Here is a 201,616-nt window from a genome sequence, read left to right on the forward strand (position 1 = left end):
GCATCGCGGTCGTCCGCGGCTCGCTGGTACAGCGAGGCGTCGGCGTTCGCGGCGGCGGCGAACTCCGGGGTGGGTGGGTACGAGTCCCTGTGGTCGGCGGTGGTTTCAGTCATTTCGTCTCTTCTTTCCACGTAGCCTGAGCGCACGATTCGACGCAGCCGAGTTCGACAGTAATCAACTGTGACCTACGCCGCGTGCGGTGTGTCGGCCGGGTTTCGCCGCCGTCACGCCGTCGCGCGTCGGCACGACGACCGCCCGGGCGCGACGACCTCGGCGGAGGCAATGTTCCGGCCGGGCGGGTATTTACGCACCAAACTTGGGGTGTTTCGGCGATGTTGCCGGATCGGTAACAAGTGCAACGAACTCGGATCAATCCGGTGACAGTGCCCGCGCCGGTGGTTACTCTGCCAACCACACAGGCGGATCGTGTCGGCATGCGCTGGTGGACTTCGCGCGGGTGCCGTCCGGCTCCCCCCTTCTCGCAACGGGAGAACGCGTTGAGATTCCACAGAGCGATGGCGCTGACCGCGGCAGTACTGCTGGCCACGAGCCTCGGGTTGGCCGCCTGTTCCTCGGGCGACGGCGCCGATGCCGACATCGTCACCGTCAATGGCGGCGAGCCGCAGAATCCGTTGGTACCCACCAATACCAACGAGAACATGGGCGGCCGCGTGGTCGACCGGTTATTCGCGGGGCTGAAGTACTACGACGCCGACGGCAAAGCACACGACGAAATGGCGGAGTCGATCCAGACCACCGATCGCAAGAACTACCGGGTGACCCTCAAACCGAACTGGAAATTCAGCGACGGCACACCCGTGACGGCCAAGTCGTTCGTCGACGCGTGGAACTACGGCGCGCTCGGCACCAACGCGCAGCTACAGAGCTATGTGTTCAGCCCCATCGTCGGTTTCGACGAGGTGTCCGCGGAAAAGCCGACGGCACAGACGATGTCGGGACTGAAAGTGATCGATGACCGCACTTTCACCATCGAGTTGAAGGCGCCCTCGAGCGACTTCGAGACCGGGCTCGGGTACGCGCCGTTCTACCCATTGCCGGAGGCCGCGTTCAAGGACATGAAAGCGTTCGGCGAGAACCCGATCGGCAACGGCCCCTATGAATTCGCGCGCACCGGGGCGTGGGAGCACAACGTCAAGATCGATCTGGTGCCCAACCCGGACTACCCCGGCGGCCGCCCGGCCAAGAACAAGGGTCTTCGCTTCGTGATGTACCAGTCCTACGACACGGCGTACGCGGACCTGCAAGCGGGCAACCTCGACGCGCTCGACACGGTGCCCGACAGCGCGCTCACCTCCTACCGCCAGGATCTCGGCGACCGGGCGATCACCAAACCCACCGCGCAGAACCAACACATCGGCATCCAGTCCAACGTGCCGCACTTCTCCGGCCAGGAAGGGCTGCTGCGGCGCAGGGCGATCTCGATGGCGATCAACCGTGAGCAGATCGCCGAGAACATCTTCCACGGCACCCGGATTCCAGCCCGGGACTTCACCGCCAGCACGCTGCCGGGATTCGATCCGAACCTGCCCGGCTCGGAGGTGCTGAAGTACAACCCCGACGAGGCCAGGAGACTGTGGGCGCAGGCCGACGCGATCGCGCCCTGGTCGGGCCGCTACGAGATCGCCTACAACTCCGACGGCGGCCACCAGGCTTGGATCGAGGCCGTGGCGAACAGCGTGAAGAACACGCTGGGTATCGACGCCATCGGCACGCCGTACCCGACGTTCAAGAACATCCGCGACGAAATCAACGCGCACACGATCAACAAGGCGTTCCGCTACGGCTGGCAGGGTGACTACCCGACCATGCTGCAGTTCCTCACCTCGCAGTACTACAGCTACTCCGACACCAACAACGTCGACTACAACAACCCCGAAGTCGACCGCCTGCTCGACGCCGCCCAGGCCGCGCCGACCCAGGAGGAGTCCTACAAGATCATCGCGCAGGCCCAGGCCCTGATGATCAGGGACATGGCCGACATCCCCGTGTTCGACTACGTGGCCGCCGCGGGCCGCTCGGACCGGGTTCGGAAGGCCGAACTGGCCTGGAACGGCCTGTTCGCCTTCGAGGACATCGAGAAGTAGCCGCTCGCCGCCCTGCGTCGCCTCCGGCGCGGGCAGCGCTGACCCAGGAGGCGAAATGGCCTGGTACGTCCTGCGGCGTCTGCTTCAGATGATCCCCGTCTTCCTCGGGGCGACGCTGCTCATCTATGCCCTGGTCTTCCTCGTTCCCGGCGACCCGATCCACGCGTTGGCCGGTGACAAGCCGATGACGCCCGCCGTGGAGGCGCAGCTGCGGGCGCGCTACCACCTCGACGAGCCGTTCCTCGTGCAGTACCTGCTGTACCTGAAGGGCATCGTCACGTTGGACTTCGGAACGGCCTTCTCCGGTAGGCCGGTGCGGGACGAACTCGCCCGCGCGTTCCCGATCACGATCAAACTGGCGTTGCTCGCTGTGCTCGTCGAGTCGGTGTTCGGCATCGCGTTCGGGTTGCTCGCGGGACTGCGCAAAGGCAAGCTGTTCGATTCCACGATGCTGGTGATCAGCCTGATCGTCATCGCGGTTCCGGTCTTCGTGGTCGGGTTTCTCGCGCAGTTCCTGCTCGGCGTGAAATGGGGAATCGCACCGGTGACCGTCTCCGGCCGGGCCACGATCGGTGAACTGCTGGTCCCGGCCTTCGTGCTCGGATCGCTCTCGTTCGCCTACGTGCTGCGGCTGACCCGGAACTCGGTGGCGGAGAACATGTCCGCCGACTACGTCCGCACCGCCACGGCCAAGGGGCTCGGCAGGCGTCGCGTGGTGACCGTGCACATCCTGCGCAACTCGATGATCCCGGTGATCACCTTCCTCGGCGCCGACCTCGGCGCCCTGATGGGCGGCGCGATCGTCACCGAGGGGATCTTCAATATTCCCGGCGTCGGCGGCACGCTCTACCAGGCGATCACCCGGGGCGAGCCGCCGACGGTGGTCTCCTTCGTCACCGTGCTGATCGTCGTCTTCCTGATCACCAACCTGGTCGTCGACCTGCTCTACGCCGCACTCGACCCGAGGATTCGCTATGCCTGACCAGACCAGGGGCGGCCAGGAACGCCGCGGCCAGGAGCACTTCGTCGCGCCGCCCGACGAGGTGGAAGTGCTCGGCACCGACGTCGTGCTGGATTCCGGCTCGCCGACCAGTATCTGGCGCGACGCGTGGCGACAGCTGCGGCGCAATCCGATCTTCATCGCCGCGGCGGTGCTCATCGTGTTCGTGCTGATCGTGGTGATCTGGCCTGGCTGGTTCACCAGCCAGGACCCGCGCTACTGCAACGGCGACTTCAGCATGGACCCGCGCAGCGCGGGCCACCCCTTCGGCTTCGACAAGCAGGGGTGCGATATCTACGCCCGAACCGTCTATGGCGCACGGGCTTCCGTGCTCGCCGGAGTCGGCGCGACCGTGCTCTTCGTGCTGATCGGCGGCACGCTCGGCGCGCTGTCGGGCTTCTACGGCGGCCTGCTGGACGCGCTGGTATCCCGGGTCGCCGAGATCTTCTACGCGATCCCGCTCATGCTGGCCGCCATCGTGATCATGCAGTTGCTGGACGCCCGCACGATCTGGACCGTGATCGTCATCCTCGCCTCGTTCACCTGGCCGCAGGCCGCACGGATCGCCCGCAGCGCGGTGATCCAGGCGAAGAACAGCGACTACGTGACGGCGGCGCAGGCGTTGGGGGTGTCGCGGCTACAGACGCTGCTGCGCCACGTGCTGCCGAACGCGGCGGGGCCGCTGATCGTGGTCACCACGCTGTGGCTGGGCGTTTTCATTGTCACGGAGGCGACGCTGTCCTACCTCGGCGTCGGATTGCCGCGCACAGTGGTGTCCTGGGGCGCGGATATCGCCACCGGCCAGAAGGAGATCCGCACCTCCGCGATCCTGTTCTATCCCGCGACGGCTCTGGCGCTGACCGTGCTGAGCTTCATCATGCTGGGCGACGCGGTGCGTGACGCCCTCGATCCGAAGGCGAGGAAGCGATGACGGAGGGGGAGCCGCTGCTCGAGATCACCGGCCTGAACGTGAGTTTCACCGCCGACGGCAAGCAAGTGCCCGCGGTGCGGGACGTGAGCCTCTCGGTGTACGCGGGCCAGACCGTGGCCATCGTCGGCGAATCGGGCTCGGGCAAATCGACCACGGCGCACGCCGTCATCGACCTGCTGCCGGGAACGGGACGCGTCACTTCCGGCTCGATCCGGTTCGACGGCAAGGACCTCACCGCGGCCTCGAAACGAGACATCGTCGCCGTTCGCGGTAGCGGCATCGGTTTCGTGCCGCAGGACCCGATGTCGAATCTGAATCCGGTGTGGAAGATCGGGTTCCAGATCCGCGAGACCCTGGAGGCCAACGGCATCGCGAAAGGCAGTGCGGCCGGGAAGCGCGCCGTGGAACTGCTCGAGGAAGCGGGCATGCCCGATGCCGAACGCCGGGTGAACCAGTACCCGCACGAGTTCTCCGGCGGCATGCGCCAGCGCGCGCTGATCGCGATCGGTCTGGCCTGCCGTCCCAAACTGCTCATCGCCGACGAGCCGACCTCGGCGCTGGACGTCACCGTGCAGCGGCAGATCCTCGACCGTCTCGATCGGCTCACCACCGAACTCGGCACGGCGGTTCTGCTGATCACCCACGATCTCGGACTCGCGGCCGAGCGCGCCGAGCACTTGGTGGTGATGTATCGCGGGCGGGTGGTGGAATCCGGTCCGGCACTGCGGATCCTGCGTGATCCCCAGCACCAGTACACCAAGCGGCTGGTGAGCTCGGCGCCCTCGCTGGCCGCGCAGCGGAAGTCGTCGGTGCGGCAGCGGGCCGAGATCCGCGCGCAAGCGGCGCGGGCGGCCGAGCAGGTCGCGACGGCCGATGCCGAGCGCACGGCGGTTGCGGACGAGGTGGTCGTGGCGGAGCACCTGACCAAGACATTCCGCATCCGCGACCGCGTGCCGTGGAAATCGACCGAGTTCGTCGCGGTGGACGACGTCTCGTTCCGGCTGCGCCGCGGTTCGACCACGGCGATCGTCGGCGAATCCGGCTCGGGCAAAACCACGGTGGCGCGGATGGTCCTCGGTCTGCTCGCCCCGACATCCGGATCGGTCACCTTCGACGGCAACGAGATCGCCACGCTGGATCGCAAGGACGCCTTCGCCTTCCGGCGCCGGGTGCAGCCGGTCTTCCAAGACCCCTACGGCTCGCTCGACCCGATGTACACCATCTACCGCACCATCGAGGAGCCGCTGCGCACGCATCGGATCGGCACGCCCAGGGAGCGCGAGGCGACCGTCCGCGAACTGCTCGACAAGGTCGCGCTGCCGTCCAGCGTGCTGCGGCGCTACCCGAACGAGCTGTCCGGCGGGCAGCGTCAACGGGTGGCCGTCGCTCGCGCACTTGCGCTGCGGCCGGAGGTGGTGGTGTGCGACGAGGCGGTGTCCGCGCTCGACGTGCTGGTACAGGCGCAGATCCTTCGGCTGCTCGGCGAACTGCAGACCGAGCTGGGGCTGACGTATCTGTTCATCACCCACGATCTGGCCGTCGTCCGGCAGATCGCCGACGACGTGCTGGTCATGCAGCGCGGGAAGGTTGTCGAGGCGGCGTCCACCGACGAGGTGTTCGACAACCCGCGCCAGGAGTACACCCGCAAGCTGCTCGACGCCATCCCGGGGCGCACCCTGCTGGCCGGGTAGGCGTACCTCCGCCTTCGCTCCGGCCGTGCGCGGGCTGAGGACGGACTGCGTCCGGCAGCGCCGAACAGGCGGGCGAATCGGTCCCGGAGCAGGCAAGTAGCCTCATATGCCGTGACCGATCCGCTACAGCCCCTCGCCGATCTACCGGGTGTCCGGGACGCGGCCGACCGTGCCCGCGACGCGCTCGCCGAGGTGCATCGGCACAAGGCGAACCGCCGCGGATGGCCGACCACGGCGGCCGAGGCCGCGGTGCGCGCGGCCCGTTCCTCGGCCGCCATCGACGGCGGCAGCACGGAACTTCCCGCCGACGGCCGCGTGGCGGATCCGATCCTGGCCGGTTCGCTGCGGGTCGGACAGGCATTGGACGGTGACGCATTGCGCAACCTGGTAGCCACCTGGCAGCGGGCGCCGCTCCAAGCGCTGGCGCGGCTGCATCTGCTGGCCGCCGCGGACCTGGTTCCGGCGGAGGAGTCGCTCGGCAGGCCGCGCGGCGAGGCGGGTGTGGCGCAGCGGCTGGATCTGTTGGCGCAAACGGTGCTCGGCTCGCGCGCGCCGGCGCCGGTGATCGCCGCGGTAGTACACGGTGAGCTACTCGCGCTGCGACCGTTCGGGACGGCGGACGGTGTGGTCGCGCGGGCAGCCTCACGCCTGGTCGCGGTGTCCAGTGGGCTGGACCCGCACAGTCTCGGCGTACCGGAGGTGTTCTGGTTGCGCAGGCGCCAGACCTATCTGGACGCGGCCGCCGGGTTCGGGACCGGAGATCCGGAGGCAGTGGGCGGCTGGGTGATCTTCTGCTGCGGGGCCTTCGAGGACGGAGCGCGCGAGGCCACATCGATCGCCGACTCGGCGGTGGGATGACGGCGGCCCCCTACACGTCAAAGCGGGCGGCGTTGTCTGTCGACCTCACCGCCCGCTAGCACGGACTACCGGGTTACCAAGCGTGCTAGGTGGGTTGTGTTCTGCGGCCTCGGCGACCATCCGGACATCGCCGGTTCATCCCCGCAACCTGTGCGAGGCCCTCGCCGTCGAATACCCGGATTTCGCAGGCCCACAACGCTTCTGCCCTTGTCGCGGCGTGCTCCGCGTGGGTACCTGGTGTCCGTGCTGGGAAGGATGGTCGGGAGACAGTCCCTTCTCTTCCGGTACTGCCTAGGCCTTCCGCCCTTCCGTAGTTACCTTTCTACACTGTGACTGCATTCACATCAAGGGTTCGGATGGCATTGGATAAGCAGCGTATTTCTCGGCGTTTCGCGGTTAAAATGCCTGGTCTTCGTCCCTTGCGGCACGTCGTCTAGCCTATTGGCAAGGGCCTGGGAACCCGCGCGGAGCAGCGCCCGAGCGTCAGCGGCGCCGGCGCAGGATCCGGTAGCTGATCGCGCCTGCCAGTACAGCGCTCACGCCGACCACGGCCGTCGCGGCGAGCGTGGTGGACGACGGCGCCTGGAAGCGCGCCCACAGCGACACGGGGTTGGAGAAGGTCAGAATGGGCCAGCCGCGCGCGGTGGCCTCGCGGCGCAGATTGCGGTCCGGATTGACCGCGGTCGGGTGCCCTACCGCGCCGAGCAGCGGCAGATCGGTGATCGAGTCGGAGTACGCGTAACAGCGCGACAGGTCGTAACCCTCGCTGGCGGCGAGCTTTTCGATCGCGGCTACCTTGCCCTCGCCGTAGCAGTAGAAGTCGACCTCGCCGGTGTACTTGCCGTCCGCCACCACCATCCGAGTTGCGGCGGTGTGCGAGGCGCCGAGCGCTTCGGCGATGGGGGCGACGATCTCCTCGCCGGAGGCCGACACGATCACCACGTCGTGCCCCCGGATCTTGTGGTCGGCGATCAGATCGGCCGCCTCCGCGTAGATCAGCGGCTCGACCAGCTCGTGCAGTGTCTCGCCCACAATGGATTTCACCTGCTCGACATCCCAGCCCGCGCACATGCTGGTCAGGTGGGCGCGCATCCGCTCCATCTGGTCGTGGTCGGCCCCCGACAGCAGGAACAAGAAGTGGGCGTAGCTGCTCTCCAGGACGGCGCGGCGGTTCAACAGCCCCTGCGCGTAGAAGGGCTTGCTGAACACGAACGTGCTCGATTTCGCGATCACGGTCTTGTCCAGATCGAAGAAGGCGGCGACGCGGCCGCCCGTGGCGGGTGGGTTGTCCACCCGATCAGAATAGGCGGCGGCCTCACGTCCGCTCGGCCCGGCGCGTAAGCGGCGTCCTCGAGCTCCGCTCGGCCGGGCGCACGAGCGGCGTGCTCGAGCCTGCGCTCGGTCCGGCGCGGCTGCGGATGATTCATCCGGGTGCGCCCATTGGGCATGGGTGTCCTGGAGGCGAAGTGGGCGACCGTGCCGGAGGGTTTGCCCCGCAGACGCCGGGGCTGGGGTGGCCGCAAAGTTCTCCGATGATGGACTTGCGTCGTGGCCGGGGATTGGGTGTAGTATTGCTGGCACCTGGACATGGTCCAGGCGCGTTCAGCCCGACCCCCCGGGGCTGAACCCGACGGCCCCAGCCTCCTCCCCCCCCGGCTGGGGCCGTCCTCTATTTCCGGGACGATTCGTTGGGCCGCGTGGCTCGAGAAGTTGTCCACAGCCCGTGAGTTATCCACATTCGGCGCAGACCCCCTTCTTTGCTCGGCCGGACTCGGTCACGCTGACCTGCATGAATCTCGACCACTCGGCGCCGGGCGGCACGCCGCCGGCGCTCGTGCTGATCCACGACGCCCGCTTGCGTGACGAAGTCCGGCGCATCGCGGCCGCCGCCGAGCGGACCCTAGACGAGCCGTCGCAACCCGTCGGGAGGCATGCCTGGACCGGCGCGGCGTTGGTGATCCTCGACACAGATGCCGCACGAGAAGTGGCGGCCGGGGGATATCTGCGCCGGACCGGGGTGGTGCTGGTAACCGACGGTGAGCCAGGGTTGCTCGATTGGCAGGTCGCGGCATCGGTCGGCGCGGAGCGGGTTATCCCTCTGCCTGGCTCCGCGGTGGGCCTCATCGAGATGTTTGCTGAGTACGGCGAGCAGCGTGCGGGCGACGGAGTGGTCGTCGCCGTGGCCGGGGCAGGCGGTGGGGCAGGAGCGTCCACCCTGGCCGTCGCGGTCGCGCTGCGCGCCGCCGCCGAGGGGTTCCGGCGAGCGACCTTGCTGGTCGACGGCGCACCTTTCGGAGGAGGGCTCGACCTGCTCCTCGGCATCGAGACAACAGCGGGCTTGCGCTGGCCCGACCTGGTCGTCGAGGACGGACGGGTATCCGCGGCCGCTCTGCACGGCGCGCTGCCCGCGGCCGCGCCCGGCCTTGCCGTGCTGTCCTGCGCTCGATGCGGTGCGGGACGGTTGCCGCGTGAACTCGGCGCTGCCGGTGTCCGCGCGGTGCTCGAAGCAGGCCGTGCCGCAGGCGATTTCGTAGTTTGCGACATTTCGGGTGAGCGGGGGCCGCATGCCGACCAGATGCTCGACGCGGCGGATCTCGTCGTGTTGGTCGTTCCGGCCCGGCTGCGCGCGGTCGCCGCCGCCGAAGCGATGTCCGCCCATATCGCGCGCCGAAACCCGAACCAAGGCTTGATCGTTCGCGGACCCGCACCCGGTGGGCTACGCGGAGAAGAGGTCGCCGAAGTGCTCGACCTTCCCCTGCTCGCCGCCGTCCGCGCGCAAACCGGGCTGGCGCACCGCCTGGAGCGCGGCGCGGTCTCGGTGCGCCGCCGTGGACCACTGCGCGACGCCGCCGACGCGGTCCTCGGTGTACTCAGCGCGCCAGCCGGGCAGCGACGGTGACGAGGCGGCCGCGAATGAGCGTCAGCGAGGTGCGGGGATGAATGGGATATTGACGCGTGAGCTGCTGGATCGAGTGCGCGAGCGACTGGCCGCCGAGACAGGTGATCCGGATCCGGCGCAGGTCGCCGCCGCCATCCGGGCCGAGGCAGGCGGGGTGCTCGGCGACACCGACCTGCTGCGGGCGCTGCGGTTGTTGCAGACCGAGATGACCGGCGCGGGCGTGCTCGAACCGTTGCTGCACGATCCTGATGTCGCGGACGTGCTGGTGACCGGTCCGGACGCGGTGTGGATAGATCGCGGGCGTGGACTGGAGAAGACCTCCATCACGTTCCCCGACGAGGCCGCGGTCCGGCGGCTCGCGCAGCGCCTGGCGCTGTCGGCGGGGCGGCGGCTCGACGACGCACAACCTTGGGTGGACGGGCGACTGTCCGGAACCGGTGCAGCGCTGGGCGATTCGTTCGGTGTCCGGTTGCACGCGGTGCTCGCGCCGGTCGCCCATGGCGGCACCTGCCTTTCACTGCGCGTACTTCGCCCGGCTACGCAGGGGTTGGACGCGCTGGCCGCGGCGGGTGCGGTGCCGGCGGAGGCAAAGTTCTTGCTGGAGCGCATTGTTCGGGCACGGCTGGCGTTCCTGGTGGTCGGCGGTACCGGGGCGGGTAAGACGACGCTTCTGTCCGGCCTGCTGGCCACGGTGCATCCGACGGAGCGGATCATCTGCGTCGAGGACGCCGCCGAGCTCGCACCACCCCATCCGCATGTCGTCCGCCTGGTCGCAAGGACCGCGAACGTCGAGGGCGTCGGTGCGGTCACCGTGCGCGATCTGGTCCGCCAGGCGCTGCGCATGCGTCCGGACCGAATCGTGGTCGGCGAGGTCAGGGGAGCCGAAGTCGTCGACCTGCTGACCGCGTTGAACACCGGTCACGACGGCGGCGCTGGCACCGTGCACGCCAACTCGCCGCAGGAGGTCCCCGCACGGCTGGAGGCCCTTGCCGCGTTGGGTGGAATGGACCGCGCGGCTCTGCACAGCCAACTCGCCGCCGCGGTCCAAGTCGTCCTTCATGTGCATCGCCGATCCGACGGAATCCGCGAACTGCGTGAGATCGGCCTGGTGCACCGCACCGACGGTGGCCGGGTGCGGATCACGCCCGCCTGGCACACAGCGGGCGAGGCTCCCGCCGCCGCCGATCTGTCCCGCCTGCTCGCCGAACGGCTCGACCGATGAGTGCGGCGATGGTGTGTCTCGCGCTGGCGCTGGTCGCTGTTCCCGCGCCTGGATCACGGCGCCGGTTCGCTCGGATGTTCAGCGCACGAGGCGAGCCTCGAAGGCCCGCGTGGGGTGCCATGGCCCGCGCCGGTGCCCTCGCAGGCGTTGTAGCCGTGCTCGTCCTGCTCGGACCAGGTCCTTTCCTGGCGGCGAGCATGATCGCGGGGACGCTGGCGCTGCGGGCCCGCCGATCCGCGCGAGACCGGCGCCGGAACGTCGAGCGCGGCTACCTGCTCGAGGCGTTGGAAGCGGTCATCGGCGAATTGCGGGTAGGAGCCCATCCGAGTGCGGCCGCCGACGTCGCGGCGCGCGAGGTGCACGGCGAGTCGGCACGCGTCTTCGCCGTCGGCGCCGCACGCAGTCGGCTCGGCGGATCCGCCGCCGAGGGGCTGCTACTGCCGGAGTCTCTCGTCGCGGCGGAGCTGTCCCGTATCGCGGCCGCGTGGCAGGTCGCCGAGCAGCACGGTCTGGCACTCGCCGAGTTGTTGTCAGCAGCCCGTATGGATCTCGCGGAGCGCATACGGTTTCACGGCCGCACCACCGCCGCGCTGGCCGGTGCCCGCGCCACCGCCGCGGTTCTGGCTTGCCTGCCGTGTCTCGGTGTCGCGCTCGGCCAGATGATGGGCGCTTCTCCGCTGGGTGTCCTCTTCGCCTCATCCGCTGGCCAAGTGCTGTTACCCCTTGGCACCGGGCTGGCCTGTACCGGACTGCTGTGGACCGATGTCATTACACGAAAGGTACTGGTATGAGAGCGCTTTCGCGTCGGTTGGCGAGGGCGGGATTGTGGGTGACCAGTTTCGGTGTCCTGTCACCGTCCAGGTTGCCGGTGTCCGTGTCGCCGCACGGAGACGGCCGTGAACAGTCCCGCAGTCACGACGATCTCGCGGACGGTACGAACGGCGCTGTCGCCGTGCGCCGACCACCGGTCATGCGGTGGGCGAGGAGATTTCATGCTCCGAAAGGGGAGGGTTGGGATGACAGTGACGACGCAGACGGTCGCACCGCTGCTGCTGTCGGCGATCGCCTTGGCACTGCTGCCGGGACGAGTGGCGGTCGGTCGGCGGTTGCGTGCCCTCCGCCAACCGGTCGGCGGGCAGGCCGAGGCGTCGAGTGGAGGACGGAACGTCGATCCTCTGGCCGCCGCCTCGGTCTTCGATCTGCTGGCTGCGTGCCTGCGAGCCGGCCTGCCGATGGCGGACGCGGCCCGGGCTGTGGCGCCCGAGGCGCCCGAACCGCTCGGTGGAGCACTGCGGCGGGCCGCAGATCTGCTCGCACTGGGCGCGGACGCGGCCACCGCCTGGGAACAGGTCGCCCGGGATGGCGCCGGGCGTCCGGGGGCCGACGAGATCGAGTCACTGGCCAGGATGGCGCGCCGATCGGCTCGGTCCGGTGCGTCACTGGCGGTCGCGGTGGGCGAGCTGGCCGGCCAGCGCAGGGCCACGGTCGAAGACACGGCCGCCGCGAAGGCGGAACGCGCGGGCGTGCTGATCGGCGGACCGCTGGGCTTGTGCTTCCTTCCCGCATTCGTCTGCCTCGGCATCGCGCCCGTGGTCATCGGCTTGGCGGGCAGGGTACTCGGCGGCGGTCTGCTGTGATCCGGCCGAGCAGCGTCCTGCGGACAACGCGTTCATGCGCCGCGATCGCGCGGATTCGGATCGGTCAGCTGGATTCGCGGCGGTGGCGTGAGGTCACGGGGCCTCGTCCGTCGAGGAAAACGTGCTCGTGCGGAGCGGCCGCACGAGCCGGATCGAGAGGGGAATCGGGTGCGTATCGAGCGGGTGACGAGGTCGGTCGGCCAGCGACTGAAGGCTATATATACGGGCCTGCGCGGGCGAGCGGTGCAGGTGTTGGTCGCGGAGGACGGCATGAGCACGGCGGAGTATGCGATCGGCACGATCGCGGCGGCGGCGTTCGGTGCGGTGCTCTACGGCGTGGTGACGGGCGACAGCATCGTGAACGCGCTGACGAAGATCATCGACCGGGCGCTGAACACGTCGGTGTAGGCGGCGTCATCGGTGGCCGCCGGTGTCACCGGCGGCCGGGGCCGAGTGACGACCGAGGGGCGGTCACAGTCGAGGCGGCGCTCGCGCTGGCCGCGGTGGTCGCCACCGTCGTGCTGTGTCTCGGTGCCTTGCTGGCGGCGTCGACGCAGGTCCGCTGTGTCGACGCCGCCCGCGAGGCGGCGCGTTTGGCCGCGCGGGGCGATCACGGCAATGCGGTACCCGCGGCCCGACGGATCGCCCCGCCGTCGGCCGACATCGCTGTCCGGACCGATGGCGCCCACGCCGTCGCCGTCGTCTCCGCCCGAACTCCCCTTCTGCCGCTGCTCACGCTCCGCGCCGAGGCGGTCGCGACGCTCGAGCCGGGGACTGCGCCGTGACTGCGACGTTCTCGGTCCGCTCGCTGGCACGGTCGGCGTCGGCCGGACACCGATGCGCCACCGGTGGCGGTGCTCGTCGGACCGGGAGAACGGGCGTCACGCGGCGTACGGCGGAACTTCAGCGCGTGTACAGAGCGGAAGGGGCGAGCCACTGTGAGGGGAAGCACGCAGGTGATGCCGGTCATGGACTTCAGCGCTGCGGGCAGCCCCGTCGCGAAGCCCTTCACCGGACCGGGCGCTGGGCATGGCGCCGGTGTGCGGGGGTAGTTCATGGCGAGGACGGTCTGGCGACCGTGTTCGCGGGCTCGGCATTGGTGGCGCTGATCGGAGCCACATTGTTGATCGCGCACGTGGGCGCCGTAGTGGTGGCGCGACATCGCGCGCAGGCAGCGGCGGATATGGCGGCGCTGGCAGCGGCGAGCGCATTGGTGCAGGGCGTGGATGTGGCGTGCGCCGAGGCGGAAGAGGTGGCGCGGCGAATGGAGACACACATCCGGATCTGTGCGGCCGCGGAGTGGGACGTCACCGTCACTGTCGAAACGAATGTACCAATAGGTCTGTATGGCGATCGGAGCGTCGGAGCGATCGCTAGAGCCGGACCGGTTGAAGAGTGAAGAGTTCGATACACAACCGCCCGAGCGTCGCTTAGTGTGGCGGAAAGCGGAATTCTACCGGCCGGTCAAAACCAGGGCTCGCGCAATTTCCCCAGTGCTCGGGATATCAAAAACGAATGAATGCGCATGTTCGCAACAGATGGTGTGGCAATAGGCTAGTTAACATGAATTCTTTCCTTTTTATTCCGGGGGTCGACGTGGTGCCATCCCATTGGGAGCTGTCTCAACGGTCCCGGCGGGTGCGCTGGCAACCTGGACAAGCGATCACATGCCGGGCTCCGGATCGTCACGAATCGGCCGAGGCAGCGTCATCGTCGGCCAATGCGGCCAGTACGGCGGTGAGCAGGCGTGCCGCGCCGGCCTTGTCCAGCGGGTGGTTCCCGTTGCCGCATTTCGGCGATTGAACGCAGGAGGGACAGCCAGCGGCACAGCCGCAGGACTCGATGGCAGCGAGGGTCGCCGAAAGCCACCGCCGGAGCTGCGCGAACCCGCGCTCGGCGAAACCGGCGCCGCCTGCTTGACCGTCGTAGACGAAGACCGTGGGCAGCCCGGTGTCCGGATGCTCGGCCGTGGAGACGCCGCCGATGTCCCATCGGTCGCAGGTCGCCACCAGCGGCAACAGGCCGATCGCCGCGTGCTCGGCCGCGTGCAGCGCTCCCGGAACGTCCTGGGGCTCGATTCCGGCCAGCGTCAACAACTCGGGCGTCACCGTGTACATCACGGCTCTCGTGGGGAGCGTTCGCGGGGGGAGATCGAGTTCCACCAGGTCGAGCACTTCACCGGTGGAAAGCGTGCGCAGGTAGCCGATCACCTGACTGGTGACCCGCACCTGTGCCAGCGCCGTCGTCACGTGACCGTGGCGGCGGTGCTCGGTCATCGTCTCGATGGTGATCGAGGTGGTCTGCCGCGCGCTGGTGGTCCATCCCGGTTCCGCCGCGTGCACGAAGGCCACGCCATCCTCGAGATCCAACTCGTCGACCACGTAGGTCTCGCCCTGATGCAAGTGCACGGCGCCCTGGTGCAGCGTGGCCTGCGCCCGTCCCGCGTCGGTGGTGCCCAGGAGCCTGCCGGTCTCGCCGTCCACGATGGCAACCGGCGCGCCGATTCCACCTCGGACGTCGACCGCGTCGTGCGGCTGCGTCTCCGCGGTCACGTACCACCGCGCGCCGCTCTGTGCTCCGCGCCGTCTGATCAGCCCTTTCGCGGTCAGGTCGTGCAGGACTTCGCGCGCGCCGAGCTCGTCCACCTCGCTGTCGGTGAGCGGCAGCTCCAGCGCGGCACACAGCAGTTGCGGACCGAGCACGTAGGGGTTGCGCGGATCGGTGATGGTGGCCTCGACCGGTTTGTTCAGCAGCGCGTCCGGGTGGTGGACCAGGTAGGTGTCGAGTGGATCGTCCCTGGCCACGAGCAGCACCAGCGATCCCTGGGTCCGTCGGCCCGCCCGCCCGGCCTGCTGCCAGAACGATGCGACCGTACCGGGAAAACCCGAGATGACCACGGCGTCCAGCCCCGCGATATCAACGCCGAGTTCCAGCGCGTTGGTCGTCGCCGCGCCCAGCAGCGACCCGTCCGACAACGCCGCTTCCAGGTCGCGCCGATCCTCCGCGAGGTAGCCCGCGCGATAGGACGCCACCCGCCCGGCGAGGTCAGGGTCGATGTCGGTCAACAACCGCCTGGCATCCATCGCGGTTTGCTCGGCGGCCCGGCGTGACCGGACGAAGGTCAAGGTCCGCGCGCCTTCCGCCACCAGATCCGCCATGATCCGCGCTGCCTCCGCGGTGGCCGCCCTGCGGACCGGGGCGCCGTTTTCGCCGGTCACCGCGGTGAGCAGCGGCGGCTCCCAGAGCGCGACCGTGCGCGGCCCCTGCGGTGAGCCGTCCCGCGTGACCGCCGCACAGGGCGCGCCGATCAGCCTCGACGCGGCGGCCGCCGGGTCGGCCGTGGTCGCCGAGCACAGCACGAACACCGGATCGGCGCCGTATCGGGCGGCGATCCGCCGCAGCCTGCGCAGCACCAGCGCGACGTGCGAGCCGAAGATCCCGCGATAGGCGTGGCATTCGTCGACGATCACATAGCGCAGCCTGCGCAGCACGCGCGCCCAGCGCTGGTGCGACCGCAATATGCCCAGGTGAAGCATGTCGGGATTGGTGAAAATCCAGCGCGCGTTGGCGCGCACCCACTGCCGGATCTCGGCCGGTGTGTCACCGTCGTAGGTGGCCGGATGGATATCCCGCAGCGGGCCTTCGTGGGTCAGTTCCCCGACGGAACGCAGCTGATCGGCGCCGAGCGCCTTCGTCGGAGCCAGGTACAGCGCGGTGGCTTTCGGATCCGTTTGCAGCGTGGTGAGCACCGGAAGCTGATACCCGAGCGACTTGCCCGACGCGGTCCCGGTGCTCACGACCACGTGTTCGCCTTCGAAAGCCAGGTCTGCCGTCTCGGTCTGATGACTCCAGGGCGCGGCTACGCCTGCGTCGTGCAACGCCGCGATCACATCCGGCGATGCCCATGTGGGCCAGGCGGTGCGATCGGCCGCCCGCGGCGGCAACTCGACGACATGGGTCAGCCGGGGGTCGTCACCCGGGACTCCGGCTAGGACACGATTCAGCAACGATGTCCCGTAGGGCAGGTCGGTTCGGGGCCGCGCGGGGCCTGCCGAGCCCGCTGGATTCACGAGACGATCCACGCCACACGCTCGGAAAGTGTGAAACGTGTGCGTCCGGGAAGCATCACCTGCCATTTCGATACCCAATAGCGACCTGGGTCACAGCTGGATTGCCGAACGTCGACTCGGTTATCAGAAGGCAAACGAACTGTAAGTCCGGATTCCGCCATTGTGTCCCTCACCTGCGCATTCGCAAGATCAACTTTTTTGCAAATTGTCGGTAACTCGACTGTTGAATTGCCCGGAGACATGGTTCACTGGTTCCTGGTCGCAAGCTTCTGTGTTCGAGGGACGGATCCAAAGTCCAAACCGTCAGCAGGATCGATGTTGCGAACGGTGTGCTTGGTGCTTTCCTGCAGGGGGAACCAACAGTACAGCGGTCGGAACGGACCCGGTGGACGAACCCAGTTGTCCGCCGTTCCGGTAAGAAAAGAGAAGGAACAGAATGGCACAGGGAACTGTGAAGTGGTTCAACGCGGAGAAGGGGTTCGGCTTCATCGCGCCCGAGGACGGCTCCGCTGACGTCTTCGTCCACTACTCCGAGATCCAGGGTTCGGGCTTCCGCACCCTCGAGGAGAACCAGAAGGTCGAATTCGAGGTCGGTCAGGGCACCAAGGGCCCGCAGGCCACCGGAGTGCGTGCGCTCAGCTGAGCGGCGCAAGATCCACCGCTCGTCCCCCACCGCCGCAAGCGGGGTGGGGGACGAGCTATATCTGGGGTAGACACGGCCCGCGCGAACCGGCGGAACGCCCGTCGAACACGGCTGCCGCGCCGAGGTGGCGAAAAGACAGGGCATACTGGCTTGAACTGACGCGCGTACCCTCAGTGGTTCGAGTCGCAAGCACTCGACCACACGCGGCGTCACGGTATAAACGTGTCTGGTGGCGACGTACAGCCGTCGCAGCCGCTTACCCCCAGCCGCGCGCAGCGGAAACAACGCAGCGCGGGTCGATAAGGAAAGGTGTATTCGCCGGTGGCAACACGAGACCGCGGTGCAGCCGACCAGGGCCGTCCCCTGCGTCGTCTCGTGATCGTCGAGTCCCCGACCAAGGCCCGCAAGATCGCGCCGTACCTCGGTCGTAACTACACGGTCGAGGCGTCGGTCGGTCATATCCGGGATCTGCCGCGGGGCGCGGCCGACGTCCCGGCCAAGTACAAAGGACAGTCCTGGGCGCGTCTCGGCGTGGACGTGGACAACGACTTCGAGCCCATCTACGTCGTGAGCCCGGACAAGAAGGCCAAGGTCACCGAGCTCAAGAGCCTGCTGAAGGACGCCGACGAGCTCTACCTGGCCACCGACCCCGACCGCGAGGGCGAGGCCATCGCCTGGCATCTGCTGGAGACGCTCAAGCCGAAGGTGCCGGTCCGGCGGATGGTGTTCCACGAGATCACCGAGCCGGCCATCCAGGCCGCCGCGGCCGACACCCGCGAGCTCGACAGCGACCTGGTCGACGCCCAGGAGACCCGCCGCATCCTGGACCGGCTGTACGGCTACGAGGTCAGCCCGGTGCTGTGGAAGAAGGTCATGCCGCGGCTGTCGGCGGGCCGCGTGCAGTCGGTGGCCACCCGGGTGATCGTGCAGCGCGAGCGCGAGCGGATGTCGTTCCGTTCGGCCGAGTACTGGGACATCGCCGCCAAACTGGACGCGGGCACCGGCGAGGAAGGCGACACGACCAACCCGAGGACCTTCGGGGCCCGTCTGGTGACCGTCGACGGCGCCAGGGTCGCGACCGGGCGGGACTTCGGTCCGGACGGCCACCTCAAGGCCACCAACGGCGTCATGGTGCTGGACGAAGGCTACGCGCGGCGGCTCGCCGAGGCGCTGGACGGTGCCGACCTGGTGGTCTCCTCCGCGGAGGCCAAGCCGTACAGCCGCAAGCCGTATCCGCCGTTCATGACCTCGACGCTGCAGCAGGAGGCGGGGCGCAAGTTGCGTTTCAGCTCCGAGCGGACCATGCGGGTCGCGCAGCGGTTGTACGAGAACGGCTACATCACCTACATGCGTACCGACTCGACCACGCTGTCGGAGTCGGCCATCGCCGCGGCCCGTTCGCAGGCCACCCAGCTCTACGGCGCCGAGTACGTGCACCCCACCGCGCGGCAATACAACCGCAAGGTGAAGAACGCGCAGGAGGCACACGAGGCGATTCGCCCGGCGGGCGATACGTTCGCCACGCCCGGCCAGTTGCACTCGCGGTTGGACAACGACGAGTTCCGCTTGTACGAGCTCATCTGGCAGCGCACCGTCGCCTCGCAGATGGCCGACGCCAAGGGCACCACGCTGACCCTGCGCATCACCGGCGTCGCCGGCACCGGCGAGGAGTGCGTGTTCTCCGCTTCCGGTCGCACCATCACCTTCCCTGGCTTCCTGCGGGCCTACGTGGAGAGCGTGGACGAGGAGGCGGGCGGTCAGTCCGACGACGCCGAATCCCGGCTGCCCGCGCTGGAGGAAGGCCAGGCGGTCACCGCGGTCGAGCTGAACCCGGACGGGCACACCACGAATCCGCCCGCCCGCTACACCGAGGCGTCGCTGATCAAGACGCTCGAAGAACTCGGCATCGGTCGTCCGTCGACGTACGCGTCGATCATCAAGACGATTCTCGACCGCGGGTACGTGTACAAGCGCGGCAGCGCACTGGTGCCGTCCTGGGTGGCGTTCGCCGTGATCGGCCTGCTGGAAGAACATTTCGGCCGCCTGGTCGACTTCGACTTCACCGCGGCCATGGAGGACGACCTCGACGCCATCGCCGGTGGCCGCGAACAGCGCGGAAACTGGCTGTCCAGCTTCTACTTCGGCGGCGACCACGGCGTCGAGGGCTCGGTCGCGCGCTCGGGCGGGCTGAAGAAGATGGTCGGTGACCGGCTCGACGACATCGACGCCCGAGAGATCAACTCGATCAAGCTGTTCAGTGACGCCGACGGACGCGACGTCGTGGTCCGGGTCGGGAAATACGGGCCATACCTGGAGCGGATGGTCCCGAATCCCGAGGATCCGGAAGGCGTTTCGGTCTCGCAGCGAGCCAATCTGCCCGATGATCTCCCGCCGGACGAGCTGACCCCCGAGGTCGCCGAGAAGCTGTTCGCGACGCCGCAGGAAGGGCGGACGCTCGGCGTCGACCCCGAGACCGGGCACGAGATCGTCGCGAAAGAAGGACGTTTCGGTCCGTACGTCACCGAGATCCTGCCCGAGCCGCAGGCCGAGGAGGGGCAGGAGGCCCCGAAGAAGAACGCGAAGAAGGCCGCCGCGCCGAAGCCGCGCACCGGGTCGCTGTTCAAGTCCATGGATCTGGCCACCATCACGCTCGACGACGCGCTGAAGCTGCTGTCGTTGCCGCGTGTGGTCGGCACCGACCCGGCCACCGGCGAGGAGATCACGGCGCAGAACGGACGGTACGGGCCGTACCTGAAGAAGGGCACCGATTCGCGGTCGCTGAACACCGAGGACCAGATCTTCACCGTGACGCTGGAGGAGGCGCTGAAGATCTACGCGGAGCCCAAGCGCCGCGGACGGCAGGCTTCGAGTTCGGCCCCGCTGCGTGAGCTCGGCACCGACTCGGCCACCGGTAAGCCGATGGTGATCAAGGACGGCCGCTTCGGCCCGTACGTCACCGACGGCGAGACCAACGCGACGCTGCGCAAGGGCGACGAGATCGAGTCGATCACCCCGGAGCGGGCCATGGAGCTGCTCGCCGATCGGCGAGCCCGCGGACCGGTGAAGAAGGCTGCCAAGAAGACGGCGGCGAAGAAGGCCCCAGCCAAGAAGGCCGCGGCGAAGAAGACCGCCGCCAAGAAGGCGACCACCACCAAAACGGTCGCGAAGAAGACCACGGCGCAGAAGGCGGCGGCGAAGAAGACGGGCGTCGGCAAGTCGTGAGTTCGCGGCTCGTGGCGTGGGCCGTAGCCTGGCGCCATGAGTACCGAACAGGAACGCGAGGATCTGATCGCGATGCTCGCCGACCAGCGCGCGCTTTTTCGCATCACCTTGCGCGGCATCGACGATGAGCAGGCGCGGCGCCGGACCACCGTGAGCGAGCTGACCCTCGGCGGCCTGCTGCACCACCTGATCAACTGCGAGCGGCATTGGACCTCGGTGATCGTGCGGCGCGACGAGAACGCGGAACTGGACGTCTCGAAGTTCGCCGGCGAGTACGTCATGGCGGCCGAGGAGACCGTGGCCGGCCTGCTGGCCACCTGGGACGACGTGGCGGCGGCGACGGCCGAGCTGATCCGCTCGGTGGACAGCCTCGACACCTCGATCCCCACCCCGACGGCGCCGTGGGCACCGGAGCGGATCTGGCAGTCGGTGCGCTACACGGTGCTGCACATCCTGCGGGAGATCGCGCACCACTCCGGGCACGCGGACATCATCCGCGAGGCGCTCGACGGGGCGAACAGTACGCGGCAGCGCGCCTCCTAGCGGCACGGTATCGGCGGCTCGGCGCCCGGCCGCGGTGTCGGTGCGGGCGGCTAGGGTGTACGGCGTGGCGGGTGTCTTCGATCGGTTGGTCGGCCAGGAGGCGGTCGAGTCCGAGTTGACGGCTGCCGCCGTCGCGGCGCGCTCGGGCACGGTCGACGGGGCGATGACGCATTCGTGGTTGTTCACCGGCCCGCCGGGATCGGGCAGATCCGTTGCGGCGCTGTGCTTCGCGGCCGCGTTGCAGTGCACCGAACCGCAGGCTCCCGGGTGCGGCAGCTGCCACGCCTGCACCACCACCATGGCTGGCACGCACGGCGACGTGCGCCGGGTGGTGCCCGAAGGACTGAGCATCAGCACCAAGGAGATGCGCGAGATCGTGCAGATCGCCTCGCGCAGGCCGAGTACCGGCCGCTGGCAGGTGGTGGTGATCGAGGACGCCGACCGATTGACCGAAGCGGCGGGCAACGTGTTGCTCAAGGTGGTCGAGGAGCCGCCGGACCGCACGGTGTTCCTGCTGTGCGCGCCCTCGGTGGATCCGGAGGACATCTCGGTCACGCTGCGTTCCAGGTGCAGGCATGTGCACCTGGTGACGCCGTCGGTGCCCGCCATCGCGCGGGTGCTCACCGAACGCGACAAGCTCGACGCGAAGACCGCGACCTGGGCCGCCTCCATCAGTGGCGGGCATGTCGGGCGTGCCCGCAGGCTCGCCACCGATGAGCAGGCGCGGGCCCGCCGCCAGCGTGCGCTGGCTTTGGTCGCCGCGGTCGGCAAGCCAGGAGCTGCCTACGCCGCCGCCGACGAACTGGTCCGCGCGGCCGACGACGAAGCCAAGCAGATGAGCGCGGCCCGCGACGAACGCGAACGCGAAGAACTCGCCACCGCGCTGGGCGCTGGCGGCACCGGAAAAGGTGCGGCGAGCGCCACCCGTGGTTCCGCAGGCGTCTTGAAGGACCTGGAACGACGGCAGAAATCCCGCGCCACCCGCACCGGCCGCGACGCCCTCGATCGCGCCCTGATCGACGTGGCCGGCGTCTACCGCGACGCGCTGGCCGTCCGGTTCGGCGCCGCCCGCCGCGATTCCGGCATCGCGCTGACCCACCCCGACCTGTCCGACCAGATCCACGACCTGGCCGCCCGCGTGCGCCCCGAGGGCCTGCTCCAGTCCATCGAAGCCGTCCTCGCCTGCCGTACGGCCCTCGACCTGAACGTCAAACCTCGCTTCGCCCTCGCCGCCATGGCGGCAGCCCTGATCGCCGCCCAGTCACAGCGACCATGACCTCCCGTTTTCGCGATCCGGCCCCGAGACGATAGACTCGCTTGGCCGAAAGGCACGCCGCCTTAGCTCAGTCGGTAGAGCGCTTCACTCGTAATGAAAAGGTCGGGGGTTCGATTCCCCCAGGCGGCTCCATCTGTTTTCCCGGGGATTCCGGGCCGGTCCTGACAGCTTCGACACCCTTGGTCCCGGAACGGTTCGTCGACTCGCCACGTCTTGTCACGTTTGGTCGCAACGGCCTGCAACGCGTTCGTAGCCTGGCAGGCTGCCTGCGTGGACCCAAGGCTCGAAGTCCGGTCCACCGACGGGGCGGGCGAGTTTTGATGGTGCCGGGCGGGTCGTATCGAAGGATCGGTACGAAATGATCATGACGCTCGAACGGCAGTGCTGAGTAACGCCGCGGTAACGGCCGAAGCGGAGCCCGCGATGGTATTGGCGGTACGCCTCCGCGAACCGAAAGCTCAAGAGAGAAAGGCGGATTCGAGATGACTCGAATCACTCGGCTCACCCTCGGCGCGCTGCTGACCGTCGCTGTGCTGTCGCCCGCTGCGACCGCGCAGGCAGAGACTCCGCAGCCCACTCCGTCCGCGTCCTTGGTGGACGCCGCCGATAGCGGCTCGGCGAGCGGTTCGACGGCGCTCGTATGCACCATCATCAAGCTGGTGCTCTTGAACCAGGGCCCTGAGTTCTGCCGGTAAACGTCGAGGGCCGCGTCCGAGTATTCGACGACTGACCGTCGTGTGGCGCAGGGCATGCCATGTCGCCGGACCCCGAACGAATCCAGGCCGGCCCCGAAGGGCCGGCCTGGAACTCGTCGATACGGATCAGGCGAGGTCGAAGCGGTCGTTGTTGACCACCTTGACCCACGCGGCGATGAAGTCGTTCACGAACTTCTCCTTGGCGTCGTGCTGTGCGTACACCTCGGCTACCGCGCGCAGCACCGAGTGCGACCCGAAGATGAGGTCGTTGGCGGTGGCCGTCCACTTGGCTTTGCCGGAGGACCGGTCGAAGCCTTCATAGACGTTCTCCGCCGACTCGGACGCCTTCCACTCCGTGTTCAGGTCGAGGAGGTTGACGAAGAAGTCGTTCGTCAACACGCCGGGCCGGTCGGTGAACACGCCGTGTTCGGTGCCGCCGTAGTTGGCGCCAAGAGCGCGCAGGCCGCCGATGAGGACCGTCATCTCCGGAGCGGTCAGGTCCAGCATGTACGCCCGGTCGAGCAGCAGGCGCTCCAGCGGAGCCTTCTCGCCGGTCCGCACATAGTTGCGGAATCCGTCGGCCCGCGGTTCGAGCACCGCGAACGACTCCACATCGGTGTTCTCCTGCGTCGCGTCCGTGCGCCCCGGTGCGAACGGCACCGTGACGTCGTGCCCCGCGTCCTTGGCCGCCTTCTCGACCGCCGCGGACCCGGCCAGGATGATCAGGTCGGCAAGGGAGACCTTCTTGCCGCCGGAGGCCGAGCTGTTGAAATCCTGCTGGATCTGCTCGAGCACCGGCAGCACCTTCTCCAGCTCGGCCGGCTCGTTGACCTCCCAGCTCCGCTGCGGCTCCAGGCGGATCCGCGCGCCGTTGGCTCCGCCGCGCTTGTCGGTGCTGCGGAAGCTGGCCGCCGCCGACCAGGCGGTCTTGACCAGTTGCGCAACGGACAGGCCGGACTCGAGGACCTTGCTCTTCAGCGCCGCGATGTCCTGCTCGTCGACCAGTTCATGGTCGACGGCGGGAACCGGATCCTGCCACAGCTGCGGCTCGGGAACCCACGGCCCGAGGTAGCGGCTGATCGGTCCCATGTCGCGGTGCAGCAGCTTGTACCACGCCTTGGCGAACGCCTCGGACAGCTCCTCCGGATGATCCAGCCAGCGACGGGTGATCTCCCGGTAGATCGGGTCTTCCCGCAGCGCCAGGTCCGTGGTCAGCATGGTCGGCGTACGCGCGGGACCATCGAAGGGATCCGGGATGGTGCCCTCGCCCGCGCCGTCCTTGGCCTTCCACTGCCATGCCCCGGCGGGGCTCTTGGTCAGCTCCCACTCGTAGCCGTACAGGTTCTGCAGGAAGCCGTTGCCCCACTTGGTCGGGGTGGAGGTCCAGACGACCTCCAGGCCGCTGGTGATGGCGTCCTTACCCTTGCCCGTGCCGTAGGCGCTCTTCCAGCCCAGGCCCTGCTGCTCGATCGGGGCGGCTTCCGGTTCGGCGCCGACCAGGCTCGCATCGCCCGCGCCGTGGGTCTTGCCGAAGCTGTGGCCGCCGACGATCAATGCGGCGGTCTCCTCGTCGTTCATCGCCATGCGGCCGAACGTCTCGCGGATATCCCGCGCGGCGGCCACCGGATCCGGCTGACCGTTGGGTCCTTCCGGGTTCACGTAGATCAGGCCCATCTGGACGGCGCCGAGCGGACTCGCCAGTTCACGGTCACCGCTGTAGCGCTCGTCGCCGAGCCAGGTGTCCTCCGGACCCCAGAAGACCTCTTCCGGCTCCCAGATGTCCGGGCGGCCGAAGCCGAAGCCGAACGTCTTGAAGCCCATCGATTCCAGGGCCACGTTGCCTGCGAACACCAGCAGGTCGGCCCAGGAGATCTTGTTGCCGTACTTCTGCTTGACCGGCCACAGCAGCCTGCGAGCCTTGTCCAGGTTGGCGTTGTCCGGCCAGCTGTTGAGCGGTGCGAAGCGCTGGGCGCCCTGACCGCCGCCGCCGCGACCGTCGGCGATGCGGTAGGTACCCGCGGCGTGCCAGCTCATCCGGATGAACAGGCCGCCGTAGTGGCCGAAGTCGGCCGGCCACCAGTCTTGCGAGTTGGTCATGATCGCCGCGACGTCGGCCTTGAGGGCATCGACGTCGAGTTTCTTGAACTCTTCGGCGTAGTCGAAATCCTCACCCAGCGGGTTGGCCTTGGACGAGTGGGCGTGCAGCACCGAGACATCGATCTGCTCCGGCCACCAGTCCTTGTTGCTGCGGGGGCGATGTTCCGTCTTCGCGGTCGGGGACGGGATGGCCGGGTTCTCGCTCTCGCTTGCGCTCTTGGTCTTGGTGTCAGGATTGGGTGGGCGGCTATCGGATGACACGGCATTCCTTCCTGAATGAGTGATGGGCTGCGATCACGGATGCGATCGGGAAGCCTGTGATTCCACACAATCGGGACACAGGCCCCAGTAGATGACCTCGGCCTCGTCGATCGAGAACCCGTGATCATCGGACGCGGTCAGACACGGGGCCGCGCCGACGGCGCAATCGACATCGGCGATCACCCCGCATGCCCGGCATACGACGTGGTGGTGGTTGTCGCCGACCCGCGACTCGTAACGTGCCACGGAGCCGGACGGCTGGATACGCCGGACCAGGCCCGCGGCGGTGAGCGCGTTCAACGAGTCGTACACCGTTTGGTGAGACACCTCGGGGAGCCCGGATCGCACGGCGCGGATGATCGAATCCGTGTCGGCATGCGGGTGGTCGTGCACCGCGCTCAGAACCGCGACCCGGGGGCGGGTCACGCGCAGCGAAACTCCCCGCAGCATCTGCTGGAACTCCGAGGCTGTTGCCACGGAAGGAAGTCTTGTCCGTTTTCTGGAACGAGTCAAGAGTCTGGCGTCAAATCGACGCCGAGGTGGGCGGTGACGAGTTCGGTGGCGACCGCCCGCGCGAACTACGTGACGACGAATGTTCCCTTGCCGGGGACGTGTGGGTAATTGGTCGCGATCAGCACTTCGGTCCGGCCGAGACCAGAGGGAATGGTGATGGGTATCCAGTTGCCGTGGACGTTCTCGCCCGATGGCGTGTCGTCGCTCACCCGGACCGGTGGGAGACCGCCGAATTCGCCGGTATCGGAGTTCCGCCAATACACCGTGACCTCGGCGTCGCAAGAGCCGCCGGGGACGTCGGGGGCGAAGACGAACTCCGGACGGATCCAGAGCGTTGGATTGTCGGAGCTGTTGCGGGCGGGATCGTACTGCGCCGCAATCATTCCGATGCCGCTACCGCCGCCTCCGCAGACGGTGCGTGCCGGTGTGACGCCGATGGGAATCGCGGACGATGTCGGGGCGGTCAGCACGAGTGCACCAGCGGCCAAAGTCACTGCCGTCATTACGCGATAGCCCTTCACCGATGCTCCGCTCTGTTATGGGGGCCGAACTGTCTGCCCATGTTTCGTTCGCGATTCGCGAAATGTTAACCAGCGGGGGTGGGGGTCGCGTCCGAGTCTTGCCGTCCATGGAAAGACGGCGAGCGGACACGGGTGCGTGATCCGGTGAGACCAAGGGGCGCAAGGCCGTTGCTCCTGAGCCGGGCGCCGTTGACCGGCCCAGGAGAACGTCTTCCGTCCAGCGCGCGGCGACGGTGGATCAGCCGGCGGCTGCGGAACGCAGGTGGGCGCGTTCGGCGATGCTCGCCAATTCCGCGTTGAAGCGGTCGGCGGCTTCGATGTTGCCCAGATGACCGGTGGGCCACACGTGGTAGGCGGCGAGATGACCGCTGTCGCGCAGCGCGTCGGCGATGCGGCGCGACATGCGCTCGGGCAGCAACCGATCGTGCACGCCCGCGATCACCGTGGTCGGCACCGTCAGCGACGCGGCGGCCTCGGCGAGATCGATGTCGGCGAGCGCGGCGGCGTGCCTGCCGCGGGTGAGCGGCCGGCAGGAGCGCACGATGCCGAGCGCGAACTCCACTTGGTCGGCGGTGGCCTGCTCGGACATGATGCGCGCCTTCATCAGAGCGCTGGCCGGCCAGCCGCCCGGCAGGGGCACCGGTGCGGTGAGCAAGGTCTCGGCGACGATCATCGGCATCCGTACGGTGGCGCCGAGTACGGTGAGCGGCCGGTCGGCCAAGGTCAGCGGCTTGTTCAGCAGCGGGAGCAGATCGGTGTCGTAGCGGATGTTGCCGGAGCTGGTGTTCAGCAGCACGGCCGCGGCCGCTTGCCGCCGCACCTGATCCGGGTAGGCGGAAGCCCATGCCTGCACGGTGATTCCGCCCATGCTGTGGCCCACGAGCACCGCGCGCCGACCCGGGCGCAGCGTGGCGGACAGGACGGCCGCCAGGTCGTCGGCCATCGTCTCCTTGCCCGGCGCGCAGCGGCCGAGTTCGCTCGCGCCGTGGCCGCGCTGGTCGTAGCAGACCACTCGATATCGGTCGGCGAAGGCGTTGATCTGCGGGTTCCAGTACTCGATGCTGCAGCTCCAGCCGTGGATGAGGACGATGACGTCGGCATCGGCGGGACCGTAGGCGTGCACCCGGAGCCGGGCGCCGTCCTTGGTGGTGACCGGAATGACCGCACAGGGTGCGGTAGGGGCGTTCAGAGACGCCGTACGGAAGGTGCGAGACCGCAGTCCGGCACGGTAAGCGGCGGTGAGCGCGCCGTTGCGCGCATCCGCCAGCGTCCTCATCGATTTCACCAGCATCGAGCACTCCTTTGTGTCCTCCGTCACCGTACAGTGCAAGCAAGGCGCTTGCTAGTGCTAGCACTCGGCGACGGAATCCCTGGCTTGTACGAAGGAGTACCCCCAATTCGGTCCGGTCAAAAGATCAATTCCATCGGCACGGTGCTGCGTTCGCTCAGCCGGAGTGGCTGGGCGCGGCGCGGCGAACACGGCTACGGTTGATGCTGTGGACATCGCGCGCACTGCCTCCGGATCCGCGACCGCCGCGGACACCGAGCCGAGGACCCGTTGGCGCGGAGCGGGTCTGCCGCTGCTGGTGGCGGGCGTCGGCGTGGGTGTCGGGGTGCTGCTGCACCTGCGCGATCCCCATGTCGAAGGCTCCTACGGCACCTGCCCGGTCTATGCGCTGACCGGTTGGTATTGCCCCGGCTGCGGCGGGATGCGCGCCGTGCACAACCTCACCGATGGCCAGATCCTCGATGCTCTGCACAGCAATCTGCTCGCGCTTCCCCTGGTGCTCGCGTTCGCCGTGTGGGTGACGGACTGGACCATCCAGGCCTGGCGCGGTCGGCCGATGCGTCTGCCGTCCATCAGCCGGACCACCATGTGGATATTTTTCGGATTGCTGGCGGTCTACACCGTGCTGCGCAACACGCCGTGGGGAACCATGCTCACACCGGTGTAGCCGCCAGGCTGGAGGCAAGTTCCCAATATGAATGATTCGCTGAAGACAAGGGTGCGGGACAAGTTGCTGCGCCAGCTCGCCGAGGACGGCCCCCTCGACACCGAGCACGACGACCCGCGGTTGATCGCGGTGGAAACCGATCTCGACGCGTTGGCGAACGTCGCGGAGGACGATCCGCTCGTCGAAGAGCTGGCCGCGCGCTACCTGGTGTTCTGATCAGGCGATCGACGCGCCGCCGTGCGGCGGCAGCTGGGGCAGCGGTTCGGCGAGCAGCCAGCTTCCCCACAGCGGACGCAGCGGCACCAGGCTGTAGTGTCCCGCGAGGTCGGTGAATTCCTCCGTGGTCACCGAGGAGTGGCGGTAGCGGATGGTCCACTCGCGCAGCAGGTCGAAGAACGCCGAGTCGCCGAGCTCGAGGCGCAGCGCGTGCAAGGTCAGCGCGCCGCGTTTGTAGACGCGGTCGTCGAACATGCGCCGCGGTCCCGGGTCGCCGACGATGATGTCCTGCGGCTGGCGGGACAGATTGTGCCGCGCGGCGCGCGCCAGCTGATCGGCGGTGGGCCCGCCCGCCGCTTCCGACCAGATCCACTCCGCGTAACAGGCGAAGCCCTCGTGCAGCCAGATGTCGCGCCACTGCCGGATGGTCAAGCTGTTGCCGAACCACTGATGGGCCAGCTCGTGTGCGACCAGCCGCTCGGCGCCGCGGCGGCCGTCGCAGTGGTTGGCGCCGAAGATGGAGATGCCCTGCGCCTCGATCGGGATCTCCAGCACGTCATCGGTGACGACCACCGTGTAGCCGTCGAACGGGTAGGGGCCGAACTTCTCGGTGAAGACCTCGAGCATCTGCGGCTGCCGGGCGAAATCGTGGTCGAAGTTCGCGCGCAGCCGGGGCGGAAGGACGGCCTGCATCGGCACCGGAGCGTGTGAGGAACCGATGCGATGCTTGCGATAGTGGCCGATCTGGATGGTCGCCAGGTAGCTGGACATCGGCTCGGATTGCTCGTAGACCCAGGTGGTCTGGCTGGCCTTGGTCTGCTTGCGCAGCAGGGTGCCGTTGGCGAGTGCGTAGTACGGTGAATCGGTGGTTATCGAGATCCGGTAGCTCGCTTTGGAACTCGGGTGGTCGTCACAGGGGAACCACGACGCCGCGCCGTTGGGCTGGCTGGCCACCAGCGCGCCCTCGGTGAGCTCCTCCCACCCGACCTCGCCCCACGGTCCGCGCACCGGCTTCGGGATACCGCCGTACTGCACCACCACCGACAGCGCGCCGCCCGCCGGAATCGGCTGCTGCGGAGTGATCACCAATTTGCCGTGCTGGTGGGCGAATTTCGCGGCCTTGGTCCCGTTGACGAACACCTTCGAGACGGTGAGCGCCTGGGCCAGGTCGAGCGCGAACCGCGGGCGAACGGTGGTGGTCACCGCGGTGATCGTGGCGCGTCCGGTGAGTCGGTTGCCCGCGACCCGATAGGCCAGCTCCAGCTCGTATCGAGAGACCCGGTACCCGCGATTGCCGTTCTGCGGGAGGTACTCGTCGATGGGGGCTTCGTAGAACTTGCCCGCCATCAGCTCGCTCCGGGGTCGCCCGTGAACCAGGGTGCGATCGGGTTGCCCCACCAGCGCGTCGATGCGGGCACCGTGTCGCCGCGCATGACCAGCGAGGCCGGTCCGATGGTCGCGCCATCGCCGATAGCCGAGGCGGGGAGCGCGACGCAGTGCGGCCCGAGGGTGGCGCCCGCGCCGAGGGTGACGCTGTCCATGGCCATGATCCGATCGTGGAACAGGTGGGTCTGCACCACGCAGCCGCGTTCGACGGTCGCGCCGTCGCCGAGAGTCACCAGGTCCGCCTCCGGTAGCCAATAGGACTCGCACCATACCCCGCGGCCGATGGTCGCGCCGAGCCCGCGAAGCCACAGATTCAGTACCGGCGTGCCGGTCGCCGCGCGGGCGAACCACGGCGCGGCAACCGTTTCCACGAAGGTGTCGGAGACTTCGTTGCGCCACACGAACGAACTCCACAGCGGGTGCTCCTCGGCCCCGATCCGCCCCACCAGCAACCATTTGGCGGCCACCGCGCTCGCGCCCGCGACAGCACCGGCCGTCAGCAGCACCACCCCGCTGAGCAGCCCCGCGGCCAAGTGGCCGAACGTTTGTGCGAGCCGGGCCAGCGTAAAAAGCACGCCGAGTCCGATGGCGAAAGTGACCAGAACTGGGAAGAGCCGCAACGTTTCGACGAGGGCGCGGGCGATGCGCAGGCGGGCGGGTGGGTCGAAGGTCCGTGCGGTGTCGGTGCTCTCCGCCGTGCGGCGCAGCCGGACCGGCGGGCTGCCCAGCCAGGACGAGCCCGCCTTCGCCTTGGACGGCGCCGCCGACAGCACCGCGACCAGACCGTTCTTCGGGACGCGGCGGCCGGGGGCGGTCATCCCGGAGTTGCCGAGAAAAGCGCGCTTGCCGACCTTGGCCTCGCCGATGCGCAGCCAGCCGCCGCCGAGTTCGTAACTCGCGATCATGGTGTCGTCGGCCAGGAAGGCGCCGTCGGCGACGGTGGTGAACTTCGGCAGCAACAGCACGGTGGACGCCTCGACGCTCTTGCCGATCCTCGCGCCGAGCAGCCGCAGCCACAACGGCGTGAGCAGGCTCGCGTACAGCGGGAACAGGAAGGTGCGTGCCGAATCCAGCAGCCGCTCGGTGGCCCACGCCTGCCAGCCGACGCGGCTGCGCACCGGGTGGTAGCCCTCGGTCAGTCCGATGCTCAGCAGCCGGACCGCGAGGATGGTGGCCGCCGCGTACACGCCGAGGCTGAGCAGGGTCGCGACGGGCAGGACCGCGAAGGCGCGGACGACGCCAGCGCCGAGCGTGCGGGTATCGCGGATGACCCAGGCGAGGAACGCGCCCCCGGCGCCGAGGCCGAGAATCGGCATGGCGGCCAGCGCCATCGACGTGACGCCGAAGACGCCGACCCAGTGCCGGGCCCGGTCGGGCGTCCGCGTCGGCCAGCGATGCTGCGCCTTGCCGATTTTCACCGCGGGTGAACCCGCCCACTCCTGGTCGGCCTTCACCTTGCCCGACACCGCGGAGCCCGGCGCCACCTCGGCGTTCTTGCCGATCTTCGTGCCGGGGAGCAGGATCGAGCGCGAGCCGACCACCGCGCCGGGGCCGATGGTGATCGGGCCCAGATGCACCACGTCACCGTCGATCCAGTAACCGGACAGGTCGACCTCCGGCTCGACGCTGCATCCGTCGCCGAGCTCGAGCATGCCGGTCACCGGCGGCAGGGTGTGCAGGTCGACGCCCTTGCCGACTTTCGCGCCGAGCGCCCGCGCGAACGGCACCATCCACGGCGCGCCGGAGAGGTTCTCGGCGCCGCTGGCCTCCGATAGGCGAACGGCGGCCCACAGGCGCAGATGCACCGAGCCGCCGCGCGGATAGCGGCCCGGTCGGACGCCGCGCAACAGCAGTCGTGCGCCCGCCACGCAGATCGCCATGCGGCCGGGCGGCGAGATGAACAGCAGGAACGCGGCGAGAGTCCACCACCAGGACAGCTGCGGCAGCCACGGCAGCGAGCCGGACCAGGCCGCGATATTGCCGACAATCGCCAGCCAGGTGAGCCACTGCAACCCGGTGAGCGTGGTCAACGGGACGGTGGCGAGCACCTGCGCCGCCTGCGCGGCCCGCGGCGTCGGGCGCACCGCACGGTCGGCGACGGCGACCGCGGGCGTGGTTTGTTCGAGCAGCTCGACGAGGGCGCCGAGGCGCGGATGGTCGTAGAGATCGGCGACGGCGATCTGCGGATAACGTTCGCGCAGGGCGGCGACCAGTTGCGCGGCCGCGAGCGAACCGCCGCCCAGATCGAAGAAGTCGGCGTCGAGATCGCCGACCTCGCCACCGAGAATCGAGTCCCATAGTCCGGCAACCCATTGCGCCGTGCCGGTCAGGTCGTTGTCGTCGTCGTCCTCCGCGGCGCCCGGCGGCGGCCACGGCAGCGCGTCGCGATCCACCTTGCCGGAGGTGCGCGTCGGCAGCTCGTCGACCACCGCGAGCCGGGGAACCAGCGGGGCCGGAAGCTGTTCGGTGAGAATGGCTCGTGCGGCCTTGGCGTCGAAGTCCGGTCCCGGCCCGGTGAGGTAGCCGACCAGTACCCTGTTGCCCGCCTTGGTAGTTCGGATCGCGGCGGCGGCACCGGTCACACCGGGTAGGTGCTGGAGCGCGTTGTCGATCTCGCCGAGCTCGATGCGGCGTCCGCCGAGCTTGATCTGATCGTCGGCGCGGCCGAGGAAGACCAGGCCCGCGCTGTCGTTGCGGACCAGGTCGCCGCTGCGGTAGGCGCGATCCCAGCCCACCGACGGCAGCGGCGCGTACTTCTCCGCGTCTTTGACCGGGTCGAGATAGCGCGCCAGGCCGACACCGCCGATCACCAATTCGCCGGATTCGCCCGCGGACACCGGATTTCCCGCCTGATCCACCACGACGAGATTCCAGCCGTTGAGCGGCAGCCCGATCCGGATCGGCCACTCGCCGTTCAGCCGTGCGGCGCAGGCGACGACCGTGGCCTCGGTGGGGCCGTAGGTGTTCCATACCTCGCGGGTCGATTCAGCGTCTCCGGCAAGGCGTTCGGCGAGTTCCGGCGGGACGGCCTCGCCGCCGAAGATCAGCAGGCGCACCGCCTCCAGCGCCTCGACCGGCCAGGTCGCCGCCAGGGTCGGCACCGTCGAGACGATGCTGATCTCCCGCCGCACCAGCCAGGGGCCCAGGTCGGCGCCGGTGCGCACCAGGTCGCGCGGGGCGGGCACCAGGCAGGCGCCGTTGCGCCAGGCCAGCCACATCTCCTCGCAGGAGGCGTCGAAGGCGACCGAGAGACCGGCGAGAACCCGGTCACCGGGGCCGATCGGGGCGTGGCGGAGGAACAGGTCGGCTTCGGCGTCGACGAACGCGGCGGCGTTGCGGTGGGTGACCGCAACACCTTTCGGGGTTCCGGTCGATCCGGAGGTGAAGATGATCCAGGCGTCGTCGCCGGGGGCCGGGAGGGCCGACCAGGTGTCCGCATTCTCGTGTTGCTCCGCGGCGCGGATACCAGCGGCCGTGGTCTCGATGCCTTCGGCGGTCACGATCGCGGTGACCTGGGCTTCGCCGAACACCAGCTGGGCGCGCTCGTCCGGGTCGTCGGCGTCAACCGGCACGTAGGCGGCGCCGCTGTAGAGGACCGCGAGGATGGTGACGTAGAGCCCGCGGGTACCGGACGGCATGCGCACGCCGACCCGGTCGCCGGGGCGCACGCCCGCCGTGGCGAGGCGGGCCATGATCTTCTCGACCTCGACGACCAGCTCGAGGTAGGACAGCACCGCCTGGCCGTCATCGATCGCGGGCGCGTCGGGATGCGTGAGTGCGGTCGCGGTCAGGATGTCGACCAGCGTCCTGGGCTGGGGCGCACGGTCGCCCCGCGATAACGGGCGCGCGGGCGCGTCGACCTCTGTTCGGAGCATGGTGCTCAGCGAACCTCCCATCGACCTGCCTCGCACTTTCCGTTGTCGCGCCATAGTGGGTTACCGAGGGCAAATGCCCCGATTGGCCAGTTGTCCACGGTACTGGGTTTGTTTCCGCGGCGCCCGCGGCGCTGCTGGAACGGAATGCTCGTCGCACTTCGCTCGAGAACGGCGGCTGAGCCGGTGGTTGTGGCGGCGGTAACAGGGATCGGGCTCCGCTGCTTGCTGGTAGCTGGAGAAGGGGTGATTGTCGGGGCCAACTCTCTCGCTGAAAGATCGCGAATCGGGGGGCGACCGGCTGCGAACAGATAACGCTTGGTTTTCCTGCCGGAAAAAGTTCGGTGCATTGTGGTTATCTGTGAGCCGAGCGCGGATTCGCTCGGATTTCGGGACGCTGCTGCACGTTTGCGGTATTCACTCGATGCGGCTTTGTCGTGGATGAGGTGGTGATGTATTCGGGGCAAGTGCGATTCGGTGGATGTGGGTTCGATCGAGAATGGCGCTCGGAGGAATTGGCCGGGGTGTTCGGGTGGATCGCGAATGTGCTTGTGACGATTCGCGTCTGTGGTCATGTCCCGATCGGGATGTGTCGGCGCGCGGTTGACAGCGCCGGGCCGCTTCTGCCAATCTCGGATCAGGTCATGAGTGCCAGCGCCAAGCCCCGGCTTGCTGGCCGGCAACCCTCCTCCGCGGTGGGGTGCTCCGGGTGACGACCCGGCCGACGTCCAACCGGGCGCGGCAAGCGCGGACTCGACGAATCATTCGATCGCGGGTCCCTTAGCCGACGGGATTCACGTGATGACTACTGCTGTCGACAACATCTGTGCCGCACTCGCCCGAGTCTCCGGCGACGAACTGCTGGTGCCGCTCGTGCAGGGCGGAACGGCGATCTACGCCAACTTCGACTACGCCGCGAGTGCGCCGGCGTTGGCCGAGGTCACCGACCGCGTGCAGCGACTGCTGCCGTTCTACGCGAGCGTGCACCGCGGCGCGGGTTACGCCTCGCGGATCTCCACCGAGTGCTACGAGGCCGCCCGCGGATCGGTGGCCAAGTTCCTCGACGCCGCCGACGACCAGGTGGTGGTGTTCACCCGCAATACCACCGACTCGCTGAACCTGCTCGCGTCCTGCGTGCCCGGCGACACGGTGGTGCTCGATATCGAGCACCACGCCAACTTCCTGCCGTGGACCAGGCGCGGCCGCCGCGTCGTGCGGGCGGCCGACACCATCGAGGAGACCGTCGGCAGGCTGGTCGCCGAGTTGTGCAGCAAGCCCGCCGCATTGCTCGCGGTGACCGGCGCGTCGAACGTCACCGGCGAGGTGCTTCCGCTGGAGCGGCTGGCCACCATCGCGCACCAGTGCGGCGCCCGCATCCTGGTCGACGCGGCCCAGCTGGCTCCGCACCGCCGGATCAGCCTGCGCGACATCGGAATCGACTACCTGGCCTTCTCCGGTCACAAGCTGTACGCGCCGTTCGGCGCGGGTGTGCTGGTGGGCAAGCGGGATTGGCTCGACGCGGCGCAGCCCTATCTGTCCGGCGGCGGGGCGGTGCGTGCGGTGAGCACGACCGAGACCGAGTGGGCGCCCGCTCCACAGCGCCACGAGGGCGGGTCGCCGAATGTGCTCGGCGCCGCCGCGCTGGCCGCCGCTTGTGACGCGCTGTGTGCCATCGACGCCGAAACCCTTGCCGCCCATGAACAGCGGCTCGCCGACCGGCTCCGCGACGGCCTCGCCGCGATCCCGGGTGTGCGCCTGCTGCGCATCTGGTCCGACAGCCCCGACTCGGTCGGTATCGTCGCCTTCACGCTCGACGGATTCGTCCCCGGTCAGGTCGCCGCCTATCTGTCCGCCGAACACGGCATCGGCGTGCGCGACGGACGTTTCTGCGCCCACCCGCTACTCGCCCGCCTCGGCCTGGACGGTGCCCTGCGCGCCAGCATCGGCCTCGGCACCACCTCCGCCGACGTGGACCGCCTCATCGACGCCGTGTCCACCCTCGTGACCACCGGCCCCACGTGGGAATACGCCGCCACGAACGGCCTGTGGAACCCCACCCCCGAAACCCGCCCCTTCTCCTCCACCGCCCCCACCGGCGCGGCCCCCTGCCTGGTCGGCTGAGGACGCCGGGCCGAGCAGCGGTTGCCGGATCCTATCGGCGTATCCGGCAACTCGACCTCGAGGTGGACCTCAATCGCCCAGCGGCGTCGGGCGGTAGTAGCGGCCGTTGTAGTAGAGCAGCGGGGCCGCGGCGGGTTCTTCGTCGGTGTTGTCGTGGACCCGGGTGACCAGGCCGACGACGAAGGTGTGGTCGCCGATGGGGATGAGCTGGTGCACGGCGGTGCGCAGCCAGATGGGGGTGCCGTGCAGGACCGGTTCGCCGGTGTCCAGGGAGGTCCACAGGGAGCGGTCGGTGAATCGCTCCTCGGCGGCGCGGGAGAACCGGTGGGCCAGGTGCTGCTGGTGTTCGCCGAGGAAATGGATGACCACGGAGTCCGCGTCCAGCATGGCGGTCAGGCTGGAGGACGTGTGCGCGATGTTGAACGAGACCAGCGGCGGGTCCAGTGACAGCGAGGCGAAGGAGGTGGCCGTGAAGCCGACCGGCCCGCGCGGCGAACTCAGCGTGACGACGGTGACGCCCGCGGGGTAGTGGCGCATGGAGGCGCGATACTGCTCGGCGGTGATGCCGCTGAGATCGTCGGGGACCTGGAGTTCGGTCTCGGGCCGCGGTGCTTCTGTCACAGGACGAAACTACGCCGGGCCTGCGAGCCGGTGTGGAGCGCGTGGTGCTGGAGGCGGCCCACCGGTTCAGTCCACGTCGATCGGAAGACCCGCGGTGATCCGCAGCAGCTCCGGGAACGACGTGCGGAAAATCGTGTTCGGGTGGCCGCCCGCGGCCCAGAGTTCGCGATGTCGCGACAGCGCGTTGTCCACCCAGGTCGGCAGGTTGGTCGGATGGCCGACCGGCGCGACACCGCCGATCGGCTGGCCGGTGACCTCGCGCACCAGCTTGGCGGGGGCGCGGGTCAGCGTGCCCTCCAGGCGCGCGCCGGTGTTCGCCAGGTCCACCTGGTGCGCCCCGGAGACCAGCAGCAGCACCGGGTCGTCGTCGAGCAGGAAGACCAGTGATTTCGTGATCGCGCCCACGTCGACGCCGAGCGCTCTGGCGGCGTCCGCGGCGGTGTGCGTCGGCTCCGGCTGAGCCATGATCAGGCCGTGGTGACCTCGGGAGATGAGGGTGTCGGCGACCCGGCAGGCGACCGGTGGCAATGACGACCTGCGCATCCCACCAGGGTAGAGCGATTGCGGGCGGTACGCCGGGCGAGTCGCGCCGCCGACTCAGTATTCCGGATAGCCCTCGCTCGGGCCGAGCATCCCGGCGATCCGGGCACGGGTGATGCGCGCGAGCTGAGCCAGGTCGCGCGGCGAGACCTGCTCGTGCACAAGCGCTTCGAAGGCGCGGTCGACATCTCGCTGGGACAGGGCGAGCAGCTCGACATCCGCCTTGGTGAGCAGCGCGTCCCGGTCGGGATAGGGGCGGGCGTCGGTGAGCTTCGCCGCCCACGTGACGTTGCAGCAGCATTCGTACAGTGCGTGAATCGCGCGGCCACGCGGCATTTCATTGAACCGGTCCAGCCCGATTCCGCGATGCATCAGCATGATCTCCTCCGAACCCGAGAAATGAGGTTTGCTGACTCGACCATGATCCGGCCTGCGCGGAACCGGGAACCAGTGCGCTGCCGCTAATTTGCACAGGATTTACACGCTGCGAGGTTTGCGCGGTATGCACTTGCCGCCGAGATGGCCCGGCCCGGGGTTCCGGTCTCCCATTCTCTCGATACGCTGTACAAATGACAGATTGGCAGGCTTTCACCGTCGAAACCAAGGACAACGTCGCGCAGGTGACGCTGACCGGTCCCGGCAAGGGCAATGCGATGGGCCCGGATTTCTGGCGCGAGTTGCCGGAGATCTTCCACGCGCTGGACACCGACCCCGAGGTCCGCGCGATCGTGCTGACCGGTTCGGGCAAGCACTTCTCCTACGGACTCGACCTGCCCGCGATGAGCGGCACGTTCGGCCCGCTCATGGCCGATCGCGCCTTGGCCGCGCCGCGCACCGACTTCCTGATCGAGCTGCGCAAGATGCAGGCTTCGGTCACCGCGGTGGCGGACTGCCGCAAGCCGGTGATCGCCGCGGTCTCCGGGTGGTGCATCGGCGGTGGGCTCGACCTCATCGCGGCCGCCGACATCCGCTACGCCAGCGCCGACGCGAAATTCAGCCTGCGCGAGGCGAAGGTCGCGATCGTCGCCGACATCGGGTCGCTGCACCGGCTGCCCGGCATCATCGGCGAGGGGCACCTGCGTGAGCTCGCCTACACCGCCAAGGACATCGATGCCGCGCGCGCGGAGAAGATCGGCCTGGTCAACGAGGTCTTCCCGGATCAGGAGGCGGTGCTGGACGCGGCACACGCCACCGCGCGCGAGATCGCCGCGAACCCGCCGCTGGTCGTGCAGGGTGTCAAAGACGTGCTGGATCAGCGGCGCAAGGACGAAGTCGCCGCCGGTCTGCGCTACGTCTCGGCGTGGAATGCCGCGTTCCTGCCCTCCGAGGACCTGACCGAGGCGATCAAGGCGGTCTTCGAGAAGCGCGCGCCGGAGTTCCGCGGCAAGTGAGTCCGACGGCGCGTCCGGGCCGGACCGGACGCGCCGTGCCGACCCGGCCGGGCGTGAAGGGTGGGGAAGGTGATTCGCCCCAGGGTTGCGTTTCCGTCACCCTAGGGGTGGCTGTGCGGGGCGGCGATCGCCCATAACGTTCGTGATGTCAGAAATTCCGCCCCGCATTCAGGAGCACGAACAATGCGCATCAAGTCCATCCTCGCCGCTGGTCTTCTGGCCACCGCCGCCGTCGCCGGGGTGTCGACGGCAGCTTCGGCCTCGGCCGCGCCGGTCTACCAGGACGTCGCCTATGGCGGCACCTACGTCGGCACCTACGCCACCTTCGACGCCTGCCGCGCCGACGGCATCTCGCCGAGCACCGGCGGCTACTACTGGGAGTGCGTCGAGACCTACGGCGGCTGGGACCTCTACATCTACTACTGAGCCACCTGTCACTGAGAAGGGACATCCGGTATCCGGATGTCCCTTTTCGCTTTTCGGTCCTCGACGGATTACGGAAAGCTCGAGCCCGGCAGCCGCGATTGCACCGCGAACCCCGGTGTCCGGGACGCCGCCGCACGCGACCACATCGGCGCAGCCCCCGCTTTCGAGCGAAGCGAGATCGAGCATTGTCCGTTCGCGGCCCGGCTCGTGTCCGAGTGGCCGCCGCGCAAGCGACGAAGTCGCAAGCGGCGGTCGCTCGGACACGAGCCACAAGGTGGCCGTGAACACGCAGCGCCGCAGGCGCTGCACATCAATGAGAGCCTTGGTCCTTCAGGCGCTGGATGGAAGCCTCCACCTCGGCCTCGGCCTCGGCGCGGCCGACCCACTCCGAACCCTTCACGTACTTGCCGGGCTCGAGGTCCTTGTAGCGCTCGAAGAAGTGCTTGATCGCGGCCAGCTCGAACTCCGGGACGTCCTTCAGATCCTGGATGTGGTCCCAGCGCGGGTCACCCGCGGGCACGCACAGGATCTTGTCGTCGCCGCCCGCCTCGTCGACCATCTTGTACATCGCGACCGGACGGGCCTCGACGATCACGCCGGGGAACACCGAGTCGGGCAGCAGGACCAGCGCGTCCAGCGGGTCACCGTCCTCGCCGAGGGTGTTCTCGATGTAGCCGTAGTCGGCGGGATAGACCATGGACGTGTACAGGAACCGGTCGAGCCGGACCCGGCCGGTCTCGTGATCGACCTCGTACTTGTTCCGGGACCCCTTCGGGATCTCGATGGTGACGTCGAACTCCACGCCATCTCCTTCACTGCATCGGTGCCGAGCCCGGCGACTCGGCTTCTTTTCGGCGACTGCCGACTCGGCCGCTGCGGAGTGTGCCGACTCGCCAGGTTGTTCGGGGGAACGGTTGCGCAACGAGGATAGTGTGGTCGGCGGGGAGATGGGTGCGGCAGGCGGCTGCTGCGGGAATCGGTCAGGAGAGCGGCGGCGACGTGTTTGGTGGCAACGAGAACATCGGTGGGCTGGCTGCCCGGCGGCGGCGCAACAGATCGATCGGCGTCGCGGTCACGCTGGGAGTTCTGCTCGGGGTCGTGGTCGTGGCGCTTTTCACAGTGCGGCCGTGGACGGCCGAATTCCGGCACGGCAGGCTGACCATCGCCGCCCCGCCCGCGCCGGTCGAGCCGTCGCCACAGGTCGGCCCGGCACGCTCGAACGCCTCCGCGCCGAGTCCGGCCGGGATCGCCGCGGCGCTGGCCCCGGTGCTCGGCAATCCGGATCTCGGCGCGTTCGCCGGTCAGGTGACCGATGCCGACAGCGCCATGGTGCTGTGGAGCGGCGACGCGAACAAACCCATGATTCCCTCCTCCACCGCCAAGATCCTCACCACCGCGGCGGCCCTGCTCACGCTGCCCGCCGAGCACCGGGTGACCACCAAGGTGGTCGCCGGTTCGACGCCGAACGAATTGGTGCTGGTCGGCGGCGGCGATCCGACGCTCACCGCGCAGCCGGACGGCAAGGGCTATTACCCGAACGGGCCGCGCCTGTCCGATCTGGTGGCGCAGATCAAAGCTTCCGGCCGACCGGTGGACACGATCGTCGTCGACACCTCCGCCTACACCGGTCCGACCATGGCTCAGGGCTGGGACCCGATCGACATCCCCGAGGGGTCGATCGCGCCGATCGAGCCGGTGATGCTCGATGGCGGGCGCCTGCAACCGCTCGTCGAATACTCACCGCGCACCGCCACGCCCGCACTGGACGCGGGACGGCGCCTGGCCGCCGACCTAGGGCTCGATCCCGCTCTGGTCAGGATCGGTGCGGCGCCGCAGGGCGCCGCCGAGATCGCCAGCGTGCGGTCGGCGCCGCTGCGCGATCGGCTGCGCGACACGATGGTGTACTCCGACAATGTGCTCGCCGAGGCGATCGGACGGGAGATCGCGACGGCGACCGGCGGCGAGGCTTCCTTCAGCGGCGGGGTCGCCGCGGTGCGGGCGGCGCTGAGCACGGCCGGTTTCGATCTCACCGGCTTGGATATGCACGACAGCAGCGGGCTTTCGGTCGACGATCGGATTCCGGCCCGGCTGCTCGACCGAGTCGTGGCGACCGCGGCCAAGCCCAGCGGCGCGGCCGTGGTGCAACCGGCGGGCACCAAGGCCAAGCCGGAGAACGACCGGATCGCGGCGACCTTGGCGCCGATGCTCGACGATCTGCCGGTCGCGGGTGCAACCGGCTCGCTGACCAGCCGATACGTCACCAGGGACCGGCAAGGCGCCGGCTGGGTGCGGGCCAAGACCGGAACTCTGTCGGTGTCCAGCGCGTTGGTCGGATATGTGCTGGACGCCGATGGGCGGGTGCTGACCTTCGCTCTGATGTCGAACGATCGACCACCGGAGGTGAGCAGGCCCGCGTTGGACGCGATCGCAGGCACGCTGCGAAACTGTGGATGCTCATGACGGGTGGTTGACCATGACCCAGCAAGATTCCGGCCCCGTGGGCGCGGTCGAGCGGCGGAAGGGTCGTACGGGTCTGTCCGGCGTTGTCGATTGGCGCTTGGCCGCGAAGACCGGTTCCGCCCTGGTGCCAGCGGGTCCGCGCACGTCGCGCTACTCGGCTGAGCAGGTCGTCGCGGAACTGGCCGACGCATCCGTCCGCGCCGAAGCGCCGGTGCGCGAGGTCAGCGGATTGCTGGACGACCGCCCGGTGCCCGCCGCCAGGATCGTCGACCGGCCCGGCTGGATCACCGCCGCCGCCGACTCCATGGCCGAGCTCACCGGCACCGGCGGCGCACCCGCGGCGACCAGGCTGTTCGCGGGCAAGCCCGCCGGTGTGCAGGCGGGCGCGATGCTCGCGTTCCTGTCCACCGCGATCCTCGGCCAATACGACCCGTTCACGGGGGCCGACGGCACCCTGCTGCTGGTCGCGCCGAACATCGTGGCGGTGGAGCGCGCGCTCGGGGTGTCGACGAGCGATTTCCGACTCTGGGTCTGCCTGCACGAGGTGACGCATCGAGTGCAGTTCTCCTCCGCGCCGTGGCTGACCGAATACATGCGCGCCAACGTCGAAGTGCTCGGCGAAGTCGGTGACGAGCCGCTGGCCGAGATGCTGTCCCGGCTGGTCGAGGAGGTGCGCGAACGTCGGCGCGGCGGTGTCCCCGACGACCCGGCCGCGCGTGGGGTGGTCGGCCTGCTGCGCGCCACCCAGGCGCCGCCGCAGCGCGAGGCGCTCGACCGCCTGCTCATGCTCGGCACCCTGCTGGAAGGGCACGCCGATCACGTCATGGACGCGGTGGGTCCCGCGGTCGTTCCGTCGGTGCAGCAGATCCGCACCGCGTTCGATCAGCGCCGCAGGCGTCCGACCAACCCGCTGCAACGCCTGCTGCGCGCCCTGCTCGGCGTGGACGCGAAGGTCGCGCAGTATGTGCGCGGCAAGAAGTTCGTCGACGAGGTGGTCGGCAGCGTCGGCATGACCCGGTTCAACACGGTGTGGTCCGAGGCGGACGCCCTGCCGCGCACCGACGAGATCGAGAACCCGCAGCGGTGGATCGAACGGGTGCTGGGGTAGATCGCTCGGAGATCCCGATCGGTACGCCGTGGCGGTAGGCTGCGCGCATGGGGCGTGCGCCAGGAACCACACCCGGGCGCTCGGGTTCGGAGGCCGGGTCATCGGGTTCTGGGGGGCCGCCTGCGTCCGATGCCGCCAGGCGTCTGCCGGAGACCCCCGCCGTGCTCGCCGTCCGCAGGGCGATGCGGGAGTGGCTGAGTCGGTTCGGTCCAGGCGAGACCGAGGAGCAGGCGGTCGCGGTGGCGCTGTCCGGCGGCGCGGATTCGCTGGCGCTCACCGCGGCGGCGGTGGTGGAGACGAACGCGGTCGACGCGCTGGTGGTCGATCACCGGTTGCAGCCAGGATCCGGTGCGGTCGCCGCCGAGGCGGCGGCACAGGCGCTCGCGCTCGGCTGTCGGTCCGCACGCGTGATCGCGGTCGAGGTCGGCACCGAGGGAGGGGTGGAGGCGGCGGCGCGCCGGGCTCGATACGCCGCACTGGACGCGGCGCGCAACGGTCTGCCGGTGCTGCTCGGCCACACGCTCGACGATCAAGCCGAAACCGTGCTGCTCGGCCTCGCGCGCGGCTCCGGTGGGCGCTCGATTCAGGGCATGTCCGCGTGTGCCGAGCCGTGGGGGCGGCCGTTGCTCGGTGTGCGCAGGGAGACGACCCGGCAGCTGTGCGCGGATCTGGGGGTGACGCCGCACGACGACCCGCACAACGTCGCGCCGGAGTTCACCAGGGTTCGCCTGCGGACCGAGGTAATGCCGCTGCTGGAGGAGATTCTCGGCGGCGGGGTGGCCCCGGCGCTGGCCCGCACCGCCGAGCAGCTGCGGGAAGACGGCGCGGTGCTCGACGCGCTCGCCACGGAACTGCTGCACACCGCGAGTGATGGGCAAACGCTCGTGATCGAGACGCTCGCCACTGCGCCCGCGGCCCTGCGGAAACGGGCAATTCGGGCATGGCTGCTGGCGGGCGGCGCGAAAGCCCTGACCAACAAGCATTTACAGGCCGTCGACGAGTTGGTGACCGCTTGGCGTGGCCAGGGCGGTGTCGCGGTCGGTGGAGGAACGCCCGGCAGCAGGTTGGTCGCCGGGCGCGAACATGGCAGGCTGACACTGCGGCTGGGCGAGGATGGCCATCGGAGGCGATGACGCAGACTCCACCGGCCCATCGGGCTTCACCACCACGGAAGGAATCCAGCTGACGTGTACGGGGACGACATCGCGTCGGTACTGATCACCGAGGAACAGATCGCCGCCAAGACCCAGGAGCTGGCCGAACTCATCGCCAAGCGCTATCCCGCCGATGCGCCCGAGGGCGATCTCCTGCTGGTCGGCGTGCTCAAGGGCGCGATCTTCTTCATGACCGACCTGGCCAAGGCGCTGCCGATCCCGACCCAGATGGAGTTCATGGCCGTCTCGTCCTATGGGTCGTCCACCTCGTCCTCCGGCGTGGTGCGCATCATGAAGGACCTGGACAAGGACATCGCCGGTCGCAACGTCCTGATCGTCGAGGACATCATCGATTCCGGGCTCACCCTGTCCTGGCTCAAGCGCAACCTGTCCACCCGCAACCCCGCGTCGCTCGAGGTGGTCACCTTGCTACGCAAGCCCGACGCGCTACGCACGCACGTGGACGTCGCGCACGTCGGCTTCGACATCCCGAACGAATTCGTCGTCGGCTACGGTCTCGACTACGCGGAGCGCTACCGGGACCTGCCCTACATCGGCACGCTGGACCCGAAGGTCTACGGGGGCTGACCGCTACCTGGGCAGGATGCCGAAAATCGTTGCGGGGGAACCGGATCCGTCGCGATAGAGCGGGCCGCCCACCAGGACCCATGCCCCTGAGGCGGGCAGCTCGGCGAGGTTGGCCAGACATTCCAGGCTGATCCGATGCTCGCCGTAGAGCAGCTTCGACACCGCGTAGGTGTCATCGGTGCCCACGTCCGGGCCGAATGTGTCGATGCCGAGCGCGCCGCGGTGGCCGAGCCTGCCGGTGCGCAACAGCCATTCCACCGTCTCCACCGCGAAACCCGGTTGGCGGCCCGCGGATTCGCCGGTACCGAGAAACTCCGGGGTACCCCACTTGGCGTCCCAGCCGGTCCAGACGATCACCGCTGCGCCGTCCGGAATCCGGCCGTGCTTCACCTCCCACTGGCGCAGGTCGTCGACCGTGATCGCGTAGTCGCGATCGTTGGCGCACCGCTGCCTGAGGTCGATCTTCACCGCGGGCAGCAGCAGGTCGTCCAGGTCCAGCTCGTCCGCGGCGAGCCCGTCGGCGTCGAAGTGGATCGGCGCGCCCCAGTGGGTTCCGGTGTGTTCACCCTGCTGGATGTAGCGCAGGTAGTAGCCGTCGTTCGCGATGGTGGCCACGATGTCGGTGCGGAATTCCGGATCGTCCGGGTACAGCGGCGTGGTGGCCGGGTCGTGCACGTGCGACAGACTCACCAACCGCCCCAGCGGCCGCGGTGCGGTCATCGCGTTCTCTGCGGAATCGCCCTCGCCACGGCGAGCAGGTCGGACTCGAGGAGCCGGAACAACCGGTAGGTCAGCACGAACGCCAGAATGCCACCCACGCTCAGTACGCGCACCGGAACGATCACCGAACCCAGGTCGGCGGCGTCGACGAAGGTCGCGCTCGCCACACCGAGCAGCGGAACCGACGCCGCGACGCCGAGATAGAAATTGCCGCGCTTGGCCAGGGCCCGCAGCTGGCGCTCGTCCCCGGGACCGATCCCGCCACGCACCAACAGCTGTGGATAGACCGAGCGCAGCGCGTAGACCATGATCGGGAAGAACGGATAGGCCAGCGCGATGGCCGCGCACACCACCTGCGCGGCGAAGAAATGCATGAAGGTCTTCGGCGGTAGATCCACACCGGAGAAGGCCAGTCCCAGCGGCCAGACGATGCCCGCGACCAGCCAGAAGCCGAACGGCACCCAGACCGCCCAGTCGCCCATCAGCAGCGTGTCGCGCCGCGCTTTCGCGAGCGTGCGCGCGGAGTACTCGCGACCGCGTCTGAGACGGTAGGCGAGAGTGAGCGGGCGCCGGGTGAGGAACAGCAGTAGCAGCGCGGCCACCGGAAACGCGATCAGGTTGTTGATCAATCCGACCGCGGCGAATTTCTCCTGGTCGGTCGCGGACATCCGGTCGATGATCAGCGTCTGGTTCAGCTGGATGTTGTAGAAGCTCGCCAGCACGTTCGGCACGCCGATGCACAGCGCCGCGATCGGAAGCAGCCAGCCGCGGGCCCGGTAGGCGAGGCTGTCCGGCGGGGGATCGACCAGGTCACGTGCGCGGGAGTCCAGGCACAGGTCGAGTTGACCAGCGAGTTCGGCGCCGCTGCGCCAGCGGCGCTTCGGGTCGGCGTGCAGGCATTCCAGCAGCACGCGGCGCAGTGCGGCCGGTGTCCCCTCCGGCACGCGCGACAGCGCCACCGCTGAGACGCCGCGTCGGCGCACCGCGAGCATCCCCGCGTAGGTGTCCGCGGTGGTGTTGGAGTCGGTGAGCGGTGGGTCCTCGAACGGGGTCGCGCCCGTGAGCATCTCCCACAGCAGGACCCCGAGGGAATACACGTCGCTGCTGTCGCCAGGGGCGGGCGCGGCGGGATCGAGGTAGCGCGCCAACTGCTCGGGTGAGCGGTAGGCCAGCGAGTCCGCGGCGACGGCGGCGGTCGGCGCTCCGTTGGTGCGCGATCCCGACTCGCCGAGCGTGAAATCCGCGAGCTTCGGAATGCCCTCCGCCGTGAACAGGACGTTCGCCGGTTTGATGTCGTGGTGCAGCACGCCGTGGTGCGCGGCGTAATCCAGCGCGTCGGCCAGCCGCCTGCCCACCCACGCCACGGTCTCCGGCCAGCTCAGCCGCGCGATCTCGTCCCGCACGCTCGAATCCGACGGCCGGATCTCGCCCTTGGCCTCCATGGCGCTGTCCACCGCGCGCAGCAGCAGCGCGCCGCCGTCGGCCACCGGACCACGCCGACGTTGCTCGAGCACGCCGACCGCGGTGCCGCCCGGCAGGTACTGCATGTAGACGAGGCGAGGGAGGGCCGTCCTGGCACCCGAAGGAATCGAGGGGGTCGCGTCGCGCGGAGATGTGGCCGCGATGCGGTCCGGCGAACCGACGAGCGTCGAGGATTCGGTCGATCGGTCGACGAGCGTCACCTCGGGGTGGTCGAGGACGGCGGTGCCTTCGGCCGATTCGGTGGATGTTTCGTCGGACGGTTCCGGGCCGTTGTGCCGTGGGTGCGGAGCATGGCGCGGCGTACCGGTCACAGCGTCCGGCTCGAGTGCGTGGGTGGTGGTGTCGAGGCCGGGCGGCGGCTCGGCCATGGTGGCATTTTCGTCTGGCGCGTGTGGTGCGGTGACGGTCGCGTCTCCGGCTTGGTCGGCAGGGCCCATTGCGTCACGGGAGACGGGTTGCCCTGCGATTGTGGCGTCTGGATCGAAGGGCGCGGCGACAGTGGTTTCGAGATCAGGTGGCTGCTCGGCGATGGTGGCGTCTTCGTCGGGCACCCGTGGTGCGGCGACGGTCGCGTCTTGGGCTCGGTCGCCAGGGCCCGTTGCCTGAGGTGCGGCAGGTTGCCCGGCGATCGTGGCGTCCGGATCGAGGGGCACCGCGACAGTGGTGTCGAGGGCGGGCCGTGGTGCGGCGATGGCGGCGCTTGCGTCGGGTGCGACGGCGACCTTGTGCTCGCGGGCCGAGGGAGTGGGAACGGCCAGGGCATGTGCGCTGAGCACTCGCTGGTCGAAGACGCGCACGATGTGCGCGTGGTCGAGCTGGGCCATCGTGTGCGGCGCGCCCGCCCGTCCGGCCGAGAACCGCACGGCGACAAGCCGCTGCATGGATCGCTGCCTGGCCAGGAAGACGCGGCCGAGCAGGCCTGCGCCCAGGTCGGTGAGCAGGTCGAAGTCATCGACCCGCAGGCCAGGGACGAGATCGGCCAGCGCGGCGGCGGCTTCGCTCGACTCGGCCGTTTCGACCTCGGACGCGTCGAAGGCGGCGAAGGCGGCGAGGCGTTCGCGGACCTCGTCGGCCAGATCCGGGTACTCGGCGAGAAAGTCCGGCAGCGGCAGCGGCGTGCGTCTGCGGCGCGCCAGAAACTCCTCGCAGACGAGTTCGACGAGTTCCGGGCTGGTGTCCACTTCGGGGAATTCCGCGCGGTACTCGGCTACTCGCTTGCCGAGTCCTTCGCGTTCCCAGCGCCGCCGCAGGTCGACCCGCACCAGATCGGTGAGCACGGCCAGGCGCACCTGCGTGCCGTCGGGCACATAGTCGGAGATCCGCGGCGGCAACCGATCGCCTTGGAGACTGCGTTGCCATGCGGTGGCGAACCGCGCGACAGCGTCGGTGCGCGAGGAGGTCACCTGCCGGTCTCCGCCGCGTCCGCTTCACGCGCCTGCCGGTCGTGGCGCGCGTCCGCTACGGCGGATTCCGGGTCGACCACGCGCTCCAGCGCCCTCAGGTCCGCCTCCAGCGCACGGAACAGCAGATAGGTGCCCACGAACGCGATTATGCCGCCGACGCACAGCAGACGGACCGGGAAGATCACCGACGGGATGTCTTCGGCGGGGAGGAAGGTCACTCCGGCGACCGCGAGCAGCGGCACCGACGCGGCCACCGCCAGGTACCAGTTGCAGCGCTGGTCGAGCCCACGCAGCCATACCGCGTCCTCGGGACTGATATCCCCGTGCCGCAGGAACAACGGATAGATGCACCGCACCATGTAGAAGGTCAGCAGGAAGAACGGATAGGCCACCGCGATCGCCCCACACACCACCAGCGAGGAGAAGAAGTGGACCACGTCCCCTCGCGGTATGTCTCCGGTGGACAGCTGTAGCGCGAGCGGGAAGATGGCGCCCGCCAGCACCCACAGCGAGAAGGCCACGGCCACAGCGCGATCGCCCATCAGCAGCGCGTCCCGTCTGGCACGTCGCAGGGTGTCCGGGTCGTATCGTCGTCCTTTGCGCAATCCGCGCGGCACCGTCAGCACGTATCTGGCCATGTACAACACGAGCGCGATGCCGGTCGGGAAGAAGATCGCGTTCACGACGCTGGTGATGATGAGGAACGTCCGCTCGGCTTCCTCGGTCATCCGGCTGATGATCAGGTGCTGGTTGTGCTGGATGTTGTACAGCGAGGCGAGCACATTCGGCAGTGCCACCGACAGCAGCGCCACGAGCACGATGTGCGGACGCAGCCGCCGCCGCCAGCTGTTCGGCGCGGGGTCCACCAGTTCCCGCGCGCGTTGGTCCAGGCACATCTCCAGCTGTCTGGCCAGGACCGCGCCGCTGGACCACCGGCCGTCCCGATCGGGCGCGAGGCAGCTCAGCAGGATGCGCCGCAGGGCGGCCGGGCAGTCGGGCGGAACTCGATCCAGCGCCGCGGCGTCCACGCCTGCGCTGCGGCGCTCCAGCATGGCCTCCAGGGTGGTGTCGTCGCTCTGATCGCCCGCCCCCGCGGTGCTGTCGTCGAACGGCTTGGCTCCGGTGAGCAGTTCCCAGAGCACCACGCCGAGCGAGTAGATGTCGGCGCGGGTGTCCAGGTCGGCGGCGCCGCGGTCGAAACCGGGATGACAGGCCTCCAGCTGCTCCGGTGACATGTAGGCCAGTGAGCCGCCGAAGTAGGCGACCGGGCTGGTGCCCTCCACATTGCGGCTGAAGCTGATGTTGAAGTCGGCCAGTTTCGGCACGGCTTCGGCGGTGAGCAGCACGTTGGCCGGTTTCACATCCCGGTGCAGCACGCCGTGCGAGGAGGCGTAGTCCAGCGCCTCGGCCAGCCTGCGTCCGAGCCAGGCCACCGTCTCCGGCCAGCTCAGCGCCGCGATCTCGGCTCGCACGCTGGAGTCGGTCGGCCGGATCTCGCCTTTCTCCTCCATGGCCGCGTCGACGGCGTCCAGCAGCAGTTGCCCACTGCGTTCGGCGGGCGGAGTGGAGCGCACCCAGCGCAGCACGCCGAGCAGCGTGCCACCCGGCAGGAACTGCATGTAGAGCAGCCGCAGTCGGCGCGCGGCGCCCTCGGCCTCGTCGAGCAGCCGCTGGTCGAAGACCCGCACGATGTAGTCGTGGTCGAGCTGAGCCAGCGTCTGCGGCTCGGTGCCGTGATCGGCGGAGATCTTGACCGCGACCAGCCGCTGCAGTGACCGCTGCCGCGCGAGGAAGACCCGGGCGAAGGCGCCGCTGCCCAAACCGGTCAGCAGGTCGAAATCGTCGATCCGCTGACCGATTCGGATGCGGTCGAGCGCGTTGACCTGGCTCGGCCCGGACGCGATCGTGGTGGGCACGGCGGTGGCCGTGCCCGTCAGATCAGCGGCGGTCGTTCTGGTCACCTCAGAACCACGAACAGGCTCGACGGTTTGGTTCAATGCGGTGTCGTCGAAAGCCGAGCGAGTGTGCGCGAAGGCGGTGGAATCTTCCAGAACCGCGCGCCGGGTGCTCTGGTCTATCTCGTCGGCGTTCAACAGGGCGCGCAGTTCCTCCGCCTGATGCGGATATTCGCGCAGACAATCTCGTGGATCGACCCGTTCCCCGCTGTGGCGGCGGATGACGAACTCCTCGTACACCAGACCGGCCGGGATTTCCTCGGGAGCGAGTTCGGGAAATTCGGCGCAGTAATCGGCCAGGCGTTTACGTGCGGCTGGTTCCGGCGCGGCATCCTTGGCTGCCGCGGGACGGCGCAGCCAGCGATGGCGTAAATCGACCCGGATGAGCTCGACCAACGCCTCCCGGCGCAAGGTGGTCGCGTCGGGCAGGTACTGGGCGATCTCGGGCGGGCGATGAGTGGATTCCCACGCTGCGGAGAAGGCCGCCACCGCGCTGAATTCGACATGTGACAGGTCGCCATAGCCCGCACCGGCGGCCATACCTGTGTAGGTATCGGAACTGCTCTCGGAGTTCGCACTCATACTGGGACCTAGTGGGCTCGGCGGACGCCGCGGAATCCGCAGTGGTCGGTGAGTGGATGTGCCGCAAAAATTCTCCGCCACACCCGACACCATCATCCCCCGCGCCCTATTCGAAATGATAACTTGCGGCTCGACAGTGGATCACCCGATTTCGACAACGATGCGACGGGGGATGACCAGCACATGTCCGACGATGCCGCCGTGATGGCGAACGGTTCGATCTCGATGCGAACAACCGCGCCCCGAACGACGATTCGCAATGGCAGGACCGCCGATACGCGCTTCGGGCGCGGTCGGGAAGTCGACCATGATCCCGGGCACGGCACCGCCGCGACGATCGCGGCGGGTGTGCGCGACGGCGTGCTGCTGCCCAGCCTGGTAATGGCGGAGGCAGCGACTCGAATCGCGGCGGCGGAGCGGGAATCGAACGCGCTCCCGGTTTTGCGCACCGAGCGGGTCATGTCCGAAGCCGTCGCGCTGGCGGACCGGGACGACCTCGACGTGCTGCCGCTGGCCGGTGTGCCCGTCGCGGTCGAACAGGGCGCCTCGATCGCGGGCGAGCCCCTGCCGTGGGAGTCGGTGGCCGGGCATCCGGTGGCGGCCCGGCTGCGCGACGCGGGCGCGGTGGTCCTCGCGCTCGGCGCAGCAGACGAGCAGGACGGATCGGGCTCGGGACGGGCTCCGGATCGCGTCGCGCCCAACCCGTGGAACACCGCGCGAACCGCGGGCGGATCGGCCGGTGCGGCGGTCGCGGCAGGGCTTGTGCCGCTGGCGCACGGCAGTGACGGCCTCGATTCGGTGCGCGTCGCGGCGGCCTGCTGCGGGGTATTCGGGATCAAGCCCGGGTGCTACACCGCCGCCGGGGCGGGCGGCTGGCCGGGCCTGGTGGAGAACGGCGTGCTGGCGACAACGGTGCAGGACGCCGCACTGGCGTTGTCCGTGCTGGCCGCGTGGCCGAATCTAGCCGAGGTCGACCCACCCGGGCGACTACGAATCGGGCTGGCCGTGGATCCACCGTCGCGCCTGCTGCGCGTCGACCGGCATTGGACCGCAGCCGCCCGCAGGGCCGCCTCGGTTGCCGCGGCGGCAGGCCATCTCGTCGAAACGACCGCCGTGCCCTACGGCAACGCCCTGTTCGCGGTCTTCCTACGTTGGCTAGCCGTGGGGGCGCGCGACGCTCCGGCTCTACCCCGGTCCGCTCGACTATCGCGTCAGCCCCACCTGGCCCTCGGCCGGACGGTGCACCAATTGCGGCTCGTGCGCCCAGCCCAGATCGACCTGGTCGAGGCGCGACTACTGGAATTCTTCGACCGATACGACGTGGTGATCACTCCCACGCTCGCCGCCCCGCCGCCCAAGGCGGAGGCCTGGCACTCCCGCGGTCGGCCGGCCACTCTGCTCGCCGGCGCGCGGTTCGCACCCTTCACCCCGCTGTGGAATCTGATCGGCTGGCCCGCCGCCTCCGTGCCGATGGGCATGCATCCGTCGTCGGGGACGCCGGTGGCGGCGCAGCTCGCGGGCCCGCCCGGCAGTGAATCCACCTTGTTGCGACTGGCGGCCCAGTTGGAGGCCCGGCACCCCTGGCCGCGCACCGCGCCTTCGGTCAGACGCTGACCGGGGACTGCTGCGCGGCGAATCCGCCCTCGACGGCGCGGCCGGCGAACTCCAGGATGGTCGGCCGGTTGTCGTCGGCTCGCCATGCCACGGCGAGCTCACACGGCGCGAGCCCGGAGACGGGACGCGCGGTGAGGCCGGGCCAGCGGTACATCGGCACGTTGTTCTCCGCGAGCAGGCAGACACCGAGGCCGAGGCTCACCGCCTCGAGCCGGTCCTCCGGGGTCGCGGCCTCGGCGCCGATCTTCGGCGCGCGGCCGCCGCGACCCTCGTTGCCGAGCCAGAAGTCGCGTACGGCACCGGCTTCGGTGGGCAGCGCGACGAACGGCTCATCGAGCAGGTCGGCGAATTCGATGGTCTCCGAGCCCGCCAGCGGGTGGTTCTCCGGGAGCAGTACCCAGCGCGGCTCGGTGCGCAGCACCTGCCAGCGGTAACGGCTCGGATCCGGCAGCGGTAGCCAGACCAGGGCGAGATCGGCCTGACGCCCAGCGAGCCCACTGGACGGGTCGGTCCAGGACGCGGCGTGCAGTGCGAGACGGTGGCCGCTCGCGCTCTCCAGATCGCTGAGCAGGCCGCGGCCGAGCGCGGACTGAATGCCGACGCGCAGCACCTCGCCCGCCTCCTGCAGCGAGACGTTGGTGGCTTCCCACAGCTCGAGAATCTTGCGGGCGCCTTCGAGCAGTTCCTTGCCCGCGACGGTCAGCGCGACGCTGCGCTGGTTGCGGTCGAACAAGACCACGTCGAGCTGGCGTTCCAGCTGACGGATCTGACGCGACAGGGTGGGTTGAGCGATGTGCAGCCGCTGAGCGGCATTGGTGAAGTGCAGTTCCTCAGCGACGGCGACGAAATACCGCAGGTCGCGCAAATGCGGGTCCATAGCCCCTTGCTATCAGAATCAGTCCTGAATTTCCAGCCTTATCAGGCCGAAAAGTCCGGATACGGGCGCCGAAACAGTCGGCAGGTTTGTTAGAGACAGCATATTGGCTGTCATGGTGCTCCGCACTAGGCAGTTGGCGAATCCTCGGCACGCGCCGAACTATCCGATGGCAGGTGTGCAGTTGGGCGTTTGACCAGCATTGATAGCAGGATACCGGCGGCGTTGATAGCGGATTGTGGACACCTGAATGGTTGCCAAGGATCGGCTGGGCATTCGCTATCGACCGCCCAGCGGGTGTAATCGATCGCTCGCGTGATTTTCATCACATATTGTTTGTGACACCCATCCGCGCAGTGTGCCGGAACGCGGCGCGGCGCCGCCGTCCGGATGAATTCCCGGACAGCGGCGCCGCGACACTGGCGCGCCGATCACACTCCGCGGGCGCGCTCCTCATACGCTTTGCGCTTCGCGGCATCGACATCGTCCAGGAACGCGTGTCCGGACCCGAGCGCGCGGCCGATGCTGTCACCGAGCCTCTCCGGCAGCAGCCCGACCACCTGCGCGATGAACCCGGCCAGCGCGGTCACCCTGACCTTGGACTTCGGTGCGACGATCAGCTCGGCGATGGCGTCGGCGATCTCCTCCGGCTCGGCCGCACGCAGCAGGCCCGGCGCGGTGACGCCCGCGCCCAGCTCGGTGTTGGTCAGCGTGGGCAGGACCGAGGAGAAGTGCAGTCCGGTGCCCCGGTATTCCTCGCGCAACGTGTCGGTGAACCCGAGCACGGCGTGCTTGCTGGCGTTGTAGGTGGCCAGGCCCGGGATGTGCGTCTCGCCCGCCAGGGAGGCGATGTTGATGATGTGCCCGCGCCCGCGCGGCAGCATCCGGCGCAGGCCGAGCTTGGAGCCGAGGATCACGCCGTAGACGTTGATGTCCAGGATGCGGCGGGTCACCTGATCCGGCTCGTCCACCAGCTTGCCGGTCGGCATGATGCCCGCGTTGTTGATCAGCACGTCGAGCGGGCCGAGCGTGCGCTCCACGTCGTCGAGGAAACTCTCGAACGAATTCTGATCGGTGACGTCGAGCTTGCCGTAGAGCTCGAACCCGCGCGCCGTGCCGACCTCCTTGACCGCGGCCTCGTCGATGTCGCCGATGGCGATCTGCGCGCCGAGGGCCTGCAGCGCGGTGGCCGTGGCCAATCCGATGCCGCGGGCGCCGCCGGTGATGACGACGACCTTGCCGCGTATCCGCTTCGCGTCGATCACTTGGCGTCTCCCTTCAGCTTCAGGAGGGCGGGCAGGTCGAGGCGGCGCAGACCGCGCGCACCCGCCACGCGCATCGCGCCGAGCGCGAACAACAGCTTCGGCATCGAATACGGGTACCAGAACAGCTCTTTCTGCTGGGTCGGCAGGATCGGCGTGGTGATCGCCTGCTGACGGCAGTACTTGCGCACACCGTTCGCCCCGCCCCAGCGGGCGCCGACGCCGGACAGGCCCCAGCCGCCCATCGGCAGCGCGTAGCTGAACAGGTTGGCGAACACGTCGTTGATGTTGACCGCGCCCGCGTTGAGCTGCCGGGCGATCCGCGCGCCTCGCTCCTTGTCGCCCGTCCACACCGACGCCGACAGCCCGTAGACCGAGTCGTTGGCCAGCCGGATCGCCTCCGCCTCGTCGGCCACCTTCATCACCGGCAGCGTGGGGCCGAAGGTCTCCTCGGTGACGCAGGACATGGTGTGGTCCACGTCGACGAGCACGGTCGGCTCGAACGCGGTGCCGAACCCGGCCCGCTTGCCGCCGGTCAAAACCTTCGCGCCCGCGGCGACGGCCTCGTCGACGTGGCGCTGCACGACGGCTACCTGATTCTCGTTGGCCAGCGCGCCCACGTCGTACTTCGCGTCGTGTCCGTCCAGGCCCTGGCGCAGCGCCTCGATGTTGGCGGTCAGCTTGGCGACGAACTCGTCGTAGACCGGCGCCTCGACGTACACCCGCTCCACCGAGATGCAGACCTGGCCGGAGTTGAACATGCCGCCGAAGGCGATGCCGTGCGCCGCGCGATCGAGGTCCGCGTCGGCCAGGACGATGGCGGGGTCCTTCCCGCCGAGCTCGAGGCTGTAGGGGATCATCCGCTCCACGCAGGCGGCGGCGATCTTCCGCCCGGTCGCGGTGGAGCCGGTGAACTGGATGTAGTCGGCGTTGCCGACCACCGCGGCCCCGGTCGCGCCCGCGCCCGTGACCACCGCGAGGACCGGCGGAGCGCCGATTTCCGCCCAGCCCTTGGCCAGTTCCAGCGCCGATAGCGGGGTCACCTCGGACGGCTTGAGAACGACCGCCGCACCCGCGGCGAGCGCGGGGAACACGTCCATCACCGGCATGGCGAGCGGGAAGTTCCACGGCGTGATCACGCCGACCACCGGATAGGGCCGGTACACCGTGGTCAGTCGTTTGACCCTGGCCAGCGGACTGTGCGGCGAGGGGTGGTCGTCGGCGAGGAACTTGGCCGCGCGGCGCGCGTAGTAGCCGATCAGATCGGTCGCGAAGCCGGGATCGATCAGGGCGTCCACCCGCGGCTTGGCTGTCTCCGACTGCACCACGGTGGCCAGGCGGTCGGTGTTGTCGATCAACCAATCCTGGAACTTCAGCAGCCACTCCTTGCGGCCGTCGGGACCTATCGCCTCCCATTCCGGCTGGTACAGCCGCAACTCGCGAACTTTCGCCGCGACCGCGTCCGCGGTCTCCTCCGGCACCGTGCCGACGATCTGGCCGGTGCCTGGATTGCGCACCTCGATGACGGCCGGAGCGTCGCCGGTCTTCGCGGTCTTCGTGCGTGCCTGCGTCTTCCTGGCCGTGGCCTTCTTGGTCGCGCCTGGCGCTGGTTCGGTATCGGTCACTAGCTGTTCTCCCACTGACGTTGTGTTGAACCGCGGTCTGCCTGTGAATCAGGCCACTGAACTATGATCGTGACACAATCCGCAGGCACTGTCTTGGCCTCATTCGTCAATGCTGGCTCGTGATTTTGGACCTGGAAAACAAATAGCGGCGAGATTCCGCCCGAACGGAAGGAGCTGGCAATGACCGTTCCCCCGTCGCCGCGCGCCGCCACCAGGCCGAGCCCCGACCCGGACCAGGTACGGGACTGGCTGGCCGAGTACGTCTACGAGACGATGCGCGCCGAGACGCTCGACCGGATCGTCACCCGGCTCGACGACGTCATCATCGCGCGCATCCCCGAACTCGCCGATCGCGATATGCGCCGCGATCTCGCGGCCAGCACGAGGGCACACGCCAGGATCGTTCTCAGCCGCCTGACCAGCGACGCCTTCGAGTTCTCACTGCCGGAGGAGGCGCACGCGTTCGCGCGCAGCGTGGCCAGGCGCGGATTCGAATTGCGGCTGCTGCTGCGCGTCTACCACGTGGGCATGGAGGCGGTGCTGGACTACATGACCGAGGTGATCGAGCAGCGGCAGGCGCCGCCGGAGATCGAGCGCGTCGTGCTGATGCGGCTGTTCGAGCGCGCCACCAAGTGGATGGGCAGGTCGGTCGAATTGCTCACCGAGACCTACATGGAAGAGCGCGAGCAGGTCCTGCGCGCCGCGCTCAACCGGCGCGCGGAGACCGTCCGCGCCGTGCTCGACGGCGACGACGTCGACCTCGAGCAGGCGTCGGTACGGCTGGGCTACCGGTTGTCCCAGCAGCATCTGGCCTTCTTGCTGTGGACCGACGAGCCCACCGGGGAGCCCGACGGCGAGGCGACCGGAATGCTGGACCGGCTCGCGGCTCGCCTGGCCGCGTCCCTCGGCAGCGCGCGGGTGCTCACCGTCCCCTCCGGCGCCAGCGCGGTGTGGGCCTGGGCGGGGTTGGACGACCCGGAACGCGCCGCCGAACTCGCCGTGCCGGGCGAGGTGGAGCGCATTGTGGCGGCTCATGTCGAGTCTCCGGTGCGGGTGGCGTTCGGCGTACCCGGCGGGGGGATCCCGGGTTTCCGGCGGAGTCATCGCGAGGCGGTCGCCGCTCGGAATGTCGCCGAGCGCGCGCCCACGGGCGGGCGGGTGACCGGGTATCGCACGGTGGAGATCGCCTACCTGGCGGGCGCCGACGACGCGGCCATGCGCGGACTGGTGCGGCGCGAGCTCGGCCCGCTGGCAGCCGGGGACGCGACCACCGCGCGTCTGCGCGAAACGCTGCACGCCTACCTGCGCAGCCACCGCAGCCCGGAGGCCACGGCGAAACTGCTCGGCGTACACAAGAACACGGTCCGCTACCGCATGCAGCGGATCGAACACCTCCTTGGATTCACCATCGAGGACCGGCGTCTGCCGCTGGAAATCGCGCTGACCTGCGTCGCGATCTACGGCGTCGGCGCCCTTCCCTGAACCGGCCGGACTACTCGCCCGCGGCCTCGCGCGCCGCGAGGCGGCGCAGCGGTGGCTCGGTGGTCGGCGCGACCCTGCGGTCGGGCAACTCCGCGAGCAAGGTGGTGGTCGCCGCTGCGATGGCCGCGACGGCCTTGTCGACGGCCGGTTTGGTGGTCGAGCTCAGGCCGGACACGCCACCGACCTTGCGCACGTACTGCAGTGCGGCGGCATAGATTTCCTGCTCGGTTGCGGCAGGTTCCAGACCACGCAGGACGGTGATGTTTCTACACATGCGAGAACACTAGCTCCAGATCACGGCCCGCGTCAGGCAAGTAGACGAGCCGCGATCGATTCGCTCGACGGCCGCGTCGCCTCCCGGCGCGACGACGAGCACCGGAACCGCCAATACCCGGCCCGCGCCGTGGCGGATGGGGAACAATCGGGTCATGTCTGCGCGCGGTGTACCGACCTTGACGACGTTTCCGTACGCGGAGCTGGACGAGCGTGAGGAAGACCATTGGTCCGGCGCCGCGATCTCCGACGACGAGCTGCGGGCGCTGGCTCTCGGGGCCTTCTACTCCGCGCGCTGGGACGCGTTCCACGACGCGCTGCTGCTCGGGCCGGAGCGTGCGCATCCGCTCGGCGACCGGCGGGAACTGGCCATCGACACGCTCACCGGCGCGTGGGGCATCACCGACGGAACCGAGGCGCAGGCGTCGATGGAACAGTTGCTGGACGGTATGCACGCCCCGCTCTACGCCCTGGTGCATCCCCTCGTGACGGCATCGATCAACGCCAGCGAGCGCGACCGCTTCGGCGAGCGGGCCGATCGGCACCGGGCCTTCCTGCGGCAGGTCGGCGCGTTCCGCGGCATGGACAACCCAGAGGCGCTGGTCCGCGACTACGACATCTGGTCGCAGGCGATCAAGATCGGTTTCACCGATCACCTGGCCAGGCCGCTGCCCAGCGACATCCACGCCTGGGATCTGGCCAGGGTCGTCGCGGTGGCCAGGATGGCCTACACCGCCGGCTACCTCGATGCCGACGTGGCCTGGAGCTATCTCGGGCGCGCTCTGCCGATCGCGCAGCGCAAGTACCGCAACTGGCGCCAGTTCGGGGACGCCTATCTCACCGGGTGGACCTACTGGCAGGCCTGCGAGGACCTGGCCGAACTGAAGAACGGCGGCGTCGACCGCCGCATGGAGCTACTGCGGCTGTGGCTGCGCCCGACCAGCCCGTGGCGGCGGGTCGCGCTGAACTCAGCTCCCGTCGGGGAGTGAACGCAGGATGCCGCGGCCGTAGCGCTGGAACTGCGCGTCGTCGACCATGCCGAGCGAGTGCCGCTCCACCAGCAGCTCCCATTCCGAATACAGCTGGGCCACACCGGGATCCGCGGAGCCGGCGGCGCCGTCCGCGGATTCGCGGCGCACCGCGAAGTTCACCGCGCAGGTGACCCGCTCGGTGTCGGCGCGGTCGGCGCCAGCGAAACGCAGCGTCCGGTTGCCGTCGTGCACGTCCATGCCCGTAGTGCCGCGCACCGGACCGATCTCGCCGGGGCCGACCGGGGGAGTGTTCGTCGTCCGCGCCCAGATGACCGCGGGGATGGGCAGTTCGTAGGCGTACCGTGGCTCGCCGATGGCGATGAACAACAGCCGTCCCGTCGTCGCGGCGAGCAGGCCGAGACCGGTGCCCGCTGGGGGATGCCCGACCGCGACGGCGGTCTCCAGGACATACTCGTCAGGCGTCACGTAACGATGCAGAGCCGCTATCGCCGGTTTGGCCTCGCGCCGCGGCGTCATCCTGCCCGCCGCCCGGTCCACGTCGGCGCGGGTGGGGCCACTGCGGCCCCAGGTGGGTGTGGGCGGATGCAGATCGGGCGCGGCGACGTCGATGCGCTGGGTGGTCAGGATGTGGGCGTTGATCCGCTCGACGATCTCGGTGGCCGCGGGGACGTCGTGCTCGGCGATCAGGACCGGCAGCGGCGTGCGGTCCGCTGGCACGCCGGTGAGCACGGGCGTCGGGTATCGCAGGTAGATCTCGATGACCACCGCGTCGTCCGCGCGCCGGTTCAGCCGGACCTTGAGCAGGTCCGAGACGGGAACGTCGAGCACGCGCTCGCCGTCGGACCCGGGCCGCAGCACGATCAGTCTGCCGCGACCATGACGCAATATCGCTGTGGGTGTTCGTAACTCGACTATGTCCATACCCCCTGCGCTCTGTCTGCTTCGCGGCGCTCCCGGGGCCCTTCGCGGTGACGTGAGCTACCGCATCCACGCCTGCCGCTCGCGCCGCTCCGTCTGTTTTCGCCGCGCTGCCGGGGCCCTTCGTGGTTACGCAAGCTATTGCCTCCGTGCCCGTCGCTCGCACTGCGTCTGATGGCGGCGCTCCAGGAGCCCTTGGTGGTTACGCAAGCTACCGCCTCCGTGCCCGTCGCTCGCGCCGCGTGGTTGTGTCGTCGCTCACGATAGGCCGAACATGCCATGATTGTTGCCACTTGGAGGAAGCCGAACCGGAGACATCGGGAACCACCGTCGGTCTCCGGCCGTTTACCTCTTTAGCTGCACCTGCAGCCGAACTGCGCGATGTATCGAGTAGACCGTACGCGGTAACGTGGCATGTCCGCATCCGAACCCCCGCGGAACCGGACGCGCCAGACGCATCGCTAGGCAAGAACCGGAGACACCGGAAAGGACTGGCCGCCCCGGCCGACGCTCTATGAACCGCAAGACTGTGTTTCGCACCCTGGCCATAGTCTCGGGCATTCTGCTCGTGATCTATGCGTTCAGTTACTTCGGCAACGACACGCGGGGCTGGAAGAGCGTCGATACATCGGTTGCCCTGAGCCAGCTCGAGGACAAGAGCAACGTTCAGAACGTTCAGATCGACGACCGCGAGCAGCAGTTGCGCATCGAACTGAAGAACGGCAACGACGCCACCGGCGGCCAAAGCAAGATCATCGCGAAGTATCCGGGCGGCAGCGAGACCTCCGCGCAGATCTTCGAGGCCGTGAAGAACTCCGGCGCCAACTACAACACCGTGGTCAAGCAGGAGAGCTGGTTCACCCAGATCCTGCTGTTCGTGCTGCCGATGGTGATCCTGCTCGGCCTGTTCATCTTCGTGATGGCCCGGATGCAGGGCGGCGGACGCGGCGGCATGATGGGCTTCGGCAAATCGAAGGCCAAGCAGCTGTCCAAGGACATGCCCAAGACCACGTTCGCCGACGTGGCCGGTGCCGACGAGGCGGTCGAAGAGCTCTACGAGATCAAGGACTTCCTGCAGAACCCGGTCCGCTATCAGGCCCTCGGCGCCAAGATCCCCAAGGGCGTGCTGCTCTACGGCCCGCCCGGTACCGGTAAGACCCTGCTGGCCCGCGCCGTCGCAGGCGAGGCGGGCGTGCCGTTCTTCACCATCTCCGGTTCGGACTTCGTCGAGATGTTCGTCGGCGTCGGCGCCTCCCGGGTGCGCGACCTGTTCGAGCAGGCCAAGCAGAACAGCCCCTGCATCATCTTCGTCGACGAGATCGACGCGGTCGGCCGCCAGCGCGGCGCCGGGCTCGGCGGTGGCCACGACGAGCGCGAGCAGACCCTCAACCAGCTGCTGGTGGAGATGGACGGCTTCGGCGACCGCACCGGCATCATCCTGATCGCGGCGACCAACCGCCCCGACATCCTCGACCCCGCGCTGCTGCGTCCCGGCCGATTCGACCGGCAGATCCCGGTCGGCAACCCCGACCTCGCCGGTCGCCGCGCCATCCTGCGGGTGCACTCGCAGGGCAAGCCGATCTCGCCGGACGCCGACCTGGACGGCCTCGCCAAGCGCACCGTCGGCATGTCCGGCGCCGACCTGGCCAACGTGATCAACGAGGCCGCGCTGCTGACCGCCCGCGAGCACGGCGCGGTGATCACCGGCGAATCGCTGGAGGAATCGGTCGACCGCGTGATCGGCGGCCCGCGCCGCAAGAGCCGGATCATCAGCGAGCACGAGAAGAAGATCACCGCCTACCACGAGGGCGGTCACACCCTCGCCGCCTGGGCGATGCCGGATATCGAACCGGTGTACAAGGTCACCATCCTCGCGCGCGGCCGCACCGGTGGTCACGCCATGACGGTGCCCGAGGACGACAAGGGCCTGATGACCCGCTCGGAGATGATCGCGCGCCTGGTCATGGCGATGGGCGGTCGCGCGGCCGAGGAGCTGGTGTTCCATGAGCCGACCACCGGCGCGTCCTCCGACATCGACCAGGCCACCAAGATCGCTCGCGCGATGGTCACCGAGTACGGCATGAGCGCCCGGCTCGGTGCGGTGCGGTACGGCCAGGAACAGGGCGATCCGTTCCTCGGCCGCTCGATGGGCATGGGTTCGGACTACTCGCACGAGGTGGCGGGCGCGATCGACGAGGAGGTGCGCAACCTGATCGAGGCGGCGCACACCGAGGCGTGGGCCATCCTCAACGAGTACCGGGACGTGCTCGACGATCTGGCCACCGCGCTGCTGGAGCGGGAGACCTTGCACCGCAAGGATCTCGAGCAGATCCTCGCCTCGGTGCAGAAGCGCCCGCGGATCACCGCGTTCAACGATTTCGGCGATCGCGTGCCGTCGGACAAGCCGCCGGTGAAGACGCCGGGCGAACTGGCCGCCGAGCGCGGCGAATCGTGGCCGCCGGAGCCCTTGGTGAAGCCGGTGGCGGCGTCCGCGCAGCGTGAGCCGCAGGGCGCCAACGGTTACCCGCCGCACGATGGCGGATACGGCGCGCCGCCGCAGTACGGCCGCCCGGCCGCGCCCGGCTACCCGCTTCCGCAGCCGGCCTACCCGCGCCAGGGGACGCACGGCTCGCGGCCGGACTATGGCGCTCCCGCAGGGTGGTCGGCTCCCGGTTGGCCGCCGCGGGACGAGCCGCAGCAGCAGGGCCAGCCCGGCGGGTGGGGCGATCCGCAGCAGCCGCGGCAGGGCTACCAGCCGTGGGGTGGACCCGACGACGGCTACGGCGGCGACGGGTACGGCGACCACGGCGGCTATGACGAGCCGCGTCGCGCCAACCCGGGCGACGGCGAGAACGGCGAGTGGGATGGACCGAACGGGCGACACTGAAACCAGGGCGGCTTTCCGTCCCCGGGTCTGTCGCTCGCGCCGCAGGGACTGATCGCGGCGCCGCGGGCCTCTCGCTCGCGCCGCGACCGGTGACGATTAGGCTCGACCATCGGGGGTGCCGAGTAATTGCCGGCATCCCGAGATTTTGGAGGTGTCCTCGATTGTCGGCCAACAATCATGGCGGCGGCTACGTCCTCGCCGAGTCGAGTGCTGCGGAACACGACGGTGTCGACCTCGGCATCACCGAACCCGGCCTGGTCGCACTCGAAACCGGCAAGTCGTTCGATCAAGCCCGCGCCGAAGCCGCGGTGCGGGAGTTGTTGATCGCTGTCGGCGAGGACCCGGACCGGCCCGGTCTGCGGGAGACGCCCGCCCGGGTCGCGCGCGCGTACCGGGAGACGTTCGCCGGGCTCTACGTGGAGCCGGATTCGGTGCTCAACACCACGTTCGACGAGGGACACCAGGAACTCGTCCTGGTCAGGGACATCCCGATGTACTCGACCTGTGAGCACCATCTCGTGTCGTTCCACGGCGTAGCGCACGTCGGCTACATCCCCGGGCCGCACGGCCGGGTCACCGGCCTGTCCAAACTGGCCAGGCTGGTCGACCTGTACGCCAAGCGCCCCCAGGTGCAGGAGCGCCTGACCAGCCAGATCGCCGACGCGGTGATGCGCAAGCTGGACCCGCGCGGCGCCATCGTGGTGGTGGAAGCCGAGCACCTCTGCATGGCGATGCGCGGCATTCGCAAGCCGGGCGCCAGCACCACCACCTCCGCGGTGCGCGGACTGCTCCAGTCCAACGCCGCCTCGCGCGCCGAGGCGCTCGATCTCATTCTGCGTAAGTGAGCGGGCCAGCGGTGTCCGGACTCAGGAGCGGCGATGAAAGCGCGGCGACAGGAGCGACGGGGGAAGACACCGCGAGTGGTGGCGAGCGCGCGACGACCGGTACGCCGCTCACCGGCCGTGACGACGGCGCGACGGGCACGGACGCCCAGATGACCGGGCCTGGAGGCGTCCGTGCACGGGGCGGTCGGTCCTGCGTCGTGATGGGCGTGGTGAACGTCACCAGCGATTCGTTCTCCGATGGCGGCAAGTATCTCGATCCCGATCTCGCCATCGCCCACGGCGTCCGGCTGTATGCCGCCGGGGCGGACATCATCGATGTCGGCGGCGAGTCCACCAGGCCCGGCGCGATCCGTATCGACGCGACGACCGAGGCGGCCCGGGTCACGCCCGTCATCCGTGGACTCGTCGCGGCGGGCGTGCCGACCAGCGTAGACACCATGCGCGCCGCGGTGGCCGAGGCGGCGATCGACGCCGGGGTCTCGGTGGTGAACGATGTCTCCGGCGGCCGCGCCGATCCCGATATGGTGCGGGTGGTCGCGTCCGCCGGGCTGCCGTGGATTCTCATGCACTGGCGGGCCGGGGCCGACTACCGGCACACCGGCCCCGCCGACCACTACGACGACGTGGTCGCCGAGGTGCTGGCCGAGTTGAACGGCCAGGTGGATGTGGCCGTCGCCGCCGGGGTCGATCCGTCCCGGCTGATTCTCGACCCCGGTCTGGGCTTCGCGAAGAACGCCGAACACAACTGGGCCCTGCTCGGCGCGCTGCCCGAACTCGTCGGCCACGGCCTGCCGATCCTGATCGGCGCCTCCCGCAAGCGTTTCCTCGGCGCGCTGCTCGCCAACGACGACGGACCGCGTCCACCGGACGGCCGGGAGACGGCCACCGCGACTATCTCGGCGCTTGCCGCGGTGTACGGCGCGTGGGGTGTGCGCGTGCACGACGTGCGTGCCTCCCTGGATGCCATCGCCGTCGCCGACGCGTGGCAGAATGCCGCACGGCAGCGCGCCGCAGAGCACGACATCGCCCGTCCGAGTGCGCGAGGAGCTCACCGATGAGCCAGTCCCCGGTCCATGCCGAAGCCGGTGCCGTGTCGCCGAACGCGCCGATCCGCCGTGGCGCCGACCGGATCGAGTTGCGCGGCTTGCGCGCTTACGGGCATCACGGGGTGTTCGATCATGAACGCCGCGACGGCCAGGAGTTCCTGGTCGATCTGACGGTGTGGCTGGATTTCGCCGTCGCCGCGGCGTCCGACGACTTGGCGGCCACGGTGGATTACGGTGCGCTGGCCGAGCGCGCGGTCCGGATCATTCAGGGCCCGCCGCGCAATCTCATCGAGTCGGTGGTGTCGGAGATCGCCGACGACGTGATGACCGATCCGCGGATCACCTCGGTCGAGGTGGTGCTGCACAAGCCATCCGCGCCGATCCCGCACACCTTCGCCGATGTTCGGGTGGTCACCTCGCGCCACCGGGGGGAGCACCCCGCATGAGTGGTCAGGCCCGGAGGCGGCAGCGCAGTGTGACCACGGAGGGCCCGCTCATGCGGATAGAGGACACAGCATGAGTGGTCAGGCCCGGAGGCGGCAGCGCAGTGTGACCACGGAGGGCCCCGCTCATGCGGATAGAGGACACAGCATGAGGCAACCGAATCCGGGCGCGGTCCTTCCGTGGACCGAGCCGAACGCCGTGGAGGCATGCCGATGACGCGTGCGGTGCTGTCCATCGGCTCGAATTTGGGTGACCGGCTCGCGCACCTGCGCAGCGTTCTGGACGGGTTCGGCCACCGGGTGCTGGCCGTGTCCGCGGTGTACTCGACCGCGCCATGGGGCGGCGTCCCGCAGGAGGACTACCTCAATGCCGCCGTGCTGGTGGAGGATCCGGCATTCGGCTGCGCGGATTGGTTACGCCGCGGCCAAGAGCTGGAGCAGGCCGCGGGACGGGTCCGCGACGTGCGCTGGGGCGCGCGAACGCTCGACGTGGACGTGGTGTGGTGCGCCGAACTCCGCGATGGCGAGCCCGTGGCTTGCCGCAGCACCGACCCGGATTTGATCCTCCCGCACCCGCAGGCACATCGCCGTGCCTTCGTGCTGGTGCCGTGGCTGGACGTCGTGCCGGACGCGGTGCTCGAGGTCGACGGCGCACCGCACGCCGTCGCGGAACTGCTGGCGCGGCTCGATCCGGCCGAGCGCGCAGGCGTGCGCCGCACCGCGTTCTCGCTGACGGGCGCCGCGTCGTGAAACTGAAGCCGACCCGCGTCCTCGACATCGTGGCGAACGTGCTCATCGCCGCGCTTGTCGCGTGGATCGCCACCAGGGTGGCCTACGACAACTTCCCGCCGATCTCCATCTTCGCGGGTGCCTCGCTCTACCCGGTGGCCGCCATCGAGGCCGTGCTCGCCTTCGTGATCCGGGCCAGGGTCAACGATCATCAGATCGGCGATGGCCGCCACCAGCTGCATCCGATCACCGCGGCCCGCGCCGTCGCGTTGGCCAAGGCGTCGGTGCAGGTGGGTTCGATCGCGGCCGGTATCTGGCTCGGCTTCCTGTGCTGGGTCTTCCCGCAGCGCGGCACATTGCGCGCCGCGGCGGCCGACAGCCCCGGCGCGATCGTCGGGATGCTGGCGGGGGTGGCTTTGGTTGCTGCGGCGCTCTGGTTGGAGTATTGCTGTCGCGCGCCCGAGGACCCCACCGACGATGCGGCAACCACATAGCTAGTTTTGCGAATGCGATCACCCCACCGGAATCTGGGCGGCGGTCCACCTTTTGGCTACCCTGGCTGGCATGGCTTCACCCTCCCGTAGCAGCACTTCCCGTCGACGGCGGGACGACGCGGGAAAACTGTTCACCGGCGTCTTGATTCTGTTGGGTCTGGTTGCCAGCGTTTTCCTGGTCTTCAGTAACAATGTGCAGTTCGTACGGGTAGGTCTGGTCGCGGCGCTGTGGGCCGCCGCGATCGGCGCGCTGGCCGCGACGAAGTACCGCAAAGAGGCGACGATCGACAAGGCGAAGGTCCGCGACCTGCAGACGGTCTACGAATTGCAGCTGGAGCGAGAGGTCACCGCGCGCCGCGAGTACGAGCTGGGCGTCGAGGCGCGCGTGCGCGAGGAAGTGGGGGCCGACGCGGCCGAACTCGCGGCACTGCGCGCCGAGCTCACCGTGTTGCGGCAGAGCTTGCAGCGGCTGTTCGACGGCGATCTGCCGATGGATCGCCCCGCGCTGCGCGCCGACGCGACCCGGATTCAGGAGCTGACCAGCTCGAGCGGGGAATCGGCGAACAATAGCTCCGCGAATGCCGGAATGTGGTCGGTCTTCGCCGACCAGCAACCGCGTAGCAGTATGACGCCGATTTTCGAGCCCGATCATCCCGAGCCACCGGTCTTCGCCAGCCCCTTCGACGAGCCGGTCACCGCCGAGACCGCGGTGGTCTCCTTCGACGAGGACGACGACGAGCAGAGTCGGTACGCCCAGCCGCGCGGTTGGGCCGACGCCTTCACCGAGACGGTCGACGAACCGGTCGACGAACCTCCGACGCGGCCCACCGCGCGCCCCGAGCCTCGCCCCGAGCCTGTTTCGAGGCCGACCTCCACGCCGACCGTGGGCACGCCCAGCACGCGCAGGCGGCGCAGGGCCGAAGGCGACGGAGAGGCGTCGTCGCGCCGTCTGTCCGTCGCGGAGATCATGGCCAACTTGGAGTCCGAGCAGCGCGAAGGACGCTGAACGGGGCGCTGCCGGTGTCCCGGCAGTGCGGTCTAAATCACGCGGGCACCCCATGGCCCCGGTGAATCGCCTGCCGATATTCTCGTGTCGTACCGTCCGGTACCCGCATGGCGGGACTGGAACGACATCGAGAGGACAACGTTGACCTCGAGAAGCGTGAATTCCGATAGCGCTGCTTCGGGCTACGACCCCGCGCCCGCACGCCTGACGGTGGGAATCGTCTCGGCGGGACGCGTCGGTTCGGCATTGGGCGCGGCACTCGAGCGCGCCGGACATGTGGTGTTCGGCGTCTGCGCGATCTCCGACGCCTCGATTCGCCGTGCCCGGACCCGGCTGCCGGACTCGAAGATCCTGCCGATCGAAGAGGTGGCGAAGCGCAGCGAGCTGCTGCTGCTCGCCGTGCCCGACACCGAGCTGGCCGGTCTGGTTCGTGGCCTGGCCGGTGCCGGTGTCGTGCGGCCGGGCACCATCGTGGCGCACACCTCCGGCGCGAACGGCATCGGCGTGCTGGCTCCGCTGGCCGAGCTCGGCGCCCGTCCGCTGGCCATCCACCCCGCGATGACCTTCACCGGCCACGACGAAGACGTGACCAGGCTCGGCAACGCCTGTTTCGGCATCACCGCCGCCGACGAGGTCGGCTACGCCATCGCGCAGTCGCTGGTGATCGAGATGGGCGGCGAGCCGGTGCGGGTGCCGGAAGCGAATCGGCCGCTGTATCACGCCGCGCTGGCGCACGGCAGCAATCACCTGGTCACGGTGATCGTCGACGCGCTGGCCGCGCTGCGCGTCGCGCTGGAGGGCCCCGGTCTGCTCGGCCAGCAGGTGGTCGACGACCAGCCGGGCGGCCTGGCCGAGCGTCTGCTCGCCCCGCTGGCCTCGGCCGCGTTGGACAACGCCTTGCGCCGCGGCCAATCCGCGCTGACCGGCCCGGTCGCCCGCGGCGACGCGGACGCGGTGGCGGCCCATCTGGCCGCATTGACCGCGGTCGATCCGCGGCTGGCCGAGGGGTATCGCGCGTTGTCGCTGCGCACCGCGGAGCGGGCCGGCACCGCCCCCGCCGTTATCGAGCTGCTGGAAGGACGTTGATGTTCGACCCGAAATTGCGCGGTGCCTACCGGCCCGGCGAGCTGACCGTGCATCACGATCCCGCCGTGCTCAGCGCGGTGTCCGGCGCTTTGCGCGGCGTCGGCCGCACGGTCGCGTTGGTGCCGACCATGGGCGCCCTGCACGAGGGTCATCTGGAGATCGTCCGGCTGGCCAAGCGGACCAATCAGGTGGTCATCGTCTCGATCTTCGTCAACCCCTTGCAGTTCGGCGCGAACGAGGACCTGGACACCTATCCCCGCACGCTGGACGCCGACGTCGAGCTGCTGCGCGCGGAGGGCGTCGAGCTGGTGTTCGCGCCGAGCGTGTCCGATATGTATCCGGACGGCCCACGCACCACCGTGCATCCGGGTCCGCTCGGCGCCGAGCTCGAGGGGGCCAGCCGACCGACCCACTTCGCGGGCATGCTCACCGTGGTCGCCAAATTGCTGCAGATCGCCCGGCCCAGCGAGGCGTTCTTCGGTGAGAAGGACTACCAGCAGCTCACGCTGATCCGGCAGATGGTTCGCGACCTGAATTTCGACGTCAAGATCACCCCGGTGGTCACCGTGCGGGAGGCCGACGGCTTGGCCCTGTCCTCGCGCAATCGGTATCTCGATCCGGCGCAGCGCGAATCGGCGCTCGCGCTGTCGGCGGCGCTGTCGGCTGGCAAGCACGCGGCCGGTCTCGGCGGCGAGGCCGTATTGGCCGCCGCTCGCCAGGTACTCGACGCCGCGTCCGGTGTCGACCTCGACTACCTGGAGCTGCGTTCGGCCAACCTCGGTCCGGCCCCGGCCACCGGCAACGCCAGGTTGCTGATCGCGGCCAAGGTCGGCGCCACCCGGCTCATCGACAACATCGCCGTCACCCTCGGCGCTCCGATCGACGGGCACCCCGCCGTCTCCGGTTCGCGGCCCGCCGCGGATTCCTCCCAGCCTGCCCCGGCGGTGTCCGATCCCGCCCTGCTCCCTCCCGCGAACTAGAAAGGGCGACGCAATGCTGCGCACCATGATGAAGTCGAAGATCCACCGCGCCACCGTGACGCACGCCGACCTGCACTACGTCGGCTCGGTCACGGTGGACCAGGACCTGCTCGACGCCGCCGACCTGCTGGAAGGCGAGCAGGTCTGCATCGTGGACATCGACAACGGCGCCCGGCTGGAGACCTACGTCATCGCCGGTGAGCGGGGTTCGGGCGTGATCGGGATCAACGGAGCCGCCGCCCACCTCGTGCACCCCGGTGACCTGGTCATCCTGATCGCCTACGGTCAGTTGAACGAGCAGGAGATCGCGGAGTACGACCCCAAGGTCGTGTTCGTCGACGAGCGCAACCGCCCGGTCGAGCTGGGCTCGGACCCGGCGCACGCGCCGGAGGGCTCGGGACTGACCTCGCCGCGCTCCCTGTCGTTCGTCTGAGAGCCGGCGACCGGGACATGCTGCTGACCATCGATGTCCGCAACACCAGTATCGAACTCGGTCTGTTCTCGGGGGTCGGGACGCATTCGAAACTGGTGCGGCACTGGCGGATGCACACCAATCCGCTGCTGACCGCCGACGAATTCGCCATGCAGGTGCGCGGGCTGGTCGGCGCGCAACTGGACGAGGTGATCGGCGTCGCGGCCCTGTCGACCGTGCCGCCGGTGCTGCGCGAACTCCGCGGAATGCTGAGCCAGTACTGGGGTCATGTTCCGCACGTGCTGGTGGAGCCGGGCGTGCGCACGGGCATTCCGCTGTTGGTCGACAATCCGAAAGAAGTCGGCGCGGACCGCATCGTCAATTGCCTGGCCGCCTACCAGCGATATTCCTCGGCCGCGATCGTCGTGGATTTCGGCACGGCGATCTGTGTGGATCTGGTGTCCAAGAAGGGGGAGTTCCTCGGCGGGATCATCGCGCCCGGCGTGGAGATCGCCACGGAGGCGCTGGTGGAACGCAGCGCGCTGCGGCGGGCCGAGTTGACCAGGCCACGGTCGGTGCTGGGGAAGAACAGCATGGAATGCATGCAGTCCGGCGCCGTATTCGGATTCGCCGGCCTGGTGGACGGGCTGATCGATCGGATTCGCGACGAATTCGACGCCTTCGCCGGCGACGACGTGGCGGTGGTGGCCACCGGCGCGACCGCGCCGCTGATCGTCCCGGAATCCGAGACCATCGAGGACCACGACCCGCATCTCACGCTGACCGGCCTGCGGCTTGTATACGAACGCAACCTGCGGCGCAAGGGAAGTGTCTGATATGCGCGGTGTTGGGTTTGTCGCAGCACCGGGACTTGCCGATACCGCGCACCGTGCTGTTAAACTCGCATTCGTGTTTTCTAGCGTGAGCACCCAGGAGTGTTGTCGAGGCTGACCTGCCTCGACCGATCGAGGCTGACTACCCGTCCTCGACCGACACCTTCCTCCTGGAGATTCGCTCATGCGTTCTTCCGTACTTTCCCTTTCGTCCGCGCGTACCGCGTTGTCGGCCACCCCGCCGCTGGATCGTTCGGTGGCGCCCGCGCTGCCGACCCGGCTGCGCCCGGCCGATCTGCTGCGGCTGACCGACGAAGGCGCCGAAGACGTGCTGGCCGGGCGCTATGACCATCTGCTTCCCGCGAACGGCGGATGGCCGGCCGACGAGCGCTGGGCGACCAGGCTGCTCGCCGACGACGAGGTGGACGTCTGGCTGATCAGCTGGACGCCGGACAAGTCCACCGAGCTGCACGACCACGCCGGATCGCTCGGCGCGCTGACCGTGCTCAGCGGCGCGCTGTCCGAATATCGTTGGAATGGAACGGAACTGCGCTGCCGCACGCTCACCGCGGGCGATCAGGCGTCGTTCCCGATCGGTTGGGTGCACGACGTGATGCGCGCGCCCGCCGTCGTGACGGGCGGCGCCGAATCCGCGGGCCCGCTCGATCCCACGCTCAGCGTGCACGCCTATTCCCCGCCCCTTACCGCCATGTCGTATTACGAGGTGACCGGCCACGGCACCCTGCGGCGCACCCGAACCGTCCTCACCGACCAGCCCGAAGGTGATATGTAATGACCCGTTTGACCATCGATCAGATGCTCGAGAACGCGCGGGCCCAGCTGAACCGGATCTACGCCTTCGAATTGCCGGAAGCGATCGAGCGGGGCGCCATTCTGGTGGATATCCGGCCCCAGGCGCAGCGCGGGCGCGAGGGCACCTTGCCCGGCGCCTTGGTGATCGAACGCAATGTGCTGGAATGGCGGCTGGATCCCTCCAGTTCCGCCCGGCTGGCCCTGGCCGCCGACCACGACGTGGAGTGGATCGTCGTCTGCTCCGAGGGCTATACCTCCAGCTTGGCCGCCGCGGCGCTGCAACAGCTCGGACTGCATCGAGCGACCGACCTGGTCGGCGGCTACCAGGCACTGAAGGCGGCGGGGCTGCTGAACGTCGCGGTGCGGGCACCGCACTTCGCACGTGAGCTGGAGGCGCTCGCCTCCCTGTAATTCCCCGCGATCACTTCCATCTCGAATTAGCCGGGCGCCCAGGTGTTTCCGGGCGCATCGCGATGCGCGCCGGCTATTTCGAGTTCCCGGAGTGCCTGCGGAGCGCCTCGGGTAGGTCGCCGGGCCGATACCGTTTCGTTACTGGCGGCTGGAGCCTGGGCGGCCCGCAAAACGATTTCCGGTGCACGCTAGGGTTGTTCGATGTGAGCACCCCGAACCCTGCATCCTCCAGCGCATCGACATCGGATTCGCGGCCTGCCGTGGCGCCCGACGCCGACGACGCCCCGGAGCAGATACGGATTCGCCGGGAGAAGCGGGAGCGGCTGCTCGCGTCCGGTCGCGAGGCCTATCCGGTCGTCGTGCCGCGTACGCATACCCTCGCCGAAATTCGGGCCGCATATCCCGACCTGGCCGCCGACACGGCCACCGGCCAGCAGGTCGGTGTCGCCGGACGCGTCATATTCATGCGTAATACCGGCAAGTTGTGTTTCGCGACGCTGCAAGAGGGCGACGGCACCAAGCTGCAGGCGATGATCAGCCTCAACGGGGTGGGCGCGGACGCGCTCGCCGCCTGGAAGGCCGACGTCGACCTCGGTGACTTCGTCTTCGTGCAGGGGGAGGTCATCGCCTCGCGGACCGGTGAGCTGAGCGTCATGGCCGATTCCTGGTTCATGGCGGCCAAGGCGCTGCGCCCGCTGCCGGTGGCGCACAAGGAGATGAACGAGGAGTCCCGGGTCCGGCAGCGTTATGTCGACTTGATCGTGCGTCCCGAAGCCAGGGAAATGGCGCGTACCCGCATCGCCGTGGTGCGTGCGCTGCGCGACGCGCTGGAGCGCAGGGGATTTCTCGAGGTGGAGACGCCGATGCTGCAGACGCTGCACGGCGGCGCGGCGGCCCGGCCGTTCGTCACCCATTCGAATGCCCTCGATATGGACCTCTACCTGCGCATCGCGCCCGAACTGTTCCTGAAGCGCTGCGTGGTCGGCGGCTTGGAGCGGGTCTTCGAGATCAACCGGAACTTCCGGAACGAAGGCGCGGACTCCACGCATTCCCCCGAGTTCGCGATGCTGGAGACATACCAGGCATATGGCACCTATGACGACTCGGCGCGGATGATCCGGGAATTGGTGCAGGAAGTGGCCCAAGCGGTGTTCGGCACGCAGGTGGTGACCCTGGCCGACGGCACCGAATACGATCTGCGCGGCGAGTGGGCGACCGTCGAGATGTACCCGTCGCTGTCGGATGCGCTGGGTGTGCCGGTCACGCCGGAAACGTCCGTTGCCGAATTGCGCGCACTCGCGGATCGGGTCGGCCTGGAAATTCCGGAGGACAAGGGCTACGGCCACGGGAAACTCGTCGAGGAACTGTGGGAACATCAGTATGGCGACAAGCTGTACGCACCGACTTTCGTGCGCGACTTCCCGGTCGAGACATCCCCGCTGACCAGGCAGCATCGCAGCCGGTCCGGCGTGACGGAGAAGTGGGACCTCTATGTGCGCGGCTTCGAGTTGGCCACTGGCTATTCGGAGTTGGTCGACCCGGTGATCCAGCGCGAGCGGTTCGTCGACCAGGCCCGGCTGGCCGCGCAGGGTGACGACGAGGCCATGGCGCTGGACGAGGACTTCCTCGCCGCGATGGAGCACGGCATGCCGCCGACCACCGGAACCGGTATGGGAATCGATCGGTTGTTGATGGCGCTGACGGGATTGGGAATCCGAGAAACGATACTGTTCCCAATTGTGCGTCCGGTCACCAGGTGACCGATCGGATTGCAAAGCAGCGACTCCGTCTTGGAATTTCCGGAATTCGAGGTATTCTTGCCTCGGGTAATCGGCCTAGTATGCGGGTCGCACGATTTCGAGAGGACGTTCATCTCATGGCAAAGAAGGTCACCGTTAGCCTGATCGACGATGTCGACGGTGAGTCCATCGCAGACGAGACCATCGAGTTTGCGATCGACGGTGTGTCGTACGAGATCGACCTGTCGTCGGCAAATGCGGCGAAGCTGCGCGACGGTTTGGAAGAGTGGGTTTCGAATGCGCGCCGGGTCAGCGGTCGGCGCCGGGTCAAGGCCGCCGCGACGGCGGCGGGTACGCCCAAGAGCCGGGTCTCCATCGACCGGGAACAAAGCGCCGCAATTCGCGAGTGGGCGCGTCGGAATGGGCACAAGGTGTCCGCGCGGGGCCGTATCTCCGCCGACATCACCGACGCGTACAACAAGGCCGCGAAGGGATAGTTCTATTTCGACCGCCGTCCCGGCGAATCGTGCGACGTCGGGGCGGCGGTCTTGTTTGTGATAGGGCTTCGATATAGCAGCAAGACCCGATCATGCGGTGGCCAGCGACGGCAGACGAATCGATCTTGCTCATAGTTCCCGAACGCGGCACGATGGAAACGTGCGACGGTCACTGGCGGTATGGAAAGGCGAGGTATCGGCGCAGTGACAGGATTCGTCGGATCATTCTTACGGTTCACCGATGACGCCGGTCGACAACAGGAGTTCCCGCTCACGCCGGACCGCGGTCGCGTCACGATCGGCCGTTCCCCGCATGCCGATCTGTCCCTGAGCTGGGACGCGGAGGTCTCTCGGCTGCACGCGGCGGTCGAATACCTCGGCGCGCACTGGACCATCGTCGACGACGGCCTCTCCCGCAACGGCACTTTCGTCAACGGCGACCGGCTCGTCGGCCGGCGCAGGCTGATGGCGGGCGACGTCATCCGGGTCGGCACCTCGAAGGTGTCCTTCCACGATTTCGGCGGGGTGGCCGACGACATCACCCGCACCTCGACCGGATCGATCCCCACCGCTCGCTCGCTGACCGAGACGCAGCGCTCGGTGCTGATCGCGCTGTGCCGCCCGTACAAGCACGGCGCGGGCTTCGCCACGCCCGCCTCCAATCAGCAGATCGCGGAGGAGCTGTTCCTCAGCGTCGACGCGATCAAGACCCATCTTCGCGCGCTGTTCGCCAAATTCGGCGTGGAGGATCTGCCGCAGAACCAGAAGCGGGTACGGCTGGCTGGACTGGCCATGCAGAGTGGGCTCATTTCCGATCGGGATCTGTGAGACCTCCACCGTAGACGCTCGCTCAGCCGGTCGAGCTTCTCGGCCATGGAGAGTGTCCGCGTCAGCGGCTTGACTTGGTGGCACGGCCGGAGCGATTCCGCTCCGCCCGGGTTTTTCCGAGCAGGAGGAAGTCATGACCGCCACACGTCTCGCCGCACTGGTGCTCGCCACGCTGGCGACGGGCCTGATCGCGGGCCTTTTCTACGCGTACGCCAATTCGGTGATGCCCGCGCTGGCCCAGACGGACGACCGGGCCATGATCGACGTGATGCAGAAGATCAACGTGGTGATCATCAACCCCTGGTTCATGATCGGGTTCCTCGGCACCGTCGGGTTCACCATCCTGGCCGCGGCACTGCACCTGGGGCGGGAGCACCGCGGCACGCTGATCTGGATCGTGCTGGCGCTGGTGCTCAACGTGATCGCCTTCGCGGTCACCTCCGGATTGAACGTCCCGCTCAACGACCAGCTGGCCGCCGCGGGCGACCCCGCCTCGATCACCGACCTCGCCGCCGTGCGCGCCGACTACGAAGCGGCTTGGGTCCGCTGGAACATCGTGCGCGGCGTCTTCCACACGCTGGCCTTCCTGGCGCTGTGCGGCGCGCTGTTCGTCGCTGGCGTCCAGCAGGGGAAGTCGGCCGTCGCGGCGGGAGCGGCGGGGCAGGTGGTCGCGGGACAGTACGCGGCGCCCAACCAGCCCGCGGCGCCTGCGTTCGGTCAGCGATAGTTTTCACCGGCAATCGACCGGAATCTTCCCCGCCTGGGACACTCCATGCGGTAGCTTCCCGGAACACGGTCGATACCTGGAGGCTATCGTGCGATGTGTCTCAGGCTTTTCGTTGGTCGTCGTGCTGCTCGCCGCGGTCTGCGCCGCCACGGCGGGCCCAACGCACGCGCAGGAGCGATATCCCGTCGACTACAACTTCTTCGCCGGCATCCCCGCTGAGCTGGCGAATCCGGGCGGTTCACTGCCCGGCACCAACAACTGGTCCTGCAGGCCCAGCCCCGCGCACCCGAACCCGGTGGTTCTCGTGCACGGCACCAGCGGTGGCGCACAGACGAGTTGGGGCGTGTACGCGCCGCTGCTGGCCAACGAGGGCTACTGCGTGTACTCCGGCACCTTCGGCAACTACGACCTGCCGTGGCCCGCGTCGGCCATCGGCGGCATGCTTCCGATCGAGCGGAGCGCGGCACAGCTGGCCGCGTTCGTGGACCGGGTGCGCGCCGCGACCGGCGTGGCCCAGGTCGACCTCATCGGCCACTCCCAGGGCAACCTCATCGGCAACTACTTCGTCAAGCGGCTCGGCGGTGCGGCGAAGGTGGACAAGATGGTCGGACTTGCCCCGCCCTGGCTCGGCTCCAACGCGGGCGGCATGGCGGAACTGAACGAGTTCGGCACACGGCTGGGTCTGGGCCCGGTCTTCGACGCGGTGGCCGGATCGCCGTGCCAGGCCTGCCGCCAGGTGCTGCAAGGGTCGGAGTTCGTGCGCGCCCTCAACCAGGACGGCGTCTACCACCCCGACGTGACCTATACGAACATCGCGACCGTGCTGGACGAGCTGGTCGTGCCCTACACCGCGGGACTGGTCGCCGGGGCGGGCGTGACCAATATCGTGGTTCAGGACGGATGCGCGACGGACTACTCTGGTCATACGGGCATAGCGGGCAGCCCGAGGGCCGCGACCTACGTGCTCAACGCGCTCGATCCCGCGCATCCACGCCCGGTGCCCTGCGGTTTCGTCGCTCCGTACACCGGGTAGGCAGCCGGGGTCATCCGTGCGCGCCGGAGATCCGGTCGTCGGGCAGCCTGTTCGCTGAGGGCAAAACCTGGCCGGAAACGAATCCCGCGACGCCCACGTTATGAGTGAATGACCGTGCTGTCGCCGGTCGGCAATAGGGTGGACTGGCGACGGCGGCATCCCCCGCCAACTAGAGTGGAGTCGGCGGGGGCCGCAACCCCCGGGCTTCATGGCAGTCTGACGCCCACGGTTGTACACAGCACACTGCGGCGTCTGTTGCCAGAATGTCGGAGCAGGAGAGTGAGGGAGCGATGTTCGAGAGGTTCACCGACCGCGCGAGGCGTGTCGTTGTCCTGGCCCAAGAAGAGGCCCGGATGCTCAACCACAACTACATCGGCACCGAGCACATCCTGCTGGGGCTGATCCACGAAGGTGAGGGCGTCGCGGCCAAGTCGCTCGAGTCGCTCGGCATCTCGCTGGAAGGCGTGCGCAGCCAGGTGGAGGAGATCATCGGCCAGGGCCAGCAGGCCCCGTCCGGGCACATTCCGTTCACCCCGCGCGCCAAGAAGGTGCTGGAGCTGAGCCTCCGCGAGGCACTGCAGCTCGGCCACAACTACATCGGCACCGAGCACATCCTGCTCGGCCTCATCCGCGAGGGCGAGGGCGTGGCGGCGCAGGTGCTGGTGAAGCTGGGCGCCGACCTCAACCGCGTGCGTCAGCAGGTCATCCAGCTGCTGTCCGGGTACCAGGGCAAGGAGCCGGTCGAGTCCGGCTCGCGCGGTGAGGCGGGCACCCCGTCCACCTCGCTGGTGCTCGACCAGTTCGGCCGCAACCTGACCCAGGCCGCGCTCGAGGGCAAGCTCGACCCGGTCATCGGCCGCTCGAAGGAGATCGAGCGGGTCATGCAGGTGCTCAGCCGCCGCACCAAGAACAACCCGGTGCTGATCGGCGAGCCCGGCGTCGGCAAGACCGCCGTCGTGGAGGGTCTCGCGCAGGCCATCGTCAACGGCGAGGTCCCCGAGACGCTGAAGGACAAGCAGCTCTACACCCTCGATCTCGGCTCCCTGGTCGCGGGCAGCCGCTACCGCGGTGACTTCGAAGAGCGTCTGAAGAAGGTGCTCAAGGAGATCAATACCCGCGGCGACATCATCCTGTTCATCGACGAGCTGCACACGCTGGTCGGTGCGGGCGCCGCCGAGGGCGCGATCGACGCGGCCTCGATCCTGAAGCCGAAGCTGGCCCGCGGCGAGCTGCAGACCATCGGCGCGACCACCCTCGACGAGTACCGCAAGTACATCGAGAAGGACGCCGCCCTGGAGCGCCGGTTCCAGCCGGTGCAGGTGGGCGAGCCGACCGTCGAGCACACCATCAACATCCTCAAGGGTCTGCGCGATCGCTACGAGGCGCATCACCGGGTCTCCATCACAGATGGCGCACTCGTGGCCGCCGCCACCCTGGCCGACCGCTACATCAACGACCGGTTCCTGCCGGACAAGGCGATCGACCTGATCGACGAGGCGGGCGCCAGGATGCGCATCCGCCGCATGACCGCTCCGCCGGACCTGCGCGAGTTCGACGACAAGATCGCCGAGGCGCGCCGGGAGAAGGAGTCCGCGATCGACGCGCAGGACTTCGAGAAGGCCGCGCGGCTGCGCGACAAGGAGAAGCAGCTCGTCGCCAAGCGGGCCGAGCGCGAAAAGCAGTGGCGTTCGGGTGATCTGGACGTCGTGGCCGAGGTCGACGACGAGCAGATCGCCGAGGTGCTGGCGAACTGGACCGGTATCCCGGTGTTCAAGCTCACCGAGGAGGAGACCACCCGGCTGCTCCGCATGGAGGACGAGCTGCACAAGCGGATCATCGGCCAGGAGGACGCGGTCAAGGCCGTCTCCAAGGCGATCCGCCGCACCCGCGCCGGTCTGAAGGACCCGAAGCGCCCGTCCGGTTCGTTCATCTTCGCCGGCCCGTCCGGTGTCGGTAAGACCGAGCTGTCCAAGGCGCTGGCGAACTTCCTGTTCGGCGACGACGACGCGCTCATCCAGATCGACATGGGCGAGTTCCACGACCGCTTCACCGCCTCGCGGCTGTTCGGTGCCCCTCCGGGCTACGTCGGCTACGAGGAGGGCGGCCAGCTCACCGAGAAGGTGCGCCGCAAGCCGTTCTCGGTCGTGCTGTTCGATGAGATCGAGAAGGCCCACCAGGAGATCTACAACACCCTGTTGCAGGTCCTGGAGGACGGCCGCCTCACCGACGGCCAGGGCCGGACCGTGGACTTCAAGAACACGGTGCTGATCTTCACCTCGAACCTCGGCACCTCGGACATCTCGAAGGCCGTCGGCCTGGGCTTCTCGCAGTCCAACAACGAGGGCTCGAACTACGAGCGGATGAAGCTCAAGGTCAACGACGAGCTGAAGAAGCACTTCCGGCCCGAGTTCCTCAACCGCATCGACGACGTGATCGTCTTCCACCAGCTCACCAACGAGCAGATCGTCGAGATGGTGGATCTGATGATCGGCCGCGTCGCCACGCAGCTGAAGAACAAGGACATGGCGATCGAGCTCACCCCGACCGCCAAGAACCTGCTGGCCAAGCGTGGCTTCGACCCCGTGCTCGGTGCCAGGCCGCTGCGCCGCACCATCCAGCGCGAGATCGAGGACCAGCTGTCGGAGAAGATCCTCTTCGGCGAGATCGGCCCGGGTCAGACCATCGCGGTCGACGTCGAGGGCTGGGACGGCGAGGGCTCCGGCGAGGACGCCAAGTTCACCTTCACCGGTAAGGCGAAACTGACCAAGGCCGCCGCCGAGGAGAAGCCCGAAGTCGTGCTGACCGGCGCGTCGGAAGGCTCCGCGGAGGCCGCCTCCGGCGAGTAAGTCGCGACGAACGCAACGGGCCCGTACCACCGGTAATGGTGGTACGGGCCTTTGCGTCGGCGAGCGGCGCTATTGCCAGCCCGGGCGGACCAGGCCGGATTCGTAGGCCATGACCACGAGTTGGGTTCGGTCTCTGGCGTTCAGCTTGGTGAGGATGCGGCTGACATGGGTGCGGGCCGTGGCGGGGCTCATGAAGAGACGTTCGCCGATTTCGGCGTTGGTGAGACCCTCGGCGACCAGGGTCATCACCTCGCGCTCGCGGTCGGTGAGTTCGGTGAGGGTCGCGGGCGGTGGTGTTTTCGCACGCGCGGAGAACTCCGCGATCAGCCTACGGGTGACGCCGGGGGACAGCAGGGCGTCGCCCGCGGCGACGACGCGGACGGCCCGCACCAGATCGGCCGGTTCGGTGTGCTTGACAAGGAACCCCGTCGCGCCGGAGCGCATCGCCTCGAAGACGTACTCGTCGAGTTCGAAGGTGGTCAGCACGACCACTCGCACGTCGGCCAGTTTCGCGTCCTCGGCGATCATGCGAGTGGCGGCAAGGCCGTCCAGGATCGGCATGCGGATGTCCATCAGCACCACGTCGGGGTGGAGGCGGCGGGTCATCCGCACCGCCTGTTCCCCGTTGTCCGCCTCGCCGACCACCTCGATGCCGTCCTGGGCCTCCAACAGTGCGACGAACCCGCCGCGCACCAGTGCCTGGTCGTCGGCCACCAGGACGCGGATATCGCGGGACGGTCCGGCGGCCATGCGCGTGCTGTCGTGGTGGTCCTGCATCGCGGTGGCTCGGCTCCTAGGTCGCGTGTCCGGCGGACGTGCTCGGCCGCTCCGCGGGTCCGTCTTGCGGACGGCCTGGCGTCGTCCTCTGCTCGGGCGCGGCTGACGCCGGGCAGCTCCGGACCGTTGGGCTGGTCGGTGCGGCGTCGCCGCTGGGCGTCGTTCCTGGTGTCGCCGCGGCGGGTTCCGTCGCTCCCGATCCGGGCGTGCTCGACGTCGGGTTGTTCGGAGCTGCCGCGCTTGTCGTGCCGCGCGGTGCGGCGCCTGTTGGCGTCGCTGCCGACGTCGCTGTGGTAGGTCCGGCCGCTTCCTGATCTGGCGTCCTCGATGCGTCGTCGCGGGCGGCTGTCGTGCTGGTCGCGGGGTTTCGTGGTTCCGTGTTCGGGGTTGCTCCCGGCTCCGGGGTTCGGGTGGGCAGCCGCGCCGCGACGCGGAAGCCGCCGCTGGGGCGCGGGCCTGCCGTGAGCGCGCCGCCGAGTGCGTGGGCTCGCTCGCGCATGCCGATGACGCCGTTGCCGCCGCCGTTGCCGGAGCGCGACGGGGCGCTGGTCGGACGGGTGTTGTCGACGGTGATGTCGACCGAGTCCGGCGCGTAGCGCACGGTCACCGTCGCGTCGGCGCCCGGCGCGTGCCGCAGCACGTTGGTCAGCGACTCCTGGACGATCCGGGCCGCCGCCGCGTCGATGACGCTTGGCAGCTGCTGCGGGGTGCCGAGCACTCGGGTCTCTACCGCCAAGCCGGTCGCGCGTGGGCGCTGCAACAGCTCGTCCAAGTCGCCGATGCTCGGTGCGGGAGTCCGCGGTGCGGGCGGTGGCTCGACGGCAGCGGTATTCGCCGCGGCCGGTTCGGAATCGGCGCTGTCGCGCGGAGCGTGCTCGGCGGCCTGATCGCGGCCGTTTCGCGAGCCACGGCGGCGCCTGCGGTCGGTGTCACCGTCTGTGTACGCGGAGTCGTCGCCGGATGGTTGGCCCGCGGGCGCCGCGACAGTTCCGGAGCGGATCGTGTGCAGCAGCGCGTGCACCTCGGCCAGCGCGTCGCGGCTGACAGCCTTGATCGCGGTCAGGGCGGTCTCCGCCTGTTCCGGTCGCTTGTCGAGTATTTCCAGCGCCACCGAGGACTGCACGTTGATCACCGACAGGCTGTGCGCCAGCACGTCGTGCAGTTCGCGGGCGATGGCCAGGCGCTCCTCGCTGGCTCGCCGCTCGCGCTGCGCTTCCTCGTCCCTGCGCGCGGCCTCGGCGCGCTGTCTGCGCGCGACGAGCACCGCTTTGCGCTGCCTGATCCCTTCGGCTACCGACAGCAGCACGGCCAGCCAAGCCATCAACGCGAAGATCTGCCACAGGCCGACGGGTCGGCCGAGCAGCCCGGGCACCGGCCAGACCAGGGTGAGATAGCCGAGCGGGACGAGCGGGTAAGTCCACCAACGGGATCCGCTGCTCGCGGCGGTCAGGAAGGCGACGACCAGAGCGAGGAAGATCGGCCCGTATCCGTAGCCGCGCACGAAATACGCCACGCACACGGCCAGGACGACGAACAGCACCGGCACCGGCTGCGCCCGCCGCCAGATCAGCGCCACCGGACCGGCGAGCAGCAGGAGATACCCGAGCACATCCAGGGAGTGCACCCCGGTCTGCCGCATGTTCGCGAAGGTGCCCCCGACCACTTGAACCGCGGCCACGACGAGCGCGACCCCCCAGTCCAAGCCGACCGAGCTTCGATCCGTAATAGCTGACACCCGCACGCACGTAGCCTATGCGGCTGGGCCGAGATTCGACGTCCGCCTAGAAACGTATTTCACGGACATCGCGCGATCGGCATCCGGAATGCGCGATGGGCGCGGACAGAATTCCGCAGCGACGGCCGCGGCGCATGGTTCTCGATACGTACACCGAATGTCGCTCGGCGACGGATGCCCAGCCGGGGTCGGCGGCGGATTCTCGGTGCATGACAGATTCGATCGTGGTCACCCGAGGGTTGACCAAACGCTATGGCGACAACGCCGCGGTCTCCGGTGTCAGCATGAACGTCGCGTCCGGCGAGATCTATGGGTTTCTCGGCCCGAACGGAGCGGGCAAGACCACGACGCTACGAATGCTGGTCGGGCTGATCCGTCCCACTGCGGGGACGGCCACCGTGGCGGGGCACAGCCCCGGTGATCCAGCGGTGGTCCGCCGGATCGGTGTGCTCATCGAGGGCCCCGGCTTCTACCCGTACCTCTCCGGCCGCGACAACCTGCGTGTGCTCGCGAACTACCGCGGCCTCGGCCGAACCGAGGTGGAGGACGCACTACACCGGATCGGCCTGGCGTCCCGCGCCGACGACAAATTCCGCACCTACTCGCTGGGCATGAAACAGCGGCTCGGTGTGGGTGCGGCGCTGCTGGGCAGTCCGGATCTGCTCATCCTGGACGAGCCGACCAACGGCCTGGACCCGGCGGGGATGGCCGAAATGCGGGAGCTGATCACGGATCTGGCCGCCGAGGGCCACACCGTGCTGCTGTCCAGCCACATGCTCAGCGAGGTGCAGGAGATCTGCGACCGCGTCGGTGTGATCTCGCACGGCACGCTGCTCGCCGAAGCGACGGTCGGGGAGTTGCGCGGGGCCTCGTCGCTGCTGCTGCGGGCCGAGCCGTTGGAGCTGGCGTTGCCCGCGGTGCGCCACCTGGTCGGCGAGCGTTCGGCGTTGCTGACCGCGAGCGGCATCCGGATCGAGTCGGACGCCGTCTCCGCGCCCGCGGTGGCGCGTGCCGTCGTGGCGTCGGGCGCCGACCTCCTGGAACTGCGGGTCGACGAGAAATCCCTGGAGGAAGTGTTCTTCGAAATGACGCGACTGGAGACGGTGCGATGACCGCGTTGCGACTGCGTGATCTGGTGGCCAGCACGAAAGCCGAAATGCTGCGGCTACGGAAGTGGCCGGCGTTCTGGATAATCCTCGGTACGTGGATTCTGCTGAATCTCACGTTCGCCTACCTCTTCAACTACTTGGCGTACACCTCGGGCGAATCCGGTCGAATGTCCAATGGCCTGCCCCGCGAGGCGCTGCTGCGGCAGATGCTGCCCGCCGCGGTGCCCGAAGTGTTCACTCAGGGGATGGCGATGTTCGGTGGCGCGCTGATGCTCATCCTCGGCGCACTGACCATCGGCAGCGGATATGGCTGGGGAACGTGGAAAACCGTTTTCACGCAGGGTCCTTCGCGGGTGCACGCCGTTGCCGCAGTAGTGGCGAGTCTCGCGGGCGTGGTGGTCGGGCTGGTGTGCGTGGCGTTCATCGCGGATATCGCGATCGCCGGACTGATCGCGGTGTCCGAGTCGCAGGCGCTCACGCCGCCATCGCTGTCCCGGGCGCTGCTCGGAATCCTCACCGGCATAGCGATTCTGGGCATGTGGACGCTGGCGGGCGTCCTCATCGGGGCGATCGCGCGCGGGCCCGCGCTCGCTGTGGGACTGGGCCTGGTCTGGGTGCTGGTGGTGGAGAACCTGCTGCGCGGCGTCGCGAGCATTCTCCCGCCGATCGAGGTGATCACCGATCACCTACCCGGCACGGCGGCGGGCTCGCTGGCCGGGTCGATGCGCACGGTCGACGGACCGGCTACGCCGGGCGTGCTCGATGTGCTGTCGAGAACCGAGTCATTGGTCGTGCTGGCGAGCTATCTGGTGATCTTCGCGGGCGGAACGATCTGGCTGATGCGGAAACGCGATCTGGCGTGAATCGCCGTTTACTCATCGCCGAGAAGGGATTCCGCGATGGTGCGGAGCGCCTCGGCGATCTGTTCCGCGGTGAGCCCGCGCTCGCGTTGCCGCCGATAGACCTCAGCGGCCAGCGGCGCGAGAAGCGGGTCCACCATCGCGTCCGGCTCCCGAACCCCCGCTGCCACCAGCAGCGCTCGCACGTGCGCGTACCAGAATCCGTACGCGCCGGTCGCGAAGCGGGCTCCGCCGATTTCGGCGCCGAGCACCAAATGCGCGTGCGTTTCGAGCAATTCGACCATCGCGGCGTAGAACGCGGCCAGCCGCTGTCCAGGTGCGGCTCCGGGGCCGAGCGGTGGTGGCCCGGTGAGCAATTTCGCCTGTAGGTCGCGCTCGTGTTCGTCGAGTAGGGCTACCGCGATCGAGTTGATGTCCGGATACCGCCGATACAGGGTGCCGCGACCGACGCCGGCCGCCTTCGCGATGTCGTCCATCGTCACCGTGCGGGGGTCCCGATCGGCGAACAGGTCTGCCGCCGCCGCCAGGACCTTGGCCCGGTTGCGGGCCGCGTCCGCGCGTTCGGGCGGTCGCGCCCGCCCGGACTCGGGTCCGGTGAGCAGGTCGTCGCGGGGTTCCATGCCGCGACTGTAGCCGACGCCGGAATAACTGGACAAGCTGTCCGGTTATGGCTAACGTCTCAACCGGACGATCTGTCCGGATTATTGGGAGGTTTGGTCATGAGCACCTTGTTGCACCTCGACGCCAGCGCGCGGCGGCAGTCGATCAGCCGAGAGTTGAGCGCCGCATTCGCCAGTGCATGGCGTGCGCGGCACCCCGACGGCGACTACCGCTACCGCGATCTGGCCGCCGATCCGGTGCCGTTCATCGGAGAAGCGTGGACCGAACTGTGCGACGCGGTACTGGCCCTGCCGAGCACGGATCCGGAACGGCTCGGCGAACTGGTCCGCACCGCGGAACAGGCTGCCGCGTGGGACATCGTCCGGCCGCTGCTCGCGGAACTGCTCGCGGCGGACGTCATCCTGATCGGCACCCCGATGTACAACTACTCGATCCCCGCCTCGCTCAAAGCGTGGCTGGATCAGGTGACCTTTCCCCGGATGTCCTTGGGTGCCCGGCGATTCGTCGTGACCACCGCACGGGGCGGCGCGTATTCACCCGGCGCGCCCAAGGCGGCGTACGACTATCAGGAACGCTTTCTGCGCGACTTCTTCGCAGGCCACTTCGCCGTATCGGACACGGTTTTCGTGCACGCGGAGCTCGCCAATTCCCGCCAGGACCCCGCGCTCGCGCATCGGCGAGCCGAGCACGACGCGTCCTACGCCCTCGCACTGGCGACGGCGCGGGATCTGGCCGAGGAGTACTGAGATGAACTGGGTGGTGCTCGGTATCGCCGGACTCGTGGAGATCGTCTGGTCGCAGAGCATCAAGCCGACGGAGAACTTCACCAGACTCCTGCCGACGCTGGTCTGCTTCGCTCTCGGCGTCACCGCGGTGTACCTGTTGTCCCGGGCGATGCAGACGCTGCCGGTCGGCACCGCCTACGCGGTGTTCACCGGCATCGGAGCGCTCGGCGCGATCACGCTCGGCATCGTCGTCAACAAGGACCCGCTCAGTGCGGGTCGCGTCCTGGCGCTCGCGCTGATCCTGGGCGGCATCGTGCTGGCCAGGATCACGAACCCGGAGTGACGTGCCCGCGATCCACCGGGTGTGGAGCGAGCGAGGGTTCCGTCTGGTGGTCCAGGTGGGCGTTCAGGCGCGCCGCCGACCGTTGGGCCGATAGCGCGTTTCTTGGTGCGGCGTCGAGCGACCAGGCCCGGTGTGCTTGGCGCGTCCGGGATTCCGGCGCGCTGGGCCTCGACCGCGGCGCGAGTGCGGACCACACGACGGCGCGAAACCGATCGGCGAAGCGGTGGGCCGTGGCGAGGCGGCCGGGGTAGGTTCGAGCTGAATCGTCAAACGATCATCGGCGAAAGGACCGTGATGCCCACACGTACCGCGCGTACCGCCTGGACCGGGACCCTGCAGGAGGGTTCGGGACAGGTCGAGCTGACCAGTTCGGGGGTCGGCAAGTACGACGTGTCGTTTCCGAAGCGCTCCGCTGAGGAGGCCGACGGCACCACCAGCCCGGAGGAACTGATCGCGGCCGCGCACTCCTCCTGCTACGCGATGGCGCTCTCGGCGCAGATCGGCAACGCGGGCGGCACGCCGGAGAGCCTGGACGTCACCGCCGACGTCACCCTCGGCCCCGACCCGGCGGGCGGCTTCCGGATCACCGGCATCAAGCTGACCGTCCGCGGTCGCGTCTCCGGCATCGACGCCGACGCCTTCCAGGCCGCCGCCGAGGCCGCCAAGGCGGGCTGCCCGGTCAGCAAAGCGCTGGCGGGAGTCGACAACATCACCCTCGACGCGGCCCTCGCGTAGTTTCGCGCGACCGCTTTGCTCCCCGCACACCGCGATGAGGTGGGCGGGGAGCGAGGCTGGTGCTCGACGAGTCAGTGCCTGCGGAATCAGGGGTGGCGCGGCTTTGGAACGAGGCGGATGTGCGAAAAGCCACCGCCTGCGGAACCAGGGGACTGGCACGGGTTTGGGGCCGGGCGGGTGCGAAGTATCAGTGCTCGCGGAACCAGCGGCGGGCGGACCGGGCGTAGAGCGCGGGAATCGCAATCAGTACGGCGGCTATGTGGACTGTGCGGAAGACCCCGAGCCATATGGATGCGGGGCTCACGTCGGTGAACAGGTCCCGGAATTCCTTCGCCGACATGGCCGCAGCCAGCGGCTCGATGATCAGTGAGAGCAGGCCGAACACGCCGATGCCCACAGTGATCAGCAGACGCGCCCAACGGTCGCCGTGCGTCATACGTACCGCGACGGTCAGCACCACCGAATAAATCGCGATGCGCATGCCTAGTCCGGCGAGCAGTGCCGCCGGGTCGGTGCCGAACGCGCGTGCTGCCCGCACGCTCGCTTCGGCGATGCCCGCCAGCAAAGCGGCCACAAGCGCGATGAACGAGACGCGAACGGAGCGCGGTGGCGCGGAGACATGAACGCGCAGTGGGGCGGGCCAAGACGAAAAGGCAGTGCCGGTCATGGGACCGACACTGCCTCAGCGCTTCCCGATTCGAATCAGTCCGGGGTAGCAGTCGTTACTCGGACCGGGGTATCGGTACGCGTCACCAATTCGGTGAGGGCGGCGAAGCCCAAGGCCAGGCATGTCCACAGCGTGGCGGTCTCGGCCAGTGACGCCACCCGGAACTCCCACAGCAGGGTGGCCGGGAAATCCGCGCTCACTTCGTTCACGCCGGGCAGCAGCACGTAGCCGAGCGCCGTCACCAACACGAACGCGGCGACACCGCCGATCAGCCGGACGGTGGACAGTTGTGCGCGCAACACGGTGAACACCGCCACCGCGGCACCGACTGCCACGATGCCGAGCAGCACCGCCGCCAGCCACAGGAGGGTGCGGTGGTCGATGGTGTCGGGATCACCCACCGCGGGCGGATTGGCCGGGTACTTGAAGAACGGCACCGCGACGATCGCGGCCCAGCCCGCTACACCCAGCGCCACCGCGAGTCGCGGCCCGGACAGCGCGGTGTAGCGCCGCGCGACATGCGCGACCGAGGCGTAGACGGCGCCGAGCGCGAGCCCGGCCAGCCCGAGCGCGAGAAACTGCCCGAACTTCTGGCCGGTGCGGCTCACCAGCGGTTCTTCCTCGTCACCGTGGGAATGCCCGCCCGGCTCGGCGTGCTCGCCGTGCGTGTGCTCGGCGGTGGAGCCCGCTTCTTCGATGGCGATCGCGGCGTCCAGCTTCGGTTCGCCGACGAAGTAACCGACTGTCGCGGCCAGCAGCCCGGCGATGAGGCCGGCCAGCAGGCCGCGAAGCAGCAGTTTTCCGAGTGAGCCGGTCAGTGGCACGGAAGCCCCAGCAGGTGGCGTCCGTCGTGCATCAGCTCATGCAGGTACATCCCGCTGCGCGAGATGACACCCTGGTCGAATCCGACCAGGTACAGCGTGAGCAGTGCGAGAAGAACGACACCGACCGTGACGAGCACGGTGGCCAGGGAATCGGTTGCCCGGCTTGGTGAATGCGCGATGGCCATTCGAGTCCTCCTTGGGATACGCGTCCCATCGGGTGGTGGCGCGACGGTGCCGGTGTCTGGCTTTCCGGCACCGGACTCGGTGCATGGAATACAGTGGCGCGACCGCTCCGGAATCTCACCGGAATTACCGCATCACCTTCGCGTTTGTCCTTCGAACTGTGACACCCGTACGCACCCGGCGTCAACTATGTCCGGCACGGGCGTACCACGGCGTCGGGCGAGTCGCCGGGCAGGCAGGCCTGCCCGGCGATAGGCGTCGAGGTCAGTTCTCGGGCTTCCCGGCGACGTCGAGCACGACCTCGAACTCGAGCAGCGAAGCGCCTGTCGCGACCGGCTTCTGGCGCTCGCCCGCGTGCGCCTCGCGCGCGGGTCCGTCCCGCCAGGCGGCGAAGGATTCCTCCGAATCCCACTGGGTGACAACGAAGTACCGGTTCTCGCCGGCGACGGGGCGCAGCAGCTGGAAGCCGAGGAAGCCGGGCGAGTTCTCGACCGCGTGCGCACGGTGGGCGAACCGCTTCTCCAGCTCGGGGCCCGCGCCCTCGGGAACCTCGATCGCGTTGATCTTCACAACAGCCATGCGTCCAAGCTAGCGGTTGCCGCCGAGCAGGTGCTCGGTGCCTCGTATTGTCGAAGCGATGTTGTACGACGAAGGCGGAGCAGGCGCGCCGATTCTGCTGCTGCACGGACTGATGGGCAGCGCGCGCACGTGGCGCGATCAGCTGGACTGGCTGCGCGAATACGGCCATGTCTACACCTTCGACGCCGCCGGGCACGGCAGGCCCGCGCCGGGGGAACTGACGACCGAGGCATTCGTCGACGACCTCGCCGCCGGCACGGCCGCGATCACCGAGCCCATGGTCGTGATCGGGCATTCGATGGGCGCGCTGCACGGGTGGGTGTTCGCCGCGACCCATCCCGAGCGGGTCCGAGCGCTGGTGATCGAGGACATCGCCCCGGACTTCACCGGCCGCACCGCCGCGCACTGGGCCGCGATGATCGAGGCGTGGCCGCAGCCGTTTCCCGACGACGAGGCGGTGCTTTCGTTCTTCGGACCGGTGGCAGGGCGGTACTTCCTGAACGCGCTCGAGCGCGGGCCGGGGGGATACCGGCTGCACGGTTCGGTCGCAACCTTCCGTGACATCTCCGAGGAATGGGGAACCCGCGATTTCTGGCGGCAATGGCAGGCCGTGCGGGCGCCCGCCCTGTTGCTGGAGGGCGAGCACAGCATCACCCCACCGGGACAAATGCGGCGAATGGCCGCCGCGCATCCGGAAGCCGATTACGCCTTGGTCCCCGGCACCGGCCACCTCGTGCACGATGACCAGCCGCTGCGTTACCGGGCAGAGGTCGAGCGCTTCCTGCGGCGCGTGCTCGGCGCTTAGGCGTACCTCCGCCTTCGCTGCGGCCGTGCGGGTTGTGCGTACCTCCGTGTCTTGGCTGCGGCCGTGCAGGTTGTGCGTACCTCCGTGTCTTGGCTGCGGCCGTGCGGGTTGTGCGTACCTCGTGCCTTCGCTGCGGCCGTGCGCGGGCTGACGACGGCGGCCCGTCAGGGACGGGCTTCCGCGTCCTGGCCGCCGCCCTCGCCCGCGAGCGCGAACAAGCCGTCGGCGGTTTGCTCGATCAGGCCGTCCACCAGCAGCGAGTCGAGCGCCCGATCGCGTTGTCCCGGGTCGCGGGTCCAGGCCAGATCGAGGCATACCCGCTCGACCGGGCCGCTGGCATGGCGCAGGACGTCCAGCAGGCGACCGCGGGCTTGGCGGTCGGTGCCCTCGTACTTCTGGGTGCGGCGGACCACGTCGGTCACCGGCCGTCCGGCGGTGACCCACGCGCAGCTCGGCAGCGGACAGCGCGAGCAATCCGGGGTGCGCGCGGTGCACACGGTCGCGCCGAGTTCCATCAGGGCCGCGGAGAACACCGCGGCGCGGTCGACCTGGCGGGGCAGCAGCGCTTCGGTCTCGGCGAGATCGCGCGAGGACGGGTTGCCCGCTTCCGCGCGCCCGTGCACCGCTCTGGCAACCACGCGGCGCACGTTGGTGTCCACCACCGGAACGCGTTGGCCGTAGGCGAAACACGCGACGGCGCGCGCGGTGTAGGCGCCGATGCCGGGCAGGCCGAGCAGCACGTCCACGTCGGCGGGCACCTCGTCGCCGTGCTCGGCCGCCAGCACTCCGGCGCACTCGTGCAGGCGCAGGGCGCGCCGCGGATACCCGAGCCTGCCCCAGGCCCGCAGCACCTCGGCCGGTGCGGCCGCCGCCATCGCCGAGGGGACCGGCCAGCGCGCCACCCACTCGCGCCAGATCGGTTCCACGCGCACGACCGGGGTCTGTTGCAGCATGATCTCGCTCATCAGGATCTGCCACGCGGTGACGCCCGGCCTGCGCCACGGCAGGTCGCGCGCGGTCGCTCGATACCAGTCCAGCAACGTGTCCGCGTCGATGCCGTTCGGTGCGCTGTTCCGCACTGCCCTCACTATCCCCGTCCTATCGCCGCAAGGCGGTATTTGCCCACCCGTAACCGAGTGAACTCGCTGGTAACGCAACCAGTGTGCACAATGGTCGGTATGCCGGATTCCAACCCGATCAGTGCCTGGAAGTCCCTGCGAGAAGGCAACGAACGCTTTGTCAGCGGTGAGCTGCTGCATCCTAGCCAGGGCGCCGCCGACCGGGCCAAACTCGTCAGTGGCCAGCACCCCCACGCGATCCTGTTCGGTTGCGGCGACTCCAGGGTCGCGGCCGAGTTGATCTTCGACCAGGGCCTCGGCGACATGTTCGTCGTGCGCACCGCGGGCCATGTGGTCGACAGTTCGGTGCTCGGCTCGATCGAGTACGGGGTGCAGGTGCTCAACGTGCCGCTCATCGTAGTGCTCGGCCATGACAGCTGCGGCGCCGTGAAGGCCACCATCGACGCGCTCGACGGCGGCGAGGTCCCCGGCGGATTCATCCGCAGTGTGGTGGAGCGGGTCACGCCGTCCATTCTGATCGGCCGCCGCGAAGGTCTGTCCACCGTCGACGAGATGGAGGCCAGGCACGTGGTGGAGACCAGCCGCCTGCTCATGCAGCGGTCGATGATCATCTCGCAGCGGGTCGCGACCGGTGAGTGCGCGATCGCGTGCGTGACCTACAAGCTGGCCGAGGGCAAAGTGCAATTGCACCGGGTCGTCGGCAATATCGGCGAGGTGGTCTGAGACCGCGGCACGCCGAGGTTTCATCCAGCGTGCCGGCGGAATGTACCCGCAGCCGACGGGGGCGGGCGGCCGACACGCCGTGCCCCTGAGACGCTGGGCCCGATCGTGCCCTTACCGTTGAGGCGTGCTGGAACCGAATGGACCGCTGCCACCGGAGATCTACTGGCGTCGACGCGCATTCGCCATCGGCATCCTGGTGGTCGCGCTGGCGCTGGTGATCTGGGTCGTGCTCGCGGTCGTGCGCGGCGGTGACTCGCCGGGCGACACCAAGACCGCCGGGTCCAGCTCGGTCGTGGCCAAGCCGGCCGACACCGGGGCGGCCAAGCCGTCGGGTGATTCCGGCGTACCGAAGTCGTCGGCCGCCGCGAGCGCCGCGGCGGCGGGGCCGTGCCCCGACCAGTCGCTCGCGATCAAAGTGACCGTGGAACAGCCCACCTACCGGAGCGGCGAGCAGCCGGTGTTCGGGATCGTCATCACCAACATCTCGTCGGTGGCCTGCACCCGGGACATGGGGTCGGGTCTGCAGCAAGTGTCGGTGCACACCCTCGACGGCCAGCGGCGGCTGTGGTCGAGCACGGATTGCTACCCGGACGGCCAGCCCGACGTCCGCACGATGAATCGCGGTGAGCAGGCGGCGTTCACGGTGACCTGGTCGGGCTCCACCTCGCAACCCAACTGTGCGGGCGAACGTGTTCCGGTGCCCCCGGGCGCGTACAACGTTGTGGCGCAACTGGGTTCGGTGCGCAGCGCCGCCGAGCCGTTCAACATCGCCTGAAGTCAGCTCGCCGCCTCGTCTGGGGCGGCGCGCAATTTGCGGAGGCCCGCTATGCGGATGGCGGAGCGGAGGTCGGTGACCTCGTGGATTTTCATGGTGGTTTTGACCGGGGCAAGGCCGGGAGGCACCAGGGCGGTGGTGAAGCCGAGGCGTTCGGCTTCGGCCAGTCTGCGGCTCACGCCGGTCACCTTGCGGACCTCGCCCGCCAGCCCCACCTCGCCGAGGATCACCCAGCCGGGAGGGATCGACACATCGGCTTCGGCGCTGGCGATGGCCAGTGCGATGGCCAGGTCGGCCGCGGGCTCGATCAGCCGCATGCCGCCGACCGTCGCGGCGTAGACGTCGCTTTTGCCGAGGAATACCCGGGCGCGGCTCTGCAGGACGGCCAGCACCATGGCGACCCGGTTGTAGTCCAGTCCGCTCACCGCGCGGCGCGGCTGCGGGATCTCGGTCTTCACGGTCAGGCCCTGCACCTCGCCGACCAGGGGCCGTTTGCCGTCCATCGCGACGGTCACCGCGGTGCCGGGCACCGAATCGGTCCGGTGGTGCAGGAACAGGCCGGACGGATCGTCGACACCGGCGATTCCGTCCTCGTGCAGTTCGAAGCAGCCGACCTCGTCGGCGCTGCCGAAGCGGTTCTTGATGCCGCGCACCATGCGCAGCGTGGAGTTCTTGTCGCCCTCGAACTGCAACACCACGTCGACAAGGTGTTCGAGCGTGCGCGGACCGGCCACATTGCCGTCCTTGGTGACGTGCCCGACCAGCAGCACGGCGATTCCGCTCGCCTTGGCCAGCGATGTCAGCGCCGCGGTCACGGCGCGCACCTGGGTGACGCCGCCGATCACGCCGTCGGCCTCCGGAGCGAGCATGGTCTGCACGGAGTCGACCACGAGCAGCGTCGGGCGGACCTGCTCGACGTGCCCGAGCAGGATCGACAGATCCGATTCCGCGGCCAGATAGACCCGCTCGTGCACCGCGCCGGTGCGGTCGGCGCGCAGCCGGACCTGCCCCGCCGACTCCTCCGCCGTGACATAGAGCGATTTCTCGTCGCGCTGGGTGGCCCACCGATGGGCGACCTCCAGCAGCAGCGTCGACTTGCCCACCCCGGGCTCGCCGGACAGCAGCACCACCGAACCCGGCACCACGCCGCCGCCGAGCACCCGGTCCAGTTCGCTGACTCCGGTCGGCCTCGCCTTGGTGACCCGAGCGTCTATCTGCGAGATCGGTGCGGCCGCGGTACTGGGCAACATCGCCCTGCGCCCGGGGGCCCCGACCGCGCCCGCTCCGACGACGACCTCGTCGACGGTGCCCCAAGCCCCGCACTCGGGACACTTGCCCACCCATTTGGCGACTTCGTGCGAACAAGCGGAGCACCGGAAGATCGGCTTGGTCTTTGCCACAGGCGCACCTTACGCACCAACACCGACAGGGGCGGGTTCCCCGCGGCGCCGTGAATCAGACCGGCTCAGTGACCGCCCTTGTGTTCGGCTTCCGCCGGGCCGGACTTGTCGGACTCCTGCCGCTCGGTGTGCACGCCCGCGTCGACGGGGACCTGGACCTGGACGGTGCCGTTCTGCTTGAAGTTGAACGCGACGTTGTAGGTCAGACCGGGGGTGATGTCCTTGGTCAGGCCGGTGATCTCGATCAGCACCGGGTTGGCCTCGGGGTCGGCGGCGGGCTGGGCGCCGTGGTCGCCGCCGCCGTGCGAGTCGGCCTGGGTGGTGGTCGCGCGGGCCGTGGTGGTCGGCGCTCCAGCCGTGGTGGTCGGTGTTCCAGCCGTGGTGGTCGGCGCCGCGGTCGTCGTCGGGGCCGGGGCGTCGTGCTTGACCGGCTGGGTCCCCGCGACGACGGTCTGCTGCGGAGCGAGCTGGACGCCGGACTTCCCGGCGGCCGGGGTGATCTTGACGGTGCCCAGGTCGGTGGTGATGCTGGCCAGCTCGTCGGCGACGGACTCGCTGTTGTTGATGATGGACAGGGCGATAACCGCCTTGCCGCCCTTGGCGTTGGTGTACGCGGTGCCCTCGGCCGGGTAGACGATGTGCACGTTGCGCAGCGCGATGGCGCCCACGTCGGCGTGGTTGCCGTTCACGGCGGCGACCTGCTCCGCGGTCTGCGAGATCTGACCCGCGCCGCAGCCGGACAGCGCGATCGCCGCTCCGGCGGCGAGTGCGGCAACCGTCACCATGCGACGTCGCGCCCCCTTCGGGGCGGTCACAGCTTTCAGGGCAGTCACGGGTTGTCCCTCCATGTCGACCGGGCTCTGCTCCGCTCGGGAGCGTAGTAACTAGGCAGCGTAGTAGTTCCCTCGGCGGCCCAGGCGTGGGGGCTGTGCCAACGTACCCCCGGCTGCCACGCGGACCCGCTCAGGAGGCGGTGCCGGGTCGAGCGCGGGCCGTACTCGCGCCGACACCCCGCGCGTGGGTAACAGTTCGGTCGAGGTTCAGAGGTTGCGACGAAGGCGCCCGGCCGCCGGTGGGCACCGGGGGCGACCGAGGCAGGAGATAACCCCTTCTGGCACAACGTAATGCACACCGCCCGGCTTCTGTCAAGCCCCACGGTCGCCTCGTTGTGGCCCTGACCTGCACAGTTGATCGCGCCGTTATCGAGTCGCATGTTAAACTGTGAACATCGAAAGGGGCACGGGACACATGATTTTTAAGGTCGGAGACACCGTCGTTTACCCCCACCACGGAGCGGCGCTGATCGAAGCAATCGAGACTCGCACCATCAAGGGTGAGCAAAAAGAGTATCTGGTCCTGAAGGTCGCCCAAGGCGATCTCACTGTTCGGGTTCCCGCGGAGAACGCCGAATACGTCGGCGTGCGTGACGTCGTCGGCCAGGAGGGTCTCGATCGGGTCTTCCAGGTTCTGCGGGCGCCGCACACGGAGGAGCCGACCAACTGGTCTCGCCGCTACAAGGCCAACTTGGAGAAGCTCGCCTCCGGCGATGTGAACAAGGTGGCCGAGGTCGTTCGCGACCTGTGGCGCCGGGAGCAGGACCGCGGCCTGTCCGCGGGTGAGAAGCGCATGCTCGCCAAGGCTCGCCAGATCCTGGTCGGTGAGCTCGCGCTGGCCGAAGGCACCGATGACGGCAAGGCCGAGACCCTGCTCGATGAGGTCCTCGCCGCGGCTTCCTGACCGTGAACACACCTGACAACGGTGTCCGTTCCACCAGCGGACCCGTCGTTGCTCTGGTGCCTGCCGCCGGTCGTGGCGTGCGTCTGGGTGAATCGACACCCAAGGCGTTCGTCACGGTCGGCGGCAGGCCCATGGTCCGGCTCGCCGTCGAAGGCCTGATCGCCTCCGGCGTGGTCGACCGGATCATCGTGATGGTTCCCACCGAGTTCGTCGACAGCACCGTTGCCCTGCTGCCGCCCTCGGATTCGGTCCGCGTGGTCGTCGGCGGCGCCGAACGCATCGACTCGGTGCGCGCGGGTATCGTCGCCGCGCCCGATGCGGGCTACTTCCTCGTACACGACGCCGCCCGAGCGCTCACGCCGCCCGCGCTGATCGCCCGGGTCGCCGCGGAGCTGCGCGCGGGGCGCTCCGCCGTGGTTCCCGGGCTCCCGGTCGCCGACACCATCAAGGCGGTCGATGCGGCCGGGGCGGTGACCGGCACTCCGGATCGCGCTCAATTGCGTGCCATCCAGACGCCGCAGGGTTTCGCGGCCGATCTCCTGCGCTCCGCCTACGCGATCGAGGGCATCCAGGCCACCGACGACGCGGGGCTGGTGGAGCGGCTCGGTGCCACGGTCACCACCATTCCCGGCGATCCGCTGGCTTTCAAGATCACCACTCCGCTCGACCTCCTGCTCGCCAACGCGGTGCTCGACGGCGCGGACATCGGCCGGGTGGTGGCTCCGTGACCATGCGCGTCGGCATCGGCAGTGACGTCCACCCCATCGAGGCCGGTCGGCCCTGCTGGATGGCGGGTCTGCTGTTCGACGGTGACGACGGCTGCGCGGGCCACTCCGACGGCGACGTCGCCGCGCACGCGCTGTGCGACGCCCTGCTGTCCGCGGCGGGACTGGGCGATGTCGGCGCCGTGTTCGGCACCGGACGCCCGGAATGGGAAGGCGTCTCCGGGGCGGCCATGCTGAAGGAAGTGCGCAGGCTGCTCGGCGAAGCCGGCTTCGAAGTGGTCAACGCGGCGGTGCAGGTGATCGGCAATCGGCCCAAGATCGGGCCGCGGCGCGCCGAGGCGCAACAGGTGCTCGGCGAGCTGCTCGGCGCCCCGGTTTCGGTGTCCGGCACCACCACCGACGGTCTCGGGCTGACCGGCCGCGGCGAGGGCGTCGCCGCCGTGGCGACGGCTCTGCTGCAAGCGTGTCGTTGATCCTGCTCCGGCGGACCAGAGCCGGTCCGTGAACGCCCTTTACCACCAGCTAGGATCGACTGCCGTGACGCTGCGCCTCTTTGACACCGACACGCGGACCGTGCGCGAATTCGCGCCGCTGGTCCCCGGCCGTGCTTCGGTGTACCTCTGTGGCGCCACCGTACAGGGTGAGCCGCACATCGGCCATGTGCGCAGCGGCGTCGCGTTCGACGTGCTGCGACGCTGGCTGCTCGCGCACGACTTCGACGTCTGGTTCATCCGCAACGTCACCGATATCGAGGACAAGATCCTGACCAAGGCCGCCGAGGCGGGCAGGCCGTGGTGGGAATGGGCCGCCACGCACGAGCGCGCCTTCGATCGCGCCTACGAGGAGCTCGGGGTGCTGCCGCCGTCCGCGGAGCCCCGCGCCACCGGCCACATCACGCAGATGGTCGAGATGATGCAGCGGCTGATCGATCGGGGTCACGCCTACGCCTCGGCGGGCAATGTCTACTTCGACGTGGTGAGCTACCCCGAGTACGGCAAGCTCTCCGGCCACAAACTCGATGACGTGCACCAGGGTGAGAGCGCGGGCGAGGGCAAGCGCGACCCACGTGACTTCACCCTGTGGAAAGCCGCCAAGCCGGGCGAGCCGACCTGGCCGTCGCCGTGGGGGCCGGGTCGCCCCGGTTGGCACCTGGAATGCTCCGCCATGGCCGAGTTCTATCTCGGCGCCGAGTTCGACATCCACTGCGGCGGTATGGATCTGGTGTTCCCGCACCATGAGAACGAGATCGCCCAGTCCAAGGGCGCCGGCGACGGCTTCGCCAGGTACTGGCTGCACAACGGCTGGGTCACCATGGGCGGGGAGAAGATGTCCAAGTCCCTGGGCAACGTGCTCTCGGTGCCGAACGTGCTGAGGAAGGTCCGCGCCGTCGAACTGCGGTTCTACCTGGGCAGCGCGCACTATCGCTCGATGCTGGAGTACTCGGACAAGGCGCTGTACGACGCCGCCCAGTCCTTTCAGCGGATCGAGGCGTTCGTGAACCGGGTGTTGGACCGGGCCGGGGAGATCCCGGTGGGCAAGTGGACCGACGCGTTCGCCGCCGCCCTCGACGACGATCTCGCGGTGCCGAAAGCGCTGGCCGAGATCCACCGCGTGGTGCACGAAGGCAACAAGGCATTGGAGGTCGGCGCGATCGACTCGGCCCGCGACATGGCCGGTCAGGTGCGGGCCATGCTCGGCATCCTGGGTGTCGATCCGCTCGACCCGCACTGGTACGCGCCGAGCGACTCCTCGGCCGCGCTCAGCGCACTCGACGTGCTGGTCGGCGCGGAACTCGACCGTCGCCAGCAGGCGCGGGCCGCGAAGGACTGGCCGACCGCCGACGCCGTGCGCGATCGTCTGCAGTCGGCGGGCATCGAGGTCACCGACACGGCCAACGGTCCCGAATGGGCGCTGGGCGCACCGCAATCCGGAAAGGCCAAGTGATGGCAGGCAATTCGCAGCGCCGAGGCGCGGTGCGCAAGACCGGCACCAAGAAGGGCGCGGTGGTCGGCTCCGGCGGCAAACGCAGGCGCGGGCTGGAGGGACGCGGCGCGACGCCGCCCGCCGAGAAGCGGACCAAGCATCCCGCCGCCAAGCGAGCCGCCGCGAAAGCCAAGGCAGCCCACGGTACGTCCGCACGCGGCGGTGCGGCCGCGCGGCCCGCGGGACGCAGGACCGATGACGGTCCGGAGTTGGTGCTCGGGCGCAACCCGGTGGTGGAGTGTCTGCGCGCGGGAGTGCCCGCGACGGCGCTGTACGTCGCGGTCGGCACGGAGAACGACGACCGATTGACCGAGAGCGTGCGGCTGGCCGCCGACTCGGGCATCTCCATCCTGGAGGTGCCGCGCACCGATCTGGATCGGATGAGCGCCAATGGATTACACCAAGGCGTTGCCTTGCAGGTGCCGCCGTACCGCTACGCCCATCCCGACGATCTGCTCGATCTGGCCCGGAAATCGGCGGCTCCCGCGCTGCTCGTCGCGCTGGACAACATCTCCGACCCGCGCAACCTCGGCGCGGTGATCCGTTCCGTGGCGGCTTTCGGCGGCCACGGGGTGCTGATTCCGCAGCGGCGCAGCGCGAGCGTCACGGCAGTGGCCTGGCGTACCAGCGCGGGCGCCGCGGCACGGCTTCCGGTCGCCCGGGCCACGAATCTGACCCGCACACTGAAGGATTGGGCCGCGCAGGGCGTTCAGGTCGTCGGCTTGGACGCGGGCGGCGACACCACCCTGGACGAGTTCGACGGACGCGAGCCCACCGTGATCGTGGTCGGCTCGGAGGGCAAGGGCCTGTCCCGCTTGGTCCGCGAGACCTGCGACGCGGTCCTGTCCATTCCGATGGCCGGTCCGGTGGAATCGCTCAACGCCTCGGTAGCCGCCGGTGTGGTGCTCTCGGAAGTCGCCCGGCAGCGCCGGATTTGATCGCGAGGATGTTCCGCCTCTTCGGGGCTTCAGGCTGTATCAGCGGGTGATGCGGATTGCGTTCAGGTCCCGTATCTGGTGCGACTTCAGTTCTGGGCCTGCTGACGAGTTACCCCCAGCATCGTGAACTTCGCCCCGCGCGGTCCGGTGATCTAACCTGAATAACGATGCGCAACGACCGATTTCGTACGCACATGGGTAACTCCTCGGGTACGCCCAGTACTGAAGCGGACCCAACGCAGGACCTGAACGCAAATCTTGCGTTACCTGACTAGTACGGCCTGAAGACACGGAGAGGCGGATCAGCTGGTGGTGATACCCAATCAGCCCATCGGGCAGCCGATCGAGCATCCGAACGCGTCGGCGGTGTTGTTCCTCGGCGCGGGAAGTGTCCTCTGCTGCGGCGTGCTGGGGCCGGTGGCATGGGCACTGGGTCGGCGGGCGCTCAACGACATCGAGGATTCGCTCGAAGCGGCCGCGAAAGGCACCGGTCCGGTGCAGCCGTACGGCGGCCGGGCCCAGGTGATGGTCGGTTACATCCTCGGCATCATCGGCACCGTCTTGATGATCATCTTCGCGCTGCTGTTCCTGTTCATCCTGCTCGGGGGCAACGCATAACGAGCGCAGCCGGAGGAAGTCCGCCCGCGGCAGCGCCGAGCGACGATTGGGATGGTCGCAGCAGGCCGCGGCCGGGCGGGCCTGAGGTGGCCCGCAGAGGGCTGCGCAGGCGGACGGAGCCCGCGCTGGGCCGAGTGCGGTCGGGCAGCCACCTAGTCCAGGCTGGGCCTCTCGCGCTCACCGGCGGCGTCCCAGGCGGGCCATTCCGTGCTGACACTGCCGGACCAGCTCGGTTGTCGGCGATCCCGGAACGCGGCCATGGCCTCACCGCCGTCGATGCTCTTGGCGGCGTGCTGGTTGAGGTCGGTTTCCAGCTGACCGACCACGGCCGGGCTCATCCCGAGCCCCTCCCATAGCAGCCGCTTGGATAGCGCGACCGGGAGCGGGGCCGAGCCGTTGGCGATGTCGTGCGCGACGGCCAGCGCCGTCGGTAGCACCTCGCCGCCGGGCAAACAGCTGTTCGCCAAGCCCATCGCCTTCGCCTCGTCGCCGTCGAAGGTGCGTCCGGTCAGCATGATGTCGGCGGCGTTCGCCATGCCGATCAGGCGGGGTAGCGTCCAGTGCGCGTATCCGTCGGCGAGGACGCCGCGGCGGACCTGGTTGAGCCCGTAGACCGCGTCGCGCGCCATATATCGTAGGTCGCACTGCAGGGCGAGGGCCAGGCCGATGCCGACCGCATGCCCGTTCACCGCCGCGATCACGGGTTTGCGCACCCGCCACGGGGGCGGATCGATGGTCGCGCTGACCTCGCCCACCCGATTGGATAGGTCCGCCCCCGCGCAGAACGCGGGCGGGGTGCCGGTGACGACGACGGCGCGGATGGCGTCTTCCGCATCGCAGCGCTGGAGGGCGGCACCCAGTTCGGCGGCCATCGTCGGCGTGAAGGCGTTCTGCTGAGCGGGACGGTTGAGCGTGAGCACGGCGACGCCTTGGGAGACATCGACGTGCAGTTCCGAACTCATGCCCAAGGATGTTAGCCGACGGGCGCAGCTCACCCCAGGCCGTAAATTTTCGGCTATCCGCGCAGGACTTTGCGCCCGATCGCGTACTTGTGCACTTCGGTGGGTCCGTCGTAGAGCCGGAAGGCGCGCATGTCCCGGAAGATCATCTCCACTACGGTCTCGTCACTGATGCCGATGCCGCCGAGCACCTGCACGCATCGATCGGCGACCCGGAACAGCTCCTCGGAGACGAACGCCTTCGCGATCGAACTCTCATGCCGTGCCTTCTCGCCGTTGTCCATCAGCCAGCACGCGTGCCAGATGGTGAGCCTGCACTGGTGCAGCGCGATCTCGTTGTCGGCCAGCATGAACGACACGCCCTCGTGCTCGCCGATCGGCTTGCCGAACGCGGTGCGGGTGCGAGCGTGTTCCACCGCGATGCTCTGTGCTCGCTCGGCCGCGCCGAGCCAGCGCATGCAGTGGGTCAGGCGGGCCGGCGCCAGCCGGAGCTGGGCGTAGCGCAGCGCTTGGCCCGCCTCGCCGAGCAGCGCCTCCCTGGGCAGGACCAGGTTGTCGAAGCGGACCACACCGTGCCCGGCGACGTAGTTGCGGTCCATGGTGTTCATCGTGCGTTCGATGACGATGCCGGGCTGGTCGCCGTCGGTGAGGAACAGCGTGGGGCCTTCCGGCAGATGCGGATTGGGTGCGAGCCGGGCCATGATGATCCAGGTCTTCGCGCCATTCGCGCCGGTGATCAGCCATTTGCGGCCGTTGATGGTGAAGTTCTCGCCGTCGAAGACGGCTTCGGTGGCCAGCTGCGCCGGGTCGGACCCGGCGCCGTCGGGCTCGGTCATGGCGAACACCGAGCGCTGCTGTCCGGCGACAACGGGTGCCAGATAGCGCCGCACCTGATCGGGGTCGGCGACCTTGGACAGCAGGAACATGTTGCCCTCGTCGGGCGCCGCGCAGTTCATCGCGATCGGGCCGAGCGTCGACCAGCCCGCCGCCTCGTAGATCACCGCCTGCTCGAGGTGGGACAGTCCGCGTCCGCCGAGCGATTCGGGCGCCTGGACGGTGAGCAGCTGCTCGGCGCGGGCGAGTTCGACGAGTTCCTGCCGCAGATCGTCGGTCGGGCCGTGCGCGGTGAGGCGTGGGTCCCGCTCGTACGGGACGATCTTGTCGATGACGAATCGGCGGACTCGGTCGCGTTCGGCGGCGAGTTCGGCGGGAATCGCGAAGTCGATCATCGTTGGTCACCATTCGTTCGGGGGCGCGATCGGGTCGAGCATACGAAACCCACCGGAAGTGACTGAAGGCGGCTGCCCTCAAAATCTCACCCGGTGCTCGGCAAGGCCGCTGAGCTGCGGTGACTATGGCATTCGGGTCGACGTCACGGCGCACGGTCGCGGTCATCGAGAACGCGGCTCGAGGCGGATCGATCACACGCGCCTCCCTCGGCATGTTCCGTAGTGCGACACCGTGACGGAGGCTGTGCGGCCCGCTTGCCCTGCTACCGCGCGCCGGGGCAGGCGGCGCTCCAGCGCATGGGTGAGCCGATGTGGACCGCGGGCGGCGGCAGCAATGCTCGCGGTCGCTCAGCGAGCGCGAGCCAGGCGGCGGTGGCGGGTTCCGAGTATGCGGCAGCCGAGGTAGATCAGGAACGAAATCGTGGTGACGAACGTCGAGACCGGGACGCCGGGCGCCAGCGACAGCAGAATGCCGCCGACCGCGGCGATTTCGGCGAACACCACGGCGAGCACGGTGGCCCGCACCGGATTCGCGGTGAGCTGGGCCGCGGCGGCGGCCGGGGTGATCAACAGCGCGAGCACCAGCAGCGCCCCGACGATCTGCACGCCGAATGCCGCCGTAATGCCGAGGAGCACGGCGAACACGATGGACAGCGCGCGCACCGGGACCCCGCGCGCCACCGCCACCTCCGGATCGGAGCTGGCGAACAGCAGCGGCCGGTAGACGAACGCGAGCACCGCGATCACCCCCGCCGTGCATACCGCGAGCAATCCGAGGCCGTTGTTGCCGACGCTGACCACCTGGCCGGTGAGCAGCGAGAACTTCGATCCCGCACGGTCGGGCCCCAGCCACAGGAACAGCACCGAGAGTCCGAGCCCGAACGAGAGCACCACCGCGATCACCGAATCGCGCTCGCGCGCACGGGTTCCCAGCAGACCGAAGAGCACCGCGGCGACCACGGACCCGGCGATGGCGCCCAGGCCGACGCCGATACCGGCCAGCAGCGCCGCGGCGGCGCCGGTCAGCGACAGCTCGCTGGTGCCGTGCACGGCGAAGGACATCTGCCTGCTGATGATCAGTGGACCGATCACCCCGGACAGCAGCCCGAGCAGCGCCGCGGCCAGCAACGCCTGCTGGACGAAGCCGTAGGACAGCAGGTTCGTGGTGGTGCCGAAGTCCAGCATCTTCGTGAGGACGCCGGAAAGCTTGTCGATCACGACCGCACTCCGCTCGGATCCTGCCGCGCCGCCGACCGGGTGGCATCGCCGCTGCCGTCGCCGTCGACCGGGTCGGCCGCGCCAGTGGTGGAAACAGGCGGCGCTGTGCCAGCCGAAGGAGTCGCGTTGTCGTCGATCTCCGGGCGCCTGGATGTTCCGTTTCCTGGTGCCGAGTCGCTCGGCGTCAGTCGCGTGGGCCCGGCCCTGTTGGTTGCCGGATCGCCCGTGATCGCGGGCGCGGTTGTCAGTCCCGCGGTCGCCGGGCCAGCCGTCGCCGAGTCGCTCCGTGCCGGGTGACCCGACTCAGTGGTGTCGGTCGCCGGGCCATTCGGTGGTGCGGGCGTACCGCCGTCTGTTCTCGGATCGCCAGGTCGCGTGCCCCTGCCAGGAGACACCGGATCGCTGGACCCGGCGACGCCGGACGCTGCGGCGCCGTCTGATGCCGAGACGCCGGGCGCGAACCCGTCGCCCGCCGCGCCATGGCAGTGCCCGCCCGCGGTGCCGAGCGCGTCCATCGTGTCGCCGGTGCCGACGACAACCAGACGCCCGCGCACCCGCAGGACGTCCACCTGGGTCCGGTACAGCTCGGAGAGGACCGCCGAGGTCATCACCTCGTCCGGCGTTCCGATCCGGAATTGCCCGTCGACGAGGTACAGCACCCGGTCCACCAGCGGCAGAATCGGATTGATCTCGTGCGTCACGAACAGCACGGCGGTGTCGTGGGTGCGCCGCCGCCGGTCGATGAGCTCGGCGACCAGTCGCTGGTTGGCCAGGTCCAGGCTCAGCAGCGGCTCGTCGCACAGCAGCACCTTCGGATCGCCGACCAGGGCCTGCGCCACCCGCAGTCGCTGCTGCTCGCCGCCGGACATGGATTCCAGTGGCGCGTAAGCGAAGTGCTGCGCGCCGACGTCGGCGATGGCCGCGGCCACCTTGCGTCTGCGTTCGGCGCGGGAGCGCAGGCCGAGGCCCCAGCGGTGCCCGTCGACGCCCAGACCGACGAGATCGACGCCGCGCAACTGCACTCCGGCGTCGATCGTCTTCTGTTGCGGCACATAGCCGATGTCGTGATTGCCGGTGCGCGCGGGCGCCCCCGCGATCCGCGCCGTGCCCGCACTCAGCCCGAGCTGGCCCAGCAGCACCTTCAGCAAGGACGTCTTGCCCGATCCATTCGGGCCGAGAACGGCGACGAATTCGCCGGGAGCGACACGGAGATCCAGCCCATCCCAGAGGATTCGATCGCCGAAGGACAATCGGGCCGATTCCAGCCGGACGACGGCCGAGTCGTCCGCACGGCTCGCTCGCCGCCGGTCGACCCGGTCGGTGTGCTCGGTCAGCGCGGCTCCCTTGTTCATCTGCTCAGCCCAGCGCGGTGGCCAGCGCCTGCGCGTTCTTCGTCTGCCACTGAATGTAATCCACACCGTCGGGCAGGGTTTCGGAAACCTCGACCACCGTGATGCCCGCGTTCTGCGCGGTGCCCCGCAGATCCTTGGTGATCTTGTCCTCGGTCTGCACGTTGTAGATCAGCGCGCGCACCCGCTTGCCGGTGAGCAGGTCCTGGGTGGCCGCGACGGCCGCCGGAGCCGGATCGGTCTCCTGCTCGATGGCCTCCTGGAACTCGTGCGGGGTGAGGTCATCGGCCCCGGCGGCGACCAGGAGGTAGTGCGCGATCGGCTCGGTCTGCAGCACCGGCGTTCTCGGGTGCTCGGCGGCCAGCTTGCCGGTGATCGCGGTGATCGCGGCGAGCCGGTCCTTGAACGCCTTCGCGCGCTCGGCGTAGGCCGAGGCCTTGTCCGGGTCCAGTTCGCCGAGCTGGGTCGCGATCCCGTCGGCCACCACGCCGACGGTGCGCACGTCGTACCAGATGTGCTCGTTCTCGTCGCTCTTGTCCACCCGGACGGCGAAGGCGTCCACGGTGCGCTTGTTCGTGCCCGCCACCGCCTTCTCGGCGAACTCGTCGTAACCGCCGCCGTTGTACACCACCAGGTCGGCGTCGCTGAGCTCGGCGGACTCCACGGCCGAGGTCTCGTGCGAGTGCGGGTCGGCGGACGGATCGGTGATCAGCGACCGGACGGTGGCGTCGGGGCCCGCGATGGCGGCGGCGATATCGCCCCACACGTCGGTGGAGGCGACGACGGTGGGCCGGTCCGAGGCGCTCGAGTCGCCGCAGGCGGCGAGTGTCACGGCTGAGGCGATCCCCACGGCGAGGCTTACGCATCTCATGGCAAATCCGGTATTCACGTGGGGGCACTCCTGGCAGTCCGGCAGATCAAAATGGAAATCGTTCCCGTTTAACTCTAGCAAAGCAGGTCAAACGGTAGATTCCGGCAGCCACGCGGAAACGAAAGACGAAGGGCCCGTGAACGATTCCTCGTTCGCGGGCCCTTCGAGCGGTTTGCTACGTCAGACCAGCGCGGCCTCCACCGGCTGTCCGAGCAGCTGCGCGCACCGCAACAGGCCGAGATGGCTGTAGGCCTGCGGGTGGTTGCCGAGCGAGCGTTCGGCCACCGGGTCGTATTCCTCGCTGAGCAGTCCGGTCGGGCCAGCGACGTCGACCAGCTGGGCGAACAGCGCCTCGGCGTCCGAGCGCTTCCCGATCAGCAGGTACGCCTCGACCAGCCAGGCCGCGCACAGGTGGAACCCGCCCTCGCCGCCGGGTAGTCCGTCGTCGTGGTGGTAGCGGTACACGGTCGAACCGCTGCGCAGCTCGGCCTCGGTCGCCACGACGGTCGCCGCGAACCGCGGGTCGGACGGATCGATCAGGCCGCTCAGCCCGATGTGCAGGGTCGCGGCGTCCAGGTCGGTGCCGTCGTAGGCCGCGGTGTAGGACTGCACCTCGTCGTTCCAGCCCTTGGCCTTCACCTCGTCGGCGATGGTGTCGCGCAGCACCGGCCAGTCCGGGTCGACCTCGCGATCGAACTTCTGCGCCAGGGTCAGCGCCCGGTCGACGGTGAGCCAGCCCATCACCTTCGAATACACGTGGTGGCGCGGGTTGCCGCGGATCTCCCAGATGCCGTGGTCGGGCTCCTGCCAGCGCCGCTGCACGGCCGAGACCATGGCGCACACCAGCTCCCAGTCGGCGTCCGGCAGCACGCCCGTCGGATCGGTGACGCCGCGCAGCTCCCTGGCGTGCGCCAGGGTCGCGATGAGATCGACGATCGGACCGAAGACGTCCAGCTGCACCTGCATGTTCGCCGCGTTGCCGACGCGCACCGGGCGCGAGCCCGCGTAGCCGGGGAGCTGGTCGATCGATGCCTCCGGCGGCAGCGTCTCGCCGTAGAGCGTGTACAGCGGGTGCAGGCGCTCGGGCCCGGGGATCGTCTCCAGCACCCGGTGCACCCACCCGAGGAAGTTCTCCGCCTCGGCGAGCGAGCCGAGCGAGACCAGCGCGGACGCGGTCAGCGCCGCGTCGCGCAGCCAGCAGTAGCGGTAGTCCCAGTTGCGGACGCCGCCGATGTCCTCGGGCAGCGAGGTGGTGGCCGCCGCGAGGATCGAGCCGGACGGGGCGTGCACGAGACCGCGCAGGGTGAGCGCGGAACGCTTCATCAGGTCCGGCTTCAGCGGCGGCAGCGTGAGCCCAGCGGCCCATTCCGACCAGTAGCGCTCCGCCTCGCGTCGCCGCTCCGCCTCACTGGTCTGGGCGGGTTCGAGATCCTGGGTGCCGCAGCGCAGTTCGAGGACGATCGGGCCGCGCGACGGGTCCACCACGGCGCGTGCGGATTCATGGGTGCCGTCGGTGACGATCTCCCACTGCACGCCAGGGGACCGCAGCACGATCGGATCGTTGGTGCCGTACACCCGCAGCCCGCCCTCCTGGGCCTCCAGGTTCACCGGAACCTGACCGAACTCCGGTCGCGGGGCGAAGGTGACCACGGCCTTCGCGTCGCCGGTGATCACCCTGGTCAGATCGGTGCGGGTCGGCGCGACGTCGTGCGGCAGGTAGTCGGTGACCTGCAAACTGGCCCATCGGGTTTCGACGGTCATCGTGCCGTCGACGTAACGCTGCGAGAGCGGAAGGCCCGGCCGCTCCGGCTCGATGGTGAAGTGACCGCCCTGCGGGCCGCCGAGCAGGTGCGCGAACACCGCGGCCGAGTCCGGTTCCGGGTGGCAGAACCAGGTCACCGTGGCGTCGGGGGTGAGCAGCGCGACCGAGCGCGGGCTGGCCAGCATGGTCAGCCGCTCGATGCGCGGGGCGCTCGCTCCGGCCAGCCAGGTCCGCCGCTCCTCGAGCAGGTAGGCCAGTGCGCAAGCTACGGCCTCGGTGCTGTCCACCCGGAATTTGGCCAGGCTCTCGCCGTCGCCGACCTTGATGCCGACGTCCGGACCCGACAGCACCCGGAACGCCTTTTCGTCGGTGACGTCGTCGCCGAAGAACACCGCGGCCGAGGCGCCCGCCTGGTGGCGCACGGTGTCCAGCGCGGTGCCCTTGTCGGTCTGCACCACGGCCAGTTCGATGACGGCCTTGCCCTCGGTGACCTGAACGCCGAACCAGCACGCCGGGCCGAGCCGGACCTGCGAGAGCGCGCGATGCCCGATCTCGGGGCTCGCGTTGCGCACGTGCAGGGCCACACTGGCCGGTTTGATCTCGACCGTGACGCCGGGATTGTCCGCGGCGATCTTGTTGAGCGCCGACTGCAACTCTTGGAGCAGATGCTTGGCGTCGTTGTCGATCGCGTGGACGAAGCCCACGTCGAATTCCGAGCCGTGGCTGCCGATCAGTTGCACTTCGACCGGCAGGCGCGACAGCGCCGCGAGATCCCGCAGCGCGCGCCCGGATATCACGGCGGCGGTGGTACCGGTGAGGCCGGCGAGTGCCCGTAACGCGCTCACCGATTCCCGATGGGGAAAGGCTTTGGCCGGGTCGGACACGATGGGCGCGAGTGTCCCGTCGTAGTCCGATGCGACCAGCAGCCGTGGCACGCGCGCGACCGTCGACAGTGCACGGCGAAGTTCCAGTGGCAGATCCTGTGCGCTCACGCATCCAACCTAGTGATCGGAGGATTTTTTCAGGGGGCGGGCAAAACAATACTGGGTTGAATTTGCCGCACAGAAGAGCGCCGGTCCGCGTGCGCACGATAACGCACGTGTTGATCTCGCGTCCAACATATCCGCCCAGCTAACGGCAACGCGACCGGGTCGGGTGAGCTTCGTCGCAGTACAGGGGCAATTCGAGCCCGGCGTGGCGGCCGGGCGTCGAATTCGCTCGGTGTGCGCTGACCTGGCCCGTCGTCCGTTTACTGGTTGCGTTCGCCGAGCAGCAGGTCGACGGTCAGTTCGAGACGTTCGGTGACGTCGGTCGCGGAGGCCCGCCGGGTCAGCCAGGCCACCAGATTCGACAACCAGACATCGCTGATCACCCGCGCGATGGCCAGCTGCCGTTCGGTGGGCTCGCCGTCGTTCATGGCGCGCGCGAACACCCGGTCCATCACCTTGCCGACGCGGTCGACCTCGGCGGCGGCCGAGGCGTCGGCGAACATGAACGCGCGGGTCATGGCCTCGGTGAGCAGCGGGTCGCGCTGCATCATCCGGGTGATCTGGGTCAGCAGCAGGTGCATGCGCTCCTGCGGAGTCTGTCCGGCAAGCGGCTTGCGTTTGCCTTCGATCTGCTCGAATTCGCGCGAGAGCGCCGAGACCAGCAGGTGCACCTTGGACGGGAAGTACCGATACAGCGTGCCGACCGCGACGTCGGCGCGCTCGGCCACCGCCCGCATCTGAACCGCGTCGTAACCGCCCTTGGACGCCAGCGCCAGGGTCGCGTCCAGAATCCGCTTGCGCCGCTCGCGCTGCGCCGCCGAGCTCAGTTCGTCCTCACTGAGCGTGGTGACCGTTGCGGCGGGCAGTGCCGCGCTCGGGTCGGCTGGCTGCGAACGGGACGGACTGGCCATCGATGAAAGTCCTTTCCGGAAACGTCGTTTCGTCGGCCGCGTGCGCGGTCCGCCGCGGCGGCGATGGTCTCTTGACTTCCGCCCGGCTAGGATATTAGAACATGTTCTAGGTGTGGGAGTCACGCCGGAAAGGCGGTATGGAGTGTGACCATCGCCACCACTGACGAGCATAAAGCCGTTCAGGAGTCGATGCGCGGATGGGCGGCGTCGGTCCGTCCAATTGCAACAATGCGGACCGGTTCGGCCGACTTCTGGCGCGCCTACTGGCCCGCGCTCGCCGAGATCGGGATCTTCCGTGTCGCGGTGGCCGAGGACGCCGGCGGCGCGGGCGGGTCGGTCGCCGATCTCGCCGTTCTGCTGGAGCAGGCGGCGCACGATCTGGTCGGCGGCCCCGTGCTCGCAACGGCTTTGGCCAATCTGATCACCGCGGGCAGCCTGGACGAGGACCTGCCCTGCGGTGTCGCGCTCGACGTCGTTGTCGGTTCGACGGTGAGCGTACCCGCCGCAAGCGACGCGTTGTTGCTCACGGGTGCCTGGGATTCCGTGCTCGGCGCCGCGCCCGGCACCGCCGTGCTGCTTCCGGTCGAGCTCCCGCAGGGGCGGCGCTGGTGCCTCGTTCCGCCCGGCGCCGACGGCATGCGGGTGGAACCGCTCGCGCCGCTGGACCCGAGCACGCCGCTGGCGCGGGTGCAGTGCACGGACCTGCGCGTGCCCGTCGAGCGGGTGTTCGCCGCGCCGCACCCGGCCGAGGATCTGCTCGTCGCGCTGGTCGCCGCCGAACTGGCCGGACTCGCGGGCTGGTGCCTGGAGACCGCGGTCGAGTACGCCAAGGTGCGCGAGCAGTTCGGCCGCAAGATCGGATCGTTCCAGGCGGTCAAGCACATCTGCGCCTGGATGCTGTGCCGCACCGAACTCATCCGCGCCGTCGCGGCCGACACCGCGGCCGCCGTGGACGAGGGCGGCGCGGAACTGCCGATCGCCGCCGCCATCGCGGCCGCCATCGCGTTGGACGCGGCGGTCGACACCGCCAAGGACTGCATCCAGGTGCTCGGCGGGATCGGGTTCACCTGGGAACACGACGCGCACCTGTACCTGCGCAGGGCGGTGGCGCTGCGCCAGTTGCTCGGCGGTTCGGCGCGCTGGCGGGCCCGGGTCGCCGAGTTGACCCGGCGTGGCCTGCGGCGGACCACCGGCGCCGACCGGGTCTTCGCCGCGGAAGGCGTCGCCACCGTGGACGGCGACAACGCGCGCGAACTGGCCGCGGAGGTCGCGCGGATCGCGGCGCTGCCCGCCGATCGGCAGCGCGCGGCCCTGGTGGAGGCGGGACTGGTGATGCCGCATTGGCCGCGGCCGTACGGGCGCGGCGCCGACCCCATGACCGGCCTGATGATCTCCGAGGAACTGCGCCGCGCCGGGCTCGCCGCGCCGGACCTGGCCGTCGGCGGCTGGGCGGTTCCCACGCTGCTGCAACACGGCACCCAGGAGCAGATCGACCGGTTCGCCTGGCCGACCCTGCGCGGCGAGGTGGTCTGGTGCCAGTTGTTCAGCGAGCCCGAGGCGGGTTCGGACCTGGCCGCGCTGCGTACCACCGCGAAAAAGGCGGACGGCGGTTGGGTGCTGCGCGGGCAAAAGGTGTGGACTTCGCTGGGTGACAAAGCGAATTGGGGAATTTGTTTGGCTCGCACCGATCCGGACGCGCCCAAGCATCGCGGAATCACCTATTTCCTGGTCGACATGCGCAGCGCCGGACTGGAGATCCGCCCGCTGGTGCAGATCACCGGCGAGGCGCGATTCAGCGAGGTTTTTCTCGACGACGTATTCGTACCGGACGACTGTGTGGTCGGCGCGGTGAACAACGGATGGAAAATCGCGCGCTCCACGTTGTCGACCGAGCGGGTCGCGATGGGCGGCAATGGCATCGGGCCGGTACTGGAGGAACTGATCGCGAAATCCCCCGCGACCGGACCCGGTGCGGAACTGGTGAACGACCGGCTCGGCGGATTCGTCGCGGAGGCGATCGCCGGACTTTTGCTCGAGCAACGCGCCACGCTGAAGGCGCTGGTCGGCGCGGATCCGGGTGCGCAGAGTAGCGTACGGAAGTTGGTCGGGGTGCGCCACCGCCAAGCGGTCGCGGAATTCGCTGTCGAGACGGCAGGGCCCGTCGGCGCGCAGGATGCCGATGCGGCGAAGGAATTCCTGCTCACGCGTTGTCTATCGATCGCTGGTGGAACCGAGCAGATTCTGCTCACCGTGGCCGGTGAGCGGATTCTGGGGCTGCCTCGTGACGCGGATAACTAGTCATCGAGACAACTGGGAGAAAGACGTGGATTTCACCAGGGACGAGGGCCAAGACGCGGTGGCCGAAGTCGTCGTGAGCTTGATGGAGCACGAACCCGCACGCGATATGGAACTGTGGCCGAGACTGGTCGACTCCGGCCTGCTCTCCGTTCCGTTACCGGAGCGCCACGGTGGCGACGGCATGGGTCTGCTCGAGGTGTCCGTGCTCCTCACCGAGCTGGCTATGGACGCTGTCGCGGTACCGGCCCTTCCTACGCTCGGCTTCGGTGTGCTGCCACTGGTGGCCTCCGCGCCCGACAGCGTCCAGGCGCAGGTGCTGCCCGAGGTCGCCAAGGGCACCGTGCTCACGGCGGCGCTGAGCGAACCGGCGGCGCCGTTCATCGACAAGCCGGAGACCATCGCGGTCGCCAGCGGCAAGACCGTGCGCGTCAGCGGGTGCAAGATCGCGGTGCCCTACGCGGAGCAGGCACGCTGGCTGCTCGTGCCGACCAATTCCGGCATCGCGCTGATCGACGCGGATGCCGAGGGGCTCACCATGACGCCGACGCCGGTCTCCGGCGGCATCCCCGAATGCACCGTGCTGCTGGACCAGGTGGAGATTCCGGCCGACCAGCTGTGGCCGACCGGGCTGGGCGAGCTGCACCGGCTGGCGCTGGCCTCGATCGGCTCGGTGGCCGACGGGCTGCTCAAGGGCGCGATCATCCTGACCGCCGAGCATCTGCGCACCCGCAACCAGTTCGGCAGGCCGCTGGCGCAGTTCCAGGCGGTGGCCCAGCAGATCGCCGACCTGTACGTCGTCTCGCGGACCCTGCACGTCGCCGCGGCGTCGGCGAACTGGGCGCTTGCCCAGCAGGATGCGAGTCAGCAGCATCGCGAGCGCACCGACGACGACCTGGAGATCCTGGCCTACACCGTGGCCGCGGAACTGCCGACGGCCATGCAGAAGTGTCATCACCTGCACGGCGGTCTCGGCGTGGACATGACCCACCCGATGCATCGCTACTACTCGCAGGCCAAGGACATCGCCCGCTGGCTCGGCGGCGCGTCGTTCCGACTCGATCGATTGGGGGCAAGGTGTTCATCGACCTGACCGCCGAGCAGCGCCGGCTACGCGACGAGCTGCGCGCCTATTTCGCCCATCTCGTGACTCCCGAGGAGGAGGCCGAGATGGCGGTGAACCGGCACGGTGACGCCTACCGCGCGGTGGTGCGGAGGATGGGAGGCGACGGCTGGCTCGGCGTCGGATGGCCGAAGGAGTACGGCGGCCAGGGCTTCGGGCCGGTCGAACAGCAGATCTTCTTCAACGAGGCGGTCCGGGCCGACGTCCCGCTTCCGCTGGTGACCCTGCTGACGGTCGGCCCGACGTTGCAGCAGTTCGGCACCGAGGAACAGAAACAGAAGTTCCTGCCCGGAATCCTCACCGGAGACATCCATTTCGCGATCGGCTACTCCGAACCCGAGGCGGGCACCGACCTGGCGTCGCTGCGCACCTCCGCGGTGCGCGACGAGTCCGGGGACTGGATCGTCAACGGGCAGAAGGTCTTCACCACCGGCGCGCACGAGGCGGACTACGTCTGGCTGGCCTGCCGCACCGGCACGGCCGAGTCGCGCCACCGCGGCATCACCATCCTGATCGTGGACACCGCCGACCCCGGCTACTCGTGGACGCCGATCATCACCTGCGACGGCGCCCACCACACCAACGCGACCTACTTCGACAACGTGCGGGTGCCGGCGAACATGCTGGTCGGCGCGGAGAACGAGGGCTGGAAGCTGATCACGACGCAGCTCAACCACGAGCGGGTGAGCCTGGGTCCGTCCGGCAAGATCGAGCAGCTCTACGACCGGGTCCGGGACTGGGCGCAGTCGCACGGGGTGCTCGGCGAGCTCGACGTGCGGCGCTCGCTCGGGCGCATGCACGCCATGGTCCGGCTGAACGAACTGCTGAACTGGCAGGTGGCAGGGACGGACGACGGGGACCAGGCGCAGGTGATCGCCGACGCCTCGGCCACCAAGGTCTTCTCCACCGAGTCGCTGCAGGAGGCGGGCAGGCTCGCCGAGGAGATCGTCGGCCGCTATGGCGATCCGGCCGAACCGGACACCGCGGAACTGTCCACCTGGCTGGATCGGCGGACCAAGCAGAACCTGGTGGTGACCTTCGGCGGCGGCGTCAACGAGGTGATGCGCGAACTGATCGCCTCGTCCGGACTGCGGTTGCCGCGAGTCCCCCGTTAATCAGTGAAGGAGTCGCGCGTGCCGGAAACCACCACTCCGGAAGCGATCATCGCCGCGGCCGAGGCCATCCGAGCGGCGGGCGAGTGCGCACCCCGTTTCGGGCGTGATCCGGTGAACCAGCCGATGATCAGCAACTGGGTCGAGGCACTCGGCGATGCCAATCCCATCTATGTCGACGAGGCGGCGGCTCGCGCCGCGGGGCATCCCGGGGTCGTCGCCCCGCCCGCGATGGCTCAGGTGTGGACCATGTTCGGGCTCGGGGGTTCTCGGCCCGCCGACGACCCGATGGGTGCGGTCACCGCACTGCTCGACGCCGCGGGCTACACCTCCGTGGTCGCCACTGACTGTCAGCAGACCTACCACCGCTATCTCAATGTGGGCGAACAGGTTTCGGTGACCAGCAGGCTGTCGGACATTCGTGGTCCGAAGCGGACCGCATTGGGGGAGGGGTGGTTCGTCACCTTCCAGACCACCTGGCGTGTGGGTGACGAGGTGGTCGCCGAGATGCTGTTCCGGCTGCTGAAATTCGCGCCCGGCACCGCCGCGCCGAAACCCGCCGCGGGCGAGCGGGTCAAGCCGCTGGTCTCCCTGGACACCGAATTCTTCTGGGAGGGAACCAAAGTCGGCGAGCTGCGGATTCAGCGGCTGCCGGATGGAACGCTGCGGCATCCGCCCATTCCGGCCATTTGGCAGGACAAGTCGAAGCCCACCGATTACGTGGTCGCTTCCGGGCGCGGCAGCGTGTTCAGTTACGTCGTGCACCACGCGCCGAAAGTGCCGGGGCGGCAGCTGCCGTTCGTGGTCGCGCTGGTCGAGTTGGAGGAGGGCGTGCGCATGCTCGGGGAACTGCGCGGCATCGACCCCGCCGAGGTGCGGGTCGGCCTGCCGGTCGAGGTGGGCTTCGAGAAGCTGGACGACGAGGCGACCCTGCCGTTCTGGCAGGTGGTCTCGTGAATTCCACCGTGGAACCGGAGTCCGTGCGGGTCGGCACCGTGCTGCCCGAGCTGGTGATCACCGCCGATCCGACGTTCGTGATCAGCACTGCCCTGGCCACCCGGGATTTCCAGGACGTGCACCACGACCGGGACAAGGCCGTGGCCCGCGGCTCCAAGGACATCTTCGTCAACATCCTCACCGACACCGGCCTCGTGCAGCGCTTCGTCACCGACTGGGCCGGTCCGCGGGCGATTGTGAAGTCGCTCGCGTTGCGCCTGGGCGTGCCGCTGTACGCGGGGGACACGCTGACCCTCACCGGTACGGTGACCGCGCTGGAAGACGACGACATTCACATCGACGTGGTGGGCACCGACAGCCTCGGCGATCACATCACGGCCACGGCCGTCATCGCGCTGCGGAGGGCCGATAACGATGACCATGACTGAGCCGGCATCGCGCAGCGATTCGATGAGGGGCGGCGGCCGGGCGACGGGTGGGCCAATTTCCGGCCGCGCGGCCATCGTCGGCATCGGCGCCACCGATTTCTCCAAGGACTCCGGGCGCAGCGAACTGCGGCTGGCCGCCGAGGCGGTCACCGCGGCGCTGGCCGACGCGGGCTTGACCGCGGCCGACGTGGACGGCCTGACCACGTTCACCATGGACACCAACACCCAGGCCGCGGTGGCCAGGGCGGTCGGGATTCCGCGGCTGACCTTCTTCAGCCACATCGGCTACGGCGGCGGCGCGGCCTGCGCCACCATTCAGCAGGCCGCCATGGCGGTGGCCACCGGCATCGCCGACGTGGTGGTGGCCTATCGGGCGTTCAACGAGCGTTCGGTGTCGCGGTTCGGGCAGTTCTCCACGGTGCTGGCCACCGCGCCCACCTCGTCGGGCATCGACGCGGGCTGGTCCTACCCGCAGGGACTGGGCACACCGGCCGCGCAGGTGGCGATGGTCGCGCGGCGCTACATGCACGTCTACGGGGCCACCAGCGCGGATTTCGGACGTGTCGCGGTCGCCGACCGCAAGCACGCCGCGGTGAACCCGGCCGCCTTCTTCTACGGCAAGCCGATCACGCTGGACGACCACCAGAATTCCCGCTGGATCGCCGAGCCGCTGCACCTGCTGGACTGCTGCCAGGAGTCCGACGGCGGCGTCGCGATCGTGGTCACGAGCGTCGAGCGCGCCCGCGACCTGCCGCAGCGTCCCGCCGTGATCGCCGCGGCGGCGCAGGGTTCCGGCGCCGACCAGTATGTGATGACCAGCTACTACCGCGACGCCATGACCGGTCTGCCGGAGATGGGCCTGGTCGGCGACCAGCTGTGGGCGCAGAGCGGGTTGCGTCCGCAAGACATGCAGGCCGCCATCCTCTACGACCACTTCACCCCGTTCGTCCTCATGCAGTTGGAGGAGCTCGGTTTCTGCGCCCGCGGCGAGGCGAAGGACTTCATCGCCGACGGCGCCATCGAGATCGGCGGACGCCTGCCGCTGAACACCCACGGCGGACAACTCGGCGAGGCCTACATCCACGGCATGAACGGCATCGCCGAAGCCGTCCGGCAGATCCGCGGCACCTCGGTCAACCCGGTCGAGAACCTGGAGAACATCCTGGTCACCGCGGGCACCGGTGTGCCGACCTCCGGACTGGTCCTGTCCGCCAACGCCGACTAGCGCTCGAGCCGGATCGACCGTGGCAGTGCGGGTGCGAAGTGCGCCGGGACGGCGGCACCGAGCGTTAGGTTGAGGCGGTGACGGATCGGCATCTGGTGGATGTGCACGTTCTGTTACTGCGCGGCGAGGAGCTGTTACTGAGCAGGCGGCGCAGCGCGGACGAGTTCGACGGACGGTGGCATCTCCCGGCGGGCAAGCTGGAGGAGGGAGAGTCGGCGACGGCCGGGGCGGTACGGGAGGCGCGGGAGGAGACCGGGGTCGAGATCCATCCCGATGACCTGAGCTTCGTGCACGTCGCGCATGTGGTCGCCGCGGGCCGGGAGCCGCGGCTCGGGTTGTTCTTCGAGACGTCACGGTGGGTCGGCGAGCCGGTCAACCGGGAGCCGGACAACTGCTACGAGCTGCGCTGGTTTCCGCTGGACGAGCTGCCGGACGACATCATCGAATACCCGCTGGCGGCGATTCGCGGCCGCTGCCACGGCGAGAGGTATTCCGAACGCGGGTGGCGGTGACGCGGATCGCGCGGTGCTCGATCTCAGCGGGCGCGCAGGTATACCGCGAACAGGTTCGTGAGCTGATCGAGGCTGGCTCGGGTGCCCGGTGCGAGATGGGCGCGGTTGCCGGTGAAGCGGTCGAAGACCGCGCCCTCGAGCACGGCGACGAAGTCGGCGGCGGCGGTCTCCGGGTCGGCGGAACCCTTGGCCAGGAACAGTTCTCGCGCACGCTCGACGGAGAACAAGCTGTGCGCGAGTTGGGCGCGCAGTTCGGGGTCCGCGCGTAGTTCCGCGAGCAGCACATGCCGGGCGATCAGGTGGTTGCCACGTTCGGCGAGCAGCCGATCGACCCACCTCGCGATCGCGCGTGCGACCAGATCGGGATCGGCGGTGTGCTCCGTGCCGGATATGTCCCGGCTCGGTCCGGTTGCGCTGAAGTCGGCGCGGGAGCGCTCGGCGATGCGGTCGGCGACGCCGACGAGCAGTGCGCGTCTGGTGCGGAAGTAGTACGAGGACGAACCGGCGGGCAGGTCGAGCGCGGTGTCCAGGGCGCGGTGGGTGAGTGAGCGGATTCCGCGCGTCGCGATCAGATCGATGGCGGTGTCGACGAGGAGCACGCGCCGGTCGCTCGTGGACATGATCACCTTTCCTGGCCGTCGATCGGCCCGTCCTCTACAAATGTAGAGGACGAGGAGGTGTCATGGAACCCGACATGATCCAGTGGGATGCCGAGCAGGCGCTGGCGGCGGCGCGATTGCGGGAGCTGCTCGATCGGCGTGGCAAGCCGATCCGGCGTCATCGCGGCGTCTACCTGTACGGTAGGCCGGGGCGCGGCAAAACCATGCTGATGAACCGGTTCTTCGCCGAGATAGCCTCCGAACGCAAGCGGCGCTACCACTTTCACCAGTTCTTCGCCCGGTTGCACGCCGCCGCACACGAATCCGGCTCGATCGACGCGGCGGTGGACGCGCTGCTCGGTGACGCTCGGCTGATCTGCTTCGACGAGTTCCACGTGCACGACATCGGCGACGCGATGCTGATCGCACGGCTGTTGGACGCGCTGTTCGCCCGTCGCGTCGTCCTCGTGGTGACGTCGAACTACCCACCGCACGAGCTGCTGCCCAATCCGTTGTTCCACGACCGGTTCGTGCCGACGATCGAACGCATTGTGGCGCGCATGGACATGGTGTCGGTGGACGGCCCGATCGACTATCGCGCTCTGAACTCGGGCAAAGATTCCCGAATGGGATTCGCGGCCGGACGGTACATCGTGGACCCGCAGCGATGCACGCCGCGCGGTGCGCTCTCCGGCGCCGCCGAGAATCCTGACGCGGTGCGGAAGGGTGACTCTGCCGTCGAGATATTCGTCGGCGCACGGAGATTACGCGCTATTGCCGCCGACGACACCCTTGTGATCGACTTCGCCGATTTGTGCGGTGTCCCAACCTCCGCCGCGGATTATGTTGAACTGGCCCAACGTTTTCAACGCTGGGAAATCCGAGATATCCCGCTGCTGTGCGAAGTTCCGCCGGACCAGGCGATGCGGTTGGTGAACGTGATCGACGTTCTCTATGACGCGGACCGTGAACTGACCGTGGTCGCGCCGACGCCGGTTCCCGACCTCGTCCAGGATGTGCGCGGAGTGCCGGATATATCACGTTTGGCGAGTCGGCTTTGTGAATTGCTCCAAGTCGTGCCCGTCTCGTCCCGGTAGTCGCCGTTTCACCGGCGAGGTGCGATGTCACCACTCCAGGCGCGGTTTAAGAGGAGGAACTCCGAAGTATTCGATTCCATCCCGAGCGGACCGCTCGGCATGTAACTATGTGGCTGCTTTGTGCAGTACTCAGATGTGGTGGTAACGCAGTGACCCGGGCGCGAGCGCCGATATCGCGCGTGATCGTGCTGATCACGCTGCTGGCTCTTGCCGTCATCACCCTGCGCGGATACATCCCAGGAATTATCGAGACCGAGCCGCAACGGCGGGCTCCGTCGGCCGTGTCGGTCGCGCTCATGCCGGTCTTGCTCACCGTGTCCATGGTGATCCTGCTGGCGGGTGTGATCGCCAGTCAGCATCGCCTGCCGCTGGCTATGCCCGAGCCGGAACGCGCGCAGGAGCGTCAGCAGTGGCGTCTCGGGCGGGTGGGCCTGGCGATGCTCGGGGCGCTCGCGATGCTCGCCCTGCTGGTCGCCGCCGGGTCCGCCATCTACTTCATCGGTGCGAGCGGTCCGAGCGAGCCCGCCCGCCCCCCGGCTCCCGCTACCACCACTGGGGCCCCGCCGGAGTTCGGGACGACCGCGCCCGCCGAACCCGGACCGGAGTCGTCGGAATTGACCGGAATGGCGTTGGTACTGGCCGGTATAGCCGCGGCAGGACTGGTGACGGTGGCCCTCACCGGTCTCGTCGTGGTCACCGTGGCGTCCCAGCGCAAACCCGTGCCCGCTCCGGGCGCGGCCGCCCCGGCGGCGCCCACCGCGGTCGACTCGCTGGCTCGCGCGGCCGAGATGGGCCTCGCCGCGATGAACGCGCCCGGGCAGGACCCGCGCACCGCGATCATCGCCTGCTACGTCGCGATGGAGCGCGGCCTCGCCACCGACCGGTCCGCCGCTCCGCTGGCATCGGACACTCCGATGGAGGTGCTGGCCCGCGCGTTCGAACGGGGCGCGCTGCACGACGCGTCCGCGCGCGAGCTGGTCGCCCTGTTCGAGGAGGCCAGGTTCAGCCCGCACGCCATGCTCGAGTGGCAGCGCATGCGTGCCCAGCAGCTGCTGCGCATCGTGCTCGCCGACCTGCAAGGGGAGGTGACCGCGTGACGCGGGTGGCGGCCGTGATCGCCTGCCTGATCACCGTCGCGGTGGCCGAGTTGGTGGCGGTGGAGCGCGCGCGGGGGTTGCTGCTGATCGCCGCGGGTATCCCGGTGGCGGTGGCGCTGGGCTGGCTGGTCTGGTCCTTGCTCGACCGGTCCGGCGTTGGGGAGGAACCCGAAATCGACGAGATGGAGAACGGTCCCGCGGAGATGTTGCAGCGCTGGCACGCCAGGGCGCAGATGCTCGCCGACCGCGCGGACGGCACCCGTGCCGAGTGGGACCGCCACTTGCGTCCGCTGCTGGCCAAGGAGTTCGAGCTGTCCACCGGCCAGCGGGTGGCGAAGAACCGCAGGGCGGTCGAGGCGGCGGGTATCCACCAATTCGGCCCCGAACTGTGGCGATGGGTGGATCCGGCCAATTCGGCGTTACGTGATCAGACCAGCAGGGCACCGGGACGCGCGGCGCTGGAGGAGATCCTCAGCCGCCTGCAGAGAATGTGAAATGGGTTGAACCAAGTGCGAGTACACAAATGACGATGCCGATGGATGTGACCGTCCAGCGCAGCGATGCCGTGCTCAGGGAGCTGTCCCGGGTCGTGGTCGGCAAGCAGGACGAGTTGCAGTTGATCATGATCGCGGTGCTGTCCGGCGGACACGTGCTGATCGAGGACCTGCCCGGCCTCGGCAAGACGTTGATCGCGAGGTCGTTCGCCGCCGCACTCGGGTTGCAGTTCACCCGGGTGCAGTTCACCCCCGATCTGCTTCCCGCCGACCTGCTCGGGTCGACCATCTACGACATGTCCTCCGGCCGGTTCACCTTCCGGCGCGGGCCGGTGTTCACCAACCTGCTGCTGGCCGACGAGGTGAACCGCACCCCGCCGAAGACCCAGGCCGCGCTGCTGGAGGCGATGGCGGAGGGACAGGTCAGCATCGACGGGGAGACCTTCGTGCTGCCGCAGCCGTTCGTCGTGCTGGCCACCGACAATCCCATCGAGTACGAGGGCACCTACCCGCTGCCGGAAGCCCAGCTGGACCGGTTCGCCATCAAGCTGCGGCTGGGCTATCTGTCCGAACAGGACGAGACCCAGATGATCCGGCGCAGGCTCGAGCGCGGCGCACAGCAGCCGCAGGTCAACCAGGTCGTGGACGCGAACGGTCTGCTGGAGATGCGACAGTCGGTCGAATACGTGACGGTGCACCCCGACGTGGTCGGCTACGTCGTCGCGCTGGCCGCGGCGACCAGGGGACATCCCCAGGTGGAGGTCGGCGCGAGCCCGCGCGCCGAGCTGGATCTCGTGCAGATGTCCAGGGCACGGGCTTTGCTGCTCGGCCGCGACTACGTGGTGCCCGAAGACGTGAAGGCGCTGGCCGTTCCGGCCATGGCGCACCGGATCACGCTGCGGCCGGAGATGTGGGTGCGCCGCATCCGCGGCGAGGACGTGATCACCGAACTGTTGCGCCGTCTGCCGGTCCCGCGCGCCAGCGTGACATGAGGCATCGCGACGCCAGCTCCGCGGTCGACGCCGAATTGCGGTGGCGCCCGGCGCCGCTGGTCTTCATGCTCGCGGTGTGCGCCGCGGCGGCCCTGGTGCTGGCGGTGCTCCTGGGCAAATGGCAGCTGGTGGTGTTCGCCGCGCCGCTGCTCGGAGTGCTGGCCACCGCGCCGTGGCAGCAGTCCGCGACCAGGATCCAGATCGACGGCGGCGGCACGCTGCGCTGTTTCGAATCCGAGGAGATGACGCTCACCGTCGCCGCCTTCGTCGAGAAGGGGCATGCGTTGCTGCGGCTGAAACCGGAGAGTCTGCCTGGGCTGGGGCTGCGGGTCGAGGAGGCGATCGATTCCGGCGTCGCGCCCGCCGGGCTGCGCCTGGCGCTCACCGCGGATCGGTGGGGCCGCTACCCCGTCTCGGTGCGGGTGTCGGCGCTGAGCCCGGCGGGACTGGCGATCGCCACGGCGGTGCTGCCCGCGGGTGAGCTGTTCGTCTACCCGATCACCGATCCGCAGCGGATGCGCTTGCCGCGCACCGAGCTTCCCGAGCGGCTCGGCACCCATCTGACCCGCAGGCACGGCCCCGGCGTCGAGTACGCCGACATCCGCGCCTACGCGCCCGGCGACCAGTTGCGCACCGTGAACTGGCCGGTGAGCGCGCGGCGCGGGCGGTTGTACGTCACCGAGCGGCTGACCAACCGTTCCGCGGATGTCGTCGTGCTGGTGGACACCTCGCAGCAGGCGCCGGGACCGGCCACCGACTCGCTGGAGTTGTCGGTGCGCGGCGCGGCGCAGGTGGTGCAGTCGACGTTGCAGGCGGGGGACCGGACCGCCGTGGTGTGCCTGGGCCAGGCACCGCGCTGGCTTCGGCCGGACATCGGACGCCGTCAGTTCTACCGCATCGTCGACACCGTGCTCGACGTCGGCGACGAGCACATTCCGACCACCGGCACCCTCGCGCCGCACGCGGCGGTGCCGCTCGGGGCGATCGTGGTGGCGTTCTCCACGCTGCTGGACACCCAGTTCGCGCTCGCGCTGATCGACCTGCGCAAGCGCGGGCACGTGGTGGTCGTGGTGGACGTGCTGCGCGGTACCCCGTTCCGCGAGGACCTCGACCCGATCCTGGCCAGGATGTGGCAGCTGGAGCGCGCCGCGATGTATCGGGACATGGGCACCGTCGGCGTCGACATCGTGGCCTGGCCGGAGGACGCCCGCCTGGACCAGATCATGCGCGTGCTCCCGGAGCACCGCAGGATGGTGCGGGTGCGCCGATGACCCGATTTCTCGCCGTTCTCTCCGGAGTGCTGCTGGTGGCGTCGGTGGCGCTGCTGGAGCCGTGGGTCGGCGTTTTCGCCCTGATCCTGGTCGCCCTCGGCTGGTGGTACCGGCCGCTGGCGGTGTGCGCGGTGCTGCTCGCGCTGGGCGTGCTCACGGTCGCCGACGCGGGCCTACTCGCCTCCGCCGCAACGGGATTGGTGGCCACGACGTATCTGCTCAATGCCGCGACGGTGACCGCGCCGCACGGGGTGGTGCCCACCACCATCCCGTCCGTGGTGGGCGCGGTCGGCTTCGCCGCGATCGCCGTCGGCGCCGCGCTGATCCCGCTGCGTCTGGCCTGGGCGCCCTTGGTGGCGCCGGTGCTCATCGTGGTGCTGTTCGCCCTGGTGATCCAGAGTGCGGCAGCCCGACGCGCGCCCGGCGACCGGGAACTGCGGTCGTACGGGGGACCCTGACACTCGCCGAATCTCGGCCATCGTGCCGGGCTGCGGTGTGGCCCGCGCGCCGTGCCGTGGTCCCGGCGACCGCACGGTGCGCTGGTCGAGCCGCCGTCCGTACCGTCCAACCGCCACTCGGCGGCGCTGCCGCTTGCCGGGGTCGGCGCCAGGCGATCCGGAAGCGCAGCGCGACGTCGCCGAGCGCCGGTGCGTCGTCGCGGTCCGCGACGGTAGCCGCGATGGCCAGCGCGCCGTTCGACCGCTCGTTGGCGGTGGTTGCCGCTCGCCGGGCGGGGGTCAGGCGGTTCGGAAACGTAGGGTGACGTCGGCGAGGACCGGTGCGTCGTCGCGGTCCACGACGGTCGCGGCGATGGTCAGCAAGTCGTCCTGCCGCCAGATGCGGGTGCGGATCGTTTCGCCGGGGTAGAGCACGCCCGCGAATCGGGCGCGGAATCCGGTGATCCGGCTCGCGTCGGCGTCCAGCACGGTGTCGGTCGCGGTCTTGCAGACGATGCCGTAGGTGCACAGCCCGTGCAGGATGGGCGCGGGAAACCCGGCGGCGCGGGCGAATTCGGGATCGGAGTGCAGTGGGTTGCGGTCACCGCACATCCGGTAGAGCAGCGCTTGCTGCGGCAGTGTGGGCGTGGTGACGTCGAAATCCGGTGCGCGGTCGGGCAACTCGGTCTTGGTGCTGGGTCCGCGCTCGCCGCCGAAACCGCCCTCGCCCTTGGCGAAGATCGACGAACGGGCCGTCCACAGCGGCGCTCCATCGGAACCGGTGACGATGTGCTCCTGCACGACCACCGCCGCGGAGCCCTTGTCCCAGATCTCCGCGATCCGGCCGGTGCTGGTCGCCTTGCCCGCGGCCGGGATCGGCCGGTGCACCTCGATCTCCTGGTGGCCGTGCACCACCTTCGCCAGATCGATGTCGATGCCGGGGAAGCTCACCTTCGGCGGCTCGGTCTCGTGCAGCGTCGGCGCGACGGTCGCGAAGGTCGGCAGCACCTGCGGTTCCCGATCGTCGAGGTAGCGCAGCTCGGCCGGGTCGGTCCAGCGCGCACCCGCGCCGAGACCCAGCTGGTAGAGCTGCACGTCCGACGGTGTCCAGGCGAACTCCCGGCTGGGCAGCTGCGCGCCGAGCGCGATCTTCGGGTCGATGGGCATCAGAACTCCTTGTGCATGATTGTGGACGAATCCGGTCTGCGCCGTGGCCGCCGATCCAATCTCGGTGTTGCCACCGGACGCCATGGCTCGATCCTGCAGGCCGCGATACTGGTCCGCTCGTTGTCGTCCGCTCCGTAGGACGATTGCGCCCGAGCCGGATGACGTTTGGTGGCCCGCCGTCGAGCCGCGTCATGACCTCACGCCCCGGCCGTGGCCGCGGCGGGCTGCTCCTTCTTCCGCTCGGCGATATCCAGCACCGCCAGATAGCCGAAGGTCAGCGCTGGGCCGATGGTGGCGCCGGGGCCCGCGTAGGTGTGGCCCATGACCGGGGCGCTGACGTTGCCGGAGGCGTACAGCCCTTCGATGACGGTCTCGTCCTCCCGCAGCACCCGCCCCGCGGTGTCCGTGACCAGGCCGCCCTTGGTGCCGAGATCGCCGGGCACGATCTTGGCGGCGTAGAACGGTCCCTCCACCAGCGCGGCCAAACAAGGGTTCGGTTTGACGGTCGGGTCGCCGTAGTACTTGTCGTAGGCGCTGGCGCCGCGGTGGAAGTCCTCGTCCACGCCGGTGGCCGCGAAGCCGTTGAACCGTTCGACGGTCGCGGCCAGGTTCTGCTCCGGCACGCCGATCTTCGCGGCCAGTTCGGCCAGCGTCGGCGCCTGCACGATGAGGTCGTTTTCCATCCAGCGGGACGGAAACCGCTGGCCGGGCTGCAACCCCGCGAAGATGTAGCGGTTGCGGTAGCGCTGGTCGAACACCAGCCAGGCGGGGACGTTCTCGCCGGGGCCATCGCCCTGGCCGTACTCGCCGCCGTACATGGTGTGCACGGCCTCGACGTAAGGAGCGGACTCATTTCCGAAACGCTTCCCGTCGGCGTTCACGATGATGCAGCCCGGCAGATTGCGCTCCGCCAGGCAGAACCATGGCTTGCCGCCCTTGAAGATCGTCGGCCCCCACCAGGCGTCGGCCATGATGTCGACGGCGGCGCCGAGTTCCAGCCCGGCGTTGATGCCGTCGCCGGTGTTGGCGGGCGCGCCGGTGGTCCATTCGGTGGAGATGGGCTCGCGCTGGTAGGCGTGCCGCATCTCGGCGTTGTGCTCGAAGCCGCCGGTGGCCAGCACGACGCCGTGGCGGGCGGTGAAGCGGACGGTCTGCCCCTCGTGTTCGGCCTCGACGCCGGTGACCCGATCATCCTCGACGATCAGCCGGGTCAGCGGGGTGTTCAGCAGCACGGGCACGTCCGCGTCGAGCAGCCCCTTGCGCAGCGCGGCGGCCAGCGCCTGGCCCATGCCGAGCAGATGCTTGCCGGTGATCCGTGCCCAGGTGGTGCGCGCGCCGACCCGCATGGCGCGCAGCATGCCGCGCGGATGTCGCCGGATGAGGTTGAGCTGCTTGAAATCGGCCTGGGTGACGACGACGTTCAGCGGCGCCTTGCTGTAGGGCGGTTCCAGATTGAACCGCTCCGCGCCGAGGATTTTGGCGTTGAACGGCTTCGGTTCGCACGAGCGTCCCTCGGCGCGGCCGCCGGGGGCCTCGGGGTAGTAGTCGGAGTAGCCCGGCACCCAGCGCATCTTCAGCGGCGTGTGGTCGAGCACGAAGTCGAAGGCTTCGGCGCCGCGGTCGATGTAGGTGTCGATGCGGTCCTTGGGCACGACGTCGCCGATGATGCTGTGCAGGTAGGTCCGTGCGTCCTCGCGGTCGTCGGGCCGACCGGACGCGCGCAACGCCTTGTTGCCAGGGATCCACACGCCGCCACCGGAGCGTGCGGTCGACCCGCCGTAGTGCGCGGCCTTTTCGATGACCACCACGCTCAGCCCGTGATGGGCCGCGGTGAGGGCGGCGGTCATGCCAGCGGCGCCGCTGCCGACCACCACCACGTCGTATTCCCGATCAGTCATGTAGAACACGTTATAGAATGGACGCGCCATTGGTCTATGTTGTGTGGCAGAAGACTTGCTCGACGTTCCATTTGTCGAGGAAACTTGTTTCAGTTTCAGACCGGAGTTAAGGACATGGGCCTCGAATGGGACCTGGCAGGCGACGTTGTCGTGGTCGGATACGGCGCCGCGGGCGCGTCGGCGGCGCTGGAGGCGACCGCGGCGGGCGCGCAGGTGCTCGTGCTGGAGCGGTTCGCGGGCGGCGGCGCGTCGGCGCTGTCCGGCGGCATCATTTACGCGGGCGGCGGCACGTCGGTGCAGCGTGCGACGGGAGTCGAGGACACCCCGGAGGCGATGTACGCCTATCTGGAGCGGGAGGTCGGCGACGCGGTCACTCCCGAGACGCTGCGCCGGTTCGTCGAGGAGAGCCCGGCGCTGATCGAGTGGCTGAAGGGGCACGGCGTTCCGTTCGAACCCTCACTGTGCCCGTACAAGACCTCCTATCCGAACGACCGCTACTACCTGTACTACTCCGGCAGCGAGATCTCCGGCGCGTTCCGTGACATCCCCGCGGCCCAGCGCGGACATCGGGTGAAGGGCCGCGGAACCTCGGGCAAGAAGCTCACCGGCCCGCTCGCCGCTGCCGCGTCCCGGCTCGGCGTGCGCGTCGAAACCCTCACGCGAGCAACCCGACTGATCACCGACGGCACCGGTGCGGTGATCGGCGTGGAGTGCCACACGCTGCGCGACGCACCCGGACGTGTGCGGGACCGCTACACCCGCATGGCGAATATCGCGGCCAAGCCGGGCATCTACTACCCGCCGCTGCGCCGGAGGCTGGAACGGCGGATGGCCGGGCTGGAACGCCGATACGGCACCACGATTCGCGTCCTGGCCAGGCGTGGAGTGGTGGTCAGCGCGGGCGGGTTCATCGCCAATCGCGACATGGTGCGGCTGTACGCACCCGCCTACCGCGGCGGTCTCGCACTCGGCACCACCGGTGACGACGGCAGCGGCATCCTCATGGCACAGCAGGTCGGCGCGGCCGTCGACCGCATGGACAACGTCTCAGCGTGGCGATTCCTCCTGCCGCCGAGCGCTTTCACCGGCGCCCTGTTGGTGGACGCCGCCGGTCGCCGGGTCATCGACGAGACGCGCTACGGCGCAGCCGTCGGTAACGCGCTGATCACCGAGCACGGCGGCAAAGGCTGGCTGCTGGCCGACAACGCGTTGATGCGCTCCGCGATCGGGCAGATCGGCAAGCAGGGCGCCTGGTTCCAGCGCGGGCAGTTCGAGACCATGCGGCGCACCGCGATTCGCGGCGCCACGCTGGAAGAAGCCGCGGCCAAGGCGGGTATCGACCCCGCCGGGTTGCGCGCGACGGTCGATGCGCACAACACCGCGATCGCGACCGGCGCCCCCGATCCGGTCGGCAAGCCCGCCGAATTCACCGAACCGGTCGGAAGCGGCCCGTTCTGGCTGTTGGATGTGGGCATCAAACCGAGCCTGACCAATCCGTGCCCCATGCTCACCCTCGGCGGCGTCGTCGTGGACGAACGCACCGGCGCGGTCGAATCGACCGCGGGCGAGGACATACCTGGCCTCTTCGCGGCCGGTCGCACCGCGATCGGCATCTGCTCGAAGTCCTACGTCAGCGGTCTGTCGCTGGCCGACTGCGTCTTCTCCGGCCGCAGGGCAGGCCGGTCCGCGGCGGGCGAGCAGGTCTCCGCGCTCGATCAAGCAACAGTGGAAGGAAACTAGCGTGCTGTCCGACGCGGTACGAACCGAACTGGCCGACGAACTCGAGCGCGCCGAGCGCGACCGGGTGGCGATCGATCCGCTGATCGCCAGGCACCCCGGCATCGACGTGGTCGACGCCTACGAGATCCAGTTGATCAACATCCGGCGCAAGCTCGACGGCGGCGCACGCGTCGTCGGGCACAAGGTGGGCCTGTCCTCGAAGGCCATGCAGCAGATGATGGGCGTCGACGAGCCCGACTACGGGCATCTGCTCGCGGAAATGGAAGTCTACGAAGACGTTCCGGTCGAAGCGGGCCGCTACCTGTTTCCCCGCGTCGAGGTGGAGGTCGGCTTCATCCTCGGCGCCGACCTGCCGGGAGCCGACTGCACCGAGGAGGACGTGCTGGCCGCCACGGTCGCCTTCGCACCGGCGATCGAGCTGATCGACTCGCGGATCAAGGACTGGAACATCGGGCTGGCCGACACCATCTCCGACAACGCGTCCTCCGCCGGTTTCGTGCTCGGCGCTCAGCGTGTGGCGCCCGCGGACATCGACGTCAAGGCGATCGACGCGGTGCTCACCCGCAACGGCGAGGTGGTCGCCGAGGGCCGCAGCGACGCCGTGCTCGGCGATCCCGTCATCGCGGTCGCCTGGCTTGCGCGCAAGGTCGCGAGCTTCGGCGTCCGGCTGAAAGCGGGTGACATCGTGCTGCCCGGCTCGTGCACCCGCGCCATCGACGCCCGTCCGGGCGACGCGTTCCACGCCGAGTTCGCCGGACTCGGTTCTGTCCGTCTGCAATTCACCTAGGGAGGCTGTCGTGTCCGCGAACGGGACCGTCACCGCCGCGATCGTCGGGTCCGGCAATATCAGTACCGATCTGCTCTACAAACTGCTGCGCTCGGAGAAGATCCAGCCGCGCTGGATGATCGGGATCGACCCGGACAGCGAGGGTCTGAAGCGGGCCCGCGGGCTGGGGCTGGAGACCTCGCACGAGGGCGTCGACTGGCTGCTCGGACAGTCCGAACTGCCGGATCTGATCTTCGAGGCGACCTCGGCCTACGTGCACCGCGCCGCCGCACCGCGCTACGCCGAAGCGGGCATCCGGGCCGTCGATCTCACACCCGCCGCTGTCGGGCCCGCCGTGGTGCCGCCGGTCAACCTCGGCGCCAACCTCGACGCGCCGAACGTCAACATGATCACCTGCGGCGGGCAGGCGACCATCCCGATCGTCGCCGCGGTGTCGCGGGTCGTCCCGGTGCCGTACGCGGAGATCGTCGCGTCGGTGTCGTCGGTCTCCGCGGGACCGGGTACCCGCGCGAACATCGACGAGTTCACCAAGACCACCAGCCGTGGAGTGGAGACCATCGGCGGTGCGCGGCGCGGCAAGGCGATCATCATTCTGAACCCGGCCGAGCCGCCGATGATCATGCGCGACACCATCTTCTGCGCCATCCCCGACGACGCCGACACCGACGCGATCGCCGACTCCATCCACCGGATGGTCGCCGACATCCAGCAGTACGTGCCGGGCTACCGGCTGCTCAACGAGCCGCAGTTCGACCAGCCGTCGGTGGTGTCCGGCGGCATGGCCAAGGTATCGGTGTTCGTCGAGGTGGAGGGCGCGGGCGACTTCCTGCCGCCGTACGCGGGCAACCTCGACATCATGACCGCCGCCGCCACGCAGGTGGGCGAGGTCATCGCGGAACAGATCGCCTCGGCCCGGGTGTAAAGGAGCAATCGACATGGTCTACTCAGCAGAACTCGACATCCGCGTCACCGACACCTCGCTGCGCGACGGATCCCATCACAAGCGCCACCAGTTCACCGCCACCGAAGTCCGCGACATCGTGGCCGCCCTCGACGGCGCGGGCGTGCCGGTGATCGAGGTCACCCACGGCGACGGCCTGGGCGGCTCGTCGTTCAACTACGGCTTCTCCAAGACGCCGGAGCAGGAACTGGTCACCATCGCCGCCGAGACGGCCAAGCGGGCGAAGATCGCCGTGCTGATGCTGCCGGGCGTCGGCGTGAAGGAAGACATCAAGATCTCCCAGGACAACGGCGCGTCCATCTGCCGCATCGCCACCCACTGCACCGAGGCCGACGTGTCGATCCAGCACTTCGGTCTCGCCCGCGAACTCGGGCTGGAGACGGTCGGCTTCCTGATGATGTCGCACACCCAGCCGCCGGAGGTGCTGGCCGAGCAGGCTCGCATCATGGCCGACGCCGGGTGCCAGTGCGTCTACATCGTCGACTCCGCCGGAGCCTTGGTGCTGGAGCAGGTCTCCGACCGCGTCGCCGCACTGGTCGCCGAGCTCGGCGATGACGCCCAGGTCGGTTTCCACGGTCACGAGAACCTCGATCTGGCAGTCGCCAACTCCATCTACGCCATTCGCGCGGGCGCCACCCAGATCGATGGCAGCGCACGCCGTTTCGGTGCGGGCGCGGGCAATACGCCGGTCGAAGCGCTGGTCGGCGTGTGCGACAAGCTCGGCATCAAGACCGGCATCGATTTCTTCGCCATCGCCGACGCCGCCGAAGACGTCGTCCGTCCCGCGATGCCCCAGGAATGCCTGCTGGACCGCCAAGCCCTGATGATGGGCTACGCGGGCGTCTACTCCAGCTTCCTCAAGCACGCCGAACGGCAAGCCGAGCGCTACGGCGTCTCCGCGGCCGAAATGCTCGTCCGCGCGGGCAAGCGCAAGCTCGTCGGCGGCCAGGAAGACCAGCTCATCGACATCGCCCTGGAGCTACAGCGAGAGAAAGCGACAGTCACCGCCTGACCGGCGAAATACGGGCCGCGAACGGATACCCACCGTCCGCGGCCCGCGTTGCGGACGCGAACCACGCCCGGTGAGCTCGACTCGCCGGTTCGTGGCCATCCACCCAGGCCAGAGGCGGTGCGGCGGCTGGGAAGAGAGGGTGCGCCTACGGCAGCGGGGGCAGCGGGAAGCGGAGTTCGGCGGCGGCCAGATGCTCCTTCATCTCGGTATCGGCTTTGACGTGGCGAACGGAGCCGCCTTCATCGATGACCGCCTGGGCGAGTTCGTCCAGAATGTCCTCGGTCTGGCGAATCGGATCGCCGGACACCGGGCACTCGTCGCCGGAGAGACCGAGCCAGCCACAGCTGTCGCGGACCCTCCCGTCCAGCATGACACCATCCTGGATCAGCTGCGTATCCACGCCTTTCATGGTGCAGGCGCGCAAGCAGTTCGCCACGCCGAGTGTGGCTTGGCCGCCGGTGGCGGCCTTCTCCAGCAGCTGGCCGACCAGACCGACGTCGATATCCCGCTCGTAGCGCGTGACGATCTCGGCGGCGTCCTGCTTCAGCTCGCCCAGCGTCACCGTGTTCGGGTCGACGGTGAACGTGCCCGCCACCCGCTGGCGCAGCTCACGGGGCAGCGTGTCCAGAAAATGCGGTATCTCGTCGCGGTGTCCACCTACGGCCAGCAGGTCGTAGTCGTCGGCGTCGAACAGTTCCGCCAGCTCGGCCGCCGTCCGCCGGTAGTGCTTCTTGGCCAGCTCCTGCACCTTGTGGTGCACCCGGTTCTCCAGGCGGTCCCCCGCGTAGTTCGGGCTGCGCAGCGCGGGGTCGGCGATGGCGCGGGCTTCCTCGATCTCGTCGGCGAACAGTTCCCACACCAGCGCGCTCGCACGATCGACCACAGCGACGCAACAGCGGGCGTATTCCTCTAACACGGCCAGCATCGGCCGCGTCCACGCGGTGTTGTCCACGACAACCCGGTCCCGCACGGCGTGCGGGAGTTGCACCGCTTCGAACAGCTCTTTACCGCTACAGGAGAACATCGCGACCGCGCCGGGCTGCCAGTAGTCGGAACGGACCGCCTCGCGGAACCGCTCCAGGTCGTCGCGCACCGACAATCTGGCCGCCCGCTCCATCGATTTGTCCTTGGCCATCGGATTGATCTCGTCCGCCATGCTGTTCACCCGGCTCAACAGCCCGGAACGGTCTCCTGGATCGACCGGCAGGTGCGCGTACATCGATACGACAGGTATCCCATTGCCTCGCATTCGGCGTATCCGGCCGATCGTCTCGGCTGTGATCATGGTTCCTCGCTTCCATCCGGTCGGCGCCACCGGTCAGCGGCGCTTCCGGCATGCGTTACCGGCTGCAGGAAGGGACCTCTGTCAACCTCGGAGGTCTCGCCCTGATTGTTCTCGAAAGGGGCCGGGCGCACCTCGACCTGCGGGGTCGAGTAACACGGCGCCGAATCAACTGACCGGGCCGACAGACCGGGAAACCACCCGCGCGGCTGGCGCGATGTATAGCTTATGATATATAAGGTGCGATATAAGATATCTTCGGAGGTGTGTAGTGACTCGGACTGTAATCGACCTCGATGACCAACTGGTGGCCGATGTGTCGAAGGCGCTGGGCACCGGAACGAAAAAGGAGACGGTGAACGCCGCGCTTCGTGAGGTGTTGGAGACCCGTCGTCGGGCACTCGCTCTCACTCGTCTGCAGGATGCCGTCGCCGATGGCGCATTCGATCTGGATGTCCTCGAGGACAAGCGGAAATACCGTCGGTGAGCGCGGCTCAGTTCCTCATCGACACGAGCGCTTTGGTCCCACTCGTCAGAGGTGACGACGAGGCACGCGCCTGGCAGCGCGCCGCCGCGGCCGGACTGATCGCGATCTGCCCGATAACCGAGCTCGAGTTCTTCTTCAGTGCACGCTCCCTAGCCGACCGTGAGCGAGCGGTGGAAGACATGCGGTCGCTCTTCGGCTGGGAGCCAGTCGACGATCGCGCCTATGACCGGGCCTGGACCGTGCAGGGAGAACTGACGAAACGAGGGCTGCATCGCAGCGCTGGCCCTGTCGATCTGGTCGTAGCCGCCACCGCGGAACTGCGTGGGCTGACGTTGCTGCATCGTGACCACGATTTCGACTGCATCGCCGCAGTGACCGGCCAGCCACACCAGTGGCTCGGCCCAAGCTAGTCGGTACGGCTCATTCGATCGAAGAACTCGTCGTTCGCCGACTACAGCCAGGTGTCGAGAGTGGTCGTGGTGAGGAAGTGTTCGAGGTCGGCGCGCCAGGGGGCCGGGGTGGTCTTCTCGGGTTCGATGGCGGTGTATTGGCCGCGGTAGAACAGCAGGGGGCGGCCGGTGGTGGTCGTTTCGGAGAGGGCTTGGACTCGGCCGATGACGATGTAGTGGTCGCCGCCGTCGATGGCGCTGTCGACTGTGCACTGGATGGTGGCCAGGGCGTCGTCCAGGACCGGGAGGTCCAGGTCGGAGGTGTGCCAGTCGGCGCCGGCGAACTTGTCGGGTTCGCGGGAGCCGAAGCGGGCGCACAGGTCGCGCTGCTGTTCGGCGAGGACGTTCACGCAGAAGCGTCCGGATTTCTCGATCGCCGCCCAGGACCGGGAAGCCTTGGTGGGGCAGAACAGCACCAGCGGCGGTTCCAGGGAGAGGGCGGCGAACGACTGGCAGGCGAATCCCACCGGGGCCTGGTCGCCGTCGAAAGTGGTGATCACGGTGATGCCGGTGCAGAACTGCCCGAGCACGTTCCGGAACTGCCGCGGGTCGATCTCGGGTGCGTCCGAGGTCATCGTTTCGCTCGCCCTCTCGGTCACTGCTGCCGCTGCCCGACGGTGAAGTCGTGACCCCACAGGCTCACCGCGGTGGATTCCCGTGCGATCCAGTCGTGGTCGTCCACTTCCAGACCTTCGCAGCCGAATTCGACGTCGAATCCGCCCGGCGTCTTCATGTAGAAGGAGAGCATCTTGTCGTTGACGTGCCGTCCGAGCGTCGCCGACATCTTGACCTTCTTGCGCAGCGCCCGGTCCAGGCACAGCCCGACGTCGTCGGCGTTCTCCACCTCGAGCATCAGGTGCACGATGCCGCTCGGCGTCGGCATGGGCAGGAATGCCAGCGAGTGGTGGCGCGGGTTGCAGCCGAAGAAACGCAGCCAAGCGGGCTCGCCGTCGGCGGGGCGCCCGACCATCTGCGGTGGCAGCCGCATCGAGTCGCGCAGCCGGAAGCCGAGGACGTCGCGGTAGAACTCCAGCGCCGCCTTGTCGTCCTTGGTGCTGAGCACCACGTGCCCGAGCCCCTGCTCCTCGGTGACGAACTTGTGCCCGTAGGGGCTGACCACCCGGCGATGCTCCAGCGCGACGCCGTGGAACGCCTCGAGCGTGTTGCCGGAGGGATCGTCGAAGCGGATCAGCTCGTAGACCCGGCGATCGGCCAGTTCCGCGGCGGTGCCTTCCTTGTAGGGCACGCCCGCCGCGTCCAGCCGGTCGCGGATGTCTTGCAGCTCAGCGGCATTGGCGGTTTCCCAGCCCGAGATCTGCAGCTGGTCCTTCTCCCCGGGGACGATCACCAGCCGGGCCGGGAACTCGTCCATGCGCAAGTACAGCGCCTCGGGGTCGGCGCCCTTGCCCTCGACCATGCCGAGGACTTTCAACCCGTACTCCCGCCAGGCGGCCATGTCGGTCGCCTCGATACGCAGATATCCCAGTGCGCGGATTCCCATCACTTCTCCTTGACGCCTGCGAGGAAATCGATGGCCAGCCGGTTGAACTCGTGGAACTTCTCCAGCTGTGCCCAGTGCCCGCACCCGCCGAAGACGTGCAGCTGCGCGCGCGGGATCAGCTTGGTCGCCAGCAGCGCGCCGTCGAGCGGGTTGACCCGGTCCTCGCGACCCCAGATCAACAGCACCGGCTGGCGCAGCTTGTAGGCGTCGCGCCAGAGCATCCCTTTCTCGAAGTCCGCGCTCGCGAACGACTTACCCATGGCGCGGGTCGCGGCCAGCGCCTCCGGCGTGCTCGCCGACGCGAACCGCTCGTCGATCAGCTCGTCGGTGATCAGCGACTGGTCGAAGACCATGATGCGCAGGAACGCCTCCAGGTTCGCCCTGGTCGGCTCGTAGTTGAACTTGGAGAGCAGCTTCACGCCCTCGGTCGGGTCGGGCGCGAACAGGTTGGTGCTCAACCCGCCCGGGCCCATCAGGATCAGCTTTCCGGCCCGATCGGGGTAGTCGAGCGCGAACCGCACCGCCGCTCCGCCGCCGAGCGAATTGCCCAGCAGGTGCACCCGCGAGGTGATCTGGAGGTGGTCGAGCAGGTCCTTCAGCGCGGAGGCGCTGTGCACGAAATATTGCGGATGCTCGGTCGGCTTGTCCGAGCGGCCGTATCCCGGCTGGTCCACGGCCAGCACATGGAAGTGTTCCGCGAGCACCGGGATGTTGCGAGCGAAGTTCGACCAGGAGGACGCGCCCGGCCCGCCGCCGTGCAGCAGGACGATCGTCGGCCCATTGCCGACACCCGCCTCGTGATAGTGCAGCCGCAGGTCGGGTCGCACCTGCGCGTAGCGGGAGGTCGATTCGGCGGTGAGTTCCACGGTTGAGGTCACGGTCTCCTCCTACACCATGCCGTCGGTGACCGGGAGCCCGAACTCGTGCGTGCCGTACATGAGATACGCGCGCTCGGGGTCGTTGGCGGCGTGCACCCGTCCGGCGTGCGCGTCGCGCCAGAAGCGTTGCAGCGGAGTGCCGTTCGCGAGCGCGGTGGCGCCGGAGCTCTCGAACAGCTTGTCGATGGCCGCGATCGAGCGGCCGGTGGCCCGCACCTGGTCGCGCCTGGCCCGCACACGCAGGTCGAACGGAATCTCCTTGCCCGCCATCAGCAGCGCGTATTCGTCGGCGACGTTGCCCGACAGCTGCCGCCACGCCGCGTCGATGTCGCTGGCGGCCTCCGCGATGCGCACCTTGGCGAACGGGTCGTCCTTGGCCTTCTCGCCCGCGTAGGCCGCGCGCACGCGCTTGCCCTGGTGCTCGACGTGCGCCTCGTAGGCGCCGTAGGCCATGCCGACGATGGGGGTGGAGATGGTGGTGGGATGGATGGTGCCCCAGGGCATCTTGTAGACCGGATCGGTGTTCTTTTCCAGGCCGGGCGATTTCAGCTCGCTCATAGCGCGGAAGCTCAGGAACCGGTGCGACGGCACGAAAACGTCCTTGACCACGACGGTGTTGGAACCGGTGCCGCGCAGGCCGACGACGTTCCAGACGTCATCGATCCGGTAGTCGTCGCGGGGGATGAGGAAGCTGCCGAAGTCGACCGGCTTGCCGTCTTTGATCACCGGGCCGCCGAGTACCGCCCAGGTGGCGTGATCGCACCCGGAGGACCAGGCCCACGCGCCGTTGACGATATAGCCGCCGTCGACGACCGTGCCCGCGCCCATCGGCGCGTAGGAGGAGGAGATCCGCACCTCGTTGTCCTCGCCCCAGACGTCCTCCTGCGCCTGCTGCGGGAACAGTGCCAGATGCCAATTGTGCACGCCCACAATGCCGGCCACCCAGCCGGTGGAGCCGCACGCGCTGGCTATCTTGCGCACCGTGTCGTAGAAGACCACCGGATCGGCGGCGTGACCGCCCCACTGCTTGGGCTGCAGCAACCGGAAGAAGCCGGTCTCCTGCAACGCCTTCATGGATTCGTCGGGGATGCGCCGCAGGTCCTCGGCCTCCTGCGCGCGTTCGCGCAGCGTCGGCAACAGCGCTTCGACCCGTTCGGTCACTTCTTGCGTCATCTCGGGACCTGCTCCTGCCTGGTCGATTGACAACCGATAGTCATGTGCCTCTGAGACTAGAACAGGTTCCTATTTCTGTCGAGAACCGGTGTTCACCCCTGGTCGGACTTGCGCCCATGCAGGAAGTGGGGTGAATCGCTGGCGTCCGAGTCCTCAGTTTTGTAACGTGTTCTAGTACAGAAGGAGGAGGAATCGCGATGGCAGTTACCCCACCGCCGCCGAGCGACGGGCCCGGAGGCGGCAGCCTGCGTAACCACGGAGGGACCCGCGAGGCGGCTGATCCGGCACTGCGGAGCGGTGCGAAGGTCCGGGAGCTCGATGTCGGCACCGCACCCACCCGGTACGCGCGGGGATGGCATTGCCTGGGTTTGGCCAAGACCTTCCGGGATGGCAAGCCGCACGCGGTCAACGTGTTCGGCACCAAACTCGTCGTCTGGGCCGACAGCGGCGGTGAACTGCGGGTACTCGACGCCTACTGCAGGCACATGGGCGGCGACCTGAGCATGGGCGAGGTCAAGGGCGACGACATCGCCTGCCCGTTCCACGACTGGCGCTGGTCGGGGACCAGCGGCAAGTGCACCGCGATTCCGTACGCGCGCCGTGTTCCCCCGTTGGCGCGCACCAGGAAGTGGACCACGCTGGAGCGCAACGGTCAGCTGTTCGTCTGGCACGACGTCGAAGGCAGCCAGCCGCCGCCCGAGGTCACCATTCCGTACATCAAGGGCCCCTACACCGACGCCGACGGCAACCCCAGCGAGGAGCTCGACGGCGGGTGGACCGACTGGACCTGGAACTCGATGCTGATCGAGGGCGCCAACTGCCGCGAGATCATCGACAACGTGGTCGACATGGCCCACTTCTTCTACATCCACTTCGCCTTCCCGACGTACTTCAAGAACGTCTTCGAGGGCCACATCGCCACCCAGTTCCTGGAGACCAAGGGCAGGCCGGACATCGGCATGGCCTCCAAGTACGGCGGTGACACGCTGCTGAAGTCGGAGGCCTCCTACTACGGCCCCTCGTACATGATCAACCCGCTGATCAACATCTACAGCGGTTACGAGGTCAAAAGCGTGCTGATCAACTGCCACTATCCGGTTACCCAGGACTCCTTCGTGCTGCAATGGGGCATCACCCTGGAGAAGCCGAAGGGTGTCGACGGCGAGATGGCCGATCGGCTGGCGGAGAAGATGACCGAGGGCATCAGTGTCGGCTTCCTGCAGGACGTCGAGATCTGGAAGCACAAGTCCAAGGTGGAGAACCCGCTGCTGTGCGAGGAGGACGGGCCGGTCTACCAGCTGCGCCGCTGGTACGAGCAGTTCTACGTCGACCTGGCCGACGTCACCGAGAAGATGACCCAGCGCTTCGAGTTCGAAGTGGACACCACCAAGGCCAACGAGGTGTGGGAGGCCGAGGTCGCCGAGAACCTGCGGCGCAAGCGCGAAGCCGAGGAAGCCGAGGCGGGTGTCTGATGGCGGCCACCTGGGCGAAGGCACCCGATTTCGCCGACCAGCCCGCTCGGCGAGCCGAAGTGCGCGCCCAGACCGTGGCCGACAGACAGCGGTATCTGGAGGACGGCCTGACCCCGCTACGGTGTCAGGCATGCCGGAGTCAGGTGCTGGTGCGCAAGAGCAGCTCACACCAGACGTCGGTGCAGTGGACCGGCGATCCGGCCGAGCACTGCCCGGTGTTCGCCGAGCTGAGCGCCAGCGGCTACGGGCCCGGTCGCCCGGAATCGTGCCCTCAGCTGGAGCGCACCATCGCGTGGGCGGTGGACGAGGGTCTGCTCGAAATCCCTGACTAGACCCGGTATTCGGGTGATCGGCGCATGCGTCGATCACCATGACGGTGACCGAGCTGTCGCGAGCGAGCCGCGAGTTGGCTACGTTGACCGGAACGACAAAGACCTTCGCGCCGGATCGGATCCCCTCCGTCCGGCGCCGTGGGAGGGAGTTTCGCGATGCTCGTGCACCACCTGGACTGCGCGACGATGTGCCCGTTCGGCGGGCGGGCGCTGCTCGGCAGCGGTGGACTGGTGACCGGCGAGCTGGTCGGTCACTGCCTGCTCGTCGAGACCGACGACGGGCTGGTATTGGTGGACACCGGATTCGGCATGGCCGATGTGCTCGACCGCAGCAGGCTCGGCTTCGGCACCGCGCAGCTGCTGCGGCCGCGGTTGCGTCCGGAACTCACCGCGCTGCACCAGATTCGGGCGCTCGGCTATCGGCGGGAGGACGTCCGCCACATCGTGCTCACCCATCTCGACCTCGATCACGCGGGCGGCCTGTCCGATTTCCCCGACGCCACCGTGCACGTCTTCGCCGACGAGCTCGACGCGGCGACCCAGCGGCCGACGATCGGCGAACGCTGGCGCTACCAGCCGCGCCAATGGGAGCACGGCCCACGCTGGCTCGCCCACGAAACCGGCGCCGACTCGTGGTTCGGGTTCACCGCTGTGCCGGTGCTCGAAGACATCCTGCTGGTCCCCCTGATCGGGCACACTCGCGGCCACAGCGGCGTCGCCATCCGGCAGAGCGACGGTTGGCTGCTGCATTGCGGCGACGCGTACTTCCACCACCGGGAGCTCGAATCGGCGAAGGCGCGTCCCCCGGTCGGGCTCGGGTTCTTCGAGGTGCTCGCGGGCACGCTGAGCCGAGCACGGGTGGAGAACCTGGAGCGGCTGCGCACGCTGCGCGCCGAACACGGCGACCGGATCCGGATGTTCTGCGCGCACGATCCGCGGGAACTCGCCGCGTTCGCCCCGGCGCCGGTGCACTGAACTTCAGTCCAGCCGGAAATCGGCGAAGTCGAATCCTGGTGCGACTATGCAGCTGACCAGGACATAGTCCGTACCCGCCGGGCGGGCCGCCTGGCTCACCCCACCCGGCACCACTGCCTGGAGCACCTGACCGTGCTCCAGGTCCGGACCGAGGATCACTTCTTCGCCGCCGATGTTCAGCGCCAGCGGCCCACCGCGATGCCACAGCCACAGCTCGTCGGAGCGCACGGTGTGCGGGGCCGACCGCTCACCGGGCAGCAACAGGAAATAGATCGCCGTCGCGCTCGCGCGCGGGCCGCCGTACCCCTCGGGCGTGAATTCGACCGGACTGCGCCAGGTTTCGCGGTACCAGCCGCCTTCGGGGTGCGGCGCGAGATCGAGGGCGACGGCGAGCGGCGGTCGGTTGTCGGTCATCGTTCGACTATGCCCGATTCCGTGCCGGTTCTCCGGTTTCCTCGATGCGCCAGGTGATGCCGAACGGCGCCAGTGCGTCGAGGAAGTCGGTCGCGTCGAAGGCTTCGGCCGGGGCCAGCGCGCCCGGCGCGGCGGCGCCTTCGGCCAGCCGGACAGCGGTTTCCACCGCCATCAGCGCCGAATCGCGATAGGAATCGACGCCGCTGACCACGCCGCGAACCAAGCGCCCGTCCGTCCCGGCCGCGTCGACCACGAGGTCGTAGCGCAGATCCGAGCTGGGCTCGTCGGGCAGCGTGTCGATGAGCTCGGCGGTGAACCCGCTGAGCGTGTCGAGGATCGAGGTGGCGAGCACGCCCTCGACGTAGGAGACGTCGGAGTGTCGCGGGATGGTGAGGACCGGTGGCTGCGGGAATTTCGCGACGGCGGTCGGCTCGGTGTCGCCGGGGAAGATCATCTTGTCGTGGCGCGCCGCCGCGCCGGTGCGCAGTTCGCCGTCGGCGTAGTGCCAGCCGCCGCCGCGGAACCAGTCCAGGCTGGCGAAGACGGTCTTGGCGCTGCCCTTGGAACCGTTGCCGCCGCTCTTGCTGAGGTGGCTCAGCACCACGTCGGCCGGTCCTGCGACGCGTCGGCTGGTGAGGTAGCCGAGCAGGTCGCCGGGGGCGTTGCTGTCGGTGATGCCGGAAACCACGGTGACGCCCGCCGCCGCGGCTCTCGGTCCGAACTCGTCGAAGACCCGCTTCAGGAACAGTTGCTCACCGGACATGTCGGTGTAGTGCGCGCCCGCCTCGATGGCCGCCGCGAGTACGGCGGCGCCGTGGTTCACGTACGCGGGCAGACTGCTGATCACCACGTCGGCGCCGGTGAATGCCGCGACGAGGGCCGCGTGGTCGGTCAGGTCCGCGACGCGCACGTCGGCGCCGGACAGGTCCGCGGCGTCGGCGGCGGCGCGGATTCGGTCCGCGTCGCGGCCCACCAGGATCGGGGTGAGTCCGCGGCGGCGCAGTTCGGTGAGCAGGTAGCCGCCGGTGTGGCCGGTGGCGCCGTAGACGGCGATCGCCGGGGAGGGTGCGGGGGATTCGGTCGATGTCATGGATGGAAACCTATTGCGGATCTACGAGTCATTCCATGGCCATATCGCTCGATGAGATATCTGAAACGCTCACATCGAGAGTGTATGGTGATCAGGTGGACATTTTGAGCGAGACGATCGCCGCCATCCGCACCGGCAGCCCGACATCCGGTCTGTTCATCCGGCACGCGCCCTGGGGCCGCAGGTACCCGGTGGTACCCGGCGCGGGTTTCCACGTCGTCTTGCAGGGGTCGTGCTGGGTGGTTCCGCCGAAGGGCGATCCGATGGCGCTCGGCGTGGGAGACGTGCTGTTCATGCCGCGCGGCGCCGATCACGATCTGGTCGACAGCCTGGACAGCCCGGTCACCGAGACCGCGCGGCCCGGCGAGCCGAGGGAGATCGTGGGGCCGGGTGCGCGGACCGCGCTGCTGTGCGGCGCCTACGAACTCGGACGGGGCCGCAGCCATCCGATCCTCGACGAGCTGCCCGAATTCATCCATCTTCCCGCGCGTCTCGGGCGTCATCCCGCGCTGCGCGGGGCGGTCGATCTGCTGGCCGCCGAGGTCGCCGAGCCGCGCCCGGGTAGTGACGCCGCCGTCCCCGCACTGTTGGAGACGCTGCTGCTGTTCATCTTGCGCGCGTGGTTCGACGAGCAGGCCGACGTCCAAACCTCCGGCTGGGCAGGCGCTTTCGCTGATCACGCGGTTGCCGCGGTGCTCCGTGCGGTGCACGAGGATCCCGCGCGCTCCTGGACCGTCCCCGATCTCAGCGAGGTCGCCGGGGTCTCCCGCGCCACGCTCGCCCGCCGCTTCACCGCGACGGTCGGCGAACCGCCACTGTCCTACGTGACCCGCTGGCGCATGCTGACCGCCGCCCGCCTGCTCCGTGACACCGACCGCGGTCTCGGCGCCGTTGCCCGCCAAGTCGGCTACACCTCGGAGTTCGCCTTCGCGAAGGCGTTCAAACGCGAATACGGCGTGGCCCCTGGGCAATACCGCCGCGCGGCCGACAGCCCGCCACTGGTCGCGGTCTGACCAGAGCGGCGCGGCGCGTTCACGTGTTGCAACGGTCCCGCCGCCGACATGACCGGCCTACCGGCGGGCTACCGGTGGACTCGGAGTCGCTCAGCTGAACGGCGAGCGGGGCCGTTCCTGGAGTTCGCCGTCCAGGTAGATGTCGACCTTCTCGTTGTAGAAGCAGACCAGCCCGGCCACCTTCTGGCTCTCCGGCAGCGGGGTGCGGTAACCCCACACGTAGTCGAAGTACTCTTTGCCGTCGACGCGAACGGTCCAGTAGTCGGCGGTGCCCTTGTACGGGCAACTGGTGTGGGTGGTCGACGGGTGCAGCAGATCCATGCGAACGTCCGTCATGGGCAGGTAATACCGTCGCGGCAAACCGGTTTCGAAGAGGATGCGCGGTGCGTGGGAGTCGGCGACGATCACGCCGTCGATCTCCACTCGCACGTGCCGCGAGCTGGCCAGGATGTCGACGCGCGTATACGGATCGCGCGGATGGACGTAGATCGGCTCGTCCTCCTCGAACCATTCGTCCATCGCGTCCCACTCCAGCCGGACGAGGTCGCGCAGTTCGGTGATCGGCGAATCGTGATATCGCAGCGCCGCCGCCCCGGCAGTCGTGCCGTCGACCGCCACGTCGTACACGGTCGCGTCGCCCCGGCTGGTGGAGTGCTGGGTGGTTCCGTGCGGTTCCAGCTTCGCGTGCAGATCCGCGACCGGCACATAGTAGGTCGGGTAGTGCGGGTTCTCCCACACGAGCACCGGCCGGACCGTGTCGGCCACCAAGTACCCGCCCACATAGACTCGCACTCGCTTCTGGCCGGTCTCGACGCGGACGCGGCCCCGCTTCGTTTCGGTCATATCTCCTGACCGTACTCCTCGCACGGGACCGCGCCAGCGGTGTGAATCGACGCTTCGAGTCAGTCGCCGACGGTGATGGCCTGGGCTTCACCGATGCTGTGCGGTGCGGGGTCGTGGTCGTCGATATGGGCCAGGACCGCGCGCCCGGCCAGCAGCACGCCGACGGAGGCGGCCGTGCATGCCGCGCCGACCCAGAACGGCAGCGCGACGCTGTGCTCGCCGAGCTTGCCCGCGAGGTACGGCGCGGCGGCGCCGCCCGCGAAGCGGACGAAGCTGTAGGCCGCCGAGGCGGTGGACCGCTCCACCGGCGCCGAGATCATCACGGCCTCGGTGATCAGCGTGTTGTTCACGCCGAGGAACAGCCCGGCCAGCACGGTTCCCGCGATCAGCACCGGCTTGTGCTCGGCGAACACGGCCATCACGGCCAGATCCGCCGCGAACAGGGCCAGCGACAGTCCCATCATCGGCAGCGAGCCGAACCTGCGCTGGAGGACCGGAGCCAGGAACACCGACGCGATCGCCAGCAGCGCACCCCAGCCGCAGAAGATGAAGCCGATCGCGTAGGTGCCCATGTCCAGCGGGAACGGGGTGTAGGCGAGCAGGGTGAAGAAGCCGTAGTTGTACAGCAGGGCGGTGATGCTCACGATCAGCAGTCCGCGATACCGCAACGCCAGGAAGGGCGCGGCGATCGAGGTCCGGTGCGTAGGCTCGGGGCCTTCCGGCACCAGCGTGACGATGCTGACCAGCGCGATAGCCATCAGCACCGAGACACCGAAGAACGGTCCGCGCCAGCTGATCCCGCCCAGCACGCCGCCCACCAGCGGTCCGGTCGCGATACCGATACCGAGCGCCGCCTCGTACAGGATGATCGCGCGGGCGACGCCGCCGCTGGCCGCACCGACGATGGTGGCCAGCGCGGTGGCGATGAACAGCGCGTTCCCCAGACCCCAGCCGGCGCGGAAGCCGACGATCTGCGCGACCGTGTTCGACATTCCGGCCAGCGCGGCGAACACGATGATGACGGCCAGCCCGGCCAGCAGCGTCTTCTTGGCGCCGAAGCGGCTGGACACCACGCCGGTGACCAGCATGGCCACGCCCGTCACCAGCATGTAGCTGGTGAACAGCAGCGACACCTGGGACGGCGAGGCGTTCAGCTGCTCGCCGATCGGCTTCAGAATCGGATCGACCAAGCCGATCCCCATGAATGCGATCACGCTCGCGAACGCGACCGCCCACACGGCTTTCGGTTGCTTGGTGTTCTCCGCAGCGGACGTGCGGGTGGCTGCCACAGTGCTCATCTATGTTCCCTCGAGATCGGACCTTGCTGTCGCACAGCTGCTTTCAGGGCCTCCAGTAGTTCGTGCAATTCGGCGTCCAGCCGGGCCGGGCGTTCGGTGTCGAAGCCGGGCATGCGGTGTCCCATCGCCTCGGGAATATTATTACATAGGCTAACTATCTATCTCTCGTGGGGTTTGCCACATCCGCTGCCGGGCCACCCCGTGGAGTCGTCGCACTCCACGGGGTCGTTCCGTGTTCTGCTGAATGGCGTTGCGCCGCAAGGGCGTTGCTGCGTCGTTTCTTCGTAATGGATGTCGTACTCGGCGGCGATGGGATTGATCTTCACCGGGTCCAGCGCCCCGTCGGTGAGTACCGACGGTCCTGCCTCGAAAAGGTCCTCGAGGTAGCACTCCCAACCGCCGGGGGAGGAGATCTGCAGTACGCGCGGCGGTGGCTGCGATCCGCACCGCAGGGCGTGCGGCACGCCGCGCGGCAGGAGCACGAACGTGCCTTCGGTCGCCGTGAACGTCCGGTCGTCGAACTCGACGTCGAGCGCGCCCGCCAGCACGTAAACGCACTCGTCCGCGACATGGTGGATGTGCCGTGGGATGTCGCGCGCGAGGGTCACTTCCAGCAGAGAGAACCTGCCTTCGGTGTCGGCGGTCGTGGCTTTGACGGCGAACGCGGGCGGGAGCGGCACGCGGCCCGGTCGTACTTCGCCGGGGCCGAGCAGGTGGAAACGATCGTCGGACATGGAACTGCTACCCTTCGTAGATATAAACGGAACCGGAATCCGATTCCGGTTAACTGAATCCGAAGGGATCGTCAGTGTCAAGGCCGCCATCGCCCCGCAAATCGCGCGCGGACGCCACGCTCAACCGCGCCCGGATCATCGCCGCGGCCCGCACGTTGTTCGCCGAGCGTGGCGCGGCGGTGCAGTTACCCGAGATCGCTCGGGCCGCCGGAGTGGGCATCGGCACCGTGTATCGCCATTTCCCCGCCCATGCGGAGCTCATCGAGGCCGCGGCCGAGCAGCGCTTCGCCGAGATCGAGGATTTCGCCCGCACCGAATGCCTGCGGGGTGCCGAGCCGGGCCAGGGGCTTGCCCGCTACCTGAGCCATGTCGGCGAGGTGCTGACGGCCGATCGTGGATTGTCCGCGGCGATCGCCGCAGCGCGCGAGTCGACGGGCAGCGAACCGCGGGGTGCGGCCAGGGCCCGGCTCGAAGCCGTGATCGGCGAACTGATCGAGCGAGACCGGGAAGCGGGAACGCTGCGCGGCGACTGCACGCCCGGTGACGTCTACCTGATCGTCGGCGCCCTGTCGGCGACGATCAGCAGCGGTAGCGGCGACTGGCGGCGTCTGGTGGAGATCGTCCTCGACGGTCTGCGTCCGAAGGGCGATCGAGTGGGTGACCGGCGCGGGTGAGTGCGTCTGCGACGTCGCGGCGGCGGCAGCCGCCCGGCTCGGGACTCGACGACACATGGACGCTGAGACGGCACGCAATGCGACGCCGTCGACACCGAGACGTGCGCATCGACAACGGAATCGATGCGCCCGGCCCTCAGGCCGACCGGGTCAGCGGCCGTCGCGGCGTGCCGAACAACTGAGCGTCCGCGTGGGCGCGCTTGAAGAACAAATGCGCGTCGTGCTCCCAGGTGATCGCGATGCCGCCGTGCAGCTGGACGGTCTCGGCCGCGATGGCGGTGAGCGCTTCCGAGCAGTGCACGCGGGCAACCCATACGTCCTCGGCGGCCGACGGGCTGTTCGCCGCCACCGCCGCCGTGGCCGCGGCGGACGCGGACCTGGCCGATTCCAGCAGCACGTACATGTCCGCCATGCGGTGCTTGAGCGCCTGGAAGCTGCCGATCACCCGGCCGAACTGCACTCGGGACTTGGCGTAGTCCACGGTCATCTCCAGGCAGCGATCCGCCGCGCCGACCTGCTCGGCGGCGACGGCGGCCCAGGCGATCTCGTGCAGCCGGGCGAGGGTCGCCGCCGGATCGCCGGACCCGAGTCGGCGGGCGGGCGCCGCGGCGAAGGCGATCTCGGCGAGTTTCCGGGTGGGGTCCATGGTCGGCGCGGACCGCCGGGTGACGCCCGCCGCCGTCGGCTCGACTTCGAAGAGACCGCCCCGGGTCACGACGACGAGGGTGTCCGCGGACATCCCGTCGAGCACGTAGTGCGCGGTCCCGGTCAGGACACCGTCCGTCTCGTGCACGCCCGGCTCGTCCCAGCCGCTCTCGCCCGCCCAGCAGACCGCGATCGCCCTGGTGCCCTCGGCGACCTCGGGCAACAGCCGCGCGCACGCCTCGGCGTCACCCGACAGCAGCACGGCTTGCGCACCGAGCACGGCCGACCCGAGCATCGGCACCCCGGCGAGTGTGCGGCCCAATTCGCCGACCACCAGCAGTGATTCCACCAGGCTCGCCCCGAAGCCGCCGTACTCCTCGGGAATCGCCAGCGCCGCGACGCCGATCTGCTCGCACAGCAGCCGCCACAGGGCCGGGTCGTAACCGAGTTCGGTGTCCATCGCGGCCCGCACCGCCGCGGACCCGGCGTGCTTGGTCAGCAGGGCGCGGACCGAGGCGAGGAATTCCTGGTGTTCGGCGCTGCTCATGCGATCCCCCGTTCGGCGCGATCCCGCTCGGTCTCCTCGCGCAGCGCGCGGGCGATCCGGGAGCGGTGCAAATCCGTTGTGCCCCAGGCCGAACGCAAGGCGGTCACCTTGGTCAGCCACAGCGAGAGGTCGTACTCGGCGGTGTAGCCGATGGCGCCGTGCACTTGGAGGGCGGCGCGGGCCGCGCGGTAAGCCGCGTCGCCGCAGGCGATCACGGCGGCCGACACGTCCCGGCCACGGGTGGGTCCGGTCATGGTCAGCGCGGCGCGGTAGAGCAGAGGCTCGGCCAGATCCAGCGCGATCAGCACGTCGGCGAGCTTCTGCTTCACGGCCTGGAATTCACCGATCGGCTTGCCGAATTGTTTGCGCTGCTTGGCGTATTCGGTCGAAGCGTGCAGCAGCGCCCGCCCAGCGCCGAGCAACTGGGCCGCGCAAGCCAGCGCACCGGTGTCGAATCCCGCCGTGGCGGCCTCGCGGACCTGTTCCCCCTCGGCGACGGCGTCGTCGGCGGCCACGGTGAACAAGCGCCGTGCGGGATCGATCGATCGCGTCAGGCCGGTGCGGTGCCCGGTGGAGAGCCGTGTTCCTTCGGCCAGGAGGACGACCTCGGCGGTATCGGCATCCAGCGCGACGCCGCTGCGGCCGGGCGCATCGAACGCGACAGTGCCCAGCGCCACGCCGCTCGCGAAGTCCGGCAACCACCGCGCGGCCGAACTCGGATCCGGAAGTGCTTGCAGCAGTGCCGGAAGCGCGGCGGCCGTCTCCACCAGCGGTCCCGGCACGGCCGCACGTCCGATCTCGTGGAAGGCGACGACGAGGTCGATCGGCTCGGCGCCGAGGCCGCCGTGCCGCTCCGCGACGGCCAAGCCGAGCACACCGGCCTCGGCCAGCTGCCGGATCAGGGCGCGGCCCGGTCCCGGATCGCCCGACGCCCACGCGCGCACCGCGGCGGGCGTGCGGCCCGCGTCCAGCAGTTTGCGCAGGCTGGCGCCGAAATCGAGTTGTTCGGGGCTGAGCGCGAATCTCATCGGCCGCTTCCTCTCGGTAGTCCGAGCAGCCGCTCGGCGATGATGTTGCGCTGGATCTCGTTGGTGCCCGCGTAGATCGGGCCGGACAGCGCGAACAGGTATCCGTCGGTCCACGGGCCGGAGCGTTCGGCCGCCGCGCCGAGCACCTCGAGCGCGGTCTCGTGCATGGCGATGTCGAGTTCGGACCAGAACACCTTGGTGATGGAGGATTCCGCGCCCAGCTTGCCGCCCTCGTCGAGCCGGGTGACCGTGCCGAAGGTGTGCAGCCGGTATGCCTCGCTGCCGATCCACGCGTCGACGACCGCGTCGCGCTGCGCTGTGTTGTCGTGATCGCCGGTGTCGAGCCACAGATCGATCAGCCGCCGGGCGGTGGCGCTGAACCGGCCCGGGCTGCGCAGCGAGAGGCCGCGTTCGTTGCTGGAGGTGCTCATCGCCACCCGCCAGCCCTCGCCGGGCGCGCCGATCACGTCCCGATCGGGCACGAAGACGTCGTCGAGGAAGATCTCCGCGAACCCGGGCTCGCCGTCCAGCTGCGGAATCGGACGCACGGACACGCCGTCGGCGCTCAACGGGAACATCACATAGGTCAGGCCCTTGTGCCGCTCGGCCTCCGGGTCGCTGCGGAACAGCCCGAACGCCCAGTCCGCGAAGGCGGCGCGCGAGCTCCACGTTTTCTGGCCGCTCAGCAGCCAGCCGCCGGTGGTGCGCCGGGCGGTGGAGCGGATACCGGCCAGGTCGCTGCCCGCCTCCGGCTCGGACCACGCCTGCGCCCAGATGTCGTCGCCGCGCGCCATCCGCGGCATGATCCGCGCGAGTTGCTCCGGCGTGCCGTGCTCGAACAGCGTCGGCGCCAGCAGGAAGATGCCGTTCTGGCTGACCCGCCCAGGCGCGCCCGCCGCGTAGTACTCCTGCTCGAACAGCACCCATTCCAGCAGCGAGGCGTCGCGCCCGCCGAACTCCTCTGGCCAGGCGACCACGGAGAGCCGGGCGTCGGCGAGGGTGCGCTCCCAGGCGCGGTGCGCCTCGAATCCGGCCTTCGTGTCCATCGAGGGCAGCGGCTGCGCGGGTTTGTTGGCGGCCAGGAATTCGCGGACCTCCCGCTGGAATTCCCGCGTCGCCTGGTCGAGATCCAGATCCACTACGTCGTTCCGTTCTGTTCTGCGGTGCTCGCGGAAGCCTTCATCGACTTGGCGTTCATGCCGCCCAGCGAGTCGGCGCCGACCTCGGCGTTGTGCGCGTGGGCGAAGTGGTGCAGACCGAAGACCGAGTCCATGCCCGATCGCATGCCCATCAGGTCCTCGGCCTGGTTGACCGCTTTCTTGGTCAGCGCGAGACCGAATTGCGGCATGGTGGCGATCTTTTCGGCCAGCGCCAAGGTCTCCGCTTCGAGCTCGGCGCGCGGCACCACCCGGTTGACCATGCCCCACTCTTTGGCCTGGGCCGCGCCGAACCGGTCGCCGGTGAACAAGAACTCCTTGGCCGCGCGCGGACCCATCACCCAGGGGTGCGCGAAGTATTCGACGCCCGGAATGCCCATGCGGACGACCGGATCGGAGAAGAATGCGTCATCGGAGGCGATGATCAGATCGCACACCCAGGCCAGCATGAGCCCGCCCGCGATGCAGGCGCCCTGCACCATGGCGATGGTCGGCTTGGGAATCTCCCGCCAGCGGCGGCACATGCCGAGATAGACCTCGAGCTCCCTGGCGAAGCGCTGATCGCCGCCGACCCGGTCGACGTGGTCCCACCACAGCGCGGCCTTGTTCTGGTATCGCACGTGGTGGTCGCGGCCCGGCGTGCCGATGTCGTGCCCGGCGCTGAAGTGCTTTCCGTTGCCCGCCAGGACGATCACTCCGACTTCGGGGTCCTCCACGGCGCGCTCGAAGGCGGCGTCGAGCGCGTAGGTCATCACCGAGTTCTGCGCGTTGCGGTAGTCCGGCCGGTTCAGCGTGACGATCGCGACGCGACCTCGCCGCTCGTAGGTGACCACCTCGCCCTCGTCCGGGATGGCCGGACCCTCGTTCGGGGTTGCCGGTTGCGACATTACGACTTCTCCTCACGTAGTTGACGCTTGAGCACTTTCCCGGCGGCGCTGTAGGGCAGCTGGTCGCGGAATTCGACGAACCGCGGCACCTTGAAATTGGCCAGCACGGTGCTGGCGTGGGCGAGCACCTGGTCCTCGGTGAGCGCCGAACCGGGCCTGCGCACCACGAACGCCTTGCCCACCTCGCCCATCCTGTCGTCGGGCACCCCGATGACGGCGGATTCGGCTACGCCGTCCAACCGGGCCAGCGCCTGCTCGACCTCGGCCGGATAGACGTTGAAGCCGCCGGAGATGTACATGTCCTTGAGCCGGTCGGTGATCTTCAGATACCCGCGCTCATCGATCACGCCGACGTCGCCGGTGTGCAACCAGCCGTCGGCGTCGATCGCCTCGGCGGTGCTGTCCGGGTCGTCCAGGTATCCGAGCATGACGTTGGGTCCGCGCAGCAGCACCTCGCCCGCCTCGCCCAGCCGCAGTTCGAAATCCGCGATCGGCCTGCCGCAGGTGTTCGCGATGGTCTCGGCGTCGTCTTCGGCGCGGCACATGGTGCCGAAGCCCGCGGCCTCGGACAGGCCGTAGGCGGTGATGACGACATCGAAGTCGAGCTCCGAGCGCATCCGCTCGATCAGCACCACCGGCACCGTCGCCGCGCCGGTGACGGCCACCCGCAGGCTGCTCAGGTCGAACCGGTCGCGGTCGGGGAAGTCCAGGATCGTCTGGTAGATGGTCGGCGGGCCGGGCAGCACCGTGACCTTCTCCGCGCCGATCAGCCGCATCGTCTCCGGCACGTCGAAGGTCGCCTGCGGGATGATCGTGGCGCCGGTGACCAGGCAGGCGAGAATGCCCGCCTTGTAACCGAAATTGTGGAAGAACGGACTGATCACCAGGTACCGGTCGTCGCGGCGCAAGGTGGCGCATTCGGCCCACGCTCGCACCACCGCGAGCGCCTGCCGGTGCGCGACCAGGGTGCCTTTGCTGCGCCCGGTGGTACCGGAGGTGAACAGGATGTCGGAGATTTCATCCGGCCGCACCGCCGCCGCGCGATTCTCGGCCTCGGCCACCGTGACCTGTTCGGCGACGATCGCCAGTTCCGACCAGTCCAGCGCGGCGATGTCCATGTTCTCGGTACCCGGTTCGACCGGAATCACCACGACCGTGTCGATGGCCAGATCCGGGGCGGCGGCGTGGAGTTCCGCGAGCCGGTCGCGGCCGAGGAACGTTCCCGCGATGAACAGCGCCTTCGCCCGCACCCGGTGCAGGACGTCGGCGGCCTCTTCGGCGACGTAGCGCGTGTTCAACGGCACCAGCGCCGCTCCGGCGTAGTGCGCGGCGAGCGCGGCGATCACCCAGTGCTGGGTGTTGGGCGCCCATATGGCCACCCGGTCACCCGCCCGCACGCCGCGCGCGATGAGCGCCCGCGCCACGTCCTGGACCGACTCGAGCAGATCGGCCCAGCTCAGCCGGACCGCGCCAGTCGCTACCGCGGGGGCGGCCCCGAATGTGCGCGCGGCGTGATGCAGTGCCATCGGTGTCGTTTGTGCAGGGGTTGTCACGGTTGTCCTTACCGTCCGCGAGCCAGTTATGCGCGCGCTCTACAAAGCAAGTGCTTGGTAGGTTATCCTACCGGCGTGGGTGCGATCCAGACCTCAGAATCCGATACCGCCGCGCCGGACGGCCGGTTCTCCGACGCGCGATTCGCCGCCGAGGTGCGCGAGTGGCTGGAGGAGAACCTCAGCGGAGAATTCCGCGCGCTGCGCGGCCTCGGCGGCCCCGGCCGCGAACACGAGGCGTTCGACGAGCGCCTGGCCTGGGACCGGCATCTGGCCGCCGCGGGATGGACCTGCCTGGGCTGGCCGAAGGAATACGGCGGCCGCGAGGCGACCGTGCGGCAGCAAGTGATCTTCCACGAGGAGTACGCCAAGGCCAACGCGCCCGCGCGGGTGTCGCACGTGGGTGAAGAACTGCTCGGCCCGACCCTGCTCGCCTTCGGCACCGAAGCCCAGAAGGATCGGTTCCTTCCCGGCATCCGCACCGTCAGCGAACTGTGGTGTCAGGGTTATTCGGAACCGGGCGCCGGCTCGGACCTGGCCGCGATCACCACCTCGGCGCACCTGGAGGGCGACGAGTGGTCGATCAACGGGCAGAAGATCTGGACGTCGCTGGCCCACGTGGCCGACTGGTGCTTCGTCGTCGCCCGCACCGAGCGCGGTTCCACCCGGCACAAAGGCCTGTCCTACCTGCTGGTTCCGATGAAGCAGCCGGGCATCGACGTGCGTCCGATCATCCAGCTCACCGGGACCTCGGAGTTCAACGAGGTGTTCTTCGACGACGCCCGCACGGCCGCGGACCTGGTGGTCGGCGAACCGGGTGACGGCTGGCGGATCGCCATGGGCACGCTCACCTTCGAACGCGGTATCTCCACTCTCGGTCAGCAGATCCGGTTCGCCCGCGAACTGGCCGACATCGAGGCGCTGGCCCACCGCACCGGCGCGGCCGACGACCCGCTGATCGCCGACCGGATCGACCGGGCCTGGGTCGGCCTGCGCGTGCTGCGCGCGCACGCCATGCGCACGATGGAGGGCGCCGGAGTGGACGACGGCGGCGGCCAGGCATCGGTGGCGAAACTGCTGTGGGCCAACTGGCATCGCGGACTCGGCGAGCTGGCGATGGCCGTGCTCGGCGCCCGCGGCCTGGTGGCGGAGGGCGACGATCTCGACGAATGGCAGCGGCTGTACCTGTTCACCCGCGCCGACACCATCTACGGAGGTTCGAACGAAGTGCAGCGCAACATCATCGCCGAGCGGGTGCTCGGACTGCCGCGCGAGGCGCGCCCGTGACGGGCCCGCTGTCGGTCGCCCCCGCGCCCGTTCCCGGGCACGGCCTGCTGACCGGGCGCACCGCCGTGATCACCGCCGCCGCGGGCACCGGCATCGGCTCGGCCACAGCGCGCAGGCTGCTGGCGGAGGGTGCGGACGTGGTGGTCTCGGACTGGCACGAGCGGCGGCTGGCGGAGACGGCCACCGAGCTCGCCGCCGAGTTCCCGGACCGGCGGGTCGCCTCGATCGTGTGCGACGTGCAGAGCACCGAGCAGGTGAACGCGCTGGTGCGCGGCGCGGCCGAGGCCGTGGGCCGGATCGACATCATGGTCAACAACGCCGGGCTGGGCGGGGAGACGCCTGTGGTCGACATGACCGACGAGCAGTGGAGCCGCGTCCTGGACATCACGCTGAACGGCACGTTTCGCTGCACCCGCGCCGCACTGGGCTACTTCCGTGCGGCGGGCCACGGCGGCGTGATCGTCAACAACGCGAGCGTGCTCGGCTGGCGGGCGCAGCACGGCCAAGCGCACTACGCCGCGGCGAAGGCGGGCGTGATGGCGCTGACCAGGTGCAGTGCGATCGAAGCCGCCGAACTCGGCGTCCGGATCAACGCGGTGGCCCCGAGTATCGCCAGGCACGCTTTCCTCGACAAGGTGAGTTCCGCCGACCTGCTGGACCGGTTGTCCGAGCGCGAGGCGTTCGGCCGCGCGGCCGAGCCGTGGGAGGTCGCCGCGACGATCGCGATGTTGGCCAGTGACTACACCTCGTATCTGACCGGCGAGGTGGTCTCGGTCAGCAGCCAGCGCGCCTGAGCGCCTGGGGTTCCGCGGCCGCCCGTCCAGTTCGTTGGCGCTGGATAGGCGGGCGGGCGTGTCCCTGGCGATCATCGAGCAGCCGCTTGCTCGGTGCCGGTGCGGCGATCCGCGCGCCGTAGTGCGTTCGCCTTCCAGCGTCGGGCACAGTGCACCGAAATAGGCGGCTGATCAGGTGGAAAAGGGCGAGCCGGAGAGCGCGGGGGTGTGCCATGCTGGATGGGATCGGATCCGCGCTCTGCAAGGGGGCGATGGCTATGGGCCTGGATCGCCCACCTGCCCGCGAACAACTGGAACTCGACTTGGTCCGCGACGTCGTACTCGCCAGGCGGCGGCTGGACAGCCTCGTGCTATCGGCGCTCACCCTGGGTGCCGAACTCATCGAGCACACTTCCGAACGCTCGGTCGCGATGGCGGCCGCACGCATTCTCGAGCAGCACGCCGTCGACGAGACCGAAGTCGCCCGCGACCCGCGCGGCGCGTTGCGCGCGGATCTGGCGCGTGATCGGGAGCGCGCCAGGCGCATCGGCCTCAGCGTGCCGGGGAATTCCGACACCGAGGACGAGCGGCGCAGGCAGCGTCAGACGGCTCTGCTGTGTGAGGTGCGCGCCGACCTGCTCGCGGTGCTCGCGAAATGCCGCAGATCCCGGTTCGACGGGGTGGCCTTCGCGGACGAGATCGCCCAGGGGCTGTGCGCGGCCACGGACAAGCTCGTGATCGGCGCCGACATGGAGACCTATCGCGCCTGGCAGCGCGGCATGGTGCTCAAGTTGAGCGAGGAACCGGTCGCGGGCGGTCCGCCGCGGGTGATGGCCACCGTGGACGCGGGACCGGACCGGGGCCAGCTCACCGTGGAATGGGACAGTTGCGAACGCCGTCTCGCGCTTGTCGCGCGAATGGCGCGTGCGGGCGTCTCGCCCGTGGTGATCTGCGATCGACTGCTGGCCGACCTCTCGGTTTCCTCCCCGCTGCGCTACTCGGCGCGCTGAATGACCACTCGACCAAGCAAATGCTTGGTTGTATGATGGGCCGCGTGACCGCACCAGACGCCTCGAAATCAGCACGGCGCAGCGAGCTGCTCGCCCTTGCGGCCGAATTGTTCGCCGAGCGGGGATTGCGCGCCACCACCGTGCGTGACATCGCCGACGCGGCCGGAATCCTGTCGGGGAGCCTCTACCACCACTTCGATTCCAAAGAGTCGATGGTGGACGAGATCCTGCGCGGATTCCTCGACGACCTGTTCGGCCGTTACCGCGAGATCGTCGCCTCCGGACTGAGTTCGCGAGACACCTTGGAAGCCTTGGTGCTCGCGTCCTACGAGTCGTTCGACCGCTGGCACGCGGCGGTCGCGATCTACCAGGCCGAGGCGAAGCGGTTGCGCACCGCCGAGCGGTTCACCTACATCGCCGACTACAACCGCGAATTCCGTGAACTCTGGCACCGGGTGCTGACCAACGGCGTCCAGGACGGCAGCTTCCGGCCGGAACTCGACGTCGAACTGGCATACCGCTTCCTGCGCGACACGGTGTGGGTCGCGGTGCGGTGGTACCGGCCCGGCGGCCCCATCACCGTCGACAACCTCGCCAAGCAGTACCTGACCATCGTGCTCGACGGGCTCACCGTCCCCGAGCGCACCACGTAGGAGTCCTTACATGTCAGCACCTTCCGCGTCCCGTCGTCCGTATGCCCCGCTGCGGGAGGCGTACGTGATCGATGCGGTACGCACCCCGGTCGGTAAGCGCGGCGGCGCACTGGCGGGCGTCCACCCCGCCGATCTGGGTGCGGCCGTGCTGCGCGGCCTGCTGGACCGCAGCCCGATCGACCCGGGCGTCGTGGACGACGTCATCGTGGGTTGCGTCGACAACATCGGTCCGCAGGCGGGCAATATCGGCCGCACCATGTGGCTGACCGCGGGGTACCCCGAAGAGGTTCCCGGTGTCACGGTGGACCGGCAGTGCGGATCCAGCCAGCAGGCGATCAATTTCGGCGCGCAGGCCATCATGAGCGGCACCGCCGAGGTGATCGTGGCCGGTGGCGTGCAGAACATGAGCGCGATCCCGATCTCCGCGGCCATGCTCGCTGGCAAGGAATACGGCTTCGACTCGCCGTTCGTCGGCGCGGAAGGCTGGGACCACCGCTACGGCACCGGCGAGGTCTCGCAGTTCCGCGGCGCGGAGTTGATCGCCGAGAAGTGGGGCATCAGCAGGGAGGACATGGAGCGCTGGGCGCTGCGCAGCCACGAACGGGCCCGCGACGCGATCAAGAACGGCCGCTTCGACAACGAGATCGTCCCGGTCGGCGATTTCTGGATCGACCAGGGCCCCCGCGAGACCAGCCTGGCGAAGATGGCCGCGCTGCCGCCGCTGGCCGAGGGCAGCCCGCTCACCGCGGCGGTAGCCAGCCAGATCTCCGACGGCGCCAGCGCCACCCTGCTCGCGTCGGAGTGGGCGGTGCGGGAGTACGGCCTGACGCCGCGGGCGCGCATCCACCATGTGAGCGCACGCGGCGCGGACCCGATCTTCATGCTCAGCGCGCCGATTCCGGCGACCAGGTGGGCGCTGGAGAAGTCCGGGCTGACCATCGACGACATCGATGTGGTCGAGATCAACGAGGCGTTCGCGCCGGTGGTGCTGGCCTGGTTGAAGGAGACCGGCGCCGACCCGGAGCGGGTCAACGTCAACGGTGGGGCCATCGCCCTCGGCCACCCGCTCGGGGCCACCGGCGCAAAGCTTTTCGCCACCCTGCTCAACGAGCTCGAGCGGATCGAGGGCCGCTACGGCCTGCTGACCATCTGCGAGGGCGGCGGCACCGCCAACACCACCATCATCGAGCGCCTGCCGCGCTGAGACGGACGAGCGGCACGTCGGCGACGCCGAGTCCGCCGACGTGCGCCCGGGAAACGAGGGGGCGACCCCTGGGCCGCTGGTGACACCCCGATGGGGACGTCCTGGAGGACTCCGGTCAGGCCGGTCCGGTGTCGACGGTGTAGGTGCCGACCAGCTGACCGTGTCCGATACTTGCTTCCTCGATCGCGGATTTCGCCTGCGCCACGGACGTTTTCGAGTTCAAGGAAACCGGGTGTGACAGCGCATGCACGATGAATCGGTAATGGTGCACTCCGGTCCCGGTCGGTGGGCACGGCCCGAAGTAATCGGCCAGGTCCGCGCTGTTCAGGCTGACCACACCGCCCTTCGGTGTCTGGCCCTCCTCGCTGAAGGTCGTGGTCGGCGGGATGTCGCTGACCACCCAGTGGGTGAACAGCCCGATAGGCGCGTCCGGGTCGTCCATGATCAGCGCGAGCCGGACGGCCGACTCCGGAACGCTCCAGGTCAGCGGTGGCGGCCGGTTCTTTCCGGTGCACGAGTAGACCTCCGGAATGGGTGCGCCATCGGCGAAAGCGCTACTGCTCACCGTGATCTCGTTCGTCGCAGGCATCGTGGCCTCCGCTCGAGTGGTAGTGGTCGAGTCCTTGGATTCGCCGGTGCCGCCGCATGCCGCGACCGACGCCTGCGCCGGCGCGGCGGAGACAGGCGAAACCGGTATGCGGTTATAGATCAAGATTAGGCCGCCGATTCCCCGTCAACCAGGCGTCGGCGGTAAATGCGCTGGTCCGGGTACCGGTCGGGCTGGTGGTGGTGCGTGGGGTCACGGCAGACCGGCGAGGGCCGCAACGACTGCCCAAGCGTCGGCACCTGGTTCCGATGTCCAAGGGGCTGTGGGTTTGTGGATGCGTAGCGAGACCACGCCGTGCAGGGCACACCACACACGCAGCGCGATATCCGGTGATTGCTCTGCGGCGGGTAACAGATCGGCGAGACGGTCCAGCAGATCCAGCCCCGGCCCGGTACCGGATTCGATCGAGGGATCGGGGCGTTCGAACAGCAATTGGTAGGCGCCGGGATGCTTCTCGGCCCACGTGAGATAGGCATCGATCAACGAGCGCAGCCGGTCGGCGCGGGTGCCGTCGACAGGGTCCGCGGCATCCAGCGCGTGCCGCAGCCGACCGAACAGTTCCTCGGTCACGGCATAGTTCAGCGCGTCCTGCGACGGGAAATGCATGTAGACCGCACTGGGCGCGACACCGCAGGCCCGGGCGATGGCCCGCAGTGACGGCGTCGGCAACGACTGCGGTTCCAGCAGCAGCTCGATCGCGGCGGCTACCAATTCCGCGCGCAGCCGCTCACCCTCCCCACGCGCTCGTCGCTGGCGTGTATCGGTCATCGGGCCTCCTTGACACAGCTCACTGAACAGCTGTTAAGTATAGCTAGCTGAACAGCTGTTCACCTTCAGGAGGCGACATGAGGAACTGGGAAGGCGCGACCGCGGTCGTGACCGGCGCGAGTAGCGGGATCGGCGCGGCGTTCGCCACGGCCTTGGCCGAACGGCGGTGCGACCTGATCCTGGTCGCCCGGCGCGAGCATCGGCTGCGCGAGCTGGCGGCAGACCTCGAACACAGCTTCGGCATCCGGGCGCGAGTCGTCACCGCGGACCTTTCGCTTCCCGCGGACGTCGAGCGACTCGCCGCGGTGCTGAGCGCGGACGGCAACCCGATCGATCTCCTGGTCAACAATGCCGGTTTCGCGACCCACGGCCCGCTCGTCGACCACGACCCCGCGCGAATGCGCGAGGAGATCGCGGTCAACATCACCGCCGTCGCGGAACTGACCAGGGCGGTCCTGCCGGACATGATTCGGCGCGGCGACGGAGCGGTGGTCAGCATCGCCTCCACCGCGGCGTTCCAGCCGATCCCGTTCATGGCCGTCTACGGCGCGACGAAGGCGTTCGTGCTCTCGTTCACCGAGGCGCTGTGGGGCGAACTCGAAGGCAGCGGCGTCACCGCGCTGGCCGTGTGCCCTGGTGCCACCGATACCGAGTTCTTCGAGGTGGCGGGCGAGGCCGCCAGCGTCGGACGACGGCAGACATCGGCGCAGGTGGTGGCGACGGCTCTCGGCGAACTGGACCGCCGCGCGCCACGGCCGAGCGTGGTATCCGGGTTGACGAACGCGGTGTCCGCGCGGCTGCCGCGGTACCTACCGCGCCGCACCACGATTCGACTGACCCGTGGATTGGTCGCCGAGAAACGACCATGACGCCATCATTCGGGCAGCGCGGCGAGCACACCGATCCGCGCCAGGGCGTCGGTGACGATCCGATCGATCAGCTCCTCGCAGGTGGGCAGGTCATCGATGATCCCGGTGACCTGGCCCGCCGCGAGCACTCCCGCCTGGGTGTTGCCCTCGACCAGTCCGGCGCGCAGCAGCATGGGCGTATTCGCCGCCATGACGACCTGGGACCAGCTGAGATCCTTGGTCTTTCGCATGGCCAGGCCGTCGCGGATCATGGTGGACCACTTCATGCCGGTCATGCTCTTGAACCGGGCCGCGTTCGCGACCGCCGCGGTGAGCCCGCGCCAGCGGCCCGAATGCTCCAGGCGCTGTACCAGTTCGGTGTTCAGCACCCGGTGCGGCATGCCGTCGACCTTCAGTGACACCACCGTGTCCTGGAGCTGCCTGCGCAGGTACTCCTGCTTGACCGCGCCCGGGACCGTGCTCTCCTGGGTGAGCAGGAAGCGGGTGCCCATCGCGATGCCCGCCGCGCCGTAGGCGAGGGCGGCGGCCAACCCGCGTCCGTCGAAGAACCCGCCCGCCGCGATCACGGGAATGTCCACCGCGTCCAGCACGGACGGCAACAGCAAAGTGGTGGCCACCGGGCCGGTGTGCCCGCCGCCCTCGCCGCCCTGCACGATCACCGCGTCCGCGCCCCAGGCCGCCACCTTGACCGCGTGCTTGGCCGCACCGATCGACGGGATGACTACCACGCCAGCGTCTTTCAGCTTCGCGATCAGGTCCTGCTTGGGCGCGAGCGCGAACGAGGCGACCGCGACTTTCTCCCGGATCAGCAGATCGATCCGCTCGGCGGCGTCGGCGGCGTCGGCGCGAATGTTGACGCCGAACGGTTTCCCGGTGTGCGCCTTGGTCTTCGCGATGGCCGCCTCCAGCTCCGCGAAGGTCATGGTGGCGGAGGCGAGGATGCCGAGTCCGCCCGCTTCCGCCGTGGCCGCGACCAGCCGCGGACCCGCCACCCAACCCATACCGGTCTGCACGATCGGGTGTTCGACGCCGACCAGATCGGTCAGCGCGGTACGCAGATGTGCCGTCATGACGGGACCTCGGTTTCGCGAATCTTCTTGGGGTCGAGCACCTCTCGGATCAACCGCAGTTCCTCGGCGGTGGGCTTGCGCGTCTCCTCCGCGTCGGCGAGTCCCGCGATGTCGAAGGACGTGTTCTCGGCGACCTCCTCGGCGGTGACGCCGGGGTGCAGGCTGCGCGCGCGCATGGTGTGGCCGGGACCTTCGAAATCGAAGACGCCCAGGTTGGTCACTACGCGGTGCAGGTGATGGAAGCGGTAGGCGGGGTCGGCCGGGTCGATGTTGTCGTATCCCACACCCGAGACGATGTCGACCCGCTCGGTGAACACGCGCTTGGTGTGCCGCGCGACCCAATAGCTGGTGGCGTGATTGATCGTGTTGCCCGGCGCGCCACGCACACCGAACATCTGCCGGGTCGGCTGCTGCAACGGACCGAACGCCGAGAGGTTCTGGTTGCCGAAGCGGTCGATCTGGTTGGCGCCCATCACCACATGCCTGCGCCCGGAGGCCACCACATCGAAGACCCTCCGGAACGGAATCCAGCCCTCGATCGGAGCCTTTCCGCCCAGCGGGGGAGTCTCGGCGAGCAAGAGCGCCTCACCGTCCGACAGCAGCAGATCCGGTTCGGTGGTGAGCTTGGCCAACCGGGCGCCGAGGATGGACATCGGCGACATCGGACTGGCCATGATCTCCCCCGCGCCGCGGAAGATCTCCGCGCAGGCGACCGCGCACACCTCGGCGCGGGTCACGGTCTCGGTGCTGGTCATCACGCCTCCTCGGCGAATCGGCGGACGGCGGCCTGGTACTGCTCCTCGGACCCGGCCAGGTAGGTGTCGACGAACCGCTGCCACGCTTCCGGCGTCTCGGCCGACTCGACGTAGTGCTTCTGGAACTTCTCGTCCCGGCCGTAGCTGTCGGCCGCGAGGGTGAAATGCGCGCCGCCAGGGGCCTCCACGACGCCGTCGACCATCATGCGATTGAGCAGCAGCGCTTGCGGCGGGACGGTTTTCACCAGTTCGCCGGTCTCCACCACCCGTTCCACCGAGACGTAGCGCCGCTGCGCCGCCAGGCAGAACAGGTCGTCGAAGTACGGGTCGACGCCGGTGTAGGCGGCGTTGCCGTGCGCGTCGCCGAGGTTCAGGTGCACCAGTGCCGCATCCAGGCGCAGCGCCGGCATGGCGATCAGAGTCTCCGGCGTGCCGTCCACCGGGTACGGCGATTCGACCGTCTTCAGCTCACCCTCCCAGAAGTTCGGCACGTCCGACCCCAGACCGGCACGGATCGGCAGGAACGGCAGCCGTGCCGCCGCCGCCTCCAGGCCGCACTTGAGCATGCCCTCGTCCATCTCGCGGGCGACCAGCGCGCCGGAGGTCCGCGCGGCGGCGAACCACGGGTCGTAGAACGGCGGCGAATCCAGCGACACGAAGCCGTAGTACGCCTTGCGCACCTTCCCCGCCGAGCACAGCAGCCCGAGGTCCGGCCCGCCGTAGCTGACGACGGTCAGATCTGTCAGATCCGACCGCAGGATGGCCCGCACCAGCGCCATCGGCTTGCGCCGGGAACCCCAGCCGCCGATGCCGATGGTCATCCCGCTGCGCAGTTCGCCGACGACCTCGTCGAGCGACATCCGCTTGTCTCGCATCGCTTTCAGCTCTCTCTCCGATGGGCGGCTCGCCGCCTCCCGGCCCGTTGTGGTCACTGCCCGGCCTTGCGCGCCGCGAGATCGTCGTCGAAACGGGCGCGGATCTCGTCGGCGACGCCGGCGAGGTTGAGTTCGAAGGTGAATCCCTGCTCGTACCGGTAGCTGCGGTGCACGTCCTGCACGTCGATGCCGTTCAAGGCCCGCTTCGCCGCACGGATCACCCGGCCGTCCTTGGCCGCGATGTTCTTGGCCAATTCCAAGGCCGCCGCGTCGAGTTCGGCGCGCGGTACCACCTGGTAGACCGAGCCGTAATGGTGCAACTGCTGCGCGGTGACGGTGCTCGCGGTGTAGAAAAGTGCGCGCATCAGGTGCTGGGGCACCAAGCGCGCCAAGTGGGTCGCCGCTCCGAGCGCGCCGCGGTCCACCTCGGGCAGGCCGAATGTGGCGTCGTCGGAGGCGATCACGATGTCCGCGTTGCCGACCAACCCGATGCCGCCGCCCAGGCAGAAGCCCTGCACCACCGCGATGACCGGCACCTGGCACTCGTAGACCGCGGCGAAGGCCTCGAAACAGCCGTGGTTCGCGTCGATCAGCGCCTGGTGGCCGGGCTTGCTCTGGATCTCCTTGATGTCCACGCCCGCGTTGAAGCCACGGTTCTCCGCACGCAAGACGACCACCCTGGTGTCCGGATCGCGGCCCGCCGCGCGCACTTCGTCGGCGATGGCGAACCAGCCCGCGGTCGGGATGGCGTTGACCGGCGGGTAGTCCACCGTGACCACGGTGACGCCGGTGGATTCGGAGTGGCGGTTGATCCCCATCGCAAGTCCCATCGTCGATGAACGCAGTGGCAAAGCAAGCAGTTGCTTGGTAGGTTAGCACGGTGGCACTCGAAATCGATCTCGCCGGACGCGTCGTTCTGGTGACCGGCGGTGTTCGCGGCGTCGGCGCCGGAGTGAGCAAGGCTTTCCTGGCCGCGGGTGCGACCGTCGTCGCGTGTGCGCGGCGGCCCGCCGACGTTCCCGTCGAGGTGGACGGACGCGCCATCGACTACCTGCCGTGCGATGTCCGGGACGCGGACGCCGTCGGTGCGCTGATCGAGACGATCACCGAGCGCCACGGCCGCCTCGACCACCTCGTCAACAACGCGGGCGGCGCGCCTTTCGCGCTGGCGGCTGAGGCGGGCAAGAACTTCCACGCCAAGATCGTCGAACTGAACCTGCTCGCTCCACTGCTCGTGGCGCAGGCCGCCAACGCGGTGATGCAGCGCCAGGACGAGGGCGGCTCGATCGTGAACGTCTCCAGTGTCAGCGGGCACCGTCCGTCGCCGGGTACCGCGGCCTACGGCGCGGCCAAGGCGGGCATGGACAGCCTCACCGGCTCGCTCGCCGTCGAATGGGCGCCGAAGGTGCGGGTCAACTCGCTGGTGGTCGGGCCGGTCGACACCGAACTGAGCCACCTGCACTACGGCGACCAAGACGGCGTCGACGCGGTGGGGCAGACCATCCCTCTGGGTCGCCTGGCGCGCCCGGAGGACATCGGCCGCTGCGCTGTCTTCCTCGCCTCGCCGCTGGCGGGCTACGTCAGCGGCGCGACCCTGCTGGTGCACGGCGGTGGCGAGCGACCCGCCTTCCTCGCCGCCTCCACCGCGGATCAGCAGTCCTGAACAACCGGACCCCAACCCGACCACCCACGAAGAGGAAACCCATGGACACCGACCAGATCTGCGCCGGACGCGTCGTCATCGTCACCGGAGCGGGCCGGGGCATCGGCCGCGCGCACGCCCTCGCCTTCGCCGCGGCGGGCGCCCGCGTGGTGGTCAACGACCTCGGTTCGGCGCTGGACGGCGCGGCCACCGCCGAGACACCGGCGCAGCAGGTGGTCGCGGAGATCGAGGCGCTCGGCGGGGAAGCCGTGGCCAACGGCGACGACGTCGCGGACTGGGCTGGCGCCCGCAGACTCGTCCGCCAAGCCGTGGATACGTTCGGCACGCTGGACGTGCTGGTCAACAACGCCGGTTTCGTGCGCGACCGGATGCTGGTCAACCTCAGCGAGGAGGAATGGGACGCGGTGATCCGCGTGCATCTCAAGGGTCATTTCGCCACCATGCGGCACGCGATCGAGTACTGGCGGGCGGAGACCAAGGCGGGCCGTCCGGTCGACGGCCGCATCATCAACACCAGCTCCGGCGCGGGTCTGCAAGGCAGCGTGGGACAGGGCAACTACGGCGCGGCCAAGGCCGGTATCGCGGGCCTGACACTGACCGCCGCCGCCGAGTTCGCCCGCTACGGCGTCACGGTGAACGCGATCGCCCCGGCCGCGCGCACCCGGATGACCGAGACGGTGTTCGCCGAGACGATGGCCAAGCCGGACAACGGCTTCGACGCCATGGCCCCGGAGAATGTGTCTCCGCTGGTCGTGTGGCTGGGCAGCACGCAGTCGGCGGCCGTGACCGGGCGGATGTTCGAGGTCGAGGGCGGCAAGGTGGCGCTGGCCGACGGGTGGCGGCACGGCGTCGCGGTCGACCGCGGCGCCCGCTGGAACCCGGCCGAACTCGGTCCCGTCGTAGCCGATCTGATCGCCAAAGCGGCGCCGCCGGAGCCGGTCTATGGGGCTTGATCGGCACCGCCCGGCGTGGGCGCGGTCGAGGCTGGGATGAATCGTCACCGGTCCGCGCGTGGCCGATCTGGCCGACCGGGCGGCGCGGCGGACGCCCGGTGGATAGCTCCGCCGGAAGGCATTAGTCCATGCGCATGGGTCCAGGCCAGCCGCAGAGCTATGCGGCGATGGCTTCCCCGCCCGCTCGAAATTGGGCGCGCTGGGGCGCGGACAGTCGGTCGGATGCAATAGTGCGCGACCGGTCGGCTATTCGAACGAACCGGCCCGGCGGCGAATCCGGTTCGGCGCGAACGAGGAACGCCGGACGACATCGAAAACGGTTATCCACGTCGCTGATCCGGACGCCATCGCATACCGGACCGCGGTCATGCCCTTATTTCTTCGGGCACGACCGCGGCGCCCGTTATGTGCCGCAAGCACGTTTGCACGTGCATAACGCAACACAGTGCGACCCGGTGGGCCGCACTGTGTTGCCGTGCAGGAGAACCTATTCGGTGCCGTCCGGAGGAATTTCGGGCAAGCCTTCGCTGGCCCGCAACTTCTCCGCCATGGACGTGAGTAGGTTCTGTGATTCTTCGGACAAGTCGAACGCCCTACTCGACAGCCGTCGCAGTCCGTAGCCCTGCAGCTGGGACAGCAGCTCCAGATCGTGATCGATCTTGGCGGCATAGATGTCGTTGAAGAAGTAGTCCGGCTTGACCTTGAAGAACTTCGCCAGGGCGGCCACCGTCTCATCGGACGGGTTCGTCCGTTGTCCCGACCGCAACTGCGACAGGTACGGTTTCGAGATCGGATGTCCGGAGGCCGTCAGCGCCGCCGCAACCTCCGCGTTGGTATGCGGCTTACGCCCCGGGGGATGCACGGTTTCGAACAGCTTGTTCAGCCGCGCCGCGAAATCAGCCATTGTGAGCCGCCCAATTCCCTTCGCTGTACTAACAGTCGTTATCTCGGATACGTATCATTGATATTAGCGGCTCAGTAACTGAAAACCTACGCCTGATTCCGGATTTCCTTGAAGCTTCTAGGTCGGATGGCGGCGAAGGCACTGGGACGGTTGGGTTTGCGGGTCACCCCAACGGCTCTCGAGAACCCTGGGTACGGCCAGGTTCTGGCCCGTCGTTGCGGTCTCGCGGCAGGGGGTCTTGATAGCCGCAAGATAGCTGACGTCTCATCGACCGAGCGGTATGGGGGTTTGTGTGGCGTACGACACGTTTCGGCCCCTAGGGGATGAACGTTCAACAAACGGGCAAAGTGGTTGAAACTTCACAAACGTTCGATGATTGTGCCTGTCGCTAGTGCGCCACCGGCGCACATGAGAACCATTGCGGTGCTCCGGTCGCTGCGCTCCAGCTCGTGCAAAGCCGTTGTGAGAAGGCGGGATCCGGTGGAGCCGACGGGATGTCCGAGCGCGATGGCGCCGCCGTTGACATTGACCCGGTCCATGTCGGGTCGGTGGACCGACGCCCACGAGAGCGCGACCGACGCGAACGCCTCGTTGATCTCGAAAAGGTCGATGTCGCCGATATTCATGCCGGACCGTTCCAACAACCGGGTGCACGCCTGCACCGGGCCGTCGAGATGGAATTCGGGCTCGGCTCCGACCACCGCCTGGGTGACGATCCGCGCCCGCGGCCGCAAACAGGCTCGCCGCGCGGCCTTTTCGTCCATCAGCAGGACGGCGGCGGCGCCGTCGGAGATCTGCGAGGACGACCCGGCGGTGTGCACGCCGCCCTCCAGTACGGGCTTCAGCTTGGCCAAGCCTTCGACGGTGGTCTCGCGCAGACCCTGATCACGTGCCACATCGAGCTTTTCGCCGGTGAGGTTGCCTTCCTTGTCGACTGCGGGCGCGGTGACGGTCAGTACCTCGCGGTCGAAGCGCCCTTCGGTCCATGCCTGCGCGGCCAGGCGCTGTGAGCGCGCGCCGAACTGGTCCACGTCGGCGCGAGTGATGCCGCGCCGCCTGGCGATTCGCTCCGCCGCCTCGAACTGATTGGGCAGGTCGATGCTCCACGACGCGGGCCTGCGCGGACCGGCATTCTCGCCGACGTTGGCGCCCAGCGGAACCCGGCTCATCGCCTCGACGCCGCAGGCCATGCCGACCTCGATCGCGTCGGCGGCGATCAAACCGGCGATCAGGTGGTTGGCCTGCTGAGCCGACCCGCATTGCGTGTCGATGGTGGTGGCGCCGACCTGCCACGGCAGGCCCGCGTGCAGCCAGGCGACCCTGGTGACGTTGTTGGACTGCTCGCCCGCCTGGGTGACGCATCCGCCGATGACCTGCTCGACCTGCGCGGGGTCCAGGTGTGCTCGCTCGAGCAGTCCGCGCTGGGCCAGGCCGAGCAGTTCGGCCGCGTGCAGGCCCGACAGCCAGCCGCCGCGCTTGCCGATCGGGGTGCGTACGGCCTCGACGATCACGGGTGTGCCCATGTCCAACCTTTCCTCAGGGACAGAAAACTGAAACGCGTTCATAGCACTTGCCGGGGGTGGATCTGTCCGGTTTCTTTCCTCATTCTCCCGCCTGTGCTTCAATGATTATAGAACGTGTTTCAGTTTGTCGAAGGAGACATCTGGTGGTAGACACTCGGAATACCCGGCCGAATCTCCCGGACGGGTTCGACGTCACGGACCCGGACATCTACGCCGAGCGTGTTCCGGTCGAGGAGTTCGCCGAACTGCGCCGGACCGCTCCGATCTGGTGGAATCCGCAGTCGCCCGACGTCAGCGGGTTCCACGACGACGGTTTCTGGGTGGTCAGCAAGCACGCCGATGTCAAAGAGGTCTCGCGGCGCAGCGACGTGTTCTCCAGCTACGAGAACACCGCCATCCCGCGGTTCAACGACGACATCTCCCGCGAGCAGATCGAGCTGCAACGCATCGTCCTGCTGAACATGGACGCGCCCGAGCACACCAAGCTGCGCAAGATCATCTCGCGCGGGTTCACGCCGCGCGCCATCAACGGTCTGCGTGCCGAGCTGTCGGCCCGCGCCGAGTCGATCGTGAAGGCGGCGGCCGAGGCGGGGTCCGGCGATTTCGTCACCCAGGTCGCGTGCGAACTGCCGCTGCAGGCCATCGCCGAGCTGATCGGCGTGCCGCAGGAAGACCGGATGAAGGTGTTCACCTGGTCCAACGACATGACCGGCTACGACGACCCGGAGAGCACCGCCGACCCGGTCGCGGCCTCCGCCGAGATCCTGGGTTACGCCTACCAGATGGCGGCCGCCCGCAAGCAGTGCCCGGCCGACGACATCGTGACCACGCTGATCGAGGCCGATGTCGACGGTGACAAGCTCACCGAGGAGGAGTTCGGCTTCTTCGTGATCATGCTCGCCGTGGCGGGCAACGAGACCACCCGCAACGCCATCTCGCACGGCATGATGGCGTTCCTGGAGAACCCGGACCAGTGGGAGCTGTTCAAAAAGGAGCGGCCCGCCACCGCCGCCGACGAGATCATCCGCTGGGCCACCCCGGTCACCTCGTTCCAGCGGACCGCGCTGGAGGACACCGAACTCGGCGGCGTGCGGATCAAGAAGGGGCAGCGCGTGGTCATGCTGTACCGCTCGGCGAACTTCGACGAGGACGTCTTCGATCACCCGGAGAAGTTCGACATCATGCGCAAGGACAACCCGCACCTGGCCTTCGGCGGCACCGGCGCGCACTTCTGCATCGGGGCGAATCTGGCCCGGCTGGAGATCGACCTGATCTTCAACGCCATTGCCGATCACCTGCCCGACATCACCAAGGTCGCCGACGCGAAGCGGCTGCGTTCGGGCTGGCTCAACGGGATCAAGGAGTTCCCGGTCGACTACAAGACGTGCCCGGTCGCGCACTGAGATCCGAAAAGGGCCCGCACACCGGCATGGTGTGCGGGCCCCTATTCGTTCGGAGTGCGTTCAGTCGACCGGTCGCGCGGTCGCCATGGCGCGATCGACCTCCCAGAACGCGCGCAGGGCGGCGATCTTCCCGTCCTCGTCCACCCGGTAGGTGAACACGCCGTCGGCGTCGATCCGGTGACCGCCGATCGTGCTGCGGATGGTGCCGGTGAAGGCGACTTCATTGCCGCAGGCGAACGAGTCGCCGAACAGGAACTCGATCAGGTCGGTCTTGGCGATCGCCTTGTCCCAGAACGCGGCGATGGCTTCCTTGCCGCGGTGTCCCTTGCCCTCCGGATCGAATCCGGACGCGCCGATCGGGTCTTCCACGATGCCGTCCTCGGCGAACAGCGCGACCCATGCCTGCTTGTCCCGCGCTCGAACCGCGGCCTGCGACGCGAGGCCAGCTGCTCTGGCGGGGTGCTCACTGCTCATGGCGTGTCCTTTCCCGGCCGCGCGGCCACGATCGGTTCGGCGATGTTCTGCTGTGCGAACTTGCGCAGCGAGTCCTGCTTGGCGGCGAGCTCGCCGTCGAAGCCGATGCCGTCGGCCAGCCAGGGCACCACGATCGCGTCGGTGACGCCCGCGTCGGCGAGGTCCTGATACCCGGACCGGCCGAAGCGGTCTACGCATACCGCTTGGATCTCGAACGGTTCGCCGGTCCTGCCGAACTCGGCGCGCAGCTCACCGAGTCTTCCGATCGTGCGCCGCAGCTCGTCGTAGGTCATCATGGCCGAGGTCCAGCCGTCGCCAACCCGTGCTGCGCGCCGCAGCGCCGCGTCGGTGTGCCCGCCGATGTAGAACGGCACCGGCTCGCTCGGCGCCGGGCTCATCTGCAACGGATCGAAGTCGAAGAACTCGCCGTGATACTCGACCATCCCTCCGCCCAAGACCAGCTTGATGACCTCGATCATCTCGTCCACCCGGGCGCCCCGCCGCGCGAACGGCGCCCCGCACCACTCGAATTCCTCCGGCGCCCAGCCGATCCCGACGCCGAAGCCGAAGCGGTTGCCGGACAGATTGGCCACCGAGCCGACCTGCCTGGCCAGCAGCAGCGGGTTGCGCGAACCCAGCTTGAGCACGTTCGTGTAGAAGCGGATGCGGCTGGTCACGGCCGCCATGGCGGTCGCGCCGATGAGCGGGTCGACCCACGGTGTGTCCGGTCCCCAGAACCTGCTGCCGTCTGGCGTGTACGGGTATTTCGCCGCCGCCGACTTCATGTAGAACAGCGAGTCCGGCAGCGCGATCGACGAAAAGCCGCATTCCTCAGCGGTTTTCGCCAGCTCGGGCAGCTGGTCCAGTGGGCTCAGCGCGATGCCGAGGGTGAACTTCATGGCGGTCACCGCCGCTCCGATCCGACCACCCACATCGAGAAGTACTGCGACCCGCCGCCGTACGCGTGACCGAGCGCCTTGCGCGCACCCTCGACCTGATAGTCCCCGGCCCGTCCCATCACCTGCTTGGCCGCCTCGGCGAACCGGATGAGCCCCGAAGCGCCGATCGGGTTGGAGGACAGCACGCCACCGGACGGGTTGACCGGCAGGGTGCCGCCGATCTCGGTCTCACCTTTGTCGGTGAGCTTCCAGCCGTCGCCCGGGGGCACGAAGCCGAGGTTTTCCAGCCACATCGGCTCGAACCAGGAGAACGGCACGTAGATCTCGGCCACGTCGATCTCCTCCAGCGGGTTGGTGATCCCGGCCGCCTCCCACAGCGCCGCGGCCGCGTCGCGTCCCGCCTGGGGATTCACCTGGTCTCGTCCGGCATAGGTGGTCGGCTCGGTGCGCATCGCGGTGGCGTGCACCCAGGCGACCTTCCTGCCGGTGGCCTCGACGGAGGCGGCGGCGTCGGCGTCGCCGAGCACGATCGCGCATGCGCCGTCGGAGGAGGGGCAGGTCTCGTCGAAGCGGATCGGGTCCCACAGCATCTGCGAGGCGAGCACCGATTCCAGCGTGATGTCGGGCTGCTTCAGATGGGCGAGCGGGTTCTTGGCGCCGTTGCGGCGATCCTTCACCGCGACCATCGCGCCGATGTGGCCCGGCGCGTTCGAGCGGCGGATGTAGGAGCGCACGTGCGGTGCGAAATACCCACCCGCTCCCGCGCCGACGGGCATGGTGAACGGCACCGGGATCGACAACGCCCACATGGCGTTCGATTCCGACTGCTTCTCCCAGGCCACCGCGAGCACGCGCTTGTGCACGCCCGCCTGCACCAGGTTGGTCGCGACGATGCCGGTGGAGCCGCCGACCGACCCGGCGGTGTGCACGCGCAGCAGCGGTTTCCCGGTCGCGCCCAAGGCGTCCGCCAGATACAGCTCGGGCATCATGACGCCCTCGAACAGGTCGGGCGCCTTGCCGACCACGACCGCGTCGATATCGGCGATGGTCAGCCCGGCGTCGGCGAGGGCGCGATCGATCGCCTCGCGGCACATGCCCGCCATCGACACATCGGTGCGTTTCGTCACGTGATGGGTTTGTCCGGTGCCGAGCACCGCGGCGGGGAAACGCCCACCCGTCGCCCGACCCCCGCCCCTCACCGAATCGCTGCGCGATGCTGTAGTCATTGGGCCTCCGATTCCAAAACAGTCACAAGGTTCTGCTGAAGGGCAGGCCCGCTGGTGGCATGGGCGAGGGCGCGATTCGCCGAGCCCGCCATGATCGCCTCGGCCGCGAAGCCGATGCGCTCCAGGCCCGCCGCGAACATGGGGTTGGCCGCCAGCGCGCCGCCGGACGGGTTGATCGCGGTGCCGTCGCGCAGGCCGATGGCCTCGGTGAGGATCAACTGCTGATGGCTGAACGGCGCGTGCAGTTCGGCGATGTCGAAACCGCTGGTGTCGGCGCCGGTGACGGCCTTGGCGGCGGCCGACGTCGAGGGGGAGACGGCGAGGTCGCGTGCGCCGAGCACCGGGGTGTCCACCCGGTGCGCCATGCCGGTGATCCAGGCGGGACGCTCGCACAGTTCCCGGGCGCGATCACCGACCGCGAGCACGATCGCGGCCGCGCCGTCGGTGATCGGCGCGACATCGTGGGCGCGCAGCGGATCGGCGACATACGGTTTGTCCAGCAGGCTGTCGACGTCACCGGATTCGCCCGCGGCCACGGCCGCCATATCGCGCTCGGTCCAGCGCCCGGCGTCGAGCCCGGCGCGCGCCTGCAATCCGGCGATGGACAGCGCGTCCGGCCACAGCGGGGCGACCAGATAGGGGTCCAGCTGCATGGTGAGCACCTGGCGCAGCGTGCCCGCGGAGGACTTGCCGAAGCCGTACACCAGCGCGGTCTTCGCCTGCCCGGAACGCAGTTTCACCCACGCCTCGTACAGCGCCCACGCGGCGTCCATCTCCACGTGCGATTCGTTGATCGGCGGCACCGCGCCGATCGCGTCGACCGCCGAGATGAACGAGAACGCGCGTCCGGCAAGGTAATCGGAGGATCCCGAGCACCAGAAGTCGATATCGGACTTGGTGATGCCGAGTCGGTCGTAGAGCTGCTGGAAGCAGGGCACCAGCATCTCGACGCCGTTGGTGGTGCCGAAGGTCTCCGGCACGTGCGGTGCGTGGGCGAAACCCACGACCGCGATGTCGGTGGCGTTGTCAGTCAACGTGCGCCTCTCTCAGAGGTGATGCTTGTAGGTCTCGTAGTCGGCGTCCGGCTCGCCGGTGGGACGGAAGTGGTCCACGTTCTCCAGGCCGTAGCCCCACTCCTCGCGCGGCTTCCACACCGCCTCCACCCGCATGCCCATCCGCACTTCGCTGGCGTCGCAGCCGAGCACCAGGTGCAGCACCGGGATGTCCGCGCCGTCCAGCAGCACATACGCCGCGACATACGGCGGCTTGATCCGCTGCCCGAGGAACGGCACGTTGACGATGCAGAACGTGGTCACCGTCCCGCGGTCGGGCAGCTCGATGAAGTCGTTGGTCGGCCTGCCATCGGTCGGGTTCGCGCCGCGCGGCGGGAAGTACACCTTGCCCGCGGCGTCCGTGCGCGCTCCGATCAGCTTGCCCTCGGCGAGTCCGCGCAGGTAGACGGTCTCCTGCGGGGAGGCGGTGTGCTTGTAGGACAGGTCGACCGGGGTGGTGATCATGGTGACCGGCTCGGCCGCTGGACCGGATTCGGCAGGCGCGCCGGACTTCTCGCCGGGCTCGAAGCACGCGATGTCCCGAATGCTGCCCTCGGTCCGCGCCGCCCACCGAGCGGTTACCCGCAGGCCGGTGTGGATGTCCTCCGGCGCGGCGACGTCGACGGCGTGCAGCAACGTGGTGTCCGCGCCATCGAGCCGGATCAACGCCCAGGCGAACGGGCGGTCGAACGGTTGGCCGGGCAGCGGGTCACGTACCCAGGTCCACGATTCGACGGTGCCGGTGTCGGCGACGTCGACGAATTCGGTCAGCGGTTCGGCGGTGATCGGGTCGTATTCCGGCGGCGGCACGATCACCCGGCCGTCCGAGCCGCGCGCGCCGACGATCTTGCGGTCGCGCAGGTTGGTCAAGAACGTCCCGATGGTGGTTCCGACGGAGCGGGTGTAATCGAAACGCACCCGCAGGGGCGCGCTGAGTACCTCGGGCGCTGGGTCAGATTGGCGGCGCTCCCGGGGCCCTGCGTGGTTACGCTCCGCTGCCGCCTCCGGGCCCGTCGCTCGCGCCGCAGTGTCCAATCCCGTGCCGCTCCCACCCGCGATTGTCGTGGATGCAGTATTCCCCTGAGTCACGATATCGAGTAGAACAGGTTCTAACTCTGGTGGCAAGCGGCGGTGTGGACGATGGGCCGAGAGGCTCGCTGACGCCGCCGAGGCAAACGCAGTCGATCGGAAAGGGGTCCGGTGTGAAGTTCGGATTGCAACTCGGGTACTGGATGGCTCAGCCGCCCGCGAACGCGGGGGAACTGGTGGTGGCGGCCGAGGAAGCCGGGTTCGACGCCGTGTTCGCCGCCGAGTCCTGGGGGTCGGACGCCTTCGGCCCGCTCACCTGGTGGGGATCCTCGACCCGGCGGGTACGCCTCGGGACCTCGGTGGTGCAGATGTCCGCGCGCACGCCCGCGGCGACCGCCATGCATGCGCTCACCCTCGATCACCTCAGCGGCGGCCGCGCGATTCTCGGCCTCGGCGTCTCCGGCCCGCAGGTGGTGGAGGGCTGGTACGGGCAGCCGTTCGCCAAGCCGTTGCAGCGCACCAGGGAGTACGTCGACATCGTGCGCAAGGTGTTGGCCCGCGAGGCGCCGGTCACCAGCGACGGCCCGCACTACCCACTGCCCTACACCGGGCCGGGCTCGCTCGGACTCGGCAAGCCGCTCAAGCCGATCGTGCATCCGCTACGTGCGGATTTGCCGATCTGGCTGGGCGCGGAGGGGCCGAAGAACGTGGCTCTCACCGCCGAGATCGCCGACGGCTGGCTGGCCATCTACTACGCGCCCCGGCTGGCCGGGATGTACAACGACTGGCTCGACGAGGGCTTCGCCAGGGCGGGTGCGCGGCGCGGCAGGGACGATTTCGAGATCGCCGCCAGTTGCCAGGTGGTGATCACCGACGATCCGGCGAGCGAGTTGGAGCGGATGCGCTGGATCATGGCGCTCTACATCGGCGGCATGGGCGCGCCGGAGCTGAACTTCCACGCCCAGGTGTATCGGCGGATGGGCTATGACCGCGAGGTCGACGAGATCGGGCGGCTGTTCCAGGCGGGCAAGAAGGCCGAGGCCGCTGCGGCGGTGCCGGACGAGCTGATTCTGGACACCGCGATCATCGGCGACGAGCAGCACGTCCGGGGGCAGCTGAAGGTGTGGGAGGCCGCCGGCGTCACCATGATGCTGGTTTCGGTTCCCGATATCGCGCAATTGCGCCGGTTGGCACCCCTTGTCGAATAGTAGAACACGTTCTAAATTCAATGGCGTGGTGACGACGCAGGAGTCAGTGGAAATTCTCGGTCTGTGGAACATCGCCGAAGCCGAACCCGATCGGATCGCGATGGTCGATCCGGCGGGCCGGGAGGTGACGTATCGCGAATTGGCAACGCTGGCCAATCGTTACGCCACCGGCCTGCGGGGGCTCGGCTTGAATACCGGCGATGTGCTGGTGAGCATGGTGCACAACTGTGTGGAGGCGGTGGCCGCCTATTTCGCGGCCTATCAGTCCGGGTTGTACATCGTCGCGGTGAACTGGCATCTCACCGGCCCGGAGGTGGCCTACATCCTCGGCGACAGCGAGGCGAAGGCGTTCATCGCCAGCGATCGTTTCGCCGCCACCGCGAAGGCCGCGGCCGACGAGGCGGGACTGCCCGCGACGGCGCGGTTCGCGGTGGGCGAGATCGAGGGTTTCAAGTCGGTGGCCTGGCTCGGCGCCGCCGACACCGGGCGTCCGACCGATCGCAGCACGGGCGCGCCGATGCTCTACACGTCCGGAACCACGGGACGGCCCAAGGGAGTTCGGCGCCCGCTCACCGGCGCCGACCCGGATGTCGTTCCGCCGCACACCACCGCGTTCTTCGGACTCTTCGGCCTCGCGCCCTATGACGATCACGTGCACATCTGCGGCTCGCCGCTGTATCACACGGCGGTGTTGAACTTCGCCACCATCTCGATTCAGTTGGGCCACAAGCTCGTTCTGATGGATCGCTGGGACGCGGAGGAAATGCTGCGGCTGATCGACAAGTACCGGGTGACGCACAGCCACATGGTGCCCACCCAGTTCCACCGCCTGCTCGCGCTGCCGGAGGAAGTGCGCGCCAAGTACGACGTCTCCTCGCTGCGCAGCATGGTGCACGGCGCCGCGCCCTGCCCGCAGGAGACCAAACGGCAGATGCTCGAGTGGTGGGGCCCGACCGTCACCGAGTACTACGCGGCCACCGAGGGCGGCGGGACGGTGATCAACGGCACCGAGTGGTTGCGCAAGCCTGGCTCGGTGGGCAAGGCGTGGCCGTGGTCGGTGATCAAGGTGCTCAGCGAAGAGGACGGCTCCGAGGTCCCGGTCGGCGAACCCGGCCTGGTCTACATGCGCATGGGCGCTTCGAGTTTCGAGTACCACCACGACAAGGCCAAGACCGAGGACTCGCGCGTGGGTGATCTGTTCACCGTCGGCGACATCGGTCATCTCGACGAGGACAGCTACCTCTACCTGCACGACCGGCGCTCGGACCTGATCCTGTCCGGCGGTGTGAACATCTATCCCGCCGAGATCGAGAACGTCCTGATCACCCACCCGAAGGTCGCGGACGTCGCGGTTTTCGGCATCCCGCATCCCGATTGGGGTCAGGAAGTGAAGGCGGTCGTGCAGCCCGCGGAGGGATTCGAGGGCAACGACGAACTCACCACCGAGCTACTCACCTTCGCCGCAACGCAATTGGCCAAGTACAAGATGCCCAAGTCGATCGACTACCTCCCCGAACTACCACGCGACCCCAACGGCAAGCTCTACAAGCGCAAACTCCGCGACCGCTACATCCCGGCGCAGTAACGCGGCCCGGTGAGATCCGGGGTAGTCAAATGGTTGCTCTCTCTGGCCCTGAAGCCACCATTTGACTCCCGTCGATGCTCTCGAGTTCTCCAACGCAACCACAGCCGGTTGACTGGGCTGGGACTGCGGGTGCGTGATCGACGGCGGGAGGTAAGTCGGTACGGCCCCCAGCGTGCCCAGCACTGCTCCAGTACAAGCATGGAGGGTGTACTCAGCTCGGGGCATCGCCAGGGACTTCTCCGCGGCAGGCTTCGAGTGATGCCCGCCTACCATTGTTTTCTCTGGCGGTGCTGGGCGCGTCGAGTGCCGTACCCGGCTTACCTCCCGCAGTTGGTCACATCCCGTGGGCTTCCAGCGTGGCCAACCGGCTGTGGTTGCGTTCAGAAATCCCGGCTGAGGGGCTTTCGCGGGATCGAGGGTAGTCAAATGGTGGCTCTCTTTTGCCCTGCAGCCGCCATTTGACTCCCCTCGATGCTTCAGTTCACTTGATCAGCGCACCGGCTCGCGGAGTTCGGGGGCGAGGCCGAAGAGCGGGAAGAGCTTCTCGGTGTCGAGGAAGAAGTTCAGCCCGGCGATGGTGTGGCCGTCGAGTTCCAGCACCGTGATCGACCACGGCACCCACACGCCCGGCTCGGCGCCCGGCTTGTAGTGGCCGAAGGCGGGCAGGCCGTTGGCGCCCGCCAACCGCACCAGTCGCGAATCGCGGCAGGCGCTTCCGGTGCCGAGCATGAACGCGGCCACGTTCTCCGGGCCGGAGATCCACAGCTCGATCGGCGGCATGGACAGTGCCACATCCTCTTTCAGCAACGAGGTGAGCGTGTCCATGTCGTAGGCCTCGAACGCCTTGACGAAGTTGTCCACCAGTCTGCGCTGGTCCTCGTCGGTCTCGTCGTAGCTATCGGTCGTTGTCGGCTGGACCTTGGACATGGTGGCCCGCGCCCGCTGCAGGGCGCTGTTCACCGACGCGGGTGACATGGTGAGCGCCTCGGCGGTCTCGCTGGCGGAGAACCGCAGGACCTCGCGCATGATCAGGATCGCGCGCTGGGTGGCGGGCAGGTGCTGGCAGGCGGCGACGAAGGCCAAGCGCAGGGTGTCCTTGGCGCTGGCGTGCTCGGCCGGATCGGCGCCGAAGGCGAGCGCGTTCGGGATGGGCTCGATCCAGACGTAGTCCGGCTGCGGCGCCGGGAGCGGCGAATCCGGCCGCGACGGACCGGACAGATCCATCGGACGTGCCCTGCGCTGCGGGCCGTCGAGCATGTCGAGGCAGACGTTCGTGGTGATCTTGTAGAGCCAGGATCGGAGGCTGGCCCGGCCCTCGAACGAGGCATAGGACTTCCACGCGCGGGTGAAGGTCTCCTGCACCGCGTCTTCCGCTTCGAAGGAGGAGCCGAGCATGCGGTAGGCGTACGCGCACAGCTCTCTGCGATGGGTCTCGAACGAGGCGAGCACGTCGGGAGCGAGGCCCGCGGAGGAGCCGGGCGAGTCGTTCATGGGTGCCACCCTGCCACAGGCCACCGACACAAAACAGGCCTCGAGCTCGAGCGCCCGCACCGATCAAGATCATTAAACCTGTGCGGTTTGTGGGACGTGTCACCTTTGCCGTGACGATGAGTTTTTCCGGGATGGCCCGTCATATCCAGTGACACGAACGATGCGCTCGAAAGGACGAGGCCATGAGCAGCAAGATGATCTTCATCAATCTCCCCGTCGACGACCTGAACCGGTCGAAGACCTTCTACGAGGCACTGGGCTGGAAGGTCAACCAGGAGTTCACCGACGACAACGCCGCCTGCATCGTGGTCGACGACAACATCTGCCTGATGCTGCTCACCAAGGATTTCTTCACCACCTTCAGCAAGCGGCCGCTGGCCGACACGAAGGCGGCGATCAATGCCGCATACGCGCTGTCGCTCGGCAGCGCCGCGGAGGTCGACAGTCTCACCGCCGCCGCGCTTGCGGCGGGCGCGACCGAAGAGGTGAACGAGGACAAGCGCGCGCAGGAGGCGCAGGTCGGCATGCACGGCCGCACGTTCATCGATCCCGACGGCCACCAGTGGGAGCCGTTCTGGATGGACTACCCGGGCAGCAACTGAGCCCGGCGAGGGGTCGCCCCCCGATGCGTGTGCGCGCCGACCGGCGCGCACACGCATCGGGGGGCGTTGCGCTTTCGCTTAGTTGCCGGTGAAAGTGGGCTTGCGCTTCTCCGCGAACGCTTTGGGGCCTTCCTTGGCGTCGGCCGAGCGGAACACCGCCATGCCGAGCTTGGCGTCGATCTGGAACGCGTCCTCTTCCGGCATGGCCTCGGTCTCCCGGATGGTGCGCAGGATGGCCTGCACCGCGAGGGGACCGTTGGCGGCGATCAGCCCGGCGAGTTCGAGTGCCTTGTCCAGCGCCGTTCCGTCCGGCACCACATGCCCGATCAGGCCGACCTCCTTGGCTTCCGCCGCCGTGATGTGCCGACCGGTGAGCAGGATGTCGGCCGCGACGGTGTAGGGGATCTGGCGGACCAGCCGCACCGCCGAGCCGCCCAGCGGGAACAGGCCCCAACGCGCTTCGGACACACCGAATTTCGCGCTCTCCCCGGCCACGCGGATGTCGGTGCCCTGCAGGATCTCGGTGCCGCCCGCGATGGCGGGGCCCTCGACCGCCGCGATCAGCGGCTTGGTGAGCCTGCGGCCCTTGAGCAGCGCCTCCAGTTTGGCCGGATTCCAGCCGCCGCCCTCCATGGTGTCGCCGGGGTGCGCGGAAGTCATGCCCTTGAGATCGGCGCCCGCGCAGAACGCGCCGCCCGCGCCGGTCAGGATCGCCACTCGAATGTCCGGATCGCTGTCCACCTGGTCCCAGGCGGACTTCATGATCGCCATCATCTCGCCGGTCAGCGCGTTGCGCGCCTCGGGCCGGTTCATGGTGACGATGAGGACATGGTCGCGCTTCTCGACGAGGCAGTGCGGCATTGCTGATTCTCCTGACTTCGAGCCTTGTCAGAAACAGTAACACGTTCTATTTTTATGGCTGTGAGCTACAACATAGCGGACCTTGTCGAACACGCCATCGATCTGATGCCCGACCGCGTCGCGCTGGCCGACGACGGCCGCGAGGTCACCTATGCCCAGTTGGAGGAGCGGGCCAACAAACTCGCTCACTACCTGCAAGAACAGGGAGTCCAGCCGGGCGACAAGGTGGGCATCTACTCACGCAACACGATCGAGGCCGTCGAGGCAATGGTCGCGATCTTCAAGGCGCGCGCCGTGATGATCAACGTGAACTACCGATATGTCGAGAACGAGTTGCAATACATCTTCGACAATTCGGACATGGTCGCGCTGATCCACGAGCGCCGCTACAGCGACAAGGTGGCCGCGGTCGCACCGAACACCCCGAAGCTGCGCACCGTCATCGTCGTGGACGACGATACGACCGGGACGATTCCCACCGCAGCGGATTCGGTGGAATACGAGGCGGTGATCGCGCGGTCTTCGGGTGAGCGCGACTTCGGCGAACGCTCCCCGGACGACCTGTACATGGTCTACACCGGCGGTACCACCGGCATGCCCAAGGGCGTCATGTGGCGCCAGGAGGACGTGTGGCGGGTGCTCGGCGCCGGCATCAACTTCATCACCGGCGAATACGTCCAGGACGAGTGGGAATTGGCGAAGGTCGGCGCAGGCAGCCCGCCGATGGTGCGGTTCCCGATTCCGCCGATGATCCACGGCGGCGCGCAGTGGGCCACCTTCCACAGCCTGTTCGGCGGCGGCAAGGCCGTGATGATCCCGGAGTTCTCCGGGCACGGCGTCTGGCGGGCCGTCGACAAGCACAAGATCAATCTCATTTTCATCACCGGCGACGCGATGGCGCGCCCGATGCTGGACGCCCTGATCGAGGGCAATCCGGAAACCGGTCAGCCCTATGACCTTTCCAGCCTGTATGTGATGGCCAGCAGCGCGGCGCTGTTCTCGCCCGCGCTCAAGGACCAGTTCCTGGAGCTGTTGCCCAACCGGATGATCTCCGATTCGATCGGCTCCTCGGAGACCGGTTTCGGCGGTATCTCCATCGTGGCCAAGGGCGCGACGCACACCGGAGGTCCCCGGGTGAAGATCGACGCCTCCACCGAGGTGCTCGACGAGGACGGCAATCCGGTGGAGCCCGGCTCCGGGAAGGTCGGCATCCTGGCGCGGCGCGGGCACATCCCGCTCGGCTACTACAAAGACGAAGCGAAGACCGCGGCGACGTTCAAGGAGTTCAACGGGATTCGCTACGCCATCCCCGGCGACTTCGCCAGGGTCGAGGAAGACGGCACGGTCACGATGCTCGGCCGTGGTTCGGTCTGCATCAACAGCGGCGGCGAGAAGATCTACCCCGAGGAGGTCGAGGGCGCGCTCAAGACGCACCCGGAGATCTTCGACGCGCTCGTGGTCGGCATCGAGGACGAACGTTGGGGCCAGCGGGTGGTCGCGGTGGTGCAATGTCGCGGCGAGAACCGGCCGACGCTCGAAGAGCTGCGCCCGTTGCTCATCCAGGAGATCGCCCCGTACAAACTGCCCCGCAGTCTCTGGTTCGTCGACGAGATCAAGCGCTCCCCGGCGGGCAAGCCGGACTACCGCTGGGCCAAAGAGCAAACCCAGGCCCGGCCCGCGGACGACCACGTCGAGGCGAGCGCCAAGTAGGAACCCACGACCGGGCGGGCCGCACTTCGCGGCCCGCCCGGTCGGATCTCGGCGCCTGTTCAGCGGTTGGCGAGTTCGGCCAGTCGGAATGCGAGGCGGCGGCGGACGGCGGGGATGCGGGTGAGGGTGGCGAGCGTCAGGTTGCGCACCGCACGGGCCGGGCGGGGACGCAAGGTCGCCATCTTGGTCATCCGGTCGGTGAACGAGACGACGCCGAGTGCGACGGGGCGGCGGGTGGCTTCGTAGTCGTCCAGCAGGGTGTCCGGCTCGCCCGCGAGTACTCGGGCCAGCAGCGGGCCGAGGGCGGCGGCGTCCTGGATGCCGGTGTTCATTCCTTGGCCGCCCGCTGGGCTGTGCACGTGGGCGGCGTCGCCCGCCAGGAGGATTCGGCCACTGCGGTAGTGGTCGGCGACCCGGTGGTGCACGCGGAAGCGCGAGCTCCACAGCACCTCACGAACTTTCACCTCGCCGCCGGGCCCGCGGGTGTCCAGGATGGACTGGATGTCCTCGGCGGTCGAGTGTTCGGGCGCCGTTTCCAGGGTGGCGACCACGCGGTAGCGGTTCGGTTCGTCCTGGTCCGGCAGCGGCGCGACCACGGTGACCCCTTCGGGTGACAGGTGCAGGGCGACTTCGTCGCGTGCGACGGGCCAGTCCATCCGCACGTCGGCGAGCACGAAGGATTCCGGGTACGTCGCGCCGGTGAATCCGATGCCCGCCTGCTCGCGCACCAGGCTGTGCATGCCGTCGGCCCCGATGACGTAGGCGGCGCGGATGCTGCCCGTGACTCCTGCCGCATCGGTGTATTCGACCGTCACGCCGTCGGTTTCGCCGATCACCTTGCTGACCTGGCACGGCCGGTGCACGTCGCCGCCCGCCTTGCGCAGCCGGTTCAGCAGAACCGCTTCGGTGGTGTCCTGCGGGGTCATCAAGGTGTACGGGTAGCGCGTCGGAAGACCGCCGAACAGGATCGTGGCGAGCACGCGCTTGCCGTCGCGAACTGTGAAGCGCGGCACGACGATACCCGTCGCGGCCAGTTCGTCGGCGATGCCGAGCCGCTCGAGCACCTCGAGTGTCCTGGCGTGCACAACGGCGGCGCGCGAGGTGTTCGCGCCTTCGGCGAGCCGGTCCAGCAGCACGAAATCCACCCCGGCGTCGGCCAGCGTGATGGCGGCGGTCAGTCCGGCCGGTCCGGCGCCGACGATCACGACGGAGGTGGTCGCGGGCAGCGAGTTCGGGGTGGTGTTCATCGGAACTCCTCAAGTCAACGTTTGTAGGCCAACGCTTGTTGGCATAACCATAGCCCCGTCCGGAGATTGAAGTCAACAGTTGTTGGCCTACTCTTGTTGGCATGACTGCCGAGCCTGATCGAGTCCCCGCCCGCCGCTCGGACGCGACCCGTGCCGCGATCCTCACGGCCGCCCGCGCCCGCTTCGCCGCCGAAGGCTTCCGCAAGGCCACCATCCGCGCCATCGCCGCCGACGCCGCCATCGACCCGTCCATGGTCATGCGGTATTTCGGCAGCAAAGACGGCCTGTTCGCGGCCGCGGTCGACATCGACCTGGACCTGCCCGATCTCAGCTCCGCGGAGCCGGATGCCCTGGGTGAACTGCTGGTTCGCCGGTTCTTCGCGATCTGGGAGGAGCAGCCGAACCAGGAGGTAATGCTGACCTTGCTGCGCTCATCCATCACCGACGACGCGGTCGGCGAACGCTTCCGCGCGATCTTCGCCCAGCAAGTGCTGCCCGCCGTCCTGCGCTTCGGCGATCCCGCCGACGCCCCGCGCCGGGGCGGTCTCATCGTCACGCAGATGCTCGGCCTCGCCCTGTGCCGCTACGTGCTGCGCCTGCCACCGGTTGTCGCGCTGACCCGCGAGCAGATCATCGCGGATGTCGCGCCCACCATCCAGCGCTATTTGACTTCGTCTCCGTCCGACTGAAATCCGAACAGTCCGAGTAGTCGCGTGCGGCATCATCGAGGGATGGCTGATCTGAATATTCGCCTCCGAGCAGGAGCTGGTTGCCCGCCGCACGCGGAGACGGCGGGCCACAGCATGTTCGACGAAGCTGCCGATCACGTCTTGCAAGCCAGTGAGGAGTTGAACCGGAGACTGTCCTGAATCCTGACGTCGGGGGCCGAATCAGGGGGTGGGCGCGATCAGTTCGACGGTCGGGAAGTAGCTGCGGTACCGCGCGACGTCCCGGGTCAGCAATCGGTAGCCCGCCATCGCGGCATGTGCTCCGATGTAGAAGTCGGGCATCGGTGAACGCTTCTCACCGCCGTTGCGCCGATAACGCTGGTACGCCTTGCCTGCAAGGAAGCCTGCCCGAAACGGCAGCGCTTCGCGCTCGAACTCGTCGAAGGGCAGCAGATAATCCAGTTCTTCGACTGTGTCGTATCCGACAGAGACCTCGGCGTAAATGATCGGATTGATGACGACCCGACCCGAATCCAATGCCTCGGTGATTCGGTGCGCCGACCATTCCGCCCAGCGCTTGTCATTGGTCATCACGTCAAGCAGAACGCAGGTGTCGATCAGAACGGCAGCTCCACCAATTGGCGTCAGGCTACTCGCCACGAAGCAGGTCCATGATCTGGTCGGTGCTCATGCCTTCGATGTCCCTGCTGTCCGCCGTGCCGCGCAGTCGCCGGACGAGGCGTTGGCCTCGGGTAGAGGCGCCTTCGGCTCGCACTATCCGCAGCGCGCCATCGACTTCGATGATCTCCACATCGTCGCCCTCGTGAAGATTGTGCTTGGCCCGAAGGTGGGCAGGGATCGTCACCTGGCCCTTGCTGTTCAGCAGCATCACAGCCTCCTCGTTGCATGGTGTTCGTAATAACTGTAGTACGTAATACTCACTCCGCGCAGCAAGGTGATCAGGCGCGCTCCGAACGTGTAGTCGGTCCCGCCGTGGCGGCGGGCCGACTCGGGGATCCGTTCAGACCGGGGTTCCTGCGAGGAGTGCGCCGAGCGCGCGCAGGTGGTCGGTGCCCGTGCCGAGGGCGAACTCGTTGTGTTTGGCGGCGGTGAAGTAGTTGTGCACGATGTGGTCGCGGTCGATGCCGACGCCGCCGTGCACGTGGACGACGGTGTGCGCGACGCGGTGGCCCGCGTCGGCGGCCCAGAACTTGGCGGTGTGCACGGCCTCCGCCGCGGGCAGGTCCTCCGACAGCAGCCACGCCGCCTGGGTCGTCGCCAAGCGCAGGCCTTGCACGTCGATGTACGCGTCGGCGAGCCGCTGGGCGACGGCTTGGAAACTGCCGACCGCCTTGCCGAACTGCTCTCGCTCCCTGGCGTATTCGGCGACCAGTTCGAGCGCTCGTTCCAGGGTGCCCAGCTGCAGGGCGCTCAGTCCGAGCCAGGCGCGGGTCAGAATCCAGTCGAGGATCTCCGCGCCGCTGGCGACGGTGCCGACCAATTCACCTGGGGTATCGGTGAGTTCGACCGCGAACTCCGGGCTGCGATCGACGCCCTGCTGTGCCGTCACCGTCGCCGCCGCAGGATCGACCAGGAACACCGCGGTGGTGCCGGACACCGTGGCGGGCACCAGGATTCGCTCGGCGCGGTTCGCGTACGGCACGGTGGTTTTCGCGCCGGTCAGCCGCCAACCATCGCCGGTCTCGACCGCGGTGGTGGTCGGCACGGCGGGCTCCCAGTTGCGCTCTTCGGCCAGAGCCACGGTGAGGATGATCCGGCCCGCGCCGGCACGGGTGGCCAGATCCTGTTGCGCCGCACCGCCGAAGCGGGCCAGCGCGCCCGCGCCGAGGACGATCGACCACAGGTACGGCACGGCCGCGACATGCTTGCCCAGCTCGCGCAGGACGGCGGTCTGCTCCAGCGAGCCCAGGTCGCTGCCGCCGACCGACTCGGGCAGGGCCGCGGCGAGCACGCCGGTCTCGGCGAGCGAACTCCACAGCGGCTGGTCGAATCGCTCGTCCGCGGTATCGAGTTCGCGCAACCGGTCGGCGGTGACCAGCTTGCCGCATACTTCGCCGGTGAGCCGGGCGAGATCCAGTTGGGCTTCGGTGGGGGTGAAATCCATGGTGGTCTACTCGTTTCCGATCAGCGGGCAGCGGCAGGCTGCTTCAGGGCGGTCATGGCGATGATGTCGCGCTGCACCTCGTTGGTGCCGCCGCCGAAGGTCAGGATGAGCGCGGCGCGGTGCATCCGCTCGAGTCGTCCGCGCAGTTCGGCGCCGGGGGAGTCCTGGCGCAGATACGCCTGCGGACCGAGCACCTCCATGAGCAGCCGGTAGGCCTCGGTGGCCAGCTCGGTGCCGTACACCTTGCAGGTCGAGGCATCCCACGGCCGCGGAGCCGCGTCGCCGCCCGCGTCGGCCCGGCTTGCGATCTCCCAGTTCAGCAGCTTCAGGTACTCGACCTTGGCGTGCACCTTCGCCAGGTTGAGCTGCACCCACTCCCGGTCGATCACCCGCGAGCCGTCACTGGCCTTGGTATTGCTGGCCCACTCCACGGTCTGGCGCAGCGCCAGCGCCAGCGGCCCGGCGGACGTGAGCGCCACGCGTTCGTGGTTGAGCTGGTTGGTGATCAGCGCCCAGCCGCCGTTCTCCTGACCGACCAGCGCGCTCGCGGGCACCCGGACATCCTGGTAGTACGTCGCGCTGGTGTCCGGGCCGGCCATGGTGTGCACCGGGGTCCAGGAGAAGCCCTCGGCGGTGGTCGGGACGATGAGCATGCTGATGCCCTTGTGCTTCTTGGCCGTCGGGTCGGTGCGCACGGCCAGCCAGACGTAGTCGGCGTAGGCGATCAGGCTGGTCCACATCTTCTGGCCGTTGATCACGTACTCGTCGCCGTCGCGCACCGCGGTGGTGCGCAGACTGGCCAGGTCGGTGCCCGCCCCCGGCTCGGAGTAACCGATGGAGAAGTGCAGCTCCCCGGCCGCGATCTTGGGCAGGAAGAACTTCTTCTGTTCCTCGGTGCCGTAGTGCATGATCGTCGGCGCGACCGAGTTGATGGTCAGGAACGGCACCGGCGCGCCCGCGATCGCGGCCTCGTCGGTGAAGATCAGCTGGTCCATGGTCGGGCGGTCCTGGCCGCCGTACTCCTTGGGCCAGCCCAGCGCCAGCCACCCGTCGTGGCCCATCTGCTGGACGACCTCGCGATAGACGTTGCCCTGCCCGTACTCACCGGTCTGCGCGCTGAGCGCCGCCCTGCGCTCGGGGGTGATGAGCCGCGCGAAGTAGTCGCGCAACTCCGCGCGCAGCTGCTCCTGTTGCGGCGTGTACGCAATGCGCATGGCAGTACCTCATGCCTTCGTTGGATCGGGTTCTCCCGATCATTGCATATGGACTGAAACATGTTCCAGTATTGATACGGAATCCCCCGATGACGCCCCGCAGGGCCCGCTCGGCTTGTTAGGCTTCGGCCGGAGCGGTGGTAAAGGAGTTGCCATGAAGATCAGTGTCGATCTCGACCAATGCGAAGCGAACGGAATCTGCGTCGGAATCGCCCCCGACGTGTTCGAACTCGATGACGAGGACGTGCTGCACATCGCGAACGCCGACGTGCCCGCCGATCGGCTCGCCGACGTCGAGGACGCCGTCGCGCAGTGCCCCAAGGCGGCGCTGCGGTTGCAGTGAACGACCCTTGCCGTAAGTTGGAACACGTTCTAGAGTCGGCCGCGTGAGCAATGATCTGAGCCTTGCGGGCCGAGTGGCGATCGTGACCGGCGGCGGCGCCGGACTTGGACGGGCCGAGGCGCTCGCGCTGGCCGGGGCGGGTGCCTCCGTGGTGATCAACGATCTCGCGGAGTCGGACGCGGTCGCCGATACGCTCGCCGAGATCCGCGGCCTGGGCGCCAAGGCGGAGTTCGTCGCGGGCAGCATCGCCGAGCGCGCCACCGCCGACGCGCTGATCCGTACCGCAGAGGAATCCTTCGGATCGGTCGACATCGTCGTCAACAACGCGGGCATCACCCGCGACCGCATGCTGTTCAACATGTCCGACGAGGACTTCGACGCGGTGGTCGCGGTGCATCTGCGCGGCCACTTCCTGCTGTCGCGCAACGCCGCCGCCTACTGGCGCGGCAAATCCAAGCAGGCGGGCGCTCCGGTCTACGGCAGACTGGTCAACACCTCCTCCGAGGCGGGCTTGCTCGGTCCTGAGGGGCAGGCAAACTACGGCGCCGCGAAGGCGGGCATCACCGCCTTGACCTTGTCGGCCGCACGGGCGCTGTCGCGCTATGGCGTGCGCGCCAACGCGATCGCGCCGCGGGCTCGGACCGCCATGACCGAAGCGGTGTTCAGTCCCGCGCCGGACGGGGAAGTCGATCCGTTGTCGCCGGAACACGTGGCCCGGCTGGTCGCCTACCTCGCCTCGCCCGCCGCGGACGCGGTCAATGGGCAGTTGTTCGTCGTCTACGGCGGGATGGTGGCGCTCATGGCGGCGCCGGTCGTCGAACGCCGGTTCGACGCGACCGGCGGGCAGTGGTCGGCCCGGGACCTGGCCGACACGCTGGGGGACTACTTCGCCGACCGCCCGTCCGGGCGGACGTTCTCGGCGTCTTCGCTGATCGAGCTGGGGTGACCGGCGGCGGCTTGCCGCGGGCGTGCTACTGATCAACTGTCCAGCTGTTGATCGGGCGATCGGCGCTTGGTAGACATAGGGACGGGTTATGTCACACCGCACAAAGGTGGGATCATTCCCCGATGAAACCGGTGTCAAATTAATATGCCGATCTTTCGAGAAAATGCACTTCAAAAGTGTGAAAAAGGCTTCCGGCAACACGGTGAACATGTTCTAATCGTTCCGGCGGTGCGGCCACGGTGAAGATTCGCGCCGTGCCCCGTATACGTCGGTTGAGCAAGGAGGATCGCGGATGAACGAGGTCCTTGCCGTGCCGTTGCGGGCTGTCGGTGGATTCTTCGAACTCACCGCTGATGTCGCGCGTTCCAGTGTGCGCAGACCCTTTCAATGGCGTGAGTTCATCGACCAGTCCTGGTTCATCGCGCGAGTATCGATCGTGCCGACATTGCTGGTGGCCATTCCGTTCACCGTTCTGGTGAGCTTCACCCTGAACATTCTGTTGCGCGAGATCGGCGCGGCCGACCTCAGCGGCGCGGGCGCGGCATTCGGCGCCGTCACGCAGGTCGGGCCGATCGTCACCGTGCTCATCGTCGCGGGTGCGGGCGCCACCGCGATCTGCGCCGACCTGGGTGCGCGCACCATTCGCGAGGAAATCGACGCGATGCGGGTGCTGGGCATCAATCCGGTACATCGACTCGTGGTGCCGCGCGTGCTCGCGTCGATGTTCGTGGCGCTGATGCTCAACAGCCTGGTGTGCACGATCGGCATCGTCGGCGGGTTTCTGTTCTCGGTATATCTGCAGGATGTGAACCCCGGCGCGTTCGTCAATGGGATCACGCTGCTCACCCATCTGCCCGAACTGATCATTTCCGAGGTGAAAGCCGGTTTGTTCGGGCTGATCGCGGGACTGGTCGCCTGTTATCTGGGCCTGAATGTCAAAGGTGGACCCAAGAGTGTCGGTGATGCGGTGAATCAGACCGTAGTCTTCGCTTTCATGGCCCTGTTCGTCGTGAACGTGGTGGTCACCGCCGTCGGCATCAAGTTCACGGCGCGGTGACGCGATGGCCTTCGTCATCGAATCCCGCTTCCCCCGAACCGTTCGGCGGGTACGCCGGATATCGGACTCGCTCGATTCGGTCGGCAGGCATGCCGTGTTCTACGCACAGGCGCTCGGCGCCATTCCGCGGGCGCTGGTGCACTACCGCACCGAGACGATCCGGCTGATCGCCGAGATCAGCATGGGCACTGGAGCTTTGGCGGTCATCGGCGGCACGGTCGTGATCGTCGGATTCCTCACGCTGTTCGCGGGCGGCACCATCGCGGTGCAGGGCTACAGCTCGCTGGGCAACATCGGCGTCGAGGCGCTCACCGGCTTCTTCGCGGCGTTCATCAACGTCCGCATCGCGGCGCCGGTCATCTCCGGCATCGGCCTGGCCGCCACCATCGGGGCCGGTTCCACCGCGCAGCTGGGCGCGATGCGAGTGGCCGAGGAGATCGACGCGCTGGAGTCGATGGCGATCCGGCCGGTGCCGTACCTGGTCGGAACCCGCGTGCTGGCCGGGATGATCGCGATCGTCCCGCTCTACGCGCTCGCGGTGATCGCCTCGTTCCTGGCCAGCCGGTTCGCCACAGTCGTGATCTACGGACAATCGGCGGGCGTCTACGACCATTACTTCTCGACCTTCCTCATCCCGAGCGACATCCTCTGGTCGTTCGCCCAGGCGATCTTCATGGCCTTGGCCGTCATGTTGATTCACACCTACTACGGCTACAACGCCGCGGGCGGACCGGTCGGCGTCGGTGTCGCGGTAGGCAACGCGGTGCGAGCCTCGCTGGTCGCGGTGGTCACGGTGACCCTGCTGATCTCGCTGGCCATCTACGGCACCTCCGGCAACTTCCATCTCTCCGGATAAGCGACATGGCGGAATCGAAGCAAACGGAAAGCAGCCTGATGCGGGCACTGCGCGGCGGACTCGGCCTGAAACTGGCCGGGGCGGCGATGGTGCTCGCGCTGGTCGCCGTGGTCGCCGTCGCCCTGATCTTGTTCGTCGGCGGATTCACTCCCACGGCCACCGTGACGGTGGACGCGCCGCGCAGCGGACTGGTCCTCGACCCGGACGCCAAGGTGAAGGTGCGCGGCGTGGAGATCGGCCGCGTCGAGTCGGTCGACCACACGGCCGACGGCGCCAGACTGAAACTGGCTCTCGATCCGGAGTTGCTGAAGCTGGTGCCCTCCAACGCGGACGTCGACATCCGCTCCACCACCGTGTTCGGCGCGAAGTATGTCAATTTCGTGGTCCCCCAGCAGCCTTCGTCCACCCCGCTGCGGCCGGGCGCGACCGTCACGGCGCAGCGGGTGACCGTCGAGTTCAACACGCTGTTCCAGCATCTGTCCGACGTGCTCGCCAAGATCGAGCCGGAGAAGCTGAACGCGACGCTGTCCGCGCTGGGGACGGCGTTGCAAGGCCGGGGGCAGAAGCTGGGCGACCTGCTCGCGCAGAGCGACGCCTACCTGCGCGACATCAACCCGTCTCTACCCACGCTGCAACAGGATCTGGCGAAGACCGGCGACGTCACCAACCTGTACGCGGACACGGTGAACGACCTGCTGCGCACGGTGAGCAACGCGACCGTCACCAGCAACACCCTGGTCGAGGAGCGCGACAGTCTGGACAACGTGCTGGTGAACCTCATCGGACTGGCCGACACCACCGGTTCGGTCCTGCGCGACAACGAGAGCCAGCTCGTCACGGCGCTCGATCTGCTGCGCCCGACCACCGGACTGCTCGACGAGTACGCGCCCGCGCTGTACTGCCTGATCGGCGGCCTCGGCAAAGCGCTGCCGATGGGTGAGGCGGTCTTCGGCGGCCTGCAAGAAGGGGTCGCGCTGAACACCGGCTTCATGTACGGCGCCAAGCCCTACACCTATCCGGAGGACCTGCCCAAGGTCAACGCGACCGGCGGCCCGCGCTGCGAAGGCCTGCTGGACCGGGTGCCGGGCAGCCACGCCGACTATGTCGTCACCGATACCTCGGAAGGTCTCGTGTACACACCGTCGACGACGCTGACGGTGAACCCGCCGAAGATCTTCCAGATCCTGTTCGCCGGAATGCCGGGGGTGCCGCGTCCGTGAAAAACACCGCGACGACCGTCAAATTGGCCATCTTCACCCTGGTGATGACGCTGGTCTTCGCCGGACTCGCGGTCGTGTTCAGCCAGATGCGCTTCGCGCGGGAGAACGGCTACCACGCCGTGTTCACCAGTTCCTCCGGCATGCTGCCCGGCGCGAAGGTGCGCATCGCCGGTGTGCCGGTCGGGTCGGTCACCTCCGTGAAGGTCGGCAAGGACTATCTGGCGCACGTCGAGTTCGACGTCGACCGCAAATATCGGCTGCTCACCAGCACGCGCGCGGCGATCAAGTACGAGAACCTGGTCGGCGACCGCTATCTGGAGCTGTCCGAGGGACCGGGGTCGAATCGGATTCTGCAACCGGGCGGCACCATCGACAAGGAACAGACCGCGCCCGCACTGGATCTGGACATGCTGCTCGGCGGGTTCCGTCCGCTGCTGCGCGGCCTTGACCCCGGGCAGGTGAACGACCTGACCAACGCGCTGTTGCAGATCTTCCAAGGCCAGGGCGGCACGCTGGTGGCGCTGCTCAACAGCGGCGGCTCGTTCGCCAAGACGCTCGCGGATCGGGACGCGCTGATCGGCAGCGTGATCGACAACCTGAACACCGTCCTGCGGACCATCGACGAGCGCGGTGACCAATTCGCCACGACCATCGCCGAGTTGCAGCGTCTGGTCAGCGGATTGGCCGCCGACCGGGACCAGATCGGCGACGCCATCCCGCGCATCGCGGGCGCCACCGGCGACCTCACCGACCTGCTCGCCCAGGCCCGCCCCGACCTGCAGGGCACCATCCAGCAGACCGGACGACTGGCCACCAACCTCGACGCCGGGTCCGACACCGTCCAGTGGGTGCTGGAACGGCTGCCGTCGACCTATCGCCAGCTGATCAGGATCGGCTCGTACGGCTCCTTCCTCCAGCTCTACGTCTGCCAGACGAACTTCCTGGTGGACGGCCCGAACGGACAGACGATGAAGATCAACATGCCTGGGGCGCAGACGACCGGAAGGTGTGCGGACGAGCGATGAACGAGCAGCGATCACCCGCCGTCACCATCGGCATCGTCGGCCTCGTGCTGGCGGTGGCGGTGGCGCTGTCGGCACTGCAATTCGACCGGCTTCCGTTCATCCGCTCCGGCGCCACGTTCACCGCCTACTTCGCCGACGCGGGCGGTTTGGTTCCCGGAGACCCCGTCCAGGTCGCGGGCGTACGGTCCGGGCGGGTCGAGGACGTCAGCCTGGACGGCGCGAAGGTGCTCGTCCGGTTCACCCTGGCGGAGTCGATCGTGCTGGGGGAGAAGACTTCGGCGGCGATCAAGACCAATACGGTGCTCGGGCGCAAGTCGCTGGAGGTGACGCCGTCCGGCTCCGGCGCGTTGCGCGTCGACGACACCATTCCGCTGGATCGCACCACCTCGCCGTATTCGCTCAACGAGGCGCTCAGCGATCTGGCGGGCACGGTGCACGGCTTGGACATGGACCGGGTCGATCAGACCCTGGACGCGCTCTCGGCGACGTTCGCCGACACGCCCGCTCCGCTGCGCTCGGCGCTCGACGGCGTCACCGCGCTCTCGCGCAGCATCAACGCGCGCGATGAGGCCCTCTCGGATCTGCTGCGGCGTGCGCAGAGCGTGACGAAGATCCTCGCCGACCGGGGCAACCAGATCAACGCGCTGCTGCTGGACGGCAACGAGTTGCTCGGCGAGCTGAACCGGCGGCGCACCGCGCTGGGTCAGCTGATCGTGTACGTCAACGGACTCGCCCAGCAGCTGTCCGGTTTGGTCGCCGATAACGAGGCACAGCTGAAACCCGCACTGGACAAGTTGAATTCGGTGCTGGCCCTGTTGCAGCGGAACAAGCAGAACATCGCCGACGCGCTGGATGGGCTCGGCCCGTTCGCCGCCGCGCTCGGCGAACAGGTGGGCAGCGGCCCCTACTTCCAGGCGTACGTGGTCAACGCCGCGAGCAAGACGCTCCAGCCGCTGGTGGACGCGCTGGTGTGGCCGCAGCACCTGCCGAACGATCTGCAGAGCTACCTCACGCCGTTCCCGTCGATCGAACCCGCGATACAGGAGCCGCCGCGATGAGTTGGCCGAACCCGTTCATCCTGTACCCGTCCCGAGCCGTCGATGGATCGGCCCCGACGGGGGAGTCGCGTCCGGGGGAATGCGCATGCTGAACGCCGTACGGAAACTGCCCCGCTGGGCGCTGGTGGTGGCCGGTGTGCTGGCCGCCGTGCTCGTGGTCGCCGTCGCGTGGAACGGCATCGCCCGCATCGGAACCACCAAGGTCACCGCCTACTTCCCGTCCACGTCCGGTTTGTACGCGGGTGACGACGTGCGGGTGCTCGGCGTCAAGGTCGGCCGGATCGACGCGATCGAGCCCGGCGCCGACCGGGTGAGGGTGACGATGACCCTCGACCGCGGTGTCGACGTCCCCGCCGACCCGCGGGCGGTGATCATCTCGCCCTCGCTGGTCTCCGCGCGGTTCATCCAGCTCGCGCCCGCCTACACCGGCGGCCCGAAGCTGAGCGACGGCGCCGTGATCCCCATGGAGCACACCGCGGTACCGGTGGAGTGGGACGACATCAAGGCGGAGCTGTCCAAGCTGGCCACCGCGCTCGGCCCCGTCGGCGACGACAAGCAGGGCTCGTTCGGTCGCTTCGTCGACACCGCCGCCGACAACCTCGACGGCAACGGCCAGCGGTTCCGCGACACACTGCGGGAGTTGTCGGCGACCTTGAGCACGTTGTCCGACGGTCGCACCGATCTGTTCGGCACCGTGCGCAACCTGCAGAAGTTCGTCGAGGTGCTCTCGGCGAGCAACGAGCAGATCGTGCAGTTCGGCGGACGGCTGGCGTCGGTGTCCTCGGTGCTGGCCGGCGTCTCGGCGGATCTCGGCGCCGGACTGGACAATCTCGACGCCGCGGTGGCCGACGTGCGCCGGTTCCTGGACACCAGCGGCGCCGAACTCACCGAGGGCGTGCAGCGGCTGGCCGACGCCACCCAGGTGCTCGCCGACAAGCGACCGGAGCTGGAACGGGTGCTGCACTCCGGTCCGACCGCGCTGGTGAACTTCTACCAGATCTACAAACCGGCGCAGGGCACCCTGACCGGCGCCATCGCCCTGAACAACCCCGCCGACCCGCTCGGTTTCCTGTGCGGCTCGGTCCGCGCGCTGGAGACCAACGACTCCGATCGCAGCGCCGACCTCTGCGCCCAGTACCTGGCGCCGGTGATCCAGAGCCTGAGCATGAACTACCTGCCGATCATGTCGAACGCGGCCAGCGGCGTGACCGCGTTCCCGGACCAGCTGGTGTACACCGACCCCAGCCTGGCCGATCGGGCCGCGAGCCAGACACCCGCGCGATCGCAACCCGCGCCGGTGAGCGTGCCGGACGGCATCGCCGGACTGGCCATCCCGGGAGGAGTGCGATGAGGCCGACCCGGCGGATACGCCGCACCGCCGCCGTCGCGGTGGGGCTGGCGGTGGCGCTCGGCGTGTCCGGTTGTCAATGGGACGGGCTGAACTCGCTGCCGATGCCGGGCACCGAGGGCAGCGCGCCGGGCTCCTACCAGGTGCGCATCCAGATGCCGAATGTCACCACGCTGACCAGGAATTCGCCGGTGCGGGTGCACGACGTGACGGTCGGCACGGTCTCCAAGATCGAAGTCGAGGACTGGCACGCGCTGGTCACCGTCACGCTGAATCCCGACGTGCGGCTTCCGGCGAACGCGGTCGCCAAGATCGGGCAGACCAGTCTGCTGGGGTCCAATCATCTCGAGCTGTCCGCGCCCGTCGATCAGCCTCCGGAAGGCCAGCTGAAGGCGGGTGACGTCATCCCGCTGGCGCGGGCAGGGACCTACCCGACCACCGAGCAGGTGCTGTCCTCGCTGTCGGTGGTGCTCAACGGCGGCGGCGTCGCCCAGCTGGAAACCATTACCCGCGAACTGAATTCCGCGCTCACCGGGCGGGAGGACGCGATCCGCGACCTGCTGCCGCGGCTGAACGAGCTGACCTCGAACCTGGACCGGCAGACCGCGGACATCATCGCCGCCATGAGCGGCCTGGACCGTCTCGGCGGGCAGCTGTCCCAGCAGCGCGACCTGGTGGCGGCCGCCATCGAGCAGATCCATCCGGCGTTGACCGTGTTGGCCGACCGCAGGGCGAACATCACCAGGGCGCTCACCGCGCTCGGCGAATTGAGCGACGTCACGCAGCGGATCATCGACGCCAGCGGCAACGACCTGAAGGCCAACTTGCACAGCCTCGTCCCGGTGCTGCGGTCGCTGTCCGACACGGGCGGCAACCTCACCGAGGCGCTGAAGATCCTGGCCACCTTCCCGTTCCCGATGAAGAACCTCGACCACGCCATCAAGGGCGACTACCTGAACCTGTTCATGACGGTGGATATCACGGGGCGGCGGCTGGATTCGAACTTCCTCACCGGCACCCCGCTGGGCGGGCGCTTCGGCGGGGTGGAAGGAGCGCTGGGCAGCTTCGCGCCGGGTACCGCCGCGCAGAACGGTGACCCGGCCACCGGGCCGCTCCAAGCGCCGCCCCCGGCGAGCCAGCCCAGCCCGACCATCCCCGGTCTGCCGCCGATACCGGGACTGCCCGCGATTCCCGGGCTGACCGTGCCCTTGCCGGGCAACACCGCACCGCAAGGGGGTCCGGGACAGTGAAACTCACTCCGTTCGTCCGTACCCAGCTGATCATCTTCTCCGTGCTGACGGTGATCGGCCTGGTGGTCATGGGCGGCACATATGTGAAGTTGCCCGCGATGTTCGGCATCGGGCGCTACGAGGTGACGGTGAAGCTGGCCGCCACCGGTGGTCTCTACCCAACGGCCAACGTCGCCTATCGCGGCACGAATGTCGGTGTGGTGAAGGAAGTCCGGCTGACGTCGGCAGGTGTGGACGCGAAGCTGTCCATCGGCAGTGACTACAAGATCCCCGCCGACGTCGACGCCTGGGTGCGCAGCGTGTCCGCGGTCGGCGAGCAGTACGTCGACCTGGTGCCGCCCGAGCGCCGCACCGGCGGAAACCTGCGTGACGGCAGCGTGATCCCGGTGGAGCGCACCAAGCTGCCGCAGGACGTCGGCACGCTGCTCGATCAGGCCGACCGGTTGCTGTCCAGCGTCGCGGACACCCGGCTGCGGCAGGTCATCGACGAGGCGTTCCTCGCGTTCAACGGCGCCGGGCCGGACCTCCAGCGGTTCATCGACTCCGCGGCGCTGCTGGTGCAGGAAGCGCAGGCCAACGCCGAACCGACGAAACAGTTGCTCGACCAGATCGGGCCGCTGCTGGACACCCAGATCCGCTCGGATGCCGCGATCCGTTCCTGGACCGCCGATCTGGCCACGGTCACCGATCAATTGCGCGGCCACGACCCCGCGCTGCGCGGCGTGCTGAACAAGGGACCGGCCGCGATGCAGCGGGTCAGCGCGCTGTTCAACGATCTGCGGCCGACACTGCCGCTGCTGCTGGCGAACCTGGTCAGCGTCGGCCAAGTGGGCGTCACGTATCACGCTGGACTGGAACAGGTCCTGGTGATCTACCCGCCATTGGTCGCCGCGCTGCTCACCGCGGTCCGCGGCCCGCTCGAGTACGGCGCCCTGGTCGACTTCATGTCGCTGGTCAACGACCCGCCCGCGTGCACCACCGGCTTCCTGCCGCCGGACCAGCGCCGCTCGCCGAGCGAGCTGGACACCCCGGACACGCCACCCGGCCTCTACTGCAAAGTGCCGCAGGACGCGCCCGAGGCGGTGCGCGGTATCCGCAACACCCCGTGCGCCGAGATCCCCGGTGTGCGCGCCCCGACGCCGGAGCTGTGCCGGAGCGGGTACTTTCCGGTGGGCAACAACCCGCCCTTCGGGCCGCCGCAGCCGGTCACTCCCTCATCCGCGCCCATCGATGAACCCGCTGGTGTGGCACCCGCGAGTTACGGCGGCGGCACTCCGGCCGCCGCGCGGGCATACGACCCGGCCACCGGTGTGTACATCGGCACCGACGGGCGCACATACCGACAGGGCGATATCGGACCGGGCGGTTCGGGCACGGTACCGTCGAGCTGGCAGGCGATGCTCGAGGAGCAGCAACGATGAGTGAGCGCAACGGAGAAGGTCACCGCACGCGGCGGCGCGCGGTGCGCTCGGCCGGGCCCCCGGTCGAGGAGAACGCGACCGCCACACCCGCAGAAGCGAAGCCCTCGGCCACTGCGGCCCGCGGCGCTGGAACAGCCGGAGTTACCGAAACCATGCCCGCGACCTCGGTGGCGAAGCAAGTCGCCGCGCAGGCCACGCCCGACTCAGTCGCACCGACTGCCCAGGTCGCCGAGGCGAAAACGGGTGCCGAATCGGATGCGGTCGCGGCGGATACGGCGGGGGTCGCTGCCGCGAAGGTGGACGCCGAGCCGGACCCGGCCGATCGGGCAGCGGTTGCCGCAGCGCGAATGGTCGCCAGGGTGGATGGTGCCGAGGCCGACGATACATCGCTCGCCGAGGCGAAAACGGGTGCCGAATCGGATGCGGCCGTGGCCGACAAGGCGGGGTTCGCTGCAGCGAAGGCGGAAACCGAGCCGGACCCGGCTGGCCGGGCAGCGGTTGAGGCCGCGGGAACGATCGCCAGGGTGGACGGTGCCGAGGTCGGCAAGACATCGCTCGCCAACGCGAAAGCGGCCCCCGAACCGGACGCGGCCGTAGCGGGCAAGGCGGGAGTCGGTGCCGCGAAAGCGGATGCCGAGCCGGACCCGGCTGGCCGGGCAGCGTTTGCCGCAGCGGGAACAGTCGCCGGGGCGGAGGATGCCGAGTCCGGCAAGACATCGCTCGCCAAAGCGGAAACGGACGCCGAGCAGGACACCGCCGAAGCTGACCAGGCAGCGGCCGCCGCTGCGGGGACCGAGGCCGAGCAGGACACCGCCGAGGACTCGCCGACCGAGAAAGAGACCGCGCAGCCGCGGAATCGCGGCGTCGCGCGGGTCCTCGCGCTGGCCGCCGCAGCGCTGTTGGTGGTCGCACTCGTGTGCGGTGCGACCCTGTCGGTGTTCGCGATGCGCTCGGCGCACGAACGCGACGAGCGCCGCGCCGAGTACGTGCAGACCGCCAGGCAGGCGATCGTCAACCTCACCACCATCCGCGCCGACTCGGCCAAGCAGGACATCGACCGGATCCTGTCGCTGGCCTCCGGCGAGTTCAAGACCGAGTTCGACGGCCGGGTGGACCCGTTCACCAGCATCGTGCAGCAGGCCAAGGTGGTATCCAGCGGCGAGATCGTCGAGGCCGCGCTGGAGAGCGACGACGATCGCTCGGCGCGTGTACTGGTCGCCGCCAAGCAGACGCTCACCAACGCGGGCCAGGCCGAACCGCAGACCAGGTACTACCGGTTCCGGGTCACCGTCTCCCGTGGCGACACCGGCCTGACCGTCTCCGACGTGGAGTTCGTGGCATGAACCTGAACGGAATTCGAAGCAGGATCCTGCTCGCGGTGCTCGGCGTCGTGGTCGCGGCGGCCGCGGTCATCGGCGGCGTCAACGGATACCGCTACTGGGACGACCGGCAGGCCGAGCAGGCGCGCAAGGACGCGGTCGCCACGGCCGGCCGCACCGTCGAGGCCATGTTCACCTACAGCCCGCAGACCGTGGACACCGACCTGCGGAAATCGGCCGACAACCTCACCGGCGACTTCCGCGAGGACTACCTCACACTGATCGACAAGCAGATCGCGCCGGGCGCAAAGGAAAAGCAGCTCACCGTCACCGCGACCACACAGGCGGGCGGAGTCGTGTCCGCCGACCGCTCGCACGCGGTCGTCCTGCTGTTCCTCAACCAGGTCATGACGAGCAAGGACACCCCGCAGGGCACCACCACTGGCAGCCGCGTGCGCGTCAGCTTGGCGAAAACCGACTCGCGCTGGTTGGTCGAGGCCGTCACACCGGTCTGAGCCGCCCGCGAACTAGACCCAGAAATTCATGCCCAGCGTCGGCAACCGGGCTGCTCAGACGCTCATCTCTGGGTCGATCTGGGTGAGCATCGAGCGCACGCAGGCCCTGACTCCGAGTCAGTAACGCGACGAGGTTAGACGAATGGCGGCGCGACCTGCCCCGGCCAACCGCCTTTCGACTACCCTCGCGAACTCGTCCCCGGATCCCGGGGCAGACGCACGGTGAACGTCGTTCCTTCGCCGGGCGTGCTGCGGACGCCGACTGTGCCGCCGTGCGCGGTGACCAGGGCTTGCACGATGGACAGGCCGAGGCCGGTGCCGCCGCTGGTGCGGGTGCGGGAGGTGTCGGTGCGGTAGAAGCGCTCGAAGACGCGTTCGGCCTCCTCCGGCGGCAGGCCGGGGCCGGTGTCGGCGACCTCGAGCAGGACGTGGTCGGCGGCGGGTGTCAGCCGGACCGTCACCGCGGCGTCGGGTGCGGTGTGCGTGACGGCGTTGTTCATCAGGTTGGCAAGGACTTGGCGCAGACGCGCCTCGTCGCCGACGACCTCCAGCGTCCCTTCGCCCGGTTCTACTTTCAGCTCGATGGTGCGCACCGGTCCGTCGGTGTGTCCTGCGGCGACCACCGCGCGCGCGTTGTGCACCGCGTCGCTGGCGATGGCGAGCAGGTCGACCTGCCCCAGTTCCAGCGGGCGTTGGGCGTCCAGCCGCGCGAGCATCAGCAGGTCTTCGACCAGCACGCCCATCCGCTGGGACTCACGTTCGATGCGGTCCATGAACGTGCCAGGATCGCCGGGGGCGCCTTGGCGGTACAACTCGGCGAACCCGCGGATCGTGGTCAGCGGGGTGCGCAGTTCGTGACTGGCGTCGGCGATGAAGCGACGCATCCGCTCCTCGGAGCGCCTGGCCGCCTCCTCGGACGCCTCGGTCGCGGTGAACGCGCGCTGGATCTGCGCCAGCATGCTGTTCAGCGATCGGGACAACCGGTCGACCTCGGTGTTGGTGCCCCGCACCGGCACCCGGCGGTGCAGGTCGCCGTCCGCGATCGCCGCGGCGATGCTCTCCACCCGGCGCAGCGGCCGCAGACTGCGCCGCACCATGAAGTACGCGATCACCGCGAGCGCGGCCAGGACGATCGCCCCGACGATCAGTTGCAGCATGACCAGCCGGTGCACCGTGTCGGTGTTCTGAGTGAGCGGCAGCGCCACCGTGGTCGTGCCGTCCGTAGTGCGCACCGTCAGCACACGCCACTCGGTCGGTCCCTTGACGGAGCCAACGGTGTATGGACCTGATCGCGGTGTCGCCGGTAGGTCCGGCTCGGTGTCGACACCGAAGGTCGGGATCAGCACTATGCGCCCGTCGGTCCTCAACGAGCGCACGTAGAACTGGCTCGGGGCGTGGCGCGGATCGGGCGGCAGCACAGGCGGTGGAAGCGGCCGCCGCGACCACTCCATCGCGCCCTCGCGCAACTGCTGATCGGTCCGGTCGGTCAGCTGCTGTTCCAAGCCGGAGGTGACCACCATGCCGGAGATGAGCAGGCCAAGCCCGGCGGTGAGCACCAGCAGGACCATCAACGTCACGCGCAGGGGGATCGCGGACAGCAGCTCGGAGGCTTTCACGCGTGCCGTCGCGATCTTGCTCGGGCTCACGTTCCGCTCTTGCGATGGGGCGCGCGCATGACATAGCCGACGCCGCGCAGGGTGTGGATCAGCCGGGTATCGCCCGTGTCGACCTTCTTGCGCAGGTAGGAGACGTAGGTTTCCACCACGCCGACCTCGCCGCCGAAGTCGTAACGCCAGACGTGATCGAGGATGCGCGGCTTACTCAGCACCGTTCCGGCATTGACCATGAAATACCGCAGCAGTGTGAACTCGGTGGGGGACAGGGCCACCGGCTCGCCTGCCTTCCATACCTCGTGGGTGTCGTCGTCGAGCTCGATGTCCTCGAAGCGGATGCGCGAACTCTCCCGCTGGGGAGCTGCCTGACCCGCGCGGCGCAAGATGACGCGCAACCTCGCCACGACCTCCTCCAGGCTGAACGGCTTGGTGACGTAGTCGTCGGCTCCCAAGGTGAGGCCGGTGACCTTGTCCTGCACCTCGTCCCGTGCGGTCAGGAACAGCACGGGCGCGTCGACGCCGTCGGCGCGCAACCTGCGCAGCAGGCCGAAGCCGTCCATCCCCGGCATCATCACGTCCACGATGAGCGCCTGGGGACGGAACGTGCGCGCCTTGTCCAGCGCTTGGGCGCCATCGGCGGCGGTGTCCACCTCGAAGCCCTGATAGCGCAGGCTCACCGCGAGCAGTTCGACGATCATCGGTTCGTCGTCGACCACCAGCACCCTGGCCTCGGGGTGCGTGCGCTCACTCATGGCTTCATGGTGCAGCACCCGGCTGCGAAGTTCCTGGCTCCGAGCTGGGTGATTCCTGTGAGCCGCGGGTCGGCCGAACGCCTGCTCAGCGCGGCTCGCGGGATTCCGGGTACACGTCCTCGTCGGTCAGCAGCGCGCTGCCCGCGACCTGGCCCTGCGCCAGCGCGTCCAGGAAGGCGCGAGCCCAGCGGTCCACGTCGTGCGCCAGCACCTGGCGGCGCAGCGCTCGCATTCGCCTGCGCTTGACGTCCCGGTCGTCGCCGAGCGCGGCGACGATGGCGTCCTTCACGTCGTCCAGGTCGTGCGGGTTGCACAGATACGCTTGGCGCAGTTCGGCGGCGGCGCCGGTGAACTCGCTCAGCACCAGGGCGCCGTTGAGTCCGCTGTGGCTGGCGACGTACTCCTTGGCGACCAGGTTCATGCCGTCGCGCAGCGGCGTCACCAGCATCACGTCGGCGGCAACGAAGAACGCGATCAGTTCGTCGCGGGGAATCGGCCGGTGCAGGTAGTGCACCACCGGATAGCCCACACGCGCGAACTCGCCGTTGATGCGGCCGACCTGACGCTCGATGTCGCCGCGCATCTGGATGTAGCTCTCGACGCGCTCGCGGCTGGGCGTGGCCAGCTGGATCATGACCGTGTCGGCCGGATCGATCCGGCCCTCGATGAGCAGCTCCTCGAGCGCGTTGAGCCGGATGTCGATGCCCTTGGTGTAGTCCAGGCGGTCCACGCCGAGCAGGATGTTCTTCGGATTCCCCAGCTCGGCCCGGATCTTCGCGGCGCGTTCGCGCACCGACCTGCGCCGGGACTGCTCGTCGAGGTCGGCCGAGGCGATCGAGATCGGGAACGCGCCGACCCGCACCGTGCGGAATCCGACCTGGACGACGCCGAGCTTGGAGCGCACGCCGACCGAGCCGCGCGAGGTCGGCTGCCCGGCCAGCCGACGAGCCAGGTAGAGGAAGTTCTGCGCGCCGCCGGGGAGATGGAAGCCGATCAGGTCGGCGCCGAGCAGGCCCTCCACGATCTCGGTCCGCCACGGCATCTGCATGAACAGCTCGACCGGCGGGAACGGGATGTGCAGGAAGAACCCGATGGTCAGATCCGGGCGCAGCATGCGCAGCATCTTGGGCACCAGCTGCAGCTGGTAGTCCTGCACCCACACGGTCGCGCCCTCGGCGGCGACCTTGGCGGTGGCCTCGGCGAAACGCCGGTTGACGGTGACGTAGGCGCTCCACCACTTGCGGTCGTAGACCGGCCGCACGATCACGTCGTGGTAGAGCGGCCACAGCGTGCCGTTGGAGAAGCCCTCGTAGTAGTCCGACACCTCTTGCGCGGACAGCGGGACCGGATGCAGTTCGAGGCCGTCCTCGATGATCGGATCCACGTCGACGTTGGGAACCCCCGCCCAGCCGACCCACGCGCCCTTGTTGTTGCGCAACACCGACTCCAACGCGGTCACCAGACCGCCCGGGCTGCGTTTCCATCGAGTGGTGCCGTCGGGAAGTCGATCGAGGTCGACGGGGAGGCGATTGGCGACGACGACGAAACCGGAGCCCGCGTCGGGACCGGTGGTTCCGGTCGCGGTGTCAGCAGTCGAGGTGTCTCTGGCGTGCTCGGAGTCGTCGGACGGGTTCATCTGGTCCACTCACGCATCCTTTGCGCGTTGCTGTATCCCGCTGGAGTTGTGTAGTCGACGTCGCCGTTGGCGTCGAGATCGAGACTATTCGCCCCGGGCGCTCGGTCCAATACCCAACATAGACAACAACATCCGGCATTCGTCGGCATCTTCGGCATAGGCCGCGACCACCCGCTGCGCCTGGCGCGCGGTCTCGTCGGCGAGTGGCTCCAGATCGTCGTCCGCAATGTCGTTGGCGCTGCCCTTCGCGGCCATTGTCAAGTCCTCCCGGCTCAGTGCGCTCGTACGTGCGAAAAGTCAATGGTATGCGACGCTGGGAGAGGCGTCCGCCGGGGCGGCGACCGCCGCGTGCCACCCGACACCAGGTCACCCGGTCGGTGCGCCGACCCCGCGCGTCCCTATACCGTGGGGAGCGCAGCACCAACTCCACGAAAGGGTCGATATGCCGCTGGCCACGGTGAACGGGATTTCCCTCAACTATCAGGTGAAGGGTGACCGCGCCAGGGGCACCGACGTCAAGGGCTCGGCGCCGCTGGTGGTCATGATCATGGGCACCGGCAGTCCGGGCCGGGTGTGGGAGCTGCATCAGGTTCCGGCGCTCGTCGCGGCCGGTTACCGGGTGTGCACCTTCGACAACCGCGGGATCGCGCCGTCCTACGAGGCGGCTTCCGGCATGACCATCGACGACCTGGTCGCCGACACGGCCGCCCTCATCGAATTCCTCGGTGAGGGCCCCGCCCTGGTGGTCGGTACGTCGATGGGCGCGAGGGTGGCCCAGGAACTGGCGCTGGCGCGCCCCGACCTGGTGCGCAAGGCGGTCTTCATGGCCGGTCACGGGCGGCTCGACCAATTCCAGAAGACGCTGTCGCTCGGCGAACACGAGCTGGACGCCAGCGGGGTGAAACTGCCGGCGAAATACGAGGCCGCGATTACCGCGGTGATGAATCTCTCGCCCGCCACCATGGCCGAGCCGAACGCCGCCCGCGACTGGCTCGACCTGTTCGAGTTCACCGGCGGACCGGTCCCGCCCGGCATCCGCGCGCAGCGCAGGATGGACCACGATTTCGACCGGGTACAGGCATACCGGGCGATTCGAGTGCCCTGCCTTTCGATCGGATTCGCCGACGACCGGATGATTCCGCCGTACCTGTCCAGGGAGATCGCCGACGTGATCCCCGGTGCGCGATACCAGGAGGTGCCGGACGCGGGACATTTCGGATATTTGGAGCGGCCGGAGGCGGTCAACAAGATTTTGCTCGACTTCTTTGCGAGCTGATTGCGAGGCCGCCGACGTGCCCGCCGGGTAAGCGCCAAGGCGTAACGTCTTGCTTGCTAGTGTCGAAACAACGCTCGGGGACTCTCGGCGCCGGTGGCTTGTCAAAACCCGGCGCCGTGCGAACCAAGAGCGATCCCGTACATTGCGCCAGTATCCAGTGAGGTGAAATTGAGCACCAACCCCTTCGATGATGAAGACGGCCGCTTCTTCGTCCTGGTCAACGACGAGGAACAGCACTCCCTGTGGCCGGCCTTCGCAGAGGTTCCAGCCGGATGGCGAGTCGTGTTCGGCGAGGACAGCCGCGCCGCCTGTGTCGAGTACGTGGAGAAGAACTGGACCGACATGCGTCCGAAGAGCCTGCGCGACGCCATGGCCGCGGACGATGCGGCCCGCCAGGGAGCGCAGCCCTGATCGCGCGGTAGTCGATACTGCGCCGGGGACGATTCGACCGCCGACTGTGTGACATCGAAACCAGGTGTCACACAGTCGGCGTGCCCGGCTATGATGACAACCGCTTTCCCGCCTCCTTAGCTCAGTGGTAGAGCACTCGCC

General features: G+C 68.7%; 193 protein-coding genes, 1 tRNA gene, 1 pseudogene and 1 riboswitch. Of the genes and pseudogenes, 115 read left to right on the forward strand and 80 right to left on the reverse strand.

Annotated elements, in window-relative coordinates:
- Positions 1 to 515 precede the first annotated feature (515 nt).
- From ON34_RS01475 to ON34_RS01495, 5 genes are all read left to right on the forward strand, one after another.
- Positions 516 to 2,105 (forward strand): peptide ABC transporter substrate-binding protein, encoded by a 1,590-nt coding sequence (locus ON34_RS01475; RefSeq protein WP_040773140.1) that lies wholly within the window; start codon positions 516 to 518, stop codon positions 2,103 to 2,105.
- 55 nt (positions 2,106 to 2,160) lie between these two features.
- Positions 2,161 to 3,087 (forward strand): ABC transporter permease, encoded by a 927-nt coding sequence (locus ON34_RS01480; protein WP_040773143.1) that lies wholly within the window; start codon positions 2,161 to 2,163, stop codon positions 3,085 to 3,087.
- Positions 3,080 to 4,036, forward strand: coding sequence for an ABC transporter permease (locus ON34_RS01485; RefSeq protein WP_040773146.1), 957 nt, complete (start codon positions 3,080 to 3,082; stop codon positions 4,034 to 4,036). Before ON34_RS01480 ends, ON34_RS01485 begins: the two co-directional genes overlap by 8 nt.
- The gene (locus tag ON34_RS01490) at positions 4,033 to 5,727 is read left to right on the forward strand and encodes a dipeptide ABC transporter ATP-binding protein (protein WP_040773149.1); all 1,695 of its coding nucleotides are present in this window, start codon (positions 4,033 to 4,035) and stop codon (positions 5,725 to 5,727) included. The genes ON34_RS01485 and ON34_RS01490 overlap by 4 nt, the downstream gene beginning before the upstream one ends.
- 111 nt (positions 5,728 to 5,838) lie before the next feature.
- Positions 5,839 to 6,585, forward strand: a complete 747-nt coding sequence (locus ON34_RS01495) for a Fic family protein (RefSeq protein ID WP_040773151.1) — start codon at positions 5,839 to 5,841, stop codon at positions 6,583 to 6,585.
- A 483-nt stretch (positions 6,586 to 7,068) separates the two neighbouring features.
- Here the strand turns inward: ON34_RS01495 and ON34_RS01500 are convergent, their stop codons facing one another.
- Positions 7,069 to 7,878 (reverse strand): HAD-IB family hydrolase, encoded by an 810-nt coding sequence (locus ON34_RS01500; RefSeq protein ID WP_040773153.1) that lies wholly within the window; start codon positions 7,876 to 7,878, stop codon positions 7,069 to 7,071.
- A 496-nt stretch (positions 7,879 to 8,374) separates the two neighbouring features.
- Here ON34_RS01500 and ssd point away from each other — a divergent pair, with 496 nt between their 5' ends.
- The 7 genes from ssd to ON34_RS01535 all read left to right on the forward strand — a co-directional run bounded on the left by ssd (position 8,375) and on the right by ON34_RS01535 (position 13,742).
- Complete coding sequence (ssd, locus tag ON34_RS01505) at positions 8,375 to 9,484, forward strand: septum site-determining protein Ssd (protein ID WP_051022048.1); 1,110 nt, start codon at positions 8,375 to 8,377, stop codon at positions 9,482 to 9,484.
- Positions 9,485 to 9,521: 37 nt separating this feature from the next.
- Positions 9,522 to 10,706 (forward strand): TadA family conjugal transfer-associated ATPase, encoded by a 1,185-nt coding sequence (locus ON34_RS01510; protein ID WP_040773499.1) that lies wholly within the window; start codon positions 9,522 to 9,524, stop codon positions 10,704 to 10,706.
- Positions 10,703 to 11,497, forward strand: a complete 795-nt coding sequence (locus ON34_RS01515; RefSeq protein ID WP_040773155.1) for a type II secretion system F family protein — start codon at positions 10,703 to 10,705, stop codon at positions 11,495 to 11,497. The genes ON34_RS01510 and ON34_RS01515 overlap by 4 nt, the downstream gene beginning before the upstream one ends.
- Before the next feature lie 225 nt (positions 11,498 to 11,722).
- Positions 11,723 to 12,343 carry a type II secretion system F family protein gene (locus tag ON34_RS01520; RefSeq protein WP_040773158.1) on the forward strand — a complete coding sequence of 207 codons (621 nt, stop codon included), beginning with the start codon at positions 11,723 to 11,725 and terminating at the stop codon, positions 12,341 to 12,343.
- A gap of 216 nt (positions 12,344 to 12,559) precedes the next feature.
- A complete protein-coding gene (locus tag ON34_RS01525) occupies positions 12,560 to 12,751 on the forward strand; it encodes a DUF4244 domain-containing protein (protein ID WP_040773501.1) in 192 nt (63 codons plus the stop codon).
- An 8-nt stretch (positions 12,752 to 12,759) separates the two neighbouring features.
- Complete coding sequence (locus tag ON34_RS01530) at positions 12,760 to 13,128, forward strand: TadE family type IV pilus minor pilin (RefSeq protein WP_040773503.1); 369 nt, start codon at positions 12,760 to 12,762, stop codon at positions 13,126 to 13,128.
- A 284-nt stretch (positions 13,129 to 13,412) separates the two neighbouring features.
- The gene (locus tag ON34_RS01535; RefSeq protein ID WP_040773506.1) at positions 13,413 to 13,742 is read left to right on the forward strand and encodes an Rv3654c family TadE-like protein; all 330 of its coding nucleotides are present in this window, start codon (positions 13,413 to 13,415) and stop codon (positions 13,740 to 13,742) included.
- A gap of 286 nt (positions 13,743 to 14,028) precedes the next feature.
- Here the strand turns inward: ON34_RS01535 and sftH are convergent, their stop codons facing one another.
- A complete protein-coding gene (gene sftH / locus ON34_RS01540; RefSeq protein ID WP_040773160.1) occupies positions 14,029 to 16,350 on the reverse strand; it encodes a DEAD/DEAH box helicase in 2,322 nt (773 codons plus the stop codon).
- Positions 16,351 to 16,849: 499 nt separating this feature from the next.
- On the opposite strand from sftH, the gene ON34_RS01545 reads away from it, so the two are divergent.
- From ON34_RS01545 to ON34_RS01570, 6 genes are all read left to right on the forward strand, one after another.
- Positions 16,850 to 17,056, forward strand: coding sequence for a cold-shock protein (locus tag ON34_RS01545; protein WP_011206895.1), 207 nt, complete (start codon positions 16,850 to 16,852; stop codon positions 17,054 to 17,056).
- A 375-nt stretch (positions 17,057 to 17,431) separates the two neighbouring features.
- The gene (gene topA, locus ON34_RS01550; RefSeq protein WP_245547847.1) at positions 17,432 to 20,278 is read left to right on the forward strand and encodes a type I DNA topoisomerase; all 2,847 of its coding nucleotides are present in this window, start codon (positions 17,432 to 17,434) and stop codon (positions 20,276 to 20,278) included.
- Positions 20,279 to 20,314: 36 nt separating this feature from the next.
- On the forward strand, positions 20,315 to 20,821 hold the full coding sequence (locus ON34_RS01555) for a mycothiol transferase (protein ID WP_040773170.1): 507 nt from the start codon (positions 20,315 to 20,317) through the stop codon (positions 20,819 to 20,821).
- A gap of 64 nt (positions 20,822 to 20,885) precedes the next feature.
- Positions 20,886 to 22,097 (forward strand): DNA polymerase III subunit delta', encoded by a 1,212-nt coding sequence (locus ON34_RS01560; protein ID WP_040773509.1) that lies wholly within the window; start codon positions 20,886 to 20,888, stop codon positions 22,095 to 22,097.
- 56 nt (positions 22,098 to 22,153) lie between these two features.
- Positions 22,154 to 22,229: transfer RNA gene (locus ON34_RS01565), tRNA-Thr, on the forward strand.
- A 350-nt stretch (positions 22,230 to 22,579) separates the two neighbouring features.
- Positions 22,580 to 22,792, forward strand: a complete 213-nt coding sequence (locus tag ON34_RS01570) for a hypothetical protein (RefSeq protein WP_040773173.1) — start codon at positions 22,580 to 22,582, stop codon at positions 22,790 to 22,792.
- A 126-nt stretch (positions 22,793 to 22,918) separates the two neighbouring features.
- Here the strand turns inward: ON34_RS01570 and katG are convergent, their stop codons facing one another.
- The 4 genes from katG to ON34_RS01590 all read right to left on the reverse strand — a co-directional run bounded on the left by katG (position 22,919) and on the right by ON34_RS01590 (position 27,475).
- A complete protein-coding gene (katG, locus tag ON34_RS01575; protein ID WP_040773175.1) occupies positions 22,919 to 25,150 on the reverse strand; it encodes a catalase/peroxidase HPI in 2,232 nt (743 codons plus the stop codon).
- A gap of 33 nt (positions 25,151 to 25,183) precedes the next feature.
- A complete protein-coding gene (locus ON34_RS01580; RefSeq protein ID WP_040773177.1) occupies positions 25,184 to 25,600 on the reverse strand; it encodes a Fur family transcriptional regulator in 417 nt (138 codons plus the stop codon).
- Positions 25,601 to 25,728: 128 nt separating this feature from the next.
- Positions 25,729 to 26,166 carry a hypothetical protein gene (locus ON34_RS01585; RefSeq protein ID WP_040773179.1) on the reverse strand — a complete coding sequence of 146 codons (438 nt, stop codon included), beginning with the start codon at positions 26,164 to 26,166 and terminating at the stop codon, positions 25,729 to 25,731.
- Positions 26,167 to 26,422: 256 nt separating this feature from the next.
- Entirely contained in the window at positions 26,423 to 27,475 is a 1,053-nt protein-coding gene (locus ON34_RS01590; RefSeq protein WP_040773182.1) for an alpha/beta fold hydrolase, read from the reverse strand.
- Positions 27,476 to 27,680: 205 nt separating this feature from the next.
- On the opposite strand from ON34_RS01590, the gene ON34_RS01595 reads away from it, so the two are divergent.
- Entirely contained in the window at positions 27,681 to 28,139 is a 459-nt protein-coding gene (locus ON34_RS01595) for a DUF2752 domain-containing protein (protein ID WP_040773185.1), read from the forward strand.
- Positions 28,140 to 28,166: 27 nt separating this feature from the next.
- Positions 28,167 to 28,355, forward strand: coding sequence for a hypothetical protein (locus ON34_RS01600; RefSeq protein ID WP_040773188.1), 189 nt, complete (start codon positions 28,167 to 28,169; stop codon positions 28,353 to 28,355).
- Here the strand turns inward: ON34_RS01600 and ON34_RS01605 are convergent, their stop codons facing one another.
- Entirely contained in the window at positions 28,356 to 29,702 is a 1,347-nt protein-coding gene (locus ON34_RS01605; RefSeq protein ID WP_083889090.1) for a M1 family metallopeptidase, read from the reverse strand.
- Positions 29,702 to 33,616, reverse strand: a complete 3,915-nt coding sequence (locus tag ON34_RS01610) for a Pls/PosA family non-ribosomal peptide synthetase (RefSeq protein WP_040773191.1) — start codon at positions 33,614 to 33,616, stop codon at positions 29,702 to 29,704. Before ON34_RS01610 ends, ON34_RS01605 begins: the two co-directional genes overlap by 1 nt.
- 637 nt (positions 33,617 to 34,253) lie before the next feature.
- Positions 34,254 to 34,367: riboswitch (SAM riboswitch) on the forward strand.
- Between the two features lie 47 nt (positions 34,368 to 34,414).
- On the opposite strand from ON34_RS01610, the gene ON34_RS01615 reads away from it, so the two are divergent.
- Positions 34,415 to 35,734, forward strand: a complete 1,320-nt coding sequence (locus tag ON34_RS01615) for an aminotransferase class V-fold PLP-dependent enzyme (RefSeq protein WP_040773194.1) — start codon at positions 34,415 to 34,417, stop codon at positions 35,732 to 35,734.
- Between the two features lie 69 nt (positions 35,735 to 35,803).
- Here the strand turns inward: ON34_RS01615 and ON34_RS01620 are convergent, their stop codons facing one another.
- The 3 genes from ON34_RS01620 to ON34_RS01630 all read right to left on the reverse strand — a co-directional run bounded on the left by ON34_RS01620 (position 35,804) and on the right by ON34_RS01630 (position 37,267).
- A complete protein-coding gene (locus ON34_RS01620; protein WP_040773196.1) occupies positions 35,804 to 36,355 on the reverse strand; it encodes a flavin reductase family protein in 552 nt (183 codons plus the stop codon).
- Between the two features lie 66 nt (positions 36,356 to 36,421).
- On the reverse strand, positions 36,422 to 36,898 hold the full coding sequence (locus ON34_RS01625) for a YbaK/EbsC family protein (protein WP_040773198.1): 477 nt from the start codon (positions 36,896 to 36,898) through the stop codon (positions 36,422 to 36,424).
- 54 nt (positions 36,899 to 36,952) lie between these two features.
- Positions 36,953 to 37,267: a 2-oxo-4-hydroxy-4-carboxy-5-ureidoimidazoline decarboxylase gene (locus ON34_RS01630; protein ID WP_245547839.1), complete on the reverse strand. Its 315-nt coding sequence runs from the start codon at positions 37,265 to 37,267 to the stop codon at positions 36,953 to 36,955.
- A gap of 197 nt (positions 37,268 to 37,464) precedes the next feature.
- Here ON34_RS01630 and ON34_RS01635 point away from each other — a divergent pair, with 197 nt between their 5' ends.
- Together ON34_RS01635 and ON34_RS01640 are read left to right on the forward strand one after the other, a co-directional pair.
- Positions 37,465 to 38,286 (forward strand): crotonase/enoyl-CoA hydratase family protein, encoded by an 822-nt coding sequence (locus ON34_RS01635; protein WP_040773201.1) that lies wholly within the window; start codon positions 37,465 to 37,467, stop codon positions 38,284 to 38,286.
- A 183-nt stretch (positions 38,287 to 38,469) separates the two neighbouring features.
- The gene (locus ON34_RS01640; RefSeq protein ID WP_040773202.1) at positions 38,470 to 38,712 is read left to right on the forward strand and encodes a hypothetical protein; all 243 of its coding nucleotides are present in this window, start codon (positions 38,470 to 38,472) and stop codon (positions 38,710 to 38,712) included.
- A gap of 310 nt (positions 38,713 to 39,022) precedes the next feature.
- On the opposite strand, the gene ON34_RS01645 is transcribed toward ON34_RS01640, so the two are convergent.
- Positions 39,023 to 39,514: an inorganic diphosphatase gene (locus tag ON34_RS01645; protein ID WP_040773204.1), complete on the reverse strand. Its 492-nt coding sequence runs from the start codon at positions 39,512 to 39,514 to the stop codon at positions 39,023 to 39,025.
- Positions 39,515 to 39,711: 197 nt separating this feature from the next.
- Between ON34_RS01645 and ON34_RS01650 the strand changes: the two genes are divergently transcribed.
- The 4 genes from ON34_RS01650 (at position 39,712) to hpt (ending at position 44,022) form a co-directional block, all read left to right on the forward strand.
- Complete coding sequence (locus tag ON34_RS01650; protein ID WP_085996995.1) at positions 39,712 to 41,172, forward strand: D-alanyl-D-alanine carboxypeptidase/D-alanyl-D-alanine-endopeptidase; 1,461 nt, start codon at positions 39,712 to 39,714, stop codon at positions 41,170 to 41,172.
- 13 nt (positions 41,173 to 41,185) lie between these two features.
- Positions 41,186 to 42,280, forward strand: coding sequence for an Rv3626c family coenzyme F420 biosynthesis-associated protein (locus tag ON34_RS01655; RefSeq protein WP_051022052.1), 1,095 nt, complete (start codon positions 41,186 to 41,188; stop codon positions 42,278 to 42,280).
- Between the two features lie 182 nt (positions 42,281 to 42,462).
- A complete protein-coding gene (gene tilS / locus ON34_RS01660) occupies positions 42,463 to 43,413 on the forward strand; it encodes a tRNA lysidine(34) synthetase TilS (RefSeq protein ID WP_245547848.1) in 951 nt (316 codons plus the stop codon).
- A 54-nt stretch (positions 43,414 to 43,467) separates the two neighbouring features.
- Positions 43,468 to 44,022 (forward strand): hypoxanthine phosphoribosyltransferase, encoded by a 555-nt coding sequence (gene hpt, locus ON34_RS01665; RefSeq protein ID WP_040773205.1) that lies wholly within the window; start codon positions 43,468 to 43,470, stop codon positions 44,020 to 44,022.
- A gap of 3 nt (positions 44,023 to 44,025) precedes the next feature.
- Here the strand turns inward: hpt and ON34_RS01670 are convergent, their stop codons facing one another.
- The 3 genes from ON34_RS01670 to ON34_RS01690 are packed head-to-tail and all read right to left on the reverse strand — an operon-like array spanning position 44,026 to position 50,164.
- Positions 44,026 to 44,742 (reverse strand): cyclase family protein, encoded by a 717-nt coding sequence (locus ON34_RS01670; RefSeq protein WP_040773207.1) that lies wholly within the window; start codon positions 44,740 to 44,742, stop codon positions 44,026 to 44,028.
- Entirely contained in the window at positions 44,739 to 47,627 is a 2,889-nt protein-coding gene (locus tag ON34_RS33275) for a protein kinase domain-containing protein (RefSeq protein ID WP_051022054.1), read from the reverse strand. The genes ON34_RS01670 and ON34_RS33275 overlap by 4 nt, the downstream gene beginning before the upstream one ends.
- Positions 47,624 to 50,164: a protein kinase domain-containing protein gene (locus tag ON34_RS01690; RefSeq protein WP_083889084.1), complete on the reverse strand. Its 2,541-nt coding sequence runs from the start codon at positions 50,162 to 50,164 to the stop codon at positions 47,624 to 47,626. The genes ON34_RS33275 and ON34_RS01690 overlap by 4 nt, the downstream gene beginning before the upstream one ends.
- A 183-nt stretch (positions 50,165 to 50,347) precedes the next feature.
- On the opposite strand from ON34_RS01690, the gene ON34_RS01695 reads away from it, so the two are divergent.
- On the forward strand, positions 50,348 to 51,778 hold the full coding sequence (locus ON34_RS01695; RefSeq protein ID WP_083889092.1) for an amidase family protein: 1,431 nt from the start codon (positions 50,348 to 50,350) through the stop codon (positions 51,776 to 51,778).
- On the opposite strand, the gene ON34_RS01700 is transcribed toward ON34_RS01695, so the two are convergent.
- The 3 genes from ON34_RS01700 to ON34_RS01710 all read right to left on the reverse strand — a co-directional run bounded on the left by ON34_RS01700 (position 51,768) and on the right by ON34_RS01710 (position 55,539).
- A complete protein-coding gene (locus ON34_RS01700; RefSeq protein WP_040773213.1) occupies positions 51,768 to 52,655 on the reverse strand; it encodes a LysR family transcriptional regulator in 888 nt (295 codons plus the stop codon). The two genes, ON34_RS01695 and ON34_RS01700, sit on opposite strands and share 11 nt — an antisense overlap.
- Before the next feature lie 428 nt (positions 52,656 to 53,083).
- Positions 53,084 to 53,917 (reverse strand): SDR family oxidoreductase, encoded by an 834-nt coding sequence (locus ON34_RS01705; protein WP_040773215.1) that lies wholly within the window; start codon positions 53,915 to 53,917, stop codon positions 53,084 to 53,086.
- A complete protein-coding gene (locus ON34_RS01710) occupies positions 53,914 to 55,539 on the reverse strand; it encodes an aldehyde dehydrogenase family protein (RefSeq protein ID WP_040773218.1) in 1,626 nt (541 codons plus the stop codon). The genes ON34_RS01705 and ON34_RS01710 overlap by 4 nt, the downstream gene beginning before the upstream one ends.
- Before the next feature lie 180 nt (positions 55,540 to 55,719).
- On the opposite strand from ON34_RS01710, the gene ON34_RS01715 reads away from it, so the two are divergent.
- Positions 55,720 to 57,021: a PucR family transcriptional regulator gene (locus tag ON34_RS01715; RefSeq protein WP_051022056.1), complete on the forward strand. Its 1,302-nt coding sequence runs from the start codon at positions 55,720 to 55,722 to the stop codon at positions 57,019 to 57,021.
- Between the two features lie 10 nt (positions 57,022 to 57,031).
- On the opposite strand, the gene ON34_RS01720 is transcribed toward ON34_RS01715, so the two are convergent.
- Positions 57,032 to 57,295, reverse strand: a complete 264-nt coding sequence (locus ON34_RS01720) for a DUF2277 domain-containing protein (protein WP_040773219.1) — start codon at positions 57,293 to 57,295, stop codon at positions 57,032 to 57,034.
- Between the two features lie 9 nt (positions 57,296 to 57,304).
- Positions 57,305 to 57,451, reverse strand: a complete 147-nt coding sequence (locus ON34_RS35725; protein ID WP_157172141.1) for a hypothetical protein — start codon at positions 57,449 to 57,451, stop codon at positions 57,305 to 57,307.
- On the opposite strand from ON34_RS35725, the gene ON34_RS01725 reads away from it, so the two are divergent.
- Entirely contained in the window at positions 57,450 to 58,283 is an 834-nt protein-coding gene (locus ON34_RS01725; RefSeq protein WP_040773527.1) for a DUF1266 domain-containing protein, read from the forward strand. The two genes, ON34_RS35725 and ON34_RS01725, sit on opposite strands and share 2 nt — an antisense overlap.
- Here the strand turns inward: ON34_RS01725 and ON34_RS01730 are convergent.
- Positions 58,263 to 59,114, reverse strand: coding sequence for a hypothetical protein (locus ON34_RS01730; protein WP_245547840.1), 852 nt, complete (start codon positions 59,112 to 59,114; stop codon positions 58,263 to 58,265). The genes ON34_RS01725 and ON34_RS01730 overlap by 21 nt on opposite strands.
- A gap of 604 nt (positions 59,115 to 59,718) precedes the next feature.
- Between ON34_RS01730 and ftsH the strand changes: the two genes are divergently transcribed.
- The 19 genes from ftsH to ON34_RS01825 all read left to right on the forward strand — a co-directional run bounded on the left by ftsH (position 59,719) and on the right by ON34_RS01825 (position 78,859).
- Complete coding sequence (ftsH, locus tag ON34_RS01735) at positions 59,719 to 62,091, forward strand: ATP-dependent zinc metalloprotease FtsH (protein ID WP_040773222.1); 2,373 nt, start codon at positions 59,719 to 59,721, stop codon at positions 62,089 to 62,091.
- A gap of 239 nt (positions 62,092 to 62,330) precedes the next feature.
- Positions 62,331 to 62,936, forward strand: coding sequence for a GTP cyclohydrolase I FolE (gene folE, locus ON34_RS01740; protein ID WP_174371993.1), 606 nt, complete (start codon positions 62,331 to 62,333; stop codon positions 62,934 to 62,936).
- A 149-nt stretch (positions 62,937 to 63,085) separates the two neighbouring features.
- The gene (folP, locus tag ON34_RS01745) at positions 63,086 to 63,994 is read left to right on the forward strand and encodes a dihydropteroate synthase (RefSeq protein WP_174371994.1); all 909 of its coding nucleotides are present in this window, start codon (positions 63,086 to 63,088) and stop codon (positions 63,992 to 63,994) included.
- Complete coding sequence (folB, locus tag ON34_RS01750; protein ID WP_083889085.1) at positions 63,991 to 64,428, forward strand: dihydroneopterin aldolase; 438 nt, start codon at positions 63,991 to 63,993, stop codon at positions 64,426 to 64,428. The genes folP and folB overlap by 4 nt, the downstream gene beginning before the upstream one ends.
- Before the next feature lie 210 nt (positions 64,429 to 64,638).
- Entirely contained in the window at positions 64,639 to 65,175 is a 537-nt protein-coding gene (folK, locus tag ON34_RS01755; protein WP_040773539.1) for a 2-amino-4-hydroxy-6-hydroxymethyldihydropteridine diphosphokinase, read from the forward strand.
- Between the two features lie 2 nt (positions 65,176 to 65,177).
- Positions 65,178 to 65,648, forward strand: a complete 471-nt coding sequence (locus tag ON34_RS01760) for a DUF3180 domain-containing protein (RefSeq protein WP_040773541.1) — start codon at positions 65,178 to 65,180, stop codon at positions 65,646 to 65,648.
- A gap of 70 nt (positions 65,649 to 65,718) precedes the next feature.
- A complete protein-coding gene (locus tag ON34_RS01765; protein WP_051022062.1) occupies positions 65,719 to 66,654 on the forward strand; it encodes a DUF6779 domain-containing protein in 936 nt (311 codons plus the stop codon).
- A 156-nt stretch (positions 66,655 to 66,810) separates the two neighbouring features.
- Positions 66,811 to 67,740: a Rossmann-like and DUF2520 domain-containing protein gene (locus ON34_RS01770; RefSeq protein ID WP_040773231.1), complete on the forward strand. Its 930-nt coding sequence runs from the start codon at positions 66,811 to 66,813 to the stop codon at positions 67,738 to 67,740.
- On the forward strand, positions 67,740 to 68,720 hold the full coding sequence (gene panC / locus ON34_RS01775) for a pantoate--beta-alanine ligase (RefSeq protein ID WP_040773233.1): 981 nt from the start codon (positions 67,740 to 67,742) through the stop codon (positions 68,718 to 68,720). The genes ON34_RS01770 and panC overlap by 1 nt, the downstream gene beginning before the upstream one ends.
- A 13-nt stretch (positions 68,721 to 68,733) precedes the next feature.
- Positions 68,734 to 69,153, forward strand: a complete 420-nt coding sequence (panD, locus tag ON34_RS01780; protein ID WP_040773236.1) for an aspartate 1-decarboxylase — start codon at positions 68,734 to 68,736, stop codon at positions 69,151 to 69,153.
- A gap of 17 nt (positions 69,154 to 69,170) precedes the next feature.
- Positions 69,171 to 69,968: a type III pantothenate kinase gene (locus ON34_RS01785; protein ID WP_040773240.1), complete on the forward strand. Its 798-nt coding sequence runs from the start codon at positions 69,171 to 69,173 to the stop codon at positions 69,966 to 69,968.
- Between the two features lie 181 nt (positions 69,969 to 70,149).
- Positions 70,150 to 70,758 (forward strand): cupin domain-containing protein, encoded by a 609-nt coding sequence (locus ON34_RS01790; RefSeq protein WP_245547841.1) that lies wholly within the window; start codon positions 70,150 to 70,152, stop codon positions 70,756 to 70,758.
- 8 nt (positions 70,759 to 70,766) lie between these two features.
- A complete protein-coding gene (locus ON34_RS01795) occupies positions 70,767 to 71,189 on the forward strand; it encodes a rhodanese-like domain-containing protein (RefSeq protein WP_040773547.1) in 423 nt (140 codons plus the stop codon).
- Between the two features lie 260 nt (positions 71,190 to 71,449).
- On the forward strand, positions 71,450 to 72,949 hold the full coding sequence (gene lysS, locus ON34_RS01800; RefSeq protein ID WP_040773243.1) for a lysine--tRNA ligase: 1,500 nt from the start codon (positions 71,450 to 71,452) through the stop codon (positions 72,947 to 72,949).
- 116 nt (positions 72,950 to 73,065) lie between these two features.
- A complete protein-coding gene (locus ON34_RS01805) occupies positions 73,066 to 73,425 on the forward strand; it encodes a histone-like nucleoid-structuring protein Lsr2 (protein WP_040773246.1) in 360 nt (119 codons plus the stop codon).
- Between the two features lie 180 nt (positions 73,426 to 73,605).
- Entirely contained in the window at positions 73,606 to 74,253 is a 648-nt protein-coding gene (locus ON34_RS01810; RefSeq protein WP_051022064.1) for an FHA domain-containing protein, read from the forward strand.
- A 133-nt stretch (positions 74,254 to 74,386) separates the two neighbouring features.
- Positions 74,387 to 74,980 carry an anthrone oxygenase family protein gene (locus ON34_RS01815; RefSeq protein WP_040773250.1) on the forward strand — a complete coding sequence of 198 codons (594 nt, stop codon included), beginning with the start codon at positions 74,387 to 74,389 and terminating at the stop codon, positions 74,978 to 74,980.
- An 85-nt stretch (positions 74,981 to 75,065) separates the two neighbouring features.
- Positions 75,066 to 76,013, forward strand: coding sequence for an esterase/lipase family protein (locus tag ON34_RS01820; protein WP_040773252.1), 948 nt, complete (start codon positions 75,066 to 75,068; stop codon positions 76,011 to 76,013).
- A gap of 290 nt (positions 76,014 to 76,303) precedes the next feature.
- A complete protein-coding gene (locus ON34_RS01825) occupies positions 76,304 to 78,859 on the forward strand; it encodes an ATP-dependent Clp protease ATP-binding subunit (RefSeq protein ID WP_040773255.1) in 2,556 nt (851 codons plus the stop codon).
- 69 nt (positions 78,860 to 78,928) lie between these two features.
- Here the strand turns inward: ON34_RS01825 and ON34_RS01830 are convergent, their stop codons facing one another.
- Together ON34_RS01830 and ON34_RS33280 are read right to left on the reverse strand one after the other, a co-directional pair.
- Entirely contained in the window at positions 78,929 to 79,636 is a 708-nt protein-coding gene (locus tag ON34_RS01830; protein ID WP_245547842.1) for a response regulator, read from the reverse strand.
- Between the two features lie 16 nt (positions 79,637 to 79,652).
- Positions 79,653 to 81,377, reverse strand: a complete 1,725-nt coding sequence (locus ON34_RS33280; RefSeq protein ID WP_306303632.1) for a sensor histidine kinase — start codon at positions 81,375 to 81,377, stop codon at positions 79,653 to 79,655.
- 203 nt (positions 81,378 to 81,580) lie between these two features.
- Between ON34_RS33280 and ON34_RS01840 the strand changes: the two genes are divergently transcribed.
- Together ON34_RS01840 and ON34_RS01845 are read left to right on the forward strand one after the other, a co-directional pair.
- A complete protein-coding gene (locus tag ON34_RS01840) occupies positions 81,581 to 82,483 on the forward strand; it encodes an ABC transporter ATP-binding protein (protein ID WP_040773258.1) in 903 nt (300 codons plus the stop codon).
- On the forward strand, positions 82,480 to 83,343 hold the full coding sequence (locus ON34_RS01845) for an ABC transporter permease (RefSeq protein WP_040773261.1): 864 nt from the start codon (positions 82,480 to 82,482) through the stop codon (positions 83,341 to 83,343). The genes ON34_RS01840 and ON34_RS01845 overlap by 4 nt, the downstream gene beginning before the upstream one ends.
- 8 nt (positions 83,344 to 83,351) lie before the next feature.
- Here the strand turns inward: ON34_RS01845 and ON34_RS01850 are convergent, their stop codons facing one another.
- A complete protein-coding gene (locus tag ON34_RS01850; RefSeq protein ID WP_040773264.1) occupies positions 83,352 to 83,960 on the reverse strand; it encodes a TetR/AcrR family transcriptional regulator in 609 nt (202 codons plus the stop codon).
- Between the two features lie 99 nt (positions 83,961 to 84,059).
- On the opposite strand from ON34_RS01850, the gene ON34_RS01855 reads away from it, so the two are divergent.
- From ON34_RS01855 to ON34_RS01865, 3 genes are all read left to right on the forward strand, one after another.
- On the forward strand, positions 84,060 to 84,707 hold the full coding sequence (locus tag ON34_RS01855; RefSeq protein WP_040773267.1) for an FMN-dependent NADH-azoreductase: 648 nt from the start codon (positions 84,060 to 84,062) through the stop codon (positions 84,705 to 84,707).
- A gap of 1 nt (position 84,708) precedes the next feature.
- The gene (locus tag ON34_RS01860; RefSeq protein WP_040773270.1) at positions 84,709 to 85,029 is read left to right on the forward strand and encodes a DMT family transporter; all 321 of its coding nucleotides are present in this window, start codon (positions 84,709 to 84,711) and stop codon (positions 85,027 to 85,029) included.
- Positions 85,030 to 85,323: 294 nt separating this feature from the next.
- Positions 85,324 to 85,764 carry an OsmC family peroxiredoxin gene (locus ON34_RS01865; RefSeq protein WP_040773273.1) on the forward strand — a complete coding sequence of 147 codons (441 nt, stop codon included), beginning with the start codon at positions 85,324 to 85,326 and terminating at the stop codon, positions 85,762 to 85,764.
- Positions 85,765 to 85,951: 187 nt separating this feature from the next.
- On the opposite strand, the gene ON34_RS01870 is transcribed toward ON34_RS01865, so the two are convergent.
- From ON34_RS01870 to mhuD, 4 genes are all read right to left on the reverse strand, one after another.
- Positions 85,952 to 86,329: a hypothetical protein gene (locus ON34_RS01870; protein WP_157172142.1), complete on the reverse strand. Its 378-nt coding sequence runs from the start codon at positions 86,327 to 86,329 to the stop codon at positions 85,952 to 85,954.
- A 137-nt stretch (positions 86,330 to 86,466) separates the two neighbouring features.
- A complete protein-coding gene (locus ON34_RS01875) occupies positions 86,467 to 87,255 on the reverse strand; it encodes a CbtA family protein (RefSeq protein ID WP_040773279.1) in 789 nt (262 codons plus the stop codon).
- Positions 87,246 to 87,440 (reverse strand): CbtB domain-containing protein, encoded by a 195-nt coding sequence (locus ON34_RS01880; protein ID WP_039794710.1) that lies wholly within the window; start codon positions 87,438 to 87,440, stop codon positions 87,246 to 87,248. The genes ON34_RS01875 and ON34_RS01880 overlap by 10 nt, the downstream gene beginning before the upstream one ends.
- A gap of 262 nt (positions 87,441 to 87,702) precedes the next feature.
- Positions 87,703 to 88,017 carry a mycobilin-forming heme oxygenase MhuD gene (gene mhuD, locus ON34_RS01885; RefSeq protein WP_040773284.1) on the reverse strand — a complete coding sequence of 105 codons (315 nt, stop codon included), beginning with the start codon at positions 88,015 to 88,017 and terminating at the stop codon, positions 87,703 to 87,705.
- A gap of 58 nt (positions 88,018 to 88,075) precedes the next feature.
- On the opposite strand from mhuD, the gene ON34_RS01890 reads away from it, so the two are divergent.
- Positions 88,076 to 88,822, forward strand: coding sequence for an alpha/beta fold hydrolase (locus ON34_RS01890; protein WP_040773287.1), 747 nt, complete (start codon positions 88,076 to 88,078; stop codon positions 88,820 to 88,822).
- Between the two features lie 164 nt (positions 88,823 to 88,986).
- Here the strand turns inward: ON34_RS01890 and ON34_RS01895 are convergent, their stop codons facing one another.
- Positions 88,987 to 89,901, reverse strand: coding sequence for an HhH-GPD family protein (locus ON34_RS01895; RefSeq protein WP_281032429.1), 915 nt, complete (start codon positions 89,899 to 89,901; stop codon positions 88,987 to 88,989).
- A gap of 99 nt (positions 89,902 to 90,000) precedes the next feature.
- On the opposite strand from ON34_RS01895, the gene ON34_RS01900 reads away from it, so the two are divergent.
- On the forward strand, positions 90,001 to 90,624 hold the full coding sequence (locus ON34_RS01900) for a carbonic anhydrase (RefSeq protein ID WP_040773558.1): 624 nt from the start codon (positions 90,001 to 90,003) through the stop codon (positions 90,622 to 90,624).
- Between the two features lie 124 nt (positions 90,625 to 90,748).
- On the forward strand, positions 90,749 to 91,399 hold the full coding sequence (locus tag ON34_RS01905; RefSeq protein ID WP_040773290.1) for a hypothetical protein: 651 nt from the start codon (positions 90,749 to 90,751) through the stop codon (positions 91,397 to 91,399).
- 2 nt (positions 91,400 to 91,401) lie between these two features.
- Here the strand turns inward: ON34_RS01905 and radA are convergent, their stop codons facing one another.
- Complete coding sequence (gene radA, locus ON34_RS01910; protein WP_040773293.1) at positions 91,402 to 92,799, reverse strand: DNA repair protein RadA; 1,398 nt, start codon at positions 92,797 to 92,799, stop codon at positions 91,402 to 91,404.
- Between the two features lie 65 nt (positions 92,800 to 92,864).
- Entirely contained in the window at positions 92,865 to 93,614 is a 750-nt protein-coding gene (locus ON34_RS01915; RefSeq protein WP_040773296.1) for a copper chaperone PCu(A)C domain-containing protein, read from the reverse strand.
- Between the two features lie 433 nt (positions 93,615 to 94,047).
- Between ON34_RS01915 and carD the strand changes: the two genes are divergently transcribed.
- The 6 genes from carD to ON34_RS01945 all read left to right on the forward strand — a co-directional run bounded on the left by carD (position 94,048) and on the right by ON34_RS01945 (position 98,800).
- Complete coding sequence (carD, locus tag ON34_RS01920) at positions 94,048 to 94,536, forward strand: RNA polymerase-binding transcription factor CarD (RefSeq protein ID WP_011206964.1); 489 nt, start codon at positions 94,048 to 94,050, stop codon at positions 94,534 to 94,536.
- Between the two features lie 2 nt (positions 94,537 to 94,538).
- Positions 94,539 to 95,264, forward strand: coding sequence for a 2-C-methyl-D-erythritol 4-phosphate cytidylyltransferase (ispD, locus tag ON34_RS01925; protein ID WP_051022068.1), 726 nt, complete (start codon positions 94,539 to 94,541; stop codon positions 95,262 to 95,264).
- 2 nt (positions 95,265 to 95,266) lie between these two features.
- Positions 95,267 to 95,734 (forward strand): 2-C-methyl-D-erythritol 2,4-cyclodiphosphate synthase, encoded by a 468-nt coding sequence (gene ispF, locus ON34_RS01930; RefSeq protein WP_040773300.1) that lies wholly within the window; start codon positions 95,267 to 95,269, stop codon positions 95,732 to 95,734.
- Between the two features lie 64 nt (positions 95,735 to 95,798).
- Positions 95,799 to 97,205, forward strand: a complete 1,407-nt coding sequence (gene cysS, locus ON34_RS01935) for a cysteine--tRNA ligase (RefSeq protein ID WP_040773303.1) — start codon at positions 95,799 to 95,801, stop codon at positions 97,203 to 97,205.
- Complete coding sequence (gene rlmB, locus ON34_RS01940; protein ID WP_040773306.1) at positions 97,205 to 98,182, forward strand: 23S rRNA (guanosine(2251)-2'-O)-methyltransferase RlmB; 978 nt, start codon at positions 97,205 to 97,207, stop codon at positions 98,180 to 98,182. Before cysS ends, rlmB begins: the two co-directional genes overlap by 1 nt.
- Positions 98,183 to 98,491: 309 nt before the next feature.
- The gene (locus ON34_RS01945; RefSeq protein ID WP_040773309.1) at positions 98,492 to 98,800 is read left to right on the forward strand and encodes a hypothetical protein; all 309 of its coding nucleotides are present in this window, start codon (positions 98,492 to 98,494) and stop codon (positions 98,798 to 98,800) included.
- A gap of 152 nt (positions 98,801 to 98,952) precedes the next feature.
- Here the strand turns inward: ON34_RS01945 and ON34_RS01950 are convergent, their stop codons facing one another.
- From ON34_RS01950 to kstR, 7 genes and pseudogenes are all read right to left on the reverse strand, one after another.
- The gene (locus ON34_RS01950) at positions 98,953 to 99,762 is read right to left on the reverse strand and encodes an enoyl-CoA hydratase/isomerase family protein (RefSeq protein WP_040773311.1); all 810 of its coding nucleotides are present in this window, start codon (positions 99,760 to 99,762) and stop codon (positions 98,953 to 98,955) included.
- A gap of 53 nt (positions 99,763 to 99,815) precedes the next feature.
- On the reverse strand, positions 99,816 to 100,988 hold the full coding sequence (locus ON34_RS01955; protein ID WP_040773313.1) for an acyl-CoA dehydrogenase family protein: 1,173 nt from the start codon (positions 100,986 to 100,988) through the stop codon (positions 99,816 to 99,818).
- A 348-nt stretch (positions 100,989 to 101,336) separates the two neighbouring features.
- Positions 101,337 to 102,206 (reverse strand): metal ABC transporter permease, encoded by an 870-nt coding sequence (locus tag ON34_RS01960; protein ID WP_040773315.1) that lies wholly within the window; start codon positions 102,204 to 102,206, stop codon positions 101,337 to 101,339.
- A gap of 488 nt (positions 102,207 to 102,694) precedes the next feature.
- Positions 102,695 to 103,558: pseudogene (locus tag ON34_RS01965) on the reverse strand (metal ABC transporter ATP-binding protein); the annotation flags it as partial.
- Between the two features lie 4 nt (positions 103,559 to 103,562).
- Positions 103,563 to 104,426 carry a metal ABC transporter solute-binding protein, Zn/Mn family gene (locus ON34_RS01970; protein ID WP_040773317.1) on the reverse strand — a complete coding sequence of 288 codons (864 nt, stop codon included), beginning with the start codon at positions 104,424 to 104,426 and terminating at the stop codon, positions 103,563 to 103,565.
- Positions 104,427 to 104,606: 180 nt separating this feature from the next.
- A complete protein-coding gene (gene otsB, locus ON34_RS01975) occupies positions 104,607 to 107,180 on the reverse strand; it encodes a trehalose-phosphatase (RefSeq protein WP_040773319.1) in 2,574 nt (857 codons plus the stop codon).
- Positions 107,181 to 107,437: 257 nt separating this feature from the next.
- A complete protein-coding gene (gene kstR / locus ON34_RS01980; protein ID WP_040773321.1) occupies positions 107,438 to 108,088 on the reverse strand; it encodes a cholesterol catabolism transcriptional regulator KstR in 651 nt (216 codons plus the stop codon).
- Positions 108,089 to 108,277: 189 nt separating this feature from the next.
- Here kstR and ON34_RS01985 point away from each other — a divergent pair, with 189 nt between their 5' ends.
- From ON34_RS01985 to ON34_RS02015, 7 genes are all read left to right on the forward strand, one after another.
- Positions 108,278 to 110,386 carry an acyl-CoA dehydrogenase family protein gene (locus tag ON34_RS01985; protein WP_245547849.1) on the forward strand — a complete coding sequence of 703 codons (2,109 nt, stop codon included), beginning with the start codon at positions 108,278 to 108,280 and terminating at the stop codon, positions 110,384 to 110,386.
- Positions 110,387 to 110,411: 25 nt separating this feature from the next.
- Complete coding sequence (locus ON34_RS01990; protein WP_040773326.1) at positions 110,412 to 111,476, forward strand: acyl-CoA dehydrogenase family protein; 1,065 nt, start codon at positions 110,412 to 110,414, stop codon at positions 111,474 to 111,476.
- A complete protein-coding gene (locus ON34_RS01995; protein ID WP_040773330.1) occupies positions 111,461 to 112,621 on the forward strand; it encodes an acyl-CoA dehydrogenase family protein in 1,161 nt (386 codons plus the stop codon). The genes ON34_RS01990 and ON34_RS01995 overlap by 16 nt, the downstream gene beginning before the upstream one ends.
- A gap of 18 nt (positions 112,622 to 112,639) precedes the next feature.
- Positions 112,640 to 113,575, forward strand: coding sequence for a bifunctional MaoC family dehydratase N-terminal/OB-fold nucleic acid binding domain-containing protein (locus ON34_RS02000; RefSeq protein ID WP_040773563.1), 936 nt, complete (start codon positions 112,640 to 112,642; stop codon positions 113,573 to 113,575).
- A complete protein-coding gene (locus ON34_RS02005; RefSeq protein WP_040773332.1) occupies positions 113,572 to 114,003 on the forward strand; it encodes a MaoC family dehydratase in 432 nt (143 codons plus the stop codon). The genes ON34_RS02000 and ON34_RS02005 overlap by 4 nt, the downstream gene beginning before the upstream one ends.
- 22 nt (positions 114,004 to 114,025) lie before the next feature.
- The gene (locus ON34_RS02010; RefSeq protein WP_040773566.1) at positions 114,026 to 115,228 is read left to right on the forward strand and encodes a lipid-transfer protein; all 1,203 of its coding nucleotides are present in this window, start codon (positions 114,026 to 114,028) and stop codon (positions 115,226 to 115,228) included.
- A gap of 77 nt (positions 115,229 to 115,305) precedes the next feature.
- The gene (locus ON34_RS02015; RefSeq protein WP_040773335.1) at positions 115,306 to 115,740 is read left to right on the forward strand and encodes an NUDIX hydrolase; all 435 of its coding nucleotides are present in this window, start codon (positions 115,306 to 115,308) and stop codon (positions 115,738 to 115,740) included.
- A 23-nt stretch (positions 115,741 to 115,763) separates the two neighbouring features.
- Here the strand turns inward: ON34_RS02015 and ON34_RS02020 are convergent, their stop codons facing one another.
- Positions 115,764 to 116,360, reverse strand: coding sequence for a TetR/AcrR family transcriptional regulator (locus ON34_RS02020; protein WP_040773568.1), 597 nt, complete (start codon positions 116,358 to 116,360; stop codon positions 115,764 to 115,766).
- 62 nt (positions 116,361 to 116,422) lie between these two features.
- On the opposite strand from ON34_RS02020, the gene zapE reads away from it, so the two are divergent.
- From zapE to ON34_RS02050, 6 genes are all read left to right on the forward strand, one after another.
- Positions 116,423 to 117,436 carry a cell division protein ZapE gene (gene zapE / locus ON34_RS02025; RefSeq protein WP_051022069.1) on the forward strand — a complete coding sequence of 338 codons (1,014 nt, stop codon included), beginning with the start codon at positions 116,423 to 116,425 and terminating at the stop codon, positions 117,434 to 117,436.
- Between the two features lie 149 nt (positions 117,437 to 117,585).
- A complete protein-coding gene (locus ON34_RS02030) occupies positions 117,586 to 118,533 on the forward strand; it encodes a DUF4129 domain-containing protein (protein WP_245547843.1) in 948 nt (315 codons plus the stop codon).
- The gene (locus ON34_RS02035) at positions 118,530 to 119,027 is read left to right on the forward strand and encodes a hypothetical protein (RefSeq protein ID WP_040773339.1); all 498 of its coding nucleotides are present in this window, start codon (positions 118,530 to 118,532) and stop codon (positions 119,025 to 119,027) included. The genes ON34_RS02030 and ON34_RS02035 overlap by 4 nt, the downstream gene beginning before the upstream one ends.
- A gap of 29 nt (positions 119,028 to 119,056) precedes the next feature.
- On the forward strand, positions 119,057 to 120,019 hold the full coding sequence (locus ON34_RS02040; protein WP_040773341.1) for an AAA family ATPase: 963 nt from the start codon (positions 119,057 to 119,059) through the stop codon (positions 120,017 to 120,019).
- A complete protein-coding gene (locus tag ON34_RS02045) occupies positions 120,016 to 121,290 on the forward strand; it encodes a DUF58 domain-containing protein (RefSeq protein WP_040773342.1) in 1,275 nt (424 codons plus the stop codon). The genes ON34_RS02040 and ON34_RS02045 overlap by 4 nt, the downstream gene beginning before the upstream one ends.
- Positions 121,287 to 121,748 carry a hypothetical protein gene (locus ON34_RS02050; protein WP_051022070.1) on the forward strand — a complete coding sequence of 154 codons (462 nt, stop codon included), beginning with the start codon at positions 121,287 to 121,289 and terminating at the stop codon, positions 121,746 to 121,748. Before ON34_RS02045 ends, ON34_RS02050 begins: the two co-directional genes overlap by 4 nt.
- A 279-nt stretch (positions 121,749 to 122,027) precedes the next feature.
- Here the strand turns inward: ON34_RS02050 and chsH3 are convergent, their stop codons facing one another.
- The gene (chsH3, locus tag ON34_RS02055; protein WP_040773577.1) at positions 122,028 to 122,894 is read right to left on the reverse strand and encodes an enoyl-CoA hydratase ChsH3; all 867 of its coding nucleotides are present in this window, start codon (positions 122,892 to 122,894) and stop codon (positions 122,028 to 122,030) included.
- Between the two features lie 197 nt (positions 122,895 to 123,091).
- Complete coding sequence (kstD, locus tag ON34_RS02060; RefSeq protein WP_083889094.1) at positions 123,092 to 124,792, reverse strand: 3-oxosteroid 1-dehydrogenase; 1,701 nt, start codon at positions 124,790 to 124,792, stop codon at positions 123,092 to 123,094.
- A gap of 114 nt (positions 124,793 to 124,906) precedes the next feature.
- Between kstD and ON34_RS02065 the strand changes: the two genes are divergently transcribed.
- The 4 genes from ON34_RS02065 to dmpG are packed head-to-tail and all read left to right on the forward strand — an operon-like array spanning position 124,907 to position 129,292.
- A complete protein-coding gene (locus ON34_RS02065; RefSeq protein WP_040773343.1) occupies positions 124,907 to 126,532 on the forward strand; it encodes an FAD-binding protein in 1,626 nt (541 codons plus the stop codon).
- Between the two features lies 1 nt (position 126,533).
- Complete coding sequence (locus ON34_RS02070; protein WP_040773344.1) at positions 126,534 to 127,319, forward strand: 2-keto-4-pentenoate hydratase; 786 nt, start codon at positions 126,534 to 126,536, stop codon at positions 127,317 to 127,319.
- A 10-nt stretch (positions 127,320 to 127,329) separates the two neighbouring features.
- The gene (locus ON34_RS02075; RefSeq protein ID WP_040773346.1) at positions 127,330 to 128,241 is read left to right on the forward strand and encodes an acetaldehyde dehydrogenase (acetylating); all 912 of its coding nucleotides are present in this window, start codon (positions 127,330 to 127,332) and stop codon (positions 128,239 to 128,241) included.
- Between the two features lie 13 nt (positions 128,242 to 128,254).
- A complete protein-coding gene (dmpG, locus tag ON34_RS02080) occupies positions 128,255 to 129,292 on the forward strand; it encodes a 4-hydroxy-2-oxovalerate aldolase (RefSeq protein WP_040773349.1) in 1,038 nt (345 codons plus the stop codon).
- A gap of 145 nt (positions 129,293 to 129,437) precedes the next feature.
- Here the strand turns inward: dmpG and ON34_RS02085 are convergent, their stop codons facing one another.
- Positions 129,438 to 130,577, reverse strand: a complete 1,140-nt coding sequence (locus ON34_RS02085; protein ID WP_040773352.1) for a baeRF10 domain-containing protein — start codon at positions 130,575 to 130,577, stop codon at positions 129,438 to 129,440.
- A 268-nt stretch (positions 130,578 to 130,845) separates the two neighbouring features.
- On the opposite strand from ON34_RS02085, the gene ON34_RS02090 reads away from it, so the two are divergent.
- Positions 130,846 to 131,061 (forward strand): type II toxin-antitoxin system VapB family antitoxin, encoded by a 216-nt coding sequence (locus ON34_RS02090; protein ID WP_040773354.1) that lies wholly within the window; start codon positions 130,846 to 130,848, stop codon positions 131,059 to 131,061.
- Positions 131,058 to 131,471 carry a PIN domain nuclease gene (locus ON34_RS02095; RefSeq protein ID WP_040773355.1) on the forward strand — a complete coding sequence of 138 codons (414 nt, stop codon included), beginning with the start codon at positions 131,058 to 131,060 and terminating at the stop codon, positions 131,469 to 131,471. The genes ON34_RS02090 and ON34_RS02095 overlap by 4 nt, the downstream gene beginning before the upstream one ends.
- Positions 131,472 to 131,512: 41 nt before the next feature.
- On the opposite strand, the gene hsaB is transcribed toward ON34_RS02095, so the two are convergent.
- Genes hsaB through hsaA form a run of 4 tightly spaced genes read right to left on the reverse strand, consistent with a single transcriptional unit; the run spans position 131,513 to position 135,062 of the window.
- Positions 131,513 to 132,085, reverse strand: coding sequence for a 3-hydroxy-9,10-secoandrosta-1,3,5(10)-triene-9,17-dione monooxygenase reductase subunit (hsaB, locus tag ON34_RS02100; RefSeq protein ID WP_040773358.1), 573 nt, complete (start codon positions 132,083 to 132,085; stop codon positions 131,513 to 131,515).
- Positions 132,086 to 132,105: 20 nt separating this feature from the next.
- Positions 132,106 to 133,011, reverse strand: coding sequence for an iron-dependent extradiol dioxygenase HsaC (gene hsaC, locus ON34_RS02105; protein ID WP_040773361.1), 906 nt, complete (start codon positions 133,009 to 133,011; stop codon positions 132,106 to 132,108).
- Positions 133,011 to 133,889, reverse strand: a complete 879-nt coding sequence (gene hsaD, locus ON34_RS02110; protein ID WP_040773364.1) for a 4,5:9,10-diseco-3-hydroxy-5,9,17-trioxoandrosta-1(10),2-diene-4-oate hydrolase — start codon at positions 133,887 to 133,889, stop codon at positions 133,011 to 133,013. The genes hsaC and hsaD overlap by 1 nt, the downstream gene beginning before the upstream one ends.
- A 9-nt stretch (positions 133,890 to 133,898) precedes the next feature.
- The gene (gene hsaA / locus ON34_RS02115) at positions 133,899 to 135,062 is read right to left on the reverse strand and encodes a 3-hydroxy-9,10-secoandrosta-1,3,5(10)-triene-9,17-dione monooxygenase oxygenase subunit (protein WP_040773367.1); all 1,164 of its coding nucleotides are present in this window, start codon (positions 135,060 to 135,062) and stop codon (positions 133,899 to 133,901) included.
- A 197-nt stretch (positions 135,063 to 135,259) separates the two neighbouring features.
- Here hsaA and ON34_RS02120 point away from each other — a divergent pair, with 197 nt between their 5' ends.
- The 3 genes from ON34_RS02120 (at position 135,260) to ON34_RS02130 (ending at position 137,841) form a co-directional block, all read left to right on the forward strand.
- Complete coding sequence (locus ON34_RS02120) at positions 135,260 to 136,534, forward strand: 3-ketosteroid-9-alpha-monooxygenase, oxygenase component (protein ID WP_245547844.1); 1,275 nt, start codon at positions 135,260 to 135,262, stop codon at positions 136,532 to 136,534.
- Positions 136,534 to 136,866 (forward strand): hypothetical protein, encoded by a 333-nt coding sequence (locus tag ON34_RS02125; RefSeq protein WP_051022071.1) that lies wholly within the window; start codon positions 136,534 to 136,536, stop codon positions 136,864 to 136,866. Before ON34_RS02120 ends, ON34_RS02125 begins: the two co-directional genes overlap by 1 nt.
- Positions 136,867 to 137,022: 156 nt before the next feature.
- Positions 137,023 to 137,841, forward strand: coding sequence for an MBL fold metallo-hydrolase (locus ON34_RS02130; protein WP_040773588.1), 819 nt, complete (start codon positions 137,023 to 137,025; stop codon positions 137,839 to 137,841).
- Between the two features lie 3 nt (positions 137,842 to 137,844).
- Here ON34_RS02130 and ON34_RS02135 read toward each other — a convergent pair whose 3' ends face one another.
- Together ON34_RS02135 and ON34_RS02140 are read right to left on the reverse strand one after the other, a co-directional pair.
- Complete coding sequence (locus tag ON34_RS02135; RefSeq protein ID WP_040773369.1) at positions 137,845 to 138,255, reverse strand: cupin domain-containing protein; 411 nt, start codon at positions 138,253 to 138,255, stop codon at positions 137,845 to 137,847.
- Positions 138,256 to 138,262: 7 nt separating this feature from the next.
- Positions 138,263 to 139,345, reverse strand: coding sequence for a saccharopine dehydrogenase NADP-binding domain-containing protein (locus ON34_RS02140; protein WP_051022072.1), 1,083 nt, complete (start codon positions 139,343 to 139,345; stop codon positions 138,263 to 138,265).
- Between the two features lie 95 nt (positions 139,346 to 139,440).
- Between ON34_RS02140 and ON34_RS02145 the strand changes: the two genes are divergently transcribed.
- Positions 139,441 to 140,358, forward strand: coding sequence for an AraC family transcriptional regulator (locus ON34_RS02145; protein ID WP_040773372.1), 918 nt, complete (start codon positions 139,441 to 139,443; stop codon positions 140,356 to 140,358).
- 90 nt (positions 140,359 to 140,448) lie between these two features.
- On the opposite strand, the gene ON34_RS02150 is transcribed toward ON34_RS02145, so the two are convergent.
- The 3 genes from ON34_RS02150 to ON34_RS02160 form a co-directional block, all read right to left on the reverse strand.
- Complete coding sequence (locus ON34_RS02150) at positions 140,449 to 141,201, reverse strand: DUF427 domain-containing protein (protein ID WP_040773375.1); 753 nt, start codon at positions 141,199 to 141,201, stop codon at positions 140,449 to 140,451.
- A gap of 59 nt (positions 141,202 to 141,260) precedes the next feature.
- Positions 141,261 to 142,499, reverse strand: a complete 1,239-nt coding sequence (locus tag ON34_RS02155; RefSeq protein WP_040773378.1) for an MFS transporter — start codon at positions 142,497 to 142,499, stop codon at positions 141,261 to 141,263.
- A 158-nt stretch (positions 142,500 to 142,657) separates the two neighbouring features.
- Complete coding sequence (locus tag ON34_RS02160) at positions 142,658 to 143,233, reverse strand: cupin domain-containing protein (RefSeq protein WP_083889087.1); 576 nt, start codon at positions 143,231 to 143,233, stop codon at positions 142,658 to 142,660.
- A gap of 74 nt (positions 143,234 to 143,307) precedes the next feature.
- Between ON34_RS02160 and ON34_RS02165 the strand changes: the two genes are divergently transcribed.
- Entirely contained in the window at positions 143,308 to 143,907 is a 600-nt protein-coding gene (locus ON34_RS02165) for a TetR/AcrR family transcriptional regulator (protein ID WP_040773381.1), read from the forward strand.
- A gap of 136 nt (positions 143,908 to 144,043) precedes the next feature.
- Here ON34_RS02165 and ON34_RS02170 read toward each other — a convergent pair whose 3' ends face one another.
- Genes ON34_RS02170 through ON34_RS02190 form a run of 5 tightly spaced genes read right to left on the reverse strand, consistent with a single transcriptional unit; the run spans position 144,044 to position 149,724 of the window.
- Positions 144,044 to 145,099 carry an acyl-CoA dehydrogenase family protein gene (locus tag ON34_RS02170; protein WP_040773384.1) on the reverse strand — a complete coding sequence of 352 codons (1,056 nt, stop codon included), beginning with the start codon at positions 145,097 to 145,099 and terminating at the stop codon, positions 144,044 to 144,046.
- On the reverse strand, positions 145,096 to 146,127 hold the full coding sequence (locus ON34_RS02175) for an acyl-CoA dehydrogenase family protein (protein ID WP_040773388.1): 1,032 nt from the start codon (positions 146,125 to 146,127) through the stop codon (positions 145,096 to 145,098). Before ON34_RS02175 ends, ON34_RS02170 begins: the two co-directional genes overlap by 4 nt.
- On the reverse strand, positions 146,124 to 147,266 hold the full coding sequence (locus ON34_RS02180) for an acyl-CoA dehydrogenase family protein (protein WP_040773391.1): 1,143 nt from the start codon (positions 147,264 to 147,266) through the stop codon (positions 146,124 to 146,126). The genes ON34_RS02175 and ON34_RS02180 overlap by 4 nt, the downstream gene beginning before the upstream one ends.
- Positions 147,266 to 148,171: an enoyl-CoA hydratase gene (locus tag ON34_RS02185; protein WP_051022074.1), complete on the reverse strand. Its 906-nt coding sequence runs from the start codon at positions 148,169 to 148,171 to the stop codon at positions 147,266 to 147,268. The genes ON34_RS02180 and ON34_RS02185 overlap by 1 nt, the downstream gene beginning before the upstream one ends.
- Complete coding sequence (locus tag ON34_RS02190; RefSeq protein WP_281032430.1) at positions 148,171 to 149,724, reverse strand: FadD3 family acyl-CoA ligase; 1,554 nt, start codon at positions 149,722 to 149,724, stop codon at positions 148,171 to 148,173. Before ON34_RS02190 ends, ON34_RS02185 begins: the two co-directional genes overlap by 1 nt.
- 75 nt (positions 149,725 to 149,799) lie before the next feature.
- Between ON34_RS02190 and ON34_RS02195 the strand changes: the two genes are divergently transcribed.
- From ON34_RS02195 to ON34_RS02215, 5 genes are all read left to right on the forward strand, one after another.
- Positions 149,800 to 151,008, forward strand: a complete 1,209-nt coding sequence (locus ON34_RS02195; RefSeq protein WP_040773397.1) for an acyl-CoA dehydrogenase family protein — start codon at positions 149,800 to 149,802, stop codon at positions 151,006 to 151,008.
- Positions 151,005 to 151,802 (forward strand): SDR family oxidoreductase, encoded by a 798-nt coding sequence (locus ON34_RS02200; protein ID WP_040773400.1) that lies wholly within the window; start codon positions 151,005 to 151,007, stop codon positions 151,800 to 151,802. Before ON34_RS02195 ends, ON34_RS02200 begins: the two co-directional genes overlap by 4 nt.
- 212 nt (positions 151,803 to 152,014) lie before the next feature.
- The gene (locus tag ON34_RS02205; protein ID WP_245547846.1) at positions 152,015 to 152,791 is read left to right on the forward strand and encodes a hypothetical protein; all 777 of its coding nucleotides are present in this window, start codon (positions 152,015 to 152,017) and stop codon (positions 152,789 to 152,791) included.
- 35 nt (positions 152,792 to 152,826) lie between these two features.
- Complete coding sequence (locus ON34_RS02210; protein WP_157172145.1) at positions 152,827 to 153,444, forward strand: TetR/AcrR family transcriptional regulator; 618 nt, start codon at positions 152,827 to 152,829, stop codon at positions 153,442 to 153,444.
- A 49-nt stretch (positions 153,445 to 153,493) separates the two neighbouring features.
- Positions 153,494 to 154,648 (forward strand): acetyl-CoA C-acetyltransferase, encoded by a 1,155-nt coding sequence (locus ON34_RS02215; protein ID WP_040773601.1) that lies wholly within the window; start codon positions 153,494 to 153,496, stop codon positions 154,646 to 154,648.
- Between the two features lie 115 nt (positions 154,649 to 154,763).
- Here ON34_RS02215 and ON34_RS02220 read toward each other — a convergent pair whose 3' ends face one another.
- Together ON34_RS02220 and ON34_RS02225 are read right to left on the reverse strand one after the other, a co-directional pair.
- The gene (locus tag ON34_RS02220; protein ID WP_063821624.1) at positions 154,764 to 155,237 is read right to left on the reverse strand and encodes a YbhB/YbcL family Raf kinase inhibitor-like protein; all 474 of its coding nucleotides are present in this window, start codon (positions 155,235 to 155,237) and stop codon (positions 154,764 to 154,766) included.
- A 210-nt stretch (positions 155,238 to 155,447) separates the two neighbouring features.
- Entirely contained in the window at positions 155,448 to 156,023 is a 576-nt protein-coding gene (locus tag ON34_RS02225) for a TetR/AcrR family transcriptional regulator (protein WP_051022076.1), read from the reverse strand.
- Positions 156,024 to 156,100: 77 nt separating this feature from the next.
- Between ON34_RS02225 and ON34_RS02230 the strand changes: the two genes are divergently transcribed.
- Entirely contained in the window at positions 156,101 to 156,892 is a 792-nt protein-coding gene (locus tag ON34_RS02230; protein WP_040773405.1) for an SDR family NAD(P)-dependent oxidoreductase, read from the forward strand.
- 5 nt (positions 156,893 to 156,897) lie between these two features.
- Here ON34_RS02230 and ON34_RS02235 read toward each other — a convergent pair whose 3' ends face one another.
- From ON34_RS02235 to ON34_RS02250, 4 genes are read right to left on the reverse strand one after another with little or no spacing between them, the layout of a single operon-like run.
- The gene (locus tag ON34_RS02235; RefSeq protein WP_040773407.1) at positions 156,898 to 157,962 is read right to left on the reverse strand and encodes an NAD(P)H-dependent flavin oxidoreductase; all 1,065 of its coding nucleotides are present in this window, start codon (positions 157,960 to 157,962) and stop codon (positions 156,898 to 156,900) included.
- Positions 157,959 to 158,717, reverse strand: coding sequence for a CoA-transferase subunit beta (locus ON34_RS02240; RefSeq protein WP_040773409.1), 759 nt, complete (start codon positions 158,715 to 158,717; stop codon positions 157,959 to 157,961). Before ON34_RS02240 ends, ON34_RS02235 begins: the two co-directional genes overlap by 4 nt.
- On the reverse strand, positions 158,717 to 159,592 hold the full coding sequence (locus ON34_RS02245) for a CoA transferase subunit A (RefSeq protein WP_040773412.1): 876 nt from the start codon (positions 159,590 to 159,592) through the stop codon (positions 158,717 to 158,719). The genes ON34_RS02240 and ON34_RS02245 overlap by 1 nt, the downstream gene beginning before the upstream one ends.
- A gap of 53 nt (positions 159,593 to 159,645) precedes the next feature.
- On the reverse strand, positions 159,646 to 160,410 hold the full coding sequence (locus ON34_RS02250) for an enoyl-CoA hydratase family protein (protein WP_040773414.1): 765 nt from the start codon (positions 160,408 to 160,410) through the stop codon (positions 159,646 to 159,648).
- A gap of 62 nt (positions 160,411 to 160,472) precedes the next feature.
- Here ON34_RS02250 and ON34_RS02255 point away from each other — a divergent pair, with 62 nt between their 5' ends.
- The gene (locus ON34_RS02255) at positions 160,473 to 161,255 is read left to right on the forward strand and encodes an SDR family oxidoreductase (protein ID WP_040773417.1); all 783 of its coding nucleotides are present in this window, start codon (positions 160,473 to 160,475) and stop codon (positions 161,253 to 161,255) included.
- Between the two features lie 41 nt (positions 161,256 to 161,296).
- Positions 161,297 to 162,208, forward strand: a complete 912-nt coding sequence (locus tag ON34_RS02260) for an SDR family oxidoreductase (RefSeq protein WP_040773419.1) — start codon at positions 161,297 to 161,299, stop codon at positions 162,206 to 162,208.
- Between the two features lie 487 nt (positions 162,209 to 162,695).
- Here the strand turns inward: ON34_RS02260 and ON34_RS02265 are convergent, their stop codons facing one another.
- Entirely contained in the window at positions 162,696 to 163,112 is a 417-nt protein-coding gene (locus tag ON34_RS02265; RefSeq protein WP_011207048.1) for a helix-turn-helix domain-containing protein, read from the reverse strand.
- Positions 163,113 to 163,471: 359 nt separating this feature from the next.
- Positions 163,472 to 164,635 carry a steroid 3-ketoacyl-CoA thiolase gene (locus tag ON34_RS02270; protein ID WP_040773423.1) on the reverse strand — a complete coding sequence of 388 codons (1,164 nt, stop codon included), beginning with the start codon at positions 164,633 to 164,635 and terminating at the stop codon, positions 163,472 to 163,474.
- Between the two features lie 101 nt (positions 164,636 to 164,736).
- Between ON34_RS02270 and ON34_RS02275 the strand changes: the two genes are divergently transcribed.
- Positions 164,737 to 166,038 (forward strand): cytochrome P450, encoded by a 1,302-nt coding sequence (locus ON34_RS02275; RefSeq protein WP_373291842.1) that lies wholly within the window; start codon positions 164,737 to 164,739, stop codon positions 166,036 to 166,038.
- 60 nt (positions 166,039 to 166,098) lie between these two features.
- On the opposite strand, the gene ON34_RS02280 is transcribed toward ON34_RS02275, so the two are convergent.
- Genes ON34_RS02280 through ON34_RS02300 form a run of 5 tightly spaced genes read right to left on the reverse strand, consistent with a single transcriptional unit; the run spans position 166,099 to position 170,607 of the window.
- A complete protein-coding gene (locus tag ON34_RS02280) occupies positions 166,099 to 166,512 on the reverse strand; it encodes a nuclear transport factor 2 family protein (RefSeq protein ID WP_040773429.1) in 414 nt (137 codons plus the stop codon).
- Entirely contained in the window at positions 166,509 to 167,411 is a 903-nt protein-coding gene (locus tag ON34_RS02285) for a TIGR03619 family F420-dependent LLM class oxidoreductase (RefSeq protein ID WP_040773609.1), read from the reverse strand. Before ON34_RS02285 ends, ON34_RS02280 begins: the two co-directional genes overlap by 4 nt.
- Before the next feature lie 5 nt (positions 167,412 to 167,416).
- The gene (locus ON34_RS02290; RefSeq protein ID WP_051022077.1) at positions 167,417 to 168,637 is read right to left on the reverse strand and encodes a thiolase family protein; all 1,221 of its coding nucleotides are present in this window, start codon (positions 168,635 to 168,637) and stop codon (positions 167,417 to 167,419) included.
- Complete coding sequence (locus ON34_RS02295; RefSeq protein ID WP_040773434.1) at positions 168,634 to 169,671, reverse strand: thiolase family protein; 1,038 nt, start codon at positions 169,669 to 169,671, stop codon at positions 168,634 to 168,636. Before ON34_RS02295 ends, ON34_RS02290 begins: the two co-directional genes overlap by 4 nt.
- 12 nt (positions 169,672 to 169,683) lie before the next feature.
- Complete coding sequence (locus ON34_RS02300) at positions 169,684 to 170,607, reverse strand: Zn-ribbon domain-containing OB-fold protein (protein ID WP_040773437.1); 924 nt, start codon at positions 170,605 to 170,607, stop codon at positions 169,684 to 169,686.
- 149 nt (positions 170,608 to 170,756) lie between these two features.
- Here ON34_RS02300 and ON34_RS02305 point away from each other — a divergent pair, with 149 nt between their 5' ends.
- Complete coding sequence (locus ON34_RS02305; protein WP_373291843.1) at positions 170,757 to 171,926, forward strand: LLM class F420-dependent oxidoreductase; 1,170 nt, start codon at positions 170,757 to 170,759, stop codon at positions 171,924 to 171,926.
- A gap of 25 nt (positions 171,927 to 171,951) precedes the next feature.
- Positions 171,952 to 173,511, forward strand: a complete 1,560-nt coding sequence (locus ON34_RS02310; RefSeq protein ID WP_373291844.1) for an acyl-CoA synthetase — start codon at positions 171,952 to 171,954, stop codon at positions 173,509 to 173,511.
- A gap of 489 nt (positions 173,512 to 174,000) precedes the next feature.
- Here ON34_RS02310 and ON34_RS02315 read toward each other — a convergent pair whose 3' ends face one another.
- Entirely contained in the window at positions 174,001 to 175,002 is a 1,002-nt protein-coding gene (locus ON34_RS02315) for a sigma-70 family RNA polymerase sigma factor (RefSeq protein WP_040773443.1), read from the reverse strand.
- Between the two features lie 182 nt (positions 175,003 to 175,184).
- Here ON34_RS02315 and ON34_RS02320 point away from each other — a divergent pair, with 182 nt between their 5' ends.
- A complete protein-coding gene (locus ON34_RS02320) occupies positions 175,185 to 175,604 on the forward strand; it encodes a VOC family protein (protein WP_040773445.1) in 420 nt (139 codons plus the stop codon).
- A 78-nt stretch (positions 175,605 to 175,682) separates the two neighbouring features.
- Here the strand turns inward: ON34_RS02320 and ON34_RS02325 are convergent, their stop codons facing one another.
- Positions 175,683 to 176,465 carry a crotonase/enoyl-CoA hydratase family protein gene (locus ON34_RS02325; protein WP_040773446.1) on the reverse strand — a complete coding sequence of 261 codons (783 nt, stop codon included), beginning with the start codon at positions 176,463 to 176,465 and terminating at the stop codon, positions 175,683 to 175,685.
- Between the two features lie 60 nt (positions 176,466 to 176,525).
- On the opposite strand from ON34_RS02325, the gene ON34_RS02330 reads away from it, so the two are divergent.
- On the forward strand, positions 176,526 to 178,175 hold the full coding sequence (locus ON34_RS02330; RefSeq protein WP_040773612.1) for an acyl-CoA synthetase: 1,650 nt from the start codon (positions 176,526 to 176,528) through the stop codon (positions 178,173 to 178,175).
- A gap of 59 nt (positions 178,176 to 178,234) precedes the next feature.
- Here ON34_RS02330 and ON34_RS02335 read toward each other — a convergent pair whose 3' ends face one another.
- Positions 178,235 to 179,422, reverse strand: a complete 1,188-nt coding sequence (locus ON34_RS02335) for an FAD-dependent monooxygenase (protein WP_040773447.1) — start codon at positions 179,420 to 179,422, stop codon at positions 178,235 to 178,237.
- A 101-nt stretch (positions 179,423 to 179,523) separates the two neighbouring features.
- Here ON34_RS02335 and ON34_RS02340 point away from each other — a divergent pair, with 101 nt between their 5' ends.
- A complete protein-coding gene (locus ON34_RS02340) occupies positions 179,524 to 180,111 on the forward strand; it encodes a TetR/AcrR family transcriptional regulator (protein ID WP_040773449.1) in 588 nt (195 codons plus the stop codon).
- Positions 180,112 to 180,312: 201 nt separating this feature from the next.
- Here the strand turns inward: ON34_RS02340 and ON34_RS02345 are convergent, their stop codons facing one another.
- The 4 genes from ON34_RS02345 to ON34_RS02360 all read right to left on the reverse strand — a co-directional run bounded on the left by ON34_RS02345 (position 180,313) and on the right by ON34_RS02360 (position 183,429).
- Positions 180,313 to 180,750, reverse strand: a complete 438-nt coding sequence (locus tag ON34_RS02345) for a type II toxin-antitoxin system VapC family toxin (protein ID WP_051022078.1) — start codon at positions 180,748 to 180,750, stop codon at positions 180,313 to 180,315.
- Positions 180,740 to 180,979 carry an AbrB/MazE/SpoVT family DNA-binding domain-containing protein gene (locus tag ON34_RS02350; RefSeq protein WP_040773451.1) on the reverse strand — a complete coding sequence of 80 codons (240 nt, stop codon included), beginning with the start codon at positions 180,977 to 180,979 and terminating at the stop codon, positions 180,740 to 180,742. Before ON34_RS02350 ends, ON34_RS02345 begins: the two co-directional genes overlap by 11 nt.
- Positions 180,980 to 181,111: 132 nt before the next feature.
- Entirely contained in the window at positions 181,112 to 182,215 is a 1,104-nt protein-coding gene (locus ON34_RS02355) for an acyl-CoA dehydrogenase family protein (protein WP_040773453.1), read from the reverse strand.
- A 20-nt stretch (positions 182,216 to 182,235) separates the two neighbouring features.
- Positions 182,236 to 183,429: an acyl-CoA dehydrogenase family protein gene (locus ON34_RS02360; RefSeq protein ID WP_040773454.1), complete on the reverse strand. Its 1,194-nt coding sequence runs from the start codon at positions 183,427 to 183,429 to the stop codon at positions 182,236 to 182,238.
- A 154-nt stretch (positions 183,430 to 183,583) separates the two neighbouring features.
- On the opposite strand from ON34_RS02360, the gene ON34_RS02365 reads away from it, so the two are divergent.
- The 12 genes from ON34_RS02365 (at position 183,584) to ON34_RS02420 (ending at position 195,787) form a co-directional block, all read left to right on the forward strand.
- Positions 183,584 to 183,772 carry a ferredoxin gene (locus ON34_RS02365; RefSeq protein ID WP_040773457.1) on the forward strand — a complete coding sequence of 63 codons (189 nt, stop codon included), beginning with the start codon at positions 183,584 to 183,586 and terminating at the stop codon, positions 183,770 to 183,772.
- A gap of 43 nt (positions 183,773 to 183,815) precedes the next feature.
- The gene (locus ON34_RS02370; RefSeq protein ID WP_040773459.1) at positions 183,816 to 184,718 is read left to right on the forward strand and encodes a 3-oxoacyl-ACP reductase; all 903 of its coding nucleotides are present in this window, start codon (positions 183,816 to 183,818) and stop codon (positions 184,716 to 184,718) included.
- A gap of 292 nt (positions 184,719 to 185,010) precedes the next feature.
- Positions 185,011 to 185,775, forward strand: coding sequence for an MlaE family ABC transporter permease (locus ON34_RS02375; protein ID WP_040773462.1), 765 nt, complete (start codon positions 185,011 to 185,013; stop codon positions 185,773 to 185,775).
- 4 nt (positions 185,776 to 185,779) lie between these two features.
- Positions 185,780 to 186,631, forward strand: a complete 852-nt coding sequence (locus ON34_RS02380; RefSeq protein ID WP_040773466.1) for an MlaE family ABC transporter permease — start codon at positions 185,780 to 185,782, stop codon at positions 186,629 to 186,631.
- Between the two features lie 38 nt (positions 186,632 to 186,669).
- Positions 186,670 to 187,851 carry an MCE family protein gene (locus tag ON34_RS02385; protein ID WP_040773469.1) on the forward strand — a complete coding sequence of 394 codons (1,182 nt, stop codon included), beginning with the start codon at positions 186,670 to 186,672 and terminating at the stop codon, positions 187,849 to 187,851.
- Positions 187,848 to 188,876, forward strand: coding sequence for an MCE family protein (locus tag ON34_RS02390; protein ID WP_040773472.1), 1,029 nt, complete (start codon positions 187,848 to 187,850; stop codon positions 188,874 to 188,876). The genes ON34_RS02385 and ON34_RS02390 overlap by 4 nt, the downstream gene beginning before the upstream one ends.
- Positions 188,873 to 189,934 (forward strand): MCE family protein, encoded by a 1,062-nt coding sequence (locus ON34_RS02395; protein ID WP_040773475.1) that lies wholly within the window; start codon positions 188,873 to 188,875, stop codon positions 189,932 to 189,934. Before ON34_RS02390 ends, ON34_RS02395 begins: the two co-directional genes overlap by 4 nt.
- 79 nt (positions 189,935 to 190,013) lie before the next feature.
- The gene (locus ON34_RS02400; RefSeq protein ID WP_040773478.1) at positions 190,014 to 191,285 is read left to right on the forward strand and encodes an MCE family protein; all 1,272 of its coding nucleotides are present in this window, start codon (positions 190,014 to 190,016) and stop codon (positions 191,283 to 191,285) included.
- Positions 191,282 to 192,532, forward strand: a complete 1,251-nt coding sequence (locus ON34_RS02405) for an MCE family protein (protein ID WP_040773481.1) — start codon at positions 191,282 to 191,284, stop codon at positions 192,530 to 192,532. The genes ON34_RS02400 and ON34_RS02405 overlap by 4 nt, the downstream gene beginning before the upstream one ends.
- A complete protein-coding gene (locus tag ON34_RS02410) occupies positions 192,529 to 193,953 on the forward strand; it encodes an MCE family protein (RefSeq protein WP_040773484.1) in 1,425 nt (474 codons plus the stop codon). The genes ON34_RS02405 and ON34_RS02410 overlap by 4 nt, the downstream gene beginning before the upstream one ends.
- Positions 193,950 to 195,296 (forward strand): Rv1363c family protein, encoded by a 1,347-nt coding sequence (locus tag ON34_RS34310; RefSeq protein WP_157172143.1) that lies wholly within the window; start codon positions 193,950 to 193,952, stop codon positions 195,294 to 195,296. The genes ON34_RS02410 and ON34_RS34310 overlap by 4 nt, the downstream gene beginning before the upstream one ends.
- On the forward strand, positions 195,293 to 195,787 hold the full coding sequence (locus ON34_RS02420; protein WP_040773487.1) for an Rv1363c family protein: 495 nt from the start codon (positions 195,293 to 195,295) through the stop codon (positions 195,785 to 195,787). The genes ON34_RS34310 and ON34_RS02420 overlap by 4 nt, the downstream gene beginning before the upstream one ends.
- Positions 195,788 to 195,966: 179 nt before the next feature.
- Here ON34_RS02420 and ON34_RS02425 read toward each other — a convergent pair whose 3' ends face one another.
- The 4 genes from ON34_RS02425 to ON34_RS36710 all read right to left on the reverse strand — a co-directional run bounded on the left by ON34_RS02425 (position 195,967) and on the right by ON34_RS36710 (position 200,043).
- Positions 195,967 to 197,355 carry a sensor histidine kinase gene (locus ON34_RS02425; RefSeq protein WP_169333843.1) on the reverse strand — a complete coding sequence of 463 codons (1,389 nt, stop codon included), beginning with the start codon at positions 197,353 to 197,355 and terminating at the stop codon, positions 195,967 to 195,969.
- A gap of 74 nt (positions 197,356 to 197,429) precedes the next feature.
- Positions 197,430 to 198,152, reverse strand: a complete 723-nt coding sequence (locus ON34_RS02430) for a response regulator transcription factor (RefSeq protein ID WP_040773490.1) — start codon at positions 198,150 to 198,152, stop codon at positions 197,430 to 197,432.
- A gap of 85 nt (positions 198,153 to 198,237) precedes the next feature.
- Entirely contained in the window at positions 198,238 to 199,788 is a 1,551-nt protein-coding gene (locus ON34_RS02435; RefSeq protein ID WP_051022085.1) for an alpha,alpha-trehalose-phosphate synthase (UDP-forming), read from the reverse strand.
- An 84-nt stretch (positions 199,789 to 199,872) separates the two neighbouring features.
- Entirely contained in the window at positions 199,873 to 200,043 is a 171-nt protein-coding gene (locus ON34_RS36710) for a hypothetical protein (protein ID WP_169333842.1), read from the reverse strand.
- 187 nt (positions 200,044 to 200,230) lie between these two features.
- Between ON34_RS36710 and ON34_RS02440 the strand changes: the two genes are divergently transcribed.
- Together ON34_RS02440 and ON34_RS02445 are read left to right on the forward strand one after the other, a co-directional pair.
- A complete protein-coding gene (locus ON34_RS02440) occupies positions 200,231 to 201,064 on the forward strand; it encodes an alpha/beta fold hydrolase (RefSeq protein WP_040773493.1) in 834 nt (277 codons plus the stop codon).
- Between the two features lie 168 nt (positions 201,065 to 201,232).
- A complete protein-coding gene (locus ON34_RS02445; RefSeq protein WP_040773625.1) occupies positions 201,233 to 201,475 on the forward strand; it encodes an MbtH family protein in 243 nt (80 codons plus the stop codon).
- Positions 201,476 to 201,616: the final 141 nt, after the last annotated feature.

It is taken from the genome of Nocardia pneumoniae NBRC 100136 (assembly GCF_000308755.1).
GTDB lineage: Bacteria > Actinomycetota > Actinomycetes > Mycobacteriales > Mycobacteriaceae > Nocardia > Nocardia pneumoniae.

Bases quoted from the DNA above. Each gene is read 5' to 3' on its own strand.
- ON34_RS02420 (WP_040773487.1), top strand. From the start codon at position 195,293: ATGAACCTGAACGGAATTCGAAGCAGGATCCTGCTCGCGGTGCTCGGC.
- ON34_RS02010 (WP_040773566.1), top strand. From the start codon at position 114,026: ATGAGGGGCGGCGGCCGGGCGACGGGTGGGCCAATTTCCGGCCGCGCG.
- kstD (WP_083889094.1), bottom strand. From the start codon at position 124,792: ATGACTGATCGGGAATACGACGTGGTGGTGGTCGGCAGCGGCGCCGCT.
- ON34_RS02235 (WP_040773407.1), bottom strand. From the start codon at position 157,962: ATGACGGCACATCTGCGTACCGCGCTGACCGATCTGGTCGGCGTCGAA.
- ON34_RS01615 (WP_040773194.1), top strand. From the start codon at position 34,415: ATGACTACTGCTGTCGACAACATCTGTGCCGCACTCGCCCGAGTCTCC.
- ON34_RS02135 (WP_040773369.1), bottom strand. From the start codon at position 138,255: ATGACCGACAACCGACCGCCGCTCGCCGTCGCCCTCGATCTCGCGCCG.
- ON34_RS02020 (WP_040773568.1), bottom strand. From the start codon at position 116,360: ATGTCCACGAGCGACCGGCGCGTGCTCCTCGTCGACACCGCCATCGAT.
- ON34_RS02360 (WP_040773454.1), bottom strand. From the start codon at position 183,429: ATGCGCATTGCGTACACGCCGCAACAGGAGCAGCTGCGCGCGGAGTTG.
- ON34_RS02250 (WP_040773414.1), bottom strand. From the start codon at position 160,410: ATGGGGATCAACCGCCACTCCGAATCCACCGGCGTCACCGTGGTCACG.
- ON34_RS02280 (WP_040773429.1), bottom strand. From the start codon at position 166,512: ATGAGCAGTGAGCACCCCGCCAGAGCAGCTGGCCTCGCGTCGCAGGCC.
- ON34_RS02040 (WP_040773341.1), top strand. From the start codon at position 119,057: ATGACGATGCCGATGGATGTGACCGTCCAGCGCAGCGATGCCGTGCTC.
- ON34_RS01520 (WP_040773158.1), top strand. From the start codon at position 11,723: ATGACAGTGACGACGCAGACGGTCGCACCGCTGCTGCTGTCGGCGATC.
- ON34_RS01600 (WP_040773188.1), top strand. From the start codon at position 28,167: ATGAATGATTCGCTGAAGACAAGGGTGCGGGACAAGTTGCTGCGCCAG.
- ON34_RS01690 (WP_083889084.1), bottom strand. From the start codon at position 50,164: ATGAGTGCGAACTCCGAGAGCAGTTCCGATACCTACACAGGTATGGCC.
- ON34_RS02290 (WP_051022077.1), bottom strand. From the start codon at position 168,637: ATGACTACAGCATCGCGCAGCGATTCGGTGAGGGGCGGGGGTCGGGCG.
- ON34_RS02155 (WP_040773378.1), bottom strand. From the start codon at position 142,499: ATGAGCACTGTGGCAGCCACCCGCACGTCCGCTGCGGAGAACACCAAG.
- ON34_RS01825 (WP_040773255.1), top strand. From the start codon at position 76,304: ATGTTCGAGAGGTTCACCGACCGCGCGAGGCGTGTCGTTGTCCTGGCC.
- ON34_RS01970 (WP_040773317.1), bottom strand. From the start codon at position 104,426: ATGAGATGCGTAAGCCTCGCCGTGGGGATCGCCTCAGCCGTGACACTC.
- ON34_RS01515 (WP_040773155.1), top strand. From the start codon at position 10,703: ATGAGTGCGGCGATGGTGTGTCTCGCGCTGGCGCTGGTCGCTGTTCCC.
- ON34_RS01715 (WP_051022056.1), top strand. From the start codon at position 55,720: ATGACCGTTCCCCCGTCGCCGCGCGCCGCCACCAGGCCGAGCCCCGAC.
- ON34_RS01605 (WP_083889090.1), bottom strand. From the start codon at position 29,702: ATGGCGGGCAAGTTCTACGAAGCCCCCATCGACGAGTACCTCCCGCAG.
- ON34_RS01845 (WP_040773261.1), top strand. From the start codon at position 82,480: ATGACCGCGTTGCGACTGCGTGATCTGGTGGCCAGCACGAAAGCCGAA.
- ON34_RS02375 (WP_040773462.1), top strand. From the start codon at position 185,011: ATGAACGAGGTCCTTGCCGTGCCGTTGCGGGCTGTCGGTGGATTCTTC.
- ON34_RS01815 (WP_040773250.1), top strand. From the start codon at position 74,387: ATGACCGCCACACGTCTCGCCGCACTGGTGCTCGCCACGCTGGCGACG.
- ON34_RS01570 (WP_040773173.1), top strand. From the start codon at position 22,580: ATGACTCGAATCACTCGGCTCACCCTCGGCGCGCTGCTGACCGTCGCT.
- ON34_RS34310 (WP_157172143.1), top strand. From the start codon at position 193,950: ATGAGTGAGCGCAACGGAGAAGGTCACCGCACGCGGCGGCGCGCGGTG.
- ON34_RS02050 (WP_051022070.1), top strand. From the start codon at position 121,287: ATGACCCGATTTCTCGCCGTTCTCTCCGGAGTGCTGCTGGTGGCGTCG.
- ON34_RS01720 (WP_040773219.1), bottom strand. From the start codon at position 57,295: ATGTGTAGAAACATCACCGTCCTGCGTGGTCTGGAACCTGCCGCAACC.
- ON34_RS01485 (WP_040773146.1), top strand. From the start codon at position 3,080: ATGCCTGACCAGACCAGGGGCGGCCAGGAACGCCGCGGCCAGGAGCAC.
- folB (WP_083889085.1), top strand. From the start codon at position 63,991: ATGAGCCAGTCCCCGGTCCATGCCGAAGCCGGTGCCGTGTCGCCGAAC.
- ON34_RS02355 (WP_040773453.1), bottom strand. From the start codon at position 182,215: ATGGATTTCACCCCCACCGAAGCCCAACTGGATCTCGCCCGGCTCACC.
- ftsH (WP_040773222.1), top strand. From the start codon at position 59,719: ATGAACCGCAAGACTGTGTTTCGCACCCTGGCCATAGTCTCGGGCATT.
- ON34_RS01950 (WP_040773311.1), bottom strand. From the start codon at position 99,762: ATGAGTTCGGAACTGCACGTCGATGTCTCCCAAGGCGTCGCCGTGCTC.
- ON34_RS01580 (WP_040773177.1), bottom strand. From the start codon at position 25,600: ATGCTGCGGGGAGTTTCGCTGCGCGTGACCCGCCCCCGGGTCGCGGTT.
- ON34_RS35725 (WP_157172141.1), bottom strand. From the start codon at position 57,451: ATGACCCGATTGTTCCCCATCCGCCACGGCGCGGGCCGGGTATTGGCG.
- ON34_RS02170 (WP_040773384.1), bottom strand. From the start codon at position 145,099: ATGAGCAGCGCCGAACACCAGGAATTCCTCGCCTCGGTCCGCGCCCTG.
- ON34_RS01585 (WP_040773179.1), bottom strand. From the start codon at position 26,166: ATGACGGCAGTGACTTTGGCCGCTGGTGCACTCGTGCTGACCGCCCCG.
- ON34_RS02315 (WP_040773443.1), bottom strand. From the start codon at position 175,002: ATGAACGACTCGCCCGGCTCCTCCGCGGGCCTCGCTCCCGACGTGCTC.
- ON34_RS01555 (WP_040773170.1), top strand. From the start codon at position 20,315: ATGAGTACCGAACAGGAACGCGAGGATCTGATCGCGATGCTCGCCGAC.
- hsaA (WP_040773367.1), bottom strand. From the start codon at position 135,062: ATGACGCAAGAAGTGACCGAACGGGTCGAAGCGCTGTTGCCGACGCTG.
- dmpG (WP_040773349.1), top strand. From the start codon at position 128,255: ATGGTCTACTCAGCAGAACTCGACATCCGCGTCACCGACACCTCGCTG.
- ON34_RS01765 (WP_051022062.1), top strand. From the start codon at position 65,719: ATGGCTTCACCCTCCCGTAGCAGCACTTCCCGTCGACGGCGGGACGAC.
- ON34_RS02275 (WP_373291842.1), top strand. From the start codon at position 164,737: ATGATTATAGAACGTGTTTCAGTTTGTCGAAGGAGACATCTGGTGGTA.
- ON34_RS01590 (WP_040773182.1), bottom strand. From the start codon at position 27,475: ATGCTGGTGAAATCGATGAGGACGCTGGCGGATGCGCGCAACGGCGCG.
- ON34_RS02265 (WP_011207048.1), bottom strand. From the start codon at position 163,112: ATGGCTGATTTCGCGGCGCGGCTGAACAAGCTGTTCGAAACCGTGCAT.
- ON34_RS01830 (WP_245547842.1), bottom strand. From the start codon at position 79,636: ATGCAGGACCACCACGACAGCACGCGCATGGCCGCCGGACCGTCCCGC.
- ON34_RS02285 (WP_040773609.1), bottom strand. From the start codon at position 167,411: ATGAAGTTCACCCTCGGCATCGCGCTGAGCCCACTGGACCAGCTGCCC.
- ON34_RS02425 (WP_169333843.1), bottom strand. From the start codon at position 197,355: ATGGTCCTGCTGGTGCTCACCGCCGGGCTTGGCCTGCTCATCTCCGGC.
- ON34_RS02340 (WP_040773449.1), top strand. From the start codon at position 179,524: ATGACTGCCGAGCCTGATCGAGTCCCCGCCCGCCGCTCGGACGCGACC.
- ON34_RS01900 (WP_040773558.1), top strand. From the start codon at position 90,001: ATGCCGGATTCCAACCCGATCAGTGCCTGGAAGTCCCTGCGAGAAGGC.
- ON34_RS02175 (WP_040773388.1), bottom strand. From the start codon at position 146,127: ATGAGATTCGCGCTCAGCCCCGAACAACTCGATTTCGGCGCCAGCCTG.
- ON34_RS01545 (WP_011206895.1), top strand. From the start codon at position 16,850: ATGGCACAGGGAACTGTGAAGTGGTTCAACGCGGAGAAGGGGTTCGGC.
- panD (WP_040773236.1), top strand. From the start codon at position 68,734: ATGCTGCGCACCATGATGAAGTCGAAGATCCACCGCGCCACCGTGACG.
- hsaB (WP_040773358.1), bottom strand. From the start codon at position 132,085: ATGACCTCGGACGCACCCGAGATCGACCCGCGGCAGTTCCGGAACGTG.
- ON34_RS01510 (WP_040773499.1), top strand. From the start codon at position 9,522: ATGAATGGGATATTGACGCGTGAGCTGCTGGATCGAGTGCGCGAGCGA.
- ON34_RS01805 (WP_040773246.1), top strand. From the start codon at position 73,066: ATGGCAAAGAAGGTCACCGTTAGCCTGATCGACGATGTCGACGGTGAG.
- ON34_RS01635 (WP_040773201.1), top strand. From the start codon at position 37,465: ATGACAGATTGGCAGGCTTTCACCGTCGAAACCAAGGACAACGTCGCG.
- ON34_RS02230 (WP_040773405.1), top strand. From the start codon at position 156,101: ATGAGGAACTGGGAAGGCGCGACCGCGGTCGTGACCGGCGCGAGTAGC.
- folP (WP_174371994.1), top strand. From the start codon at position 63,086: ATGACCGGGCCTGGAGGCGTCCGTGCACGGGGCGGTCGGTCCTGCGTC.
- hsaC (WP_040773361.1), bottom strand. From the start codon at position 133,011: ATGGGAATCCGCGCACTGGGATATCTGCGTATCGAGGCGACCGACATG.
- ON34_RS01490 (WP_040773149.1), top strand. From the start codon at position 4,033: ATGACGGAGGGGGAGCCGCTGCTCGAGATCACCGGCCTGAACGTGAGT.
- ON34_RS02405 (WP_040773481.1), top strand. From the start codon at position 191,282: ATGAGGCCGACCCGGCGGATACGCCGCACCGCCGCCGTCGCGGTGGGG.
- ON34_RS02160 (WP_083889087.1), bottom strand. From the start codon at position 143,233: ATGTCCGACGATCGTTTCCACCTGCTCGGCCCCGGCGAAGTACGACCG.
- ON34_RS02185 (WP_051022074.1), bottom strand. From the start codon at position 148,171: ATGTCGCAACCGGCAACCCCGAACGAGGGTCCGGCCATCCCGGACGAG.
- ON34_RS02325 (WP_040773446.1), bottom strand. From the start codon at position 176,465: ATGCCGCACTGCCTCGTCGAGAAGCGCGACCATGTCCTCATCGTCACC.
- ON34_RS02225 (WP_051022076.1), bottom strand. From the start codon at position 156,023: ATGACCGATACACGCCAGCGACGAGCGCGTGGGGAGGGTGAGCGGCTG.
- ON34_RS01985 (WP_245547849.1), top strand. From the start codon at position 108,278: ATGCGCGGATGGGCGGCGTCGGTCCGTCCAATTGCAACAATGCGGACC.
- ssd (WP_051022048.1), top strand. From the start codon at position 8,375: ATGAATCTCGACCACTCGGCGCCGGGCGGCACGCCGCCGGCGCTCGTG.
- kstR (WP_040773321.1), bottom strand. From the start codon at position 108,088: ATGGCCAGTCCGTCCCGTTCGCAGCCAGCCGACCCGAGCGCGGCACTG.
- ON34_RS01630 (WP_245547839.1), bottom strand. From the start codon at position 37,267: ATGCATCGCGGAATCGGGCTGGACCGGTTCAATGAAATGCCGCGTGGC.
- tilS (WP_245547848.1), top strand. From the start codon at position 42,463: ATGCGGGAGTGGCTGAGTCGGTTCGGTCCAGGCGAGACCGAGGAGCAG.
- ON34_RS01700 (WP_040773213.1), bottom strand. From the start codon at position 52,655: ATGGACCCGCATTTGCGCGACCTGCGGTATTTCGTCGCCGTCGCTGAG.
- ON34_RS01475 (WP_040773140.1), top strand. From the start codon at position 516: ATGGCGCTGACCGCGGCAGTACTGCTGGCCACGAGCCTCGGGTTGGCC.
- chsH3 (WP_040773577.1), bottom strand. From the start codon at position 122,894: ATGCCCATCGACCCGAAGATCGCGCTCGGCGCGCAGCTGCCCAGCCGG.
- ON34_RS02380 (WP_040773466.1), top strand. From the start codon at position 185,780: ATGGCCTTCGTCATCGAATCCCGCTTCCCCCGAACCGTTCGGCGGGTA.
- ON34_RS01695 (WP_083889092.1), top strand. From the start codon at position 50,348: ATGTCCGACGATGCCGCCGTGATGGCGAACGGTTCGATCTCGATGCGA.
- ON34_RS02430 (WP_040773490.1), bottom strand. From the start codon at position 198,152: ATGAGTGAGCGCACGCACCCCGAGGCCAGGGTGCTGGTGGTCGACGAC.
- ON34_RS02085 (WP_040773352.1), bottom strand. From the start codon at position 130,577: ATGATCACAGCCGAGACGATCGGCCGGATACGCCGAATGCGAGGCAAT.
- panC (WP_040773233.1), top strand. From the start codon at position 67,740: ATGTTCGACCCGAAATTGCGCGGTGCCTACCGGCCCGGCGAGCTGACC.
- folK (WP_040773539.1), top strand. From the start codon at position 64,639: ATGACGCGTGCGGTGCTGTCCATCGGCTCGAATTTGGGTGACCGGCTC.
- ON34_RS01610 (WP_040773191.1), bottom strand. From the start codon at position 33,616: ATGCTCCGAACAGAGGTCGACGCGCCCGCGCGCCCGTTATCGCGGGGC.
- ON34_RS02065 (WP_040773343.1), top strand. From the start codon at position 124,907: ATGGGCCTCGAATGGGACCTGGCAGGCGACGTTGTCGTGGTCGGATAC.
- ON34_RS02270 (WP_040773423.1), bottom strand. From the start codon at position 164,635: ATGGGCACACCCGTGATCGTCGAGGCCGTACGCACCCCGATCGGCAAG.
- ON34_RS01850 (WP_040773264.1), bottom strand. From the start codon at position 83,960: ATGGAACCCCGCGACGACCTGCTCACCGGACCCGAGTCCGGGCGGGCG.
- ON34_RS02435 (WP_051022085.1), bottom strand. From the start codon at position 199,788: ATGAACCCGTCCGACGACTCCGAGCACGCCAGAGACACCTCGACTGCT.
- ON34_RS01810 (WP_051022064.1), top strand. From the start codon at position 73,606: ATGGAAAGGCGAGGTATCGGCGCAGTGACAGGATTCGTCGGATCATTC.
- mhuD (WP_040773284.1), bottom strand. From the start codon at position 88,017: ATGGCTGTTGTGAAGATCAACGCGATCGAGGTTCCCGAGGGCGCGGGC.
- ON34_RS01640 (WP_040773202.1), top strand. From the start codon at position 38,470: ATGCGCATCAAGTCCATCCTCGCCGCTGGTCTTCTGGCCACCGCCGCC.
- rlmB (WP_040773306.1), top strand. From the start codon at position 97,205: ATGGCAGGCAATTCGCAGCGCCGAGGCGCGGTGCGCAAGACCGGCACC.
- ON34_RS02350 (WP_040773451.1), bottom strand. From the start codon at position 180,979: ATGCTGCTGAACAGCAAGGGCCAGGTGACGATCCCTGCCCACCTTCGG.
- ON34_RS02245 (WP_040773412.1), bottom strand. From the start codon at position 159,592: ATGCGAGACAAGCGGATGTCGCTCGACGAGGTCGTCGGCGAACTGCGC.
- ON34_RS01670 (WP_040773207.1), bottom strand. From the start codon at position 44,742: ATGACCGCACCGCGGCCGCTGGGGCGGTTGGTGAGTCTGTCGCACGTG.
- ON34_RS36710 (WP_169333842.1), bottom strand. From the start codon at position 200,043: ATGGCCGCGAAGGGCAGCGCCAACGACATTGCGGACGACGATCTGGAG.
- ON34_RS01880 (WP_039794710.1), bottom strand. From the start codon at position 87,440: ATGGCCATCGCGCATTCACCAAGCCGGGCAACCGATTCCCTGGCCACC.
- ON34_RS02130 (WP_040773588.1), top strand. From the start codon at position 137,023: ATGCTCGTGCACCACCTGGACTGCGCGACGATGTGCCCGTTCGGCGGG.
- ON34_RS01890 (WP_040773287.1), top strand. From the start codon at position 88,076: ATGTTGTACGACGAAGGCGGAGCAGGCGCGCCGATTCTGCTGCTGCAC.
- ON34_RS01790 (WP_245547841.1), top strand. From the start codon at position 70,150: ATGCGTTCTTCCGTACTTTCCCTTTCGTCCGCGCGTACCGCGTTGTCG.
- ON34_RS01725 (WP_040773527.1), top strand. From the start codon at position 57,450: ATGTCTGCGCGCGGTGTACCGACCTTGACGACGTTTCCGTACGCGGAG.
- ON34_RS02150 (WP_040773375.1), bottom strand. From the start codon at position 141,201: ATGACCGAAACGAAGCGGGGCCGCGTCCGCGTCGAGACCGGCCAGAAG.
- ON34_RS02240 (WP_040773409.1), bottom strand. From the start codon at position 158,717: ATGACCAGCACCGAGACCGTGACCCGCGCCGAGGTGTGCGCGGTCGCC.
- ON34_RS02220 (WP_063821624.1), bottom strand. From the start codon at position 155,237: ATGCCTGCGACGAACGAGATCACGGTGAGCAGTAGCGCTTTCGCCGAT.
- ON34_RS02400 (WP_040773478.1), top strand. From the start codon at position 190,014: ATGCGCATGCTGAACGCCGTACGGAAACTGCCCCGCTGGGCGCTGGTG.
- ON34_RS02205 (WP_245547846.1), top strand. From the start codon at position 152,015: ATGCTGGATGGGATCGGATCCGCGCTCTGCAAGGGGGCGATGGCTATG.
- ON34_RS01785 (WP_040773240.1), top strand. From the start codon at position 69,171: ATGCTGCTGACCATCGATGTCCGCAACACCAGTATCGAACTCGGTCTG.
- ON34_RS02120 (WP_245547844.1), top strand. From the start codon at position 135,260: ATGGCAGTTACCCCACCGCCGCCGAGCGACGGGCCCGGAGGCGGCAGC.
- ON34_RS02305 (WP_373291843.1), top strand. From the start codon at position 170,757: ATGCAGTATTCCCCTGAGTCACGATATCGAGTAGAACAGGTTCTAACT.
- ON34_RS02140 (WP_051022072.1), bottom strand. From the start codon at position 139,345: ATGACATCGACCGAATCCCCCGCACCCTCCCCGGCGATCGCCGTCTAC.
- ON34_RS01855 (WP_040773267.1), top strand. From the start codon at position 84,060: ATGAGCACCTTGTTGCACCTCGACGCCAGCGCGCGGCGGCAGTCGATC.
- ON34_RS01655 (WP_051022052.1), top strand. From the start codon at position 41,186: ATGACCCAGCAAGATTCCGGCCCCGTGGGCGCGGTCGAGCGGCGGAAG.
- ispF (WP_040773300.1), top strand. From the start codon at position 95,267: ATGCGCGTCGGCATCGGCAGTGACGTCCACCCCATCGAGGCCGGTCGG.
- ON34_RS01865 (WP_040773273.1), top strand. From the start codon at position 85,324: ATGCCCACACGTACCGCGCGTACCGCCTGGACCGGGACCCTGCAGGAG.
- ON34_RS01840 (WP_040773258.1), top strand. From the start codon at position 81,581: ATGACAGATTCGATCGTGGTCACCCGAGGGTTGACCAAACGCTATGGC.
- ON34_RS02440 (WP_040773493.1), top strand. From the start codon at position 200,231: ATGCCGCTGGCCACGGTGAACGGGATTTCCCTCAACTATCAGGTGAAG.
- ON34_RS02125 (WP_051022071.1), top strand. From the start codon at position 136,534: ATGGCGGCCACCTGGGCGAAGGCACCCGATTTCGCCGACCAGCCCGCT.
- ON34_RS02210 (WP_157172145.1), top strand. From the start codon at position 152,827: ATGGGCCGCGTGACCGCACCAGACGCCTCGAAATCAGCACGGCGCAGC.
- ON34_RS02335 (WP_040773447.1), bottom strand. From the start codon at position 179,422: ATGAACACCACCCCGAACTCGCTGCCCGCGACCACCTCCGTCGTGATC.
- ON34_RS01860 (WP_040773270.1), top strand. From the start codon at position 84,709: ATGAACTGGGTGGTGCTCGGTATCGCCGGACTCGTGGAGATCGTCTGG.
- ON34_RS02365 (WP_040773457.1), top strand. From the start codon at position 183,584: ATGAAGATCAGTGTCGATCTCGACCAATGCGAAGCGAACGGAATCTGC.
- ON34_RS02320 (WP_040773445.1), top strand. From the start codon at position 175,185: ATGAGCAGCAAGATGATCTTCATCAATCTCCCCGTCGACGACCTGAAC.
- ON34_RS02260 (WP_040773419.1), top strand. From the start codon at position 161,297: ATGGACACCGACCAGATCTGCGCCGGACGCGTCGTCATCGTCACCGGA.
- zapE (WP_051022069.1), top strand. From the start codon at position 116,423: ATGGAACCCGACATGATCCAGTGGGATGCCGAGCAGGCGCTGGCGGCG.
- ON34_RS02045 (WP_040773342.1), top strand. From the start codon at position 120,016: ATGAGGCATCGCGACGCCAGCTCCGCGGTCGACGCCGAATTGCGGTGG.
- ON34_RS01625 (WP_040773198.1), bottom strand. From the start codon at position 36,898: ATGCGCAGGTCGTCATTGCCACCGGTCGCCTGCCGGGTCGCCGACACC.
- ON34_RS02385 (WP_040773469.1), top strand. From the start codon at position 186,670: ATGCGGGCACTGCGCGGCGGACTCGGCCTGAAACTGGCCGGGGCGGCG.
- ON34_RS01480 (WP_040773143.1), top strand. From the start codon at position 2,161: ATGGCCTGGTACGTCCTGCGGCGTCTGCTTCAGATGATCCCCGTCTTC.
- carD (WP_011206964.1), top strand. From the start codon at position 94,048: ATGATTTTTAAGGTCGGAGACACCGTCGTTTACCCCCACCACGGAGCG.
- ON34_RS01955 (WP_040773313.1), bottom strand. From the start codon at position 100,988: ATGATCGACTTCGCGATTCCCGCCGAACTCGCCGCCGAACGCGACCGA.
- ON34_RS02395 (WP_040773475.1), top strand. From the start codon at position 188,873: ATGAACGAGCAGCGATCACCCGCCGTCACCATCGGCATCGTCGGCCTC.